This is a genomic window from Paenibacillus sambharensis, from assembly GCF_003233845.1.
Classification (GTDB): Bacteria; Bacillota; Bacilli; order Paenibacillales; family Paenibacillaceae; genus Paenibacillus_I; species Paenibacillus_I sambharensis.
Genome location: NZ_QKRB01000054.1, coordinates 57,672 through 232,421, shown reverse-complemented (window position 1 = coordinate 232,421; position 174,750 = coordinate 57,672). Strand labels below are relative to the sequence as shown.

The following is a 174,750-nucleotide window of genomic DNA, read 5'->3' as shown; positions in this document are numbered from 1 at the left end:
AACGGAACCAAGCTGAACAGCGAGGTGCTGGACTACAACATTCAGTATGTAGTGGATCTGTCCAAAACCCGTACGGCTGAAGATGAAGAAAGAGCCTATTACGATGACCGGAGAAATCAGACCTACGGAGCGACTGAAGGTCTTGGTGCTCTCGCGGACGTATACCGCTCGCTGTCGGGAACGGCCACCACAATCACCGACATTCCTGCAGACGCTACTTCGGTGAAGTACAGTGACAACAACCCGAACGGCAATAAAGGCGGCGACTCGAACTCCGAGCTTGGCAAGATGGTCGACCTGATCGGAAAGGTGCGCGGCAACTATGCCTCTACGAGCCAGGCCAAAAACTACTACCAGTACATGCGTCCTTGGCGCTGGGCCGGTGAAGAGATCATCACACCAACTCTCTATCCTGTCAGAAGTATGACACCTGAATCAGACGGCGGCTTCCCGAGCGGACACACGAACGCTTCGTACCTGGCCTCCCTGGCGCTGGCTTACGCAGTGCCTGAGCGATTCCAGGAAATGATGACCCGCGCTTCCGAGATGGGCAACAGCCGGATTGTAGCCGGCATGCACTCTCCGCTGGATGTTATCGGCGGCCGTGTCATGGCAACAGCCCTGGCTGCAGCGGCTCTGAACGATCCGGAGAATGCCGAGCTTAAACAGGCAGCCTACGAGCAGGCCCATAACGTCCTGCTGAAGCAGACTGGTTCGGCTGAAGACCGGTTCAGCGATTATGAGAAGAATAAAGCACAATACATGGAACGTCTGACTTACGGATTTGAGCAGATCAACCCGACGAACAAGCCGATGGTTGTGCCTAAGGGTGCAGAGGTACTGATCGAAACCCGCCTTCCTTACCTGAACGGTGAGCAGCGCCGCGCGGTACTGGCTACGACCGGCCTGCCTTCCGGCTATCCGGTGCTGGATGACCCAGAAGGCTGGGGACGCCTGAACCTGTTCGCAGCTGCGGCCGGCTACGGCGCATTCAACAGCGATGTTGTAGTAACAATGGACGCTGACCAAGGCGGCTTCCATGCGCTTGACCGCTGGCGCAACGATATCTCCGGTACAGGCAAGCTGACCAAAGAAGGCACGGGCACGCTTGTCCTTCAGGGCAGCAACACGTACGCTGGCGGCACAGTGGTTAACGGCGGCAAGCTGCAGGGCGAATCCGCTGCGGCTTTCGGTACCGGTGATGTTGCCGTAGGCGCTGGTACACTTGTTGAAGAAGTGGACGGCAAGATTGGCATCGGCGGCAATTACACGCAAGCTGCTGAAGGCACGCTTGAGCTGAACGTTGGCAGTGCGGCCGATGTGCTTGAAGTGAAGGGTGCCGTTCAGGCCGGCGGCAAGCTGCTTGTGAATTTCACCGACAGCTATGTGCCTGCAAGCGGCAGTGTCATTACGCTTATCACGCATGGCAAGGACCAGCGGACCGGCCAATTCGCTTCCGTCGAAACGACAGGCCTGCCTGGAGACTACAAGGTTCAGGTGAACTACCTGGCTGACCGTATTCAGCTCGCGGTCAACCCAAGCACCACTACCCCGTCTGCACCTGTGTACGTTCCACCTATGACGGGTTCCACACCAGCGGATACCAACAAGCCTGCCGGCGATGCTATACCAGCCACAGGCAGCCAGCAGAAGCAGAGCATCTCCGCAGCTGCTAAGGTTGACGCAAACGGAAGAGCCGTTGCAGAGCTGCAAGCCGCTCATCTGAGTGACTTGCTGGACAAGGTGAATGCTCTCACTGGAGCAAACTTGGTGGCTGAGATCAAGGTAGAGGCCGCATCCGGGGCCAATGCTGCCGTCCTCTCGCTTACCAAAGAAGCCTTCGGCATGCTGGCAGACAGCAAAGCTGCTGAAGTGCTGATCACGACACCGTTCGGCAGCATGACGTTAAGCAAGGCGGTATTGAATAACCTGAAGAATCAATCAGGGGAAACAATCCGTATAGAGATAGCTGCGGCTAATACGTCTGCTTTCTCCGGCGAAGCAAGAAGCCTCATAGGCACAAGACCTGCACTGGAGTTCACGATCCAGTCCGGAGATTCAGCCGTCACGAGCTTTGGCGGCAGCACCATCAAGCTTGGCATCCCTTATCAGCTGGCGCAAGGCGAGGATGCGAGCGCGCTGGTTATCAGCCATATCGATTCAAACGGCACTGTTCACCTGCTCCCGAAATCTGGCTACAGCCAGCGTGATGGACAGATGAACGTTGTGACCGACCATCTGAGTACTTATGCTGTCAGCTACAACAAAACCAGCTTTAGCGACACAGCCGCTCATTGGGCAAGCAGTCACATCACACACCTGGCCGCACGCGGAATCGTGTCCGGTTCTGGCAGCGGCAAGTTCTCCCCGAACGCAAATATCACGCGGGCTGAATTTGCCAAGATGCTGGCGGGTCTCGTAAGCGCCGATGTATCAAAATATTCATCCTCGGACTTTACAGACGTCAAAGCCGGCGACTGGTTCATGCCTTATGTGGCATGGGCGGCAGAGAACGGCATTGTGAAGGGCGCGAACAAGCAGTTCCGGCCAACTGACCGGATCAGCCGCGAAGAAATGTCCGTTATGCTGATCAGACTGGCCGAGCTGACAGGCTACAAGCTGCCTGCTGTGGCTGGTGCTGCAAACTTTGCTGACCAAAGCCTCATCAGCCCATGGGCAGCAGATGCAGTCAGCGACCTGTATGAAGCAGGCATCATTTCCGGCAAAGGCAATAAAAAGTTTGATCCGCAGGGCGGAGCAACCAGAGCCGAAGCCGCGAAAATGCTGACAATTCTACTCCAGGGTATGACGGAGTAGTATCGAGGCAAGGATACGCATAAAACTTAATAAATCGTAAACAACAAACAGCCTTCTCTAATTCCCCGGTCAATAACCCGGGGGAATTAGAGAAGGCTTTGTTGTTGCTGGGGCTGGGACTATAGTGAGGCCGGCAAGCGGAAAGACTCACAAAAGCCCCAGGCGCAGATATTGCTAGCGTACTCCTGCCGGGTATCGTTTTGCGGCAACTATGCCTATTAGTGAGCCGGCTTAACTGTACTTGGCGCATACATACTCAGTCATGCCAAAGGGTGACACCTGATAAATCAGGTGTCACCCAGGCAGTCTAATAGTTATTTTCCTGTCAGCTGGGCCAGGTTATAAATGACCTGGGCCGCTTGCGCCCTTGTAGCCTCATCCTGCGGGGCCAGTGCCGCCGGGCCCGTTCCTTTCAACAAACCTAGCTGCAGGACGCCGCTCACCGCTTGACGAGCCCAGTCGTGAACCAAGGCTGAATCGGAGAACCGGTCCAGTTCCCTACCCTCTGCTGCCACGCCACTTCCTGGCTGCAGCAGGTACGCATTATAGAGCATGACGGCCATCTCTTCCCGCGTGATCGCGGCGTCTGGCGAGAAGACCTCATGGCCGGTCCCCCGAACAATGCCGGATTGATAGGCCGCTGCGACCGGGTCATAGTACCAGCTCTCCTTAGAGACATCCCCGAATGGCAGCTCCTCCCCGTTATCCTTCACGCCCATGTACCGAGCCAGAAGCGCTGCAAATTCTGCTCGCGTAATCCGGCGGCTCGGATCGTACCGTTCCTTGGACACCCCCGTAACAATATGCTTAGCGGCCAGAACCTCTACTGCGCGATGAGCCCAGTGCGTGCCTCCAAGGTCAGCAAATGATTTGTTATAGACAAAAACGCCGTACTCGCTGAAATGATCAAGCTGTACCTGCACGCTTTCGCTCTTGGCATCGTAAGCCCCGCCAACGTATTCCAGCTTCTTCCCATCTGTCCGATGATACACTCCAGCTCGTTCCGTATCCGCATTTCCGTTTACCGGTAAGCTGACCCGCACAGGCTCTGTAAACGTCATCTCCAGGACACGCTCAGAACCGTCAACCAGCAGCGCCTTCAATCGCAAGTCTAAGATGGCGCCTGCCTGCACAAGACCTTCCTTCCAAGCTGAATCAGTCTGTTCCAGCCATTTGGCCTGCTCCGCTTGCGGAATAGGGGTAACCACCCACTCCAATGCCTTCAACTGATCCGGACCGGCGGCGTCACGGAGCTGCTTCAGTGTTCCGCTAGGGATGTCCAGACTGCTGCCTCCAGCTGCTTGCAGCTGAAGCGGTGTCCCTTCGGTTAACGCTCTCTCTATGTCATCGATATCTGCAGTTACTCCATTCAGCTGGCCAGGTGAAGCCGGGCTTGCCGGATTCGACGGTCCCACTGGTGTTGCTGGTGTAGCCGGAGTCCCCCCTTGCGGCGGGTTAGGTGCGCTGCCAGCTCGGCTAACCGTGTAACCAGCTCTGCTCAGCTCAAAGCTGCGATCCAGCACCGCCGATGTCAGTACGATCTCGTAGCTGCCTTCAGTCAGCCGCTCCGGCAGTTCGAACTCGCCTGTGAAGGATGCCGCGCCTCTGGCAGCCGCATCATCACGGAAGCTGTACAGCTTCTCGCCTGTACTCTTGTTGTATACCTCTGCCGTTATCGGCAGCTGAAGCGCCGGGTTCGGCTCCTTCAGATACGGCGAAGCCGGAATCGTCTCGGCATAAGCCGATAAAGCATCCGTGCTGTTCAGCTCATAGACCAGCTTCTCCCTGCCGCCTTCGCTGCGAATCTCCACTTTGCCGTTCAACACGCCATCTTGTACGCCAGCTGAAGCAAAGTGGCGGCTATGCCGGGCGAAGGAGTCATCAATGGACTCTGTATAGAAGGCGCTGTCGTGAGCACCATCACGAATTTCCGCATAATGCGGCACGCCATGCTTCATCAGGTATTTATGCAGCGTGTTAACAGCAAGCTCGAAGCGGTATGCGTCCAAATTGCCGGAGTCAAAATAGATTGAATAGCGCTTCAGTGCATCCAGCGGATACGTCATGGCGATTTCCAGAGGGTTCTGGCCCGTATTCGTCATGCTTAAAGCGCCCATATGACTGGCTACCGAAGAGAACAGATCGGGATACTGCAGCCCAATCACGAAAGCGCCGAAGCCGCCCATCGACACGCCGGAGGTTCCTCTGAACCGGGAGTCGTCGATCGTGCGATACTGCCTGTCGATCAGCGCTGTCAGATCCTTCGTGACCATGTCCTGCCATTTGACGCCGTCTTCGCCGGTACCGTTCACCCACCAGCTGGTACCGCTGGAATCGGGCATAACGACAATCATATCCTCGAGCGACCCTTGCTTAATGCCTCTATCCAAAATTTGGTCCACCTTGTCAAGCTCATACGATTCGCTGTCACTGTTAAACTGGTGGAGCAGATAAACGGACGGATACCGTCTGGTCTTCTCGCTTAAGTAGCCCGGCGGCAGATAGACCCGGTATTTGACATGGCGCTGTGCGCTCTCCGAGTAGAATTCGGTGACATAGAACAGCTTCTGGTCTCCCGTTTCCTTCAGTACCCCGTCTACATACTGATAATACTGCGAAATCTCGCCCTGCTTGATCGTGACGGTCTCGCCTGCAGCATCTTTGCCGGTGATGGTCACGTTAGCTGTGTACAGGTACTTGCCGTCCAGCTCGAATACATAGTCGCTCTCGGCCTTCGACTCAACCGAGGTGTACCCTTTCACTAGCTCCGCCATCTGGTCAATGCGCTGCAGCTTGTCGATCCCTCGCTCAAAATAGTCTGCAGCAAGCGTATCGCGGTACGTCTTGAAGTCCTGCTCGCTGATGGCCTGCAGCTGCTTCTGAGCCAACCCCTTTACTTCAGCTATGACCGATGCGTCCGGTACGCTGGAAGGAAGCGACTTGACCTTCTGCAGCGCAGCCTTGGTGTAGATGCCAACCGGACCCGCATACCAGCCGCCGCCTCCATTCTGGTTGTACATTCTAACGGAGATCGTATTCATCTCGCCCCGCTTCAGCAGCCCGGACGGAATACGGTATTCCCTTGAGGCTGCCCAGAAGGAGCTGGTGTACTCGCCGTCCTTGAAGCCGGTCTCCGCAATTAACTGGCCATTTATGTAAGTTTGGTCAGCGTCATCGATTTTGCCGGCAAGCAGGGTCAGATCCTCATCCGGAAAGTCGGAAGGCACTGTGAATTCCCTGAAGTACCAGGCCGCACCATAATAGTTATTCAAACCGCTGTAGCCCCCGAAGCCGTCCGCCCACCAATCGAGCCCCGGCTGAACGACACGCCAGTCACCGTTCACAAGGTCTGGTGTGGTACCGTTTACAGAACTTTCCGGAAATGTATCCTTGGTAAAATACCAGTCGCCGAGCAGGTCGATTTGAACATCCTCCGGCGCTGTCCCGATTGGCGTCACTTTAATCAGCGGCTTCGTTCCGAGCGGATACACAGATCCCAGCAGCTGGCTTTCGAGTGTCAGGCTGTAGGCTGTATCCTGGCCAAGCGCAGATACGGGAACGATGAAGCTTCCGCTAAAGCTGCTGTCCGTGGATGCCGTAACCACATTGCCCAAATCAGCCAGCTCGGAATAGCGGACTTCACCGCCCGAATCCTTGACTTGTAAACGTGTGATCAGGCTGAAGGCATCGCTGGATGCGTCTCCATATACATACTGGGTAACACTGCTGCGATTCAGATCGACTGTGTAATCAACCGTCACCGACTCCTGTCCGACCTGGATCGCTTGCGGCACAGCAGTGAAGCTTCCAGACACATGGCCGGTCCCAAAATTGCTGCTGTGCATCCGGAAGGAGCGGTCCAGGTACTGCAGATAATAATCACTGGAATGCCCGCCAGGCCTCATCTGATATTCATGAGCAATGCCATTGCTGCGGAAATACGCATGAATGTCATTGGTAGAGCTGTCTGCATACGTGAACGGATCATCTGTACCCCCATCCAGGTAATACCGGTAGGCCTTGAGCTCATTCACCGTCTTGGACTTGATAAGCGCAAACGGCTGAAGGCCTTCATGCTCACGGTGAAGCGCCCCCATATGGCTGCCGATCGAGCTGAACAGCTCAGGATGCTTCAGGCCAAGCACGAATGCGCCGTACCCGCCCATTGATATCCCTGTGACACCTCTATACCGGGGCTGAGGAATCGTACGATAGCTCTCGTCAATCGCGGGAATGAGTTCACCTGTGATGACGTCTTCCCATGCCTCGCCGGCCTTGTTAATAAACCAGCTGTCTGCGCTCGTATCAGGCATGACGACAATCATCTTCTGCATAATCCCCTCGGCCATCCACTGATCGAGCATCACGTCAATGCTGTCATCAGCGAACTGCTGGCTGGAGCTGCCCTCTTCATGCAGCAGATAGACGGCCGGGTAGCGCCGGTCCGACTGCTCATAGCCTTCCGGCAAATAAATCCGGTACGTAAGGTCTGTTCCCATCTTGCCAGAAGTATAGCTTCTTGTGAGCAAACGGTCATTCTGAGTATTCCCTGCAGCGTGTGCAGGCTGAAGCGGCGGCAGCCCCGCAATCGCGATCATAATGGTCAAACATACGGCCAGCAGCTGACGTGCCAAGGTCTTGTTCTCTGTGTTCATGTCATTCCTCCCCAATATTGTCGGTCATTCCATACGAGTTGCGTGATTAACTTCTCAGCTATGGAAGCGCTTTTAAAATATTGCCCCAGCCGATTTAAGCAGATGATCGTTACTATGATTCCTGCATGTCCGGCGTTATCTCTGCTGTCTACCGCTGCATGAGGATAATTTTACCCCGCTGCCCCCCTCTCCGAAAAAAAATAAAACCACGAGGCCCCCGGCTTCGCAGTCCAATGCGCGGCCAGGGGATTCGTGGTTCTCCAAGACTCCTACCAAAATATTAACTTGCTGTACATTGTATCACATTCAGTCATTTCTTCAAGCCTATTTGTTCAACTCAATAATCATGACCCCATATGGAGGTATTTCCGCATCATTGTCAATAAGCTTGCCCGTCAGCAGCTCCTTCATGGCCTTCTTAGCACGAATGGCTGCCGATTTCGCCGAGTAGTTAAATAAGAAGATGTAATCTGCATCACCAGAAGAACGAATGCCCAACTCCACCTCTGCAGGTACGGTCAGCCAATCCCCAACCGGCGTCTTCAATCCAATCAATTCGGATTCTTGTATCCGGTACGGGCGCCGAAGAACAGCCTGCCCCGTTGCTCCACATATTCCCTGAGAAGTCCTGCGGTTTCGTCCGTCATGATCGCGGGATGCGGATAGACGATAACCTTATAGTTCGACAAGTCTTCCAGAGTGGTCGCCGATTGCAGGGTGATCAGATCAACCGGTATATGACGGTACTGCAGCTCTTCAGCTTGTCTCCATCAAACAGATTGCAGTGAACACCGGCTTTTCCCAGAGCAGTTATTTTGCTGCCTGCCTTGGACGAATCGAAGGGATGACTCCCCAGCAATTTCGAACGATCCATAAGCTAGATCAAACTGCTTGCAAAGCTTGTGTGCAATGGCTCTACATTATGTACGCTATTCCACTCAACCAACGACTTCCTTGATTGTTACGTCATTCGTTGTGCTCAGGTCAATGAAGACTCCACCCTCCAGAGCGATGAGCGGCCTCGCGGGGTAATTCACGTTGGTGAGCATGATTTTCCCCCGGCGTTCATCCGATAAAATGACTTCACAGCCTACCTGTGCAGAAAGCAGCAAATCCAGGAAAGTCAAACCAATAGCAGAATCAAAACGATTCTGCATAATTTCTTGATGGATTTCTTCCATCACCTCAAAAAAGGCAACCGCTGGTCTGTAAGGCCGCTCCGAGATCATGGCCATGTAGACATCTGCTATAGCGACAATTTTGCTCAACTGGTCAATTTGACCGCCTTTTAAACCATTCGGGTATCCGCTGCCGTCCTCACGCTCATGATGCTGGAGGGCAACCTGTGCAATACGCTCCCCTAAGCCGGACTCTATCAAGAGCTCATAACCGAGCCTGGTATGCTCCTGCATAATCGCAATTTCATGATGATCCAGCCGTGATGATTTTTGAATGAGAAAAGAAGGCAGCTTTAACGAACCAATGTCATAAAGACTTGCAGCTGTCGCCAATGTGGCAAGCTCACCCTCATCGTGAAGCAATCGTTTGCCTAATGAGGTAGCAATTACAGCCGTCCCGATGCTGTGCCTGTACCGGTAATCCCCCTGGTCTTTAAGCTCGGTGAACAGTTGAAACAAATTATGCCGCTCCGCAGCTTTCATAATGACCGGCAGTACCTTCTCCTCGATCGCTTCAACCGGTACAACACCATGCTGGTGAACGAAACTGTCAATTTCCTGCATATGCTTCTCCGTCCGTTTCACCATGTCCTGCAGATCCATCGGCTTGGGTTCCTGCTCAGGTATTCTCACGGTCTGGATCTCGCCCACCGCAATATTAAAGTTTACCAGCTTCTCAATATGACTCTTGAGCAGTATCGTTCCTTCCGCGATAAGCAGTGTGCCTTTCGCATCGAAGATGTTATGCAGCACCTCTTTCCCAATTAGATCTTCATAATTTTCAGTCCGCATATTGGTTGACCTTCCCCTTCTCGGCTCGTGTATAGATGTTGGTTCATCCTGATATTAGAGTTGTTAGAGTCTTAACAATATAACGGAACACTTTTATGAAAATATTAGAAATATCTGCTAATATGGGTCTTAAGAATCATAAATACTCCTTAACAATCTGAATCAAGACATATATCTAATGGTTTGAGGGCGGTATTCCTCGCAGGCTTCATTAATATGTGATGCAGCGAGCGGCAGATCCTCGATAATCGCCTTGCGCTTGGCTTTCAGTATAATTTGCTCCATATCGGCATAACTGCAGCCCGACAATCGCTCAGAAGCGGTCAACCGCACATGTTCCTCATGCTGAAAATCGCCAATAAGCAACGAAATATATTCCTCTCTCCTTTCCTCATCCGGCAGGCTGTAGGTCATCTTCGTATCGAAACGCCGCCAAATGGCTGGGTCTAGTTCAGCTTCCAGGTTGGTTGCAGCGGTAAATATACTATCTCCTTCAAACTCATCCAAGCATTGAAGCAGCGTATTGACCGCCCTCGCCATCTCTTTCACTTCATCGTTATTTTCCCTTGTCCTGGCAACTGCATCGAATTCATCCAGAAACAGCACACACGGAGAAGACTTGGCATAGTCGAATATTTTGCGGATATTGCTTGCCGTTTCGCCAAGATGACTGTGAATAATCGCATCAAGCCTCACAAGAATAAGCGGAAGCTCCAGCCGTGCTGCCAAATAAAAGGCGGTCAGCGTCTTACCTGTGCCCGGGGGACCAAACATGACCACTTTATTAGGAATCGGCACATCATGCCGCACAAACTTCTCCTTCATTCCGAGTATGGTAATAAACTCTTCGACGATTTGCCGGTTTTGCGGCGGCAGGACGATACGCTTCACTTTTCTGGCGCATTCTTTAGGCGTGTAATAAGTGGCCATATCAATACCTTTAGCACGCGGAAGCCGTGCGTTGTTTGTTTTGCTCATATTTGTCAGTCTCCTTCAGTTCAGATACACAGGAAATGCCCGACCTGATGTCGGGCATTTCCTGTCATGCAAGATTTGATAGGCCTGCCACGGCCTATAACATCGTAATAATTACATTTAATTATAGCAGTAATTTGCCGTTTTGCAAAGACTCCGCACACACTCCAATTTTTCCTGCTTCAACTATTCGTTTTATAACGTACTGAGCCGTAGTTCATAAAAATACTGAACGACTGGATGCTTTAGCTTCATCTTCTCGCTCATGTTTAGAATCCGCTTTTTTCCAACTCGTCTGTCAACCAATGCCAGAGTATTCAATAAGATATCCTTGCTCTCCAGGCTCTCCTCAATCGGAAGGGACAAAAATTTATTAGCTGCAGCAATAAAGTTTGATTTACTTAATGAAGACTGTGCTGACAAAAGCTCCTTTGCAAGTTCTGATATTTTCCTACCTCTTACAATTACTTTGAGACGTTCCTCTGGGACCAGCCCCTTGGTATCTTGTCTGACCTCTTCAATTTCTTCATTGTTGATCGGAATTTGGATATGTGCATCATTCTTTATTTCCTGCTCCGTCTGATACCATCTGATTAATGTCGTTGCATCATTCATATTGAGTACATTCTTTTTATCTACAGCAATATAACAAATTCCCGCTTTATCAGGTAAATAACGATATCCGGTTGCCCGGTATTCGAACCTGCCCACTAACGCAGGACAAAGGAAGCTCTCTAGTTGTTGCTTTAATTTGCTCCAGGACATGTAATCCTCCTTTATTCGCTACTTAGTATTATTTAAAGTTTCAACTATTATCATCATACAATAACCAACACATCATGCCCATTAACTTAACAAAAAAGCAGACCACTCTTAACAGAGCAGTCCGCACATTCAATTCGATTCAATTCTTCTGCTTATATAACTCGTCATACAGCTGCTTCTCGCAATTAAGCTGATCAGCCTCGTACTAACTTGCTTTCAGCCTGGCTTGCAGCATCTGTGCAATATCTTCTCTTTCTTCTTCCATTGCAATCGATATCGCCGTAGATACGCCGTCCCCATGAACAGCAGCAGGATCTGCTCCCGCGTCAAGAAGCAGCTGTATCGCGGCCATTAGCTCGCAATGTGCTGCCATCATTATCACTTTCATTCGGGTCAAGTCCTATCGACAGCAGCTCGCGCACCATTGCATCTCTGCCGTGGATCGACGCCCGAATAAGCGCATTGCAGCCGTTATTGTCTAGGTCCCGAACATCGGCACCCTGATGAATGAGGAATTCGAGCATCTCGATATTGCCATTCTCTGCTGCCTGCAGCAGGGCTGTGCGCCCTAAGCTGTCGGTTTGCTGCAGATCGGCACCTTTATATACCAGCTTGACCAGCTTGTCCATCCGATTTTCATGGCCGCTTTGACTAGCTTTGGCTGCTTCTCTACCAGAGTTTTCACTTCTCCATGCTGACAAGGTGCATAAGAATTACCTTCCTTATGCACCTTGCCGCGAAGGTCCCAAGCTTTTAGAATCGCTTCCAGTCCTACTCCAGCCATGTGTTTTAGCTTCTTCTTCGAAATAGTTTAAACAGTTTACATATTTTTTTGAAAGATTCTTGGTAAAATTCACTTAAATATTTATCCACCAGGAACCGTACCAAGCTAAAGAACATTGAAATAAGGGCTATAAACAGCCATAATTTAACTGCCATTTCCACTATATCCACGTCTATCAAATCACTCCGTTTCCGTATTATGTTATATACTTAAATATATATACCTAACCTATCGAAAATACCTTCTATAATAATATCCAATTTACTTCACGAGGTAAATATTGTAATATGATGCAGCTTCATCAGCGCCCTCTTCTCCATCCACGCACATAACTCCGCCTCTTCCGTGCACTATTCTACGGGAGTAGAAGCCTTTCTATTAACCTCACAACAAAAAAACGTCACGTATCGTTTCATAAGCCTTATGTGAATTCCCTGTACCGTAATCTGGATTTCATTTAATATTATTTCCAGACTTTGACTGATTAAAGAGTATGAACCTAAAAGAACAAAACTGTTCAACGACATAATCGTGAACAGTTTTGTTCTTTTTCACAACGTCCTACTAGAGCTGTCCTACTCTACCGTAAATTCTGTAGATCATTACAGCGGCTTCCGCTCGCGTAGCTGTTCCGGTTGGATGAATCGATTTCCCGTCTCCCTGGATAATCCCTTCCTTGACCAAAGCTGCTACACTTTCGATGGCATACTTAGCAACCTTCGTTCTATCCGTATAGCCGCTTAAATCTTCGCCACTTCCGCTTAAAGACAATTTGTTCACCGCCTTCAGCGCTCTGGCCGCGATGACCATCATATCCTGTCTCGAGATTTCATCCTTCGGATTGAAGTTGTTGCCGTCCATTCCATTGATAATCCCTAGTTTCTTGGCAGTACTGAGGGCTTCATAGTAGTAGGCTCCTTGACTTACATCCGCAAAATTCGAATCGGCTTCTGCTTCCAAGCCCAGAGCTCTGACCAGCAGTAACACAAAGTCGGCTCTCGTGATATTCTTCTCCGGGCTGAAGGTCGTTCCGGAGGTTCCTTTGATGATGCCCAGCCCATACAGGGTATCAACCGCCTCCGAAGCCCAGCTGTATTTGCTGCCCACATCTTTGAAATTGCTCGCTGGCGCCGGTGTCGGCGCAGAGGTTGACGCCGGTGGCGGTGTAGGGGATACTGTTGCTCCCGGTGACGGTGTTGGTGATATTGTTGCTCCCGGTGTCGGTGTTGGCGTTGGTGCCGGCGCCGTTGGACCTCCGCTGGTGCTGAGCGTGGTTACAAGGGTCTTCGGACCGTCCGTACTCCAGTTCCCTGCCGCATCCCCTGCCTGCACCGAAAACGCGTACCCGGTCCCCGCCGCAAGTCCGGACACATCATACCGGAGTGCCGTTCCAGGCAGCGCCGCAACCTCCTCTGAGCCTCTGTAGACCTTGTAGCCTGTAATTGCCGTATCATCTGCAGCCCCCGTCCAGGTTAACGTAAGGCCAGAAGTGGTTACATTGGAGGCTTCGAGCTTGCTTCCCTCAGACCATGACGGCGGAGTAGTGTCTGGAGCCGGTAGAGTGGTTGCCGAAACCGAAGGGCCGCTGGTGCTCCAGTTACCGCCCGTATCCCCTGCCTCCACTTTGAACGTATAATGCGTATCCGGCTTTAGTCCCGTTACCTGATGACTGTATACAGCCCCGGTTACACTCACAGTGTAAACGGCATCCGTAACTGTCACCAGCTTGTCGTCAACTCCATTGGTGATCCGGTAACCGGCGATGCCGCTTTCGTCGGCTGCCGTTGCCGACCATGTCAAGGTCAATTCCTTGCTCGTTACGTTGGAAGCTTCCAGCGAGCTTCCTTCCGCCCATACCGGCGGCGTGGTGTCTGCGCTCGGCAGGGTAGTCACAGTAACGGAAGGACCGTTCGTGCTCCAGTTGCCGGCAGCGTTTCCTCCCTCCACCTTAAAGGTATACTGCGTATTCGGCCTAAGTCCGGTGACCTGATGACGATATACAGCTCCCGTTACGGTTTCACTATATTCACCCCCGGTTACGGTAATTGGTTCTTTATCGACTCCGTTGTAGATCCGGTAACCGGTGACTCCAAGCTCATCCACAGCTGCCGGCCACGATAACGTGACTCCGGTACTGGTTACATCAGAGGCTTCAAGCTTGCTTCCCTCTGCCCATGCCGGCGGATTCGGATCTCCCTTGCCGCTGAGGGTGAGGCTGCCGAATACTTCGGTCGACTTCGTCGCTCTGCCAAGCAGATCATTCCAGGTTGCCACGCCGACAAGATTGGCTCCTGTTGCATTATTCACCTGTGCATCAAACCGGATTTGCGTCCCGTTTTCCGGCGTTATGGTTTTGAACGGGATCTTCATTTCCACCGTATAATTCGTTCCGGCCGTTACCGCCGCCGACTCAAATCCGGGGGATGTCGCCGGTGTCGAATTACTGAAGAACTTGAAGGACTGCTCGCCAGCAAAGTTGACCCGATACTCTCCGTCATCTTCGCGGTACGGCCATGCGTTGATGCGGTCTTCGTCCACATAGGCTTCGACCGAGTCCTGCTTCGTCTTATCCGCGTTGTCTTTGCTCAACTGCGTATCCTTCACCTGGAACAGGACGTACAGATTTTCCTCGTCCCACATCACTTTAGCCGTTCCGGAAGCTTCGTCCGATGCCATCAACTGATTATCGATTGAAAGCTCAGGCGAATCCGACCATATGTCATCAATCGTTCCGTCGATGTCCGGTGTGCCGTACCTCGCCGTAGAGCTTTTGGTCTCCGGTGCTGTATAGAGCGGATGCTCAGTGAGGTATTTCTCCGGATTGATGACGGCATAATAGGCCGGCTTTGGAGCCAGATTACCATCAAACAGACACGGGTTTTGAGTAACTCGCCAGCTAGTGGTATCGTATGGCCCCCAAATGGTGACCCGTGAAATCTTCTCCGCATGCTTCTTATAGATTTGGAACAATTGTGCATATAAACTGCCTTGTTTCTCTGCCAATTCTGGAGAGAGCGAGGAGTTCATTCCAGCCAGGACATCCAATTCGCTTATCGCAACTTTGACCCCCAGGGAAGCGAATTTTTCAAGTGAAGCTTCCACATTGGCCGGCTTGGTTCTCATATCGTAGTGGGATTGCATGCCGATCCCGTCAATGAGGAGCTTTCCGGGATGAGTCGATGCATACCGGTCATTAAGTTCTTTGACCATGTCGTAGATGGCATCCCGCTTCACAGGGAAATCTTCATTGAAATCATTGTAATACAGCTTGATATCGCCCCATTCAGGGTGGTTGTCCAGCACTTCTCTTGCCGCAAGGAACGCCTGTTCAACGAAGTCAGGCCCAACGGAATAATACCAAGCTGATTTACGAAGGGCATCTTTCCAATTGGTGACTGGATGAGGGTCGTCTTCCATGGCCTCATTCACTACATCCCATGATTCCGGGATGCCTCCATAATGCTCCATTACGGTTCTGATATGGGTTCTCATATTAGTGAGCGCTTCATCACGGCTGAGGTAGATCGGATTTCCCGCTTCATCCTTCAGCGCATTTCCTGATGCGTCCACCTGTTGGTTGAACCACGCCGGGGTCTGACTGTGCCACACCAGCACATGTCCATGAATATCCTGTCCCTGGCTCTGAGCTTTTGCGATCATACCGTCTGCAGTAGCAAAGTTAAAGGTACCCTTGTTTTTCTGCAAGGCATCCGGTTTGAGCTGGTTTCCAATGGTTACGCCCTCGAAATGGTAGTTATAGAAGGCATTCTCTCCAGTACCCGGATTCAGGAAATTGGTATTCCCCGGTATGTTGGTGATCTTGAAATAGTCCTTATAGACATCCTTGATCGAAGGTGTGGACTCCGAGCCTGTGTCTTCAAAGCTGAAGTCGTCGATGTAGTAAGATGCTGTAGCGCTGCCTGCGCTTTCCACAACCAAGGTGACATCATCGTTCAAATAACGATAGCTGCCCTCCAGTTTGACCCAGTCTCCGGTACTGCTTGCCGTTTGAGTTGCCAGACTGATAGAGTACGGTGTTGGAGTATTAACAAGAGCACTAAGCTTTAATTGCGCGCTCGACGGGCTAATCAGCTTAACCCATACAGTGGCCTTGTACTCGTTGCCGGTCTTGACAGCGTCCTTAACATTAACAGACGGTCCGTCCGAATTGGCAGTTCTGCCTGTTACCTTCAGGGCATAAGCTCCGCCAGGGGTATGGTTGGCTTCTTGGGTAGAAGCAAGCGTCACGGTGGCGCTTCCCTTCGGCTTGAAGCCTTGTACCGTTTGATCCTCAAAATCTCTTGTGGTTTTTACACCGGCCACAATGGTAAGCGGTTTGATCGTTACCTTTACGAGTCCTTTCGAAAGGATTACCGCAAATCCGCCATTCTCATAGGAAATCTCTGTGGTCACGCCAAGCTTTTTCAGTTCTTCATTATTATTGAGGTATTCTTGTGCCTTGGCCTTAAGTGTAGCTGCGTCATCACCGGATGCATTCGGAACTGTAATGCGGTTGCCGATCATAGCCGCTGCTTCTTCCACAGCCAGTTGATCAGGTTTCAGTTCACCAGGATCTCCCAGTGTCTTCACCAATGTCACATTGGAGAATGCTACTTTGAAGTCCGTTACGGCACTCGTATTTGTTCCATACAATTGCACTTTTGCATCCTTGAAGAATTCCGGGGTATAATTCGACGGACTGCCCATCGCTGTCCAGGAGGAACCGCTATTAGTTGAAAAATACCCTTGAACAATATTTTCATCCTTCACAATACGGAGATAATAGTTCGTGCCGCTCAAATTGGTTTGATTAGTATTGTTTGTAAATGTCGTGCTGCCTGTTTTGCCTGAATTATTCACTTTGATATTGGTATTTACTTTTCTCGCATTAATTCTGTAAAACTCACCGCTTGAAGCCCGGCTAATGCCGAGTCCCACTTGGGAATTCTCGCCCATAGAAGAATCATTAAGGGGTTTATCTACGGTAAGCTTCGCTGTAAGCGTCCAGCTGCCTTCAGCAGAACCCGGTAACTGCAGCATATTATGGCTGTCTGGATAACCCGCATCATCCTTCAATGTCTTAATCGTCGCACCCTCAGTACTATAGCTTAAGGCATTCTCCGGATCCGCCGGATTCATGATTTCCCAACCTGCCGGGAGCCCATTGGCAAAATCGATGATTTCGTTCGTACTAAAGACGATTTTATACGTCTTAACGTTTTCTCCTTTAATAAACCGAACGACAGCCGTCCCCTGCGCACTATCCGCTTGTGAAATGCTTACGAATTCAGCCGGATCATCTGAAACCGCCGTTACTTTCGGTATCGCGTTTCCAGAAACCGTGTACGTATAATCATACCTTGTGGCATCAAAATTAGACGGTTGTACGCCATCAATAAAAATATTGTATGAAGCTACTACCTCAGGTGTTAGCGACAGCTGATCGGCGTAGAGGATGTTGGCATCCTTCGCATACACCGCCATAACCACCTTGGCAGTACCAGCCGGTTCATCATAAGTAAACGGTTGGTTCGGCGTCTCATGCCAGTCTGCAACCTTCACGTCCACTGGCTGGAAAGAGCTTAAGCTGAGCGGTCCACCCTCAAGGATGCGCCCGATAAACTTGCCATTGCTCCAGTAAGCAGGATCGCCTGCCTCACGGGCAGCGTACGGCTCGGGCATCTCACGGCCATTGATCGGGGCCATGCCCAGTTGAATTCCGTTCTTGTCGTAATACACCAGTGCAACGTCCACGTCACCCGGATTTTCCGCAGCGACATCATAACTCTCCGGGCGGCTCATCATAGAGAGGAAGTATCCCTTGAAGTTATAGCTTTCTCCCTTGTTCAGCTTTCCGGTAACATCCTGCCACATCCCGTCATACTGTTCGGCGGCGTCGATACGCTCCGAAATCTTCCCGGATCCGGCAACCCTTGAGGTAGAGTTGTTTTTCAGGTAACGGGAAAGACCCGAGTAGCTCTGTATAGTGTCCGCAGTTAACGCAGGTCCAGTGACTGTCATTTCAAAGGTCCCCTTGTTGTAACGGCCTGTGGACCAATTGTCTGTATTGGAGGCTGTTGCTGAATCGAAATCTCCATTGAGCAGTATGTTCCCCGGTATGGATACTGTCGAGTTATTAGCGGCAAGACTCCAGTCGGAATCATTGGCTCCGAACAGGAAGCGGTCAACGGTTATCGTACCTGCAGATCCGTTCGGTTCGGCAACAATATACAGATCCTTATGGCCATAGGCGCTAAGATCGCCCGTATCGACCATGTCCTGGTATTTACCGTATACCTCATTGGCTGGTACCGAGATTTCCGCTACACGCGTACCTTTGGACAGTACATCGGCAATGCTGTCCACAGCGGTTCCCACCGGAAGGACATAAGCGCCAAGCTTTCCTCCCTGAGCCGACTTCGTCTGGGCGGTCAGATATAACAAATGCCTGCGGACAACGCCGCCGTTAGCGGAACCATCTGCAAAGTTCAGGTTTTTATATGCGAGATACTCGCCGTTCCCCAGCGAGACCGCCTCGCCTTCACGGCCGGCATTTCCAGCAGTGTTACCAGATACATTGTTATCATTGCCTTCCGCCTCAAGTGTGGAGAAAATATCGCGCTCACCGTCAAGGCCCTTATACGTGGCAAATGTACCTTGGGACGGAACGATGGTGACAATGCTGGCAGACGGGATGTCGATTACAAACTTGCCGTTCGTTATCGGAATTGTGCTCAGCTTCTTCTGATTTTCACTGCCTGAAGTACGAAACACGGTTACACTTGTAGTCCCTGCCGGGAAGTCCTTCAGATTAAATTCAAGCGGCTGAATGCTATCATCATTGTTGGCATTGGAAACCGTGATCGAGAAATCATTGGTATTCGGGTTCTTAAAGCCGACCACATTGATATCGGCCGCAGGTACGCGGGTTACATCAAAACGTACATCGCCCGGATTCATAAACCGGGAGAAGTGCCCATAGCCGTAGAAACGCTTGAACAAACGGTATTCACCAGTCAGAGTACTGATACGTCCAGGCTCCTGTTGGGAGTTGGTAGTGACGAAGCGAATCAGGTCAGAGCCGTCCACTCCGTTGCTATCCCACATGCTCCACCAGACGAAACCGTTAAAGCCCGGGTTGCTGCTGAACATATTGCTCATCAGATTGGACCAGCGCACGGCGTCATTGATGTTCTGATTGCCGTACCGCTGCGTGTAAGCACCAGCTGACCCGTCGGTGGTATCCTGATTCATGAACTCTGTCTGCCAAAGCTTATACTTGGTCAGGTATTCGGGGTATTTGCTTCCATCCCTTGAATAATCCAGAGGACTCTGGGAAAAGTCACCTGTATGGTACAGTTTGTTTTCATCCGTTCCTATGCCGACCGTACCATACAAGTGGGTGGTAAATACGTCGAGATACGGATTTTTGTCTAATGCATTATCCGGGTCGGTTTGAGAAAACACCTCACCGCCTCTGCTTAGTGAGGCGCTGAGATTGGTACCGTCCACGGCTGCAAGCTGAGGTATAAAGTTAATGAGCTTTCCGTCCGGGTTTTGGATATCATAAAGGGCACCTCCTGGCTGCATTGATTTTTTTAAGGTAGGTCCGATATAGCCGTTAATTAGCTCTGTTACATAAGCAGCATTTGCGCCTGCCAGATCAACCTCGTTAAAGGGATTGATGTGAGTGATCGGGATTCCCCATTGCTCCCACATTCCCCTGATATAATTAACGAGATAATCGGCATAGGCCTGATAGTAAATTTTCACCGGTTTACCGTCAATGACAGCCGTGTCGCCACGGATGATTTTGCTGGGAGTATTGGTCTGCGATTGGCTCATCCAGTAAGGTACGGTCCACGTGCAAGCGTAAAATTGCTTAACGCCATACTGCATCGCCTGACGCATCGTCCAGATCTGATCAAAATCGAAGAGCTCTTTTCGGGTACGCGGCGAGTTTTTGATCACTACAGGATCATCACCGGGTGCACTAAGGAGATTGGTTGGACCTCCGTCATCATTGGCAATCGGCTGATTCCAGGATGGATAATCCCACACGAAATCTTGTACGGGCACCAATGTACCCGGAGCGTGTTCGGGTTCGACAGGCCAGATGCTGTCGGTATTACCATCGGCATAGCGGTTTTCCGCTTCAATTTTGTAACCATACTGGCCGGCTGATCCTCTCATGGGAATGGCATTTCCTTCGACATCGAAGCCGGGATTGCTGACATCTGCAAGCAGACCTGTCAGAGGATTAAACCCTGGGCTTGCTGCTGTCGCGTTTGTAGTGGTAAGACCGCCGTTATCGCCGATGATCACCCGGACAATATCATGGCCTGTGCCTTCTTGTTCACTGAAAGTCAGATTCAGCAAATGCCTGACAGTGTCCTGATGGCCGGCGGTAGCCAGCTGCATCATATGGATGGAATCTGTGTACGCATAGGCGGCTCCTACACCATCCATCGTTTGGTAGGTCTTGTACCAGTCGGCGGTTACCTGTGCCGGGGCGGTAACTGCCTCGGCAGCCTGAACTGGGGTGGAAAACGGCATCGGGGTAATAACGGACAGCATCAGCGCGCCAGCCATTGAAACCGCCAGTGTCTTTCTCCAAATCTTATTACTCATTCTAATTATTCCTCCTTTTGTATACGCTTTCATTGCCTTGCATGGTAATATCTTAACAATTCAAAATGTAAATTTGTATGAGAATGATGCACGAAAAATTATAAAAAAAACCTATAATGCTTCAAATTTATACGATAAACAAATAGCCGGCATGCCCCCGGAAAATATAAAGCCATTAAATACTAATAAACGGCTACCTGACGTTCGCCTCCCAGTAATCGCCAACCAGACCTTCAATAATACTCCCGCTGGCCCAAGGCATCAGACAGAACCAAGTGCTTGCCGGGGAACCGTCACTGTAGGTCTCCGTTACCAGCCCTTCGGAATGACAATATCTCTCGGACATCCACCCCTTTTTCCCATGATCAAATTCTCTGTCATAACGGTTATAGGTCTGACATCCCCAACCGATGGTATCCAGCATCCGCTGCCGGACGTAAAGATCATTGCGCTGCTGCACGAAGTAATGCAGCTCATCGACCAGGTTGCTGGACATGGGATGAATATGCGGGTTGGCGACAGAGGTAACGCTTCCTCCGCAGCTGGACCAACCAATGGTACTTAGAGGCGGCACCTTAACCGGTGAATTGTAAGCGAACTTGAAGGTGAACTCGTAGTTAATCGCATCTCTCATATGATCCAGATACTGATCATCACCAGTGAGAGCGTGCAGATATCTGACAGCCTTGATGTATGCCAGAATACCTTCGGAGTCTACCGCTTTATCCGCATCAAGCGGAGCTCCATAACATTCCATTCGTTTCACATAGGTTTCATAATAATGCATCTCGCTGCGCTTCAGGCTGTCCAGATGCGTTCTGTCCCCGGTGAGCCAGCTGTAGTATGCCATAGCGGCCATGCACCATGTTCCGCTGAAGGAATCATATTCAAGCCCGGCACCGGTCCGCTCGGATAGGATGGCCGGGTATTCATCATCTGAATTTTTACTTTTCTCCAATACGAGGAGAACCTTCTTCACGAAAACCATCCAATCATCATGGAGGATATTGCTGAGCCGTTTCTCAAATTCATAGGCCTTGATAATATAAAATAAGGCCTGTGCACACAGATAGGCGGAATGTCCAGGTGTGCGCATTCCATCAAACCACCAGCCGTTAATGCTCCATTTGCCGTCCTGGTACGCCTCATAAGGCAACCCTGATGCTGGATTTAAGGAATTTTCGATAATATTTTGAATACAGGAAATCGCCTGTTGGCGCATAGGCTCGTCCCCGAGCCGCAGGGCAGCCATTAGAACCGGAACTGCCACAGGCAATCCGTCCGTCCAACTGATCGAGATAATTTTATTGTACCGGTAACCGCCTGTTTCCTTGTCCTCAAATACAAATGTGGAATAACTGCGTTCTTCGGGCAGCCATGCATATTGATAGACAGCCTTTGACAGATCGGCTGCAGCCGTCCGGATATCACTGCCCAGTCTTGGCTGCTGATGATAGCGGTAATAGACGGCTTCCAGCGCAGCGTTGATCCCCAGCTCAGACTCAGCGTCATACTCATACAAATCCAACGTGAACTCCACGGACTCTGAGGCCGCCAGTTCAAAACAGTTCTCATCAAGAGGGGCCCGTTCCTTGACAAGACGCGATTTAATGAACAAAAACGGAGCATTCTCATAACCAAGCGTATACCCGACCGTTCCTTTGGCCAGCGAGCAGGTATAGCCGCCATACTGGTAGAATTCGCCGCCCTCAAGCTCCGGCTTCCACTGGAATTTAACTCCCGATTTGCTTACAAAGTAGGGGCTGGCACAAAGACCTACTACTTTTCCGCTGTCATATACAAGCGCTGCCGGATGGGACAATCGGTCGCTTCGTACCATCCACCAAGGAGAAGAAGGGCGTGAAGGGTTGCCTTCTCGCAATCTTGGGAACTCATTCGGAACATTCTGCGGAGCTTCCCCGCGGTTACGGCCATACATAAAAGCCGGCAGAAAGAAGCGCGGGTTGACCTTGGCAAAGGGCAGCTCCACATGAATGACTCCCGACCACGTTGTGCTGCTTAGATTCGTTATCCGTACCATTGCCTGAAATGGCTGCTTGGCACTGCCTGTACCGCCTGTTATCTCGACGGATGCATGTAGTCCATGGCCATTTAATCCGGTATATTCAGTATCCTCTTGAAATTTGCTTCTTGCCGTTACGATCAGCTCCATAAGCACATCCTCCAGTCTGTTTTATACAAAAAAGCGCTTGCAATGTTCATCCCAACATGCTAGGATAATGACATTTTAAAGTAGTTCCAGAGAATAATCATTGCATATCCCGCTGTATTTATTGCGCGAAATGACCTGGAGGTTACAGATGAACGATCCTATTGAACTTCGGTATGATCCCATCAATAAAGACTATCTCTATCTGCACCGGATTACTACTTATAACATGGGGACTTTTTATCATCGGCATGAAGCATACGAGCTGTACTTGTTTCTGCGCGGCAACGTCAACTTTTACATTGAAAACCGATGCTACCATTTAGAACGCGGTGATTTGCTTGTGATCAATCCAGAAGAAATGCACCGTTCTTTCAGCCTGGATGAATCTGAGTATGAGCGGATTACCATTAACCTCCAGAAATCTTATCTGCACCGCCTTTCTACTCCGGCAACGCAGCTATCCGGGTGCTTCGACTACCGGCCGAAGGGGAAAGGCAATATTGTACACCTGGAGGAATCCCAGCTGCAGCAATTTCTCCAACTCACAGGCGCTCTGGAAGAGGCACTCTCATCGGATGCGTATGGATCAGATATTATAGCCAACAGCGCCATCGCTCAATTACTAGTCCTGACCAACACTATTTTTCAAAACACAAGCTTTATTCCTACCGATATCATGCCGGAACTGGTTCGCAAAACTATGGATTATATTGAAGCCCATCTCGGGCAGAACATCGCGCTTGAACAGCTTGCCGGGATCTTTCATTTGAACAGTACTTATATTAGCCGCCAGTTCAAAAAACACACGGGCTTAACACTCCGTTCCTATGTACTCGATCGCCGGGTTTCCTTGGCCAAGTCCTATCTCTGTGAAGGCATGAGTATTACTGAGGCCTGTTACCAATCCGGCTTCAGCGACTACGCCAATTTTATCCGCAGTTTTACCAAGATCGCCGGAATCTCACCTGGAAAATTCGCCAATAAAAACGCAAGCCTCCCAGAGTAGAAGGCTTGCGTTATATAAGCCGGGAACGGGCAGTCTGCCCGCGTATCATTTGGCCAGCACTTCATCAGTCTCAGCAAGACTGTGCAATCCGGGCCCATGGCGTTTGTCCCCCTAGCGACTGTTTCGGGACGTCATCTTCTGCTGCTAGTTCTTTATCAGTTCCGTAGGATTCATTCCGGTAATTTTTTTGAACAGTGTGCTGAAGTAGGGAATGTTCTTATAGCCGACCCGTTCGGCCACTTCATAGACCAGCATATTCCGCTCCATGAGCAGCTCGCGCGCTTTCTCGATCCGAACCCGGGTCAGGTAGTTATTGAAGGTTTCACCGGTAATATTTTTGAAAATAATGGACAAATGGTTCCGGGAAATGAATACCTTATCCGAAAGCTCGGCGAGTGTCAGCTCTTTCGCATAGTGCTCATGAATGTAACTGGTCATAAATTCAACAACCTGTCTATGCTTGCTGCTGCCTTTCCACTGCCTGCTGCTGCAGATCTTGGTGATTTTGTCCATCAGCCACCTTGCCAGTTGTTCCGGTACGATCAGACTGCTGATCTCCTTGGCAATCTGGTCATTGGTGAACAGGTCATCCAGTACCAATCCGGATTCATATAATGAGTAGGTTATAATTCCCCACAGCTCGCTTCCGAGCATTTGTACGTATCCTTGGGAAAGTCCCTCCTGCTTCTTCATTTCCGTTATATAGTCCAGTACAAGCTGGTGGGCTTCGGCTTCCTGCGAGGCTTTCATCGCTGTCGCCAGCTTATACGAGAACTTGACCTGAAAGAGGGCGACATTTCCCTGTTCGCTGCTGCTGTTCTCCCGGTACATGTACACTTCATGTTCGGTAGTGACCCGCAAAGCTCTTTGATCCATTGCGCGGAAAGCTTCCTCAGTTGATTCGGAGAGCTTCGTCCATGTATCCTTCACTCCCCCAATCCCTATCCGTGTCACAAGCTTGAGATAACCGCCAATGCTGTCAATCAGCCTGATACCCAGTTCCTCCAGCTTATCCTCTAACTGCTCGGGTTGCCCAAGACCCGGATGAATAATCAATAACGCTCTCGTACTGTGCAGCTCTGTGTATTCCATATCCGGGAACAGCTTGCGCGTTACTTCACAAGCGATATTGCTGACCGCAAACCGGAACAGGTTCCAATCAGAGACGGATAGGCATCTGGCCCGTTCATCACGGATCAGTTTGATGCCAACCGTGACATGCTTGCGTTCCTGCCAATAACGGTACGACGACGGAAGGCGTGTGCTGTCTTTGTACGCATTGTCCAGGGTACCGACAGCAGCGGAGCGAACCCACTCTTTTTCAACAAATGGCTCATACAGCCTCATTTTGGACTCAAGCTCCCACTGCCTGATTCGCTTCTCTTCTTCTTCCTCCAGTTCCCGTACGACATTGCTTAGAATCGATTTTAGCGTCGGCAGACTGATTGGCTTGGAAACATAGTCGGTCACATGAAACCTTAGAGCCTGTCTCGCATGCTCAAAATCCGAATAACCGCTCAGAATAATGATTTTGCCTTCGAATCCTTCCTTCCTAAGCTGCTCCATCATATCCAGGCCGCTCATCACGGGCATATAAAGATCAGTGATCACAATGTCCGGTTGTGTACAGCGGATTACCTCCAGTCCGTCCTCTCCATTCACAGCCTCTCCAACCCACTCAGCCCCCAGTTCATCCCAGGGAATCGCCTGTTTCATCCCCTTTAGGACTTGGCGCTCATCATCAATGATTGCGATTTTCCACATTACCCCTGCCTCCTTAAACTCCGTAAGTAAACGAAGTACGACTATATCTGCTCTACAGTAAACAAGTGCTTACCGCACTGCCGTTTCGTATCTTATCCACAGATCCAAATCTGAATGATAAGGATCAGTCCTTCCTGGCAGGAGGTTCTGTCAGCAGCGGCAGCGTAATTTCCACCCTTGTTCCACCCTCTTCACGTTCATGAAGCGTAATACCATAACTCTCCCCGAAATACCCGGCGACTCTCTCTCGCACGTTGCGAATTCCGTAGCCGCCTGTATGACGTTTATGGAGGCTGTGATCAGCCTGCTTCAGTCCGGCTCCGTTATCATCAATGACAATGTGCAGAGCATCCCCGGCTCTCTCCATTACGATAGACACATAGCCGCTGCGCTGCTTGTTGAATCCATGAACGATAGAATTCTCCACGAACGGCTGTAGTGTAAGCTTCGGAATGTATAACTCCTGAAGCTCGGACGCTGCCTCAATCCTGTATTCAAGCCCTTCTCCCCAGCGCAGCTGCTGGATTTCCAGATAACACTCTATATGCAGCAGTTCATCTGCTATCTTGATAAAGCTGTTGCCGTTGGACAACCCGATTCGAAACATACGTCCCATCAGCTCCAGAATACGGCTAAGCTCATCCTGTCCGGCCTCAATCGCCATCCAGTTAAGCTGATCCAGCATATTATATAGAAAATGCGGATTGATGTTGGCCTGTAGCGCCTCAATTTCAGCTTTCCGCTGCTGTTCATAACGGCGCTCAAGCGAGAGATACAGCTCCTCAATCCGTTCGTTCTGCTTGCGGTAGCCGGAGAATAAATAACCGAATTCATTCTCATAATCCACCGGAAGTTCCACATTATCGCCTCCAACGGAGTACATGCGCATCGCAGTTACAAGAGTTTTGATCGGCTTTGTAAACTGTTTGCTCAAAAAATGGGTCAGGAGCAAAACCAGCAGCACTGCAGCGATACCGATCAAACCGATCCACTCCGCCAGCCTCAGGCTGCTTGCTGTGATCTGCTTCCAAGATGTGAATTCAATTAGGGTCCAGACGGAATTATCCATCCTTGAATAGACGAGCAGCGTATCACGGGAGCCATCGGTTGCCGGGATATGGACATAGCCCGATTTATTGCTTTTGAGATCAATCCACCGGGACCAGTCATTCTGGTCCATCGCATCGCCTATTTTCATAATCTGCTGTCCTTCGCTGTCCGCCATAATCCGGTTAGATCCGTCGGAATTGCCGGTTAGCAGCTTACGGATCTCGTTGGCCTTGATGTGGACGACAAGGACACCTAAATAGTCATTCTCATATATTATTTTTCTGAAAAAGCTGAGCACCGGAACCTCACCTTGCGTGCTGGGGAAATTATACTCCCTGGACCAGCAAAAATCGCTCTTCGCCAGACATCCGGCCCCTTCCTGCTTGTTAAGATCCGCAATGTTCCGGAACTGGATGTAGTTTTGCCGTTCACTCGGAATAGGGTTATCCATATACAGGTCGATCCCTTGAATCAGCGGAATCGCATAGGTCAAATTCGCGAGTGCGCTTTCAACACCTGCACGATTGCGGTGCCTCTCAAATTCATCCTGCCTGTTCAGGAGGAAATTAGTCAGCTCGCTGTCGCGGGAGCTGGACAGCGAAATCTGCTCAATCATGACCAGCCGGGTCGTAATTTCATTATTCAGCTCATCCAGCAGCAGCTGCTGGTAATGGAAGGTGGTCTGTACGAGCGCCTTGGATGAATTGCTGTAGCTTGTCCATGCGGTAACAACGATAAGGGCAATAAGGACAATGGCAAAGCTATGAAAAAACAGACGGTCGATTCTATATTTTTTAAAAGGATTGATCAAATGCTCTACCTTCCTTCGTACTCCCGTTCACATACAATAAACGGTAAAGCTGCGAAGGGCATTCGACGCTTTACCGTTAACGGACCAATGTTTTTTTAAATCTTATCCTTTAATTCCTGTTGTCGCAATCCCTTCAACGAAATACTTCTGAAGGAACATGAAGACGATGGTTGCCGGAAGTATAGATACCAGTGACATGGCAAGCAATTGGCCCCACTCCGCCGCAGATTGCGAGTCATTGATCATACGCAGCGCGAGTCCGACCGTATACTTGTCCACGCTGTTGATATACAGGAGATGACCGAGGAAATCGTCCCAGTTCCACAGGAAGCAGAAGATCGTCACGGTAACGATTGCCGGAAAGGCAAGCGGCATAACGACTCTCCAGAAGATTCCGAACCAGGAGCAGCCGTCAATTTTGGCCGATTCGTCAAGCTCTCTTGGAACGCCGCGGATAAATTGAATCAGCAGGAAAACGAAGAAGCTGCCGCCTGTCCCGGTAGCAAGCAAATGCGGAACAATAAACGGCAAGTACGTATTCACCCAGCCCAGTTGATGGAACAGCGCATATTGCGGGATGATCAGCACTTGTCCGGGCATCATCAAGGTCAGCATCAGAATGGAGAACCAGAAGTTTTTGAGCGGAAAGTCCAGTCTCGCAAAACCGAAGGCCACCAGGGTACAGGATAGCAGCGTTGCAACAATTACCGCGAGCTCCAGTCCGAAGGTATTGAGATAGAAATCGGTAAACGTGTGTCCAGGAACCGATGTCCAGCCTTTGGTGAAGTTACTCCATTGCGGGGCAGTCGGGAAAATCGACGGCGAGCCCAGCTCAGTGCTGTGCTTCAGTGAAGCACCGACCCACCAAAGAACCGGATAAACCATCATGAGGCTGAAGAGAATCATGAACAGATGACGGAACGCCGGCTTCCATTTTAGAGTGGTCATTTACGTTTTTTCCCTCCAGTGTCTGTTTCATAGAATACCCAATACTTCGAGGTGTAGGAAATCAGAACCGTGGCCGCAACAATGGCGACCAACATAATCCAGGCCAGTGCCGAGGCATAACCCAGCTCATACCGGCTGAATGCCCTTTCATACAAGTACATCGCATACACAAAGGTGGAGTTCATCGGTCCGCCGTTCGTGATCACAAAAGCCGAGGTGAACATTTGGAACGAGCCGATAACGGCCATAATCAGGTTGAAGTAGAGAATGGGCGAAAGCATCGGCAGTGTGATTCGGAAGAATTGTGTGATTTTGTTGGCCCCATCCACAGATGATGCTTCGTACAGGTCGTTTGGAATCTGCTTCAGACCTGCCAGAAAAATAACCATGGTGGAACCGAACTGCCAGACTGTCAGCAGGATCAGCGTGCTGAGCGCCGTATCGGGGCTTGTAATCCAGCCCTTCCCTTCAATGCCAAAGACGCCAATCAGTTTGTTAAAAATCCCGTCTACGCCAAAAATGTTGCGCCAGAGCAGCGATACCCCGATACTCCCTCCGATTAGCGACGGAAAATAAATCGCCGTGCGGTAAAAGCCTATTCCTTTTACGGCTCTGCTCAGAATCATAGCAACGAAGAGAGCAGCTATAAGCTTTAAGGGTACGGAAGCCAGCACGTACATGAAGGTTACCTTAGCGGATTGAATGAATTTGGGGTCCGCTGTAAAGATACGCTCATAATTGCGGGTCCCGGTCCATTCTACCGGCTGCATCAAAGTGTAATCGGTGAATGAATAGTACAGGGATAAGAATAACGGATATGCTGTAAGCGCTAGAAATCCGATCAGCCAAGGCGAAATAAACAAATAGCCTGCAAGCGGAGCGTTCCATCTGCTGCGAAAGTATGAGCTTTTTTTTGTCTTGGCAGCAGATTGGGCTATAGTGGCTGTGGAACGGTTCATCTGTGGTCACCTCTTGTGGTCAATTTTTATACTTTAAGTATATAATCCGTCCCACGCCCTCTAAAGGAGGGGAATGCTCGAATTCTTTCAAAATATAACGATAATAAAACTGATATTTCTATTCCGGGATTGGTTGAGACTATATTCAGCCTATAGGATATAAAAAAAGAAGCGGTATTCACCGCCTCTTCATTACAGTCCATTAATAGATGGTTCTTCCCCATTGATCAGCAATTCCGCTCTTCCGGAAAAAGTACGTATTGATTCGGTCCCGCCACTCTTTAGCATGCTCGGCCTGTTCTGCAAGACGGTCCGCCACATGCCTGTATGCCTGCTCACCCACCTGGTCCTTCACAAGCTCCCAGGCGGCGGCCAGTTGGCTTGCCCGCTCCGCACCTGCATAATGTGTATCATAAATGTGCTGAATCACGGTTTTGCCGGAATGGAGCACATGGGTATACGGTACATGGTGGAAAAAGAGCAGCAGTTCATCCGGACAGCTCTTAAGCGACTCGTACAGCTCCATGTTAATACGGGCATATTGGGAGGTATACCCGGTCCCGGTTACTGTGGTACGGTCCACACCGATACCATAGCAGTCTGCGAAGTGATAAGTCCCCCACATTGAATACTCATATCCATCCACATTAGGGCCATAGTGGTGGTCAGGATTGACCATAAACCCGACGCCCAGCGGGGCTGTATACGATTCATAAATCTCCCAGGAGTTCATCAGGATATCTAGTAGGGTCTGAACCAGCAGCTCATGGGTGCCAAAGGTGAGCATAATCCATTCCAGAGCAATATTCTCGGCAGACAATTCCGGATTCCAGGCCAGACGACCGTAACCGAACAGATTCGCCTGGGCCAGCAGATGGCCCGTCCAATTGGTGTCATTTCCAATATTGGAGACGGCGGCAAACCCGCTGTAGACATTGCCGTGAACACTTCCATCCACAATACGTTTGACCGTAGTTCCTTCACCTTGGAGATGTGTATCAAAGTTTAGAATTTCCTTCCACTGGGGGACCAGATAGCACACATGGCGTTGCTGTCCGGTATACTCCTGGGCAATCTGAAATTCAATGACCTGATTTGTCTGCGGCATGGCTCCAAGCAGCGGCGAAACTGGCTCTCTGACCTGAAAATCAATCGGTCCATTCTTCACCTGCAGGATGACATTATCCATGAAACGTCCATCCAGCGGCTGGAAATGGTCATAGGCCGCCCGCGCCCGGTCCGTTGTTCGGTCGCGCCAGTCCTGCTTGCAGTTATACACGAAGCAGCGCCAGATGACGATGCCGCCATGCGGCTTCAGCGCTTCGGCCAGCATATTGGCGCCGTCGGCATGATCTCTTCCGTAGGTAAACGGTCCCGGCCGGTTCTCCGAATCTGCCTTGACCAGGAATCCTCCGAAATCAGGAATTACAGCATATAGTTCTGACGCTGCGGCCCTCCACCATTCCCGGACATCTGAATCCAGCGGATCTGCCGATGAGAGGCCGCCGATCTCAATCGGGCTGGCATAATTGACGCTCAGGAACAGCTTGATTGCATAGGCACGGAAGATTGCTGCCAGCTTCGCCACATGCGGCAGGAATTCCGTTAACAGCCTGCTCTCCACCCGGTGGACATTCACGTTGTTGATAGCGATGGCATTGATCCCGATGGAGGCCAGCAGGCGGGCATAATCCTGGATGCGTTGAAGATTATCTGTTATCCGGTTGTCTTCATAAAAAATAGATTCCCCGGCGTATCCCCGCTCCACACTCCCGTCCATATTATCCCACTGGTTAATCATGCGCAGCTGATTGACGGGATTCTCTACTATATTTAAATGCTGAACAGAGTTGCCTGTCCCCATGATACGCAGCAGGTGAAATACTCCATACAATATACCTGCGGATGTGACTGCACCGATGGCAATATTACCGGTAAGGCTGTCGGTATGAATCGCAAAGCCCTCTGCTTTGACAGCACTGCTTACATCAGGGTTGAACAGTTCATCTATACCAGTACCGGTTCCGAAAGTTCCTAATATAATACCGGGAGTACTCTCCGTATTACCTGATAGGGACACCTTGGTGCCTGTGATCCCCTCCATGCCTTGAGACAACTCGTTCACTGCAGAACGAATAACAACATCCTCCTGCGCATCAACTACAATATGTTTGTACACCGCATATTGATCAACAATCGCCCCCGCCCTGTTCCGGCGGTACTGCTGCCAGGCCAGATATCCGTCTCCGGGGTGATACAACACAGAATTACTCATTATTAAATCCTCCCTATGCCTAAATCGCACATATCTGTTTGTTTGTTCAAGCGCCAGTATGGCTGTAAATGTACGGGACAGCCGTCTGCAGCCAAAGCAAATTCAAGGCCCGGAACAAGCTGTTCCGGGCCTTGTCCTTGAATTATTTTTCGTAAGATTGTGCTGCTTCTTTCAACTGCTCAAAGGCTTTCTCAGGTGTGACTTTTCCAAAGCTAAGCTGATCCCGGACAAGCGCCCAGTCTTTGTCAATAAAGTTCGTCCAGCCTCCAGCTCCAGCCGACCAGGTCTGACCATCCTTTTCAGTCGCACGGAGGAGTTCTAATCCAACCTTGTCCAGATCGCTAATGCTTGCTTCCAGGGAAGTTGAAATTTCCTTATTAGCTGGCAGGCCGCGGAATGTTTGCAGAATCTTGGCCGCCTCCTGATCATTCACAAACCAGTTGATGAATTTTTTAGCTTCTTCAGCATGCTTGGAGTTTTTGGTGACAGAGAGATACATCGATGGTTTCAACCATCCGCCTGCTTCTTCTGCACGCGGCATGGTTACAAGTGCGTAAGCGCCTGGTTTAATACTGTCCCATGTACCCAGGTTATTAGAAAAGCTATACCGGAACAAAACTTTGCCTGCCGCCATCAAGTCCATTTGCGGATCATTTTCCTTGTCAGATGCGTTTACGTCCGCCGGAGGAACCAGCCCTTCCTTGCGCAGCTCCTCAAATTTCTTAGTCCATTCCAAGTAGGCAGCTTGATCTACGTTGAAGTGACCATCATCCGTGATAACCTGACCTTTACCTTTGGCGTATTGGTAGGCCGAATACATAAAGTAGTTGCCTGCATAGTCCAAGGTAAAATATTGTCCGCTTGGCAATTTGGCTTTGGATTCCTTGGCTAAAGCGAAGAAGTCATCCCAAGTCCAGCCATTGGCCGGATTAGCAATTCCGAGCTTATCCATAGCGGCTTTGTCATAAACCATACCGAACGCTACCGAACCCAGAGGAACAGCATATTGCTTGCCGTCAAGTTGACCTCCGGCCAGTAATTTTGAGTCGAATTTGCTTACATCAACCTCAGGTGCCAGCTCAGTTAATTGATTACGGGACATCCAGTCCGGCATCCAGCCCGGATCAAGCTGAACGATATCCGGTGCGTTATTAGCCGCGGCTTGAGTTGATAGTTTGTCCAAGTATCCATCCATACCAGAATACTCCGGCTCAAACGTAACATTCGGGTTGTTCTTTGTGTACAAGTCAAGCGCAGCCAGGGTTGCCTCGTGGCGCGGCTGGGAACCCCACCACATAATGCGCAGCTTTACAGGTTCACTGCTTGGTTCAGCCGTTGCGGCATTATTAGTGTCAGCAGGCTCTGCAGTAGATTCTGCATTGTTGTTTGTCCCGCCGCCAGCGCATGCTGCCATCGTCCCCAGCAAAGCTGTCATGGCCAAGACTGTAAGAGAACGCTTCCATTTCAACATCTTTAACCCTCCCAATTTAAATCTATAATGACTTGCTACACAGTTATAGTAACAATTATGCATGGAAGTTCATATGAGGGTGATGCACGATTTATTATAAAATCTCACGGAAATCCGAATCTTACTTAAGGTATGCCCGCTTTGTTCGTTTGGGAAGAAATAAAACAAAAAGCAACTCATCCGTAGACAAGTCGCTTTCAAAAAACTGTGTTGTTTTAAGCATTACTTCACAACTTATCTTTTCAAAACTCATCTCTTTGCCTTATAAAACTCATGATACAGCTTCATCAGCGCCCGCTTCTCAATCCGCGAAACATAACTCCGGCTGATACCGAGCTCCTTCGCGATCTCCCGCTGTGTCCGTTCTTCCCCGCCGTGCTCCAGGCCGAAGCGTCCCACGACGACTTCCTTCTCCCGGTCATCCAGTATGTCAAGATTCTTGTAAATCTTGCTCTTCTCAATCTTCAGCTGCACCTTATCGACCACATCATCGGCCTCCGTGCCGAGAATATCGATCAAGGTGATTTCATTGCCTTCCTTATCAGTCCCAATCGGATCGTGCAGCGAAACATCCTTCTTCGTTTTCTTGAGCGAGCGAAGATGCATGAGGATCTCATTCTCAATACAGCGGGCCGCGAAGGTGGCAAGCTTCGTGCCTTTACCCGTCTGGAAGCTCTCGATCGCCTTGATCAGACCGATTGTGCCAATCGAAATCAAATCCTCAAGATCCTCGCCGGTGTTATCGAATTTCTTGACGATGTGGGCGACAAGGCGCAGATTGTGCTCAATCAACATGTTTCGGGAATGCTGGTTGCCTTCCGCCATCAGCTTCAGGTGCCGCGCTTCCTCTGCCTCCTGCAGCGGCTGCGGGAAGGCGTTATTCTTGACATAAGAAACGAGCAGCGAAAGCTGTTTGATAAACAAGGCAATTGCAGCAAATAATCCAGGCATATCAGACACCCCCATACGTAATGGCCGGTTCAGATACGCGCTATAGCGTAAACCCCGGCAATCTCCGAAGACTGTTCTACAGTGTATGTGGGCGGGGGCCCAGAAGTGCCTGTACGGCCAGGATAAAAAGTTGCTGCAAAGCTGTTTCAAACCCTGACATTTTGTTTAGAAAGAACTGCTTCAGCAGGAGCCGTCGTTAATACGATGACAGACCTAAGAGAAAGCCTAAACAAGCAGTTCCCGGTGCTTCTTAATTTGTATATTCCAGATAGTCGACATAAGCATCCCATGTGCCATTATCGGTCGATACCGTCAGTCTTACTTCCACGGGTCCGGTGGCATGACTGATGTTGGACAAGGTTTGAGTGGTCGGCGCTGTTCCCGTAAAGTAAAAGGATCCGACTGTCGTTCCTCCGATTTGTAAATCGACTCTGGCCGTTCCGGAATTGCTGGAGGCGCCCCGGAGTGTGAAGCTGTGGGTAGGGAAAGCAAAATATTGATTGTACGCACTATAATCACCATTCGCGTATAAGGCAGCTCCATTAAAAGGGGAGCTGATCTTCCCGGCATAGGTGCCGCCAAGGGTCATATTTTCAGCTTCCACCCTGGTTGCACTGGACGAATTGGCCGTAAACTGCCAATAATCGAAATTAAACAGATTGCCGGTCCCTGTTCCGCTAAACACGAAGTAAACTCTATGGACACCTGTTGTGTTGTTTACCGTTGTCTCCAGCTCCCTCCAGGTTTGATTCCCCCCTGTAGAGCCGACATTAAGAGTTCCAATGAGCGTGCCCGCAGGACTGCCCAGACGAATTTCGATTTTGCCGCCCGCAGTGGAAGCAACATTCGCCTTAAAAGATTTGGCTCCGCCGGTGCCAAAGTCGACGTTGCCTACAGCAATCCAGTCCCCATTGTTTATACTTGTCACATTCTGATTGTTGAACGGTCCGCCAGCGGCTCTGCTTGGTTCCGTTGTAATGCCGGCATTCCAGCCGATTGTTTCGGCCTCAACCCGGTTATACGGATTCAGATTGACAATTTGAGGTATGCCGGCCATATCTGCCTTAACCTCCTGGATTGTCCCATCAGAATTGTGCACCAGCTTGTTGATATGCGGCGAGCGATAGCCTTTACCGTCTCCCAGCACTGCCTTGCTGACTGTCTGTGCATGATAGACGACATACCACTCGTTCTTGAATTGGAATACAGCGTGATGATTGTTACCGCCCACACCGAAGAAGGCATACGGATTTTTGAGAAAATGGCCTTTATAGGTGAAGGGGCCCATCGGGCTGTCACCCACCATATAGCCGATTTCCCCTGCTGGATAAGCCGCCGGATGAGTACCCGTGAAATTGATACAGTAGGAATAATAGTACTTGCCGTTATACTTATGCATACCCGAGTCTTCAAACAAGTAAGGAGCATCGATGGTTACGGCACTCCCGACCACACTGGTCATATCGGCTCCCAGTTTGATAACTCTGGCTGTCTTTGGATTCGCGACAGACGCCGGATCAGAGGTATTCGGAATCCCCCCGCCGCTATACAGATAACCTGTGCCATCGTCATCGACCAGAACAGCAGGATCAAACAGCCATGTAACGCCGGACATTCCCGGTGTACTGGTTGTCAGAAGCGCTCTTCCGACAGGGTCGGACCAAGGACCGACTGGACTGTCCGCCGTAAGCACACCGATACCCGAAGCGCCGTTAGCAAAATACAAAAAGAACTTGTCCCTGCCGTTTATCGTCTTCTTGGCGACAGATGGAGCCCACGATAGCGATGCCCATTTTGCAATCCCCTGGCCATTATTAGCATTGTTGCTGCCTGCTACAGGTATAGCGCCATGGTCTGTCCAGTTCACCATATCGGCAGAAGAAATCACATGGATTTTATTCAGTGCGCTAAAATCATTGTCCTTAACCGTGCCATTGCTGTTATATACATAGGCATCGCTGGACATATAAATATAGACTCTATCGTTGTAAACCAGCGCATAGGGATCCGCCCCCAGCTTATGGTCCATCAGCGGGTTCGAATTCCCCGGAAGCTTCGCAACCGCATTGCCTGCAGCATGCGCAGGCGCCTGAGGCAGGCAGCTGAACCATAGGGCACAAACCAAAAATACTACAGACAGCCTCTTCATTATTCATTCCTCCAATTCATCGTATCTTATTTGATGCTTCAGCTGGTCCAAACAGTATGCAACCGGTTACAATTGTTTGAACCCAAACATAATAAATGCAGCATAAAGGATGGCGTTACGCCTGCAGCCTCGAGATCACAGGTAACGGTTAAATTGTATCTTTTTTCAAACTTAAGATAGTTGGTCGATTTTTGGTGTTTGTTGGACTTTGTTATGCAAAAGCTAAAACAGAAAACCGCCCATCGATAGGGCGGTTAAGAGAGCGAGCATCTTCTCGTTGTGCGGAAACCCGCGGGATTATGCCTGCCGCTTGTCATTCACAGCCAATTCACGCGAGCTGGCTTCCATCTGCTCCTCCGCAGTAATAACCCCATGCTTCTCCATTAGCCCCAGAACCAGCTGCTGCCGCTCTCTGGCCAGGTCGGGGTTCCGCAGAGGAGAATACCGTTCGGGCGCTTTCGGCAGCGCGGCCAGCATCGCCGCTTCCTCCAGCCGGATTGTTTCCCGGTCCGGGTCCCCGGCCCGTACGGTTTTCCCGAAATACAGATTAGCCGCTTCTTCGATTCCATACTTGCCGTGCCCAAAATAAATCTGGTTCAGGTACATCGACAGAATCTCTTCCTTGGTATAGCTGCGCTCCAGATGAAGAGCAATCGCCGTTTCCTTGATCTTCCGCAGGACGGTCTTGTCGTGGGTCAGAAACAGATTGCGCGCCAGCTGCATCGTGATTGTGCTTCCTCCCTCAGCAAAGCTCCCGGCCTGAATATCCGCCGCCAATGCCCGGCCCAGCGCTCTCGGATCAACCCCGTTATGGTTCATGAACCGGTTATCCTCGACTGCAATGAATGCCTGCCATACATAGTCGGGCATCTGGTCGATCGATATATAGTGGTCACCGCGCAGTACGGCGTCTATCTTCTGTTCTTCCGTTAACCGGCCGCCGACAGCCAGAACACTGTACCATACAGCAAGCAGCGTCAACAGCAGGGCCATTAGCAGTACAGGTATTTTATATAGACGAGAGGTCTTTCTCTGTTTTCTTGCCGCATGTCTTCCTGCAGCCTTCGCATGTGCCGTAACGCTCGTAGTATGAAGCATTCGCACCGGCCTCCTTCAAGTCTTCTTGCATATAATGTACCTGAAGCGGCCCCGGTGCTTCTATCGATTAACCTTTCCCAAGCCTTACATCTTTGTAAGGAAACAAGCCGAAACCCCTCCAAGCGATGAGCTTGAAAGGGCTTTATGCTGTGCATGTAACAAGGGTCCGGAGCACGAGCGCGGCTCCTGTCGCCATTACTTCTTCTCCACCTGCAGCAGCTGGACATCCTTCGTTATGTAAGCATCCTTGATCTGCTCTTCCGTGAGCACATTCAGCTTCACAAGACTCGCTACCTTGGCGGTATCAGCCCTGGACAGCATTCGCCACAGCTCCGGGTCCGGCAGCGCCGACAGAAGTTTCGCATCGTCATATTCCCTGCGCTGCTGCACGACAAGCTTAAGCTTGCAGCCGCCGGCTTCCAGCTGGCGAATCTCCTTCTTCATGCAGTAGCCGATCAGTTCCTCCCGCAAGCCTGCCATCTCTTCACTGAGCTGTTTGATTTCCTGCTTCAGCTCATAGTACCGCCTCACCTTTACATCCACCGCAGCCACCACGCTCCTTCTTTCCCATCCTATGCGCAGAAGCTCTGCATATGCCCGGCTGCCCCGATTCAGCTGGTCTTTCCATGGTTAATTAGGAGCATATATCTTTTGCTCGCTGGCTTGCTTAACAGCGGACAGCTCGATGCTTCAAACAACTATTCGGGGATGTGGTGAACACTGACAACATGAGTTCCTTTTCATTTTACACAACCGCTCCGCTGACCTATAATTAATGGAAGATACATTTTGTATCCAATACTAACTGCCTTTGGAGGTTAAACCATGAAACGGAAAGCAGCCTTACTGCTTGTTACAGCAGCAATTACAATAGCCACCGCGATTCAGCCCGCCCGCATCCTGGCCCAGGATCCGCCTGTGCCTGACGAAGCAACGGCTGCAGCGCCTGTTACCGCACAAGCAGAGGATACTGCCGCAGTCGTAAGGCTTACGGACTTTGACTACTCGACCGGGTGGAAGGATGAAGACGCCGCCAATTATTATGGTCAGAACGAGGAGGACGGCGACCGCCGGATTCAGGTTATGCTCGAAGGCCGGCTGGGCAGCGGCAAGGAAGCCGTCGTAAGCTACAAAGTGGAGCAACTGCATTTTGTCGGGCCTGCCGCCAGCGCGTGCGGATATGCACAGGTTCCCCCTCAGGAGGGCACGCTTACCTTCACAGACGAACAGCATCAGCAGGAGATCACGGTTCCCATTACGAACGATGAGGTATCCGAATGCATCGAATATTACACCGTATCCATTAGCCCGAAGACCGATAATGTTGTTGTTCCTCACCAAAGCGCGACAGCTGAGCTGTACGTGTTCGATGATGATGAATCGGTTGTCACCTTCACCCGGAAGAGCAACCGGGCAAACCCCTGGTTTGACATGGTGGAAGACGGCCAGCTGGCTGTCCGCCCATGGCAGACCGACCGCAGCATTATGGATGGCATTATCATACTTGGAGACCGCAGCAAGCCGGTAACGGTTGACCTGAAGTACATTGACTGCTGTGCGAAGCGCAACGAGGACTATACCTCAAGAATGACGAAATTCTCGCCGCATAAATTCAGCTTCGACCGCGATGTTGAATATACGCGGGCCGACAACCCCTTCACCAAGTTTGGCTGGAACAATACGCACATGCTTTACGAACCGAATCGGCTGTTCGGCATTATCGACGATGAGAAAGTAGAGCTCAAGCCGGAAGGGTTCAAGATCGTTCTCTCCAATCCTGTAAACACATCAATCGGGGCTGTTGACAGCGGTTATATCACAATCCGCGATAATGACCGGCCAAGCTTCTATTTCAAGTCCCAGTATATGTACGGTACGTACCAGTTCTCCAAGACGTTAACCGTTACCGTTATGCGCAGCGACGGTGAGGGCGAAGCCTCAGTGACGCTTACTCCGAAGGAAGACCATCTGACACAGGCTGGGGAGCACTGGATGGCGAAGCCAGGCGTCGAGTATGATGGTACCCCGCAGAAGATCAGATTCGCGCCTGGCGAGACGCAGAAGACCGTGGAAATCCCGCTGTATCCAAACGGCTATGTAGCACCTTTCAGCGAGATGGCATCCAAGTACTTCCTGCTTGAGCTGAAGGGCGCATCCAAAGGCTACCGTGCCCTCCATACGGGCATGGTTACCGTTCACTAACGATTTTCCCGCCTCGTTCCGTTATAATTAGTAGCGGATAATAGGATAAGGGCGGGGTAGCATGACCGAAGCCAAACGCATTGACTGCATGAAGTGCAAGCATTTCTATGTTACCTGGGATCCAGGTTTTCCGCGCGGCTGCCGGGCATTCGGCTTCAAGACGAAGAGCATGCCCAGCCAGACTGTACTGTCCTCTTCCGGTCAGCCTTGTATGAACTTCGAGCTGAAAGGAACCGGCGGCAAAGATCAGCGGTCCGGTTAACGTGGAGGCAGGGACCAGCGGGACAGCACCACCCCAACGCAGCCGGGGCTGCCGGCACGTCTTATGACGTGAATGGCAGCCCCGGCTTTTTTACAGTTGTTAAAATCAGCGGCTTACTGCGGCTCCTGGCCCCACTGCAGACCGCCTGCCATGTAGACCGCAGCCTTGGACCAGTCTGTATAGCTGCTGGCTGAAGCGTTGAAGGAATAGTCATCCGATTGTGAATAATTGCTCCAGTTGTTCTTGGACATACGCGTTTGAATCTCGACGCTCTGGCCCGCAGCCAAGGTTCCCGCGCCGCTGGAGAAACCGATTTCCACATAGTGGTCGGCCCCATCCTTAGGAGAAGTCATCTTCACGAATTTGGCGGTTACGCTGCCGCTTCCCGCGGTCGACCAGTCACACCAGAAGCTCTGCTCCTGCTCGCCGTCTATGGTGTAGTAATAGCGGATCTTCACATCCGCCAGCGGGATATCCGACGTACCCGTGTTGACCAGCTTGAAGCGCGGATTCAGCGTATTGACTGCCGCTGTGGTGGAGCCGTTAAACATCTGTACCTTCACGCTGCCCGGCTCAGACGCTGTGGTGTCCGACACCGCAACCTCCAGCACCGGATCTGCCCCTGCACTGAAGTCAAAGGTCAGAGCCAATATGCCGAGCGGCTGGGCGGCCAAATAAGCGGATTTGATCGTCACAGTATTCCCGGCAGCCGTATAATCCTGGCCTGCTGCCAATACCGTGCTGCCATTCCGGACAGCTGTCAGTGTATTGCCGTTCAGGGTCATCGTTACCTTAATATCCGCCTGGCTGCCCGTCTTCTTGTCGAAGCTGGCCGTCATAGGCGTGATGGTTGAATTGTTCACTGGCGGCGTGGATGTGGAATCCGTGATGGTAATGTTCAGCACAGGATCTGCCCCTGCACTGAAGTCAAAGGTCAGTGCCAGCGTACCGGGCGGCTGGGCGGCCAAATAAGCGGATGTGATCGTCACAGTATTTCCGGCAGCCGTATAATCCTGGCCTGCAGCCAGCACCTTGCTGCCACTCCGGACAGCTGTCAGTGTATTGCCATTCAGGGTCATCGTTACCTTGATATCCGCCTGGCTGCCCGTCTTCTTGTCGAAGCTGGCCGTCATAGGCGTAATTGACGAGTGATTTTGTGCCGGTCCGGCAAGATCGCCATAAACGACTCCGCGTCCGTTCGTCCCTACATAGACCCGGCCGTAAATTCTCGGATCTCCCGTTATGGCAGCGCCTGTATAGGCATATTGATGCTTGTCGTCATTAATCCGCACCCAGCTCGCACCGCCGTCATCCGAACGGAAGATTCCCCTTACTCCGTCGATCTGAGCCGAAACGTACAGCGCCATGTAGGTTTGGCCTGGTGCTGCCTTGCCGAAGCCGACCACATCCGCCTCTTCCACATTGGCAAGCTTCGTGAAGGATGCGCCTGAGTCGGTCGAATGCCACAAGCCGTACACACCGCTGCTTTCACTGCCGCCGGCCAGCCAGATATCCCCTTCCACGCCCGGCATTGCCTTGAATTTCAGCGCGCCTTCAGCAGGCAGGCCTGCGGCAGCCGTCTGCTTGAAGGTTGCGCCGCCGTCCGCGCTCACATAGAACGCACCTGCTGCAGCCGCGTAGAATTTGTTCTTGTTAACACGATCGGAGGCAACCTTGGCCCCGTCAGGCAGCCCTGTGCTCTTCGTCCACGAATTGCCGGAGGACTTGGAGTAATACACCCCAACATCCGGTGTACTCCACACTAACGAGCTGTTGTCTGCTCCGACCGCCAGTGTGCCTCCGCCCTTGGTTCCAGCCGGTTCCGAAGACGGATTAAACCAGTTAGTGCCGCCGTCATAGGAAAGCGCTACAGACTTTGCATTCGGATTATTCTCATAATCTCCGTAGCCGATACGCGCAATGAAGGTCGGGTTCAGCTCGGCGTAATCAATACTGGCCGTACTGCTCGGACCGATGAACATCTTGGCCGGCGCCTTCGTGAGATCATCATGCCGGAAGCCGGATACATCGCCTACGCCGCTGAGCAGCGGCGCCCCTGTTGGCGGGCTGATTAGATCAATAACAGAAATTTCCTCGAGCCCTTTGGCCATTACGGAGATATTGATTTTCTTGTCCGCATCCCAGTCCGTCAGATTATTCGTCCCATAGATGGTAGCGCCCGTTCCGTACATCATCCGGTTGGAGTTATGAGGGTCAATCTCCAGGTCACCAACCATCCAGCCCAGCTTCGGCGTAACCTCTGGAGGCTGCGGATTGCTGCCGAAATCGAGCCAAGGCGCTGCGGATATATCCTGGGTATAGCGCAGCTTTCGGTTAGGATACCCTTCCCAGTCCCAGATACGCGTCCAGGTAGCTCCGCTGTCCGTGCTGCGGAACAGAATCGTATCCGGCCACCACGAGTTAAGCGCAGAGACCATCAGCGTACCCGGCTGCTGCTCATCCAGCGCAAGGCCTCCATAACCGAAATAATTATCCGTGCTTGTGCTTGGTACCGGGCTTACATTGGTCCACTCACCAGAACCCGTGTTGTAGCGCCATACATCGCCCTTCTCGCCATCATATGGACCGATCGCATCATTATACGTAATGAACAGGTTGCCGCTGCTGTCGAGTTCCCCGTGATGAGGCAGGAAGCCGCTTGGCTGGCCGGGCACTGCTGACCAGGTTGCACCGCCATCCGTACTGCGGTAAATACTTGTCTCCTTGTCGGCTACACCGACATATATCGTCTGGGTTGGGCTGCCGGGCGAGCCAGTCGCAGGATCGAAGGTGATCCAGGCAAGGCCCATAATATCACTTTGGTAGGAGTTGGATGGATCCTGAACATAGGTTCCGGGGTTCGGGAAGGATGTCACTTTGTTCCACGTTGCGCCATAGTCCGTGCTCTTCCAGAGACCGTTGCCGCTGCGTGCGCCAAAGTATAGAATATTGTTGCTGTTCGGGTCTATTGTCAAGCGCTCGCCCATTGACCGGCCGGGCATGTTGCCGCCAACCTTGAAGGGCAGCTCGGTCTCCTGCCAGGTAGCACCGCGGTCGGTTGACCGCATAATATAGCCGTTGTTCGGGTCCCAATCATTCGTGTAAGTGCCGACTGCCAGATACAGACGGTCAGGGTCTACCGGGTCGGTAGCCAGAGCATCGACACCCGTCTTGCCCCATTCATCCCAGCCTACGAAATCTAGCAGCGGAATCCAGCTGTTGTCTGCCGGGTTCCAGCGGTAGGCTCCGCCTATATCTGTCCTTGTGTAGATCAGATCCTTCTCTGTTTTGTTGAAAATGATGCCTGGGATAAACCCCCCTCCGGCACCGGTTACGACATTCTTCCACGTATACGATTCACTAGGCGCAGCCTCCACGTTTTTGGTACCGCTTACAATAGTCGTGCCCGCGAATACGCCGGCCAGTGTAAGCAGAATGCCCGCTTTACGTAACCCTCTTTTCAGCTTCATCAGTTCACCCTCCAACTTGTTTAGATTGGCATGCTTTTGTTGAATCCTTATGATCCCTTCTGTTCGCTGAAGCCTCCCTGCTTTCGGATGATGTCCGTTTAACGGAATTTGTCCCCCTTTCCATTGATTGCGCTTTCATAATATCATAAACATACAGCACAAAATACATGGTAGATTAGATGGATTTTACCCTGTAAATTAGAGATTTAGCTAAAACAACCCTATTACTTCGATTGGAATTAAGTCGTGTGTCTAGCCTCTCCCTACTGGCTGAAGAATCTCCTTTAAGCGAAGGATGAACTACGAAAAAAAGAACCGGCAGCTGCCGGCTCTTCATAGTCTATTTCAATCCTCAAGCTTCTTCATGTCAGTGGCCGCATTCATACCCGCCACGACTCGGCACCCCGTCCGGCTGCACTCGAAGCCTCTGTTAATAGCCGTAAGCGCTGCAAAGATCCCACAGCTCGGTAACGAACTGCTCTTCCGACAGAAAATGCCGTTCCAGCATCATCAGCGCTTCCTGAAGATATGAGCCCATTTCCTTCGCCTCATGCTCCCGGACGGGTGCGCGCTTGACCGCTTCGATAAAGGCGAGGACAAACTGCTCAGCAATCTCATGCTCCTGTTCCATGACAGTCAGGTGATTGCTCTGCTCGCCGAAGTAGTTGCCAATAAGCGGGAACATCACCGTGTCTTCCCAAGCCGCGTGCTCTTCCATGCGGCGCTGAAATTCAAGTGCCTCGTCACGCAGAACATAGAGCCTTGTCTGCCGGGACAGCATGTTCTGTTCCTGGCTGATCCCCTTCACTTCGTCATATAATGTTCCCAGCTGGTCCAGCAGCTGGTCATGCTCTTCCTTGAGGCGCTGCAGGGCTTCCTCCAACTGATCAAGCGGATGTATTGGCGTGGACGACGGTCGGCTGTGCTGCAATTCGGTCTGCACGAATGATCCCTCCGGTTCCTTAAGACTTCTGCTGAATATCTCCCATCTTAACCGGTCGGCCGAAATAATTATGTGAAATAAATCACGAGTAAAACACCAAAATATGACGCGCGATGTAAGTGATTTCTTCAATAGGCCTGCTGCTCAACAAACAGTGCCGGGAGTACATCCCCGGCACTGTTCACAATTATCCTCACATGCATGCTTTCCCGCTTTACACGGTGCTGCTCTTAAGACTCTCGGGGTCCCTGCAGGGCAGGTCCAAACGATACAGGCCTTCTGCCGCTAAAGCTGCAACCATTCTGGCACCTTGCTCTGAGAAATGGGTATCATCCCGAACGCCCTCCGGGTAGTTCGGATGCTCGCCGGGCTCCAGCCACATGAACAGCTGCTTGGACTCCTCCGGGCCCATCCGTTCGTAAAGCCGCCCTGTCAGCACCCTCAAATCCAGCAGCGGGATGCCGCGCTCGCGAGCCAGCTCCTCCATAGCCGCAGGATAATCACCATGCGTAGGCTCCAGCAGGCCGTCTGGGCCAAATTTACGCCGCTCGACTGACGTGATCAGAACAGCCTGCGCTTCCTTGCCGGCTGCCGCTGTCAGATAACGCTCCAGATAGCTCTGGTAGCTTCCAAACGGTTCGGTACGCCGCTCCTCGTCAGGCTTCGCATCATTATGCCCGAATTGAATAAGTACATAATCGCCAGCCTGTACTTCGCCCAGCAGGTCATCCAGACGTCCTTCATCTATAAAGCTCTTCGAGCTCCGTCCCGACATAGCTTTGTTGCGTACGGTCACATGCGGCTGGACAAATTCCTGCAGCATTTGTCCCCAGCCAGCCCTCGGCGCTTCCCCGGGTCCGTAATCGGACATGGTGGAATCGCCGGCCAAATGTAAGGTTACCGGTTTCATTCCTTGTCATCCCCCTTATCTCGGATACCAGCCGTCATGCCCTGCCAGAACATGCGCTGCTGTATAGCGTTCTGCTTCCTCCGGGAGCAGCTGCCTGGACCAGCTGACCCGCTGTAAGGGACTTGCGCCCGGTCCTGTGCTGCCGTACTCCTCGTAACGGACAAGATGCTCGCAGTGCGGCCTGCCCCAGTTATCCCAGCCCTCCGGCTTAATATGGGCACCCATCCAGCAGTTCTTAAACACAGTATGGGCATGATCACGCCACGGCCTGCCCAGATAGACACTGCCTGCCGGAGCATCCCCGGTAAGCCGGCAGTTATCGAACACATACCCGTAGAGAGCATGCTCCGGCGTTGAAGCTGCCGTTATCCAGCCTTGGATCACAGGCAGACCTGCCCCCTCCTCCTTCCATTGCGGCTCTCGCCGCCTGGAGAAGAGCTCACAGCGGTAGAAATAAGCTGCTGCCGAGCCAAATATAAAATCAATATCCCCCTCCAGGTAGCAGTCTTCATAATATTGGCGGGTGTCCCGCCTTGGCAAACTGTCCCGCGGTCCGCCGAAGCTCGCTCTCTCCTTCGGCTGCGGCGGCAGCGGCCCGGTAAACAGCGTATCCTGAGCTCCGAGGAAACGGCACCGCCGGAATATAGTCCGGTCCCCATCCGCATACACAGCAAGCGCCTGGCCCACACGCTCGCCCGGGCCAGCCGTGTTCGCGAAGGTAAGCTGCTCAGCCGTAAAATCATCCGCCGCAACAAGAAAGCTGTAAGAGTTGAAGGTATGATAGTGTTCCCCGTCCGGAAACCGCTTCCGGGCGTAATCATCGTAGGTGATGATGGTGCTCTCCGCATGATCGCCAACTAGTGTTATACCCGGCCGTCCGACAGTCACCTTCTCCTTGTAAATACCGCTGCGGACCCGGATCGTAACCGGCTCCGCGCTCCCATAAGCATCAGCTGCATCAATGGCTTCCTGCACGGTGCGGTAATCACCGCTTCCGTCAGCTGCTACAATGATCATGAACGCGCCCCTCCTCTCCTCAAGAAAGTTCACCTGCTTGCACCTACTGCGGCTCTGCATGCAGCCGAATTCGGCGGGCCAGCCTGCGCGCTATTTCCTGCATGCCTTCCGCTGACGGATGGAGCAGGTCAATGGTCAGTGCCCGGTCATCCGGCAGCAGCTCGCGGCCTGAAATATAAACGATTGTCTCCTGCTTAAGCGACCTGACCGTACGGCGGACAATATCGCGGTACTCGGCGATCAACGGATCCCGGTCATAGTCCCGGTGACAGGTGAAGAGATCCGTGCAGAACACCCATCTGTCCCTGCTGCTGTCGGCGATGGTGCGCAGCATATAGCGTACCCGCTGCTCAAACTCGGCCAGAGGCATGAAATCGATCACATTGACACCGAGCTCCAGCACAGCATAGTGCCAATCCCCTCTGGCGGCTATATAGTCCGCCATTGCCGGTTCCACATGACAGCTTCCCGAGAAGCCCAGATTAATAAGATCGGTTCCAAGACGCCGGGCTGCTGCATGCGCATAGCTGCCTGAAGGCAGCACGGCATCGCCGCCAGCCGTAATGGATGATCCGTACACAAGCAGCCTTCCAGCCGGCGCCTGGCCACGCCTTGGAGGCGTCACAGCTCCTTCAATGCGATGCAGGCGGACCTGAAGATCATTCGGAAGCATAACCCGCAGCAGGGACGGATCAAAGGTCAGCAGCCCTTCGTCATACCGGCGCCTTAACAGCTGCTCATGCTTGCGGCTGCGGCGGACAACAAGCCTGGTCTCACCACCCTCCGCCATCAGCTGAGGGGTAGTATCATAGGCACCCTGGTAATCCCCCTGATAAACCTCAAAGACGCCCTTGGGTCCGGCGAAGCCTGCTGAACGGTCCAGAGGTTCATGGAGGAAGGTAAGGATCGCTTCATCCCCCTCCAGATTGAAGCGAAGCTCCGATCCCGCGCCAAGAAGCGCCCGCCCCTGCGCCTTCTCATTCAGCGCCAGCCGCACCTTGGCCGGCACCCGCGACAGCTGGATCCCCCGTCCCTCTCCCAGCTCCTCAATCTCAGCAATATTGTGAAGACCGACGCCCTGTATCACAATGTCTCCCGGCATGGAAACCATGCGGTCAAGCATGTTCCTTCTCCTCCTTCACCTTCGTCTGCAGCCAATCAAATGACCGGTCTCCCCTGATTTCGTGCCCTCCCTCAAAGAGGTCAAGTCCGAAGCTGTCTGCCGCGCCCAGTTCTGCGTACAGCTGCTCCAAGTAGTCTGCCGCAGCCTGAACCGCTTCCGCCGGGAACAGATGATCGGAACGGCCAGACTCCAAGAATAGCGGCCTCGGTGCTATCAGCCCCAGCAGTTCCGGCATTTCCGCTTCCTGGAGAATGCCGGGCAGGTAATTATCCAGGCAGTGCTGCCTGGCTAGAATACTGTCCCGGTATGTACTGCCGTAACCGCAGATAACAGCGGCACGGATCCGCCCTTCCACAGCTGCCGTCAAGGAAGCGACCATACCACCTCCGGAGAAGCCAATACAGCCGACACGTTCCGCATCGACATCAGACCTGGTCTCCAGGTAGTCTAGCGCCCTTCTCGCTTCAAAGACACGCAATCCGGCTAATGTCCTCCCCGTCATCAGCAGAGCGGCCGCCAGCCCGAAGCAGGAATTAGCCGCAGGTTCGGTTCGTCCTGCGTCCCGCTCAAGCCTCCTGTCTCCGAATCCCGCAATCTCCGGCACCAGAACAAGGAATCCCCTTTGCGCCAGAGCCTCAACCGTATTACCGTGAATACCCGGGCCTTCCGGCTTCGGTGTGCCGTCCGGATTCAGCCCAAGCATGTCCCGGCTGCCGCTGCCATGCCCGTGGAGAGCAAGCACGGCAGGAAGCCTGCCGCCGCCAGCCTCCCTGCTCCACACCGCATAGGCCGGCACCTGCAGCCCATAGCCCGCTGTAAATTCGACGCGTTCCCGAATCATCCGGGCAGTTTCAACCCGCTCCAGCTGCCTCGAGGCAAGCGGGCCTCCTTCTTCCTTCAAAGTATCGAAATTGCCCAGTGTGCGGTGCAGAGAGGCGAGCAGCTTCGCCTTCCTCTCTTCCCGGGTATGTGCGGAAGCGTAAGTCTTCCGCTCCTCTTCCAGCTTCTCCATCAGCCTCTCAAGCGCCCCGTCCGGCGCCCAGCCGGTCTGTCCCGCCTCTGTTGCAGTTCTTCTGTTACCTTGCATGGCTTATCCCCACCTCCGCCCGTTTCATCTCAAACCCGGCTCCTGCTGCTTGTAAGCCTCATTGTATTCCGCCACAATGTCGCTTCCGCCCTTCTCCATCCACTGGAGAACCGCTTGGTCGAATCCCTTGTCGTCCAGATCCCCCATAATATATTGGAAGGTCGCATCCCGGATGATTTCCTGCAGCCTAATGCCGAGGGCGCTAGAGGTCCTCGAATCTAACGCCGCTGTCGGATCATCAATGAGATAGGCCTCATTCTCGAGCGTCAGCGCTTCTGCCTTATCTCTGGCAGGAAGCTCATAATCCGGCTTGAGCATGTCAATGGTGCGCGGGCCGCCGATCTGAAGCGCCTGGTAAGGCTTTACTTCCTCCTCAAACCGGCTGTACGGCTCCTGAAGAACAGCTCTTCCGTCAACCAGCTGATAGTGCTCCTGCTCTACGCCCCAGAACAGCAAATTTGCTGCCTGTGGTGTCATCAGCTTATCGTAGAAGGCAAGAATACTTCGCAGTTCTCCCTCTGTGGCAACAGCCGATTTGGGGAAGAGGACGACGGAGCTGTAACCGGGTATGGACCAGATTCCATAGCCCTGCGGTCCATAGATACGGTTATGCACATCCAGCTCAGCATCCGGATCAACCGCCTGAAGCTGTGCATGCAGGGTCTGAACATTGACCATAGCTCCAATGTACACGCCGGCTCTCCCGCTTACGAATAGATCAGCCTGGTCCTGCTTGCCCGTCACCGCGAAATTGCGATTCATCAGACCTTCCTGATGCAGCTTGCGGAAGAATTGCAGCGTCTCCTTATAAGCACGAAACATAAATTCCGGCTTCAATCTGCCGTTGTCTATTCCCCAGCCGTTCGGCGTGCCAAAATAGGACCCTACTGTCTTGAATGCTCCATATACCAGATCACTGCGGTTTGCAAGACCAACGGTGTCGTCGAGGCCGTTCCCGTCAGGATCCTCTTCCGTAAACCGCTTAAGCATGACATACAGCTCATCAATTGTTGTCGGCTCCTTCAGCCCCAGCCGGTCAGCCCAGTCCTTGCGGTATATAATTCCCTGCCGAGACAGCGGACGTTCCTGGTACAAGCCATATATTTTACCGTCCACCGCCGTGTTGCGGAGCACCTCTGTCTCCAGCTTGCGGAGATGGGGGAACTCGCTCAGCAGCGGGCCAATCTCCCAGAACAAGCCGCTCCGGAAGGCCTGCCGGTACATCTCCAGCGAAGCCGCGTTCTTGATATATACCGCCTGCGGAAGAGAACCAGTGGCAAAGGCAGCCTGCATCTTCTCGTCATAGCTGTCATCCGGTACCCAGTCAATAACGAGTTCCGTGCCGGTCAAGGCTTCCAGCTCCCGCTCAATCCGGTCACCCGGCACCTGCGGCGTATGAAGATCTGCCATAATGGTCAGCGTCATCCGCTTCCCTCCCGCTTCGTTGCGCGACACATCCTCTAAGGAGAAGAACGTATCATTCTGAGGGATAGCGCTTTCATTTTGTGCTACACTATACGTGCATCCAATCAATACCAGCAGCAGAACAGCGGCCGACAATAGACGCATGTTCCCGGCTGTCATCACGTTAAGCCCCCTCCCTGGCAACCTAATATTTGGCATCCTCTTCTCAGCATATCGCAGGACACCCGGAGGGATCAAGCGCCTGTTGGAAGAATAGATGATTAATCCGCACTGTCCGCATAAAACACAGGACAATCTGATCTAATGATTATCCCTGTCACAATGATAAGTTGAATCAGGATGGCGACATCCCAGGCAAGAGCCAGCCATCTGCATAAACAGGAGGAGAAACGACCGTTATGAGCAGATTCAGCCTCTTCAGCAAAATGATCCTATTCGGCTGCGCCGTCAGTGTCCTACCCCTGCTGGCACTCGGGTACTTCTCCTTCCAGAAGTCATCCGCGTCCATTCAACAGCAGGTTAACGAAAGCAATCTGCAGATCATGAGCCAGATTAACGGCAGTACCGAGCAGATTCTCCGGACAATCGACTATACACTTAACTATGTCATCAATACCAATCAGCTGCAGGAGGCGCTGTACCGCCAGCTTACCTACCATGATTTTCAGCTGTACTATAACCTCAAGCGTGAGCTCAGCCTGCTTCAGTCACCGGAAACGCATGTGACCGATGTCATTCTGGCTAACGCCTCCAAGGATTGGCTGATCAACAACCGGGGGCTGTACACATTTTCTGGCTATGAGCATCAGGAGACCCTGTCCGAGCTGATGAAGCTCCCCGAGAGCACCAGCTGGGTGCTGCTTGAAACCGGCACGATCGGCTCCAGTGATAATGAGAGCTACGGCTGCAGCCATACCATTGTACTGGTCAAAAAAATGCCTCTTCTTCATCTTGGCGAGAAGCGCGGCGCGGCGTTCGCCACCATTCCGAGCTGCCAGCTGGGCGCCACGCTGGGCAATCAGGACAGCTCCAAGCGCACCATGGTGCTGGGGAGTGATTACCGGATCGTCGCCCACCCGCAGCCGTCCATGACCGGCAAATATCTTCATGAAACGCCCGAGGGGAGAAATCTTGAGCCGGACCTGTTCGCCGGTGATGCCGGTCAATTCACCCTTGATGCTGGCGGCAGGGAGCTATCAGTCACTTATGTGCGCTCCTCCTTTAATGGCTGGGTATATGCCTCTTTTACGGAGATGGGCGAGTATACCCGGGAAGCCCGTTCGATAGGATGGTTTACCTTTTATGTAAGCGCTCTTATGGTTATACTGGCTGTCTTATTCCTCTGGCTGGGCAGCCGGAAGGTATACATGCCGATCAGACAGATGTTTCAGGCCATTGCCGAGCGGCTGCCTGTTCATATCGCGACCAGCAGGAATGAGCTGCAGGTAATCGACGCCCACATTAAGGCGCTGTTTGCTTCCAATACCCAGCTGCAGGAAGAGCTTGATCAGACAAGCCGTCAGGTCCGCACCTACTTCCTGCTGAGACTTTATCAAGATCAGCTTGCGCCAGGCGAGATCATGGAGCGATTCCGGTTGTTAGGCTATGACAGGCAGGTCGATGACTGGCAGCGGCTCATTGTGATGACGCTTCAGATTGACAGCCTGGATGATACCCGGTACAGTCCGAAGGACCAGGATCTTCTGCTCTTCGCGATTAATAACATTGTGGAGGAAATGATCCCTCCGGGCGACAGGCTGCCTCCCGTCATTGTTGATCAGACGCAGGTAACGCTTGTCGGTTCGGCAGGCAGATCAGAGGAGGAATTCGGTAATAATATCTATAAGCTGACGGAGCAAATTCAGCAGCAGCTGAAGCATTATCTGGACCTTGACGTCAGCATTGGAATCAGCCTTCCCTTCGATTCACTTAAGAAAGCCGGACGGGCTTACCAGGAAGGGCTGGAAGCACTCAAGCACAGGCTGAAGTTTGGCAAGGGCGTCATTATTCCTTATTACAGCCTTAACGAAGGCAAGCATTCCGGGGTTAGCTTCTATCCCAAACAGCTGGAAAACCAGTTGACCGATGCGGTCAAGCTTGCGGATGAGGCGAAGGCGCTGGAGCTTCTGAAGCAGTGCCTCGATCAAATATTTTCCAGTGAACACACGCCCAGGGAATACCAGATCTCGCTCATCCGGCTGCTGAATGCGCTGCTCATTGTTATGCAGGAAGCAGGGATCCGGTGGCAGCAGCTTGGCCTGCAGGAAAGCTCGGTATATGATGAACTGCTGCAGCTGTACGTCTATCCCGAGATCGACAGCTGGTTCCGCCTGCGCCTCATCATTCCCATGGCGGACGTGTTCCGGCAGCGTCAGGAGTCACAGTACCATAATCTGTCCGAACGGATCATAACCATGATCCAGCATGAATATGAGACGGACCTTACTCTCGAGAAATGTGCTTCCCGGCTTCATTACAATGCCTTTTATTTGAGCAGTGTCTTCAAGAAGGAAACCAATCTGACCTTCAGTGAATACCTGTTCCAGTACCGCCTTAACAAGGCCAAGCAGTGGCTCGTCGAAACCGATATGTCAATCAAGGATATTGCTGAGCGGCTGACCTACAACAACTCTCAAAATTTCATCCGCTCCTTCCGCAAGCAGGAGAACATGACACCTGGACAGTACCGGAAGCAGTACAGCAGCCCCGGCAGCTAAGTCTTCTCGGCCGTTCCGTTTGGGGCTCTGCCGGCGAACCTGTGTATACAAGGGGCGCCTGTCCGCATGATTGCGGCAGGCGCCCCTTGTATTATTTATCCGACCAGACACCGCCCTTGTATTCTGTTTCGTCATGCTTGACGGCTTCTCCCGCACATCTTGCTCCTTCCATCACCTCGGCAGCATTATCAAGCGGCTTGTAGCCGATCAGCTCATCCAGATAACTAATGTCGTAATAATTATCCGAGTTGTTCGACGTGCCGTACATGGCCAGGAACTTCATGTCCTTATCCGCTTCAATACACCGCTCTGTCAGCTGCACAAGGTCCCTCGCGGAAATCCAAATATGGGCTGCCCGGTCCGAATGAGGACAATCATCACCCGGAAAGTTGCCGATTCGCATATTAAAGGAAGATATACCGTATTTGTCTGAATACAACCGTCCCAGCAGCTCAATATAGCACTTGCTTAGTCCGTAGAAGCTGTCCGGCCGGTAGGGATCGGCAGCGCCAATCTCTTCGTCCACCTCATAGAAGCCGGTTGCATGATTGGAGCTTGCGAAGATGACCCGCTTGACCCCATTCTTGCGGGCCGCTTCATAAATGTGATAAGCCCCTGTTACATTAATAGGCAGCACCTTGCCGAGAAAATCCTCCTGATCCTTCGCCCAAGCGATATGCAGAATCGTATCCACTCCCTCCGTCAGCTCAAGAAGCCTCTCCGGGTCAGTCACATCCAGCTCCTCTATCCCCTTGTCCTCATCGCCCCGGATATCGCCGGCTACAATCTCATACTTGTCCTTCTCGCGCAGTCCCTCCAGAATGGCGCTCCCTACGACACCAGCCGCACCCGTGATTAACAGCTTTCTTCTCATCGCCCTCCACCTTTCGAACTCATATTGATTGCAGGCCGTGTATGAAGTCAATGCGAGCAGTCCCGCCTTACTTTGTATTACCCAAAACGGGGAGCTCTATTGCCGGTATACTGGAAAGCCTCTAGGCGAAAGACAAACAGGGACGGCCGCAATCGGCCATCCCTGCCCTGCTTCAATTCTTTTAATACTCAACCAGTCCGCTTGTCATCATATTGTAAAGGATGACGGCAGCCTGCGCGCGGGTCGCGCTCTGCTTCGGTGAGAAGGTGTTATTGCCTAGGCCGGATATGAGTCCAGCTTCATACATAGCGGATACAGCATCCGCCGCATAGCCGGAAATGTCGGCATGGTCGCGGAACGCCGAGCTTGATCCCGAAGATGCAAGCTTGCCGCCGGAAGCCTTAATCGCTTGGGCCATCATAACAGCCATGTCCTGACGGGAAATCTCCTCATGAACGCCAAACGTGCCATCCGGCTTTCCGGTAATAATGCCCAGCTTCTCCGCATTCGCAACCGACTGGTAATACCAGCCGTCCTGCTTCACATCCGTAAAGCTTGCAGAAGTCTGCACATCAGCCAGTCCAAGGCCGCCCATCAGCATATGAATGAATTCAGCTCTTGTCAGCTTGGCTTGCGGTTGATACGCGCCCATTCCCGTCCCGCTCACCACGTCTCTTGACGCAAGCCACTCCACCTGCTTCTCCGCCCAGGTATAAGCGGAGGTATCGTTAAATTTCACATGGTTGTGAAGAGCCGCGTAAGTGCCCGCCTTCTCCGGGTAGAACGTTATCGTACCGGATGCTGCAGCGTATACCGCATTCTTCACGACCGCCTGGCTGCCGCTTGTCACGCTGCGCACTATGATATGATCCGCCGTTTCGCCTGCCTTCAGGGTATACGGAATCGTGACGGCTGCCTGACGGGCTTGCCAAGCTGCCGGTTTACCGTCTACGCTCAGGCTGATGCTGTAGGCCATATTTCCGCCGGTCCCCTGCTGCACGGCAGCCGACTGGCCGGATACCGGAACGCTGGCTACTGTCCACACGATCTTGTCTGCACTGCCTTCAGCACGGTCCATGAGCAGCTTAGCGTCGATAACCGCCGTTACATCGCCGGCAGTAAACTCGACGGACTGCAGTACGCTCTTGTCAGCGCTGCGCAGCCATGCCGCAGGAATTACGATGTCGGTTGCATTCACTTGCTGAGACTTCTCTACTGCTATCGTCACGCGACTGGCGCCAGCCGCCGCCTTTCTCAGATCGGCTTCTGTCAGAGCGGCCGTTGCTTTACCGTTATCGTTCACACTGGCATTCACGGTAACCTTCGAGCCTTCAATCTTACCGCTTGCGGCTGCCGCAGGTGCCGAAGAGTTCGTCTGCGATGCGAGAGGCGGGTTCGGTATCGGCGACGGTTTGCCCGGTGTGCCTGGTTCTGTCGTGCCTGGCTCTGTTGTGCCTGGTTCTGTCGTGCCCGGTTCTGTCGTGCCCGGTTCTGTCGTGCCCGGTTCTGTCGTGCCCGGTTCTGTTGACCCCGGCTCCGTTGGGCCCGGCTCTTCCACCGGTACGTTAAGCTGATCGCCTTGATTCAGCAGCATGGCCGTCAAGAAAATTAGCGGCGAGTTATAGTTGAGCGCCTGCTCATTCGACTCCCAGTCCACGGTCGAAGCATTGTACGCTTTTGCCGGGAACTTGGCCTTCCAGTTATTCGGGCCGCCCGGCATGTAGCCATTTGGCATTTCGACCACATAGTCTCTCATGAATATTTCACTGTGTGTGATGCGCACACGATGATCGCCATAACCTGTGATAAAGCTCAGCTGCAGCGGGTTAACGCCCAGCAGATAGTTCAGATTCGCCTGCGCGACCTCAATATTGCGATAATCATATTCACCAATCAGCTTGCTGCCGACGGCCAGGCTGAACGGTACGCTTGCCACGTTGGAATTCGCTCCCCAATAGAAGCCTTCATCCGTGGAATTCCGCCATACTGTATTATAGCTGGTATCAAGCACACTGCTGCGCCACTTCTTATACTGCTCAGTAAACCAAGTCTTCACATCAGCATCAGGCTCGCTGCTGCTCATGTAATGATAGTAAGCCACCATCTCCATGCCGCCGATGCCATGCGAGAAGGTCTCTTCTTCAAATTTGGCGGTGAAGTCGGCATAATGTGCTTTTACAAAATCATTGTACTGCTGCTCTCCCGTTGCCCGGTACAGCGCAGCCGCTGCATAGAAGCGGTCGTTCACGTCTTCATTGTCATTATAAGGGCCATCCGGCTGCGGAATGAGCTGCGGGTTTGCTGCAAGGAATGTCCAGCCCTTCTGGGCTGCCGCCAGCATTTCAGCCGCGTAAGCTTCAAGCCCTTCAACCTCAGCAAATACAAGAGACGCATGTGCGAGTGCACCCACCGTAGCCGCTGTCTGCGCAGTTGGAATAACACTTGTATTTCCCGTACCGTCCATAACCATCCGCGCCTCTTCACGGATCATGTATGAGTAGAATCCGCCAGTTGCATCATCCTGCATGCGGAGGAAGAAATCTGTCTCGTATTTGATTTCGTCCAAGAGATCCGGAATACCGTTGCCGCTCTCGGGAATATTCAGCTGTCCGTCGGTAAACAGCCCCGGATAGGTCTCATACGCCCATAACAGGTCGGATACAGCCGTTGCGCCTGCCGTTACATATTTGCCGTAATCCCCTGCGTCGTACCAGCCGCCTGACATATTTTTGCGAATCGAGGGATTGGATTGAAGCGGCGCATCCGCATCTCCCATATGGCGCGCTTCTCTCGCAAAATCTCCGGCATGCTCGGCAAGCAGCTCCGCATTCGCACGCTGGAAGTAGAAGAACTTCTGCACATCTTTAAGCAGATCAGCGTAAATGTCGCCGCCAATCCTGAAAGGTGCTGATTGTGCGGCCACGCCCTCAACCGATACATAATAAGTGCCGCTTTCTCTAACTGGGGTAAAATCAGCCCTCAGCACCTTCTCGCCAGAAGCCGGATCATAAGCAGCCACCAGGGTCAATTCACCTGTGAATACCGTGCTGTTGTCCGATGCCCGCTTAACTTCAAAGGCCGTACCCGGTTCAGCACTCAGTTCATTGTAGTAGCCGCTGATTAGCGCGTACTTTTCCACGCCCGGCAGATAGCCCACCTGATTCACCTTGATTGGCGCGTAGCTCGGTTCCTTGTCAGTCGACGTAATCCGTATATCGCGAACCGATACATCTACAGGTGAATCATCCACACCCGTTATCGTGAGCAGTTGAACTCTGCTGAGGTAAAAATCCTCATTCTGATCCGCGATATCCTTCACCGGGATCGATACACGCTGCCACTGATCCGTCACCGAAGCATACTGGTTAATGTTCTCCGACAGCACCGTGATCTTCGTCTCTGCATCGTGAGGCCTGTCATCCGTATCCGGATAGAACGTCCCGTCCTTCTTCTGACGCTCGTGGACGACATCAATGAAGCCAAGCTTGAGCCCGCTGCCCGCACTGCCTTTAATATCAAACTCCACAATACCGTTCTCGTAGTAATTCGTTAAGTCTTTGGTCTGCCAGCCGTTCGTTATTAGATTAGCAGCCCACCAGCCGGTTGTCTTAATACGAGCGGCCAGTTTTCCATCAGCCGTATCGGCAGGCAGGAAGTTGCCTGCACCAGCTTCAACACCATACCCCCATCCTCCGAATGTATCCGTCATCACTTCAATATCAGCCAGCTTGTTCCAATCCGGTCCCCCTGGCGGCAAATAAGCTTCACCCGATGGACTAATGCTTGCTGCAGCCGGGGCAGCAAGTGAGAAAGCGATTACAACTGACAATAAGCTTGAAACCCATGCATTACGTGTTCTCTTCCTAGCGTGGTTCGACAAATGAATTATCCTCCCCGATATATGTAATTATGCCGAGAGCGAGAATCTGTCACTTAGGCGGATAGCCCGTGCCGCCCCTGTAAGAACGCTTTCAAAATGGTTCAGCCCCTTTGTGTCGACAAAACCCTCTGAACGATTGACGCCCTGCCTGCATATTGGTATTTTACAATGTAAGCGCATACTAATATACCTGAATAATTAGCTCTTTATTCCTCTAATAATTAGATATCCTAACCGAAACACGTAAGTTCGCTTACATTTCATTCGATTTCACCAGCCTTTCATTATAAAATAATTACATTTAATGTTAATGAGTCGGGATTCAGCTAATTTATCGGCGAGCATGAATACATTGCTATCATGTTTGCAGCAGAGGACTTCATCGGCCCTTCCCTATCCGCGCCCAGCTACCGTCCTGAAGGCTATACAAACTTAATGACCTATTCCTGGATTGGTAGCAAAAAGATATAAAAATATCATTGATTATTAATTAATTATTGTCTACAATCATTAACAGATGTCTTAGTGATAGCATGCATGAATAATGCCTGCGTACACATGACCAATAACCCGTCGGAGTATGTGAATACGCTGCCGATTCAGTGGGGGAACCATGAAAATTGATGTTACTGATAAGTGGCTGCCGGTATATGAAGCATTAGCCAGCGCTGTCCGCATTGAGATGATCCAACTGCTTGCCAAACAGGAAATGAACGTAAAAGAATTAGCGCAAGCGCTTAACTTAAGCAGCGCGATTATGACGATGCATGTCAAGAAGCTGGAGAAGGCCGGCCTTATTAACACCACCATGGTATCAAGCCGCGGCGGAGCCAAGAAGGTATGCTCACTAGCCGTTGAGGGACTTGAAATCGCTTTTCCATCCAAAGTATTACCGCAGAATCGCGACTATCATCTTACCGAGGTCTCTGTCGGACACTACACAGATTTTCAGATCGAGCCTACCTGCGGACTTGCAACAGTTGAAAGCGTAATCGGAATCTTTGACGAGCCTCGCTACTTCCTTGATCCCGAACGGGTAAATGCCAAGATCCTGTGGTTTGGTCAAGGATACGTGGAGTATAAAGTGCCTAATTTCCTGCTGCGCACCGAGGAACCGGTCGAGCTTGAAGTTTCGATGGAAATTTCCTCTGAAGCTCCGTTTGCCAATGAAAACTGGCCATCTGATATCACTTTCTTCCTCAATGGTATCCATGTCGGTACCTGGACAAGTCCTGGCGACTTCGGCGGTGGTAACCGCGGCAAATACACGCCTGACTGGTGGTGGAACGAAATTAATCAGTTTGGCCTGCTCAAGGTGCTCAAGATTAATGATAAGGGGACCTTTATTGATGGACAGAAGCTATCCGAGGTCACATTGGACCAGCTGGACATCAAGCAGAAGCAGTGGACCTTCCGCATGGCTGTGATGGACAGCGCCCAGCATGTTGGCGGCTTGACGATCTTTGGTTCAGGCTTCGGAAATTACAACCAGGATATCAACTTCAAGCTGTATTATGAGAAGAACACACAAGCATAATCAACCTTCCAACCCTGCCAGGCAGCATAAGCCGGCAGGGTTGTTTAATGCTGCCAGGATAACTGGATAAGGCCCTCATGCACATTGGAATGCGCGTGAGGACCTTATAAAAGGCATATCCGTTCATATACCTGGAAGCACAATATAACCAGGATTAAGCTTTCACCAAGCGGATAACGTTCCAAGATTTTGCTGCAAGAACAGCCTGCAATACGCCGCCATCCAGCTTGCTGTTACCGCCCGAATGCGGAACAACAGCCTCTTGGGCAGCACTGTTTCTGGCCTTCAGATCGGAATTCTCGAGCACAATGTGCTCTGCAATCTTATATCCTTCAAAGCTGCGCATGTCGCACTCCAGCTGAAGCCCTTCCTCGAGATGACGGTTCACTGCGAAGATAGCCACTTCTTCCTTCTCTTCATTATATACCGCTGTCGATTCCAGGTAAGGGACATCCGTAAATTCCTTGGAGTCATAGACCGGAGACTTCGACAAGGTATGAAGCGCCACTCCTCTGCCGTATAACGAAGCATGAAGGTAAGGATAGTAGATAGTCTGACGCCATGCACTGCCGCCCTGTTCTGTCATAATAGGTGCGATAACGTTGACCAGCTGTGCAAGGCATGCAATCTTGACTCGGTCTGCATGCTTTAAGAAGGTAATCAGAAGCGTGCCAACCAGCAGGGCATCCTCAAAGTTATAATGATCCTCCAACTGTGGAGGTGCGATCGTCCATGGCTCGATCTGCTTGTCCGCATCATTGGAATGATACCATACGTTCCACTCATCGAAGGACAGGTTCAGCGTCTTCTTGCTCCGCTTCTTCGCCTTGATAAAGTCAGCTGTCGAGATAACCGTCCGGATGAAGCGGTCCATCTCAAGCCCTTTAGCCAGATAGTTCGCCGGATCATTCTCGGCATTGCCGAAATATTGATGAAGCGAAACAAAATCGACATGCTCATACGTGTGCTCGAGTGTAGTCGCTTCCCACTGCGGGAAGAGCGGCATAGCCGAATTGGAGCTGCCACAGGAGACCAGCTCGATCGTCGGGTCAACAAGCCGCATGGCTTTAGCTGTCTCCGCAGCCAGCCGGCCGTATTCCTCAGGTGTCTTCTGGCCAACCTGCCAAGGGCCATCCATTTCGTTACCCAGACACCAGGTTTTAATTTTATGTGGTTCTTTGTAGCCGTGCGAAATCCGCAGATCACTGTAGTAGGAGCCGCTTGGATGATTGCAGTATTCCAGCAGATTACGTGCAGCATCAATACCGCGTGTCCCCAGGTTAACGGCCATCATGACATCGGAACCGGCTTTTCTTGCCCAGTCAGCAAATTCATTCGTACCCATCTCATTCGTCTCAATGGTCCGCCAGGCAAGCTCCAGCCTGCGAGGTCTGGAAGCAACCGGGCCTACGCCGTCTTCCCAGTTATACGCGGATACCATGTTGCCGCCCGGATACCGGACAATCGGAACATTAAGGTCACGAACCAATTCCAATACATCTTTCCGGAAGCCTTGTTCATCTGCCGTTGGATGGCCTGGCTCATAGATACCGCCGTATACCGCTCTTCCCAAATGTTCAATAAACGAGCCATAAATCCGCTTGTCTATTTCTGCTACACGATAAGCTTTATCAACAACCATACTGGCTTTTTTCAGCTGGGACATGTCTTAACTCCTTTTCGGGTAGTGTCATAGCCTTTTAGGGCAAAAAAAAAGGGGTAATCGAATGATTACCCTTTCACCCCTGAGATTGCAACGGATTCGATAATTTGCTTCTGGAAAATCAGGAATACGATCAGCATTGGAAGCAATGCGATGATCGAAGCCGCCATAATAAGCGGATAGTCTGTCTGAATCGCATACGTTGCGTTATAGTTGGCAATAACCAGCTGCAGCGTCTGCTTCTCCGGAGAGTTCAGATAGATGATCGGCGCAAGATAATCGTTCCAGATCCCCATAAACCAGAGGATCAGCTGAGCTGCAATAGCCGGCTTGATGAGCGGGAACGTAATACTGGTGAAGATACCGAAGTACGATGCTCCGTCAATCTTGGCCGCTTCAATGATCGCATTAGGTACGCTCATCAAATACTGCCGCAGGAAGAAAATCATAAAGATGTTACCAAACAATCCCGGTATGATCAGCGGCAGAAGCGTGTCCACCCATCCTGCCTTGGAAAACATCATAAACTGTGGGATCATAACAGCCGGGTAAGGAATCATCAATGAAGCAAGCAGACCAAGGAAGATGTAATCTTTACCCGGGAAGCGCAGCTTTGAGAAGGCGAAGGCAGCCAAGCTGGATGTCAGCGTACCGATAATCGTAACACTGACCGCCACGATAACACTATTCGTGATACCTTGAAGCAGCGGTCCCTTTTCCCAGATTTCAACATACTTCTCGAACACCCAAGGATCAGGAATCCATTCAGGCGGAAGGGCGAAGACGTCCTCCCTTTCCTTGAAAGAAGTCGTCAGCATCCAGATCAGCGGTGCGATCATAAAGACAGCACCGATTAGAAGCACAATGTAAATTAATATATCGGCAAATATGCCTTTTCGTTTGGTTTCACTCATGACGGTTCTCCTCTCTATAGACTATTAATCGTGATTGTCGGACGATTTGTCCAGTTTGAATTGGATGAGCGTAACGACAAAGATAAATAGTCCCAGTACTGCCGCCATGGCGGATGCATAACCCATTTGCAGATTGCCAAATGCCTTCTGCCATACATAGAAGACTACTGTTGCCGACGAATATTCCGTGCCACCGGTCGGTGTCATGATGTTGATCTCGGTGAAGATCTGGGACCCGCCAATAATGCTCGTTACAACGATAAAGAAGGTTACTGGCTGTACCATCGGCCAAGTAATATGGCGTAGCTTCTGAAGTGCATTCGCACCGTCCAGGTCAGCCGCTTCATAATACGATCTTGGCACGCTCTGAAGTGCCGCGAGGTACAGAAGCATCGAATAGCCGAGCCCCTTCCACACCGTCATGATAATAATCGCCGGTTTAACCGTATGTTTATTGGCTAACCAGTTTGGTCCTTCAATACCGAAAATCTCAAGGAACTGATTAACCAAGCCATAGTCACCGTTATAGGCCCACTGCCACAGGATGGAGATAGCAGCCAGCGATGAAATAACCGGAACGTAGTAAATAACACGGAAGGTCGTCGTGCCGAACTTCCCTCTGTTAAGTGACAGTGCCAGCATAAGTGCAAGCGCCAGACCAACTGGGATGCCCAGCATCAGGTAAAACGTATTGAAAAGCGCCTTGTGAAACTGTTCATCGGCTAGCAATTCCTTGTAGTTGGCCAGGCCGATAAAATCCATGCGTCCAAGGCCGTCCCAGTCGGTAAAGGAACCCCATAGGGAATAAAGTGCCGGGAATAAAGCGAAAATCAGAAATCCTAAAACGGGAGGCAGTATGAATAGGTAGCCATAATATTTCTCTTTACGGTACAGATTGGATTTGGTTTTCATGTTTCACCCCTGGTTATCCACGGAACGAAAATGATGTTAGTTGTCAAGTTAACCCAACTAACATCATTTCCCCGTTAAAAATGACTACTGTCTATTTCTCTGTTTAATTATTTTTTGGACTTTTGCTCTTGCTCGATCGCTTTGTCAAGCAGCTTTTGCATTTTTGGCTGTTCTGCCTTTACATACTCAGCAGCGGTAACCTTGCCGTCAAGCACAGGCTGGATGTCCGTAAAGAACAGCTGGTACCATTCTGCATTATATGTCCGGTAACCAGGGAGTGGACGGCCGTACTCGTTAACGATCTGCAGGAACTCTTGCTTGTTAGCAGGCTTCGTGGACTCATTTGCAGCCCAAGCTTCAGCCATTTCAACCAGGTTAGGAATCTGGATCTTCGCATCAACAAGCGCTTGCTGGCCTTGCTCAGATGCTGTCAGGTATGCAACCAGTTCTGCTGCTGCCTGTGGATTCTTGGTCTTGCTGGAAACACCTACACCCAGGGAGCCCAGCCATGTAGCCGTCTCACCAGTGGAGCCTGCTGGGTAAGGAATCAGATCATAATCGAAAGGAAGCGATTCGTAAGTTGCCAGATCCCAAGGACCAACCGGGAAGAATGCAAGCTCGCCTTTCATCCAGCGCTGGTAAGTGTCAAGCGTCTGTGCATCTTCGATCGATGGAGTGATCTTGTAAACGTTCTGCATGTCAGCAAAGTACTGCAGCGCTTCAGCGAACTTAGGATCATCAATTGTTACCTTCGTGCCAGTCTCATCCAGCCAGTCAGCACCGTTGCTCCATACGAAAGCTTGAAGCGACCAGTTTACGTTAAAGCCGGTACCATACTGGTCTGGCTTGCCGTCGCCGTTCTTGTCGATTGTCAGCTGCTGATTTACCTTGATGAACTCTTCCCAAGTGTAAGGCTTGTCCTTGTCAGGAAGCGGAATGCCTGCTTCTTCAAACATCGTCTTATTGTAACCGAGGGAGAATGGACCCAGATCCTTCGGCAGACCGTAGATAGCGCCTTGTCCAACTTGATTGCCATCATAACGATACAGGTCAACGCCCTTCTGCCAGAGCTTGCTGATGTCTACGTTTTCCATGCCTTCAACATATTGCGTAATATCAAGCAGCACGCCGCCATTTACGTAGGCTCTAAGATCACCAGTATCAAAGAAGAACACGTCTGGCAGGCTGTTGCCTGTAATAGCTGCCTTCAGCTTTGTTGCATATTGGTCAGGCGCAGTTGTGATTACTTTAACCTTTACGTTCGGATGGTCTTTCTCGTACTGTGCAACTGTGTCCTTGTACGCCTTCTGTTCTTCAGGACCGCCGCGGAACATGAACGTCAGCTCAGCCTTTTCATTGCCGCCGCCTTCTCCGCTTCCCCCGGTATTGCCGCCGCCATTGTTGTTGCCGCCGCAGCCTGCAAGAACAAGAACAAACGCCATCATCAGAGTTACTGCCGACAACCATTTCTTTTTGCTACCCACTTGAAACCCCTCCTAAATGTAAAAGCCAGATGATGTATTCATTTGCAGAAATGCCTGCAAATATTCAAAAACAATTTGCACCATTATTAATTTATATATTAACTGCAAAATGTTTTTGTTAATACCATGATAATTCAAAGCGCTTACAATGTCAATGATTAATTTTAAGCGCTTTCTTCGTACTTGCAAATTAATATTTATATTTACAAGAAAGAGTTAACTTTCATTACTTCTATTCCACAATGGAATCCAGCCTCACAGCATATTGCAGCAAACGCTTTCATCCAAGCTCCGCGATAAATGATTTACTGCGGTGGTGTGCACGCTTAAACCGTTTCCCTCCTGTACGACATGAGGCCCGGTCCATGCCAGCCCCATGCCAGTCGCAGGAAATCCTTACTTCTGTGCCCCAGGGATACCGAAATCCGGTGTTCCGTCTTCACGCCAGGTAATAGCCTGAACACGTGCATGACGGTTAGGATCATACAGCGGGTCCCCTGTAATGTCCTTGTAGCTGCGAGCATGATAGACAAGCAGGTCTTCCTTGCCGTCCTCAGATACCGTAAAGCTGTTATGACCTGGGCCGTAATGCTCGGTTTCCTCGCTTGTGGAGAATACAGGCTCCGGGCTTTTTTCCCATACAGACGGATCAAGCAGGTCAGCGTTTTCATCAGCGGACAGCAGTCCCATACAATAGTTGAAATCTGTCGCGCTTGCCGAGAAAGTGATGAAGATTTTACCGTTGCGCTTCAGAACAGCCGCACCCTCATTAACCAGGAAGCCAATCTTCTCCCAATCGTATTCCGGTGTTGTAATCATGACCTGCTTGTCAATATCAATGGTCCAAGGGTTGGTCATTGGTGCGATGTACAAGTTCGAGTTGCCTACGATGTCTGGATCCTTCTGGGCCCATACCAGGTAACGGACTCCGCGGTGCTCGAACGTCGTTGCATCCAGAGCGAAGGACTCCCATTTTGTCTTGATCTGACCCTTCTCAACCCATTCGCCTTCCAATGGATTCTCTGAATCATTCTCCAGGACGAACATCCGGTGGTCAAACAGACCTTCATTGGTTTCAGCTGTCCATGCTGCTGCAAAGTAGATATACCATTTGCCATCAATGTAGTGAATTTCCGGAGCCCAGATATTTGCACTCATTAAACCGGTTTCATGTTTGCGCCATGCTACCACTGTCTCAGCATCAGCAAGACCGTTAAGTGTCTTGGATCTGCGCAGTTCAATCAGATCATAAGCTGGCACTGAACCGGTAAAGTAGTAATAACCATCCGTGTGACGATAAACCCATGGATCAGCCCGCTGAAGAACAAGAGGATTAGCGTACTGGTTTCCCTTAGTGACTGTTGACATGAATGTCCACCTTCCCATCTGCTAATTTAACATTTTTGTTATATTGTTAATATCATGATTATATAAATAACATCAATGTGTGGCAATAGCAATTTTCCCGTTTGTGAAGGTTACCAAGTTTATTAACATAATAGACACATAATAGCCTGACCCGTCTCAGTTTTTCCCGTTCTGGATAGAACTATTCTGAGCCTATAAAAAACCGGCTTCCTTATTTATATCGGAAACCGGCGAAAAAATCATTAACCTTTTTATTGTAAAAATTATTAGATTTGTTAACGACTTTGGGTAATAAGCAGCGCATTGCTGATCTGGCGTCCAGGTGTCGTAATATAGCTGCCCTTATAGTATAAACCGCTCGAAGCGCCGCCATCCATATTCATCGCCTGATAAGCCCCTGCCTGCTGCATAATGCTCGCCAGCTGAGGAATGGTCGCGCCATTGCTTGTTACGAGCAGCAGCTTATGGTCACGGGTCAGGCCAATAGCGCTCCGCGCTCCGCCGCCCGTTAATATTTTCGCATCACGGAAGCCCTCTTCTGTGACATTAAGCGTGATCTTGCCATTGGTTACAAGCCGCGGCCCAACCTGTAGGGCGCCGTCTACATCACCTTGTTCGAAACGCTCTGGAAATGAGCGGCCCGCGATCATTTCGGCACGATTCATCTCGTCAAAGAGGAAGACAGTTCTCCTGTCACCCGAGCTCTTCTTCTTGATTTCGCCCTTATCAACAATCCAGCCATACGGTACTTTGTAACTCTCATCCGAATAGGCATCGAAGTATGTTCCATTCATTGCAACGACTGCCTTATGGCGTGAGGCTAACGTCTTCAGCTCCTCAACACGCCCTACCGTCCCTCCTGCAATACCTACAGACAAGTCAATAGACGGATGCAGAAGAGATACCGTCACGATGTTAACTGCCTTCGAAGATCCGCCCACCTTGAAGGAACGCTTCGCATGCTTAAGCGGTTCCCCGCTGCTTACCTTCACGCCTTTATTGATTACAGGCAGCTTGTAGGTGTCCTCCTGATAAGTCACGAAGAGAGAGGAAGTGGCCCCATCCATCTTGGCGCTTAACCCAAGGTTTTGGCAGATGAACTTAAGCGGCGCATATACAACCCCCTCCTCGGTGAAAGGCTTGTCATCAAGCGTTACCTTCTTATCATCAACTGAAGCCTGTGTCTTGCCTACATAGAGCGTAATTTGCTTTGCGTCTTTATGAATGACAATCTTGCCTTCCTTGCTGTTCCACTGCACTTTGGCGCCTGTCTGCTCGCTGATGAAGCGGATCGGCACGAATGTCCGGTTAGTCTTCGGATCATTGTAGCCGTACAGCTTGGTTCCTGCCGCCGCCGGCATAGCACCAAGCAGCAATGACATGAATACGGTCCAAACGATAATTTGACTGCGAATCGGTTTCATACTCAACTTCCTCCGTGTTATCTCTAGTGGTTCTCACCCTAGTTTTATATCGGCACAGAGGGAGGAAGATTTTAGGCTAATACATTCTTCGCGTCACTTAGAATCAGCCCTCCTTTTTCTGAACAGCCTTGAATGTGTTGGTTACAAGACCGGCCCGGCGAAGCTTCGCATTCACCTTAACAGAGACAGCTGCCTTGCTGAACAGAACATTCCAGCGTCCCTTAACTTTCTTGAAGTAGCTGTGATGCTGCCTGTTCATCTCTTCTCCAAAGCCGAATATGTCACTCCCGTATTTGGACTGGACACGTTCGATTACACTCTTCAACCGCTGCGCAAGCACGGTCTCTATCCGACTCTCATAGCTTTGGTAAATGTTCTTCTTACTAAGGTCATCTGGACACTCGGTTCCATCCAGCTGGCCTTCAACCTCAACGCTCAGCTCAATTTGCGGAATATCATTTTTTACAGACATCTTTATTTTTGCGCCCGTCTCCTTCAAGTCCACGGTAAACTTCTCTTTGACGCCCTCTTTGCAAGCTGCCGAAATAACGGTCTGCTTCAGCTTGTTATCCGCAAGCAGAACATAGGGTATATCTTCGACCGGCAGCGACCCGACATATTTGTCTTCCCTGAATACCCCAAGTCCATCCACAAATACGAACGCATCCGGCGACACCTTTTCCATATTGCCAGTTGATTTCCCTTGCTCGGATGAACCGCGTATCCGGACAATGGACATGATCGGCTCCCGTCCCGGAGACATCAGTGAAATAACCATATCCTCCAGCCTGATATCCGGGTCCCCGCCCCACTCCTCTTTGAGCGTCTGCATCTGCGTGTTGAGCTTCATGGACGGCACCTTCTGTACCGGATAGGTAATCTGCAGCACATCCGCGGCACTAGACTTGCGTGCCAAGACAATTTCGAAGTCGTTGCGGACTTCACGGCTTCGTTCCATGTAGTCAAAGAAATCGAACAGTCCTTCACGGGCCACATCCAGGCTGATTACGAGCAGGCGCATATGCGAGAATATAAGCTCCCTGGTCATTCCGGTATTCATTTTTTGCGCAAGCTCGGCTATCGTATCCCCTTCTCGCCAATATACAATCGCCGGCGCAGCTGTTCCGCCCTTCTTCTGATTCAGCTCCGGACTGTTGATCACTTCAACCGTAAGCTTATACTTCTTAATCTCACCCGCATCGATCGCCATTCCAGTTACGACGGACATTTCATTCACCTCCCGTCTGTCCCAGCATCCCGTCTGGCAAAGCAACGACAAGATCAGGACAGGCAGCAGAACAAGGCGCCTGATCATGACGGATCACCTTTACGCTTGCTTTTTCCTTCTGAAGGATACATAGGCGGCGGAGAGGGCGATTCACTCTCCTGCTGCTTGACGGCACCTGCCGGCTTCAGCATTTGCGGCCGCAGCTTGGAAGCCCAGACCGGAAGACGGAAGAAGATATCCTTCTGATCCTTCAGAATGAAGGGAGCAATAGGTGCCAGATAAGGCACACCAAAGGACCGGAGGCTGCAGAGGTGCCCAACCATGACCATAAGCCCCAGGAACACGCCATACAGGCCGAACACGCCTCCCAGCACAATAAGCCCGAAGCGAAGCAGCCTGGAGCTGATCGAGAATATATAATATGGGGCAACGAAGCTTGAGATGGCGGTCAGGGCTACAACAATTACCATCGTATTGGAGATAATTCCCGCTTCAACAGCAGCCTGCCCAATGACCAAGCCGCCTACAATCGAGATGGTACCGCCCACTGCCCGGGGCATTCGCACACCCGCTTCACGCAAGATTTCAAAGGTTACTTCCATCAGGAAGGCTTCCACGACAGCAGGAAAGGGCACTCCCTCCCGCTGGGCAATAACGGAGATGAGCAGCGGTGTAGGAATCAGCTCATGATGATAAGTAATGACCGAGACATACAGTGACGGCAGCATCAGTGCGAACATAAACGACAGATACCGGATGAAACGGAGGAAGCTGCCCATCAGAAAGGACTGGTAGTAGTCCTCCGGTGCGACCATGAAATCATTAAATACAGTCGGCAATGTAATGGCAAAAGGCGTACCGTCCACCAGGATAGCAGCCTTGCCGGATACCAAATGAGCCGATACGGCATCTGGACGTTCTGTACTGTAAACAGTTGGAAACGGCGTCAGCGTTTTGTCCGCGATAAATTCCTCGATATTCCCCGTCTCAAAAATAGCATTCGTATGAATGTCGCTCAGCCGCTTGCGCGCCTCATCAACAATACCTTCATTGGCTATACTCTTCATATAAACCAGGCAAACGTTAGTGCCCGTGTCTGTTCCGATCGTGAAGGTCTCGATCCGGAGCTTATGATTCCGGATTCGCTTGCGCAGCAAACTCAGATTGGTTCGGAGATCTTCCACGAAGCCGTCTTTGGGCCCTTTTACAATGGTCTGAGTGGTTGGCTCCTGGATCCCCCGCTGGCCGCCCCCTTCCGTGAAGACAGCGACGGCGGCACCAACCCCTTCAATGAATATCACACTGTAGCCTTCAAGCATCTTCTGGACAGCATCCTGATTCGTCTGAATGATTATGTGGGCAGAGCCGCCTAACATCCTGGCACAGAGCATCTCCAGTTCATCAGTACCCGCAACCGATTGATCGCTGGGGAGCTGGCCGATAGGCTGAAGTACCCTCTGAGTAAGAAGCTGCGCATCCGTGATCGTGAGCAGGTAGCAGAGCATTGCCTGCTTCTGGCCGATTTGCAGCTCCTCCAGCCGAAGATCCTTCGTTTCCCCGAAGAGTTCATTAAACTCCCGGCGGCATTCTTCAAGGCTGCCCGTTAACGGTCGGTCACTTCCACTTCTGTAACGTTCTCCTGAATCCATGACGTTTCACCCTCCTCTGCCTCCAGCGTTGTATCAGCAGTACGGCAAGCATCAGCACCGGAATGATGATTTGGAAAGGAACATGAAGGAATACGGGCACGATCTCCACCCCTTCTTCAATATGCTCCGCAAAATTACCAGCAATAATGATGGACAGAAACCCTACCATTAACCCGCAGGGAAGAACAAAATGCCGATACGGTATACGGGTGAGAAACTCCAATCCTTTCAACCCGCCGTAGAAAAACAGGCTGACTTTAACGAAAATGCCGACCATCATGATAAAAACAACCAGCGCGTCCAGCCGCTCGATAAAGTTCGCGATCGAGATTTCGCGGACAACACTGAGCAGGGGAAAGGTCGATCTGGCGACCATATCCCCGCCAAGCACAGCGACCATCAAGCCGGAATGGTACGATAGCACCGCACCTGACAGAATGGTCGCAAGCAGAGCGGTAAGCGGCATGTAGCCTGGATGGGTAGTGTGGGCCATAATGACCATAAGAACAACGGTCTCTCCATAAGGAAAGGTTATCAGCTCAGGGAAAACGACCTTCATGACAGGATCCCATCCATCCCCTAATACCGGCAGCAGGTTTTCGAGCTTGATGTCTTGACCGGCGATTAGAAATAACGTAATAAGCAGAACAAAGGTAATGAAATACGGCACAAATGTCTCCGACATTCTGCCAAGTACCTCCATTCCCATATAGACCATATAGATCACCGTCAGAATAAACAGCAGGGTCACAATTTCCAGCGGCGTTTCCGGCAGGACGTCAATGATGAGCAGTTCTGTAAAATCACGCAGGACGCGGCCTGCTATGTAAAAGAAATACAGGATATAAAGGACCGCAAACAGCGTTGCCAGCCAGCGGCCGAAGGTAACGGACAGAATATCATAGAGACTGCTCCCCGGCTTGAGGCGTAGGATGTAAACATAGATCAGCACGAGGACAAGACCAATCGAACATCCCATTAGCTCGGCAATCCACAGATCCTGCTTGGCATCAGCAGCGCCAGCCCCTACAACAATGGCTGAACCCACCTGAAACAGAAAAACAAGCACGAACAGCTGCCATATGGAGATGCGCTCCAGCAGCGGAGTAGTCATCTATTTTCCCTCCTTCCTTGCCCGCCAGCGTCTAAAATCAATGACAGCGGCGCACGCGAGTACTGCCGGTATGTAGAGCAGAAGCAGCGCCTCACCCTTGAGCAAATTGTCAACCCAGAGCATCTCCACCGCTTCCATTAACGGCATTTTATAGATGAAAGCATCCATAACGGCCAACCCTGACATCAGCAAGAGAAGCAGAACAGCGGACACTAACGAAACCATCGGTCATCACCTTATTCCATCCAATATTTCGTAGTGTGAGCATAAACTTAACTTTCCATGCGGGTATTTACAACAAGCTGGCTGGCGCATGCAGACAAAATAAAAAGGACTGCCGGATGATCTCATCCTGACAGCCCGCGGCCTGCCGCACCAATACTTTCGTTCAGGTTAGCTGTTCGGTTCCACAGGCGCAGGGGAAGGCCTTCCGAAGAGATAGCCTTGTCCGAGCTGGATACCCGCATTCTTGCAGAACTCCCATTCCTCTGCTTTCTCTATGCCTTCGGCCAATACCATGCCGCCATAAGCTTCCGCCAGGCTCTGGATCGCGCCAATCTTCCCCTGTTGTTCCAGGGACTGGTGGCAGCCGTCTACAAGAGAACGGTCGAGCTTAATAAAATCAGGCTTCAGCTCCTTCAGGAGCGCCAGGGTCGAATGTCCCTGGCCTACATCGTCCAGCGCCACCTGAACACCGTTATCCTGGTACACCCTGAAGACGCGTTTCAGATGCTCCACATCCTCCACCTTCTCCGTCTCAACGACTTCAAAGACAAAATCAGCCGGATCCTGTTCCAGTCTTTTGATAGCCGCAAACGTGTGGCTCAGACAGTAATCCGGATTATAGATGGATGAAGGAAGAAAGTTGATAAACCGCTTCCTGCCCCTCGGAACCAGTGCCGCACCCACCTCAATGGCACTGATTCGGGCCTGACGGTCCAGAAAGGAATGCAGGCCTGTCCGTCTGGCAGTCTCGAACAGCTCATAGGGCTTGAACTCAGGACCTTCCGGCAGCGGCCGGAGCAGAAATTCATACCCGTACACAGAACCGCCGGACGCCTCATAAATGGGCTGCATGTGACTCGTAAATTGTCTTGCACTGATTAAACTGACCATATCACTATGATCCAGCCGCTGCATATAATAATGAACTGGGAGAAATGCTGTGCGGGAACGGTAAGGGTCCGATTCACCCGTAACCCGGACAAGCCGGCCTTCCTCCTCCGCCTGCAAGCGCTTCAGAAGATGAAACAGCTCTTCCTTACTCTTATAGGGATATGCCCGGACTTGGTCGTGATCAGCTGTGTACAATTCCACTGTTCCCTGGTCATACAAGGGTGCCGCAGAGCTGCAGCTTTCGCATTCGGTCATGAAAATCGCCTTTCTGTCGTCGGATTCGCCCATTAAGGAACCCGCAATGATTTTGTCAGGTATGACTATTATATCGGAACACAGGCTTCACTTGTGATATAAATCATCATTATTCGACAAAAAATCTGACCAGACACAAATATCCGTACCCAGCTCTTCGGGGCCATCCCCTGCAGAGCTTGATACGGATATTTGCGGCGTTACTATGACAGCAGCCGGAGCGGCGGTGCTTGAAGCCTCTCCTGCCGCAAGGCCGTCCATACGGCTTGCAGTGTCCTCTGCAGCTGCCAGGCTGTACGGCCGGCTGCAAGCACACCCAAGCCATGCTTGCTTGTCAGGCTTGCCCCTGCCAGCACAGCATGTGCCCCTGCTTCCTCGGGCAGCTCTTCCAATGCTGCCCTGACAGTTTCCAGCCAGCCGGCATTGATCCGGTCGGAGAAGGCATATAGTGTGCCAAGATGTGTCTGCTCTTCCCAAGATCCGGGCGCCTTAAGCTGCTGCAGACCGGGCTCGATCAGCTGGCGCTGATAGAAGATAAGCTCGTCACCATGATAAACCTTGAGACGGTTATCCAGCTTCCGGTAGACGAATGACTCCCCGCGCAGCAGCCGTCCCGGACTCAACACCTCTGCCTGCATCCATACCGCCCCGTTTCCGAGCTGCACTTCTGACTCATTCATCAGGGCGGCGCCGCGGTACAGCATGATCGGCTCCATCATGCTCTGCATCAGAGCACCCTCCTCCACCTTGAAGCGCTGCTGCATCACAGCTCCCGCGCCTTCCTTGCAGGGATGCACCTTCGTGTAGCTCTGATTCGTTACATAGACAGATGTGCCTGGACCAGCCCGCCAGTCAAACTGGTAGATATCGCCTTCGAGCATGCCCGGAGAGGCATCCATGACAATAGCGGCTAGCTCCCCGCTGTAATCGAACGTTTTGGCGATCTTGACCGGGGCGGTCTGATATTTGCCTGTCATGACCGTTTTACCGCCCTGTTGGTCAAACTCCGCCCGCAGGAAGGAGGTGCGGGAAACCTTCTCCTCCCGCTGCTGCTCAGTGGGAATGGGCAATGCCCTGGGCATGCTGAAGCTCATGCTCAATCCAGTGCACAATCCGGTCGACGCCTTCGCCGCCGTGCAGGTTGGAGAAGATATACGGACGGTCGCCCCGCATCTTCTTCGTGTCCTCTTCCATTACCTCAAGGCTGGCGCCTACATAGGGAGCCAGATCAATTTTGTTTACCAGCAGGAGATCAGAGCGCATGATTCCCGGTCCGCCTTTGCGCGGGATTTTCTCCCCTTGAGCCACGTCAATAATATAGATGAACCGGTCCACCAGCTCCGGGCTGAATGCAGCTGCCAAATTGTCTCCTCCACTTTCAATCAGAATGAAATCAAGATTATCGAACCGGGCTTCCAGTTCCTCGACAGCCTCGAAATTCATGGAAGCATCCTCCCGGATTGCCGTATGCGGACAGCCGCCTGTTTCGACGCCGATGATGCGTTCCTCCGGCAGGCATCCTGTGTGCAGCAGAATACGCGCGTCTTCCTTCGTATAGATATCATTCGTGATGACCGCCATATTGTATTTGCCGCTGAGCGCCTTCGCGATACGCTCGACGAGCGCTGTCTTGCCGGAGCCTACCGGCCCGCCGATCCCAATGCGAACCGGCCGGGACCGGTCAAGAGACGGCTTCTCCCATTCCTGATGATGATGACCTTGTCCTTGACACATTGCGCATTCCCCCTGTGTGTTATTGCAGGCATTCACACCTCGCCCCGCCTGCTCCTTAAGACATAAACAACCGTGAATAGAGTGTTTCGTGACGAACCATCGCCAATTCTGACATCGGCATATTGGTATAGGCATCAGCTGGATTCATCCGCAGAACCAGCTGCCAAGCTTCCGCCGTTCGCGGTGACAGCCTCGCAATCAGCTTCTGCCCTTCTGTCTGCCCCATCGACATCAGGCGCAGTGCACTGTTTACACAGGTGACAATACAAGTGTACAGATATCCCTGTACAGCCTGCTCAAGCGTCACACCTAATCTCAAACAGGCAATGCCATGAACCAGCGGATGGGAGGCAAAGCATCGTCCTTCGGCAAACGCCTTCCTGAGCGGCTCCCAGTCCAGATCCGGATGGATACTAACCGCAAGCTGCATTAGCCTCCGGCCCATCTTCTCCACTCCGGTGCGGGATTCCGCTCCAATCCGCTGAACATGAACCAGCCTCTCAATGGCCCAAACCTGCTCCCAGCCTGATTCTTCCCACTCATATACAGCCTTGATAATCATCGCATCACTCGTTGCCCAGCTCTGCAGCAGCATTGCACCGGCATATCGCTCAAGCTCCAGAACCGTCGTGATCCGCCCCTCCTGTACCAAGGTCTCCAAGCCGAAGGAGTGAGAGAATCCGCCGACCGGCAGTGCCGAGTCCAGCAGCTGCTGCACAGCCAGCCAAGGAATCATGTGCCCTCCCCCTTCCTGTTCATCTGTGTGCGCCTTGCTCAAAACAGGAAATACCGCTGCGCCATCGGGACAATCTCGGCAGGCTCACAGGTGCACAGCTCCCCATCCACCTTTACCTGATAGGTTTCCGGATCTACCTCGATTAGCGGCGTAGCATCATTGAGGACCATATCCTTCTTCGATATTCCACGGCACCCGCGGATTGGTTCAATCCGCTTCTGCAATCCAAGCTCTTCGTGAACGCCCTTCTCATATGCCGCACGGGAGATGAAGGTGATGGAGCTGGTCGTCAGCAGCCTACCGAAGGATGCGAACATCGGCCGGCCATAGACCGGCTGGGGCGTGGGAATCGACGCATTCGGGTCCCCCATCTGCGCATAGGCAATGCTGCCTCCCTTAAGCACAAGATCCGGCTTCACTCCGAAGAACATTGGACTCCAGAGGACCAGGTCGGCGAATTTCCCGGGCTCCAGTGAGCCCACGATATGCGATACCCCATGTGTAATCGCCGGGTTAATCGTATATTTGGCCACGTACCTCTTGATCCGGAAGTTGTCACTCTTGGTATCAGGCGCAAGCGGACCGCGCTGGCGCTTCATCTTGTCAGCAGTCTGCCATGTACGAATAATAACCTCGCCCACCCGGCCCATTGCCTGTGAATCCGAGCTGATCATGCTGAACACGCCCAAATCATGCAAAATATCTTCCGCCGCAATCGTCTCCGGCCTGATGCGGGAGTCCGCAAACGCGACATCCTCCGGAATCCGGCTGTCCAGGTGATGACAGACCATCAGCATATCCAGATGCTCTTCGATCGTGTTCACGGTAAAGGGACGTGTCGGATTCGTGGACGACGGGAGCACATTCACCTCGCCTGCCGCCCGGATAATATCAGGTGCATGCCCGCCGCCGGCACCCTCCGTATGGTAGGTATGTATGGTGCGGCCACCAATAGCCTCAAGCGTATCCTCCAGAAAACCGGCTTCATTCAACGTATCTGTATGAATAGCCACCTGCACATCATACTGGTCAGCTGCCTGCAGACAGGCATCAATTGCTGCGGGCGTGGTCCCCCAGTCCTCATGAAGCTTGAGCCCGATTGCCCCGGCTTCGATTTGTTCAATCAAGGGTCCAGTGAAGGAGGCATTGCCCTTCCCGGTAAACCCGAGATTCATCGGGAAGGCTTCTGCTGCTTCCAGCATCCTCCGCATGTGCCACGGCCCCGGTGTGCAGGTGGTTGCATTCGTACCCGTCGCTGGTCCCGTGCCTCCGCCTATCATCGTGGTAACCCCCGAGGAAAGCGCCGTCTCAATCTGCTGCGGGCAGATAAAATGAATGTGTGCGTCAATTCCGCCTGCCGTGACAATCTTGCCTTCAGCCGCGATGACTTCCGTCCCCGCCCCTACAACCATGCTGGCGTCGACTCCATCCATGAGATCCGGGTTACCCCCTTTGCCGATTCCGACAATATGACCGTTCCGGATGCCGATGTCCGCTTTCACAATGCCCCAGTAATCAATAATGACTGCATTAGTAATAAGGGTATCAAGCACCCCGTCGCTGTGAAGGGCGCCGCTAGACTGTCCCATGCCGTCACGGATGACCTTGCCTCCGCCGAACTTGCACTCATCTCCATAAACGGTATAATCCCGTTCAATCTCTGCCCACAGCTCGGTATCTGCAAGCCGTACAGCGTCACCTGTTGTGGGTCCGAACATCTGGGCATAGCTCTTCTTGTCCATCCTGCTCATGACCCGTCTCCTTTCCATGCGTTCAGCCGCTGCCGGACTTCATCGCTCATTCCGCCGCTCTGCGCTTCACCCCTGCTCAAATTATTCAGACCATAGGCCAGCCGAGCGCCGCCGATTTCCGTCAGCCGGACAGGCTTCTCCTCACCCGGCTCAAACCGCACTGCGGTTCCCGCCGGAATATCAAGACGCATCCCAAACGCGGCTTCACGGTCGAATTCTAGCCCTCTGTTAACTTCGAAAAAATGATAATGGGAACCGACCTGGACAGGACGGTCTCCGGTATTGACGATCACCAGTTCTTTCCAAGCCCGGCCGGCATTCAGCTCAATATCACCATCTGCTACTCTATATTCTCCTGGTATCACTGCTGCACGCTCCCTCCGGCTTCTTATCCCTTCCAAGCTAGATTGTTCATATACTAACCGGCAATCGGATGATGAATGGTTACAAGCTTTGTCCCATCCGGAAAGGTAGCTTCCACTTGAACCTCGTGAATCATCTCGGGCACACCCTTCATCACCTGATCCGGCCTTAAGATTCTTGTGCCATACTCCATCAGCTCAGCCACACTCATCCCATCCCTGGCACCTTCAAGAATTTCAGATGTAATCAGCGCCACGCACTCCGGGTAGTTAAGCTTGACTCCCCTGCCAAGCCTCCGCCTTGCAAGATCAGCCGCAATTGTAACCAGTAACTTTTCCTTTTCCCGTTCGGTCAGCTGCATAAGCTACCACTCCTGTTGATTGATTTTCCTAAAGCCATTATAGCCCCCTTTGTCATGTAAGTAAACCTTCCATGTAAGGAAAACTAACACATACCATGGCTGAATTTGCAATTTCTTCATTCCGCATTGACTAGCAGGCCCATTATCTTTCCAAATCCTCCCTTCATTGGTCTCTGACACATTCATATCCGCCAGGAATCGACAAAACGCTTGAAATCCCTAGCAAATGGGTCGGGCTTATGCTAAAATGATTGGCAGGACAAGAACAGGGAGGGAACATCTTGGCGGCTAATAAAATGAGATCCGATATGATCAAAAAAGGGTTCGACAGAGCTCCGCACCGCAGTCTGCTTCGGGCTGCTGGCGTTAAGGAAGAAGACTTTGGCAAGCCGTTTATCGCGGTCTGCAACTCATACATCGACATTGTACCCGGTCATGTGCATCTTCAGGAATTCGGCAAGCTGGTTAAGGAAGCGATCCGTGAAGCCGGCGGTGTTCCTTTTGAATTCAATACAATCGGTGTTGACGACGGCATCGCAATGGGCCACATCGGCATGCGTTACTCACTGGCAAGCCGTGAAATTATTGCAGACTCCGTTGAAACTGTCGTCAACGCACACTGGTTCGACGGTATGGTTTGTATTCCGAACTGTGACAAGATTACCCCGGGTATGATGATGGGTGCGCTCCGCGTCAACATCCCAACCGTATTCGTCAGCGGCGGACCAATGAAAGCAGGCAAAACCTCTGACGGCCGCTCCATCTCGCTCTCCAGCGTATTTGAAGGCGTAGGTGCATTCCAGGCTGGCAAAATTGACGAGGCAGGTCTTCAGGAGCTTGAGCAGTACGGCTGCCCGACTTGCGGATCCTGCTCCGGCATGTTCACAGCGAACTCTATGAACTGTCTCGCAGAGGCGCTTGGCCTTGCCCTTCCAGGCAACGGCACAATCCTGGCTGTTGCTCCAGAACGCCGTGATTTTGTTAAGAAATCAGCCCGTCAGCTCATGGAGCTGATCAAGCTGGACTTGAAGCCGCGTGATATCGTGACGAAGGATGCCATCGACAATGCATTTGCGCTTGATATGGCAATGGGTGGTTCAACCAATACAGTACTTCACACACTGGCGCTGGCTCATGAAGCAGGATTCGAATACCCGATTTCCCGCATTAACGAAGTTGCCGAGCGCGTGCCGCATCTGGCGAAGATCGCTCCGGCATCGGATTATCATATTGAAGACGTGCATAACGCCGGCGGTGTGTCTGCGGTTCTGAACGAGCTGCTGAAGAAGCCAGGCGCCATTAACGGAGAGTGCATTACCGTAACGGGCAAGACACTCCGCGAGAATGTACAGGGCCAGGAAATCAAGGACACGGATGTCATCCATCCGCTTGACAACCCGCACAGCGAACGCGGCGGACTGGCTGTACTGTTCGGCAACATCGCACCGGAGGGTGCAATCATTAAAGTTGGTGCAGTCGACAAATCGGTCGGCGGCTATCATAAAGGTCCTGCGATCTGCTTCGATTCCCAGGACGAGGCGCTTGCCGGCATTGCAGGCGGCAAGATTCAGGAAGGGCATGTTGTTATTATCCGCTATGAGGGTCCGAAAGGCGGCCCGGGCATGCCGGAAATGCTGGCCCCTACCTCCCAGATCGTGGGTATGGGTCTTGGTGCGAAGGTCGGTCTTGTAACAGACGGCCGTTTCTCCGGCGCATCGCGCGGTATCAGCATCGGTCACGTTTCTCCGGAGGCTGCCGAGGGCGGACCGATCGCCTTCGTGCAGGACGGCGACATCGTGGAACTCGATCTGAACAACCGTACCATGAACGTATTGATCAGCGATGAGGAGATGGCCGCACGTAAGGCACAGTGGAAAGGCTTCGAGCCAAAGATCCGCCGCGGCTACCTGGCCCGTTACTCCCATCTGGTAACCAATGCCAGCATGGGCGGCGTTATGAAGATCTAAAATACAGCAACTGCCCCTTGTATCGACCGATACAAGGGGCAGTTTTTTTGATTATAGAGATCCTGCATAGTCGAAAAGGGTGTGTTAGTACCCTTGTCCTTGGCCGCCGGACATAATAGCTACACCAGAGCTTGTACCAATACGTGTGGCGCCTGCAGCGATCATGGCCTGTACCGCTTCCATGTCCCGCACACCGCCAGATGCCTTGACACCCATATCAGGCCCGACGGTATGGCGCATAAGCGCGATATCTTCAACCGTGGCTTGACCGGGTCCGAAGCCTGTCGAGGTTTTGACAAAATCAGCTCCTGCCGCCTTGCAGATCAGACATGCCCTTACCTTCTCCTCATCAGTCAGCAGACCCGTCTCTAGAATTACCTTAACGGCTGCACGGCCGCGGCACATGCCGACCACTCCCGATACATCCGCCTCGACTATATCGTCCATGCCTGATTTTAACGCCCCTACGTTAAGCACCATATCAATCTCGGTGGCTCCCCCCGCTATGGCATCTCTGGCTTCTGACATCTTGGCGAAGGTCGATGTTGCTCCTAGCGGAAAACCAACGACCGTTGTAATGCCGACGCCCGAGCCAGCAAGCTGAAGAGCCGTTTCAGGCACCCAGAACGGGTTTACACATACCGTTGCAAATTGGTGGGTCTTTGCCTCTTCACAGAGCTTTGTAATCTCCTCAAGGGTACTCTGCGGCTTCAGCAGAGTATGGTCAATATAAGCTGCAATCTCTTGGGTTGGAATCGTTTGACTCATTGTTTTACACTCTCCTTATAATAATTCTGCTCACGTTAACGGACTGCTGCTTGTTCTTCCCGCTTTAACAAACTGTCTGCTGTATACTGATCCGTGACTAGCACATTTGTGTACCTGCCCTTAAGTGCTCCGTATACCGCATTGACCTTGCTGATACCGCCCGCCACCAGGATCGACTGTTCCTTCTTCTTCAACTCATCCAGTGTGATGCCAATGGTCCGGTTGTCCAGCTCCCGGCTGCAGAGAACGCCATCCACGTCGATGTACCGTGAACAGATATCTCCCGCTCCGCGTTCGTAGATAACAGCCAGATCAGCCTCTGTAAAATAATTCGCTTTAATCAGCACGGAATCATCGGTAGGCGCACCCACAGTGACCATCGCGATGTTAGCACGCTGGCCAAGCTCCAGAATATTGCGGATATGCCGGTCCGCCTCAATGGCATGCTTCACGACCGCGTGATCGACGATGGCCGGCAGCGGGATGAAATAGGGCGATGTCTGAAAGGCTTTGCCAAACAGCTGAACAATCTGATGCGCGTATGTATCCGTCTCGGAATGGCTGACACCGCCATTTAACTGCACGACCTTCACATCCCGGACATGCTTGGGCCTCAGGTGAACAGCCACCTGATACAATGTTGTTCCCCATGTCGTGGCAATAATATCCCCGTCCTGGACAGTGTCCCATAAGTACCCGGCTGCTGCTTCGCCCAGGTACCGCTTGATAACGGCTTCTTCTTCGTCAGGGACCGGTACCACCACCGCTTTCTTAAGCCCAAACCGCTCTTCCAGCCGTCTAGCCGTTATCCCGCTGTTCTTCTTCGGATCTACAATCCGGATCTGAACAATGCCTTCTTCCTTGGCAAGCTGGAGCAGCCTGGATACAGTCGGGCGCGATACCCCAAGACGCTTGGCAATTTCCTGCTGACTGTAGTCAAGCTCATAATACATGCGTGCCGCATCTATTACTTTGGCCTGCTTGTCCTCCTGCTTGTCCCATATCAGTGCTTTCTCCACAATCGTCTACGTCATCCTCTCTACAGCAGCCGACAGCTTATCAGCTTCCTCCATTCCAGTATGAGGAAGGATTGAAATTTTGTAAAGTCAATAATTTCACATCTGTTCTTACAAAAGCGAACAAAAGCCGCTCAAGGTGTAACTTCACCGGCGGCTTTGTCAGCTTCATATGCTCTTATAGGCTTTGGTGCCAGCTCAACCGGCGGTCTTGTCCAATGGCGGTCGGGTGTGGTCGGCGGGTCGTACCGCTTATGAAATTCATCCATCGACATGGCAATAATGCGAGGGATAAGCGTTCCCTTCTTACTCGTCACCCGCTTGCCTCCTCCCGGGTGAAGCACCCGCAGCAGGAGCCGCAGATAGAATCGGGTTAATAGATTGAACAGTCCCTTGGGAAGATCGAGTACGCTGAATCCGAACGACTCCGACCCCCGGTGTATCATACTGACGCCGTAGAGGCCGCTCACCCCTTCAAATTCCTTGCGGCCTGCCATATGGACAGCCAGCTTCGGAAGAGAATGCTCGACCTCCCTGATCAGCTGAATGGCGCTCTGCAGCACCGACCGGGAATTCATCATGACATGGAGCAGCTTGCGGTTATCAAAATGAAGCTCGATCACCCGGTCATTATTCCGGATGATGCGGCCGTCCGCCAGCTTCAGCGGCTCGCCGTGGTAAGGACATATCCGGTAATGGAAGATCGAATCTCCTGTGCCGATTCTTTCCACCTTGAACATCACCCGAAAACATTTTTCCCAGCCGATCCAGAGGCTGATGGCGGCCCGTTTCCACATGCTGATCTTAGCTTTGCCAGATACGGCAGCCTCTCGCTTAACCGCTTTGTCACAAGCATTGTCGGTCAGGGCAATCAACTGATCGATCGCCACAAAACGGTATCCGCGCTCCCGGCCTGCAGTCATATAAGCCTCCAATGCGGCAAGCATTTGGACGGGGGCATTATGATCCGCTCCGAATGTGGTCCCGCAATCATGCAGCAGCAATACCTCTCCTGGCCTCAGCTTCTTCATCATCCGTTTGGTAAGTCGTTCAGCCCCAACCCGGTTTCGCCAGTCGCCGAACATGCCCGACCACAGAATAATCTGCAGATAACCCATATTAGAGAAGTCAAAGAGATTGACAATGCCCCAAGGCGGCCGGTAATAGATAGGACGTTCGCCTGTGGCAGCCTCAATTATTTCACTAGTGCGTTCAATCTGCTTCTTGACCGTTGAAGGTCTCATCAGCCAGTTCGTCTTATGTACGTAGTTATGAATGCCAACGATATGCCCTTCATCCTTCATCCGCTTCAGCAGCTCGGGATGGCGTTCAGCATTAGCGCCAACTACAAAAAAGGTCGCCTTCGCGTCAAACCGCTGCAGCAGATCAAGCAGCATCGGTGTATAAACCGGATCTGGCCCATCATCAAATGTCAGGGCAATTTCCTGTTCTGCACGGCCTTTCTTGAAGACCCGGAATCCGAAGGTTCTGCTGATAAAGCCAGGAAGAAAGGCGTAAAAAGTCAGGAGGTAAAATCCCCACAGCAGTAAGTTCTCCATATTGTCGCTTCCCCGCTATCTCGTTATGTACGCTCTCCTGTGAGCGTCTCCGCTAGATGCCAAGCTTAAACTATTGTATCATAATGCATTAAGAAATAGGCATATTTTTAATTCTATAGTACAATCAAAAATAGCAGGCAACCATACATATAACGAAGTGTATACGTTTAGACCGGCAAATATTACCATGACCAAAGGAGAACGCCGATGATCACGTTTTACCAGAAATATTGGCGCACGGCATTTGATATTGCGCTTATCGCTTTAACAGTCTGGCTTACGATGTACGCCTTCAGTTTCCTCTACCGGATTGCCACACCGGTATTCATGTCATTCGTGATCTTCCTCTGTATTGAGCCGCTTGCCAAGCGGCTGAGCCGGATTGGAATCAAGAAATCGCTGGCTTCCGCTGTTTCGATCCTGTTCTTCAGTATGGTCATCCTCAGCGCCTTTATTGGAGCCGGCATTCTCCTAACCAATGAGATCACACAGCTGATCCATAAGCTGCCCGAATATCAGAAGCTGCTGACCATCCAGGCGACAAACCTGATTGCCTGGGCCCAGGATCAGATCGGCGCCCTCCCGGCTGATATGGATCTTGTCACCAAATCGCAGCAGATTATCAGCACCGTGACTGCCTGGGGACAACGGGTAGCCGTGGATGTGCTAAATTCTCTTGTCGGCTTCCTGTCCTCCCTGTCCTCCTTCATCTTCAACTTCGTCATTGGAATTGTGCTGGCTTACTTCTTAAGTGTCGAAATTGAAAGCTGGAAGCAGACCGCCAAACTGAAGACACCCAACACCTTCAAGAAGGCCTTCTTCTTCCTGAAGGATAATGTGCTCGCCGGTATCGGCGGATACCTGAAAGCACAGGCTATTCTGATTTCCATCACCTTTGTCGTCATTCTTTCGGCGCTGCTGCTGCTTGGCGTCAATAACGCCTTCATGATTGCAGCCCTGTCGGCCATCGCTGACGTGCTTCCGCTGCTCGGCGTATCTACGGTGTTCATTCCATGGATCATTTATCTGTTTATTGTCGGAAATACTGCGCTTGCGATCTGGCTCTCCGCCATCCTCCTCATCGTCATTCTGACCCGGCAGATTCTGGAGCCCAAGATAACAGGAGACACACTCGGCGTGTCCGCTTATACGATGCTGGTTTTTATGATCATCTCACTCTCACTGTTTGGAGTAGGCGGTGTCATAATCTCCCCGATTCTCGTTATTCTGATCAAAGCATTGTACGACCAGGGCTATTTCAAACGATGGATCCGTGCGCCTAAGGGCGAATATGACGATCCCGCCGCACCACCGGATAGCGGACCACCAATACCCGGTCAACCGCTAGTACCTCCCAGCAGTCCGCCAAGAGCTGACTAAGCTGCTGTCACTGCACCAGTGGATGAAGCTGCCTTGCTCATAAGAGCATCAAGGCAGCTTCTTCTCATGCTGGGCAATTATCTTCATAACGTCCCGGAAGATAACGACCGCCTGGTTCGCACTGTCCTTAGGCCGATTCTTGGCCAGTATAGCTACCGCATAACGCGGCTTATGTACCGGTCCGAATCCCGTAAACCACTGGTGGTTAACCTCTCGTCCATTCAAATAGGACTGGGCCGTACCGGATTTACCGGCTAACTGCCAGCTTCCAGCCTTACCGATCGACCGTCCCGTTCCGTGGTCAACTACAGCCTCCATACCCTTCAGGAGGGCGGAGGCCGTCTCTACGCTGATCCGGCCTGCCGGAGAAGGAGAATCCTGCAGCGGGAAACTCATCATCGTCTGCCCATTGGCATAACGGATCTCCTTGACCAGCCTGGGCGCGAGCACCCTGCCGCCCTGCAAGAGAGTAACGACCAGATTCGCAGCCTGGAGCGGCGTAACAGCGGCATCCCGCTGGCCTATGGCGGTCTGGGCTACAGCGCCGCTGTCCGCTGCCGACTCTCCTTCCGAAACAAAGATACGTCCCGCCGCCTCCTCAACAAGCGGACGAAGCGGTCCTTTAAGTACTCCATGGCCCTTCTCTGTATACCAGCCTATACGCCGCCCTAGCCCCAGCTGATTGGCTGCAGCAGACAGCTCCCCCGCGCTTAACCGTTCTGACAAGACAGCAAATGTGACATTGCAGGACTGGGCAAGAGCCTCGGTTAAATTCAGCTCTCCATGCCCCCCGGGCAGCCAGCAGGACAAGCCGTAATGTCCATATTCGCCATTACAGCGGAACGTCTCCTTGTAATCCGTAACGCCGGCCTCCAGCGCTGCTGCAGCGGTAACGAGCTTGAACACCGAGCCAGGCGCTGCAGGCTGCAAGACATGGTTAACCGTCTCCCTGCCGCCTTCACGAATATGATTGGGGTTGAATGCAGGCATGGACACAGCAGCTGCTATATCTGCGCTGTCAGCTTCCAGGACGACAATGGCCCCCTCTTTAAGGCCTGCTTGCTCCGCATACTGTTCAATCGACCTCTGCAGCCGGAGATCAAGGGTTGTGACAACCTCAAGCGGATAGTAGGGATTATCGGGCTGCTTTAATCGCACCTCTCTGCCCGCTAGTCCACCCGGCTCACGGATTTGGGAGCGATACAGAACAGTAGGGCCTATCCCTCTCAGCAGCTTGTCCAGCGAGCGCTCAAGCCCCTCTCCGCCTACACGGTCAGACAGCTTCATCTTACCGGAGGCCAGCTCTGAAGCATACAGCTCGGCAATCTGCTCGGGATTTTGGCTGACGTACCCGATCGCGTGAATGCCTGGCAGTGATTCGTGATAGCGAATCGAGTAAGGGACAACGTACAGGCCTTTCATATTCAATGCCATTATATTCTTTACGAGCTCGGCAGAGACAGGAGCAGGTGTTTTCTTACCGGGTTCATGCCACAGCTCCGGTTCCTTAATCGCAGCTAACCAGTCCGCCAACGATTGTGCATCGGTATGCAGCAGAGCGGCAAGCTGTACCAGCTTGGATGAAGGGCCGGTGTCAGCCTGCCTAACAGACTGATCGGGAAACGCAGCCAGCGCGTATATCTGAAGGCCGGCCAGCGGCTGGCCATTTCGGTCTGTAATCCGGCCCCGGCCTGAATCTAGGACGATCCCTTCCTGACGCTGCCTGACCGCATGCTCCGTTAGCGAGGAGCCGTATGCAGGCCAAAGTCCAGTCTGAATGACCGCCAATCTAGCCATATAGGCAAGATAGATTAAGCTGAACAGGACGGCCAGCATGCCAATCCGTCGTGCACGGCCGGTCCTTGTAAAACCTTGCTTCCTGCCTCTGTTCATACGGATACCTCCCCGCGAGTAGTAGTAATACGACCGTTACCAGTTTCACCATACGGCAGACGTTCCATCCCCGACAGACAGCAAAACAGGCTGTCTTCACCAGGATTCTCATCCCTTGGAAGACAGCCTGACAGAATCAGCCTGTGCCTAGCATGCTTATCTCATCTTCATCCTATCTTAATCTGTAGTCCGCTGACTGCCCGTATCAAAACGGGAGAGCGAGCTTTGAAGCTTGTTGGACACTTCCTCCAGCTTGTTGGACAGCTCCACAAGGCCCTCGCTTATGCCAAGCTGTTCATTACTGAGGGAAGCGACCTCCTCAGAGGTAGCTGAAGATTGCTCAGCTACCGCACTCACATTACCCATTGCTTCTGTCAGAACCGACTGCGTTTCATTTAGCTGTGATACCGATGCAGTCACAGCCTGCAGCTGACCGGCAAAGCCGCTCATCTGATTCTGAACGGACAAGAAAATCTCATTGGCTTCCTTAACGGACTGAATCTGTTCCTGGAAAAGCGGATAAGCTTCGGATAAGACGGATACCGTATCCTCAATCTCGGTCTGGATCGTCTCCGTAATCTGGCCGACAACATCAATGGACTGCCGCGACTGATCGGCCAGTTTGCGGATCTCGTCAGCAACCACCATGAAACCTCTTCCTGCCGCTCCAGCCCTCGCTGCCTCAATTGTGGCATTCAACGAGAGAATATTGGTCTGCTTGGTCAGATTATTGAGGACATCCAGGATCTTGCGAATGGAACTCGTACTGTCTTTAAGCTTATCCACCTTCTCTACCATGCTGCGTGTCATTTCTTCCGTTGTACCCGTCTTCTGAATCAGCTCGCCCATATACCGGGTACCCTTCTCACTTGCACGCTCCACTTCTGCAGCCGATGCCCCCATCTCGGTATTCGCATCGGTAACCTTCTGCATACGGCTTGCCATACTTTCGGTAATGTCACTTCCCCGCTCGGCTTCGACTGCCAAGCTGGAAGCGCCGTTCGCGATTTCCTCTGTAGCAACTGCAATTTCCTTCGCCGCCACCGCTGTCTTACGAGAAGCTTCTGTCAATTCGCCTGCCGTGCTCAGCACTTCCTTGGCCGATGAATTCGTCTGATCAACCAGAATTGTGATCTGCTCCATCATCTTGTTGAAGCTCTGTGCCAGCTGGCCAATCTCGTCTTCCTTGCGGATATCCGAGCGGACAGCCAGATTGCCTTTCTCCCCCTCATTCATCAGGTTGCGCAGCTGACCAAGCGGGACAGCAATCATACGGATAACAAGGAAGCCAATACCAATCGCTATCAATGCAGCGGCTGCCGCAATAATCCAGGTCAGATTCCGAATTTGCTTAGCATCTTCGACAAGCGAATCCACCGGTATGGAGCCGACAACCCGCCATGGCATCGTACTGAAGGTATCGTAGACAGCCAATACAGTTTTACCGTCTCCCCGCTCAGTCCGCAGTGAACCTGACTCCTCCGCATGTGTGCTCAAGTCAATATCAAACGGCTGAGCTAATACTTCCTCATTAGGACCAAATACAATATTGCCGTTGTTATCAATAATGTTCAGCATGCTGTCCTCACCAAGGGAGATATCCGCTACCTGCTGTTCGATGATGTCGTAATCAATCTCCATCACAAGCAAATATAAAGGCGCACTGTTGGCCATAGATTTAATCACTCGCGCCATTCCGATCGACGGGGTGCTGTTCGTGCCGCTCAGACCGTTCGGCTGTGTTGGTATCCAATATGTCTTGCCGTTGGCTTCTATCGCCTTGTCATACCAATCCGTCTGCATCGCACCAACGTCTGTAAGCTGAGTTCCTCCCCCGTTGATAACACTAAGGCCCTCCGCCAGCGGGATCATCGCACTGCCAAACAGCGTCTTGCCGTTCGTGTTTAAGAAAGCCTGAAACTTTGTGTCCAATTCTTGTATGAGAGAAAAGCGGGTAAAATCATCTTCATTGCCTGCCAGCAGATCACGCGCTGCATTCTGGAATTCGGTATCCACAACGAGCTGCATGGACATGGCTTCATAGTTTTGGAACATGAGGTCCAGTTTGCCAGCTGTCTGAACAATGGTTTCTTCGCTCATGCCCGCTACCTTATCTTCGATAATCGATTTCGATCGCGAGTAGGAGAAGAGCCCTACAGTGAGAACGCAAACCAGGATACCCGAGAAAATAATCAAGAATAGCTTCGTTCCGACCGACTTGGATACCCCAGCCGACAATAGCGCCTGTGTCTGCTCCCACATCCAGGAGGACAGCTTCCTGGTACCCTTCCATGCAGTACCTGAATGCGTTTTCACCTTGCTTTTCAACATCTGGCGTTTGGCAGGCGACGGCAGCAGGCTGGCCAATCTGCTTGTCCCGGTTCGACTGCCAGCCTTGTCCGGTTGTTCCGGTTTGTCCTGTTGCTTATCCTGTGACTGTGACTTGGTCAATCCTGTCTTGTCCTGCTTCCTGAACCCCTTGAACTTCATAACTAAGACACCACCCGATAAATTGTTGGTAACTGATTGTCTCTATAATCTTCGTGCTGAAGGCCGAGCTTGTAGAATTATCTATCACTCCCGGTGTTTCGTGCACAGGTTAATATAGTCCTATAGTCATAACTATAAACACCTGTTCATTTTTCTTCCCTAAAATTACCTACATCCTTATAGATAGTATCGGTCGAATTTTGTTAAAATGTTAGGTCTATTGGATAAAAAAAAGAGATTTCTACCTATAGTAGAAATCTCTTCATATCATCTTCATATCATCTTCAAGCAGCAGCCTGCATTACTTGCTCTTCCCTGTCCGCTTCCGCATCATATCCATCGCCTTAACCGGATGCTCCACCTGCATCCTGATCAGCTGCAGAGGGTGACGCGCAGCGTCCAGCTTATTTCCCTCTTCATCGGTAATCGTCCCAACGATTTGCTTGAAGAAGGTGCCCTCCGGCCCCACAAACTCGACTTCCTGCCCAGGCTTGAAGTGATTGCGCTGCTGGATCAATGCCTCGCCTGTTGCAGCATCGTAAGCCATAACCACTCCGGCGAAATCATAAGGGGCCGGCTTGTCTTCCGGCTCATATATATGATCCTCTGCACCAGGCGTATCAAAGAAGAACCCGGTGTTCAGCGGTCGGTTAGCAGCCTTATGAATTTCATCAAGCCATTCCTGCTTCAGTTCATAGCCCTCCGGATCGGCAAAATATGCATCAATCGCCTGGCGGTATACGTTAACGACCGTAGCAACATAGTGCAGGCTCTTCATTCGGCCCTCGATCTTGAAGCTGTCGATGCCGACTTCAATCAGATCGGGAAGATGCTCAATCATGCAGAGATCCTTCGAGCCCATCGTAAACTTGTCATCCTGCTCCTGGAAAGCCGGAGCATCTTCATCGACAAACAGATCATATTTCCACCGGCAGGACTGACAGCATCCGCCACGGTTGGAGTCACGGTCTGTAAAGTGATTCGACAGCACACATCTTCCGGAGAAGGAAGAGCACATTGCGCCGTGAATAAAGGCTTCAATTTCGATATCAACATGAGCCTTGATTTCAGCAATTTCCTCCACACTGGTCTCACGGGCCAGCACTACTCTTGGCAGTCCCTCATCCTTCCAGAACTTCACAGCCTGCCAGTTCAGCGTAGACTGCTGGGTGCTCAGGTGAACCTCCAGCTTTGGAGCTACCCGCTGGGCAGTTTCAATGATAGCCGGATCAGCCGCAATGATGGCCGCAATCCCGGCATTTTCAAGCTCCTTCAAATACTGTTCAAGGCCCTCGATATCCTCGTTATGCGCATAGATATTGGTCGCAACGAACACCTTCGCGCCATATCGGCTTGCGAATTCCACGCCTTCCTTCATTTCCTCAAAGCTGAAGTTGCCGGCGTTGGAGCGGAGCCCGTATTTTTGCCCCCCTATATACACAGCATCAGCGCCGTAATGCACAGCAAATTTCAGCTTCTCCAGACTGCCGGCAGGAGCCAGCAGCTCCGGCTTGTCCAAACGGTGCCGCTTGCCTGTATGACGGGGTTTAGTCATGGTTGCCATGTTCTCCACACCTCCTGTGCTCGTTAAGTTTCCTGAAGCTGCATGCAGCAGCGACATCATTAATACACTTGTTCTTTATAGAAGAATCCGAATGACAGCTCACGCCTCGGATCCTGCAGCTCCCGAATCGGATCCAGCCACTCATCCTGGAACTGATAGCCGGCCGGATCTTTCAGATACTCATCTATGGCATGACGGTAAGCGCGAACGACTGTTTCATTATACGCCGGTGTCTTAAGAATGCCCTCGATCTTGAGGGAGTCAATGCCTGCATCCAGCAATTCATGCAAATTCTCCAGCATACAGATATCGTCAGAGCTCATAATATGCGTACCGTTGCTGTCCTCATAGATCGGGTAACGTTCTTCCGGACGCTCTGTCTCAATGAGGAACAGACCTCCTGTTTGTCCAAAGCTTCCGGATTCTTCCTTCAACTCCGACTCAATGCCCGATTTAGCCTGGTGGTCAAGATAGCTGTGAAGCAGGCTGCGCTTGCTATGGTAGATGTTCGTCATCCCATGCACCTGAACCTCTACCTGAAGCTGTGTATGCTGCTTCACCTCAATAACCTGCTCCATGTTCAGCTCACGAGCCAGTACCACCCGGGAAGCTCCTCGCTTTCCCCAGTAATTCGCTGTGGCATAGTTTGTCGAAGTCATTTCGGCATTCCAGTGTAGCTCCAGCTGCGGCGCTTCAGCACGTACCGTCATCATAACCGCCGGGTCTCCGAAGATGACTGCATTTACACCCGCATCCGCCAGTCCGCGAATATAGGCCGGAAGCTCGGGAAGCGTGTCATTATCGATCAGATTGTTGACAGCCGCATAGAGCTTGAAGTTATTGGCCCGTGTATATTCCGCCGCTTCCTTCACGGCTTTCAAGTCAAACTCACCCGCCAGCCGCATGCCATAACGGGCCTCGCCAACCGTGAACGCATTCGCCCCGGCCGCGCCAAGCAGCCGCATTTCCTCAAGAGAGGAAGGCGTGACAAGCAGCTCCGGCTTATAACCGTTATCCATTGTCTGCCGCTCCTTCCTTCGCCGTTTGATTGCTCAGCCTAATGTTTCTTAAGTGTTCATTATAGCTCTCGGCGAACAAATGTGCATAAGTGCCATCTTTCTTGGTTACATAATAATAATATGGCGTATCCTCTGGATAAAGAGCCGCTTCAATGGATTCCAGACTTGGACTTGCAATTGGTCCAGGCGGTATGCCGTCAATCTGATAGGTGTTATACGGACTTTCCACCTTCAAATCCTTCTCATACAGTCTTTCCTTTGGTTTATCCAGCATATATTGAACGGTTGCATCAATCTGCAGCCGCATATGGTCCTCAATCCGGTTGTAGATAACACCTGCTACCAGCTTGCGTTCCTCGTCAACGACTACCTCACGTTCAATCAGCGAAGCGATCGTCATCATGTCATGAAATGAAATGCCGAGCTTATCCAGCTGGTCCTGCCAATCGGCAGGCAGGTTGTCCAATTTGCGGTCCAGCTCATGCAGCATCCGCTGCAGAATGTCCTGCTCCCCGCTCTCCTTAACCATCTCATAGGTATCTGGGAATAAATATCCCTCCAGCTTATGACGAAGCTTCCCGTTATCAGCTGGTACATGCTTAACCGCACCCGATTGGTCAAACAGCTCAGGCTGCTCAGCCAAACGCAGGAACTCATCACGGTCCACCAATCCTTCGGAGCTCAGCTTGTCTGCAATCTGCAGCACCGTGTAGCCTTCGGGAATCGTAAATCGGAAGGTATCCGGCTTGACTGTATCGCCATTATTCAGCTGTCGGATAACCGACTGCAGCGATGTGCCTGGTGCCATCGCATACGTTCCGGCCTGAAACCGGGAACCCTCTCCTTCATAGCGAAGGTAATACTTGAAGATAAATGCATTGCGGATAATGCCCTGCTCTTCCAAAATTTCTGCTACCTTGAACGGGGAAGAGCCGCTCGGTATTTCGAACTGGACCGGTTCACCTTCCGGCGCCGGACGAAGTCCGTTCCACACAAACAAGGCGATGCTTCCCGCTCCGGCCAGCATAAGCCCCAGCAGAGTCAGCACCACCCACATGGTGATCCGGCTTTTGGAACTGGGCGGACTCATATCCTCCCGGCCCGTATGCCCTCCCGTTGTATACGGTTCTGCCATGCCCTTATTTCAACTCCTCAACATACTGACAACTAGGGTAAAGGGACGGGATATCCCGCCCCTTCTGTTACCTATATCCATACTTGTTAAGCCTCAAATCGGTTATTCCTGTTCAAACAGCAGTTCATCATAAGCCTCTGCTGCGGACTCCCATTCGTCTTCATCGTCAATCGATTCCAGACTCAGCTCACCGCCCGGCTGTTCCACAACCTTGAAGAAGGCAATCTCGTCCTCTTTCCGCATGGCAGGTGTCTGAAGAGCCGCATAAGCCCCGATCCCGGCACGATACTCCGCTAATATACGAAACGACTCCGTACTGCCATCATCGGACACAAGCTCGAGCTCATTGCCAAATGCATCCTTCAGGCGTGCGAGCCGCTCGACGGTACTGGAGAATCCCTGTTCAGCCATCAGCTAATCGCTCTCTTCCAATTCGCCGATCAGCGTATTAAAGGTCTCTTCGACCATGTTCCATTCTTCTTCATCGTCAATCGTGTAAAGCTTGAGATCATCGCCGTCTTCCTCATAACGGAACGCGTACACCTCATCAGTCTCTTCCTCTTCGCTGCTGAGCGGCACAACCATCATGTACTTCTCGTCAGAGCCATCAACTTCGAATTTCATCACGACTTCAAACTCTTCCTCGTTACCTTCTTCATCCGGAATATATATGATTTCCGGTTCTTCAAACTGCATGTCGTCCTTTGTCATCGTTACCCTCACCTTTTCGTATTAGAGTCAAGAAAATTTTGCAAAATGAGCGCTGCCGCCATTTTGTCCACCACTTGCTTCCTCTTCTTGCGGCTGATGTCCGCCTCAAGCAGGGTTCGCTCCGCGGATACTGTGGTCAGCCGTTCATCCCATAGGTGAACAGGTAAGTTTAGTTTCTCGCGCAAGGTTTGCGCAAATGCGATGCAAATTTCGCCACGCGGCCCGATCGTCCCGTTCATGTTCTTCGGCAGACCGACAACGATTTCACTGACCTCGTGTTCCTTAACCAAGCCGGCGATTTCCTCCAGCTCCCCACTGTCCCGTCGTTTAGCGACAACGCCAAGACCCTGGGCGGTCCACCGGAACGCGTCGCTTACGGCAACACCGATTCTCCGGTCGCCGTAATCCAGCCCCATTACACGCATGTACTGCCGGCCCCATTTCCCTGTGCTCGCAGAGCTTACCTGTGCTGACGCAGATAAGCCCGGACAAGCTCCTCGATCAATTCATCTCTTTCCATCTTGCGGATCAGGCTTCTGGCGTTGTTGTGGCGGGGAATGTAAGCCGGATCCCCAGACAGAAGATAACCGACAATCTGGTTAATCGGATTGTATTCCTTCTCCACCAGAGCATCGTAGACCGACAGCAAAATCTCCTCTGAAGAAGATTCCATCTCCTCTGCCTTCACATTGAACTTCATTGTTTTGTCCATGGAACTCATCGCCAGCGCACCTACCTTTCAGGGTAAAACCGTTATCATATTTCCACTATATCACATTTGCCTCTGCGAGAACCAGTTCCTCTGCAAGCACAAGCGCTTCTTGCAGCTTGGACGGGTCCTTGCCGCCTGCCTGGGCCATATCCGGACGACCGCCGCCGCCTCCCCCGCAGCGCGCTGCAATCTCTTTGATCAGCTTGCCGGCGTGGAAGCCCTTCTTCACCAGATCTTCCGATACACTGACCACGAAGTTGACTTTCTCGTCCTGCTTGGCGCCGAGCACCATCACTGTCTGTCCGCCAAGCTTTGGCTTCAGCTCATCGGCGATGCCGCGAAGTGCATCCATGCTGCCCGCATTAACCGCGGCCGCCAGGAATTTCACTTCGCCCAGCTGTTTCACCTGCTGCTCCAGCGATCCTGCTTCAATCCGGGACAGCTTCGCCTGAAGCGACTCGTTCTCACGAGACAGTTCTTTCACCTGACCGAACAGTGCGTCAAGCCGCTTCGGCACATCAGCCACATTGGACTTCAGCATGCCTGCCGCCTGCTTCAGCAGCTCCAGCTGCCCGTCCATATACGTATACGCATGACGGCCTGTAACAGCTTCAATCCGGCGCACGCCCGAGCCGATGCCGCTCTCGCCGATCAGCTTGAACAGCCCGATCTGGGCGGTGTTGGTCACATGGCAGCCGCCGCACAGCTCAATGCTGTAGTCGCCAACCTGGACAACACGGACGGTGTCCCCATACTTCTCACCGAAGAGCGCCATCGCCCCCATCGCCTTGGCTTCCCCGATCTCTTTCCACTCAATAGTAAGCGGTGTGCCGGCCCAGATCTGCTCATTCACCCGGCGCTCAATATCCGCAAGCTCCTCAGCCGTTATGCTCCCGAAGTGTGAAAAGTCAAAGCGCAGCCGTTCTGCCTCAACCAGTGAGCCTGCCTGGTTTACATGCTCGCCGAGGACCTCCTTGAGCGCTTTGTGCAGCAGATGCGTCGCCGTATGGTTCTTGATGATATCGTCGCGCATTCCGCGGGTAACCTCTGCCTTTACCATATCCCCGGTACGCAGCGAGCCCGACTCTACCCGTACAACATGCACGTGCTGGCCGTGCGGCGCTTTGGACATATCGGTTACCTCGGCACGGACACTGCTGCCGGTAAGAGTACCCAGATCGCTGATTTGACCGCCGCTCTCTGCGTAGAACGGCGTCTTGTCCAGAATCACCAGACATTCCGTCCCTTCTGCTGCAGTATCTACAAGCTGGTCGTCCGCGATGATCGCCACGACCTTGGCTTCTGCCTCAAGACGGTCATACCCGATGAATTCACTTACTTCCGTCAAATCAGCAAGCGGTCCGCCCTGCACCTTCATACTGCCGGAGTCCTGGCGAGCAGAGCGGGCACGCTCACGCTGCGACTGCATAGCCGCATCAAAGCCTTCCCGGTCAACCGTCATGTTATGCTCAGCCGCGTAATCCTCCGTGAGGTCAAACGGAAATCCGTACGTATCATAGAGCTTGAACGCATCGTCGCCGCCAATTACTGTACGGCCTGCCTCCCGCGCTGATTCCACCAGGCCGGACAATATTGCCAGCCCGTCAGACAGCGTTTCGTGGAAGCGCTCCTCCTCGGTCCGGATCACCCGCTCGATAAACTCACGCTTGTCCACCACCTCAGGGTAGTAGACACCCATCACATCACCAACCACCTTAGTCAGGCTGAAGAGGAACGGACGGTCAACCCCGAGCTTCTTGCCATAGCGCACAGCACGGCGCAGAAGTCTGCGGATAACATAACCCCGGCCTTCATTGGAAGGGAGTACGCCGTCGCCAACCGAGAATGCAACCGTACGGATATGATCCGCGATTACCTTCAATGCGATATCGGTCTCTGTCTGCTGTTTGTAGCTTACGCCTGCGATCCGGCAGGTTTCCTCAATGATCGGCATGAACAAGTCTGTATCAAAGTTGGATTCAACATCCTGCAGAATAGAAGCGAACCGTTCCAGGCCTGCGCCGGTATCAATATTCTTGTTCGGAAGCGGCGTGTAGCTGCCGTCCTTGTTATGGTTGTACTGGGAGAATACAAGGTTCCAGACTTCGAGGAAACGCTCGTTCTCTCCCCCAGGGAAGCATTCCGGGTCCGCCAGGTCCCCGTACTTCTCACCGCGGTCGTAGAAAATTTCCGTACAAGGTCCGCATGGGCCCTCGCCGATATCCCAGAAGTTATCCTCCAGCTTGATAATACGTTCAGCAGGAAGACCGATCTTCTTGTTCCAGAACTCGAATGCTTCCTCATCCTCGGGGTGGACGGTAACCGAAAGCCGGTTCGGATCGAAGCCGATCCACTGCGGGCTCGTCAGAAACTCCCAGGCCCAGGTAATCGCCTCTTCCTTGAAATAATCGCCTATGGAGAAGTTGCCGAGCATCTCGAAGAACGTATGGTGACGCCGCGTCTTGCCGACATTCTCGATGTCATTGGTGCGGATGCACTTCTGGGAATTCGTAATCCGCGGATTCTCCGGCTTCACCCGCCCGTCAAAATAGGGCTTAAGCGGCGCCATTCCCGCATTAATCCATAGAAGGGTCGGATCGTTATGCGGCACGAGCGGGGCGCTCGGCTCGATATTGTGGCCTTTGCTTTCGAAGAAGGCGAGCCACTTGGAACGGATTTCACTTGCTTTCATGACTGGTTACCCCCAATGGTTATAAAAAAATAAAAAACGCCCTTGCATGATGCAGGGACGAATTGTGTTCGCGGTACCACCCTGGTTATCGGTCCGAAAAACAACAGCCGATCGCCTTCACTAAAGACGTTAACGGGTCTTACCCGGTGAGGTTCGCTCACGCTCTGAAACGAGCTTTCAACCGTCCTGTTCGCCAAGGATTCTCACAGCCGGCAGGTCCCGTGAAAGGACAACTGCCGGAATCCCCTCTCTGCTGGCGGGCTCCGGTTTACTTATGTTTCATCATCGCTTTAAGCCGGTATACGGTTACAGCTGGTATATTCAATGAAAAGTATAGCGAAGGCGGCGAAACCTGTCAAATGGTCTTGCGGCGCACGTAATAAGCGAACAGATGCTGCAAAATCACCTTAAGTGCCGCAAAGATCGGAACAGCCAGAATTAGTCCGACAAGACCGGCTATTTCACCCCCGACCAGCAGAGCAAATATAATTGTGAGGGGATGCATATGAAGAGTACGGCCGACGACCTGCGGCGAAATCACATTGCTCTCGATCACCTGGCAGGCCGTATTCACGATGACGACAAGCAGCATCATTTTGAATGAAATCGTCGAAGCGACGACCAGCGCGGGCGCTGCCCCGAGGAATGGCCCCAGATAAGGAATAACATTGGTGATCATGACAACACCGGCCAGCAGCAGCGGATACGGCAGACCGGAGAGCCAATAGCCGATGTAAGCCAGAATGCCGACCAGCACGCAGACGATAAATTGACCGCGAATGTAACTGCCGAGCGCCTCGTCTATGTCCTTGAACAGCCGGACGGCACTCTGTCTGTGCGCACTGGGCACATAGGCGATCACCGTACGCTCAAACACCGCGAAATCTTTCAAGATGTAGAACGCGAGAAACGGTATGATAAAAGCCACAAACACAACGTTAATCATGGCGCCGATGTTATTCACGAAGGAGATAACCGCTTCCGACATCCGCTTCTCAAGCTCGTAGATTGAATTATTAATGCCTGACCGGATGCTCTCCGGCAGGAAGGAATTATTGTTCAAGTCGTTTATAAACGATTGCGCCCGCATCGTCAGCTCCGGGGCATGCTTATTGAGCGCCTCAAGCTGCTCGACAAACATCGGAATCAGATTGAGCAGCAGAACCGTAAGCGCCGCGCAGAAAACCGCATAGATCAACAGCACGGCTACAGAGCGGGGCATTTTTCGTTCGGCAAGCATACAGACAATCGGATTAAGCACATAAGAGATGATCATCGCAATGAGGAAAGGGGCCAGCACTGTTTTCAGAAAACTGTACACCACTACAATAACCGGCTTCAGCTGCAGCAGAAGAAGCAGCGCCGTAAGTGCCAGAATGACAAGAACAAGACCATAAAACAAGCGGCTGTTGGACCACTTTTCCACTCTATCCCCCCTTTGCACCGCGTCAATCAGAACCTGTACCATCATTATATGTACAAGGTGGACAATTCATCCTTTTTCCCTGAACGCAATAACTTCCTCAAGGGGGCTGAGCGCTTACAAACCTCAAAAAAAGACAGCCTTAAGGGGCTGTCTTTGGTGCTCCGTGCGCGCGGGACGCGCCGTTTATGTAGCGTGAATGTGATGGACTGGCTGATCTTCAAAAAACAGATCGTCCAGAGAGCTGAGTGTTCCGTCTTCCTCTACCTGGAATACAGACATCTTCTCTCCGTTAACTGTCAGTTCTATGAAGCAGCCCCAGCAATAAAATTGGTGCGAGCCGATTTTTCCGATATCCTTCGAGTTGCAATTGGGGCATCTCATCATAAAAGCATATCTCCCTATTTTCCCGTTTCAGAAGCGACGATTGCCTCCAGGTCTCTCTCGCAGCGGGCAGGCACGATAATGGCATCCTCCCCCAATGTGACTTCGTCAGGGTCAGCGGGTGCTTTCAGCCACTTCCGCCCTTCCATCAAGTCCGAGACAAAACCATCTGACAATTCAAACCCTACTAATGGTGTACCCATTTCTTTCCTAAAATAAACATCTGAGACATGTCCAAGCTGGTGGCCCTTCTCGGTAATGACCGCCATATCCCGCAGCTTGATCATGCCTGTTTGGAAGGTACGGCCAATCTCGGAGGCGCGAAGACGCCGGACGTCCTTCCCGTCCTTGATCATGACTGCATCGCTGCCGCAAGCTTGTACATTATCCCATAGAACAGCAGTATAGTAGGTTGTCAGCCACCATCTGCTTGCCTTTATAATCAGGCCTGAGGCAACCCAGTGCTCATCGAACCACAGATCCAGCACCTTGCCTATCTGGTCGCCCGTGCCAATCTCGATAACTGGCAGTCTGAGCACATTCTGAAGCTTGATCACAATAAATCGTAAGCCCCCTAAGTATTACTACGGATTCGCTTCACAACGGTTGCAATTTTGCCAGCCGCTGTCTCCACTTCTTCCATAGTATTCCCCAAACCGAAGCTGAAACGCACGGCCGACATAAGCCGCTGCTCCGGAAGGCCCATTGCCTTCAACACGTGCGAGCGCTCAAGCGAGCCCGATGTGCAGGCTGATCCGCTTGCCGCGGCTATACCTTCCATATCCAGGTTCATCAGCATCGTCTCCGTATCCGTTCCGATCAGGCTGATGTTCGTGATGTGGGGAAGACGGCTGTCCAGACTGCCGTTGACCACGGCACGGTCTTCGCCCAGTGCTTCCTGGATCAGCTGCTCAAACCGGTCGCGGAGTGCCGCCGTATCGAGAGCCTTGTTATGTAAATCTGAAGCAGAGATCCGCACCGCTTCGGCAAAGCCGGCGATTCCGGCGATATTCTCGGTTCCAGCCCGCCGCTTGCGCTCCTGCGCTCCACCGAAGACAGACGGCTCAAACGGTGTTCCTGCTGCTATGTACAACGCACCGGTGCCATGCGGCCCGTTAATCTTATGTGCCGAGAAGGACACGAAATCTGCCGCAAGCTCTGACAGACGGATAGGTACAGCACCCAGAGCCTGCACAGCATCTATGTGATATAAAGCACCGTGGCTGTGCACCAGCTCGCCGATCTGCTCAACTGGCTGCAGTGTACCCACCTCATTGTTCCCCCACATAATGCTGACAAGGCCTGTCTCTGGACGAAGGGCCTGCTGCAAATCGTCTATCCGGATTTTGCCCTCCTGGTCAACCGGCAGAACCGTTACGTCAAATCCCCGCTCTGCGAGCGCCTCACAGGCATGCAGTACCGCGTGATGCTCAACTGCCGATGTGATGATATGGTTACGGCCCCTCTTCCGCATGGCGGCCGCTCCGCCCATCAAGGCAGCATTGTCGCTTTCCGTTCCTCCCGAAGTGAAGACAAGCTCGGAAGGCTTGCAGCCGATAACCTCCGCTGTCAGGTCTCTTGCCTTGTTAAGCCGCTGCCTGGCGGCACGGCCATAAGCATGGATGCTTGAAGCATTGCCCGGCTGTCCTTGCAGGATGTCCATCATCACTTCCACTACCTGCGGATGCATCGGTGTCGTAGCTGCATGATCCAGATAAAAGGTTCTCATCGCTATCATTCCCTAGTCTTCTTTAAATGTAGAACATATAGCTGTCAATTTCACTCTCATCCTTAAAGGCGATCAGGTCAGCCAGTGTCGTGGAGTCGAGCACACTTGCAATGCTGTCCCGGATCCGGAGCCACAGATCCCGCTTGGCCGGATCATCCTCTTCGGTAAAATCGACCGGCGAAATCGGACCTTCCAGAATCCGGATAATGTCGCCTGCCGTTACACTTTCGGGCTCCTTGGACAGCACATAACCGCCATAGGCTCCCCGGATGCTCTTCACCATACCGGCATTCCGCAGCGGCGCAACCAGCTGTTCAAGATAATGCTCCGACAACTGGTTCCGTTCCGCGATGCTCTTAAGAGAAAGTGGACCCTCGCCAAACTTAGCAGCAAGCTCCATCATAATCGTCAGACCGTAACGGCCTTTCGTTGAGATTTTCAAATTATGCGCACCTCTTCCGTCCGAACGGCACCGGCCCGCCCAACGGGCCTGCACCTGTAGTATCAACCTAAAGCAAACCATGGTATTCCCATAACAGTTCTATGTTAACATATCAATTTAAGTTTGCGTTAAAAAACGTGTCGCCTCCATAAATTAATTCGTTCGACTCATGCCCTGCGACTTGCTCATCATCGAATCCTTCCCGTTTGCCGTCTGGATATGAAAACATACTGCGGGATGTGGTACAATGTTAAGACGGCCAGAACATTGTTTTGGTTGCATATCAGGCTATATGTCAGGCGGTGAATATAATGACACAGAAGAGCAACAGCGAAACACGCGTAGTCGTGGGCATGTCGGGCGGCGTCGATTCCTCGGTAACCGCACTTCTGCTCAAGCAGCAGGGCTATGATGTGATCGGCATTTTTATGAAGAACTGGGATGATACCGATGAGTTCGGCCACTGCACGGCTGAAGAGGACGCTGAGGACGTCCGCCGTGTGTGCGACCAAATCGGCATTCCTTACTATACGGTTAATTTCGAGGAAGCGTATTATGATAAAGTATTCAGCTACTTCCTCGATGAATATAAGCGCGGGCGCACGCCTAATCCCGATGTCATGTGCAACCGCGAGATCAAGTTTGGCGATTTCCTGAAGAAGGCGCTCAGTCTCGGTGCTGACTACCTGGCAACCGGACATTACGCCCGTGTAGAGCAGTCTGGCGGTGGTGTACGTCTGCTGCGGGGTGTAGATGCCGGCAAGGATCAGACCTACTTCCTTCACGCACTGTCTCAGGAACAGCTGTCCAAGGCGATGTTTCCGATCGGCCACCTGCCGAAGCCGGAAGTGCGCCGCATTGCAGAGGAAGCCGGTCTTGCTACTGCGAAGAAGAAGGACAGCACGGGCGTCTGTTTTATCGGAGAGCGCAACTTCAAGGAGTTCCTCAGCGGCTATCTGCCGGCCAAGCCTGGCAGCATGATTGATGTACGGACAGGTGAGATCAAAGGCCGTCACGACGGGCTTATGTACTACACCCTCGGTCAGCGCCAGGGGCTGGGAATCGGCGGATCGGGCACCGGAGAGCCCTGGTTCGTCGCGGATAAGAACCTGGAGCGCAACGAGCTGATCGTTGTGCAGGGCGAGAACCATCCCGTGCTGTATTCCGAAGGACTTACAGCTGCGGGCGTCAACTGGATTGCTCCTTCCAAGCCGGAAGGCTCGTTCCGGTGCACGGCCAAGTTCCGTTACAGGCAGCCTGATCAAGGCGTAACCGTCAACGTTTTGGCGGATGGGACAGCAGAGGTTGTCTTTGACAAACTCCAGAAGGCTGTTACGCCTGGCCAGTCCGTCGTCTTCTACAATGGCGAGATCTGCCTCGGCGGCGGTACGATTGACCGCGTTCACAAGGTTGACCCGGCCAAATTCGAAGGTGCGCCAGGCAGCACGGTTACAACGCGTTAACGGTAAAGCCTTGCGGCCGGGTAAGCTACAAGGCTTACTTTATTCCAGATCCGTTACATCCGGTTGGCAAGTAAGAGCCAGAGCTTCAATCATTGTAAAAAAAGGCTGCCAGTCTGGTCACTAGGACCGCCGGCAGCCTTTTCTATTGCTTACTATCCCGTCTCCGACTGAAGCATCGGATCCTCGCTATCCTGAGAGTCCAGGAGTTTGACCGTTATTCGTGAGATACGGAGATGATCGGTTTCCTCGATCTTGAATTCGTGGGTATCGCGATAATAGACGCTTTGCCCCTTCTTCGGCGGAATTTCCACTTGTGCATAAATCCAGCCGCCAATCGTATCATAATCATCGCTCTCGATCTCAAGGCCGAAGTAGCTGTTCACCTCTTCAATCAGCATCAAGCCGTTGATTGAATAGGTTTGCTCGTCGCGCTGCTCCAGATCCGGACGCTCCTCATCAAACTCATCCTGAATCTCACCGACGATCTCTTCCATGATATCCTCTAGTGTGACCAGACCGGAGGTACCGCCGTATTCATCAATAAGGATGGCAATTTGCGTCTTCTTCTTCTGCATAAGCTTCAGCAGTGTGCTGATCTGCATCGATTCCGGCACCGTCGTAATCGGGCGTGTTATCTGGCGGATGCTGGTCAATTTCTGGGCACTTACTTTGAGCAGATCTTTTATATGGACGAAACCGATAATGTTGTCTTTGTCCTGTTCGCAGACCGGATAACGGGTATGCATCTCCTGCAGCGCAAACTTCTGGTTCTCCTCAAAGGAGAGATTGGCGTACAGACAGTTCATCTCCGTCCGTGGAATCATAATCTCCTTCGCAGTGGTATCCGCGAAATCAAAGATATTGTCCACGAGGGTAAGCTCCGTGTTGTCAATCAGCCCGCTCTTATGGCTTTCCTTCATCAAAATCCGGATTTCTTCCTCCGTATGGGCGGATTCATGCTCGGATGCGGGTGCAATGCCAAACAGCTTCAACAACCTGTTGGCGGTTCCATTTAGAAACCAGATGAACGGATACATGATTTTGTGGAAAATAATCAGCGGCCACGCGGTCAGCAGCGTAATGCCCTCTGATTTGCGGATTGCAAGCGTCTTAGGCGCCAATTCACCAAGCACGATGTGCATGAACGTAATCAGCGAAAAAGCAATAATAAATGCAATCGTATGAACGACTACTGCACTTCCGACTCCGAGCTCCATCAGCCAAGGCTCAAGAATCCTGGCGATTGCCGGTTCACCGAGCCAGCCCAGACCAAGCGAAGCCAGCGTGATGCCCAGCTGACAGACAGACAAGTAGGCGTCCAGGTTATTCGTCACCTGAACCGCATACTGGGCCCTCTTGTGGCCTTCAAGCATCAGGGAGTCAATCCGGCTGCCTCTCACCTTAACCATGGCGAACTCAGCCGCTACAAAAAAGCCGTTCAAAAATACCAGTAACAAAATCAAGATCAAGCTCAAAAATATGGGTAACGGGTCGCTGTTCAACGATTCCCTGTCTCCGTTTGCCGCCTGGCGGCTTTAGCGGGGGACAGGTGCACCTCCTTCAGGGTATAAAATATAATAAATCGTTATAATAATTAAGATTAGTCGATCATGGCCTTCGGCGTCAAACGCCGGTTTCAAGGCTGTATTTATGTTTATTCGGCATAGGTTGACCTTTATGAACCTTTTGCTGGCTCTAACGATGATTTTTGCCCTTCTATCTCGGTGTACCACGGTTTCGGCGGCGTTTGGCCTGATTTTGCTGGATTTTTTCCTCCATGCCCTGCGCTGTTGCCCGGTAATAGTCATGACCCCGCAGATTGTCGGGCAGGTACTGCTGCTCCACATAATGGCCCGGATAGTCATGGGGGTATAAATAACCGGTGTGGCCAAGCTGCACGGAGCCCTTATAATGGCCATCCCGGAGATGCAGCGGCACCTCCATCGTACCGCTCCGCTCAATCGCCGCTCCAATACGGCCGATCGCTTCCGTGACCGCATTGGACTTCGGACTCTCCACCGCAAACAGGATCGCCTGCGATATATTGTACTTGGCCTCCGGCCAGCCGATCTTATGGTAGGCGTCCATTGCGGTTACTGCCTGCACCATCGCCTGGGGATTCGCCAGTCCAATGTCTTCACTGCAGGCCACAATCAACCGCCGCAGGAAGGTCATCGGGTCCATCCCAAGCTTCTCTACCGCGTACAGAAACCAGAACAATGCCGCATCGCTGGATCCTCTGACACTCTTATGAAAGGCTGACAGAACATCGTACTGGGTAGATTCATCAGCCTTCATCGTCGGCTTGCGGATCGACTCCTCAGCAACCTCCAGGTTGATATGAACGGAACCATCCGGCTGCGATGGCGTCGTTACAGCAGCCAGCTCCAGCGCATTGAGCGCCCTCCTGATGTCGCCTCCGGCCATGGAAGCGATATGTGCCAGCGCATCCTCATCGGCCTGCAGCCTCATGAAGCCCAAGCCCCTGTCCTTGTCCTTCAGCGCACGCCGCATGGCTTCCATTGCATGCTCCCCGGTCAGCGGCTCAAGCTGAAACAGCGTAGATCTCGACAGCAGTGCCCCGTTAACATGGTGGAACGGATTTTCGGTCGTAGCGCCAATAAAGATAATAATCCCCTGCTCCACAGCCGGCAGCAGCGCATCCTGGCGTGATGTATTAAAGCGATGGACTTCATCCAAGAACAGGATTGTCTTCCTGCCGTACATCGATTTCGTCGTTTTCGCCCGGTCAATGACCTCGCGGACATCCTTAACCGACGCATCGACGGCGTTCAGCTTGATGAAATCTCCCTCGGTTTTCTTTGAGATAATATGGGCAAGTGTTGTCTTGCCGCAGCCCGGAGGGCCATACAGCAGTATGGAAGACACCTGGTCCCCCTCAATCGCCCTTCTAAGCAGCTTGCCCGGGCCCACGATATGGTCTTGGCCGATATAGTCGTCCAGCGTCTCTGGACGCATGCGGTCCGCTAGCAGCCTGGCCCGGGGCTTTGCTTCTTCCTGATAGGAGAATAAGTCCATATCCGCTTTCCTTTCGTCCGTAACTTAATTATTTCAATGCCATTATACCATATTCGCACACATGTTCTCTACTTGCCTTTATCAGCACAGGTCAATACAGCACAAAAAACCGGCAGGTACATCCTTCATCCCCGCCGGCTCTTTGAGCGTGCTGGAGCACGAGTACGATCAGCCCTTGGCATAGGGGCCCTTCATTCCCTGCTTCAGCTTCTGAATCGATTCAGCAATTCGCCTGGTGCGTGTTTCCTCCCGCTTGGCGTCCTTCACCCAGCGGATATATTCCTTCCGGCCAGAAGCAGGCAGCCTGTCGAAGAATGCGGCTGCCTCAGGCTCCGCAGCCAATGCTTGTCCCAGTTCTACCGGAACTGTCTCCGCTTCGGCCGCAGCAGCCCGGGAGCCAGCCATGGAGCCTTTATCAGGGATGCGCTGCGGTCTCGTTCTGCTGGCTACGGCGGAAGAAGGGCGAAAACGGCTGGCTGTCCACGTATCATCCACTGCTACCTGAGCGATGCCCGCCAGTCCTCTTGACGTTACAGCTTCCCAGCCCTTATCCCGGTTAAGGTCGGTCTTAATCCCCGAGCTGCCCTTGGGATAACAGATCCACAGCAAGCCGTCATGCTTGGCAGCCGTCACCGCTGACGGCGCATATTCGTTGAGTTCAGCTACGGATCCAGCAAACAGCATGACAAAGTCATACTTTCCGGAAGCTCCTTCGTCGAAACGACAGGCCTCTTCCGCTAATCCCAGTTCCCTGATATAAGCATCTTCAGGCGGGTTCATGATAAGAGCCTTCATACCCGGTTCCAGCCGCAATTTGCGCACCAAGGCCTCATTCACAGCTGTACACCATTTCGCTCCAGCAGCTCACGCACGGCTACACTCACCATAATCAGTCCGGCTACAGGCGGGACGAAGGCGTTGCTCGCAGGCGGCATCTTTGCTTTGCGGATTTCCGGTGCGTTCTCCGGTACGATGCGCTGGGTTACGTCCTCTCGAGGCTTCTTAGGCTCCTCAGTCGAGAATACAACCTTAACCCCTCGCTTTACGCCCTCACGGCGGAGCTTCTGGCGCACCACCCTGGCTACAGGGTCCGTATGGGTCTTCGAGATATCGACCACCTGGAATTTGGTCGGGTCCATCTTGTTAGCCGCTCCCATACTCGAGATGATCGGTATCTTCCGCTCCAGACACTGCTTGATGAGATGAACTTTATACGACAGTGTATCGGATGCGTCCAGCACATAATCAAGCTCATATTCAAACAGCTTCTCATAAGTTTCTTCCGTGTAGAACATGCGCAGCGAAACCGCGTCGCACTCCGGATTAATCAGCTTGATACGCTCCTGCATCAGATCGGCCTTTGGCTGGCCGACCGTAGTCGTAAGCGCATGGATTTGCCGGTTTACATTGGTAATGTCGACTACGTCCTTGTCAATCAGGATAATCCGGCCTACCCCAGTCCGGGCCAGCGCCTCGGCTGCAATGGAACCGACTCCGCCGATTCCGAGCACGGCAACCGTACTGTTCTTCATTACCTCAAGCCCTTCAGGCCCGATCGCAAGCTCCGTACGGGAAAACTGGTGCAGCATCTTAAACATCGCTCCTTCCGGGCAGATCATCATTGTCAGCATATCCCTGCCTGCTGTCCGTTTACTTAAGAATGGACCGCCTCTCCAGGAAATTAACCCGTAATGAGACAGTCCACACTTTTTCCATTCCATCATGTTAGCCATGGATAACTGCCTTTCAGGCAGTCACCCTGGTATCGTTCTGTTGTTAAGCTTTCGGTGCTTCTGCCTGCCCAGGCTTAGCACTAGGCTTCGGCACGGTACGAATATGCAGCTGCTGAAGCTGGGACGGCTCAACTGGCGCCGGCGCGTCACACAGCAGGTCTGTGGCATTCGCTGTCTTTGGAAATGCGATCGTCTCACGGAGGTTGGTCCGGCCTGTCAGAAGCATAACGAGACGGTCAAAACCAAAGGCGATGCCGCCATGAGGCGGTGTGCCATATTCGAACGCTTCAAGCAGGTAGCCAAAGGACTCATAAGCCTCTTCCATCGTGAAGCCGAGTGCCTTGAACATCATTTCCTGCACCTCGCGCTTGTAGATCCGCATCGAACCGCCGCCAACCTCATAACCGTTCAGAACAAGGTCATACGCTTGTGCGCGAATGGCGCCAGGGTCGGTTTCGAACAGATGAAGATCATCTTCATGCGGACGGGTGAACGGATGATGCTCCGCTACATAGCGCTTCGCCTCTTCGTCCCAGCCAAGCAGCGGGAAATCAACTACCCAAGCGAATTTATAGACGGAATCGTCAATCAGACCCAGCTCGCGGCCAATCTTCAGACGCAGGTTGCCAAGCACATCTGCAACCACCTTCTTCTTATCGGCCGAGAACAGGAGCAGGTCCCCTTCTTCGACGCCAAGGCGTTCAGTCAATGCGCTGATCTCTTCCGGCTTGAAGAATTTGACGATTGGCCCGCGCCACTCGCCTTCCTTGACGGTGACCCATGCAAGACCCTTGCCGCCGTAGCGTGCCGCAAACGGCTGCAGATCATCCAGCTCCTTACGGCTCCAGCCTGCGCAGCCTTTGGCATTAAGCGCCTTGACGACGCCGCCTGAGCCAGCCACGCTTGCAAACACCTTCACATCACTGCCGGAGACGATATCCGTAATATCCTCCATCTCCAGGCCAAAACGCAGGTCAGGCTTATCCGAGCCATACTTGTTCATGGCATCGGCATACGTAATACGCTGGAACGGACGGGACAGCTCGGCGCCTACCGTTTCACGGAACAGCTTAACCGCCAGCTCTTCCATCATATCAAGCAGCTGGTCCTGGGACAGGAAGGAGGTCTCAATGTCCACCTGTGTAAACTCCGGCTGACGATCCGCACGGAGGTCTTCATCACGGAAGCAGCGTGCGATCTGGTAGTAGCGCTCAATGCCGCCGACCATCAGCAGCTGCTTGAAAATTTGCGGCGATTGCGGAAGCGCATAGAACTCCTCCGGATGAACCCGGCTTGGTACCAGGTAGTCTCTCGCGCCTTCAGGGGAGCTCTTGGTCAGAATCGGTGTCTCCACCTCGATAAAGCCATTGTCGTCCAGATAGTCACGGAAAATTTTGGCTGCCTTTGAACGAAGCAGCAGCGTGTTCTGCATCTCCGGCCGGCGAAGATCCAGATAACGGTACTTCAGACGCAGCGATTCATCAACCTCCACGCCATCCTCAACCGGGAATGGAGGTGTCTTGGCCGCACTCATAATCTCGATTTCTTTAACGCGGATTTCGATTTCGCCTGTCGCAATGTTCGGATTGAACGTTTCCGGGTCACGCTGGACCACTTCACCGCTAACAGCAAGCACGTATTCGCTGCGGGCGCGGTCAGCAATGTCAAGCGCTTCTCCGGAGAAGTCCGGGTTAAATACGATCTGTACAATACCGGTACGGTCACGCAGATCAATGAAGAGCACGCCGCCTAGGTCGCGTCTGCGCTGTACCCAGCCATTCAAGGTTACCTTTGTTCCGACATCGGATTTCGTCAGTTTGCCGCAGTCATGTGTTTTGAGCATCATAATCTTAGTTCCTGCCTTTCTATGTTCCTCTTTGGTTTATTGTGAGATGGACTGCTTGATTTCATCCGCAAGCTTGTCCAGTGATACCACACGCTGCTCGCCGGATTCCATATGCTTCAGCGCAATCTCGCCGCGCGCCAGCTCATCCTCGCCGAGGATCGCCGTAAAGCGCGCTTCATAGCGGTCGGCCGACTTCATCTGTGCCTTCATCTTGCGCCCGAGATAATCGCGGTCGGCGGCAATGCCCTGTTCCCGGAGCTGCTGCACGATCCGTACGGTTTCCCGCTCTGCGTCCTCGCCGAGCCCGACCACATACACATCCAGACGGCTGAGGCCTTCAAGCTCATTCGTCTTGCTCTCAAGCAGCATGACAGCCCGCTCAAGACCAATACCAAAGCCAATGCCAGGCTGATCCGGACCGCCGATCTCCCCGACTAGCCCGTTGTAACGGCCGCCGCCGCCAACCGTGTCGATTGCCCCGATGCCTTCCGCCTTGTATTCAAAAGCGGTGTGCGTATAGTAGTCGAGTCCGCGTACCAGACGGGAATTAATAGAATAGCCGATTCCCATGGCCTCCAGGTATGCTTTTACCGCTTCAAAATGCGTGCTGCACTCCTCATCCAGACTATCCAGTATCGAAGGCGCATCCGTGAAATGCTTCTGGTCCGTCTTACAGTCCAGAACGCGCAGCGGGTTGCGGTCCATCCGTGACTGGCAGTCCTTGCACAGCGTCTCACGCATCGGCTCCAGGAAGCTAAGCAGCTTCTCGCGGAAAGCAGCGCGGACGGACGGAGTACCAACCGAGTTGATCTCCACGCGCACATCCTTCAGTCCTATGGAGTGGAAGAATGACAAGCCGAGCGCGATCACCTCCGCGTCAATCGCCGGATCGGCTGAACCAAGCGCCTCCACGCCGAACTGGTGGAACTGACGGTAACGCCCTGCCTGCTGGCGCTCATAGCGGAACATCGGGCCGATATAATACAGCTTGCCGACGTCCGGCTCCCCGTAAAGCTTGTTCTCGACGTAGGCCCGCACCACACCTGCCGTCCCTTCGGGACGAAGTGTAATGCTGCGGTCTCCCCTGTCCGTGAAGGTATACATCTCTTTTTCCACGATATCCGTTGTTTCGCCGACCCCCCGCTTGAACAGGTCCGTCGATTCAAACATCGGCGTCCGGATTTCCCGGTAGTTATAGCTGCGGCACAGCTCTCTGGCCTTGCCTTCCACAAACTGCCACTTCGCAGTTGCAGCAGGAAGAAAATCTTGTGTGCCTGGCGGCTTCTGAAAAGCCATCTGCATCCCCTCCTTCTTCGTATTTAACATTTCGCAGCGGCTGTTGCTGCCGGTCTGCCGAAATAGCGGTGAATGTAAAAAAGTCCCCCGCCTCAAGCGCACGCTGCGCTTGGGGCGAGAGACTGTTATCAGCTCACGCGGTACCACCCATGTTCCGGTCATCTGCCAATATGCAGTCTAACCGCTCAACGGTTAACGCCCGTTACACGCGTACCAGCTATTACAGCATACCGCTCAGCGGTCTGCCAGTTCACCGGACGTTCTCGGGGAGGTTCTTTCGCCTGCTCAGCATAAAGACGTTTGCAGCCTGGACGTCTCTCTCTGGGTATGTGATGCAGATTACTTGGTCCCGTCATCGAATCTTCTGCAGCTGTATCCGCTGCCTTCAGTTGATTACCAATTTTACCTGCCACGACACGTAAAGTCAAGATTCGCACAGCTTTTTTTGCCGCCGTGGGCCTTAAGGTCATACCAAAGAAAATAACCTGCAGCCATTGGGGCCGCAGGTCCAAAGTTTATATCGTATAAAAAAGGGGGTCGACTATTATTCTAGCCGGACGATATTAGAGGAACATGTTAATTAGATTACAGTCTTATTACAATAAATAAAGCGTTTACGCAAGAATCGAAAATAGAAACACCGGCGCCTAAACGCACGGTGCTTCTATTACTCTTGCGGTACTACAGCATCTCCCTGTGCGGGCGGGCCCGTCCTCCCGACCATAAGGCTGAAGCAGGACGTTCGGGAGCCCTGTCGGCAGCTGTCATGCCGGACAGGGCCTCACGGCGTTCTGCCTGCATCAGCCCGTTAGCCGTCCTTATGATCTGCTGCTCCTTGGGTGCTTGTCGCATGGGCTGCTTCTGGCTCCTTTCGACATCTTCTGTCTCCATTTGCCATTAGTGTTTCCAGCATCCCGGAATCTAACCGTCTAGGCTGTCGACAATTAGTGTTACCGGTCCCCAATTAATAAGCTCTACATCCATCATAGCGCCGAAGCGGCCTGTCTCAACGTGCAGGCCCTGGGCACGCAGCAATTCATTGAACTGATTATAAAGCGGCTCAGCCTGATCCGGTCTGGCAGCAGCCATGAAGTTGGGCCTTCTACCCTTGCGGCAGTCCCCGTAGAGGGTGAATTGCGACACGGACAGTACGGCACCGCCGATGTCGGATACGGACAGGTTCATCTTCCCATCCTGATCTTCGAATATCCGGAGACCGGCCAGCTTGTCCGCCATCCAGCGGATGTCACGCTCTGTATCCCTCTGCGTAAATCCGACGAGCAGCATCAGCCCCTCTTCGATCGTCCCGGTAACCTCGCCTGCGACCGTAACGGAGGCCGAACGGCAGCGCTGTACAACAACTCTCATCGTATCCTCCCGAGTCTCCTTCATCCCTGCCAATGTTATTGCATGATCCGGTGTACCGAGAACACATCCTGAATGCGCTTGATTTTGTCGACAACCGACTGCAAATGCTCAATGTTTCGGATCAGAATCGTCATATGAATCAACGCAAGCTTGTTCTTGTCTGAACGGCCCGATACAGCCGAGATATTCGTCTTGCTCTCCGATACCACCTGGAGCACCTCGTTCAGCAAGCCCTTGCGGTCGTGACCTCGGATCTCAATATCGACGGCATAGTTCGCTTCCACCGACTGCTCCCATTCCACCTCAATCACCCGCGCTGCTTCTTCCCCGTCGCCTGTGGTTGGAATATTGTTGCAATCCGTCCGGTGTACCGAAACGCCTCTGCCCCGTGTTATATAACCGACAATTTCATCGCCGGGCACCGGATTGCAGCAGCGTGCGAACCGGACCAGCATATTATCAACGCCCTTCACACGGATGCCGTGTGTCGGCCGCTTCTTCTTCGCAATCGTCGGCGACTTCATCTCTTTCACTTCCGAAGTCAGCTCAATCTTGCTTGCTTCCTCTGCTTCCTTGCGGAGCTTCTCCGTCAGCTTGGTCACGATCTGGGCCGCCGTAATTCCTCCAAAGCCCACAGCGGACAGCATGTCCTCAATATCATGGAAGGTGAATTTGTTCGCCGCTTCCATCAGCTTATCATCCTGCAGCCACTGTGAGGGCTCCAGTCCGAGACGCTTCAGCTCCCGCTCCAGCATGTCACGGCCCTTCGCGACATTCTCTTCACGCTTCTCCTTCTTGAACCACTGCTTGATCTTGCTTCTGGCATGGGAGGACTGCGCGATCTTGATCCAGTCCTGGCTTGGTCCATATGAATGCTTAGACGTCAGAATTTCAACAATATCTCCCGTCTTTAGCTTATGATCCAGCGGCACGATCCGGCCGTTCACCTTTGCGCCAATCGTCCGGTTGCCCACCTCTGTATGGACCCGGTAAGCGAAGTCCAGCGGCACTGAACCCGCAGGAAGCTCAAACACTTCTCCCTTGGGCGTAAATACAAACACGAGATCGGAGAAGAAATCCATCTTCAGTGATTCCATAAACTCGGATGCATCCCGCGCTTCATCCTGAAGCTCCAGAATCTCCCGGAACCACTTCATCTTCTCGCCGAAGCTTGTGTTCGGGTTGCTTCCGCCTTCCTTATACGCCCAATGCGCAGCGATACCGTACTCGCTCGTCCGGTGCATCTCCCAGGTGCGAATCTGCACCTCCGTGGGCTCGCCGTTAGGCCCGATCACCGTTGTGTGCAGCGACTGGTACATATTCGCCTTCGGCATTGCGATATAGTCCTTGAAGCGCCCCGGCATCGGCCGCCACAGCGTGTGAATAATGCCGAGCGTAGCATAACAGTCTTTAATATTGTCGACAATGATGCGGATCGCCAGCAGATCGTAGATTTCATTGAACTGCTTGTTCTTGTCCTGCATCTTCTTGAAGATGCTGTAGATATGCTTGGGCCGGCCGGAGATATCACCTTCAATGCCCATCTCCGACAGCTTCTCCTTAATCTTGCTGATCACGTCTGAGATGAACTGCTCCCGTTCCACCCGCTTCTTCTGCATCAGGTTGGCAATCCTGTAATACTGCTGAGGGTTCAGATACCGCAGCGCGATATCCTCCATCTCCCACTTGATTGCCGAGATGCCAAGCCTATGTGCGATTGGACAGAAGATTTCCAGCGTTTCGTATGCGATCCGCCGCTGGGCTTCCTCTGACTGGAACTTCAGGGTACGCATATTGTGCAGCCGGTCAGCCAGCTTAATAAGAATGACCCGGATATCCTGCGCCATCGCCACAAACATCTTCCGGTAATTCTCATTCTGCTGTTCTTCCTTGGAACGGAATTTGATCTTCTCCAGCTTGGTCAAGCCGTCAACCAGCATGGCGCATGTATCACCAAAACGAATGCGGACTTCCTCAAGCGGCACCGTCGTATCCTCCACGACATCATGAAGGAGAGCCGCAATGATAGAGATCACATCCATCTGCATGTTCACAATAATCTCCGCAACCGCAACCGGATGCAATATATAAGGTTCTCCCGATTTTCGCACTTGGCCGTGATGGGCTTGTTCGGCAAAATCGTAGGCTTCCCTGACGCGCTCCAGGTCCGATTCTCTCAGGTAGGTCGATGCCTTTTCGAGTAACTGCTCTATGCCCATGAAACGTCCTTTCCGAAACAGAGTCCCTCGCGACAATTTGAATCTTGTCTTTCCGAGTTTTCTAATATTATGCCTGTAATAATGGGCAAACGTCAACTGCCTGCCGCGCGCTTTCATCCAAGCTTCATGTCACCTGACTGCGGATGAATCAGTATTAGGAAATAGATGGAAGTGTAATACTGGCCATTCCATTACAGGAAAACCCCAACCTGCTGTAGCTGGCAGGTTGGGGCCTTAGACTATCGGAATATACGCATCTGCCGCAGCAGCTGGGTATTAATAAGTAACAAGCGAGAACACATCGACACCGTTCAGCTTGTCCCTTCCGGACAGGTAGGAAAGCTCAATCAGGAATGAGGCTCCGGCCACTTCGCCGCCCACCGACTTGATCAGATTCATTGTGGAGGAAATTGTACCTCCCGTAGCAAGCAGGTCATCCGCAATAAGAACACGCTGTCCCGGGCTGATCGCATCCTTATGCATAGCCAGACGGTCCTTGCCGTATTCGAGGTCGTACGATGCTTCAATGGTTTCGCCAGGAAGCTTGCCGCTCTTGCGGATCGGCACAAATCCGACGCCCAGTGACAGCGCCAGCGGTGCACCGATGACAAATCCGCGTGCCTCCGGGCCTGCAACAATATCAATCTCGAGATGCTTAACTCCTTCCTTAAGCGCCTCGATGGCAGCCCGGTAAGCTTCCCCGTCCTTCAGCAGGGTGGTGATATCTTTGAACCGGATTCCCGGCTGCGGGAAGTCAGGGATAACACGGATATAATCTTTGAAGTTCATCTGTAATCCTCCTAGGACCAAGTGGAATAATGTGATCGTATCAAATATAAAGCCGAATGGAAACAAACTTTTACAGCCAGTTATTTACAATCCTCTGAGCCACTGCCCAAGCTCGGCAGCTGGACCAAGCCACAGCCGTTCATAAACGGCCGCCTGTTCAGCCCGCTTATACAGCCTGGACTCTGCCAGATCCCTCCGCTCCGGTTTTGTAACAATCTTCAGATTGCCTTCTTCCGAAAGGATAAACCCCAGCTCAATAAATACATCAATCATCATGCGAATCGCTGCCTCAGGCCACCCGGTCCAAGCCAGAGCAAGATGGACACGGTCGTAAATCAGCTCACCTGGCGATAGCTTGCGAACCGCCTGATAAATTTCCGCAAAGTGGCTGCGTTCCGGAAAGCGGGGGGCACGCCGGTCCGGCTTATACAGCGCATGGACAGCCTCCAGACTGGCAGAACGCTGGATGAATGCGGACAGACTCTCTCCGCACGGCGGTTTATCCAGGAGCACAAGCACGGTGCAGTCCATCTCAAGACCAGACAGCTGATCATAGTGAAGGGTCACAGAATGCTTCGCCCCCCCGGTATCCCATCCATCCGCACGAACCGCTTCCATGCCTGCTGCAGCTTCCTTAAACGAAGGATCATGAGTCAGAATCAGGATACAGGCTTCTTCTGCTCCGGGCTGCCGGTTACCTGTTGGGCGCTGCTGCAAGGCACCCGGTGACGCGTACAATGCTTGAAGCTGCCTTATGACTGTCAGAGGGTCCTTCTCTCCCCTTCCATCAAAGAACTGCCTGTGCGGAATACGAAGATCACGAATAAGCAGCTGCGGCTTCTCGATCCCATTCCATTCATTCACACTAAGCTCACCCAGCATTTCTACGCTTGCTTCTTCCGTTATCCGCTTCGCCAGCTCGCCGAGCCCGAAGCCAACCGCTTCTAATGCTCCACGGCCGCGGGCAGCAGTCAGTCTGAGGTGCTTGCCCTCCTTGCCGATCGCCCGCTTTTCCTTGAGTCGGCTTGCTGTTACCAGCAGCTTGGGCTGCGGGTTCCCCGCCCCAAACGGCTCAAGAAGCTGCAGCTGGCGGACGGTATCAAGGTCAGCTTCATCTGCACCGCACACCAGATCAACAGCAGTCTTGCGGATCAGGTCCTCCTCCTGCAGCCACTCCCCCGCCAGCTTGTCAAGCATGAGCTCCAGCTCATCCAGCCTGTCCCGGTGCAGTGTCATGCCTGCCGCTGCCTGGTGTCCCCCATAATGTTCGAGCAGGGCGGCACACTCGGTTAAAGCCGCATGAAGGTCGTAACCGTCTATGGAACGGGCCGAGCCCTTCGCCTTGCCCGTCTCCCGGTCTATGCCCAGCACTAAGGTCGGCCGGTAGTGGCGCTCGATCAGCTTCGAAGCGACAATACCGACAACGCCAACATTCCAGCCCTCCGCAGCTACGACGATCACCCCTGGTTCGGGCTTTCCCTGTCCGGCTGCTGCCCGGCACTTGTCCGACCAGAGCGCTTCTGCTTCCTTCACCATCGTATCTACAATCTGCTGGCGTTCGCGGTTAAGAGCATCCAGCGAATCCGCATGCAGCTCCGCTTCAGCCGGCTCGGCGGACGCAAGCAGCCTGACCGCGATATCGGCATGCGCTAGTCTGCCAGCAGCGTTAATACGCGGTGCCATGCCAAAGGCAATCCCTTCTGAGCTTAGGTTGTCCAGATGAATACCGCTGACTTCAGCCAGCGCGCGGAAACCCGGTTCAGCTGTATGCCTTAGCTGCTCCAGGCCTTTTTTTACCAGCACTCTATTCTCATCTACCAGCGGCATTAAATCCGCAATTGTACCCAGAGCGACCAGATCTGTCCATTCCAGCGGGGTACGGCCGAGCAAAGCTGTCGCCAGCTTGAATGCCACTCCAACGCCCGCAAGCCCCTTAAAGGGATACGGGCAGTCTTTCTGCTTCGGATTAATAATGGCCGCCGCTTCCGGCAGAACCGCAGGAGGCTCATGATGGTCAGTTACTACAACATCTATGCCCAGCTTACCGGCGTATGCAATTTGTTCGACTGCACTGATCCCTGTATCAACGGTTATCAGCAGCTTCACGCCGGCAGCAGCTGCAGCTTCTACCGCCGCATTGTTCAAGCCATAGCCCTCCAGCTGCCGGTGCGGGATATAGTAATCGAACGTGCTGCCGAGACTTCTGAGCAGCCGGATCATCAGCGACGTGCTGGAAACCCCATCCGCATCATAATCCCCGTATATCCTGATGGCCTCTCCCCCGGCCAGCGCCTGCCGGATTCGGTGTACGCCCTGCTCCAGCCCTTTCAGCTTGTATGGGTCATGAAGCAGTTCAAGCTCTCCATATAGAAACCGCTTAGCAGCCTCCACGCCAGTAATCCCTCTCTGCAAAAGCAGTCTAGCCGTAAGCGGCGACAAGCTTAGTTCACCAGCTATGAGGGCTGCGCTTTTCTCTTCTTCGTCTGTCAGCTTCGAAACGACCCAGCGGGTCTTCGAATTAAGCAACGCCTCTTCCCCCCTGCCCATAAATACCTACCAGCCTGCCGTAGAAGCGTGTAATCCCACAAGCAGCAAAAAACCGCCGCTGCCGGCTTACTGCAGCAGCGTCGGTATATGCTCCTCATTCGGATCATGATTGGATTTGTATGGATAGCCTCCGTCATAAGGATCAACATGCACCTGAACCTCGCTTAAGTGAATAAAACGCTTGAGCAGATGCTCCCTGACACGTCTGGCTATTTCGTGCCCTTCCTGAACCGTTATTCTTGGATTGACACTTATTGTGACTTCCACGGCAACATAATGCCCTTGTTCCCAGGCTGACAGCGAACCGATGGCGATAACCCCATCCATCCGCTGTACAGCCGCTGACAACTCCGCTTCATCTGTCTTCGCTAAGCCAGAGGCTCTGGACGATGCAAGCCCGCCGGCCAGCTGACGATAGCCGTTCCATGCTACAGCGGCCCCGACCGCGAAGGCCGCTGCCGGGTCGCCATACAGAAGCATGGACACATCCAGCTGACCGCCCAGCCATGCGGTAAACGTCCCCAGCAGAACGACAGCGGATACGTACATTTCAGCTGCAGCACGGCCCTTCTCCGGGAAGAACAGGATCTTAAGAAGCCAGGCCGCCGTTATCACAATCATGGCCGCCCCATGAGGCGCTTCTACTATCCCGTCCGCAGTAAACCGGACCGCCGATATGCAAATTTCGATTCCGACGATGAGCAGCAGCAGTGAAATAACAAGCGTAAAGGCCTGATCACCGCCAGCCTGCCTGCTCTTCAGGTCGGCCGGACGCCGCTGATCCTGCTTGATTTGACGCTGCTGCGATACAGAAGACGCATAATCCCTGGCTAAATCCGTCGCACTGCGGAAGGCGTCTGCAAGCAATGCTTGGCTGCCTGTGAACCAGCCAGCGCCTCCCTTAAGCAGGGCAAGTCCGGCATTTCCCCACAGATTTTTGCTTCCCGCGGATGGTTGTCCAAGTGTCCCCTGCTTTCGCAATGTGCTTCACACCTTTCTAGCCGGCTGTTTGGGTATTAGCCGGTGTCTTCGGTTTTTGCTTATTCTTCAGCACAAGCCACAGCGGACTTGCGATGAAGATGGACGAGTAAGCGCCGCTGACCAAACCGAACAAGATAGCGAGCGAGAACAGCTTAATCGACTCGCCGCCAAACAGAAAAACGCAAAGCGCGGTTACGAATACGGTAGCGACGGTATTAATCGAACGGGTCATCGTCTGCCAGATGCTCTCGTTGACAAGTGCCGCAATATCTTCCTTCGATTTCAGCTTCGCAAACCGCATGTTCTCTCGTATGCGGTCGAAGATAACGATCGTATCGTTAATGGAATAACCGATAATCGTCAGCACAGCCACGATGAATGGAAGATTAACCTCCAGTCTCAGAATGGAGAACAGACTGATAACGATGAAGGCATCATGCAGCAAAGCAACAATAGCTGCCACCGCAAACCGCCATTCAAACCGGATGCTGACATAAATAATGATCCCGACACTGGCAAGTGCAACCGCCATCATGGCATTGGTCTGCAGCTCACGTGCCATCTGAACATCTACGGTATAGACCTCCGCTGAAGCCTTCGGATCAAAGGTATCTGCGAAGCCTTGCTTAAGCTGCTGTTCTTCCTGATCAGTCAGGATGTCATCAAAGCGGATCGAGACCCGCTCAGCGCCAACAGTCAGTGTATATCTGCCAAGATTCTGCTCATCCAGGAAGGACTGGATTTCTTCCTTCTGGTCCTGAAGATTCTTCTGAACGGCCAGGTCCATACTGGAGCCCGCACGGAAATCTACCCCATAGTTCATGCCGAGGGCGGCAAGCGTGATCACACCAAGCACTGTAATGGCAATCGAAAATAGAAAGAAATACCGGCTCAGCTTAATGAAATCAAATTTACGCAAATTATAATGCACGGATTTCACTCTCCTTCACACCAAACAGCGCCTTGTTCTTGATTATGTTGCTGCGAATCAGCAGATAAAGCAGGAGGCGCGAGTACCCGACATTCGTGATAATGCTTATGATGATACTCATGATAAGAACCACCGCAAATCCCTTAACTGCACCAGTACCGATCATATAGAGCACACTGCCTGCAATAATGGTCGTCACATTCGCGTCCATAATCGTGCGAAAGGAATTACGGGAGCCCGCCTTCAGAGACGACAAGATGCTCTTGCCGCTGCGAAGCTCTTCCTTGATCCGTTCATAGGTAATAATGTTCGCATCTACTGCCATGCCGATACCAAGAATTACAGCCGCAATACCCGGGAGGGTGAGTGTTACCTCCATCAGCCAGACCCCAACAAGCAGGAGCCATATATATGCGATGAGGGAGATCGATGCTACCAGTCCTGGAAGGCGGTAGAATACCAGCATAAACAGCAGCACAATGGCCGATCCCAGAATACCTGCAAAGACAGTCTGCTGAAGGGACAGTTGTCCCAGCGTCGCGCCGACTGACTGCGTGTACCGTTCCGTTAATTTGAGCGGCAGCGCGCCAAGGTTAATAATGTCGGCAATCTTCTTGGCTTCTTCACGTGTGTAGCCGCCTGTAATCTCTGCACTGGAGCTGTTGATTTCACCCGAAACGGAAGGAGCTGAAAGCTGCTCCTCATCCAGATAGATCGCCAGCTGGTTTTGGCCGAGCGGCAGCCTGGCTATTTCCCGGGTAATTTCTGCGAATTTCGAGGCGCTCTTCAGCTTCATTGTAATTTTCGAGCCGCCTAAGCTGTCTTGTTCAACATTCGCTCCGTTCTCCACGAAGTCGCTGCCTACCAGCTCCACCTTACAGAATCCGGCTTCCGGCGCACATCCGCGCATACTCCGGAACGTCAGCTCCGCGGGACGCTTCAGCGTCTCACGAAGCTCGGCCTCATTGGCTACACCGGCAATTTTGACACGAATCCGGTTGTCGCCTTCTGTTACTACTTCGGGCTCCGTCACCCCAGTAGAGTTAATACGGCTCTCCAGACTTCTTGCCGTCTCATTCAGAGAATCCTTTGTCACTTCACCGCCCGGCTCCAGCGGCTCCGCCTCGTACAAAATTTCAAACCCGCCTTTAAGATCCAGACCCAGATTAATGTCACGCACGAGCCCCGGACTTGTGACCGCAACAGCGCCGAACGTAACAACCACAATCAGGATGAAAGCCAGCATTCTATTCATTGCCTTCTTGCTCCCCCTTGTCTACTCAATATTCCCATTATAACGACGCTTGAAATTCGAGTCAAAAAAAGAGACCCGACTTCTAGAAGTAGGTCCCCTTGTAAGCGCCTAAGGTCAAGAAATTCATAAACTGCGTCGTCTTAAGCGATAAGATATCGTTCACGATTTGATGCAGCGCCGGCATTCCTGTCCGGCTGTATTTCTCACTGACGCAGTCCCATACTTCCCTGCCTGTTACATGCTCATACCCGATTAGTCTGAATTCCTCCGCCTTGCTCTCGCAAAGCGATTCCACCAGCTGTGTTAGCTCCTCATCGGTCAATGACTGTTCCGACATCGTCGCAAGCCTCCCCGATATTCCGTCTATCCGTTACTTATTCGCTGCCCCGCAGCATTATCCTGCTGAACCCAACGATTTACTGAAATGTTGGCATGCGGCAAGACAGGCTGCATACATATGAAATATAGGGCACGGACAGGCCGGCCCGCCAGCCTTCCATAGAGATGAGGGGACGTAACCTTGAGCAAGACGAAGCAAACATTTATTAAAGGAGCTATGATACTGCTCGCAGCCGGGATCATTAACCGCATACTCGGATTTATCCCCCGCATTGCCCTGCCGAGAATTATCGGAGCCGAAGGCGTGGGTCTGTTCCAGCTGGCCTATCCGTTCATGATCGTGCTGATCACGATTGTAACCGGCGGAATTCCGCTTGCCGTTGCCAAATGGACCGCTGAAGCGAAGACCCAGGGAGACGAAGAACGCGTCCGGATTATTTTCCGCACAGCACTGCAGCTCACCTTAACACTCGCAGTCCTGTTTACGGCCGCTGCTGTCCTTCTTGCACCTTGGATCACCACTCACATCCTGACTGACTCCAGGGTTTACTTCACATTCTTATGCATGAGCCCAATCCTCGCCATCACAGCGGTCTCTTCCGTGTACCGCGGTTATTTTCAAGGATGCCAGAATATGGTCCCGACAGCTGTGTCCCAAATCACCGAAACGGTTGTCCGCATCATCTTCATGCTGCTGCTCGCCAGCCTGCTTCTGCCTTACGGGCTTGAGTGGGCGTCGGCAGGCGCGATGGCAGGTGTGATCATAGGTGAACTGATGGGCCTCAGCGTACTGTATATTCAGCACAGCAAGGACCGCAGAAGCCTCCATTCTACTCACTCGCCAGCAGCAGATCTGTCTCAGACGGACGATTCGAAAACCGTTAGCCCCAAGGAAATTGCTCTGACGCCGCCTGCCGCCCGTGAACCTTCAGCTCTGCGCAAGCTGCTCGGCTTGTCTGTGCCCGTAACCGGCAGCAGATTGGTCGGCTCGCTGTCTTATTTGCTTGAATCCATCTTCACCATGCGCAGCCTCGCAGCAGCCGGTGTGATGACCGGAATAGCGACAGCCCAGTATGGCGCACTGCAGGGGATGATTATCCCCGTCATTCTCCTGCCCACTGCATTGACTTATTCCCTTGCAGTCTCACTCGTGCCTTCGCTGTCTGAAGCGGCTGCCAGAGGAGACAGAGCGCTTATTCACAAGCGTCTGCACCAATCCATGCGCCTGGCTCTCGTATCAGGGGCGCCATTCGCTGTAGTCATGTATTTATTTGCGGAGCCGATCTGCCGGCTGCTGTATGACCATGCTGAAATTACACCCATGCTGAAGTTAATGGCCCCTGTCGCGTTATTTGTTTACCTTCAGGCTCCTCTCCAGGCTGCCCTTCAGGCCCTAGAGAAGCCGGGAACCGCTCTGATGAACACCTTCATTGGTGCAGCGGTCAAGCTGGCGCTCATTGCTCAGCTCGCCTCATTGCCCCATCTCGGTATCAACGGAGCACTTATAGCCATCAATGTAAACATCGTGCTGGTGACGCTGCTTCACGGCATTGGTGTACTTAGGGCAGTCGGCTTCCATATGAAGCTTCTTGATTTCATTAAGGTGGGATCAGCTATGATTATTATGGGGGCGGTTTCCCGTCTGACGATGAGCAGCGCGCCGTTGCAGGCCGAATGGCTGAACCTGCTGATCGCTTGCACGGCGGGCGCTGCAGTTTATTTGCTACTGATGGTGTGGATGAATATTATTGACCGGCATGACATGGCCCGGGTTCCATACTTTGGCCGCTTCTTTAAGTAACTCGTTCGGGGGCGGAACTTGCCTTAAACCATCAGCTGAGATTTTTATCACCCAGAATATACAGCTCCCCCCGGAAATTAATCGTACACCAGCACACCTGACGGATACCCTTAATTCCCTTTAGCGTCACTTCACGATTCAGCCAAAACCTGGTTTTACCTGTCTGCCTGAGGTTCTCTTCGATAACTTTCCCCTCAGAAATAAGCAGCAGGGGCAGCTTTTCGAGCCGGTATGCCGTCTTGCCTCCTTCCGCTGTCCTGTTACTTGCCAGTGACACGTGTGAATCCAGATACGGGTGCGAATGATCGCCCCCGGCAAGCCCCAGCCTTCCGCCGCTTCCAGCCAGCAGAGCAAGTACACCGATTAATGCAGCGACCCAGATCACAGCCACTAGAAACAGCAATAGCAGTACTTCATACAAGAGCTCCAGCCTCCCCGACCGGTTGATGGTCACGCTGCGTCTTGGCTTCCGGTAAGCGGTAGTTTAGCCTGCTAAGGAGTCCCTCATGCAAATTAAAAACAGGACAACTGTTCTAATTATCCGGCAGAAGCAATAAGGTGTAAAAAAGGCTTGTCACAGCCTCTAAGGAGGAACGACAATGGTTAATCCAATGAGAAGTGTATCAAAAGGTGTTACGCATGTACGCAAGGGCTCTGCCCTGCTGGTCGGAACGGTTATCGCAATGATCTGGCTGATGGCAGGTGCACTCCTGCTGTCTCTTATGCTCCGTTACAGCGGCCTGCAGGAAACAAGCCTGCAGCTGTACGCCTGGATACTGCACAGCTTGTCCGCACTCGCCGGCGGCTTTGCTGCCGGACGCAAGTCGGAGAGCAAGGGCTGGTATCAAGGGGCCGTCACCGGCGGCATTTATGCCATTCTGATTATCGTCACTGGCTTCCTGGCAGCCAATGCTCCGTTCACGACCGAGACATTCATGCTTCTGGCCGCTGCCGTACCAGCTGGAGCTGTTGGTGGAATGTTTGGCGTTGGAACCAAAAATAATTAGGGAACTGGTCTTCAGTCGTATAGTTCTGCCGCTTCGTTCTATGCTATACTGGCATAGTTATTGAAGTGAACTATACATTTCAGGAGGACCTCCTAAACATGATCCAATACGCGTCCATGCAGACGGTTACGTGGCTTACGGCCTTGACCGTCTTCATTTTATTGTGGGCCGGCACGCGCACTTTTCCATTAATTCCGGTTATTCATTTCTTGAAAAAGCTTGCATCGTCGCCCCGTTATCTGCTCCATTTCGGAGCCCTGCTAGCGATATTGTTCCTGAACAAGTGGGAATTAACGCTGGAGGAGAACATGAATATTTCCAGCGACTTTACCGGATTTATTCATTCACTTGAAGGCGGCTTTGTCAGCGGGCTCCAGAATCTCTTTTATGCCCCCTGGATGACGTCCTTCCTGTCCTTCATGTACTTGATTGTCTTTCAGTCGCTGCTTATCGTCTCGATTGGTATCTATACCTATAAAAAAAATTATCAGCTGTTCTATGCGACCTGCTATGCCGTTATGTTAAATTATCTGATCGCCATCCCCTTCTACTTGTTCTTCCCGGTGAAAGAGGTATGGGCTTTCGATCCTACCGTTCAGTTCCGCATGCTGGACGTGTTCCCAAGCTTTGAATCGCAGTACAGGGAGCTGTCAGGACTTGATAACTGCTTCCCGAGTCTCCATACCTCGATGTCCGTTACGATGGCGATGCTGGCATTCCGCTCAGGCATCAAGGGGTGGGCATGGTTCTGCGGGATCAGCGCCTCGATTATTATTTTCTCGATCTTCTACCTCGGCATTCATTGGCTGACCGATATGCTTGGCGGTGTAATGCTCGGATTATTCGCATCTCTAATGGGCGTAAGAATCGCCCAGCTGCGGTCTCTTCCTGGCAAAGCACTGGGTAAAGTCGGTATGCTGTACGCCAGAGACGAAGCCAAGTAAGCTTAGTTCTCCAACAAGACAAGCGGTCCCCGGATATCATCAGATTCCGGAGACCGCTTGTTTTGGATATAGGCACACAAAAAAAAGCGGTCCGGCCGTGAGGACGTGAACCCGCTCTTGTTGCTTAGACTTTCTCAGTTACAGTTTCTGATGCTACGACATTGTTGATCGCACTGCGCTCAAAGGTAATCTTCGTCGCATCGTTAACGCGCAGGACAACCGTGTCATCTGTCAGCTCTACAATCGTACCATGCATACCGCCGATCGTGGTAATCTTGTCACCCTTCTTCAGCTGGTTCAGCATGAGGTTGCGCTGCTTCTGTTTCTTCTGCTGCGGACGAATAAGCAGGAAATAAAATACCGCAAACATCAGAACGAACGGCCAAAGCATTTGAATTAGACCACCGCCGGCTGGGGCTGCTGCATCTGCTAACCACATATATATCCCCCCTTTCAAAAACCTTTCTCATTATCGACAAGGCCGTACTTATCAAAGAAGGAATCCCGGAAGTCAAGCAGCCGGTCTTCCATGATGGCTTGGCGTACGTCCCTCATGAGCTGCAGCAAAAAGTGCAAATTATGATACGTAGTCAGACGGATACCGAAGGTTTCGTCCGCTTTCAGCAGGTGCCGGATATAGGCACGGGAGTAATTCGTGCAGGTATAGCAGCTGCATGCCGGATCAAGCGGCCCCAAATCCTCAGCAAACTTCGCATTGCGGATAACGAGCCTGCCTTCGCTTGTCATCGTTGTCCCATTACGGGCAATACGGGTCGGCAGAACACAGTCGAACATATCAATGCCGCGAATAGAGCCTTCAATCAGGGCATCCGGCGAGCCTACACCCATCAGATAGCGAGGCTTGTGTGTCGGAAGCAGAGGAACCGTATGCTCTAATACCTCATACATGACGGCTTTTGGTTCACCTACGCTCAATCCTCCAATAGCATACCCCGGGAAATCCATGGAAGTCAAATCAAGCGCGCTCTGTCTGCGCAGGTCCTCGTAAGCGCCTCCTTGCACGATCGCAAACAAACCCTGGTCCTGCGGGCGGCCATGTGCCTTCAGACACCGCTCGGCCCATCTTGACGTACGCTCAGTCGACTGCTTCACGTATTCATATTCCGCCGGATAAGGCGGGCATTCATCGAAGGCCATCATAATATCGGAACCCAGCGCATTCTGGATTTCCATCGCCTTCTCCGGTGAAATGAAGAGCTTGTCCCCGTTCAGATGCGAACGGAACTCTACCCCTTCCTCCGTAATCTTCCGGCGCTCACTCAGACTGAACACCTGAAAGCCGCCGCTGTCTGTCAGAATCGGACGGTCCCAATTCATGAACTTATGCAGTCCGCCTGCCTTCTTCACCAGCTCATGGCCCGGTCGAAGAAACAAGTGGTAGGTGTTACTAAGAATAATATGCGCATCCATTGCTTTTAATTCCTCAGGACTCATCGTCTTGACAGTCGCCTGGGTCCCTACGGGCATGAAGGTCGGCGTTTCAATGATGCCATGCGGGGTATGAACCCGGCCCAGCCTTGCTCCCGATTGCTTGCATTGTTTGATTAATTCGTATGTTATCGCCACAGTCACTCATCCAATCCTAGTATATGAACATCGCGTCGCCGAAGCTGAAAAACCGGTATTCCCTTTCGATGGCCTCGGCATAAGCCTTCATCGTCAGGTCCGTCCCCGCAAGCGCGCTGACCAGCATGACCAGCGTGGACTTTGGGAGATGGAAATTAGTCAGCAGGGCATCTGTCAGGGTAAACCCATAACCCGGGTAAATAAAAATATCCGTCCAGCCGCTGCATGCCTGAATATGGTCGGCACCATAGCGGTTGCCAATCGTCTCCAGCGTCCGCGCTGACGTCGTGCCCACTGCAACAATACGTCCGCCCCGCTCTCTTGTGTTCCTGATCAGTCGGGCATTCTCTTCACTCAGCTCATAATATTCCGCATGCATCACATGCTCTTCCACCTTGTCGACGGACATGGGCCGGAATGTTCCTAGCCCCACATGCAGGGTGACAAAGGCAGTCTCCACCCCAGCTTCCCGGAGTTCTTCCAGATATTCGCTGGTAAAATGCAGCCCTGCCGTTGGTGCGGCGGCAGAGCCTTCGTGCTTGGAATATACCGTCTGGTAACGTTCGCGGTCATCAAGCCTCTCTCTTATGTAAGGAGGCAGCGGCATCTCGCCCAGCTGGTCCAGAAGCTCATGAAAGATGCCTTCATAAACAAACTCAACCGTGCGGGCTCCCATATCGCCTTCGTCGCGTACAATCGCTTTCAGAAGCGGAATTCCTTCGGCTGATTCCCCAAAATGAAGCACAGTGCCGACCTTCAGCTTCTTGGCTGGCTTAGCCAGCGTCTCCCAGCGGTTGTTCTCCTCCTGCTTGAGGAGGAGAAGCTCCACTTGGCCGCCCGTATCGGCCTTGACGCCATGCAGCCTGGCGGGCAGGACACGGGTGTCATTCAGAACCAGTGTATCTCCCGGACGCAGGTATTGCTTCAGGTCCCTGAATATACCGTGCGTTATCGTACCGGCCTTCTTATCCAGCGCCAGCAGCCTTGATGCCGTACGCTCCTTAAGAGGCGTCTGGGCGATCAGGTGCTCCGGCAGGTGAAAATCAAATTGATCTACATTCATCCGCTTATCTTCCGTCCTTACTGATAGTCACATTATTATAATAGTATTTCAAAATATACTGGTAGTCATACCCTGCGTCGGCAAGGCTGCGCGCACCCCACTGCGACAAGCCTACACCATGCCCGTAGCCTGTGCCTGTAAACCGGAACGACGGGTCCTTCGTGGCTGCCCGGACCGTTCCTTTCCCGCTCATAATATACAGACCCGGGTCATCCAGCTTAACCGGCTTGCCGTCTGCCCCAATCGCATAGACTGCGCTGTTATCCGGCTTTTGACGGGCAGCGCCGCTGCCGCCCAGGATGGCATAGCGTCCGGTTTCATCAACCTGGAACCGGGTGCTTGGCAGACCTCCCAGGGCAGAGCGCAGCGTGTCGGGTGTCTTCACATCCAGCTTCCGGCCGTTAACCAGCAGCTCGGTTACACGCCCGGAAACACCCCGCTTGCCGACTTCCAGCGTTGTAACCGGCCCCGCAACCGCTGTAGCAGACTTTCCGCTCATCGATTTCAGGAGTGCTTCAGGGCTGAATGGTCCTCTTACCCATGACATTTCATTGGACTGGACAGCCTTCTCAAGCACCGCGACCCTTGTGCCGGTATTCAACCGGGTTACCGGCTCCACACTGCTCTGGACAAGCGGGATAGGGCGGACAGCCGCTCCATCCGTCTTTACCGACATCACATCAAGTCCTGTCAGAGTCTTCGATCCGGTCGGGGCGAGCAGATCCTCCCGGATATAGCCGGTCCGGCTGTCTGGCAGCGCTACCCGGTACCAGTTGTACAGCCCCTTCTCCGAAACCTCGTCAGAGCTTGGCACCGACGTTAAGTAGGCTACGGGATTCCCCCAAATTTCCGCAGCATCGGCAGTTGCTCCTCCTGCGCTTGAGGAGAAGAGCGCTTCAATCAACTTTCCCTTGTGCAGCATGACCTCGCCTTTTGTCGCATCGACTGCTGCAATCGTCTGCTCCTTCTCGTAGCCGATTCCCCCATAAGCCTGGCTCAATACGCTGTCCACCACATGAGCGATCTTAAAGCCGAAGCCCTGGTAAAGCGCATAGGTTCGTGCAGCCACCGCCTGGGCTTTCAGCGACTCGGCCGGCCAAGAAGCCGGCATTTCCCCGCCCACCACCGAATACAGATACTGTTCAAACGGGAGCTCGTTAATGACGGCCAGCCGCTTGTTGAAGCCGCTGATTTCAAAAGCGCCGCGGTATGTCCGGTTGTACCGCTCGGTAAGCTTCACACCCCCGGGACCTCCCGCTGCAGAAACCCAGACCTTCGTTCCTTCCTGCGGCAGCGCGAAAGACACCCCTGCCTTAGCAGATTGGCTGATCGTATGATCGTTCACGATCCTCAGATAAGCGCCTGCTGTCGGATCGAACAAGTTCAAGGAACCGTAAGCGGTAATCTTCGCGGCCGCGGTCTTTACTGCATCTAAGCCTGTCTCCGATGCCGCAGCTCCAACCAGGACGCTGTAGCTTGCTTGTCCATCCGCTGCAGAAGGCGGCTTGACTGCAGGGAAGGCATCTATACCCGCCGCTCCGAATGCCTGAGCCGCTTCGCGTGCTTCGGCCAGCGTGCCGAATGAGCCCGCTTCAAGGCGATGGGGCCCTGTTACTAACATCCCGGCTCCTGCGGCTCCGGACAGCGCCGTATCCTTGCTCCACTTTTCCAGGGCTGCTTGGGCAAGAGCTGCTGTCGTATAACTGCCCTCGAGCACCTGGTATACGATCTTGCCGTTCTTCGGCAGTGATTGAATCATCCCGCTCCCCGAAGAGGTCTGAAGACGCTTGTACGCAGCTGCCGCCACGGCTAGATCCGTTGTCTCTGCAACACGCACTTTATAGTCGTCCAGCATAAACTGTGTCTGCTCGTTCGCTGCAGTCTGCATAACTGCAACCGTTCCTCCCGGCTCCCGGAAGCCGATATCAAGACCTGCAGCTCCCGATAGCGTAGCAGAAGGGGTGTTAAGCGTATATTTGCCCGGAAGCTCCATAAATATGGCCACGCGGATATTATCCAGTGCCGGAACAGCTGCCTGCACCGGAACCCTGTAGGCCACTGTACCGGCCAGGGCCACTGTCAGCACCATGAACCAATAGGCCAGCTGTCTGCTATGCTTGCTTCCTGGCAGCCTGATTCCGGAACCCTGCTGTGCTCGGCCTTTCTCAGGCATACCCCCGGTCATTCTCATTCCTTCATCCCCTTCCTGTCTTCGTTACCGTCCTGGCGGGGGATGGCGCATGCCCCGCCGGCACAGCCCTCGTCTGCACGGCCGAACCAATCATACCGGCGCCTGGCCACATACCGGTAAACCGCATCAGCAAGGAGCCTCATGCCTGGAATCCGGTAGAGCCAGGCCAGCTGCCGCAGGCCGCGTACCGTTCTCATAATGCGCACGATTCCATCCGCTCCAGCGTACACCCCGCCTGCAGCATCCACAACATGCAGCTTCTCCAGCAGTGCCTCTCTGTCAAGCGATGCGGCGCCAGGTACTTTCGGAGCAACCGGCTCATCAAGCGACTGCAGCGGCACATATACCAGCTCGGCGGAAGCGTGAAGCTGCTTCAGACGGGCCACTGTTTCGCTGCACAGCACACAGGTCCTGTCATACAGCACATACAGCGTCTCCTTCGGTATCCCCGTTGTTCCCAACCAGAACCCTCCCTCTGCGGCCTCCGTATATCCCGTGTTCATGGTTTCAGCAAGTGTGCCACAGCTGCTCCTCTAGACTAGAACAGCGTCTGTTCATCCTCGTTCTTCTCGCCAGGGACAGGCAGGCCAAGATGCTTATACGCCAGCGGCGTCACCATACGTCCCCGCGGAGTGCGCTGCAGGAAGCCGATCTGCATCAAATAGGGTTCATACACATCCTCGATCGTCTGGCTCTCCTCGCCAATGGTCGCCGCAATCGTATCCAGGCCGACCGGGCCGCCCCTGAAATTCGTAATCATCGTTCTCAGCATCTTGTGGTCAATCTGGTCAAGACCCATCGGATCAACCGCAATCAGCTCCAGCGCATGCTTCGCCAGCTCGTAAGTGATCATCCCGTCGCCTCTGACTTGAGCGAAATCGCGGACCCGCTTCAGCAGCCTGTTGGCGATCCGCGGCGTCCCCCTCGAACGCATTGCAATTTCGCGGGATGCTTCGCCAATCATCTCAACACCGAGTATATCGGCGGCGCGGGATACGATGAAGGCCAATTCGTCCACGGTATAAAACTCAAGCCGGCTGACAACACCGAACCGGTCTCTGAGCGGCGAAGAAAGCAGTCCTGCTCTTGTGGTAGCGCCGACAAGCGTGAACGGCGGCAGGTCGAGCCGCACTGAACGGGCGCTCGGCCCCTTGCCGATCATGATATCAAGCGCAAAATCCTCCATCGCCGGGTAGAGTACTTCCTCGACAGTCCGGTGAAGACGGTGAATCTCGTCAATGAAGAGAACATCGCCTTCCTGCAGATTCGTCAGCAGGGCAGCCAGGTCTCCCGGCCGCTCAATAGCGGGTCCTGATGTCGTCCGCATATTAACGCCAAGCTCGTTGGCGATAATATTGGAGAGGGTTGTCTTGCCAAGCCCCGGCGGACCATACAGCAGAACATGATCCAGTGCCTCTTTCCGCATTTTGGCCGCTTCTATATATACCTTAAGATTCTCCTTGACCTGCGATTGTCCGATATACTCGGCCAAGTAACGGGGACGCAGGCTAAGCTCAACCGCCTGGTCCTCCATCATCAGGTTGGCGGATATAATTCGGTCGTCCATTACTCAAGCCCCTCCCGTCAACCTTTAAACAGCTGCTGAAGCGCACGCTTCATTAACGCATCTACGGATTCATCACTGCTGACCGAGGGCTCCAGCTCCGCCCATGCCTTGTCCAGCTCGGACGCGGTATAGCCAAGCGCCGTGAGCGCTTCCCTTGCTTCCTGCCAGGCCGCACTGCCGGCGCCGGAAGCAGCAGCTGATGGCATCTCGTATGACGAAAGCTCGGAAGCATCCATGGGATGGGCTGCCAGCTTATCCTTCAAATCCAGTATCATCCGCTGAGCTGTCTTCTTGCCGATACCCGGCAGCTTGGTCAGGAACGCCAAATTCTCCTGACGGATGGCCGCCACGACGGTATCCGGTGTCCCGGCAGCGAGGACGCCGAGCGCCACTCGCGGGCCGATCCCCGATACTTCCAGCAGCTTGCGGAAGAACTGCTGCTCCTCCCTGGTCGCGAAGCCGAAGAGCAGAATTGCATCCTCCCGCACATGATGATGGGTATAAACCGTCACCTTCTCCTCTTTAGCGGAGAATGCATAGGGGTTCGGCGTGAAAACTCTGTACCCGGTATCATGAACATCCACTACAATATATTCCGGCTCAATATGAGCCACCATTCCTCTTACAAAATCGATCATGGACGCGTCACTCCGTTCGTTTTCTGCAGCAGAACAGCTGAATGGGCATGGCAGATCGCAATAGCCAAAGCATCCGCCACGTCATCCGGCTTCGGAATGGCAGCCAGCTTAAGGAACATGCGGACCATTTCCTGGACCTGCCTTTTCTCCGCTTTGCCGTATCCCACAATCGCCTGTTTGACCTGCATAGGCGTATATTCAGCCACTGCGATCCCGCGCTGAACGGCAGCGAGAATAATGACCCCTCTGGCCTCGCTGACCGTAAACGCGGTGGTCACGTTGCGGTTGAAGAACAGCTTCTCCACCGCAACGGCGTCGGGCTTGTACTTATCCATGAGTGCGCCAACCGATTCATAAACCTGCAGCAGCCTTGTTTCCTGCGGCGTTCCCGCCTTCGTTTCGACCATGCCGTATTGGACAGGAACCAGTCTGCTGCCGATCTTATCTATAAATCCAAAGCCAACAATGGCTATTCCCGGGTCAATCCCCAACACTCGCAAGCTATTCTCTCCCTCATCAGCCGATGCTGTCCTAAGCTTCATCCCATTATAGCAAATGTTCGTACTCATGAGAACAACCCGCATCAGCGCGGGTTTGAAGACACAGCAAAAAGAAGCGCCGGAAAGCGCCTCTAGCCAAACACTATTGCAGCCGATCCAGCCGCCTTCAATAGGTTAAATCCTGTATCTCCCTGTTCTCCGGCAGCGCATAATCGCTGAAGCTGGACAATACACTGTTGAACTCCTCACGGTCCGTTACGCGAATGCCTTCATGTAGCGCTCTGACCTGCTCCTCCGGCAGACTGCTCTCCATAAACCGGACATCGAGCTGATAGAAGGTACGCAGCACCTGATTGCGGGATGGTGGCCCTTCAAAGAGGGAGAGATAATCGTCCTTGCTAATCCCGAAGACGGCACTTTCCTTACAGGCCGGCGACAAATCGTCGATCCGCTCTTCGATTACGACTGTTCCCCCCGGGTCCATAACAGCCGTCCAGCCTGGATTGCTCCGCAGCATCCCGATAATCTGACTGCTTGTCCGCAGACCGACAGCCTGTGATTCCTCTCCGCACAGATAAATCCGCCTCATGCTGACCGGTAACGGCTGCTTGTTCTTGCGCAGCGCTTCAATTACACTTGGCTGTTTCTCCTCTAGCTTGGGCTGAATTGCTGCACGATCCGCTGCGACCCGCACTTCCGCTTCATATCTGGGCGCTGCCTGTGCCGGCAGAGCAGCTGCCAGGACGCCCGCCAGTACTGCCAGTCCCCCTATGGACGCAAGATGCCAGGTCGGCCTCTTCCGCATGCGTAGACGCTTCTTCAACTGCTTCCAAAGGCTAAATCCCATCATAAGGAAGTCTCCTTCAAAAATCGATTTTCCCTATTGTTTCCTTGGTATGCATAGGTTATGCACAGGAATCAGATCGGTCTGGAGCGGCAGCCATTTCCATGACAAAACGAAACAAGGACTGCACCCTCATCCACTGTAGGCGCAGTCCGTTGCATGAACACTATGCAATCTATTGATTAATCCACGGGCCCCTGCTGCGCGTTCTGCCGGCAGTCTTCTTCGGGACGGACTCCTTCTTGACGGAGCGGACAGAGGCTTTGCCTGGCTGCTTCCGGGAAGACGCGCGCGCCGGCTTCTTATCCTCTGCCGCCGGTGCCGGAGCATCCTCTCCATCCCGCTTATCCGTACTGCCATAGTCACCCTGCTGCTCCCTGCTGCCCGTTCCTGGATCAATACTGCCCGCTTGGGCCATGAGAGGTGATCCCGCTGCTCCTGGAATGCCGAAGCCCGGATTGCCGAAGCCTGTAAACACAGGCGGTGCACCTGCGCCCATCCCTATTGCTGAAGGATAGCCGGCTCCATACACGGAAGCCATGCCGCCCTGGGCCGGCAGTCCATCCGGTGTCCAGCCTCCCGGATATCCTGGCGGCATCATTCCAGGGGCGAAGCTCTGCGGCGGTTGAGGCATCATCATGCCGGGCTGCATTTCTGTGCCAGGCGCAGGCCATTCTGTCATGCCGCCAGGAAGCATACCCTGCTGGCCGTACTGTCCAAACTGCCCATAAAGACCCGGCTGGCCAGGCTGCACGGCCTGCGTATCAAAGTAGCCGGCATGAGCAGGATGGCTGTGCCATCCGGCCGCAGCAGACGGACTGCCCTGAGCACCAGGCCATACACCCGGTTCAGGCGTGTGCTGATAGGGGGATATAGCGCCAGGACCTTGCGGCATATGGCCGGCCTGCTCGCCATGGTAGCCCCATCCTGCGACAGGAACCGTTCCAGGCGGGCAAGGGTAAAGTACAGGTACTGTGCCAGGAGGACAAACAGGCATCGGCGGACATACCGGCTGTTCAACCGGTTTGACATACTCCGGACAAGGCGCCGTTTTCTTCTTCTCAGGCATCTTGGGCAGTTCGAACATGACCTCTGCGGAAGGCACCTGAAACTGCTTGAACAGATCGATATGCACTTGATGCTTGACCTGGTAAGCCTGCGGCTTCACCTCTACCTCAGGAAGCTTCGTCTCGGGAAGTTTAGGCGCGGTCGGCAGCTTATCTGCAGCTGGTCCGGTATAGATTTTATCCGGACTCCCATGCCCGGACAGCTCCTTCAGCTCCGGCATAACCGCCGGATTCTCTGTCTCTGCCATCGCTTTCGGAATGTTGACAACCTCACCGGTCATCAGAACATTGGGGTTTTTCAGCTGCGGGTTCGCTTTAATCATGTCGGAGAGCGGAATTCCCCAAGCCTTCGCGAGCTTCCACAGCGTATCGCCCTGTGCAACAACATGCTGATGGACCCAATCGCCTGCCGGCGCTTCAGGCTTCGTGCCCGGAATCTTCACCTTCATTCCTACATCAATTACATCTGGATTCTCAATTTCCGGGTTCAGCTTTACGATTTCATCCAGTGTCACGCCATGTTTTTCTGCAATTTTATACAGCGTGTCACCTTTTTTGACCATATGGATTTTCACGTGCCGAATTACCTCCTGTCACGGACTTCTGTCGCGGCGGCTCTGCCTGGCTTCTTGCAGGGCACCTGCCGTCATTCATTACATCCTATGCAGGAGAGTAGGCGTATGTCCCCTAAAACCGTAAAAAAAGCTCAAAAAAATGATACGGATTGTCCCCATGGGGCATGTACGCCATCTGCAGCGTCAGCACAAAATCCTATTAGAAACAGCAGAAGCGCCCGCCGGCAGCTGCTTGCTGTCGAAGAACGCTCCATCCTGTATGAAATCCCGCCACACTGCCATGACACTCAGCAGCGCTGGCCCGCGTTAAGCGCTTCTCGGCCCGATGGCTCGTAAGCGAAGGTCGGGTAACTGCCAAGCACACGCACCTGGCACCCGAGCGCCTCGATCTCTTCGATCGCGGCTGCCAGCAGAACCGTATCAAGCGACATGGCAATATCGATAAAGAAATAATAATTGCCAAGCTTCTTCTTCGTCGGACGGGATTCTATCCGTGACAGGTTGATTTTCCGCCAGGAAAAAGCCGACAGCACCTGGTGCAGCGCACCCGGGAAGTCCTCCGGCAGCGTGACCAGGATGCTCGTCTTGTAATGCTCGGAGGACCGGGCTTCGAACGGTCTGCGGCCGATCAGCCAGAACCGGGTAAAATTGTTGTTATGGTCCGTTACGCGCTCCTCTAGCACGTCAAGGCCATGAAGCTCTGCCCCACTCTTGGTGCCGATTGCCGCCCAGCCGGCTCCCGGATTTTCCTTCACCAGCCTCACCGCTTCCGTTGTGCTGCTGACATTCTCCCATTCCGCATGCGGAAGATGTCTGCGAAGGAAGCCGGTGCACTGAGCCATTGCTACTGGATGGCTCATAACCTTCACGATCCGGCTGTAGTCCGTTTTACCGTCCCCGCTGCAGCATTCACTGCTGCGGCCGATCAAATTCTGCACGGAGGGATAGACCCACTCTGCTTGGATGGGCAGATCCACCTCATGTACCATCCAGTCGCTGTGAAGACTGACAGAGCCTTCGATCGTGTTCTCGATAGGAATGACACTGTAATCGGTCGATCCCCCGTCTGTCGACAGGAACACATCCGCAATCAGCTTATGGTAGGCAAAGGAAGCCTCGGCTCCTTGAAATAAATAACGGGCCGCATCATCGGATGTTGAACCCTCTGGCAGAAGCGCTACTTTAATCATGCCTTTACTTCTCCTTTGATCCGTTCTATGAACGGCAACCGCTCCGGGGTTTCCTCTAGAACGTTAATAGCAGGGCCATGCAGACATGGCTTCAGCCATACAAGCGACGCCTGAATCCCCTCCGAGCCCAGGGACTCCAGCATGAAGCGCTCCAGCTCTGCCTTCCGGCTGCTTCCCGCTTCCACCAGCGCGAGCAAAGTCGGTCCCGCTCCGCTGAGTGCTGCTCCAAGCGCTCCATAATCTGCAGCATGCGCCAGAATATGCGACATGCCCGGTATAAGCGCGGCACGGTATGGCTGGTGCAGCCGGTCGCGCATCGCATCCTTTATTTTGTCCAGCCTACCTGCCGCCAGAGCGGCTACCAAGAGAGAGCTCTTGCTCACGTTATAGACCGTGTCAGCTTTCGTGAACGTATCCGGCACCGCATGGCGGGCCTTCTCCGTTGACAGCTGGAAATCCGGGATCGCCACCAGCACTTCAAGTAATGGATGCGGCTCCAACCGGATATAATCCGCCTTATCGCCGTCCCATGATGCCACAATAATGCCGCCAAACAGCGAGGCTCCCACATTGTCAGGATGTCCTTCAAGCTTCGTGGCCAGCTGGAACAGCCGGTCTTCCGAGAGCGGGCTGCCGATCATCGCATTCGCCGCTGTCAGAGCAGCGATAATTGCGCTTGCGCTGCTTCCGAGGCCGCGTGTAAGCGGGATATCGCTGTACATGGCAATGTCCAGCTCCGGCACCGTTACCCCTGCCTCATCGAATACCAGCTGTGCCACCTTGAAAATCAGATTATCCTTATTTTCCGGAATGCCGTTCAAGTGATCCCCGTAAAGCTTAATCCGTGTCCCTTCATCCGCTGGTCCCATCTCAATCCAGCTATACAGCGGCAGCGCCATGCCAAGCGTATCAAAGCCCGGCCCAAGATTGGCCGTGCTGGCAGGCACCTTAACGAGTACCCGCCGCCCCTGCATTACGCTTCACCTTCCAGCTTGCGGATGGCTTCCATAACAGCCGCTTCGGAATCCTCCACCACTACCGGCTCGGCGTTAACACTCTTAATCGCGATGTTCGGGTCCTTCAGGCCGTGACCGGTCAGGACGCAGACAACCGTCTCCCCGCCGCGGAAGACGCCTTCGCGCTTCAGCTTCATAACGCCGGCGATCGAAGCCGCCGATGCCGGCTCCGCAAATATTCCTTCACGTCCTGCAATTGTCTTGTAGGCATGCAGGATCTCTTCGTCCGTTACATAATTAATCTGGCCGCCCGATTCTTCCGCCGCAGCAACCGCTGTCTTCCAGCTGGCGGGATTGCCGATCCGGATAGCCGTCGCAATGGTCTCCGGCTCTGCGATGGGCTCCCCTTTGACGATCGCCATGGCGCCTTCTGCCTCGAAGCCGACCATCTTAGGCAAGGAGCTGATTTTACCCTGTTCATAATATTCCTTGAAGCCTTTCCAGTAAGCGGAGATATTACCGGCATTGCCGACCGGTATGGCCAAATAATCGGGTGCCTTGCCAAGCTGGTCGCTCACTTCGAACGCTGCCGTCTTCTGGCCCTCAATCCGGTACGGGTTAACGGAGTTTACCAGTGTGATCGGATGCTTGGCCGTTATTTCACGCACAATTTCCAGGGCCCGGTCGAAGTTGCCTTCAATGGCAATAACCTTGGCGCCATAAATGATCGCCTGCGCGAGCTTGCCGAGCGCAATATTATTGTTAGGAATGAGCACGATACAATTTAATCCGCCCCGGGCAGCATAAGCCGCAGCCGCGGCCGAAGTATTGCCTGTCGAAGCACACATGATCGTCCGGCTGCCTTCTTCCATCGCCTTGGCGACTGCCATCACCATGCCGCGGTCCTTGAAGGAGCCTGTAGGGTTCAAGCCCTCATACTTGAAATAAATATCGAGATCCAGCTCATTTGACAAATTTTCCGCACGTATGAGCGGCGTATTCCCTTCATGAAGGGTCAGCATTGGAGTCTTGTCCGTTACCGGCAGCATATCCTTATACGTTTCCAGCAGTCCTAAATATCGCATTTCAAATAACTCCTTTTATAGTAAGTTGGTCTATATTAACGATATGAATCTTATGAATGATCCCGCCACCAGGCAGTAACAAGCCTTAGCCTTCCACCCGGTACGCACTCTTCACCGTCCGGATCACATCCAGCGATTCGAATACCTGAAGCACCTTCTGAATGGATGCCCTGCTAGCGTCATGGGTGATCACAATAATTTCGGCTTCCGGATTGGTCGGGTTCGGCTGCTGCAGAACGGACTCCAGGCTGACGCCGTATTCGGCGAACACCTGCGTGATCTGAGCCAGTACCCCCGCACGGTCATCCACATGAAGGAGCAGGAAATTCTTGCTCATTGTCTGCTCGTCGCTCATCAGCTTCTTGTCCCGGAAAATAGCGGCCGCCTGCTGGCCGTTCACGCCAAGCTTCAGGTTCTTAACAACGGCAACTAGGTCTGCTACAATCGAGGTCGCTGTCGGCATTTCACCTGCACCCGGACCGTAGAACATCGTTTCACCCACTGCTTCGCCATATACGTATACGGCATTGAATACTCCGTTAACGGAAGCAATCGGATGCGTGTTCTTCACCATCGTCGGCTGTACGGTAACGCTGATTGCATCGTTCTCGCGCTCTGCTATGCCGAGCAGCTTCACTTCATATCCGAGCCGCTTGGCATACTGGATATCCTCCTGGCTGATCGAAGAGATGCCTCTGACAGACACGTCCTCAAGCGCAACGTTGGTGCGGAAGCCGAGTGTGGCAAGGATCGCCATCTTGCGCGCGGCATCCAGCCCTTCGACATCCGAAGTGGGATCTGCTTCAGCGTAACCCAGCTCCTGAGCTTCCCGCAGCACGTCGGAGTAGGAAACACCCTCTTGGGTCATCTTGGTGAGCATGTAGTTTGTTGTGCCGTTTACAATGCCCATAATCTTGGTGATTCGATCGGAAGAGAATCCCTCAATCAAGGTGCGGATAATCGGTATCCCGCCCGCCACGCTTGCTTCATACATCACATCACAGCGGTTCTCGCGTGCCTTCGCCAGTATTTCCTGACCATGCAGCGCCATCAAGTCCTTATTTGCCGTGACAACGTGTTTGCCTGAGGCAAGAGCTTCCAGTATATATTCCTTCGTCTGGTTGATTCCGCCCATAACTTCAATAATGACATCTATCTCCGGATTGCGGATCACATCCCAAGGATCATCCGTCAACTTGTCCGCATCAATAGGTACACTCCGCAGCTTGTTCGTGTTCTTAACCGCAATTTGTTCAATGATAATCGGTGAACCGGCCTGGCCAAGCAGATCCTCCTGATGTCTCTCCACGATGCGGACAACACCTGTTCCGACAGTGCCAAGCCCTAGCAATCCTACCTTGACTGGTTTCATACGCTCTCCTCCACGATCCATTTAATCTATCCCTGCCCTATTACCGACACTTTGCGTACTCCGTCTTGTGAACGAATGCTGTCCAGCATTTCCCCAAGCGACGCAGGCATGCCCGATGTATCCACCGAGATTACCACATTGGCCAAACCCTGCAGTGGAATACTCTGATGAATCGTCAGCACATTGCCGTCGGAATCGGCCACAAGCCCGAGCACTTTGGATAAAACACCCGAGCGGTGATCAAGATCCATCGAAACGGTCACAATCCGTTCCCTGCCTAGCTGATTCAAAGCATAGATGCCGTCTTTATATTTATAGAAAGCACTTCTGCTGAGCCCGACACGTTCCACTGCTTCATGTACCGTCTCGGCTTCGCCTCGCTGCAGCATGCCTTTAACTTGCATGGTCTTGACAATCGCTTCCGGCAAAATGTCCTCGCGGACGACATAATAACGATCCGTCATCTATCGTCCTCCTCACAAAGACAACTGTACATCTATAGTGGACATTATATCGAAACAGCCACACGGCCGCAATAGGCAATATTGGGTTAACCGCCCTTCTGTCGCGCTTTCTATTATATCGGAAGGCCAGCTTGCAGCGCGAGAGATTATTAAAGTATTGTCAAATTTCAAACATTTAGAAAGCCCCTATTTATTTTTGATTTTACTGGAAATATAATGTACTTATACCGCTTTATATTTTTATTAATGAGATATAAACACTACGCAAGGTAATGTTTTTATCTAAAATTACTTTATTTTCTAATAAGAAACACGAGAGGTGTGTAATTTATGAAAACTGTTCAAGGCGGCTCGATGAAGCCTTACCACACTGTCAATGACTCTTCACAGAGAGGTGCCCACCGGTTTCTTAAGGCCCTCGATAACAAACTCTCCTTTGCCTTTATCGTCCACGGCTTCTGGGCTATGTTCTGGCTGCTGAACGGGCTCGACAAGTTCTTCAACCACAATTACTTCTATGGCGTGACGCGGGATGAGAAATTCGCCAACTATTTTGCCACACTCAACTTGCCGGGTTATATATCGGCGATCTGCCTGTATGCGATCAGTGTGATAGAGATCCTGCTGGCCATAGCTTTTGTCGTGCTGGCAGTGAAGTCAGCATCAAACAAAAGCCTTCAGTCCCTTGCCTTCAAAATAAGCATGCTGATCTTCTTTGTCTTCTCAGCCGGCGATATTCTGTTCGGGGACAGGGCCGAGCTATGGGAGCACGGCACCTTCCTGATTCTGGTTATGACAAGCTTCATGCTGGTTCAATTTCAAGCCAGACAGGACGAGAAGATGCGGGTCACCTCCTAGAATTCTTAACTCCGTATCTCAACAATCGAAAAAAGAGGTCTTCTCACCAGCGAGAAGACCTCTTTCGTTATTTATACCATTACTTTGGAGGGCTGCATGGATTTATTGTAGGCACGCAGCAGGGTAAACCGGTTAGGGCGGATATGATGCGCTCCCCGCAGGCTGCGTGACAACAGTTCGCTGTCAACACCCAGCTGCAGCGGCTCCGTGAAGCCTCCAACGGTTCTGAGCAGCTGCTTCAGCTGATCAGGAGCAGGGATGGCTCTAATAGCCGCCTCAATCTCCTCCCGATGCTCATGAATGGCCTGGAAGGCTTCATGGTCAGCCGGATCGGACTCCAATGCTTGACCAAGCCAGCCTTCATCCGCCAGCCGATGGTACAGCTCGGAAATAATGGTGCAAGCTACACCAACTTTCGCACCGTGCAGCAGCTGCTTGCGGCCAAGCCGCAGATACTCCATCTCCCAATAGTGGGAGAGATGATGCTCAGCACCCGAAGCGGGATGAGATACGCCAAGAATCAGCATGGCCAGCCCTGATTCGATCAGGGAGTTCATCAAGCTGCGAATCCCCTCCGCATCTCTGCGGGCTATGGACTCGGCTTGGCGCACACACTGCTCCAATGCATCCTTCGTAATCGATTCCGCGAGCCTGCTGTGAGGCTCGCCTGCGGCAATCCTTCCAAAATTCCAGTCGAACAGGGACGTATACTTGCCCAGCATATCACCAAACCCTGCAGCTACGAGCGCCGCAGGCGCTTTAGTCAGAATATCAAGATCCGCGAATATCGCCACCGGAGATGAAGCAGCAATTGTGATTTTGTCACCGCGGATGATGAGCGGCGCACCCTTCGAGTTAAAGCCGTCGACAGATGGCGCAGTCGGCACCGACAAGAACGGCTTATTCATCTTGTAGGCAATAAACCGCACCACATCATGAATCGTTCCTGATCCAGCAGCCACGATCAAATCCGTCGTCTCATGATCGATCTCAAGCATTACCTGAATAATGGTCTGCTCATCCGCAACCACATCCCCGATTGCATTGGGCTTCACCATGACCTGCTTATTAGCAACTCCCGCTTCCACCAGCAGCTCCACAAGCTCATTGCCTGCCGCCCGTGCCGTATTGTCATCAGCGACGATGATAACACGGTTATAGCCATGATTCTGAATGTAAGCCGGCACTCTGGACAAAGCTCCGCTCTCCACCACAATCTCGTCCAGCGTCACGGTATGATAATGCCAGCCGCCCTTATCCTCAGCGACCAGCCGGTTCACTCTCTCTATCATGGTCTCCATCCTTTATCCACCTCTGCTCCGTTTTCCGTTATATTTCCCTTTCAATTCTTTCGATTTTCCTATCGAATGTCAACATTTGATTGCATTTGCGGCCGACAATTGTTCATTATCAATCGATTATCACTTACTTACGGTTATGAACACATGCATCAATGAATAACAGTCCTTTAATCCGCAACTACAATCTGTAGATGATGAAGGGATTCCAGAAGACGCCGGTCTGCAAGACGGTCAGTTATCAGCATATCAAGACCGGATACCTGGACGCTCGTCGCAATAGAGCGGCGGTTGAGCTTTGTATGATCCACCATCGCGCAGACTTTCGCGGCATTAGCGGCCATCCGCTTCTTGAGCTCTGCCTCATACAGACTGAAATCCGTCATACCGGCCTCAGCATGAAAGGCCTCTGCTGAAGTAAAGAAATAGTCTGCGTGAACCTCCTCCAATATACTCCTGCCGAGCAGTCCTTCTACCGTCCGGGAGCTCGGGCGCAGCACACCGCCGATCAGGATAACATTGATGCGCGGATTGCGGTTGAGCTCAATAGCAGACTCCAAGCCATTAGTCACGACGGTAAGAAAATCATAATCCACGAGCAGCTTGGCCAGTTCCAATGCCGTTGAGCTTGCATCCAGCATAATGCACTGCCCTTGGTGGACAAACGCGGAGGCTGCCCTCGCGATTGCCCGCTTCTCCTCATGATTAAGCTCACTTCTTGATGCATACCCCGAATCATGCATCTGCGTCCGCGGCATGACCGCCCCGCCGTGTGTCCGCTCCAGCAGCCCCTCTTCCTCCATTACCCGCAGATCGGTCCGCAGCGTCCCTTCCGAAACGCCGAAACGGACAGCCAGCTCCTTTACAATAACTTGCTTCTGTTCCTTCAATAACGCCATAATCTGTTCCCTGCGCTGTGCCGCAAACATTCCTGCCGTCTCCCCCGTCCGATATAACCCTTTTAAACGAACCACTCATTATTTAATCGCATAAAATAGCTGACGCATGGAATGGTATATGTAATTCATCATACCGAAAATGAAAACAAGCGGCAATAGACGACGATAAACGCCATCCATTCCGCTTGCCCTTACTCGCCAAAGTAGTAATCTGCGCCTTCGAAAAATTCAAAGCTGAAGTCACCGATTTGTACCAAATCTCCGCCTTTAGCTCCTTCTTTCCGCAGCGCGGTATCAACACCCATGTTACGCATCACGCGTGCAAAGCGCATAACCGCATCATACGAATTCAGATTCGTCCGCTTAATAAAGCGTTCGATGCTTGGGCTTTCAACAACATAATAGCCATCTTCCTTGCGTACCGTGAACGAGTCATCATCCTTCTTCTCGTACTTGTACACCTTCCGCTCTTCTACCTCAACCACTTCATCGACTTCCGGTGCAGTCGGCATCTGATCCAGCAGATCCGCTGCCTTGTATAGCAGCTCCTGTATCCCCTGCTTCGTCAGCGAAGAGATTGGGACAATCTCGTATTCTCTATCCCCCCGCACTTCTTCCAGCTGCTCCTTGAACAGCTCCAGCTGGTCTGCGGATTCGGGCATGTCCATTTTGTTTGCTGCTATAATCTGCGGGCGGTCCGCCAGCTTCTCATTATATTTCACAAGCTCTTCATTGATCTTCACCCAGTCTTCAAACGGGTCCCTGCCTTCGGAGGCTGACATATCCACGACATGGATAATGACTCTTGTACGCTCCACATGACGCAGAAATTCGTGGCCAAGTCCAACGCCTTCCGCAGCCCCTTCGATAAGTCCCGGAAGATCCGCCATTACAAAACTTCGGCCCTCACCTACATCTACAACGCCCAAGTTAGGAGTTAACGTAGTGAAATGGTAGGCTCCTATCTTCGGTTTGGCCGCTGACACCACAGACAGCAGGGTCGATTTGCCAACACTCGGAAATCCGACCAGCCCTACGTCAGCCATAACCTTGAGCTCCAGCACGACCCAGCGCTCCTGTCCCTCTTCCCCGTTCTCGGATATATAGGGAGCAGGATTGCTCGCTGTCGCAAAGCGGATGTTGCCGCGGCCGCCACGTCCGCCCTTGGCCACAACTACCTCTTGGCCATGACGGGTCATATCAGCGATGACTTCCTGAGTATCGTCATCTACAATGACGGTACCTGGCGGAATTCTGACAACCATATGATCGGCATTCGCGCCGTGCATCCCCTTCGTCTTCCCCTTCTCGCCGCGAGGGGCCTTGAAGTGCTTCTGATACCGGAAATCAACAAGCGTACGAAGCCCTTCATCCACACGGAAAATAACATTGGCTCCGTTGCCGCCATCGCCGCCCGCGGGCCCGCCTTCAGGAACATACAGCTCCCTGCGGAAGGAGATTATCCCGTCCCCGCCGTCCCCGCCTTTTACAAATATCTTCGCCTTATCTACAAACATGATGTTCCTCCGTTCAGCTGCGCAGTTCAGCGCGCAATACCATGTCTTTCATATCTGTCTCCAGCAGCTCAACCTTAAGAGGAGATTTCTTGAGCCGCTGCTTGCATTTGGCATGCAGTTCAGACGCATCATTCAGCTCTCCGTCATATTCAATACTAATGATTACCGCTTCCTCGTTCCGTGCAATGGATAAAGCCAGATGCGCTGCGTCCCCGGTTCCCGATTTCACGGCAAAACGATAAGCATTAATGATATCAATCAATGCGGCTGAGACATCCTCTGCCTGAAGCGGCAGCTCAGATAAGTTAACATCATCGGTCACTTCAATTTCCAGCTGCACAGCATTAGTCATCGTGCGGAAGGATTGAAGAAACAATATCAATGACGGTACGCCCAGCTTGGCGATCCGGCTTTCCACCGTCATCCGTTCTCTTATTTTTTCCACGCAATCAATTGTTTTATCCGGTTTGTTGAGCCGAAGATAGCCATACAAAACCTGTAAATCATTCATCCAGTCATGCCTATGGTGGTTCAGTGTGCGAATTGCCGCCAGTTGGAGTGTCTGCTTGTTGTGAGCGGCGCTATTCTTCCATTCTCTTCGCTCTACCCACACCCACAGCCCTGCCGCAAGCAGGGTCCAGAGTACAAATATCCCGTGAACCCAAAGCTTGTCCGGCCACAGCAATACTGCTGCGGCAGGCAGCAGCACAGAACCGGCTGTGTAGAGGCGTATAGTCCGCCATTGATTCATTAGCGAGTCCTCTCTTCGTTTCCATTCATTCCCTAACCCCAACCAAGTATAGCACAGCCATACCCTACAGCCCAAGAGAAACCTAAGGCAAAACTTACCTGTCCCGGTATTTAAAAAAAACCCGGCCTGTGAACCAGGCCGGGTTTCGGTGTTGGTGTCTTAAGCTTCTACGGCTGCAGCTACAGGAGCTACTTCCACGGGGTAAACACTCACTTTTTTGCGTTCGCGACCCCAGCGTTCGAACTTCACAACGCCTTCCACTTTTGCATACAGCGTGTCATCTTTACCGATGCCAACGTTGTTGCCCGGGTGGATTTTCGTACCGCGCTGGCGGTAAAGAATGCTGCCAGCTGTAACAACTTGACCGTCAGCACGCTTCGCGCCAAGGCGCTTCGAGATGCTGTCACGTCCGTTCTTCGTCGAGCCTACACCCTTCTTGGAAGCGAATAGCTGAAGATTCAGTTTCAACATGGTTATACCCTCCTTCTATACCGATTGTTCACTTATAACGACGTATTTGCCGTAGGATTCCGATATGGTTTGAAGCATAACGACCATCGATTCGAGCAGCAGCTGAACCTTGTCGTCACTCGCTTCAACTCCCGTTGACGGGATATCCGATTGCAGCCAGCCGTTCCGCATGGAGGCCGGAAGTTCCAATCCGGTTAAAGCTTCAATCGAATTGACTGTTCCAACCGTCACAGCGGAAACCCCGGCACATACGATATCCTTGCCCGGCTTCGCATATTCCGCATGACCTTCCACAGCAAACGATAGAATTCGTTTGTCCGCAGCACGACGGGTCAGCGTGATTGAGATCATAATTCGGACCTCTTACGCCTCGATCTTGCCAATCGTCACTTTCGTGTACGGCTGACGATGACCTTGCTTACGGCGATAGTTCTTCTTGGCTTTGTATTTATACACGATGATCTTCTGACCTTTACCGTGCTTCTCCACTTTCGCGGAAACAACAGCGCCAGCGACTACAGGGGAACCTGTAACCAGGCCTTCGCCTTTGGATACGGCCAGAACGCGATCAAACGTTACGCTGTCGCCCTCTGCAACGTCCAATTTCTCGATGTAGAGCACATCGCCTTCTTGAACCTTGTACTGCTTGCCGCCAGTTTCGATGATTGCATACATAGATGGTGCACCTCCTCATGTCTAAGACTCGCCTGAAAACCAGGTGGCAAATTCCTCAGCGGAACTGCTCTTCCAACCTGTCCGGAGCGGTTGTAGCATGCATAGCAACAAGCACTAGACACACACACTGAATGATTATAGCATACGACTGCTGGTTTATCAAGCGATTCTATCGGCAGCCTGATATTTACTATAGCACCCTCCCGGGAACCACTAAACCAAATGTTTTAATCCTGGGAAGGGCGATTCACATATAAGGTTCCGCGTCCCTTGCAGGCTGCACATGGCTCTAGATGCTTACCCGAGGAACGGCCTCTGACTTTCTTCCTTGTCATCTCCAGAAGGCCGAGCTTGGTCCAGCCGACGACATGGCACTTGGTCCTGTCCTTGCGCACCAAGGCTTCAAGAGTGCCCATAACCTGCTGCCGGTGTTCTACCGATTCCATGTCAATAAAGTCAATAATTATAATACCGCCAGCATCGCGAAGCCGCAGAAGACGCGCAACCTCAGCCGCAGCCTCCATATTCGTATTAAATACCGTCTCCTCAAGATCCTTGGACCCCGTATATCTGGAGGTATTCACATCAATCACCGTCAAGGCCTCCGTCTGATCCCACACCAGCTCGCCTCCAGAGGTGAGGCGTATCCGTGCGCCAAAGGCCTTGTCCAGCTCGCTGCTGACGCCGAATTTCTCGAACAAGGGCAGTTTCTCCGTCTCACTGTAGGCCAGCAGCCTCGATTCCATCGCCGGCGCCATGCTTCGGACATAGGTCAGTACTTCCTCGTAAGCCCTGCTGTCATCAATCCAGATTTCATCGGTCTCCGCATCGAGGATATCCCTCACGACCCGCTGCACAAGCCCCGCTTCCCGGTGTACGATGGCGGGCACCTCTGCCTTCTCGGCTTGTTCCAGTATGCCTGCCCACTGACCCCTTAAAGCCGCGACATCTCTGGCCAGTGAATTGGTGCTTTCGCCAGCTGCAGCTGTCCGTAGAATAATTCCCTCTTCCGCCTGTCTGACCGACTCCCCGGCCTGCCGCAGCCTAGCTCGTTCGCCCTCCGTCGGAATTTTCTTGGAAACCCCGACATAGTCAGCGTACGGCATATAGACAAGCCAGCGGCCTGGAAGGGAATAATGTGTGGTTACCCTTGCTCCCTTGCCCCCAATCGGCTCCTTCACAATCTGCACCAGGATATCCTGCCCGGGGCGCACTACTTTGGATATAGGCGGCTTCTCCCTCGGCTTCTGCTCCAAATTCGGATGCAGCAGGTCATCGATATGAAGAAAGGCATTTTTCCCTTGTCCGATATCGACGAAAGCCGCCTCCATTCCGGGCAGCACATTGACGACCCTTCCTTTATAAACGCTGCCCACCGTCTGGCCATCCGCCGCCTGTTCGGTGTAATACTCGTCCAATTTCCCGTTCGTCAGTACAGCTGTCTGGACAACATCCCGTTCTACATGCACCAACATCTGCTTCATCGCAGTCCTCCACCCGCCAGAGGCCCATTTTGACCTTTATTTTACCTGAAAAGCTCGGAAACTGCACGGCCCGGTTTTCCTTCCGATAAGTACGCCTGGATGATGTGCTCTTCGGGAATCACACCCTGCACGCTTCCTTTATCACGTATCAGGCAGACCAAGTGATAGCGCCCTCTCCGCAGCCTTCTCAGCACATCTCCGAGTGAATCTCGCGCTTTAACAACAATTGGAAGGGGATGCTCCCCCGAGTCATTTTTCAGCTGTGCAGCATGCAGCTCCCTATGCATCAGAAACCTTACGAAGACATAGGGTATATTGCGCAGATAGGTCCAGTTTGAAACAAACAGGAAGATGCCGATGGCCAGCAGATTAAGTTGAATTGTCCCGTGATGGGCCGGCAGGTAACAGGCATACAGAATGATTATAAGGCTTACGGCCAGACTCAGTCTTGTCACCATGTAGAGGGAGCGGTAATAAGAGCTTGTACAGCTGAGCAGTGCTGACAGCAGCTTACCGCCATCGAGCGGCAGTACAGGCAGCAGATTAAACAGCCCGATCATCAGATTGGCCTTCCATATATACTCCGACCACCCCGCGTCAAAGCCGCCCCATGCACCGAGCGCCCAGGCAGCCGCACCCATCCAGAGATTCTGAAGCGGTCCGGCGGCGGCTACCACCGCTTCCTCCAGCGCCGGCACCGTGCCAGCCTCCTCAGTCTCGGCCACACCGCCGAATGGCAGAAGCCGGACCTCCCGGATCCGCCAGCCGAAGCTCTGTGCGGCCAGCACATGACCCGCTTCATGGATCAGCACAATGCTGAAGAGAACCAGCAGCTCGACGAAATAGCCTGTTATCAAGGATGCGGCCATGACGAGTACGAACAGGGGATGTATCCCCCAGCGGATACCGAGGACATTAATCAAGCGGGACCACATCCGTCGGATCGACATAGCGGCCATTCACCCGCACTGCAAAATACAGGAGGCTGTCACCCTCCGGCTTCTCCGCAAGCCGTCCGACGCGTTCGCCTGTCTCCATCCAGTCTCCTGTCTTCACTGCAGCTTCCTCCAGCCGCCCGTAAATGGATGTGCGGTTATCCGCATGCTGAACAACTACGCTGTATCCGTCAGCCTCATTACCAGAAACGAGGCCAACCCGGCCGGTTTCGATAACGGTAATCTCACTGCCCGGGGGGCCAGCTATCTCCACGCCATTCAATGTCTCTGCGAAGGAGCGCACAACGGTGCCATCCAGAATCGGCAGGGCTGCCGGCTGTGTCACCGAACCATCCACCCGCCTTGCTTCAGTTGCCGTCCGGTCGAATATCGGAATAAACGTCGGGGCTCCCGCGAAGGTTTTCTTGTACCATTCCGCCGCCGCTTCCGTGTCCAGCTCCTCTGTCAGCGCCTTTAGCACAAACTGCTGGATATCCTCTGTGCCAGCGGGCCTGAGAGCAAATAATCCCCAGATGGAACCAAAGAGGATGAGCGATACCAGAAGCTTCAGCCTCATGCCTCCCCAGCCGCCATGCCTGGACGGGTTATCATCATCGGCTGACGCTCCTCTGCCAGTCCCATCAAGCTGGGATAGGTTAGGAAGCCTGCCTCCTCCCCGCAGCCAGTCTTCCGACCTTCGCTTCCATTCGGCTTCCGGATCCCGCTCCTCGCCAGCTGGCTGCGCGTTCATGCCTGTCCGGTGCACCTGATCACGCGACCCCGCTTGTATCTGCTGTCCAAGAGAAGGGGTTGCCTTGCTCTTGTTCTTAGACTCTCCCTGGTCAAGCGGCTTGTTCTCCTGCAATCTTCTATCCATCAGCTCTCGAATACGTTCCTCCCTGCGCTGCTTCACACGGGTTCGTTCTGCCATATATGCCGCTCCCTTCTCCCGCGGAGTGGCACTGGAAGGGCCGTCCACGGATAGCTTGTTCATAATCAAAATATGAAAGAACAGTCCCTTTTATGTCGTCGCTATACTGCAGTATATAACGTATACAGTTGTTCACTGCTTATTTTCGGGGGCGAATCCATCTATAATATCCGTATGGGGGCATTTCTCATTGCAGCAGAAATCTTATGACCGAGTGATACGAGGAGGATTAGTATGACAGCGATATTACCACTTCAGCGCAGAGGAATACCCGCAAGCCGGCTGGTCTTGGGCTGCATGGGACTTGGCGGCGGCTGGAACAGCGAGCCGCTTACAACCGAGCATTATAAGCAGGCGTCCGAAACGATGGATGCCGCGCTGGCTTCAGGCATTACCATGTTTGACCATGCCGACATCTATACAATGGGTAAGGCGGAGATGGTATTCGGCAGCGCCCTTCGCGAGCATACCGGGTTAAGAGAATCCATCATTCTTCAGTCCAAGTGCGGCATCCGTTTCAGTGAAGGGCCAGACAAGCCTCACCGCTTTGATTTTTCAAGCGAGCATATCCTAAGCAGCGTGAATGGCATCCTCAGCAGGCTGAAGACCGACTACCTGGATATTCTGCTGCTGCATCGTCCGGATCCCCTCATGGAGCCCGAGGAAGTGGCCGCTGCCTTCGAGAAACTGGTCACCGCCGGCAAGGTCCGCCACTTTGGGGTGTCCAATATGGGCGCCGGACAAATCAGGCTGCTCCAACGCGCCTGTACGGTTCCCCTCATTGTCAATCAGCTGGAGCTCAACCTGGCTCACACCGATTGGATTGACCAAGGGGTTCATATCAACCAGCTGGCAGGGAAGGACCAGATTTTCCCTGAAGGAACACTGGAATTCATGCGCATGGAAAACATACAGATTCAAGCCTGGGGACCGCTGGCAAGAGGCCTCTTTACGGGCGCGCCGCTTGAGGATCAGCCAGATCATGTCCGGGATACCGCTGCGCTGGTTACCGAACTGGCCGAAGAAAAGGATACAAGCCCCGAGGCGATCGTGCTGGCATGGCTAATGAAGCATCCGGCCTGCGTACAGCCTGTAATCGGCACAGTCAACCCGGAGCGGATCAAAGCCTGCGCCAAGTCCGTCAGTCTTCCACTAACCCGCGAAGAATGGTACCGGCTATATCTGGCATCACGTGGAAGACCGCTTCCCTAAGGGGAGAGCAGGACTATGGCTGTGCTGAACTCTCCGCATAACTGTTAAATTTCTCCGTATGGTGGTAAGCTCTATAGAGGCTCGCTTCGAACGGCTAATTCATCCAAAGGAGACTATTTATTCATGTGGCTCGTTTTTGCTTCACTGGCAGCTGTCAGCTTCGGACTGCGCGGTGTGCTCTATCACTGGACCTCCACGAAGCCAATGGAACGGAGTCTGATGCTGTGCGGCGTCTTCTTTACAGGAACCCTGATCAGTCTGGCCTGTGCCCTGGTGCTCGGTGAACCATGGACGTTCACCGCGCTTACAGGCATGATGATGGGCGTATTCTCTTTTGGGGCCAACGCCTGCATGGTAAAAGGCTTCTCAGTGGGCAAGGCTTCCCTGATTGCCGTACTGACTGCTCTTCCGCCGGTTGTGGTTGTGCTGCTGGCTTTTGCCATCTGGGGAGAGACGCTCACCAGCCTGCAGCTTGTATGCTTCGCTGTCATTCTATCGGGCATCCTGCTGATCCGGTTTTCGGGAGATGTTTCCTTCAAGCACCTGGAGGGGGTCAAATGGGGGCTGCTCACGACCTTATTCTTCGGTCTGAACGATATGGCGGGCAAGTGGTCAACGATGCTGGATGCCGCCACCTTCCCCACTTTAGTCGGCATGTTCGCTACCGGAACCGTGCTGTTCGGCTTGTCCTATATTTCCGGCACAGCCAAACGCCGAAGAGCGGCGGCCGATAACAGCCGTGTCATCGCGGAAGCAGCTGCACAGTGGAGCCGCGGCAAAACCTTCGGCATCGGGATGGCCGTCGGGATTACGAATTCGATCGGGATGGTATTCATCCTGCAGGCCTTCGATCTCGGTGTGACCGGCCTCGTATCCGCCGTAGTTGCGATGAATGTGGTCGTTATCCTGCTTTATACCCGAATTGTTGTGAAGGAGAAGTTTACACGCAAGGAATTGACAGGCATGATCCTGGCGATCTGCGGGATTATACTCCTGAGGCTCTTCGAATAAGCGCTGATCGTTCTCATCAACAAACAGGGCTGGCGTACCGGGTTCACCCGAACCTCTGCGCCAGCCCTATATTTATTGAGTATACCGTTTCTAAACCAGCTCATATTTCTCCTGATGCGCCTTAACGCTGAACACCAGTCCGATACTCAGCATGTTCAGCAGCAGCGAGGTGCCGCCATAGCTGACGAACGGGAGAGTAATGCCGGTTATTGGCATCAAGCCGATACTCATGCCGATATTCTGGAAGATTTGAAAGACGAACATCGATACAACACCAATAATGATGTAAGAGCCCTTCAAATCATAGCACTGGAAGGCGATGATTATCATCCTATAAATTAGCAGGAAATACAGCAGCAGCAGCACAGCCGAGCCTTGGAAGCCAAACTCCTCCCCAATGACCACAAAGATGGAGTCCGAATACGCATAAGGGATGAATTTGCGGTTCTTGGAATCCCCCTGCATGTACCCGTCACCGGTCAGACCGCCTGAGCCGATGGCAATTAATGATTTCTCCGACTGATGCTTGTCATCATCGGAAGCTGTCTCCGGGTGAATGTAGGTGTTGATCCGCTTGTACCAGTGCTCCTTATCATGAGAGCTGAGATAATCCTTGATTTCCGTATTAAAGGTATTGAACAGCGTCACGAACAGCACAAGTCCGCCAACCACTGCGGTGAGCCCGATCAGCACATGGGTGTACTTGACGTTGCCAATCCACAGCATGCCAAGCACGATGACCACGAAGATAATGGCGTTGCCAAGGTCAGGCTGAATCATAACCAGCAGGAACGGAAGCAGTGAGAACGCGGCGATCGGCAGCAGGTCACTGCGGAAGGACAGCCGGTCCCCTTCCCTCCGGCCCATTAGCACGGCGAGTGTTAGCACAAGGATAATCTTCATGAACTCAGCCGGCTGGAAGGACAACAGCCCCCCCGGGAGTGTAAACCAGCTGCGCGCCCCATTAATCTTGTCTCCAAAGAAGTAGACAAGCACAAGCAGCAGCACCCCGATGCCATAGAGCACATGCCAGCCTTTCAGAATGACTCGGTAATCAAACAGTGTAGCCGTAATGACCACCACAAAACCTACTGCGAAGAAGAACAGCTGCTTGAGGTCATAATTATCGTAGCCCGTCAAACCGTAAGTGGCGCTTCGCACAGCAAGCGTGCTGATGATCATCAGCATGATCAGAATCAGCAGGATGCCCCAATCCAGCTTCTTAAGTTTATTTAGCACAGCGCATTCATCCTATTCCAAGAAACTTCCTAAGACGCTTGAACATGCCGTTCTTGTCTTCCATCTGCATCAGCGGCACCTTATCCCCTAAGATCCGCCTTGCAATATTGCGGTAAGCAATCGCAGCCCGGGAGGAAGGGTCCATAACAGTCGGCTCTCCGGCATTCGCTGCCTTGATCACCTTCTCATCATCCGGTACGATGCCAAGCAGGTCAATGGCTAGAATCTGGCATATTTCATCGATGTCCAGCATCTCGCCGCTCTTCACCATTGTCGGACGAATCCGGTTGATAACGAGCTTCGCCGAAATCTGCGCCTGCTCCAGCAATCCAATAATCCGGTCTGCATCTCTAACTGCCGCGTTCTCGGGTGTGGTCACGACGATCGCCCTGTCAGCGCCGGCGACAGCATTGCGGAAGCCCTGCTCAATCCCTGCCGGACAATCAATAATGACAAAATCAAAGTCCTTCTTAAGCTCCAGTACAATATCCTTCACCTGCTCAGGTGAAATATCGTGCTTATCCTTCGTCTGGGCAGCCGGCAGCATATAGAGCTCATCAAACCGCTTGTCCTTTACCAGGGCCTGGTTCAGACGGCAGCGGCCTTCCGACACATCGATCAAATCATATATAATCCGGTTCTCAAGCCCCATCACGACATCCAGGTTTCTCAGACCAATATCGGTGTCTACCATACACACTTTCTTCCCGTGCAGCGCAAGCGCAGTGCCCAGGTTGGCCGAGGTAGTCGTCTTCCCTACTCCACCTTTGCCCGATGTAACGACTATAGCTTCTCCCATTTGTTACACTCCTTTGAACACAATCGGATCCTTGCGCAAGCGGTGCAGCTGTGACAGCTTATCGATCTTCATCTGCCCCTCCTGCAAGTAGGCGAATTCCATGAAGGCATCCCCTGTCATCCATTCATCCGGCGGACGGCTGATAATGTCCGCAATGCGAAGCTGGGTCGGACGAAGCATGGATGAAGCAATAATCACATCCCGGCGTCCGTCCACTCCCGCATGCGCCAAACCTCTGAGGGCTCCCAGCACATATATATCACCGGTCGACATGATGGTCCCCCCAGGATTGACGTCACCCATCAGCATGATATTGCCTTCATGCCGAATCGTCTGGCCTGAGCGGACGACACCCGTTATGATTTTCAAATCATCCTTCTTAGCTGCCTTGGCAAGCTCTTCATCCTGTTCCCCGTCCACAGACTGAACCAAGAGATTGCCCCGCTGCCGGATAACCGATACAATTCGTTCCTTCTCTTCCTCACTCGCACGTCTGGCTCCAAGCTTCACTTGTACGTGGACCAGCGGTCCGGTCAGCAGCTGCTGGTGTGTCGTTTCCAGCTTATAATGAAGCTCGTCGAGCAGCTCTCCGAATTCACAACTGTCATCAAGCAGAAAGACGAGACCTTCTTTGACCCCTTTGATTGTAATATGCTGTTTTTCGGTCACGCTTTTCCCTCCCTGAACCTATACATTTCGGTTCACAATGCCCGGAATCCTGCTTGATACGCCTAATCGACATCTTCCGCACTGCCTCTGCCCGAATTCTCAAACATTCGTCTTGCCGGTATGTACAGTGCAAGCGCGAAGCCCAGCTGCAGAAAAAGACTGGGCAGGATATGATCCATAAGTGCATTAGCATAGGTCTCCGAGGTAATTTGGAACGCCTTGTATATGAAATAGACCAGGGAATCATACAGCAGTGATCCGATCCCAATGGCAGAGAGCGCCATCATAATAGGGCTTCGTCTATACTCCAGCAGCAGACCTGTTAAATAACCGCAAATTCCCATCGCAAATGAATGAACACCAAGCAGGTGGCCGTAATAGACAATATCCTGCAGAAGGCCGAAGACAAGCCCTAGTGTCAAAGCCGTATGCCGGCCCGAGTATAATGCTGAATATAGGACGAAAACAAAAACAAAATGAGGCACGAGCCGTCCGATCAAGGGTTCAGGGACCAGCCAGGGGAAAATCGTTCCTTCAATCAGAAACAACAAAACCATCAGGAAGACTGCAAGGCGGAGATTCATTCTTCCAGCCCTTCCATTTCCGGCGGTACTACGACAAACACCTCGTATAAGCGGTCCAGCTTGGCAGCCGGCTTTATCTCCGCAATATGTGTAAGGCCGAAATCACCGACCTGGCGGGATTCCACAGTACCGATAACAAGACCGCGCGGAAACACGCCGCCAAGACCTGAGGTAATAACCGTATCCTTCTCCTTCAGCTTGTCATCCTCGGCTATCTTGGACAATAGTAGCATTCCTGTCTGCTCATCATAGCTGTCGATCATACCGAAGGAATCAAGGTTACCGAGTACCGTGGCGGCGACTGGCTTTGCTCCTGAGGATTCCGTATTCAGCTCGGTAATCGGCATTACGGTTGAATAGAAGGGAAATACCCGGCTGACCACACCGACCATGCCGTCCACGGTGACTACAGCCATGTCCGGCTTAATGCCGTTGCGGGATCCAAGATTGATTTTGATTACATTATTGTAAGGGTCCTGGTTATCCGCAACTACCTGGGCAATCACAAACTTGTAGTCATTCATCTTTTCCTGTTGTTTTGTAAAATTCAATTCCTCTTGCAGCCGCTTAACTTCCAGCTCCAGGAAGTTATAAGCGGTAGCATCCCGCGCATATTTCGCCGTCGTCATTCTCAGCTGCTCGTTCTCACGATAGAGCTCCTTCATCGTCCTTACATCCTCAAACAAGCCCGCTAAGTAACCAGCGGGCTTGTAGAACCATTGCTGAACAAATGTAACAGAATCGCCGATGAAGTTCTCTGGCCAAGACAGCTTATCACGCTTGGTGAGCGAGAACCCCATGACAGCGACAAAGACGATCAGGCCAATCATGAGCGCGAACAATCGTTTATTTCGGAATAATCTAAACAGTCTGCTCACCCGCCCATTACTGATTCATTAAACTTATTACCTGACGTGTCCTAGCGCTTCGAACGGATAGACGAGCCGCCTCTCGGCTTGAAGAGGTGGATGTTCTCGAGTGCCCGTCCTGTACCAATAGCCACACAATCAAGCGCATTCTCCGCTACGATAACGGGCATCCCGGTTTCCCTGGCAAGCAGCTTATCCAGGTTGCGCAGCAACCCGCCGCCGCCTGTAAGGACAATACCGCGGTCCATAATATCCGCTGAGAGCTCAGGCGGACACTTCTCCAATGTCACTTTCACCGCATCAACAATAGCATTTACTGTGTCTGTCAACGCCTCGGTGATCTCATCCGAAGAGATTGGAATCGTCTTCGGCAGGCCGGTAACCAGGTCGCGTCCGCGGATCTCTATCTTCTCGGTCTTATCGAGCGGCAGAGCCGAACCGATCTCCAGCTTAAGCTGCTCGCTGGTCCGCTCGCCGATCATCAGGTTGTACATACGCTTGATATACTGGATGATTGCTTCATCCATCTCATCCCCGGCTATCCGGATGGAGCGGCTGGTTACAATTCCGCCCAGCGAGATAACAGCCACCTCGGTAGTGCCTCCGCCAATATCGACAACCATACTGCCTGTCGGCTCCCAGACTGGCAGATCCGCACCGATGGCCGCTGCGAAAGGCTCTTCAATCGTATAAGCTTCGCGAGCCCCGGCCTGCTTGGTTGCATCCTCTACCGCCCGCTTCTCAACAGCAGTAATCCCCGAAGGAACACAGACCATCACGTTCGGATGGCGCGGAAACAAGGAGCGCTGCTTCTGTGCCTGGCGGATAAAATATTTGATCATTGTTGCTGTTGTCTCAAAATCGGCAATTACCCCGTCTTTCATCGGCCTTACAGCACGTATATTGCCGGGAGTACGGCCAATCATCTTCTTGGCCTGCTCGCCAACTGCTTCAATGGTCTTCGTATCGGTACGCAGGGCAACTACTGACGGTTCCCTAACGACTATTCCTTTTCCACGGACATATACAAGGGTATTCGCTGTTCCAAGATCAATACCCAAATCCTTCGTGAACCCTCCAAACATCGCTGTACTCCCTTCTATCTGTCAGACAATCCCTCTTATTATATTACATTAAACCTTGTTCCTTCAAACTGACGTAACGGTTATCTCCAATGACAATATGGTCGAGGACGTCAATGCCGACAAGCTCTCCCGCTTTGCATAAACGTTCGGTAATGGCTATATCTTCAGGGCTTGGGCTCGGATCGCCGCTTGGGTGATTATGCACACAGACCAGCGAGGCGCTGCTGCATTTCATGGCGGCACGAAAGACTTCCCGCGGATGTACAAGGGAAGCGTTCAAGGTGCCGATCGATAAGGTTTCCCGGCCGATAACCTGATTCTTCGTATTCAGGAAGAGACAGACGAAGTGCTCCTTCTTCAGGTAGCGCATCTCCTCCATCAAGTAATCAGCCGCATCCTGCGGCCGACGGATCGTAAGCCTGTCCTCATCCCGGCTTTGCGACAGCCTTCGTCCAAGCTCTATGCCCGCACGAAGCTGCACCGCTTTGGCCGGGCCGATTCCCCGGATAGCTGTTAGCTCTGCGAGGCTCATGTCTGTTAAATTCCGCAGGCCTCCGCACGAACTTAATATGCGCGAAGCCAGATGGACGGCGGACTCATTCCGAGTGCCTGTCCGCAGTAAGATAGCCAGCAATTCAGCATGGCTGAGCGCTTCCGCTCCGATTGTCATCATGCGCTCTCTTGGTCGGTCTTCATTCGGAACATCGCGCAGGACCAAACGCTCCCGGTTCATACCTGCTCCTGTCCGGCTGCAAGGGCAGCCCTTAAATCGTTTCCACTCCAAAATCGGCCAGAAGCTCCGCGAGCAGCGACACCGGCAGGCCTACAACATTGAAATAACAGCCCTCGATCCGGTCTACCAGCACAGCACCCAGTCCCTGAATGCCATAGGAACCGGCTTTGTCCTTCGGCTCCCCCGAAGCAATATACCGCTCGATCCTCGCGGCGTCGAGCGGTTTCATATGTACGCGGGTTACCCGGCTTTCGGCCCTCATGCGGCCGCTGTGCAAATCGATGAGAGCTACACCTGTAAACACCTCATGCGGTTTGCCCTGTAGCCGGTTAAGCATGGCAGCTGCTTCCTCAGCATCAGCCGGCTTGCCCAGCTTGTCTCCATTCAGCACAACAATTGTGTCTGCGCCGACAATAACGGCAGAAGGCTGCATGCCGCCTTCGCTCAGGATTCTGCCTCTGACGGCTTCGGCTTTGCGGACTGCCAGCTGTTCAACGACCTTCGCCGGAAGCCATTCATCCGGTGTTGTCTCATCGGCGTCAGATGCTACGATCTCCACCGGTATTCGAAGACCAAGCGAATCCATAAGCAGTCTGCGGCGCGGCGAGGCTGATGCCAGAACCACACGTTCAGGCATTTTATCCGAGGGAGTATAGGCAGAATTCACAATCATTCAGCTCCTTATACGCAAATGGCAGCCGGACATTTACAGCTTCCGGTAGAGCCATACGGCAATAATGACGCCTATAATGCTAATCAGGCTGATATCCAGCCTTAACGTGAAATCAAAGCTGAACACCACAAGATCCGCTGCGGGCGACCATACCAGCTGGGCCGTTTCCGTTAAAAAGGACAACACCGGAATGCCAACCAGCCAGCGCGACACCAGCGCACCTGCCACCAGTCCGATGATGATGAACAACACAAGAATCCACGCATTTTTCCGCATCTTCCAACGTCCCTCGCCTTTTTTTGACACCTGTCCTCTATTATACGTTGGAAAGTACAGGTTTACAATGCGTCAAAACTGGCCAAACCATTCCTTCTGTGCGAAAACCGCTTCCATCAGTGCCGACTGGGCCTGCCACAGGTAGCTTCTCGATTCCTTCACCTGATAGGCGGAGACAGACTTGGCGGCCGATTCGTAGGCAGTGGCTATGCGACTGAGCGCTTCTGCACCTTCAGTGCTTATCCCCTTACGGAACGTATCATGAAGCGCCTTCCAAGCCTTATACTTGTCCAGCCATTTCTCCCCGGCTCCGGTCTCCGAACCGCCCTCCAATATAGTAACGGTTAACGTGCCCAAATGGTTTGCAAGCTCGCTAGTTTGTACCGCAAACTGCTCCGCCTCCTGCTTATCGCCATTGTAAGGAAATCCGCTGACTTCCGGGATGTCAACCGGCTTCACATATACTTCCAGACCGCCCAGCTGCTTGGCCAGCATTTCGGCTTCGGCTTTGGTCGTTGCCATACCTGCATATACCCGGAAATCGTCTCCCTGCAACGCCGCCGCTGAATAACCCCGGTTCTTCAGATCCGCGATGGCGGCTTCCATCCCCTCCGGTTGGCTGAATACGCCAAATTGCAGCAAGTAATAGGTTTCACCTTGAATGTCAGCCGCTGTTAGACTTGCTGCGCCCTTGGAAGGAGCCGGACTGTTTATCGCAACGGGTTCATCCGCCACCTTACCGGTGCTTTCACTACTTGGCAGAATAGCATCGCCCGAGAAGAGCGAGAGCAGCAGATACCCAAATACCGCACCCGTAGCGAGAGCCCCTCCGACCGAACCGATCACTTTAAGCCAGGAAGGGCCGCCCGGCTGCTGCCGGTGAACCACATAGCCTGTATAGTTCATCTCGCCCTGATCATCCATGTTCATAACAGGAGGCTCCGGCAAATCCCCCTGACCCGGGCTTACGTTTGGCGCTGTCCTGCTGTTTATCTGTCTATCCTGCACGGTCCGTATATCTGCGGTTCTCCTGTCTCTAGCCGCCTTCGCAGCGGTCTCATACCCGTCATGCCCGCCTGTCTGCTCATCCCCCAGCGGAATCAGCTGGACCGGCTCCCGGTCTGCCCGATCCTGGTCTTCTCTCTCCCGGTCTGCCTGGACCGCAGGCTGGATGTCCTCAGTACCTTCTATGTCATATACCACTTGGGGCCCGCTCTCTCTGTCTGCATCTGTTCGGTTATCTCTGTGCTTTGTGTCTAGACCTTCACTCTCACGGATCAGTTTCTCAAGAGCAGCCGGATCATCCTGGAACGGGCTTTTCCATGCTTCAACATCGGTTGTAAATTTCAGCTCATCCGGATACAAGGAAATGACGTTGGAGCCGGAAACCGGCGGCACCCGGTTCTCTGCAGACGGCCTGCCGCTTACCTGAGCCTTGTGATCGAAACGATAGGTGATGCGCGCTTTCGGTTTCATATCAATCTCTCCTTGTCCATATCATCTACTAGTATTCTATGACCGGTTTAAGAGATTTATGAGCGCCCGCACACCATAAAATTGGCAAAAAAGCAAACAGCCATGCGATTGTATCTCGCACGGCTGTTTGCCGTTACTGCTTCAAGCAGCGAATCTTACTTGCCTTTCAACTTCTCGGCCAGTGATACGGCTACCTTCCAGATATCTCCCGCGCCCATTGTAATGACAAGGTCTCCGGGCTTTACACTTTCAGCCAAGTAATCCAGCACCTCTTCTTTGGTAGGCAGATAGGAGGCATTGGCGTTACTGTTCTCCACTATCATATCCACTAGACGCCGTGAGTTGACACCTTCGATCTGCTGCTCGCCAGCGGGTGAATAGATGTCGGTGATAATCACCTGATCCGCCTCGGGGAATGCCCGGCTGAACTGCTCCAGCAGGAAGAAGGTACGCGTATACCGCTGGGGCTGGAATACGGCAACAATCCGTTTGCCAGTCGCCTTCGCCGCACTGATCGTCGCCTGAATTTCAGTAGGATGGTGAGCATAGTCATCAATAACAAGAATGTCATTCACTTCGCCCAACACCTGGAACCTTCGCTTAGCGCCGCGAAAATCCAGAATAGCCTCAGCGACCTCTGCGAATGGCACCCCTGCCTCCAGGCAAGTAATAACGGTGGCCAGCGCATTGCTCACATTATGCAGGCCGGGAACAGACAGCTCGATACGTCCCAATACGCTGCCTTCCTTCACAAGATTGAAGGAAACCTTACGGTCTCCTAGCTCGATATCGGCAGCCATATAATCGGCCGGTCTATCGAAGCCATAAGTAACAATACGGCCACCTTTGCCTTCAGCTTGAGCCAGTACATCACGTACATTCTCATCGTCTATGCATACAATGGCCTTGCCGTCTTCCTTAACCTGCGAGAGAAATCGCACATAAGCTGCCTTTAGCTTATTGAAGTCGCCGTCATAGTTCTCCAGATGATCCGCTTCAATATTGGTCACGATGGCGATAGCCGGATGATAGTGGAGGAAGGAACCGTCACTTTCATCAGCTTCGGCCACCACATATTCACCTTTGCCTGCCTTCGCATTGGTTCCAACATTTACGATTTCTCCCCCGATTATATAAGTCGGGTCCAGACCGCAGGACTCCATAACCAGTGCGATCATCGACGAAGTTGTTGTCTTCCCGTGGGCACCTGCGACCGCTATGCCTTTACCGGCATTCATCAGCCTGGCCAGCATCTGCGAACGGTGTATGACAGGTATATTACGGAGCTCTGCCGCCTTACGCTCTACATTGTCTTTGGAAAGCGCGGTTGAGTAGACGACCAGGTTGGCCCCTTCCACATGCTCCGCCTCATGTCCAATATAGATTTGTGCACCCTTGGCGGCCAGCTTCTCGGTCAGCTCCTGCCTGGCGACATCGGATCCGGTCACCTTGTAGCCCATCTCCAGCATGACTCTGGCGATGGCGCTCATCCCGTATCCTCCGATGCCGATGAAATGAACGTGCTCTGCCGTGTTCAACTTGCGCTTCACCAACCTTTTTCAGAATCCTTATTGTAGAGCAAGCGGGAGCGGACATCGGCGATTAAATACAATGTGCCGGATACGACTGCCAGGTCGCCCGGAGCTGTCCGTTGCTCGAGCAGCTCAAGCGCTTTTCGCCAATCCGATTCAACCGTTATACTTGCCTTGCATTCCGGCATGGACGAGGCCAGCTCATGCAGCTGCCCGGCCGCCAGCTTCTTGCGGAAATCAGGCTCGGTTACGATTAAAGTATCCACTATTGGTAGTATATGCCGCAATGTATCCCGATGATTCTTATTCTCCAGCATCCCGATCATCAAATGCAGTTTCCCGTAAGTAAAGGTGCTCTTAAGAGCCGCAGCCAGTGTAGCCATTCCTTCCGGATTATGCGCCCCATCCAGCAGGATACGGGGGTCCTGCCGGACAAGCTCAAGTCTGCCCGGCCATTTTGCATGAAGCAATCCCCGCTGCAGATCTTCGTCATCAACAATCAGCGCATAATACTGGCGGAGCACCTCAAGCGTCATAACAGCTGTGGCTGCATTGGTGCGCTGATGAGCGCCCGCGAGTGTGATCGCCAGCGGTTCCACGCTCCGGAAGGGCCCTTCAAACCGGAACGATTGTTCCTGCTCATTAACCGCAACCATCGTTTCATGAAACTGCTCGCCCAGCACATACAAGGATGACTTGCGGGCGGCTGCCGTTTCACGAATAACTGCCAGTGCTTCAGGCTGGCTTACAGCCGTGATGACCGGAACACCCGGCTTAATGATCCCGGCCTTCTCGAAGGCGATCTTCTCAATCGTGTCACCTAGAACATCCATGTGATCATGCCCGACGTTCGTGATGACGGACACGACGGGATTAACCACATTGGTGACATCGAGGCGTCCGCCCAAGCCGGTTTCCCAGACGACATAATCAGGATAGGCAACCCTGCCAAAGTAAAGAATAGCGAGTGCGGTCGAAACCTCAAACATGGTAGGCGAACCAAGCTCCGTAGCCGCAATAGCCTCGACATGCGGCTTAAGCTTATTGGCGAGATCGACGAGTGTATCTTCCGGTATATCTTCACCGTTGTATTGAAACCGGTTCGTAAACTTCGTGATGTAAGGAGAGGTGAACATCCCGACATCATAGCCGCAAGCTTGTAGAACCGACTGCAGGTAAGCACATACCGAGCCCTTACCGTTCGTTCCCGCAACGTGTATGAATTTCAGCCTCCGCTCGGGATGCTCCAGAGCTTCCAGCAGCCGTTCAATCCGTTCCAGCCCGGGACGGATTCCGAACGGAATCAGCCCGTTTATCCAGTCTCTCGCTTCTTCATAAGTCTTAAGTGAATTAGCGTGGTCCTGCTGATATTCGGTCAATGGGACCGGCCTCCTTCCGCCTTGCGCATTAACCGCGCAGCTCCGCTATCCTTGCAACAACCTTATCGCGCTTGTCAGCATAATCCTTCATCTTGGCGCGTTCCTCTTCAATGACCTTGGCAGGAGCCTTGGCTACGAAGCCTTCATTCGCCAGCTTCTTCTCCACACGCTCCACCTCGCTGGTCAGCGTCTGGAGCTCCTTCTCAAGCCGGGTTATTTCTTGGGAAATATCAATCAGCCCAGCCAGCGGCAGATACAGTTCTGCACCTGTTACAATCGCTGTCATCGCTTTATCCGGAGCTGATATCCCCTGTCCAAGCTCAAGCTTCGATGTTCCGCAGAAGCGCTGGATGAACTCCTCGTTCCGCTGCAAAATCGCCAGCTCTTCCGCCCCGGCGGCATTAACCAGAAGCTCGACCTTCTTGCTCATCGGAACATTTACCTCAGCGCGGATATTCCGGACAGACCGGATCATATCCATCAGCAGCTCCATCTCGCGCAGCGCTTCCGGCGACTCGAGCGCAGTCTCATATACCGGCCAGCTTGCCGTTGTAATCGTCTCGCCCTCATGAGGCAGATGCTGCCATATCTCCTCGCTGATGAATGGCATGAACGGATGAATCAGGCGCTGTGTGCGGTCCAGCACATAAGCCAGTACCGATTGAGTCGCCCGCTTGGCGTCGGCATTGTCGCCATACAGACTCAGCTTCGCAAACTCAATATACCAGTCACAGAGATCATCCCAGATAAAGTTGTAGAGAACTCTTCCTGTTTCCCCGAACTCATAGCTGTCAATCAAGCGCGTTACCTCGCGAACGGTTTCGTTCAGCCGGTGCAGAATCCACTTGTCAGCCGTTCCCAGCGGAACCTTAATATCAATATCGGCTGCGCTCACGCCTTCCAGGTTCATCAAGGCAAACCGCGAAGCATTCCATATTTTGTTGGCAAAGTTTCGCGCCTGCTCGACCTTCTCCCAGCGGAACCGGAGATCCTGGCCGGGGGTGCAGCCTGTAGACAGCATGAAACGCATAGCGTCGGCACCGTATTTCTCAATAACCTCAAACGGGTCTACGCCATTGCCAAGCGACTTGGACATCTTGCGGCCTTCAGCATCACGCACCAAGCCGTGAATAAGAACATCCTTAAACGGAATCTTGTCCGTAAACTCAAGGGCGGTAAAGATCATACGGGCCACCCAGAAGTATATAATGTCATAGCCGGTTACAAGCACGCTTGTCGGATAGAACCTGTCCATATCTTCTGTCTCATCGGGCCAGCCCAGTGTGGAGAATGGCCACAACGCAGAGCTGAACCAGGTATCCAGGACGTCCTCGTCCCTGCGAAGTTCGCCGCTGCCGCAGGAAGGACAGCTCGACAGATCTTCACGGGAAACATGCATCTCGCCGCAGGATTCACAGTACCAAGCTGGAATGCGGTGTCCCCACCACAGCTGGCGGGAGATACACCAGTCGCGGACGTTCTCGATCCAGTGCAGGTAGATTTTCTCGAAGCGGTCCGGCACGAACTGCACACCGCTGCCTGACTTCTGGGCTTCGATAGCCCGCTCAGCGAGCGGCTTCATCGCTACAAACCATTGGGTAGAGAGGTAAGGCTCCACCACTGCTCCGCTGCGCTCACTATGGCCGACCTGATGGACATGCTCTTCAATTTTGACGCATACGCCCTGGTCCTGCAGATCCTTCACGATCCGCTTGCGGCATTCGGAACGGTCTAGTCCGGCATAAGGTCCTGCCTCCGCATTCATCGTGCCGGTCTCGTCCATCACGATAATCTGCGGCAGATTATGGCGCTGTCCAACCTCAAAGTCATTCGGATCATGGGCTGGCGTAATCTTGACCGCTCCGCTGCCGAATTCCTTCTCTACATATTCATCCGCGATAATCGGGATTTCCCGGCCGATTATCGGCAGCACCAGATGCTGGCCGATAAGGTGCTTGTACCGCTCATCCTCGGGATGAACTGCTACAGCCGTATCGCCGAGCATCGTTTCCGGTCGGGTCGTTGCCACCGTTATGTAGCCGCCGCCTTCCTTAAGCGGATACTGCAAATGATACAGGCTGCCCTGTATCTCCTTGTATTCGACTTCAATATCGGACAGTGCAGTCCGCGCAGCCGGATCCCAGTTAATGATTTTCTTGCCGCGGTAGATCAGGCCCTTGTCATACAACCGGACGAACACTTCTCTAACCGCCTTCGAGAGACCCTCATCAAGCGTAAATCGTTCCCTTGAGTAATCCAGCGACAAACCCATCTTGGCCCACTGGTCCCGGATGGTCTGCGCATATTGTCCCTTCCAATTCCATACTTGCTCGAGGAACTTCTCCCTGCCGAGGTCATAACGCGACTTGCCTTCCTCACGCAGCTTCTGCTCAACCTTCGTCTGGGTAGCAATGCCCGCATGGTCCATACCCGGAAGCCACAGCGTGTCAAAGCCCTGCATTCTCTTAGCCCTAATCAAGATATCCTGAAGCGTAGAATCAAGCGCATGACCGATATGCAGCATACCCGTCACATTCGGAGGCGGGATTACAATTGTAAAGGTTGGAGCATCAGGACGCTTTCCAGCCTCAAAATAACGGCCGTCGAGCCAGTACTTATACCAGCGCTGCTCCGCCTGCTTGGGATCATAGGTTGTTGGCATTTCCGGCTTGCCTGCCGGGCCATTGTCATTCATGCCACTCATTTCATTACGTTCTGCCATCTGCGTTAACCTCCAAACTTATTCATATCCGGTAAGCCGGACGGTAATTACCCTCCATACCATTAAGCAGGCAAACAAAAAAAGCCCTTCATCCTCAAAGGACGAAAGGCTGAACTTCCGTGGTACCACCTTTGTTCCGTATACAGTATCCGCATACGGCACTTCGTGATCGATAACGGCTGCCTGCCGGCCGGATCTCCCGGACTATCCGTTCGATCGGGCAACTCCGGGGCGACCTGTAGCAGTTACATCCTGCGAAACCTCTCAGCCAAAACACGGTTCGCTCTCTGAAGGCATTGCTGCGTACTCTTCCCCTTCATTGTAGATAGGTATATGATATTGCTATTATTACCTATCATAACGATCTTATTCCTTTCCGTCAACCGCATTGCCCCTGCCCCTTGTATAGTACCTCAATCGTAATGAAAGAGACTAGGGAATCATCAGAACCTGACCTTCTGAGACGGACTGCTCATTAAGACGGTTATAGAGCTGCAGCTCGCGCGGATTCAGCTCATACCGCCCTGCGATTGTTTCAAGGGTATCCTCCCGCTGCACAATGCACATGCGCACCCTGCGGAATTCACGCTCCCCGTCCGATTTGCTGAGGAACAGCTTCTTCCATTCGATCTCATCGCCTTCAGAAGGCAGCTGCGCTTTTCGTTCCTGCGCCTTAGCCGTAAATTCCTGTTCCAGCTCGGCCGCTTTGGCCGCCTGATCCCGCTTGGAGGTCTGAAGCAGGGAACTGTAACCGGCATCTGACGCTCCAGCCTTCGCTTCCTCTGGACGTTTTGCTCCTAAGGCGATCTTCATCTCCTGCTTGGCCTTATCCTGCTGAATTACCGGTTCAGCGGCAGTTGCCGGCATGTCTGCTGAAGCCGTAACGACTTCAGCAAGCTCTTCGCTGCTTCCGGCTGCAGCGGCACCTAGCGGTACAGAAGCAGCTGCATTCGCCTCCAAAGCCTCCGACTCCTGCTCCACGTGTGCAGCTGCCTTGTCAGCCAATTGATCCGCCGATGCCTCAACCGCTGACTCTATGCGTTCTCTCTCGTTCGGACTCATATCTGAACTACTCTCATGCGACTCTGCAGTCTGCGATGCAAATTCTGCCGGCCAAGAGTTCCATGCGGCAGGTTTCTGCTCTCTCTCGGACTCGGAGTTATCAACCGCTTCGAGGGCGGGTTCCTGCATGGCCGCGCCTTCTGCTGCTGTATCAGCCTCTGATGCTTCGCTGCCGGGATCCTCTGCGGCAGTCCATGATACATGAGCAGAATCCGCGGAACCGGCATCGGGAAGACGAACAGCCTCCTGATTCTGCCAAGGCCCGGGTTCATTGCCAGCCCGGTATTGGCGGTAAGCCTCGTTTTCCTCGATCCGGAGCGGGCCAGTGTTCCATGCTGCTGGCTGTGAAGCCTCTTCTGCAGCGGGTTTATCCGAAGCAAAAGAGAAGGAAGACCACTGAACAGGCTCAACTTGCTCCGCCTTCTCCTGCTGGCTGCTTCCCTGCTGCGTTCGTACAGAATCTTGAACGGCAGCACTCGCAGGCTCTGGCGTATCCGCTGTCTCTTCAGCCGCTCCTTCTGCTGCGGCCGGCAGCTGCTCACCTGCCGCATAGCCCTTGTCCCGTTCAGATTCATCCTGCTGCTGATAAGCGGGCACTTCGGACGCATGCTGAGCCTCTGCCCCCTCCGCGGGCAAATAGGCTTGCTCCGGCGCTTCATCCTTCGTATGAACAACTGTGAACGGCTCCGCTCCCCAGCTGTAGCTTGGCGGAGTCTGATCACGGGTCTCTACCCCTGTCAAGGACAAGACCCCTGTAATGTTGAGCGTTCGTGCGGACAGCAGGTCCACATCAAAATTATCGATCTCCACCGTAATGTCTTCCAGGGAGCGGACACGATTCATTGGCAGTGTAATTTCGACCGGAATCCAATGCTCCAGCGTACGGGAATCCGTCGCTTCCCCTTCTGAACCGTAAACCCCGCTGAGCAGCAGATTGCCGCGCAGCAGCACCTGATCCCCCTGATGCACAACCTGAATGTGAGGGACCAGCTCAATTTCCTCCAACTCATGAATATCCGCGACATCAACCGGCAAGTGCACACGTTCGTAAACGTCAAAGCGTAGTCCGCTTGATTGATTCAACGGCTGTTCCTCCCTTCCGGTATTGACTGTTCAAGCGATACCCAGCTGCAAACAGCTTCACTCAATACCTATCTATATGGCAGGAGGAACATTGGCATGCCTATCATTTTTGCAGCAAGCCAAGCTTCCGGGCAGCCGCAGTCCACCAAGCAGGTCTTACTGATTTAACCGCAACGGTATGGGACAGCCACGGGTGGGGAAAGGTCAATTCTATTCCATGAAGCGCCTGATGCGTGAGGCTGCTCTGTCTGCGCGCGCCGTACAAGGTATCGCCGATAAGCGGGTGGCCAAGATGAGCCATGTGGACTCGAATCTGATGCGTCCGGCCTGTCTCCAGCTGAAGTGTTACCAGGGAGGCGGCGGGGGCGCGATGCAGCACTTGATAGTGTGTAACCGCATGATCCCCATCCGGTGTAATCCGCCTTCTCGAACGATGATGCCGGTCTTTGCCAATCGGCGCGTTCACTTTCCCGCGGTCAGCTTTAACCGCCCCTTCAACCAATGCTTCATAGCGGCGGTCAATCCGTTTGTCACGCATCGCTTCGTCCAGCCGCCACTGGGCCAGGTCATGCTTGGCGTACAGGACGGGACCCGCTGTATCATCATCAAGACGGTGGATGTGGCGGAGCAGAGCCGCTTGTCCTGTTTCAAGCGCATGCCGAAGAACCCATTCATCCAGTGTGCCCGAGTGGCCGGGGCGGGACGGATGAACAGCCATGCCGGACGGCTTGTCGGCAACCAGGCAATGATCATCCTCATACAGAATGACCGGCTCATCCAGGCCTTCTACATTCCTCTTTTCCGGCACGCCGGCTAACAGCGGATGAGCATTCAGATCAACATGCGGATAAGCCTTCAGCAGCAGTCGGCCGCTATCCAGCCTGATCCCGCCGACCGAGAACAGCCGGTTAATCCACTTGTCGGGGAATACAGCAAGAGCCAGCAGCCACTTCCGCACATCATGCGGATGGCTCCCGGCATCCAAGCCTTCTGGCAAAACAGCGGGAAGTGGAATTGCGATCCACTCCCCTTCTCGTGCTGCACGCTGCAAATCAAGGACCATCTGTCCCTTCTTCTCCATCATAGAGCCTGCAATGCTTCGCCGTGCGCAGCAATCGTAGCGTCAATATCCGCTTCTGTGTGCACACCCGATATAAACATGCCTTCATACTGCGATGGGGCAATACTGATACCGCGGTTGAGCATGCCGGCAAAATAAGCACGGAACCGTCCGAGGTCCGCTTGCTTGGCTGCATCGTAATTAGTCACCGGACCTTCGGTAAAGAACGGACAAACCATCGAGCCGACCCGATTAATGGTCGCCGGCACGCCCAGCCGGGCTGCATTGGCTGCAAATCCCTGCTCCAGACGCTGCGCAAGACGATCAAGCAGGTCATATGTATCCGGTGTCAGCAGCTTCAAGGTCGTATAGCCGGCTGCCATGGCCAGCGGGTTGCCTGACAGCGTGCCGGCCTGGTAGATCGGTCCGCTTGGCGCCATCATTTCCATGATATCTCTTCGCCCGCCATAGGCTCCTACTGGAAGTCCTCCGCCGATGACTTTACCGAGACATGTGAGATCCGGCGTTACGCCATACAATCCCTGTGCGCAATTGTAATGAACACGGAAGCCAGTCATCACCTCGTCAAAAATAAGAAGACTTCCGTACTGCTTGGTAATCTCCCGCAGTCCCTCAAGAAATCCGGGCTGCGGCGGCACAACGCCCATATTCCCCGCAATCGGCTCAACAATAATACACGCGATTTCTTCTCCGAACTTCTCAAATGCCAGCCGTACCGAATCCATGTCGTTATACGGCACCGTAATCGTGTGGGACGCTATGCTTTCGGGTACTCCAGGGCTGTCCGGAAGTCCGAGCGTCGCCACTCCCGATCCCGCCTTAATTAGCAGGCTGTCCGCGTGACCATGATAGGAACCCTCAAACTTGAGAATTCGGCTTCGCTTCGTGTAGCCTCTTGCCAAGCGGAGCGCACTCATCGTTGCTTCGGTACCGGAGTTGACCATACGAACGATTTCCACCGACGGGACGCGTTCCACAACCAGCTCTGCCATCAAGGTTTCCAGTTCCGTAGGAGCACCAAAGCTGGTACCCTTCTCCGCTGTCCGTTTCAGCGCTTCAACCACTTCCGGGTGAGCGTGGCCCATGATCAGCGGTCCCCAGGAAAGCACATAGTCAATATAGCTGTTGCCGTCAATATCATAGATTCTGGAGCCTTCTCCCCGCTCCACGTATACCGGTGTCAAGCCAACGGATTTGAATGCCCGCACGGGACTGTTAACGCCGCCGGGAATAACCCGCTTAGCCTGCTCAAATGCTGCTGCTGATTTGTGATCCAGACGTTGGTTCATCGTTAAGTTCACTCCTTATGGTTGGGATACTGCCGGCAGCTTAACCGGCCGTCTATGACAAACGCGGCCGCCTCGCAGCAGGTATCTGCCTCCATGCGAGCGGCCGCCGCTATCCTTGTTCAAAGCAGGCAAGCAGTCCCGTCAGGAACGCTCCGCCAGCCATTTTGCGGCATTGATCGCATCATAAGTAATGATTAGATCAGCACCCGCACGCTTCATGCCGGTCAGCAGCTCCAGCACAATCGCCCGCTCATCCAGCCAGCCATTCGCAGCTGCCGCCTTGACCATTGCATATTCTGCACTCACATTGTACGCCACGACCGGCAGGTCAAAGTTCTCCTTCAGTGCCCGAATAACATCCAGGTACGCGAGCGCCGGCTTTACCATCAGCATATCAGCGCCTTCCGCCACATCCGTTTCTGCCTCGCGCAGCGCTTCCCGGATATTGGCCGGGTCCATCTGATACGTTTTGCGGTCACCAAACTGCGGCGCCGAATGGGCAGCGTCACGGAAGGGACCGTAGAAGGCGGACGCATACTTAACGGAATAAGAGAGAATCGGGATATCAGCATAACCCGCATCATCAAGCCCCGCCCGTATCGCCTGTACAAACCCGTCCATCATGTTCGAAGGGGCGATCATATCTGCGCCCGCCTCCGCCTGCGAAACAGCCGCACGGACTAGAAGCTCAAGTGATTCATCGTTATCCACAGCCGCGGCACCGGACGGATGCTGATGAATGACACCGCAGTGGCCGTGATCGGTGAATTGGCACAGGCAGGTATCCGCTATGACCAGCATATCCGGTGCCCAGCGCTTGACCGCTCTTGTCGCTTCCTGAACAATGCCGTTCGGATCATAAGCCGAAGTGCCGACTGCGTCCTTCGTTTCCGGAATTCCGAAGAGCAGTACAGCCTGAATACCGGCATCCTGCGCTCTGCGGATCTCCTCCTCCAGACGGTCCAGTGAAAAATGGTACACACCCGGCATCGACGGGATTTCTTCCTTAACATTGGTGCCATAAGTGACGAATACCGGATAAATAAAATCATTAGCCGTCAGCACGGTTTCTCTGACAAGACCGCGCAGAGCCGCAGTTCGGCGGAGACGGCGGTGGCGCACAATCGGGTAGCTCATCGTGTTCCTCTCTCCTTCTGCCTGTGGCTGATTATCGTTTGGACAAGGTCCTCAACGGTCGCTTCAGCTGCTTCTATATCTATCTTGAGTCCTGCCTGGGCAGCGGTCTGCGAGGTAACAGGCCCGATACTGGCGAGTTCGGCACCGGCGATCAAGCCGGCAGGATCCTCTGCTCCAAGCGCGGACAAACGTGCCAACAAATTCGTAACCGTAGATGAGCTGGTGAACGTAATATAATGAATATCATTATTATGCAAGTATTCCAAGATATCTTCATCATCAGAGTCAGCCATTACCGTTTCATAAACGTCGATCTCTACCGGCAGCAGTCCCCGTTTCCGAAGCTCCGCAGGAAGAACTTCCCGGGCCAGATCGCCCCGCGGAAGCAGCACCTTCTGTCCGGGCTTCAGCGACTCTTCCAGACTGTCAAGCAGCCCTTCGGCCTGGAACTTCACAGGCAGCACATCTGTGCAGAGGCCAAAGCCGCGCAGAGCTTCTGCTGTCTTGGGACCGACTGCAGCAATTCTCGCTTTGGCGAACCGGCGGATATCGAGCCCCAAGCGCTGCAGCCAGCGGAAAAAGTACTCGACACCGTTCACACTCGTGAAGAAGATCCAGTCATACTCTTCCCCCTGCTCTACTGCTGCACGGATTGCGGCAGCCGGCTCTTCTCCTGCAGGCTCTCTTGTTTCAATAACGGGGAATTCCACAGGCTCGCCGCCAAGCTCCTCGATCCGTTCCACCAGCTCACTGGCCTGTGCACGGGCCCGGGTGACCATCACCCGTGTGCCGAAGAGCGGCTTCTGCTCCACCCACTTGAGCTTCTCCCGCTGACGCACCACTTCACCCACCACGATAACCGCAGGCGGCTGAAAATTCGTCTCAATGACCCGCTGCTCAATAGTAGAAAGTGTACCTGTAAGTGTATCCTGCTCCACACGCGTGCCCCATCTGACAAGCGCAACCGGAGTGTCAGGAGATTTGCCATGCCTTATCAGCTGCTCACTGATATAGCCAATCTTGGCTACTCCCATCAGGAAAATCAGTGTTCCAGTGGCATTGGTCACCTTGTCCCAGTGAATGGAGCGGTCCAGCTTCTCCGGACTTTCATGACCGGTAATAATGGACAGCGAGGAAGCGAAGTCCCGGTGTGTAACCGGTATCCCCGCATAGGCTGGAACAGCTATGGCCGATGTGATGCCAGGAACAATCTCATATTCAATCCCATGCTCCTGCAGAAGCTCAGCTTCTTCCCCCACACGGCCGAATATGGTGGGGTCTCCGCCCTTCAGCCTCGTAACGACCTTCCCTTCGAGAGCAAGATCAACCAGCAGCTGGTTAATGTCCTCCTGCTTCATCGTATGGCGGTCGGGCAGCTTACCTACGTAAACCTTCCCCGCACCCGGCTTCATAAATTTCAGCAGACGAGGGCTTGCCAGCCGGTCATAGACAATAACATCACTCCGCTTGATGCATTCCAGGCCTTTGACCGTAATCAGCTTCGGATCGCCTGGACCAGCCCCTACCAAATACACTTTCCCCTTGGTCATTCTTCTATCCCCTAACTTCCGCCAAAATACGTTCCGCTCCGTCTTCTCCGAGCAGCGCTGCCAGCTGCCTGCCCAGCTCTACCGGGTCAGTACCGGTCGAGGTTCTCTTCAGAATAACAGAGCCGTCCGGCTTACCCACCATGCCAGTCAAGGTGATGTCTTCTCCGTCCACCGTCGCATAAGCGCCTATCGGCACTTGGCAGCCTCCGTTCAGCACACCGAGGAATGTCCGCTCTGCCGTTACAGCAAGCACGGTTTCCCTGTGGCTGTAGAAGGCCAACAGCTCACGCACCTGCTCGTCTTCCTCCCGGCATTCAATGCCAAGGGCTCCCTGTCCAACAGCCGGAACACATTCTTCTGTAGGAATCGCCGCTGCCGCCCTGTCTTCCCAGCCCATCCGCTGCAGACCAGCCATTGCCAGCAGTATCGCATCGAACCCTTCGGTCTCCAGCTTCCTGATCCGGGAATCGATGTTCCCGCGAATCCATTCCACCTGGCAATCCGGACGCAGCCGCTTAATCTGGCAAGAACGGCGCAGACTGCTCGTACCCACCTTGGCTCCCTGCGGCAGCTCTGCTATCGTAGCGATGCCGTTCGTAATCAGTGCATCACGGGGGTCCACCCGTTTGGGAACCGCGCCAATCATCATGCCCGCCTGAAGTTCATGGGGCACATCCTTCATGCTGTGGACCGCCATATCAATGTCGCCATCCATTAGCGCCTGCTCAATCTCTTTCACAAAGAGACCTTTCCCGCCTACCTTCGATAAGGTGACGTCAAGAATCTTGTCCCCTTTGGTTACGATTTTACGAATTTCAAAGCGGTAAGGCAAATCATGCTCCCGGCAAATTGCTTCAAGCGCCTCAATAACCTGTCCCGTCTGAGTCAGCGCCAAAGCACTCTGTCTCGTACCTACTACAATGGTTCTGACCGGCTTCCGGCTGTCATTCGCTGCGTCTGTCATCATCCATTCCTCCTTCTAGCTGACTCTTAATCATATATAAGCGCTCCCGGATCCGCTCTTCATCGGTATCCAATCGCCAGTCGGTGCCCATCATATGTACGGCCCGGCGAAGCACCGCATGCCGCAAGCTGCTGTCCTTCAGCTCCGCTGCCGCCATCATGCGCAGCCTCCCAAGCCAAGCTGTAAAATCCTCATACTCTCTGCCATAGCATTCCTCAAGCTCTCGTGCAACACGGGCTGCAAGAGCCGGACTGCTCCCTGAAGCCGTTACAGCTATGACCAGATCTCCCCGGCGCACAACCGAAGGTGTGACAAAATCCCCTTCCAATGGCTTATCAGCCACTGTACAGGGGATTGCCCGACGCTTTGCCGCTTCCGCAACTTCCCGATTGACAGCCCTGTCACCCGAAGCTGCGAAAACAAGTGCTGCATGCTCAAGGTCCTGTTCCCGGTATTCCCGCTTACAGCAGTGAATAAACCCGCCTGCGGCCAGGTTGTCCAGGCCTGCTGTGACGGCAGGGCTCACCACCACGACCTCCGCACCAGCCTCCAGCAGACCATGTACTTTACGTTCTGCCACCGGCCCGCCGCCAATTACGATACATCGAGCACCCTCGACCATCAGCATAACCGGATAATATCGGACCATCAGCAGCCACCGCCTTTATCAGGAGAAAGAATGAAACCGTGAAAACGAGCTCAGCAGCAAATTCAAAATTAACACCGCGTAGGAGAGCAGATTCCAGCGCGTCGTTCTCCAGCCCGGCTGGTTAAAGAGAGTGCGTTTAACCACGTAACTGATATAGAAGAACAGCGCAATAAAAGACGAAATCACTTTCCAATCCAGCAAAAATGCCATCCGCCCTTCAAACAGCAGCGATGCGACCGCAAAGGCCAGTGACATAATCATCAGCGGAACGCCAATGACAACGGAACGAAACGTATACAGCTCCATGCTCTCTAGACTGGGCAGCCGCCGCATCGTCTTCGACCAGTTCTTCGTCTTCAGCTGAAAATGAAGAAACAGGTACATCCCGGAGAATATAGCGGCAAACGTAAAGGCCGCATACGCGCATAAGACAAGACTGATATGTACATATAACAGCTCACGGGCCAGCTGCCAGGTGGCAAGCGGCATTTCCTCTGAAGCGTTACTGAATAAATTAACCGTAAGCAGGACGAAAGCAATCACATTGACAAAAAAGACCAATAGGTCGATCCGAAAAAAACGGCTGGCCACCAAGGATACCGTTACAAGGAGCCAGGAAAAGAACAGCATATACTCCAGTCTGGACAGAAGCGCAAAATCAGCATGATGCACCATCCGCATTAGCAGATAGCCAGTCTGTAAGGTCCATACGAAAATAAGCAGCCCTGTTCCCATCCGTTTCGCTCTCCGGCTTGCGTCGACGAAGTCGGAGAAATAAAACAGAAGGCTCAGGGCATACATGTAAATCATCGTGTCGAATAATAGATTGTGTGTTACCATGGGTGCCTCCCGTTAGGCCAACCTATGGAGTAGCGGTTGCGAATCCGCTGGCCGCAGGCGCTGTCCGCGAAACCGTGCTTCGCACGGGCGCCAGCTTAGGCTGGGCTGCATCCGCTACCCGCTGCGCTTCATTCATTGCCTTGAGCGGCTCTTCAAGCGCAAACAGCTGGACAAACAAATCCATCGCTTCATCGGCCCGTTTGTCGCCAGCCATCTCCTTGATCCGAAGAATCGGCTCGCTCATCAGCTGATTCACCATGCTCTTGGTTAACTTGCTGATCACTTTCCGTTCATGCTCATCCAGATCCGGAAGCTTATTGAGCATGCTTCCCATCGTCTCTTCATGGATAGCGGCTGCCTTCGACTGAAGGGAGCGGATCAGCGGCACGACGCCAAGCGTCTTGTACCAGCTGCGGAACTCGTCCTTCTCCTCTTCGATCATCGCTTCAATCTTAACCGCTTCCCGGCGCCGCTGCTCCAGATTGCTCTCCACAATGCCTTCCAGGTCATCAATATCGTAGAGGAACACATTAGGAATATCTGCAATCGCAGGGTCCAGGTCACGCGGTACGGCGATATCTATCATGAACAGCGGGCGGGATTTACGGCGCTGCATCTCCTGTTGAACCATCATCTTCGTCAGCACAAAATCCTTCGCTCCCGTCGAGCTGATGATCACATCCGCTTCATGCAGCCGGGTCTCCG

General features: G+C 52.8%; 142 protein-coding genes, 1 pseudogene and 2 other annotated features (1 of these 145 cut by a window edge). Of the genes and pseudogenes, 16 read left to right on the top strand and 127 right to left on the bottom strand.

The features are described 5' to 3' along the window. Positions 1-2,817: S-layer homology domain-containing protein (locus tag DNH61_RS19995; protein ID WP_111148589.1), on the top strand; the 2,817-nt coding region annotated here is incomplete at its 5' end. 314 nt (positions 2,818-3,131) lie between these two features. On the opposite strand, the gene DNH61_RS19990 is transcribed toward DNH61_RS19995, so the two are convergent. The 3 genes from DNH61_RS19990 to DNH61_RS19980 all read right to left on the bottom strand — a co-directional run bounded on the left by DNH61_RS19990 (position 3,132) and on the right by DNH61_RS19980 (position 8,170). Next, positions 3,132-7,472, bottom strand: a complete 4,341-nt coding sequence (locus tag DNH61_RS19990; RefSeq protein ID WP_111148588.1) for an alpha/beta hydrolase-fold protein — start codon at positions 7,470-7,472, stop codon at positions 3,132-3,134. Between the two features lie 324 nt (positions 7,473-7,796). Next, positions 7,797-8,027, bottom strand: coding sequence for a Beta-galactosidase C-terminal domain (locus DNH61_RS19985; protein WP_181438799.1), 231 nt, complete (start codon positions 8,025-8,027; stop codon positions 7,797-7,799). Continuing rightward, positions 8,024-8,170 carry a beta-galactosidase trimerization domain-containing protein gene (locus DNH61_RS19980; protein WP_245948274.1) on the bottom strand — a complete coding sequence of 49 codons (147 nt, stop codon included), beginning with the start codon at positions 8,168-8,170 and terminating at the stop codon, positions 8,024-8,026. Before DNH61_RS19980 ends, DNH61_RS19985 begins: the two co-directional genes overlap by 4 nt. Positions 8,171-8,241: 71 nt before the next feature. Between DNH61_RS19980 and DNH61_RS19975 the strand changes: the two genes are divergently transcribed. Next, complete coding sequence (locus DNH61_RS19975) at positions 8,242-8,430, top strand: AraC family transcriptional regulator (protein WP_111148585.1); 189 nt, start codon at positions 8,242-8,244, stop codon at positions 8,428-8,430. Here DNH61_RS19975 and DNH61_RS19970 read toward each other — a convergent pair. The 6 genes from DNH61_RS19970 to DNH61_RS19945 form a co-directional block, all read right to left on the bottom strand. Next, the gene (locus tag DNH61_RS19970; RefSeq protein WP_111148584.1) at positions 8,411-9,442 is read right to left on the bottom strand and encodes an HD-GYP domain-containing protein; all 1,032 of its coding nucleotides are present in this window, start codon (positions 9,440-9,442) and stop codon (positions 8,411-8,413) included. The two genes, DNH61_RS19975 and DNH61_RS19970, sit on opposite strands and share 20 nt — an antisense overlap. A gap of 162 nt (positions 9,443-9,604) precedes the next feature. Continuing rightward, entirely contained in the window at positions 9,605-10,420 is an 816-nt protein-coding gene (locus DNH61_RS19965; RefSeq protein ID WP_181438798.1) for an AAA family ATPase, read from the bottom strand. Between the two features lie 192 nt (positions 10,421-10,612). Then, on the bottom strand, positions 10,613-11,182 hold the full coding sequence (locus DNH61_RS19960) for an SF0329 family protein (protein WP_111148582.1): 570 nt from the start codon (positions 11,180-11,182) through the stop codon (positions 10,613-10,615). A 326-nt stretch (positions 11,183-11,508) separates the two neighbouring features. Then, positions 11,509-11,811 (bottom strand): ankyrin repeat domain-containing protein, encoded by a 303-nt coding sequence (locus DNH61_RS19955; RefSeq protein ID WP_111148581.1) that lies wholly within the window; start codon positions 11,809-11,811, stop codon positions 11,509-11,511. 719 nt (positions 11,812-12,530) lie between these two features. After that, on the bottom strand, positions 12,531-20,597 hold the full coding sequence (locus tag DNH61_RS27060) for an endo-1,4-beta-xylanase (RefSeq protein ID WP_181438797.1): 8,067 nt from the start codon (positions 20,595-20,597) through the stop codon (positions 12,531-12,533). A 193-nt stretch (positions 20,598-20,790) separates the two neighbouring features. Then, positions 20,791-22,770, bottom strand: coding sequence for a hypothetical protein (locus tag DNH61_RS19945; protein ID WP_111148579.1), 1,980 nt, complete (start codon positions 22,768-22,770; stop codon positions 20,791-20,793). A gap of 148 nt (positions 22,771-22,918) precedes the next feature. Here DNH61_RS19945 and DNH61_RS19940 point away from each other — a divergent pair, with 148 nt between their 5' ends. Then, complete coding sequence (locus DNH61_RS19940) at positions 22,919-23,776, top strand: helix-turn-helix transcriptional regulator (protein WP_111148578.1); 858 nt, start codon at positions 22,919-22,921, stop codon at positions 23,774-23,776. A gap of 144 nt (positions 23,777-23,920) precedes the next feature. Here the strand turns inward: DNH61_RS19940 and DNH61_RS19935 are convergent, their stop codons facing one another. From DNH61_RS19935 to DNH61_RS19890, 11 genes and pseudogenes are all read right to left on the bottom strand, one after another. After that, entirely contained in the window at positions 23,921-25,540 is a 1,620-nt protein-coding gene (locus DNH61_RS19935) for a response regulator transcription factor (RefSeq protein ID WP_111148577.1), read from the bottom strand. Positions 25,541-25,664: 124 nt separating this feature from the next. Beyond that, positions 25,665-27,401: a sensor histidine kinase gene (locus DNH61_RS19930; RefSeq protein ID WP_111148576.1), complete on the bottom strand. Its 1,737-nt coding sequence runs from the start codon at positions 27,399-27,401 to the stop codon at positions 25,665-25,667. Between the two features lie 102 nt (positions 27,402-27,503). Further along, positions 27,504-28,349, bottom strand: coding sequence for a carbohydrate ABC transporter permease (locus tag DNH61_RS19925; RefSeq protein ID WP_111148575.1), 846 nt, complete (start codon positions 28,347-28,349; stop codon positions 27,504-27,506). Then, the gene (locus tag DNH61_RS19920) at positions 28,346-29,308 is read right to left on the bottom strand and encodes a carbohydrate ABC transporter permease (RefSeq protein WP_111148574.1); all 963 of its coding nucleotides are present in this window, start codon (positions 29,306-29,308) and stop codon (positions 28,346-28,348) included. The genes DNH61_RS19925 and DNH61_RS19920 overlap by 4 nt, the downstream gene beginning before the upstream one ends. 202 nt (positions 29,309-29,510) lie before the next feature. Then, entirely contained in the window at positions 29,511-31,583 is a 2,073-nt protein-coding gene (locus DNH61_RS19915; protein ID WP_111148573.1) for an alpha-glucuronidase family glycosyl hydrolase, read from the bottom strand. Positions 31,584-31,725: 142 nt separating this feature from the next. Further along, positions 31,726-33,054, bottom strand: coding sequence for an ABC transporter substrate-binding protein (locus tag DNH61_RS19910; RefSeq protein ID WP_111148572.1), 1,329 nt, complete (start codon positions 33,052-33,054; stop codon positions 31,726-31,728). 249 nt (positions 33,055-33,303) lie between these two features. After that, entirely contained in the window at positions 33,304-34,005 is a 702-nt protein-coding gene (sigK, locus tag DNH61_RS19905) for an RNA polymerase sporulation sigma factor SigK (RefSeq protein ID WP_111148571.1), read from the bottom strand. A 250-nt stretch (positions 34,006-34,255) separates the two neighbouring features. After that, on the bottom strand, positions 34,256-34,594 hold the full coding sequence (locus tag DNH61_RS26875) for a carbohydrate-binding protein (RefSeq protein WP_245948272.1): 339 nt from the start codon (positions 34,592-34,594) through the stop codon (positions 34,256-34,258). 39 nt (positions 34,595-34,633) lie between these two features. Then, positions 34,634-36,154, bottom strand: a pseudogene (locus DNH61_RS19900) (glycoside hydrolase family 43 protein); the annotation flags it as partial. Between the two features lie 297 nt (positions 36,155-36,451). Then, positions 36,452-37,252, bottom strand: a complete 801-nt coding sequence (locus tag DNH61_RS19895) for a transglycosylase domain-containing protein (protein WP_111148569.1) — start codon at positions 37,250-37,252, stop codon at positions 36,452-36,454. A 195-nt stretch (positions 37,253-37,447) separates the two neighbouring features. After that, positions 37,448-37,795 carry a hypothetical protein gene (locus DNH61_RS19890; protein ID WP_111148609.1) on the bottom strand — a complete coding sequence of 116 codons (348 nt, stop codon included), beginning with the start codon at positions 37,793-37,795 and terminating at the stop codon, positions 37,448-37,450. A 282-nt stretch (positions 37,796-38,077) separates the two neighbouring features. Here DNH61_RS19890 and DNH61_RS19885 point away from each other — a divergent pair, with 282 nt between their 5' ends. Both DNH61_RS19885 and DNH61_RS19880 read left to right on the top strand, forming a co-directional pair. After that, a complete protein-coding gene (locus DNH61_RS19885) occupies positions 38,078-39,454 on the top strand; it encodes a Calx-beta domain-containing protein (RefSeq protein WP_111148568.1) in 1,377 nt (458 codons plus the stop codon). Between the two features lie 61 nt (positions 39,455-39,515). Further along, positions 39,516-39,716 (top strand): uracil-DNA glycosylase, encoded by a 201-nt coding sequence (locus DNH61_RS19880; RefSeq protein WP_111148567.1) that lies wholly within the window; start codon positions 39,516-39,518, stop codon positions 39,714-39,716. Between the two features lie 113 nt (positions 39,717-39,829). Here DNH61_RS19880 and DNH61_RS19875 read toward each other — a convergent pair whose 3' ends face one another. The 7 genes from DNH61_RS19875 to DNH61_RS19845 all read right to left on the bottom strand — a co-directional run bounded on the left by DNH61_RS19875 (position 39,830) and on the right by DNH61_RS19845 (position 49,850). After that, positions 39,830-43,186 (bottom strand): X2-like carbohydrate binding domain-containing protein, encoded by a 3,357-nt coding sequence (locus DNH61_RS19875; protein ID WP_111148566.1) that lies wholly within the window; start codon positions 43,184-43,186, stop codon positions 39,830-39,832. A gap of 430 nt (positions 43,187-43,616) precedes the next feature. Next, positions 43,617-44,129 (bottom strand): hemerythrin domain-containing protein, encoded by a 513-nt coding sequence (locus tag DNH61_RS19870; RefSeq protein WP_181438796.1) that lies wholly within the window; start codon positions 44,127-44,129, stop codon positions 43,617-43,619. 214 nt (positions 44,130-44,343) lie between these two features. Continuing rightward, positions 44,344-45,039, bottom strand: a complete 696-nt coding sequence (locus DNH61_RS19865; protein WP_111148564.1) for a rhamnogalacturonan acetylesterase — start codon at positions 45,037-45,039, stop codon at positions 44,344-44,346. A gap of 15 nt (positions 45,040-45,054) precedes the next feature. After that, the gene (locus DNH61_RS19860; protein WP_111148563.1) at positions 45,055-46,056 is read right to left on the bottom strand and encodes a pectinesterase family protein; all 1,002 of its coding nucleotides are present in this window, start codon (positions 46,054-46,056) and stop codon (positions 45,055-45,057) included. 43 nt (positions 46,057-46,099) lie between these two features. Beyond that, positions 46,100-47,179 (bottom strand): GDSL-type esterase/lipase family protein, encoded by a 1,080-nt coding sequence (locus tag DNH61_RS27055; RefSeq protein ID WP_281272423.1) that lies wholly within the window; start codon positions 47,177-47,179, stop codon positions 46,100-46,102. Next, on the bottom strand, positions 47,172-48,266 hold the full coding sequence (locus tag DNH61_RS19850; RefSeq protein ID WP_111148562.1) for a dienelactone hydrolase family protein: 1,095 nt from the start codon (positions 48,264-48,266) through the stop codon (positions 47,172-47,174). Before DNH61_RS19850 ends, DNH61_RS27055 begins: the two co-directional genes overlap by 8 nt. 24 nt (positions 48,267-48,290) lie before the next feature. After that, the gene (locus DNH61_RS19845; protein ID WP_111148561.1) at positions 48,291-49,850 is read right to left on the bottom strand and encodes an extracellular solute-binding protein; all 1,560 of its coding nucleotides are present in this window, start codon (positions 49,848-49,850) and stop codon (positions 48,291-48,293) included. A gap of 239 nt (positions 49,851-50,089) precedes the next feature. On the opposite strand from DNH61_RS19845, the gene DNH61_RS19840 reads away from it, so the two are divergent. After that, positions 50,090-52,408: a helix-turn-helix domain-containing protein gene (locus DNH61_RS19840; RefSeq protein WP_111148560.1), complete on the top strand. Its 2,319-nt coding sequence runs from the start codon at positions 50,090-50,092 to the stop codon at positions 52,406-52,408. Positions 52,409-52,499: 91 nt separating this feature from the next. On the opposite strand, the gene DNH61_RS19835 is transcribed toward DNH61_RS19840, so the two are convergent. Further along, a complete protein-coding gene (locus tag DNH61_RS19835) occupies positions 52,500-53,282 on the bottom strand; it encodes an NAD-dependent epimerase/dehydratase family protein (protein ID WP_111148559.1) in 783 nt (260 codons plus the stop codon). 181 nt (positions 53,283-53,463) lie between these two features. Beyond that, positions 53,464-57,162, bottom strand: a complete 3,699-nt coding sequence (locus DNH61_RS19830; protein WP_146241095.1) for a glycoside hydrolase family 9 protein — start codon at positions 57,160-57,162, stop codon at positions 53,464-53,466. A 613-nt stretch (positions 57,163-57,775) separates the two neighbouring features. On the opposite strand from DNH61_RS19830, the gene DNH61_RS19825 reads away from it, so the two are divergent. Beyond that, positions 57,776-58,699 (top strand): ArsR/SmtB family transcription factor, encoded by a 924-nt coding sequence (locus DNH61_RS19825; RefSeq protein ID WP_111148557.1) that lies wholly within the window; start codon positions 57,776-57,778, stop codon positions 58,697-58,699. Positions 58,700-58,853: 154 nt separating this feature from the next. On the opposite strand, the gene arfA is transcribed toward DNH61_RS19825, so the two are convergent. The 17 genes from arfA to DNH61_RS19740 form a co-directional block, all read right to left on the bottom strand. Then, the gene (gene arfA, locus DNH61_RS19820) at positions 58,854-60,365 is read right to left on the bottom strand and encodes an arabinosylfuranosidase ArfA (protein WP_111148556.1); all 1,512 of its coding nucleotides are present in this window, start codon (positions 60,363-60,365) and stop codon (positions 58,854-58,856) included. A 65-nt stretch (positions 60,366-60,430) separates the two neighbouring features. Further along, complete coding sequence (locus DNH61_RS19815) at positions 60,431-61,276, bottom strand: carbohydrate ABC transporter permease (protein ID WP_111148555.1); 846 nt, start codon at positions 61,274-61,276, stop codon at positions 60,431-60,433. Positions 61,277-61,300: 24 nt separating this feature from the next. Then, positions 61,301-62,188 carry a carbohydrate ABC transporter permease gene (locus DNH61_RS19810; RefSeq protein WP_111148554.1) on the bottom strand — a complete coding sequence of 296 codons (888 nt, stop codon included), beginning with the start codon at positions 62,186-62,188 and terminating at the stop codon, positions 61,301-61,303. Positions 62,189-62,295: 107 nt separating this feature from the next. Next, complete coding sequence (locus DNH61_RS19805; protein WP_425452283.1) at positions 62,296-63,672, bottom strand: ABC transporter substrate-binding protein; 1,377 nt, start codon at positions 63,670-63,672, stop codon at positions 62,296-62,298. 396 nt (positions 63,673-64,068) lie between these two features. Then, entirely contained in the window at positions 64,069-65,040 is a 972-nt protein-coding gene (locus tag DNH61_RS19800; protein ID WP_111148553.1) for a glycoside hydrolase family 43 protein, read from the bottom strand. 275 nt (positions 65,041-65,315) lie between these two features. Next, positions 65,316-66,464, bottom strand: a complete 1,149-nt coding sequence (locus DNH61_RS19795; RefSeq protein WP_111148552.1) for a phosphodiester glycosidase family protein — start codon at positions 66,462-66,464, stop codon at positions 65,316-65,318. A 103-nt stretch (positions 66,465-66,567) separates the two neighbouring features. Further along, positions 66,568-67,779: a Ger(x)C family spore germination protein gene (locus DNH61_RS19790; protein WP_111148551.1), complete on the bottom strand. Its 1,212-nt coding sequence runs from the start codon at positions 67,777-67,779 to the stop codon at positions 66,568-66,570. Further along, a complete protein-coding gene (locus DNH61_RS19785; protein WP_111148550.1) occupies positions 67,776-69,341 on the bottom strand; it encodes a spore germination protein in 1,566 nt (521 codons plus the stop codon). The genes DNH61_RS19790 and DNH61_RS19785 overlap by 4 nt, the downstream gene beginning before the upstream one ends. Next, entirely contained in the window at positions 69,307-70,455 is a 1,149-nt protein-coding gene (locus DNH61_RS19780) for a GerAB/ArcD/ProY family transporter (RefSeq protein WP_111148549.1), read from the bottom strand. The genes DNH61_RS19785 and DNH61_RS19780 overlap by 35 nt, the downstream gene beginning before the upstream one ends. Then, positions 70,456-70,680, bottom strand: coding sequence for a hypothetical protein (locus DNH61_RS19775; protein WP_111148548.1), 225 nt, complete (start codon positions 70,678-70,680; stop codon positions 70,456-70,458). Positions 70,681-70,848: 168 nt separating this feature from the next. Beyond that, entirely contained in the window at positions 70,849-71,826 is a 978-nt protein-coding gene (locus tag DNH61_RS19770; RefSeq protein ID WP_111148606.1) for an EAL domain-containing protein, read from the bottom strand. A gap of 203 nt (positions 71,827-72,029) precedes the next feature. Then, complete coding sequence (locus DNH61_RS19765; protein WP_111148547.1) at positions 72,030-72,908, bottom strand: urease accessory protein UreD; 879 nt, start codon at positions 72,906-72,908, stop codon at positions 72,030-72,032. Continuing rightward, a complete protein-coding gene (gene ureG, locus DNH61_RS19760; RefSeq protein ID WP_111148546.1) occupies positions 72,880-73,560 on the bottom strand; it encodes an urease accessory protein UreG in 681 nt (226 codons plus the stop codon). The genes DNH61_RS19765 and ureG overlap by 29 nt, the downstream gene beginning before the upstream one ends. 55 nt (positions 73,561-73,615) lie before the next feature. Continuing rightward, positions 73,616-74,296 carry an urease accessory protein UreF gene (locus DNH61_RS19755; protein WP_111148545.1) on the bottom strand — a complete coding sequence of 227 codons (681 nt, stop codon included), beginning with the start codon at positions 74,294-74,296 and terminating at the stop codon, positions 73,616-73,618. 38 nt (positions 74,297-74,334) lie between these two features. Then, on the bottom strand, positions 74,335-76,047 hold the full coding sequence (gene ureC / locus DNH61_RS19750) for an urease subunit alpha (protein ID WP_111148544.1): 1,713 nt from the start codon (positions 76,045-76,047) through the stop codon (positions 74,335-74,337). Beyond that, positions 76,044-76,412, bottom strand: a complete 369-nt coding sequence (locus DNH61_RS19745) for an urease subunit beta (RefSeq protein WP_111148543.1) — start codon at positions 76,410-76,412, stop codon at positions 76,044-76,046. The genes ureC and DNH61_RS19745 overlap by 4 nt, the downstream gene beginning before the upstream one ends. 53 nt (positions 76,413-76,465) lie before the next feature. After that, on the bottom strand, positions 76,466-76,771 hold the full coding sequence (locus DNH61_RS19740; protein WP_111148542.1) for an urease subunit gamma: 306 nt from the start codon (positions 76,769-76,771) through the stop codon (positions 76,466-76,468). A 296-nt stretch (positions 76,772-77,067) separates the two neighbouring features. Here DNH61_RS19740 and ilvD point away from each other — a divergent pair, with 296 nt between their 5' ends. Beyond that, positions 77,068-78,738 (top strand): dihydroxy-acid dehydratase, encoded by a 1,671-nt coding sequence (gene ilvD / locus DNH61_RS19735; RefSeq protein WP_111148605.1) that lies wholly within the window; start codon positions 77,068-77,070, stop codon positions 78,736-78,738. An 84-nt stretch (positions 78,739-78,822) separates the two neighbouring features. Here the strand turns inward: ilvD and deoC are convergent, their stop codons facing one another. The 3 genes from deoC to DNH61_RS19720 all read right to left on the bottom strand — a co-directional run bounded on the left by deoC (position 78,823) and on the right by DNH61_RS19720 (position 82,081). After that, positions 78,823-79,506, bottom strand: a complete 684-nt coding sequence (deoC, locus tag DNH61_RS19730) for a deoxyribose-phosphate aldolase (protein ID WP_111148541.1) — start codon at positions 79,504-79,506, stop codon at positions 78,823-78,825. A gap of 35 nt (positions 79,507-79,541) precedes the next feature. Further along, positions 79,542-80,525: a DNA-binding transcriptional repressor DeoR gene (locus tag DNH61_RS19725; protein ID WP_342771466.1), complete on the bottom strand. Its 984-nt coding sequence runs from the start codon at positions 80,523-80,525 to the stop codon at positions 79,542-79,544. 131 nt (positions 80,526-80,656) lie between these two features. Beyond that, complete coding sequence (locus DNH61_RS19720) at positions 80,657-82,081, bottom strand: polysaccharide deacetylase family protein (RefSeq protein WP_111148540.1); 1,425 nt, start codon at positions 82,079-82,081, stop codon at positions 80,657-80,659. Between the two features lie 207 nt (positions 82,082-82,288). Here DNH61_RS19720 and DNH61_RS19715 point away from each other — a divergent pair, with 207 nt between their 5' ends. Continuing rightward, the gene (locus tag DNH61_RS19715) at positions 82,289-83,461 is read left to right on the top strand and encodes an AI-2E family transporter (protein ID WP_111148539.1); all 1,173 of its coding nucleotides are present in this window, start codon (positions 82,289-82,291) and stop codon (positions 83,459-83,461) included. A gap of 48 nt (positions 83,462-83,509) precedes the next feature. Here the strand turns inward: DNH61_RS19715 and DNH61_RS19710 are convergent, their stop codons facing one another. The 15 genes from DNH61_RS19710 to cymR all read right to left on the bottom strand — a co-directional run bounded on the left by DNH61_RS19710 (position 83,510) and on the right by cymR (position 99,655). Next, the gene (locus DNH61_RS19710; RefSeq protein WP_111148538.1) at positions 83,510-85,354 is read right to left on the bottom strand and encodes a peptidoglycan D,D-transpeptidase FtsI family protein; all 1,845 of its coding nucleotides are present in this window, start codon (positions 85,352-85,354) and stop codon (positions 83,510-83,512) included. A 177-nt stretch (positions 85,355-85,531) separates the two neighbouring features. Beyond that, positions 85,532-87,844, bottom strand: a complete 2,313-nt coding sequence (locus DNH61_RS19705) for a methyl-accepting chemotaxis protein (RefSeq protein ID WP_245948268.1) — start codon at positions 87,842-87,844, stop codon at positions 85,532-85,534. Between the two features lie 301 nt (positions 87,845-88,145). After that, complete coding sequence (locus DNH61_RS19700) at positions 88,146-89,408, bottom strand: peptidase U32 family protein (RefSeq protein ID WP_111148537.1); 1,263 nt, start codon at positions 89,406-89,408, stop codon at positions 88,146-88,148. Between the two features lie 59 nt (positions 89,409-89,467). Continuing rightward, positions 89,468-90,427 (bottom strand): peptidase U32 family protein, encoded by a 960-nt coding sequence (locus tag DNH61_RS19695; protein ID WP_111148536.1) that lies wholly within the window; start codon positions 90,425-90,427, stop codon positions 89,468-89,470. Continuing rightward, complete coding sequence (gene mltG / locus DNH61_RS19690) at positions 90,420-91,562, bottom strand: endolytic transglycosylase MltG (protein WP_342771465.1); 1,143 nt, start codon at positions 91,560-91,562, stop codon at positions 90,420-90,422. The genes DNH61_RS19695 and mltG overlap by 8 nt, the downstream gene beginning before the upstream one ends. Before the next feature lie 102 nt (positions 91,563-91,664). Then, a complete protein-coding gene (locus DNH61_RS19685; protein WP_111148535.1) occupies positions 91,665-91,973 on the bottom strand; it encodes a DUF1292 domain-containing protein in 309 nt (102 codons plus the stop codon). 3 nt (positions 91,974-91,976) lie between these two features. Continuing rightward, complete coding sequence (locus tag DNH61_RS19680) at positions 91,977-92,273, bottom strand: DUF1292 domain-containing protein (protein WP_111148534.1); 297 nt, start codon at positions 92,271-92,273, stop codon at positions 91,977-91,979. 8 nt (positions 92,274-92,281) lie between these two features. After that, positions 92,282-92,698, bottom strand: a complete 417-nt coding sequence (gene ruvX / locus DNH61_RS19675; RefSeq protein ID WP_111148533.1) for a Holliday junction resolvase RuvX — start codon at positions 92,696-92,698, stop codon at positions 92,282-92,284. A 35-nt stretch (positions 92,699-92,733) separates the two neighbouring features. Beyond that, a complete protein-coding gene (locus DNH61_RS19670; protein ID WP_111148532.1) occupies positions 92,734-92,994 on the bottom strand; it encodes an IreB family regulatory phosphoprotein in 261 nt (86 codons plus the stop codon). Between the two features lie 46 nt (positions 92,995-93,040). Then, positions 93,041-95,677, bottom strand: coding sequence for an alanine--tRNA ligase (gene alaS / locus DNH61_RS19665; RefSeq protein ID WP_111148531.1), 2,637 nt, complete (start codon positions 95,675-95,677; stop codon positions 93,041-93,043). A gap of 355 nt (positions 95,678-96,032) precedes the next feature. Then, positions 96,033-97,103 (bottom strand): AI-2E family transporter, encoded by a 1,071-nt coding sequence (locus DNH61_RS19660; RefSeq protein WP_181438795.1) that lies wholly within the window; start codon positions 97,101-97,103, stop codon positions 96,033-96,035. A 183-nt stretch (positions 97,104-97,286) separates the two neighbouring features. Further along, complete coding sequence (locus DNH61_RS19655; RefSeq protein WP_111148530.1) at positions 97,287-97,487, bottom strand: hypothetical protein; 201 nt, start codon at positions 97,485-97,487, stop codon at positions 97,287-97,289. A 14-nt stretch (positions 97,488-97,501) separates the two neighbouring features. Continuing rightward, complete coding sequence (locus tag DNH61_RS19650) at positions 97,502-98,041, bottom strand: PRC-barrel domain-containing protein (protein ID WP_111148529.1); 540 nt, start codon at positions 98,039-98,041, stop codon at positions 97,502-97,504. A 17-nt stretch (positions 98,042-98,058) separates the two neighbouring features. Then, complete coding sequence (locus DNH61_RS19645; RefSeq protein WP_111148600.1) at positions 98,059-99,213, bottom strand: cysteine desulfurase family protein; 1,155 nt, start codon at positions 99,211-99,213, stop codon at positions 98,059-98,061. A gap of 22 nt (positions 99,214-99,235) precedes the next feature. Further along, a complete protein-coding gene (cymR, locus tag DNH61_RS19640) occupies positions 99,236-99,655 on the bottom strand; it encodes a cysteine metabolism transcriptional regulator CymR (protein WP_111148528.1) in 420 nt (139 codons plus the stop codon). A gap of 290 nt (positions 99,656-99,945) precedes the next feature. On the opposite strand from cymR, the gene mnmA reads away from it, so the two are divergent. After that, positions 99,946-101,118: a tRNA 2-thiouridine(34) synthase MnmA gene (gene mnmA, locus DNH61_RS19635; RefSeq protein WP_281272425.1), complete on the top strand. Its 1,173-nt coding sequence runs from the start codon at positions 99,946-99,948 to the stop codon at positions 101,116-101,118. A gap of 152 nt (positions 101,119-101,270) precedes the next feature. On the opposite strand, the gene DNH61_RS19630 is transcribed toward mnmA, so the two are convergent. The 15 genes from DNH61_RS19630 to DNH61_RS19560 form a co-directional block, all read right to left on the bottom strand. Further along, positions 101,271-102,620, bottom strand: a complete 1,350-nt coding sequence (locus DNH61_RS19630; protein ID WP_111148526.1) for a hemolysin family protein — start codon at positions 102,618-102,620, stop codon at positions 101,271-101,273. A gap of 214 nt (positions 102,621-102,834) precedes the next feature. Continuing rightward, positions 102,835-104,157 carry a replication-associated recombination protein A gene (locus tag DNH61_RS19625; RefSeq protein ID WP_111148525.1) on the bottom strand — a complete coding sequence of 441 codons (1,323 nt, stop codon included), beginning with the start codon at positions 104,155-104,157 and terminating at the stop codon, positions 102,835-102,837. A gap of 168 nt (positions 104,158-104,325) precedes the next feature. Beyond that, entirely contained in the window at positions 104,326-104,979 is a 654-nt protein-coding gene (locus DNH61_RS19620) for a YdeI/OmpD-associated family protein (RefSeq protein ID WP_146241093.1), read from the bottom strand. Between the two features lie 11 nt (positions 104,980-104,990). Next, on the bottom strand, positions 104,991-105,746 hold the full coding sequence (locus DNH61_RS19615; protein ID WP_111148599.1) for a tRNA threonylcarbamoyladenosine dehydratase: 756 nt from the start codon (positions 105,744-105,746) through the stop codon (positions 104,991-104,993). A 187-nt stretch (positions 105,747-105,933) separates the two neighbouring features. After that, positions 105,934-107,736, bottom strand: a complete 1,803-nt coding sequence (gene aspS / locus DNH61_RS19610; RefSeq protein ID WP_111148523.1) for an aspartate--tRNA ligase — start codon at positions 107,734-107,736, stop codon at positions 105,934-105,936. Positions 107,737-107,772: 36 nt separating this feature from the next. Beyond that, on the bottom strand, positions 107,773-109,032 hold the full coding sequence (hisS, locus tag DNH61_RS19605; RefSeq protein WP_111148522.1) for a histidine--tRNA ligase: 1,260 nt from the start codon (positions 109,030-109,032) through the stop codon (positions 107,773-107,775). Between the two features lie 681 nt (positions 109,033-109,713). After that, on the bottom strand, positions 109,714-109,884 hold the full coding sequence (locus tag DNH61_RS26485) for a hypothetical protein (RefSeq protein ID WP_181438794.1): 171 nt from the start codon (positions 109,882-109,884) through the stop codon (positions 109,714-109,716). Between the two features lie 69 nt (positions 109,885-109,953). Then, positions 109,954-110,400 (bottom strand): D-aminoacyl-tRNA deacylase, encoded by a 447-nt coding sequence (dtd, locus tag DNH61_RS19595; RefSeq protein WP_111148520.1) that lies wholly within the window; start codon positions 110,398-110,400, stop codon positions 109,954-109,956. Positions 110,401-110,435: 35 nt separating this feature from the next. Then, on the bottom strand, positions 110,436-112,619 hold the full coding sequence (locus tag DNH61_RS19590) for a RelA/SpoT family protein (RefSeq protein WP_111148519.1): 2,184 nt from the start codon (positions 112,617-112,619) through the stop codon (positions 110,436-110,438). Positions 112,620-112,895: 276 nt separating this feature from the next. Further along, positions 112,896-113,408: an adenine phosphoribosyltransferase gene (locus DNH61_RS19585; RefSeq protein WP_111148518.1), complete on the bottom strand. Its 513-nt coding sequence runs from the start codon at positions 113,406-113,408 to the stop codon at positions 112,896-112,898. An 84-nt stretch (positions 113,409-113,492) separates the two neighbouring features. Further along, positions 113,493-115,934 carry a single-stranded-DNA-specific exonuclease RecJ gene (gene recJ, locus DNH61_RS19580; RefSeq protein ID WP_111148598.1) on the bottom strand — a complete coding sequence of 814 codons (2,442 nt, stop codon included), beginning with the start codon at positions 115,932-115,934 and terminating at the stop codon, positions 113,493-113,495. An 87-nt stretch (positions 115,935-116,021) separates the two neighbouring features. Further along, on the bottom strand, positions 116,022-116,936 hold the full coding sequence (locus DNH61_RS19575; RefSeq protein ID WP_111148517.1) for a cation diffusion facilitator family transporter: 915 nt from the start codon (positions 116,934-116,936) through the stop codon (positions 116,022-116,024). 16 nt (positions 116,937-116,952) lie between these two features. Next, positions 116,953-117,867: a protein translocase subunit SecF gene (gene secF, locus DNH61_RS19570; RefSeq protein WP_111148516.1), complete on the bottom strand. Its 915-nt coding sequence runs from the start codon at positions 117,865-117,867 to the stop codon at positions 116,953-116,955. Beyond that, positions 117,857-119,122: a protein translocase subunit SecD gene (secD, locus tag DNH61_RS19565; protein ID WP_111148515.1), complete on the bottom strand. Its 1,266-nt coding sequence runs from the start codon at positions 119,120-119,122 to the stop codon at positions 117,857-117,859. The genes secF and secD overlap by 11 nt, the downstream gene beginning before the upstream one ends. A gap of 82 nt (positions 119,123-119,204) precedes the next feature. After that, positions 119,205-119,459: a post-transcriptional regulator gene (locus DNH61_RS19560; protein WP_111148514.1), complete on the bottom strand. Its 255-nt coding sequence runs from the start codon at positions 119,457-119,459 to the stop codon at positions 119,205-119,207. A gap of 219 nt (positions 119,460-119,678) precedes the next feature. Here DNH61_RS19560 and spoVB point away from each other — a divergent pair, with 219 nt between their 5' ends. Next, positions 119,679-121,262: a stage V sporulation protein B gene (gene spoVB, locus DNH61_RS19555; RefSeq protein WP_111148597.1), complete on the top strand. Its 1,584-nt coding sequence runs from the start codon at positions 119,679-119,681 to the stop codon at positions 121,260-121,262. 31 nt (positions 121,263-121,293) lie between these two features. Here spoVB and DNH61_RS19550 read toward each other — a convergent pair whose 3' ends face one another. Continuing rightward, the gene (locus DNH61_RS19550) at positions 121,294-121,683 is read right to left on the bottom strand and encodes a YetF domain-containing protein (RefSeq protein ID WP_111148513.1); all 390 of its coding nucleotides are present in this window, start codon (positions 121,681-121,683) and stop codon (positions 121,294-121,296) included. A 178-nt stretch (positions 121,684-121,861) separates the two neighbouring features. On the opposite strand from DNH61_RS19550, the gene DNH61_RS19545 reads away from it, so the two are divergent. Further along, entirely contained in the window at positions 121,862-122,269 is a 408-nt protein-coding gene (locus DNH61_RS19545) for a TIGR04086 family membrane protein (RefSeq protein WP_111148512.1), read from the top strand. Positions 122,270-122,367: 98 nt separating this feature from the next. Further along, complete coding sequence (locus tag DNH61_RS19540) at positions 122,368-123,213, top strand: phosphatase PAP2 family protein (protein ID WP_111148511.1); 846 nt, start codon at positions 122,368-122,370, stop codon at positions 123,211-123,213. A gap of 124 nt (positions 123,214-123,337) precedes the next feature. On the opposite strand, the gene yajC is transcribed toward DNH61_RS19540, so the two are convergent. The 15 genes from yajC to DNH61_RS19465 form a co-directional block, all read right to left on the bottom strand. Beyond that, on the bottom strand, positions 123,338-123,652 hold the full coding sequence (gene yajC, locus DNH61_RS19535; RefSeq protein ID WP_111148510.1) for a preprotein translocase subunit YajC: 315 nt from the start codon (positions 123,650-123,652) through the stop codon (positions 123,338-123,340). 14 nt (positions 123,653-123,666) lie between these two features. After that, positions 123,667-124,806, bottom strand: coding sequence for a tRNA guanosine(34) transglycosylase Tgt (tgt, locus tag DNH61_RS19530; protein ID WP_111148509.1), 1,140 nt, complete (start codon positions 124,804-124,806; stop codon positions 123,667-123,669). 10 nt (positions 124,807-124,816) lie between these two features. Continuing rightward, entirely contained in the window at positions 124,817-125,863 is a 1,047-nt protein-coding gene (gene queA / locus DNH61_RS19525; RefSeq protein WP_111148508.1) for a tRNA preQ1(34) S-adenosylmethionine ribosyltransferase-isomerase QueA, read from the bottom strand. A 4-nt stretch (positions 125,864-125,867) separates the two neighbouring features. After that, the gene (locus DNH61_RS19520) at positions 125,868-128,054 is read right to left on the bottom strand and encodes a SpoIID/LytB domain-containing protein (RefSeq protein ID WP_245948267.1); all 2,187 of its coding nucleotides are present in this window, start codon (positions 128,052-128,054) and stop codon (positions 125,868-125,870) included. After that, positions 128,051-128,515, bottom strand: coding sequence for a thiol-disulfide oxidoreductase DCC family protein (locus tag DNH61_RS19515; RefSeq protein ID WP_181438793.1), 465 nt, complete (start codon positions 128,513-128,515; stop codon positions 128,051-128,053). Before DNH61_RS19515 ends, DNH61_RS19520 begins: the two co-directional genes overlap by 4 nt. Positions 128,516-128,592: 77 nt before the next feature. Next, positions 128,593-129,621, bottom strand: a complete 1,029-nt coding sequence (gene ruvB, locus DNH61_RS19510; RefSeq protein ID WP_111148506.1) for a Holliday junction branch migration DNA helicase RuvB — start codon at positions 129,619-129,621, stop codon at positions 128,593-128,595. A 17-nt stretch (positions 129,622-129,638) separates the two neighbouring features. Further along, a complete protein-coding gene (gene ruvA, locus DNH61_RS19505) occupies positions 129,639-130,259 on the bottom strand; it encodes a Holliday junction branch migration protein RuvA (RefSeq protein ID WP_111148505.1) in 621 nt (206 codons plus the stop codon). Then, positions 130,256-130,759 carry a crossover junction endodeoxyribonuclease RuvC gene (ruvC, locus tag DNH61_RS19500; RefSeq protein WP_111148504.1) on the bottom strand — a complete coding sequence of 168 codons (504 nt, stop codon included), beginning with the start codon at positions 130,757-130,759 and terminating at the stop codon, positions 130,256-130,258. The genes ruvA and ruvC overlap by 4 nt, the downstream gene beginning before the upstream one ends. A 166-nt stretch (positions 130,760-130,925) precedes the next feature. After that, positions 130,926-131,609 (bottom strand): BofC C-terminal domain-containing protein, encoded by a 684-nt coding sequence (locus DNH61_RS19495; RefSeq protein ID WP_111148503.1) that lies wholly within the window; start codon positions 131,607-131,609, stop codon positions 130,926-130,928. Between the two features lie 169 nt (positions 131,610-131,778). Continuing rightward, a complete protein-coding gene (locus DNH61_RS19490; protein ID WP_111148502.1) occupies positions 131,779-133,245 on the bottom strand; it encodes a LysM peptidoglycan-binding domain-containing protein in 1,467 nt (488 codons plus the stop codon). A 287-nt stretch (positions 133,246-133,532) separates the two neighbouring features. Continuing rightward, on the bottom strand, positions 133,533-134,435 hold the full coding sequence (pheA, locus tag DNH61_RS19485; RefSeq protein WP_111148501.1) for a prephenate dehydratase: 903 nt from the start codon (positions 134,433-134,435) through the stop codon (positions 133,533-133,535). Beyond that, the gene (gene thrB / locus DNH61_RS19480) at positions 134,432-135,409 is read right to left on the bottom strand and encodes a homoserine kinase (RefSeq protein ID WP_111148500.1); all 978 of its coding nucleotides are present in this window, start codon (positions 135,407-135,409) and stop codon (positions 134,432-134,434) included. Before thrB ends, pheA begins: the two co-directional genes overlap by 4 nt. Continuing rightward, a complete protein-coding gene (thrC, locus tag DNH61_RS19475; RefSeq protein WP_111148499.1) occupies positions 135,409-136,476 on the bottom strand; it encodes a threonine synthase in 1,068 nt (355 codons plus the stop codon). The genes thrB and thrC overlap by 1 nt, the downstream gene beginning before the upstream one ends. Before the next feature lie 85 nt (positions 136,477-136,561). After that, positions 136,562-137,848: a homoserine dehydrogenase gene (locus DNH61_RS19470; protein WP_111148498.1), complete on the bottom strand. Its 1,287-nt coding sequence runs from the start codon at positions 137,846-137,848 to the stop codon at positions 136,562-136,564. 26 nt (positions 137,849-137,874) lie between these two features. Beyond that, entirely contained in the window at positions 137,875-138,312 is a 438-nt protein-coding gene (locus DNH61_RS19465) for an ACT domain-containing protein (RefSeq protein ID WP_111148497.1), read from the bottom strand. Positions 138,313-138,642: 330 nt separating this feature from the next. Between DNH61_RS19465 and DNH61_RS19460 the strand changes: the two genes are divergently transcribed. Further along, positions 138,643-139,170, top strand: coding sequence for a hypothetical protein (locus DNH61_RS19460; RefSeq protein WP_111148496.1), 528 nt, complete (start codon positions 138,643-138,645; stop codon positions 139,168-139,170). Between the two features lie 71 nt (positions 139,171-139,241). Here DNH61_RS19460 and DNH61_RS19455 read toward each other — a convergent pair whose 3' ends face one another. The 10 genes from DNH61_RS19455 to DNH61_RS19410 form a co-directional block, all read right to left on the bottom strand. Then, positions 139,242-140,471, bottom strand: a complete 1,230-nt coding sequence (locus DNH61_RS19455) for a sn-glycerol-1-phosphate dehydrogenase (RefSeq protein WP_245948266.1) — start codon at positions 140,469-140,471, stop codon at positions 139,242-139,244. A 167-nt stretch (positions 140,472-140,638) separates the two neighbouring features. Continuing rightward, positions 140,639-141,397, bottom strand: a complete 759-nt coding sequence (locus DNH61_RS19450; RefSeq protein ID WP_111148495.1) for a DeoR/GlpR family DNA-binding transcription regulator — start codon at positions 141,395-141,397, stop codon at positions 140,639-140,641. Between the two features lie 161 nt (positions 141,398-141,558). Further along, positions 141,559-142,884 carry a GTPase ObgE gene (obgE, locus tag DNH61_RS19445; RefSeq protein WP_111148494.1) on the bottom strand — a complete coding sequence of 442 codons (1,326 nt, stop codon included), beginning with the start codon at positions 142,882-142,884 and terminating at the stop codon, positions 141,559-141,561. A gap of 13 nt (positions 142,885-142,897) precedes the next feature. Next, positions 142,898-143,635 carry a Spo0B domain-containing protein gene (locus DNH61_RS19440; protein ID WP_111148493.1) on the bottom strand — a complete coding sequence of 246 codons (738 nt, stop codon included), beginning with the start codon at positions 143,633-143,635 and terminating at the stop codon, positions 142,898-142,900. A 159-nt stretch (positions 143,636-143,794) separates the two neighbouring features. Beyond that, positions 143,795-144,106, bottom strand: coding sequence for a 50S ribosomal protein L27 (gene rpmA, locus DNH61_RS19435; protein WP_111148492.1), 312 nt, complete (start codon positions 144,104-144,106; stop codon positions 143,795-143,797). Positions 144,107-144,121: 15 nt separating this feature from the next. Further along, entirely contained in the window at positions 144,122-144,457 is a 336-nt protein-coding gene (locus DNH61_RS19430; protein WP_111148491.1) for a ribosomal-processing cysteine protease Prp, read from the bottom strand. Positions 144,458-144,469: 12 nt separating this feature from the next. Further along, complete coding sequence (gene rplU / locus DNH61_RS19425; RefSeq protein WP_111148490.1) at positions 144,470-144,781, bottom strand: 50S ribosomal protein L21; 312 nt, start codon at positions 144,779-144,781, stop codon at positions 144,470-144,472. A 14-nt stretch (positions 144,782-144,795) separates the two neighbouring features. Further along, positions 144,796-144,883 (bottom strand) — a sequence feature (ribosomal protein L21 leader region). Positions 144,884-145,008: 125 nt separating this feature from the next. Continuing rightward, positions 145,009-146,265: an Rne/Rng family ribonuclease gene (locus DNH61_RS19420; RefSeq protein WP_111148489.1), complete on the bottom strand. Its 1,257-nt coding sequence runs from the start codon at positions 146,263-146,265 to the stop codon at positions 145,009-145,011. A gap of 41 nt (positions 146,266-146,306) precedes the next feature. After that, positions 146,307-147,215, bottom strand: coding sequence for a site-2 protease family protein (locus DNH61_RS19415; RefSeq protein ID WP_245948265.1), 909 nt, complete (start codon positions 147,213-147,215; stop codon positions 146,307-146,309). Then, positions 147,181-148,131 carry a M23 family metallopeptidase gene (locus DNH61_RS19410; RefSeq protein ID WP_181438792.1) on the bottom strand — a complete coding sequence of 317 codons (951 nt, stop codon included), beginning with the start codon at positions 148,129-148,131 and terminating at the stop codon, positions 147,181-147,183. Before DNH61_RS19410 ends, DNH61_RS19415 begins: the two co-directional genes overlap by 35 nt. Before the next feature lie 234 nt (positions 148,132-148,365). Between DNH61_RS19410 and DNH61_RS19405 the strand changes: the two genes are divergently transcribed. Continuing rightward, positions 148,366-149,343: an aldo/keto reductase gene (locus DNH61_RS19405; protein ID WP_111148486.1), complete on the top strand. Its 978-nt coding sequence runs from the start codon at positions 148,366-148,368 to the stop codon at positions 149,341-149,343. A 123-nt stretch (positions 149,344-149,466) separates the two neighbouring features. After that, positions 149,467-150,354: an EamA family transporter gene (locus DNH61_RS19400; protein ID WP_111148485.1), complete on the top strand. Its 888-nt coding sequence runs from the start codon at positions 149,467-149,469 to the stop codon at positions 150,352-150,354. A 90-nt stretch (positions 150,355-150,444) separates the two neighbouring features. Here the strand turns inward: DNH61_RS19400 and DNH61_RS19395 are convergent, their stop codons facing one another. From DNH61_RS19395 to hemA, 22 genes are all read right to left on the bottom strand, one after another. Further along, entirely contained in the window at positions 150,445-151,593 is a 1,149-nt protein-coding gene (locus tag DNH61_RS19395) for an FtsW/RodA/SpoVE family cell cycle protein (protein ID WP_111148484.1), read from the bottom strand. Positions 151,594-151,600: 7 nt separating this feature from the next. Next, positions 151,601-152,392, bottom strand: a complete 792-nt coding sequence (minD, locus tag DNH61_RS19390; RefSeq protein ID WP_111148483.1) for a septum site-determining protein MinD — start codon at positions 152,390-152,392, stop codon at positions 151,601-151,603. 3 nt (positions 152,393-152,395) lie between these two features. Beyond that, positions 152,396-153,061: a septum site-determining protein MinC gene (locus DNH61_RS19385; RefSeq protein WP_111148482.1), complete on the bottom strand. Its 666-nt coding sequence runs from the start codon at positions 153,059-153,061 to the stop codon at positions 152,396-152,398. A 62-nt stretch (positions 153,062-153,123) separates the two neighbouring features. After that, positions 153,124-153,645, bottom strand: coding sequence for a rod shape-determining protein MreD (gene mreD, locus DNH61_RS19380; RefSeq protein ID WP_111148481.1), 522 nt, complete (start codon positions 153,643-153,645; stop codon positions 153,124-153,126). Continuing rightward, a complete protein-coding gene (mreC, locus tag DNH61_RS19375; RefSeq protein ID WP_111148480.1) occupies positions 153,642-154,523 on the bottom strand; it encodes a rod shape-determining protein MreC in 882 nt (293 codons plus the stop codon). Before mreC ends, mreD begins: the two co-directional genes overlap by 4 nt. A gap of 41 nt (positions 154,524-154,564) precedes the next feature. Beyond that, complete coding sequence (locus tag DNH61_RS19370) at positions 154,565-155,599, bottom strand: rod shape-determining protein (protein WP_111148479.1); 1,035 nt, start codon at positions 155,597-155,599, stop codon at positions 154,565-154,567. A gap of 43 nt (positions 155,600-155,642) precedes the next feature. Further along, positions 155,643-156,332 (bottom strand): RadC family protein, encoded by a 690-nt coding sequence (radC, locus tag DNH61_RS19365; RefSeq protein ID WP_111148478.1) that lies wholly within the window; start codon positions 156,330-156,332, stop codon positions 155,643-155,645. 31 nt (positions 156,333-156,363) lie between these two features. After that, positions 156,364-156,969, bottom strand: coding sequence for a Maf family protein (locus DNH61_RS19360; protein WP_245948270.1), 606 nt, complete (start codon positions 156,967-156,969; stop codon positions 156,364-156,366). 69 nt (positions 156,970-157,038) lie between these two features. Then, entirely contained in the window at positions 157,039-157,281 is a 243-nt protein-coding gene (locus DNH61_RS19355) for a DUF4321 domain-containing protein (RefSeq protein WP_111148476.1), read from the bottom strand. A gap of 72 nt (positions 157,282-157,353) precedes the next feature. Then, entirely contained in the window at positions 157,354-158,757 is a 1,404-nt protein-coding gene (locus DNH61_RS19350; RefSeq protein WP_111148475.1) for an SPOR domain-containing protein, read from the bottom strand. Positions 158,758-158,912: 155 nt separating this feature from the next. Further along, complete coding sequence (gene murC / locus DNH61_RS19345) at positions 158,913-160,295, bottom strand: UDP-N-acetylmuramate--L-alanine ligase (RefSeq protein WP_111148594.1); 1,383 nt, start codon at positions 160,293-160,295, stop codon at positions 158,913-158,915. Between the two features lie 8 nt (positions 160,296-160,303). Beyond that, positions 160,304-161,668, bottom strand: a complete 1,365-nt coding sequence (locus DNH61_RS19340) for a bifunctional folylpolyglutamate synthase/dihydrofolate synthase (RefSeq protein ID WP_111148474.1) — start codon at positions 161,666-161,668, stop codon at positions 160,304-160,306. 28 nt (positions 161,669-161,696) lie between these two features. Next, positions 161,697-164,390, bottom strand: a complete 2,694-nt coding sequence (locus DNH61_RS19335; RefSeq protein ID WP_281272421.1) for a valine--tRNA ligase — start codon at positions 164,388-164,390, stop codon at positions 161,697-161,699. 94 nt (positions 164,391-164,484) lie between these two features. Further along, positions 164,485-164,719: a binding site (T-box leader), on the bottom strand. 103 nt (positions 164,720-164,822) lie between these two features. Next, positions 164,823-166,535: a LysM peptidoglycan-binding domain-containing protein gene (locus DNH61_RS19330; RefSeq protein ID WP_111148473.1), complete on the bottom strand. Its 1,713-nt coding sequence runs from the start codon at positions 166,533-166,535 to the stop codon at positions 164,823-164,825. Between the two features lie 103 nt (positions 166,536-166,638). Then, a complete protein-coding gene (locus DNH61_RS19325) occupies positions 166,639-167,619 on the bottom strand; it encodes an RluA family pseudouridine synthase (RefSeq protein ID WP_245948264.1) in 981 nt (326 codons plus the stop codon). After that, complete coding sequence (hemL, locus tag DNH61_RS19320) at positions 167,616-168,905, bottom strand: glutamate-1-semialdehyde 2,1-aminomutase (RefSeq protein WP_181438791.1); 1,290 nt, start codon at positions 168,903-168,905, stop codon at positions 167,616-167,618. The genes DNH61_RS19325 and hemL overlap by 4 nt, the downstream gene beginning before the upstream one ends. Positions 168,906-169,046: 141 nt before the next feature. Next, positions 169,047-170,042, bottom strand: coding sequence for a porphobilinogen synthase (gene hemB / locus DNH61_RS19315; RefSeq protein WP_111148471.1), 996 nt, complete (start codon positions 170,040-170,042; stop codon positions 169,047-169,049). Next, a complete protein-coding gene (cobA, locus tag DNH61_RS19310) occupies positions 170,039-171,592 on the bottom strand; it encodes a uroporphyrinogen-III C-methyltransferase (protein WP_111148470.1) in 1,554 nt (517 codons plus the stop codon). The genes hemB and cobA overlap by 4 nt, the downstream gene beginning before the upstream one ends. Positions 171,593-171,596: 4 nt before the next feature. Further along, positions 171,597-172,559 (bottom strand): hydroxymethylbilane synthase, encoded by a 963-nt coding sequence (hemC, locus tag DNH61_RS19305; protein WP_281272420.1) that lies wholly within the window; start codon positions 172,557-172,559, stop codon positions 171,597-171,599. Further along, entirely contained in the window at positions 172,537-173,205 is a 669-nt protein-coding gene (locus DNH61_RS19300) for a precorrin-2 dehydrogenase/sirohydrochlorin ferrochelatase family protein (RefSeq protein ID WP_111148466.1), read from the bottom strand. Before DNH61_RS19300 ends, hemC begins: the two co-directional genes overlap by 23 nt. 18 nt (positions 173,206-173,223) lie before the next feature. After that, a complete protein-coding gene (locus DNH61_RS19295; RefSeq protein WP_111148464.1) occupies positions 173,224-174,045 on the bottom strand; it encodes a cytochrome C assembly family protein in 822 nt (273 codons plus the stop codon). Between the two features lie 22 nt (positions 174,046-174,067). Beyond that, on the bottom strand, positions 174,068-174,750 hold the 3' end of the coding sequence (gene hemA / locus DNH61_RS19290) for a glutamyl-tRNA reductase (protein WP_111148462.1). The gene runs 706 nt beyond the window's last position; 683 of the gene's 1,389 nt are visible here — the last part of the coding sequence; its start codon lies beyond the right edge, outside the window; it ends in the stop codon at positions 174,068-174,070.

Excerpts from the sequence above, each read along its gene's own strand:
- DNH61_RS19990 (WP_111148588.1), bottom strand. The coding sequence starts at position 7,472 with ATGAACACAGAGAACAAGACCTTGGCACGTCAGCTGCTGGCCGTATGT.
- DNH61_RS19970 (WP_111148584.1), bottom strand. The coding sequence starts at position 9,442 with ATGCGGACTGAAAATTATGAAGATCTAATTGGGAAAGAGGTGCTGCAT.
- DNH61_RS19965 (WP_181438798.1), bottom strand. The coding sequence starts at position 10,420 with ATGAGCAAAACAAACAACGCACGGCTTCCGCGTGCTAAAGGTATTGAT.
- DNH61_RS19960 (WP_111148582.1), bottom strand. The coding sequence starts at position 11,182 with ATGTCCTGGAGCAAATTAAAGCAACAACTAGAGAGCTTCCTTTGTCCT.
- DNH61_RS19955 (WP_111148581.1), bottom strand. The coding sequence starts at position 11,811 with ATGGACAAGCTGGTCAAGCTGGTATATAAAGGTGCCGATCTGCAGCAA.
- DNH61_RS27060 (WP_181438797.1), bottom strand. The coding sequence starts at position 20,597 with ATGAGTAATAAGATTTGGAGAAAGACACTGGCGGTTTCAATGGCTGGC.
- DNH61_RS19945 (WP_111148579.1), bottom strand. The coding sequence starts at position 22,770 with ATGGAGCTGATCGTAACGGCAAGAAGCAAATTTCAAGAGGATACTGAA.
- DNH61_RS19940 (WP_111148578.1), top strand. The coding sequence starts at position 22,919 with ATGAACGATCCTATTGAACTTCGGTATGATCCCATCAATAAAGACTAT.
- DNH61_RS19935 (WP_111148577.1), bottom strand. The coding sequence starts at position 25,540 with ATGTGGAAAATCGCAATCATTGATGATGAGCGCCAAGTCCTAAAGGGG.
- DNH61_RS19925 (WP_111148575.1), bottom strand. The coding sequence starts at position 28,349 with ATGACCACTCTAAAATGGAAGCCGGCGTTCCGTCATCTGTTCATGATT.
- DNH61_RS19920 (WP_111148574.1), bottom strand. The coding sequence starts at position 29,308 with ATGAACCGTTCCACAGCCACTATAGCCCAATCTGCTGCCAAGACAAAA.
- DNH61_RS19915 (WP_111148573.1), bottom strand. The coding sequence starts at position 31,583 with ATGAGTAATTCTGTGTTGTATCACCCCGGAGACGGATATCTGGCCTGG.
- DNH61_RS19910 (WP_111148572.1), bottom strand. The coding sequence starts at position 33,054 with ATGTTGAAATGGAAGCGTTCTCTTACAGTCTTGGCCATGACAGCTTTG.
- sigK (WP_111148571.1), bottom strand. The coding sequence starts at position 34,005 with ATGCCTGGATTATTTGCTGCAATTGCCTTGTTTATCAAACAGCTTTCG.
- DNH61_RS26875 (WP_245948272.1), bottom strand. The coding sequence starts at position 34,594 with ATGACCCTTGGCGGCACCTATGCCGGGAAGATCAGCTCCCCTTTTAAT.
- DNH61_RS19895 (WP_111148569.1), bottom strand. The coding sequence starts at position 37,252 with ATGCTTCATACTACGAGCGTTACGGCACATGCGAAGGCTGCAGGAAGA.
- DNH61_RS19885 (WP_111148568.1), top strand. The coding sequence starts at position 38,078 with ATGAAACGGAAAGCAGCCTTACTGCTTGTTACAGCAGCAATTACAATA.
- DNH61_RS19880 (WP_111148567.1), top strand. The coding sequence starts at position 39,516 with ATGACCGAAGCCAAACGCATTGACTGCATGAAGTGCAAGCATTTCTAT.
- DNH61_RS19875 (WP_111148566.1), bottom strand. The coding sequence starts at position 43,186 with ATGAAGCTGAAAAGAGGGTTACGTAAAGCGGGCATTCTGCTTACACTG.
- DNH61_RS19865 (WP_111148564.1), bottom strand. The coding sequence starts at position 45,039 with ATGAAACCGGTAACCTTACATTTGGCCGGCGATTCCACCATGTCCGAT.
- DNH61_RS19860 (WP_111148563.1), bottom strand. The coding sequence starts at position 46,056 with ATGATCATTGTAGCAGCTGACGGAAGCGGTGATTACCGCACCGTGCAG.
- DNH61_RS27055 (WP_281272423.1), bottom strand. The coding sequence starts at position 47,179 with ATGCTTGACCGCATGGTTTCCATGCCGGGAGACATTGTGATACAGGGC.
- DNH61_RS19850 (WP_111148562.1), bottom strand. The coding sequence starts at position 48,266 with ATGCAAGGTAACAGAAGAACTGCAACAGAGGCGGGACAGACCGGCTGG.
- DNH61_RS19845 (WP_111148561.1), bottom strand. The coding sequence starts at position 49,850 with ATGACAGCCGGGAACATGCGTCTATTGTCGGCCGCTGTTCTGCTGCTG.
- DNH61_RS19840 (WP_111148560.1), top strand. The coding sequence starts at position 50,090 with ATGAGCAGATTCAGCCTCTTCAGCAAAATGATCCTATTCGGCTGCGCC.
- DNH61_RS19835 (WP_111148559.1), bottom strand. The coding sequence starts at position 53,282 with ATGAGAAGAAAGCTGTTAATCACGGGTGCGGCTGGTGTCGTAGGGAGC.
- DNH61_RS19825 (WP_111148557.1), top strand. The coding sequence starts at position 57,776 with ATGAAAATTGATGTTACTGATAAGTGGCTGCCGGTATATGAAGCATTA.
- arfA (WP_111148556.1), bottom strand. The coding sequence starts at position 60,365 with ATGTCCCAGCTGAAAAAAGCCAGTATGGTTGTTGATAAAGCTTATCGT.
- DNH61_RS19815 (WP_111148555.1), bottom strand. The coding sequence starts at position 61,276 with ATGAGTGAAACCAAACGAAAAGGCATATTTGCCGATATATTAATTTAC.
- DNH61_RS19810 (WP_111148554.1), bottom strand. The coding sequence starts at position 62,188 with ATGAAAACCAAATCCAATCTGTACCGTAAAGAGAAATATTATGGCTAC.
- DNH61_RS19800 (WP_111148553.1), bottom strand. The coding sequence starts at position 65,040 with ATGTCAACAGTCACTAAGGGAAACCAGTACGCTAATCCTCTTGTTCTT.
- DNH61_RS19795 (WP_111148552.1), bottom strand. The coding sequence starts at position 66,464 with ATGAAACCGATTCGCAGTCAAATTATCGTTTGGACCGTATTCATGTCA.
- DNH61_RS19790 (WP_111148551.1), bottom strand. The coding sequence starts at position 67,779 with ATGATCAGGCGCCTTGTTCTGCTGCCTGTCCTGATCTTGTCGTTGCTT.
- DNH61_RS19785 (WP_111148550.1), bottom strand. The coding sequence starts at position 69,341 with ATGGATTCAGGAGAACGTTACAGAAGTGGAAGTGACCGACCGTTAACG.
- DNH61_RS19780 (WP_111148549.1), bottom strand. The coding sequence starts at position 70,455 with ATGACTACTCCGCTGCTGGAGCGCATCTCCATATGGCAGCTGTTCGTG.
- DNH61_RS19775 (WP_111148548.1), bottom strand. The coding sequence starts at position 70,680 with ATGGTTTCGTTAGTGTCCGCTGTTCTGCTTCTCTTGCTGATGTCAGGG.
- DNH61_RS19770 (WP_111148606.1), bottom strand. The coding sequence starts at position 71,826 with ATGACCGAATGCGAAAGCTGCAGCTCTGCGGCACCCTTGTATGACCAG.
- DNH61_RS19765 (WP_111148547.1), bottom strand. The coding sequence starts at position 72,908 with ATGCCCAGGGCATTGCCCATTCCCACTGAGCAGCAGCGGGAGGAGAAG.
- ureG (WP_111148546.1), bottom strand. The coding sequence starts at position 73,560 with ATGTGTCAAGGACAAGGTCATCATCATCAGGAATGGGAGAAGCCGTCT.
- DNH61_RS19755 (WP_111148545.1), bottom strand. The coding sequence starts at position 74,296 with ATGATTCCTTGGCTGGCTGTGCAGCAGCTGCTGGACTCGGCACTGCCG.
- ureC (WP_111148544.1), bottom strand. The coding sequence starts at position 76,047 with ATGAGCAGGATGGACAAGAAGAGCTATGCCCAGATGTTCGGACCCACA.
- DNH61_RS19740 (WP_111148542.1), bottom strand. The coding sequence starts at position 76,771 with ATGCAGCTGACCGAACGGGAAAAGGAAAAGTTACTGGTTACAATTGCG.
- ilvD (WP_111148605.1), top strand. The coding sequence starts at position 77,068 with ATGAGATCCGATATGATCAAAAAAGGGTTCGACAGAGCTCCGCACCGC.
- deoC (WP_111148541.1), bottom strand. The coding sequence starts at position 79,506 with ATGAGTCAAACGATTCCAACCCAAGAGATTGCAGCTTATATTGACCAT.
- DNH61_RS19720 (WP_111148540.1), bottom strand. The coding sequence starts at position 82,081 with ATGGAGAACTTACTGCTGTGGGGATTTTACCTCCTGACTTTTTACGCC.
- DNH61_RS19715 (WP_111148539.1), top strand. The coding sequence starts at position 82,289 with ATGATCACGTTTTACCAGAAATATTGGCGCACGGCATTTGATATTGCG.
- DNH61_RS19710 (WP_111148538.1), bottom strand. The coding sequence starts at position 85,354 with ATGAACAGAGGCAGGAAGCAAGGTTTTACAAGGACCGGCCGTGCACGA.
- DNH61_RS19705 (WP_245948268.1), bottom strand. The coding sequence starts at position 87,844 with ATGAAGTTCAAGGGGTTCAGGAAGCAGGACAAGACAGGATTGACCAAG.
- DNH61_RS19700 (WP_111148537.1), bottom strand. The coding sequence starts at position 89,408 with ATGGCAACCATGACTAAACCCCGTCATACAGGCAAGCGGCACCGTTTG.
- DNH61_RS19695 (WP_111148536.1), bottom strand. The coding sequence starts at position 90,427 with ATGGATAACGGTTATAAGCCGGAGCTGCTTGTCACGCCTTCCTCTCTT.
- mltG (WP_342771465.1), bottom strand. The coding sequence starts at position 91,562 with ATGGCAGAACCGTATACAACGGGAGGGCATACGGGCCGGGAGGATATG.
- DNH61_RS19685 (WP_111148535.1), bottom strand. The coding sequence starts at position 91,973 with ATGGCTGAACAGGGATTCTCCAGTACCGTCGAGCGGCTCGCACGCCTG.
- DNH61_RS19680 (WP_111148534.1), bottom strand. The coding sequence starts at position 92,273 with ATGACAAAGGACGACATGCAGTTTGAAGAACCGGAAATCATATATATT.
- ruvX (WP_111148533.1), bottom strand. The coding sequence starts at position 92,698 with ATGCGTGTAATGGGGCTGGATTACGGCGACCGGAGAATCGGTGTTGCC.
- DNH61_RS19670 (WP_111148532.1), bottom strand. The coding sequence starts at position 92,994 with ATGAGTTCCATGGACAAAACAATGAAGTTCAATGTGAAGGCAGAGGAG.
- alaS (WP_111148531.1), bottom strand. The coding sequence starts at position 95,677 with ATGAAAGCAAGTGAAATCCGTTCCAAGTGGCTCGCCTTCTTCGAAAGC.
- DNH61_RS19655 (WP_111148530.1), bottom strand. The coding sequence starts at position 97,487 with ATGATGAGATGCCCCAATTGCAACTCGAAGGATATCGGAAAAATCGGC.
- DNH61_RS19645 (WP_111148600.1), bottom strand. The coding sequence starts at position 99,213 with ATGAGAACCTTTTATCTGGATCATGCAGCTACGACACCGATGCATCCG.
- DNH61_RS19625 (WP_111148525.1), bottom strand. The coding sequence starts at position 104,157 with ATGGACTTATTCTCCTATCAGGAAGAAGCAAAGCCCCGGGCCAGGCTG.
- DNH61_RS19615 (WP_111148599.1), bottom strand. The coding sequence starts at position 105,746 with ATGCTGCACCAGTTTTCCCGTACGGAGCTTGCGATCGGGCCTGAAGGG.
- aspS (WP_111148523.1), bottom strand. The coding sequence starts at position 107,736 with ATGATGCTCAAAACACATGACTGCGGCAAACTGACGAAATCCGATGTC.
- hisS (WP_111148522.1), bottom strand. The coding sequence starts at position 109,032 with ATGGCTTTTCAGAAGCCGCCAGGCACACAAGATTTTCTTCCTGCTGCA.
- DNH61_RS26485 (WP_181438794.1), bottom strand. The coding sequence starts at position 109,884 with ATGCGACAAGCACCCAAGGAGCAGCAGATCATAAGGACGGCTAACGGG.
- dtd (WP_111148520.1), bottom strand. The coding sequence starts at position 110,400 with ATGAGAGTTGTTGTACAGCGCTGCCGTTCGGCCTCCGTTACGGTCGCA.
- DNH61_RS19590 (WP_111148519.1), bottom strand. The coding sequence starts at position 112,619 with ATGGGCATAGAGCAGTTACTCGAAAAGGCATCGACCTACCTGAGAGAA.
- DNH61_RS19585 (WP_111148518.1), bottom strand. The coding sequence starts at position 113,408 with ATGAACTTCAAAGATTATATCCGTGTTATCCCTGACTTCCCGCAGCCG.
- secD (WP_111148515.1), bottom strand. The coding sequence starts at position 119,122 with ATGAATAGAATGCTGGCTTTCATCCTGATTGTGGTTGTTACGTTCGGC.
- DNH61_RS19560 (WP_111148514.1), bottom strand. The coding sequence starts at position 119,459 with ATGTCGGAACAGTCATTGACCGATGAGGAGCTAACACAGCTGGTGGAA.
- spoVB (WP_111148597.1), top strand. The coding sequence starts at position 119,679 with ATGATACTGCTCGCAGCCGGGATCATTAACCGCATACTCGGATTTATC.
- DNH61_RS19545 (WP_111148512.1), top strand. The coding sequence starts at position 121,862 with ATGGTTAATCCAATGAGAAGTGTATCAAAAGGTGTTACGCATGTACGC.
- DNH61_RS19540 (WP_111148511.1), top strand. The coding sequence starts at position 122,368 with ATGATCCAATACGCGTCCATGCAGACGGTTACGTGGCTTACGGCCTTG.
- yajC (WP_111148510.1), bottom strand. The coding sequence starts at position 123,652 with ATGTGGTTAGCAGATGCAGCAGCCCCAGCCGGCGGTGGTCTAATTCAA.
- queA (WP_111148508.1), bottom strand. The coding sequence starts at position 125,863 with ATGAATGTAGATCAATTTGATTTTCACCTGCCGGAGCACCTGATCGCC.
- DNH61_RS19520 (WP_245948267.1), bottom strand. The coding sequence starts at position 128,054 with ATGAGAATGACCGGGGGTATGCCTGAGAAAGGCCGAGCACAGCAGGGT.
- ruvB (WP_111148506.1), bottom strand. The coding sequence starts at position 129,621 with ATGGACGACCGAATTATATCCGCCAACCTGATGATGGAGGACCAGGCG.
- ruvA (WP_111148505.1), bottom strand. The coding sequence starts at position 130,259 with ATGATCGATTTTGTAAGAGGAATGGTGGCTCATATTGAGCCGGAATAT.
- DNH61_RS19495 (WP_111148503.1), bottom strand. The coding sequence starts at position 131,609 with ATGATGGGATTTAGCCTTTGGAAGCAGTTGAAGAAGCGTCTACGCATG.
- pheA (WP_111148501.1), bottom strand. The coding sequence starts at position 134,435 with ATGATTAAAGTAGCGCTTCTGCCAGAGGGTTCAACATCCGATGATGCG.
- thrB (WP_111148500.1), bottom strand. The coding sequence starts at position 135,409 with ATGCAGGGGCGGCGGGTACTCGTTAAGGTGCCTGCCAGCACGGCCAAT.
- thrC (WP_111148499.1), bottom strand. The coding sequence starts at position 136,476 with ATGCGATATTTAGGACTGCTGGAAACGTATAAGGATATGCTGCCGGTA.
- DNH61_RS19470 (WP_111148498.1), bottom strand. The coding sequence starts at position 137,848 with ATGAAACCAGTCAAGGTAGGATTGCTAGGGCTTGGCACTGTCGGAACA.
- DNH61_RS19465 (WP_111148497.1), bottom strand. The coding sequence starts at position 138,312 with ATGACGGATCGTTATTATGTCGTCCGCGAGGACATTTTGCCGGAAGCG.
- DNH61_RS19460 (WP_111148496.1), top strand. The coding sequence starts at position 138,643 with ATGAAAACTGTTCAAGGCGGCTCGATGAAGCCTTACCACACTGTCAAT.
- DNH61_RS19455 (WP_245948266.1), bottom strand. The coding sequence starts at position 140,471 with ATGGAGACCATGATAGAGAGAGTGAACCGGCTGGTCGCTGAGGATAAG.
- DNH61_RS19450 (WP_111148495.1), bottom strand. The coding sequence starts at position 141,397 with ATGTTTGCGGCACAGCGCAGGGAACAGATTATGGCGTTATTGAAGGAA.
- obgE (WP_111148494.1), bottom strand. The coding sequence starts at position 142,884 with ATGTTTGTAGATAAGGCGAAGATATTTGTAAAAGGCGGGGACGGCGGG.
- DNH61_RS19440 (WP_111148493.1), bottom strand. The coding sequence starts at position 143,635 with ATGAATCAATGGCGGACTATACGCCTCTACACAGCCGGTTCTGTGCTG.
- rpmA (WP_111148492.1), bottom strand. The coding sequence starts at position 144,106 with ATGTTGAAACTGAATCTTCAGCTATTCGCTTCCAAGAAGGGTGTAGGC.
- DNH61_RS19430 (WP_111148491.1), bottom strand. The coding sequence starts at position 144,457 with ATGATCTCAATCACGCTGACCCGTCGTGCTGCGGACAAACGAATTCTA.
- rplU (WP_111148490.1), bottom strand. The coding sequence starts at position 144,781 with ATGTATGCAATCATCGAAACTGGCGGCAAGCAGTACAAGGTTCAAGAA.
- DNH61_RS19420 (WP_111148489.1), bottom strand. The coding sequence starts at position 146,265 with ATGAAGCAGATGTTGGTGCATGTAGAACGGGATGTTGTCCAGACAGCT.
- DNH61_RS19415 (WP_245948265.1), bottom strand. The coding sequence starts at position 147,215 with ATGTCGATCCGACGGATGTGGTCCCGCTTGATTAATGTCCTCGGTATC.
- DNH61_RS19410 (WP_181438792.1), bottom strand. The coding sequence starts at position 148,131 with ATGGCAGAACGAACCCGTGTGAAGCAGCGCAGGGAGGAACGTATTCGA.
- DNH61_RS19405 (WP_111148486.1), top strand. The coding sequence starts at position 148,366 with ATGACAGCGATATTACCACTTCAGCGCAGAGGAATACCCGCAAGCCGG.
- DNH61_RS19400 (WP_111148485.1), top strand. The coding sequence starts at position 149,467 with ATGTGGCTCGTTTTTGCTTCACTGGCAGCTGTCAGCTTCGGACTGCGC.
- minD (WP_111148483.1), bottom strand. The coding sequence starts at position 152,392 with ATGGGAGAAGCTATAGTCGTTACATCGGGCAAAGGTGGAGTAGGGAAG.
- mreD (WP_111148481.1), bottom strand. The coding sequence starts at position 153,645 with ATGAATCTCCGCCTTGCAGTCTTCCTGATGGTTTTGTTGTTTCTGATT.
- DNH61_RS19370 (WP_111148479.1), bottom strand. The coding sequence starts at position 155,599 with ATGTTTGGAGGGTTCACGAAGGATTTGGGTATTGATCTTGGAACAGCG.
- radC (WP_111148478.1), bottom strand. The coding sequence starts at position 156,332 with ATGAACCGGGAGCGTTTGGTCCTGCGCGATGTTCCGAATGAAGACCGA.
- DNH61_RS19360 (WP_245948270.1), bottom strand. The coding sequence starts at position 156,969 with ATGCCTGAACGTGTGGTTCTGGCATCAGCCTCGCCGCGCCGCAGACTG.
- DNH61_RS19355 (WP_111148476.1), bottom strand. The coding sequence starts at position 157,281 with ATGCGGAAAAATGCGTGGATTCTTGTGTTGTTCATCATCATCGGACTG.
- DNH61_RS19350 (WP_111148475.1), bottom strand. The coding sequence starts at position 158,757 with ATGAAACCGAAAGCGCGCATCACCTATCGTTTCGATCACAAGGCTCAG.
- DNH61_RS19335 (WP_281272421.1), bottom strand. The coding sequence starts at position 164,390 with ATGGCAGAACGTAATGAAATGAGTGGCATGAATGACAATGGCCCGGCA.
- DNH61_RS19325 (WP_245948264.1), bottom strand. The coding sequence starts at position 167,619 with ATGATGGAGAAGAAGGGACAGATGGTCCTTGATTTGCAGCGTGCAGCA.
- hemL (WP_181438791.1), bottom strand. The coding sequence starts at position 168,905 with ATGAACCAACGTCTGGATCACAAATCAGCAGCAGCATTTGAGCAGGCT.
- hemB (WP_111148471.1), bottom strand. The coding sequence starts at position 170,042 with ATGAGCTACCCGATTGTGCGCCACCGCCGTCTCCGCCGAACTGCGGCT.
- cobA (WP_111148470.1), bottom strand. The coding sequence starts at position 171,592 with ATGACCAAGGGGAAAGTGTATTTGGTAGGGGCTGGTCCAGGCGATCCG.
- hemC (WP_281272420.1), bottom strand. The coding sequence starts at position 172,559 with ATGATGACAGACGCAGCGAATGACAGCCGGAAGCCGGTCAGAACCATT.
- DNH61_RS19300 (WP_111148466.1), bottom strand. The coding sequence starts at position 173,205 with ATGGTCCGATATTATCCGGTTATGCTGATGGTCGAGGGTGCTCGATGT.
- DNH61_RS19295 (WP_111148464.1), bottom strand. The coding sequence starts at position 174,045 with ATGGTAACACACAATCTATTATTCGACACGATGATTTACATGTATGCC.